Below are 177202 nucleotides of genomic sequence, written 5' to 3' on the forward strand. Positions count from 1 at the left end.
TCTTATAATTCTGAAGGTAGGTGGGTAAGTGAGATGGAAGGCTTTTATAACTACCATCATATGAGTGATCAGTATCGTCCTAAATCCTTTAAAACGGATGGTTTTGGAGAAGGAAATGGCGGCGGTGGCGGTTATTCCTTTACAGGAAAATATGCTGTTAGTATGTTCAATTATTTCAAAAATGGAGGATCTATGTCTGGACTTAGCTTCGGTGATACTGAAATAACATGGTATACAGGTACTGCTACCCAAGATGCCTATAGAATGGCTAACGACATCTATTCAGATATACATCTTGGAATAATACATAAAGCAAAAATTTCTGAAGGCAGCTGCTCTGAAATCAGGACACCTTCCTATTATTTACAACCTCAGAAAGATTTTGATTGGGGACATATAGGAAATACAATGACTGCAGGAGCAATTACATATTACGCTTTAGAAAAAAGTATTTACAGTAAGTATCATTGGGTAGATGCAAAAGGTATTATTAAATCCACTCAACTTTTAGAAAAGGGGGCTAATGGCAAATTTATAAGAGGAGTACAAGGTTTTAGAAACGGATATGCAGCTGCTGGAAAAGCAACTTCTGCTTATTCAATAGCAGGGAAAGTTGTTGGAGGTATAGGAATGGGAGTAACTCTTATTCAGTTTGGTACAGGGCAAATTACTGGACTTGAAGCAAGCGTTGACTTAGCTATGGGAGCTATTGGTTTTACTCCTTGGGGAGCTCCTGTAAGCCTTATCTATTTTGGAGGAAAATTTTTATATGAGTATTCAACTGGTAGATCAGTATTCCCAAAACCAGGAGAAAATTAAAATTTAGATAATGAAAGTGTACTATTATTTTTTATTTAGAATTTATAAATATTTCAAGGATAAACGTAATGAAAGTGAATTTGAAGCCTTGTTTAGTGTTATCATTGTTAGTTCACTAATTCTAAGTTTTCACTTAATTGGAGTATACATTATTGCAAACTATTTCAATTTAGTAACTGTTGTTACAAATAAACTTTACATGGTTTTGTTTATGGTAATTACTGGTTTCATTAATTATTATTTTTTTATCAGGGATGAGAAATTTTTGAATTATGGTTTTCAAAAGGATAAAAAAGGAGGGGTTTATATTATTATATATATGATTTTATTAGGCATATCACTTATTATTATTTCCAATATTAATCGTAAAAAAATATTCGAGGAAAGAAGAAGAAACCTTTCTATAGAACAAATAGAACCCGGAAAATCTTTAATAGGAGATATTGTAAAATGGGTGGAAAAGAATAACTAAGAATATTCTATATATTATTTAAAATTAGAGTATTGGACTCAATACCCTAATTTTAATACAAAGCATACAATCAGTAATTATTTTTTTACTCAAGAGTTTCTATTAGTCTTGCTTAATTCAAAAGGAAATTTTATCTGAATATTCAACTGGTAGATCAGTATTCACAAAACCAGGAGAAAATTAAAATTTAAACATGAAAGCATATTATTATTTATTATTTAGAATTTATAGATATTATAAAGATAAGCAGAATGAAAATAAATTTGAAGCATTATTTAGTGCTACAGCAGTGAGTACAACACTTATAAGTATTAATGTAATAACTTTAACAGGGTTGGTAGGTTTTTTTTATAATATACAATTAATTCCATCGATTAAATATATTGTATTTGGCATATTATTAACTGGCATTCTCAATCATCTTTTATTTGTTAGAGCCCAAAAATTTTTGAACTATAATTTTCAAAAAGATAAAAAAGGTGGTGTCTTAATAATAGCATACATTATTATTTCTGCCTCATTCACATTTATTGTGGGGAACTATAATAGAAAAAAAATATTTGAAGAAAGAAGAAAAAATCCCCAAACAGAACAAACAAAAAAGCCTGCTTCTTTACAAAGTGAAATAGAAAATTGGTTTAAAGAAAAAAAATAATTGTACTTGATTAGTGTTCGAAAAGTGGAATATTTTAAACATGTTGGCAATAAATTGGAATGTTGGTTTTCAATACTCCAATTTTAAAAACAGGAATAAATCCGCCCACTGATTCGAGCGTCTCGCTGGTGTCGGTGAATAAACCAAAAAGCCACTGTTTTTGCAGTGGCTTTTACTCTCTATTGTAGAGAAACCAATATATTTACCGGTATAGAAATCCCCGGATGGTATGGGATCTTATAATTCTGAAGGTAGGTGGGTAAGTGAGATGGAAGACTTTTATAACTACCATCATATGAGTGATCAGTATCGTCCTAAATTCTTTAAAACGGGTGGCTTTGGAGAAGGAAATGGTGGCGGTGGCTACATCCCATTTGGCAAAACAAGAGCGTATGCAGACTTGATGGATTCTTTTCAAAATGGAGAAGACTTTTCGCTTAAAGTTAATAACGGATATATGAGCTGGTGGACAGGCGGTGCTTTAGGAGATGCCAATACAGCTCAGGAAATGGTTAATCATATGATGAAGCTTGAAAATAAAACTTTAAGTGATAGTTATTTTGATGGATTTGTTGGAGGTGCTCAGTCATCTTGGAATTATATTAAAGGACAATTTTTTGGAGAAAGTTACTGGAATGGACTAGCTAATACTTTTACTTTAGGAGCTTATGGAACGGTAAAAACAGTTAGTAGCTTAATAGATGTTACTCGTAATATTCCTAATTATACAGCAAATGATTACTCATATGGTGCAGGTTATTTAACAGAAAAAGCTGCTGAAGCAATAATATTAAAAGAAGCATCTCAAATAAATCCTTTTGGAATTAGAGGAGGATATGGATTTAAAATTGGAAAAGTAGAGTTTTTATATTCTAATCCTAGTGTTGGTGGTGGAACAATATTTTCATATGTTTCATCAACAAACAATAAATTTAGATTAGATTATCATGGATTACCATCATTAAATAAAGGTAATACTCTACATTTTCATACAAATTATTGGGGTTATACTAATTCTCCTCATAGAAGTTTAAATCCATTTCGTTGGGGACAACCTATAAAATAATATGAATGGAAATTAATAATAGTATTTTGAATAAAAATATAAATCTTCTTTCTATTGAAGATTTTGATTTAGATATGTCAGAGGATTTAATTCGTTTAAAAAAAATATATGAATGTCTATTTTCAGATAGTAATACTCTTTTTTTTGCTTTTCGAAGAGAAGAAAACTTAACTGATAAGGAAGAGCTTAAAAAACTTAAAGTTAAGATACTTGAAAATTTTGAAAATTATGGAGAATATATTGTACTGAAAGAACTGGATAATGCTCGTTTTGATAGTGTTGGCAGAATTAAGATAAATGAGTATACGTATAACTTTATTTTTGATGTTTGGAAATATTTTTACAGTTGCACTTTTTTTATTCCTACTGAAAATTTTAATTTTTTTGATTATATCACTTTTCAAAAAAAGAATAAATTTCATGATATAGGGAATGAAAAATTATTAATTAATCACTATGCAAATTTTAGCTGTATAAAAGGATTAGGTGGAGATGCCTTAATCATTAGTTATCGGAATGATTTCAAATTACCGGATTTAACGATTAGTTAAGTTAATAGTCGGTAATGTTCCAAACATGTTGGTAATAAATTAGAATATTGGTTTTTCCCCGCTCCTGCACGAATCCTTTCGTGTGGCAGGTAAGAATAAAAGCCACTGTTTTTGCAGTGGCTTTTACTCTCTATTGTAGAGAAACCGTTATATTTACAGTATAGAGATCATCTGGAAAATAGTAGGATAAGTTTTGCAAAAAACAATGAAGGAGCTTTTGAAGTGACAGATACTCAGCTGGGCAAAGTCTCCTGACTTTGAGCCAATAATAAAAGCAATCTTTTACAATATACTCCAAAGTCGGGAGACTTTGGAGAGCAGGGAATCTACAGTTTGGTACCTATAAAAAAATTAAATGAAAAAATATAAAATTAAAAATTTTTCAATAAAAAGACTGATATTGTTTGTGTCTTTTGCTTTTGTTTTAGTAGTATTGTTAAGTATATTAACTTCTCTTTATTATAATCCAAAGATTTTTCCTGCGATTGTACTTTTTATATTAACAGCTTTTAGCTTTATGATAATTAAAAATAATTGTATAATTACATATAATATAATTTTGGATAATGATTATATTTTTTTTAACAATAAAAAAATTGATATAATAGATATTCGTAATTATAATTTTAGTGAAACTGAAAAATATTATGGATGTAGATTAATCTTTAAGTCTTATAAAATTTTTTTAAATATTCCTAAAAAAGACAGTGGAAATTATTTGGATTTTAAAGAAGATTTAATTGAAATAATTACTTTACAGAATAAAAAAAGAAGCGATAATCTGATTGTTGAATACAATTGGTATAATACTAAATTAGCTAAGATATATGGTTATATAATGATTGGAATAATGTTAACATGGCTAATGCTAATGGTAATGTTTCCTAATAAACTGAATATATCAAATTTAGGATTGTTCTTAATTGTTTCAGCAGGTCTTTTACCAATCTTATTGAAGATTTTTAGAAATAATAGATATGTATAGAAAACTGTTAATTGGTAATGCTTCTCCGCTGGCGCGAGTGTCCCGCTCGTACCCACAAATAAACAAAACCACTGCACAGCAGTGGTTTTTCGTTCTATTAAAAGTGTATTTTTTATAAACTCTCTTACTTATCAAGCAGCTTTTCCAGTCTGCTCATCATTTCATCCTTTTCCTTCAGCATACGCTCATACAACGCGATTTTTTCTTCGTGAAGCTGAACAATTTTATCAATAGGATTGATGTTAAAAGTAGGTTTGGAATTTCCTATGTAAGCATCTTTATCAATATTAAATGTGTTAGAAATAATATTCACAGCTTGCTCCTCATCAAAGTTCTGAAAAGCTTCTACGGGGATTTTCAGTACTTCGGATATTTTTTCCAGCAGTTGGTTTTCAATGGTTTCTTTTTGTTCAAGTAAAGAGATCTTTTTTTGGTTCCAGTCTTCACCTAAGTCCAAAGCCAATGCTTCCTGCTTTATTCCCAGCATTTCTCTGAAACGCTTTACATTTCTTCCCTGATGTATTTTGTGGTCCATTCTTTAATCAATTTGTGAAGATTCAAAGATAATACATTCTGTAAAGTAAAGGTTAAAAAATATCCGGTAAAATATTCCGGTCATACGTAGTAAAGTGTCGGCAACCGGTTTATAAACGGTCTCCAGCAGCTTCGGAAGTGTTTTCAGTCACTCCAGTAAGTGTCTGCAGTGGCTCATTAATTTGCTGTAACCATTTCGTAAACGGTCTCCAACCACTTAAGAAATGCCTTCAGATACTATTGTAAGTATCTCCGGACACTTTATCAAATAGGCATCACTACTTTACAACCGTCTCAACTGTTTTCATAAGTCCCTATAGCCTTTTATTCAAGTAGCTGGAGACCGTTATGGAACCCCCTTCAGCCCCTTCGGAACAGCCTGTAACCCCTTCCATAACAGTCTCCAGACCGTTCCATAAGAGCCTTTATCCACTTATCAAAGTGGCTGGAGACCTTTAATGAACACCCTTTAGCCCCTTATATAACTGGATCTCCCCCCTTACCCAAGGGGGTAGAGGGGGTTGGTGAAGGGGGTAATCACTATATTTTCAATAAATGGATGTAAGGATTGGAAACAGGGCATACGGTAATATTTAAATTTCCTAACTTTGTAGTTCTCAATAACAATCAAAACAAAACGATGTCAATCACCAACGAAGATCAGATGCTCGGAATGCAAAAAGTAAGTGAAGCTGTTGCCTATACGCTGAAGAAGATGATGGATTACGCCGAACCCGGCATGACCACCAAAGATCTGGACGAATATGGAGCCAGAATATTGGAAGGTTTCGGAGCAAAATCAGCACCTTATCTTACGTATGGATTTCCAGGATGGACGTGTATCAGTGTAGACAACGAGTTCTGCCATGGGATTCCAACAGATCAGAGGATCTTGAAAGAAGGCGATCTGATCAATATTGATGTTTCTGCAGAACTGGACGGATATTGGGCAGACAACGGAGGTTCTTTTGTGATCGGAGAAGATATTCACGGACATCAAAAATTGGTGGAGGCCTCCAAAGATATTTTAAGAAAAGCTATCGACAATATCAAAGGCGGTGTGAAAATAGCAGACATAGGATTGTTAATGGAAACAGAAGCAAAGAAGAGAGGTCTTAAAGTTATTAAGAATCTTGCAGGCCATGGCGTAGGGAGAAGCTTACACGAACAGCCTGACGAATTGCTGAACTACAGAAACCGCTATGATTCCAGACGTTTCAAGAAAAACTCTGTGGTGGCTATTGAAACATTTATTTCCACCGAGTCCAATATCGCTGTAGAATTAAAAGACGGCTGGACCATGGTAGGCAATAAAGGCGGTTATATGGCCCAGCACGAACATACCATCGTAATCACAGATGGAAAACCTATCATTTTAACCGAAATGAACGAAATCCTGAATTAAAAGAACCGCACCGGTGCGAAAATCATCATCATCATTTTTAAGAGAAAAGAATGTTATTGGAATTCCCTGCTGAAAATCTTTGATCTTTTTGCACCTTACATATACATCAGCAGTAAAAACTTTGTGCCTTTGCGTTAAAAACAAACTAACAGCGTTACTATAATCACCAAGCTCCATCCAATTAACTTGTTGATTGCAGCTCTGTTCCCTTATATTTAGTTGTAAGAATAGAAAGCTGTGCGTTACAATAAAAAAACGCTTCGTTATCTATACTCCGAAAAATCTGCAGTAAATGTTCCACTGATGAAAAAGCCAGACTTTATATTGTTGGGCATAAAATACTTTGTTATATTTATAGAATAAAATCACTTCACAAACTATCCGCTATGAAAAAAATTCTTTTAATCCTTTTGGGAATCGTTGTCATTCTGGCTGCTGTCGTATTGATCAAAACCTACACCTATCCGTTTAAAAAAAATAATATCGGGGCAGGCGAGGGCTGGAAACCCATAAAAAATGATTCTGCAGTGATGAGACTTTCAGGAGGAATAAAAGTACCCACCGTTTCTACAGGAAGTTTGGGTGAATTTGATTATGCACCGTTTGAACAGTTCAAAACCTATTTAAAAACATCTTATCCGTTAGTCTATCAGAATACAGAAAATGTTGAGGTCAACCAATATGGACTGGTGTTCAGACTTAAAGGAAGCAATTCTTCGCTGGAGCCTATTTTATTCCTATCCCATATGGACGTAGTTCCTCCCGGAGATGCTGATATAAAAAATAATGATCCAAAAGTATTCCGTCCGGATGATAAACCTTTAGAACCCGTTTCAAAAGTAGCAGAAGATTGGGAATTTGCCCCCTTTTCAGGAGCTGTTGCCAACGGAAGAATCTACGGAAGAGGTGCCATAGATATGAAGGGAATGCTTTTTTCCTTGATGGAATCCATGAATTCTATGATTAAAAACAAACAGATTCCACAGCGTGATATTTATCTGGCTTTCGGTTTTGATGAAGAAGTAGGCGGAAAAAAAGGAGCGATTCAGATTGCCGATTATTTTAAGAAAAAAGGATTGAAGTTCGATGCGGTCTATGACGAAGGGGGATTGATTATGAGAAAAGGAAATGTAGCCGGAATTGATACAGACGTTGCCGTAGTAGGATGTGCTGAAAAAGGGTTTCTTTCTGCAAAAATCAAAGTAAAAGGGCTGGGTGGACATTCTTCTATGCCTCCTATGGAAAGTGCAATCGGAAAAGCTGCTGTTATCATGCAGCGTCTGGAAGATCACCAGATGAAACCTGTTATTACCCCTTTAATCAAAGAATTTTTTACGAATATCGGAGGTGAAATGACTTTTGCCACAAGAATGGCACTGGCGAATCAATGGCTTTTAAAACCGGTACTGATTTCCCAGCTTACCAAAAATAATACAACCAATGCTTTGGTGAGAACCACAACAGCTTTAACGATGATGAAAGGAAGTGATGGAACTAACGTCCTTTCTCCAGAAGTGGAATTTGTGGTTAATTTCAGATTACTTCCCGGAAATTCGGTGAAAGATGTAAGAGATCATATTGCTAAATCGACTGAAGGTTTTGATGTTGAGGTAGAAGAAATTGATAATACAAGAGAAGCTTCTGCTATTTCCCCAACCAATACAAGAGCTTTTAAAATGATAGAAGCCGGAGTGAAAGAAATTCATCCAGGAGCCATTGTTACCCCTTATCTTACTATGGCTGGAACCGATGCCGGTAAATATGAAATTGTAAGCAAAAACGTCTACAGGTTCATGCCGATTAAGATCAACAGTGCCGAGCAGCAGAGTATTCACAGTACCAATGAATATCTTAGTATTGAAAACTATCTGAAAATGATCCACTACTTTGAGTACATTATGAAGAATTATGATAAATAAATGTCAATGGTGAATGGTCAAATCGCTGTGCTTGTGAATTTTATAAGCTCGTATGTAATTAAACGTGGTGTTCGCAAAGTTTTTATGATGTTTACTTTTTTTTCGACCGCAGAGGCGTTTCACTCAGCAATGTACACACTAAGGTCTTTTGTTGAACGGAGAGCCTTTGCGAACTGATAAATTCTGTATATCAATAAACCTTGCGAACTTTAGCGTTAATTATGATTGACCATTGACTTTGCGAAGCAAAAATTGACCATTGACAAAAATCTTTTTACAAAAAATATATTGCGTCAAGTTTTTGATACACTTACATAGATTTTAACACAAAGTCCACTACGATATTTTATTATAAAAAACGATCTCGAAGGCGTTTCACTCAGCAATGTACACACTAAGGTCTTTTGTTGAACGGAGAGCCTTTGCGAACTGATAAATTCTGTATATCAATAAACCTTGCGAACTTTAGCGTTAATTATGATTGACCATTGACTTTGCGAAGCAAAAATTGACCATTGACAAAAATCTTTTTACAAAAAAATATATTACGTCAAGTTTTGTCGCATTACACATATAGCTTTGTCATATCAAAATTACAGAGCTATGGAATTGCCATTTTACTTAAACTTTAACGACTTTGAAAGTAATTATTACGATAACCTTGAAAAATGGTTTGAAGAATATCATAATACCAGCGAAACAGATTATCTGAAAGCGCTTGCAGAGCTTTATCGCCCCTATGTGTATTATAACTTTGCAGATGACATGCTAAAGCCCGATGCTTCCATTGAAGTGAAAGACTGTTTTTTCCCCTATCATGAAAAAATAGGAATCTCTTTCTGTATTGATAGTGAAAACGGAATTTCCCCATCCAGCGGAATGAATCAGGTATTTGAATTTAAAAATATCTCCATGATGGAGTATGCCCAGCATATTCTGGATAAGATCAATAAGTTTTGTTCAAAAAATGCTCATGCTCTTGATGGAAGTAAAAATATTCAGGACTATATTAATAATTACAGTATTATTACCTCAATGGAAGGAGTAGGGTATTGTATCAGCTACAACCGTCATCAGAAAGCCATTCCATTTTTAAAAGCTTATCTTCCCTATTATGGACAGACCGTTGATATGGCGGTATACAGGGATTTTCTTTTTTCTGTTGTTCAGATTGCAGAGTTTATAGACCAGAAATTAAAAACTGTGCATGCTTTTAAACAGACTATTTATGCACGCTCAAGAGCGGAAGCCAAATTCAATGTGCAGTTGAGCCGTCAGTTTCTGACTTTGTGCAACTAAATTTTACACCAAACATTCATACTTAATTATATTGCGGAAAACTTATGTTTTCAACCAAAAATCCCGGTCAGTAATGATCGGGATTTTGTATTGCAATTGTGTGAATACTTGCTTATGTGTATTACTTGTTTTTTTTATAAGGAATATTCCATACCAGGTCGGCTGCCAGATAATGAACGCCACCATGATGAATACTTCTGCTGTCTCCGATCAGATCGTCCATATATCCTATGTCTACAGTAAAAGGAGAGTTCGGAATTGTAAACATATAGTACGCCGCAATACGCATTTCACGATATCCAAACGAACTCCATTCAGAATCCGGCTCATTGAGATGGCTTATAGAAAACAGGGCTTCTGCACTCAAGGCCAGTTTCTGATTGTTTTTTGGAGATAAATTATAGGTGAGCTGATTCTTGATCCGTGTTCTCAACTGAAAATCCTCTTCGACTTGATAAAAGTCTGCATCAAAAAATTTCCTGAATTCCTGGCGTATGGTACTTTTAAGTTTCCATTTCCTGCCGAGATCAAAAGTATAGGCATATCTTCCGTAAATTCTGAATTCCTGTTCCGTACTTTCTTTATCATAAGGAGCTGTACTTTCATACTGTGGCTGACGTCGGTAACTTAATGCATAACTATATTGCTGGTGTGGCGCAAAGGAATGATAAACTTCATGATTTAAAACAATGATCGCCTGCTTCGAAAACAGATTATGATCATCCGGACTGCTTTTTCTCCCGATGGCTATGTAGCTCAAAGCCTGTTTTTTACCCAAAGAGTCGAGTTGTCGCTTCACTCCGAAGGCTCCCCAGAATGCATTGTTGGCATCTCCCAGTCCAGGTGGACTGATCTGCGCTTTGATCGATGTTCCTAAACATCCCAATAAAAATAATCCTGCAAAAAATTTCTTCATGCTCAATAGGGTGAATAATTGTTTTACTGTTAATTTTAAATAACTGCGAAACCATGAGACGGATAAGAATGCTGTTGATACGCAGAGAGAATACTTTATAATACCAAAATTAGAGGCTTTGTTCATAGAATGTTTATTCAAAATCTTTTAATACTGTTTAAAAACAAGACAAAGTAAAGGCCTGATTTAGGATAGATTTAGGAATAAAACTTTCTAAAGATTAAGTTTTTAGAACTGTATTGTAATTGTGGATAAAATGTGTATAACTTGTTAGTAATTTGAGGAAATCTCTCTCTCTCATTGATCAAATGATTACGTAAATATTTGATATTGTAGTGTATAGTTGTAAAAATAAGTTGCCACAATATCTATATATTGTGGCAATTTGGTTTTATGGACTGGTTGACTTATCTGTTAGTTCTGTCTTACTCCGCACATAGCATCCCATGTGGTCCAGAAATGGGCATTAATAGCTCCGATAGGAGGATTTGTACTGTCTGCAACAATTCCTACCATTGAAGCACAGTTGGAGTTACAGCCTATTTCATTATGACTTCCGGCCTGAGGTGGAATCTGGCGCCAGGTACCGGTAGATCCGCTTAATAATTCTACTCTGATTTCAAAGATCCCGGAAAGATTGGGAGTCTGAATCTGTTTGGTAGGATTTTCACTTGAGATGAAGTCGCTCCAGTCTCCCTGTGAAAAAGTTACACGCCATGTAGAAATCATTTTAGAAGTATCATTTTGTGGGGAAAGATACACCCAGAATTGTGCTCCGTTTCCAAGTACTAACTGACCTGAAGAATTTGCATTTACACTTGTTGATGTCATATTGATTTGTTTTTTAGGTGATTAGATTGTATTTCAAAGTAACGAAGAACAAGGCACCTGCAGTAGAGTATAAATGACCAATTATTAGAGTGAGTATAAATACCTACGAGAAAAGGTACCAAAATTTTAGGCATAAAAAAACCTGTGCTAATCATTAGCACAGGTTTTGGTTTCTTGCAGAGAGGAAGGGATTCGAACCCTCGATACAGTTACCCGTATACTACCTTTCCAGGGTAGCTCCTTCAACCACTCGGACACCTCTCTTTTTGAGATTGCAAAAATAGTGTATTTTCTGGAATATCCAAATTATTCTTACAAATTAATCTGTAATTTCTCCACAAAGACTTCTGGTGAAGTTATCGGCAAAGCTTCCGGAGTAACTTGGATTATCAATTAAGTGCATGGCTTTGGTAATCGCTGTTTCCGCTGTCATATCTCTTCCGCTGATTGCTCCGATTCTGGAGAAAATATTACTGTTTTCATACTTTCCGAATGAGATACCTCCTGAAATACACTGACTTACCACCACAATTTCAGTTCCGTTATCCCGGATTTCCTGAAGCGTTTCCTGAGTTTTTGCACTGCTGAAAATAGTTCCCGAACCAAAAACCTGAAGAATAAGAACCTTCATTTTAGGAATTTCCCTGAAGTGGCTCAGATGCATGCCCGGAAAAATTCTCCAGAATAAAATATCTTCGGAAATATGTTCATCCACGTGAAACTCTACCTCAGGATCACAACGGAAAAGGTTATCTTTAATAATATTCAAATGAACTCCAGACTGTCCCAAAATAGGGTAATTCGGGCTTGAATAGGCATCAAAATACTCAGCAGAATATTTCAGCGTTCTGTTTCCTCTTAATAATTTATACTCAAAGTAAATGGCAACCTCCTGAATGACTGCTTCATCATTTTCATAAAGGCTGGCGTAATAAAGGCTGGTCAGAAGATTTTCCTTGGCATCCGTCCTCAGATCACCAATCGGAAGCTGAGATCCTGTCATGATGACAGGCTTTCTTAATCCTTTTAGCATGAAACTTAGTGCTGAAGCGGTATAAGACATCGTGTCTGTTCCGTGAAGGATCAGAAAACCGTCGTATTCATCATAATTTTTTTGAATATAATTAGCGATCACCCTCCATTCTTCAGGTCCCATATCCGAGGAATCCAATGGTTTGGCGAAAGGATGTACAAAGACTTCGCATTCCATAAGCCTCATTTCAGGCATCTTTTCGAATATATTTCCAAAATCAAAGGCACGGAGACTTCCGGTTTCATAATCTTTTTCCATTCCGATGGTTCCACCGGTATAGATGAGCAGGACTTTTCGCTTCATGTACTAATTTATTAAGAATTGGCCCCAGATTAGGGTTCATAGGTCAAAATTACGTTAATTTGCAAAGATTTGAAAATGAATGAAACGCTTATCATGAAATTTTATAAAAATAAAATGAAAATGACTGATGTTTCATAGGGCTATTGAAAAAAATAACTAAATGCGGATGAAAGATTTAGCGCAAACCTTTGAATATTTAAAACAGTTTTTAACTGAAGAAAGACTCGAGAAAATTGAACATTTTTCTCAGGAAAGTTCAGACTTTGTCCTTCCGGTGGTAGAAGATATCTATCAGTTTAGAAATGCAGCAGCCATTGTGCGTTCTGTGGAAGCCTGTGGTTTCCATAAAGTAGTGGCTTTGCAGGAAGAATACAGTTTTGAACCCAATCTTCGTGTAACAAAAGGAGCTGATACCTGGGTTGAGGTAGAAAAACTTCCCCGAAATATGGAATCTTTCCAGAATATTAAAGACCGGGGATATAAAATAGTGGTTGTTTCGCTGGAAAAGAATGCTAAAATGTTACCTGAGTATGAAATAACAGAACCCATTGCTTTGGTTTTTGGAACTGAAATGGAGGGAGTTTCCCAGGAGATTTTAGATTTTGCCGATGAAACACTGGCCATCCCGATGTATGGCTTTACAAGAAGCTTCAATGTTTCTGTAGCGGCTTCCATTTGTATGTACGAACTGAAACAAAAGCTGATAAAGTCTGGGATTGATTATAAACTGAATGAAGAAAAACTTTTAAGGATGCAAATCCTTTGGGCAGTGAATTCAATAAGAAGCGGGCAGCAGATTTTTGAAAAATACCTGAAAGAGAATAATATTGACTGGAAATAAGGAGTCAAAAATAAAAACGAGAAGGTTTAGTGTCTTCTCGTTTTGTATTTATATCATATTGTAATAATTCCAGGCTGCAACAAAAACGCCAGCTGTTTCTGTTCTGAGTCTCTGATTTCCGAGAGATACTGCTTTTATCTTATTTTCTGCCAGAAATGCAATCTCCTTTTCGGAAAAATCGCCTTCAGGGCCTATTAAAAATGTAAGCTGCTGCAGTTGAGGAATGTTTTTAAGATCAATTCTTTCCAGATTTTCATGGCAGTGTGCTACAAAAGTATGTTCCGGATCAATATTTTTCAGAAAATCACCTAGCTTTAGAGCTTCATTGATCAACGGAAAATGAAATCTCAGGCTTTGCTTGGATGCTGCGATCGCTTGTTTCCTGATTTTATCGATGTTGATGTTTTTACGCTCTGTTTTTTCAGTGATAATAATGCTTATTTCTGAGATACCCATTTCCACTGCTTTTTCCACAAAGAATTCGATTCTGTCAATATTCTTGGTAGGGGCAATCGCAATATGAAGTTTTGGATTGAATTCCGGCAGATTTTCTTTGATCTCAGAAACTTCAATTCCGGCTTTCTTGCCTTCTATTATAAGTTTTCCGGAAGCAAGTTTTCCTTTTCCATCCGTCACATGAATATCTTCTCCATCTCTCATGCGAAGAACTTTTACGATATGCTGCTGTTCTTCGTCGTTGATTAAAACTTTATTTCCGTTGATGTCTCCGTAGAATAGTTTCATATATCCTGATTTATAAATGCTACTCCTGTTTTGATGGTTGTATATATGTCTGTATCACATTCCCGGTAAGAACACATGTATATTTCTTCTATCCATACATTATTAATGAAAATCAGATTTAAATATTCCTGTTTTCTCAAATTATTTTTGATGGATAAATAATCTCCTTCTTTTGGAGTATAGGGAAAACTAAAAAGATGTTCAGAATTAATTAATTTTAAAACTTCTTCTTTGATATCCTGAATATAACCTGTCTCAGAACTTTCTCCGTTAAACTCTGAAAAAGTTTCTGAGCCCTCATGTCTTCCTGTGATAGTTTCCAATACCCAGTAATATTTTGAGTTCTTTTTAGAATGTGTTCCCAGTACTTTTTCTTCTAAGAGTATTTTCATAAATCGTATTTTGCGGTTGCGGAAGTTCTTAAATCTGTAAATTCTCCTCGCTCAAACTTCAGTTTTGCCACCATAGCGATCATGGCTGCATTGTCTGTTGTATATTCAAATTTTGGAATATAAATACTCCATCCCAGTCTTTCTTTATTGTCTTCCATTGCTTTTCTAAGTGCAGAATTAGCAGATACACCTCCTGCAATAGCCACCTGATTTACATTGAGATCTTTGGCTGCTTTTTCAAGCTTATTCATCAGAATTTCAATAATTGATTTTTGTACGGAAGCACAAAGGTCATTAAGATTTTCCTTAATGAAATCCGGATTTTTTCTGACTTCTTTCTGAATGAAATACAGCACGGAAGTTTTAATACCGCTGAAAGAATAATCGTAGTTTTCAAGCTTCGGTTTGTTGAATGTAAAAGCATCAGGATTTCCTTCTTTGGCCAATCTGTCGATGATGGGTCCTGCAGGGTAATCAAGGTTAAAAATCTTTCCGATTTTATCAAAAGCTTCTCCCGCTGCATCATCTATGGTTTTCCCGATGATTTCCATGTCAAAATAGTCTTTTACCAATACAATCATAGTATGTCCGCCGCTTACGGTAAGGCATAAAAACGGAAAAGTAGGCGGCACAGGATTTGCATCTTCGATGAAATGGGCCAGAATGTGGGCTTGAAGGTGATTTACTTCAATTAAAGGTACATTCAGGCTCATAGCCAAAGACTTAGCAAATGATGTTCCTACAAGAAGAGATCCTAAAAGTCCCGGTCCGCGAGTAAATCCTATAGCAGAGATAGCATTTTGTTGTATATTTGCTTTAGAAAAAGATTTTTCAACAACGGGGATAATATTTTGCTGATGGGCTCGTGAAGCCAATTCAGGGACAACGCCGCCATATTCTTTGTGGATGGCCTGGTTCGCGGCAATGTTTGAAAGAATAGAATTTCCCTTGATGATAGCTGCTGAGGTGTCGTCACAGGACGATTCAATACCTAAAATTATAGAGTCGCTCATAATAATGGCAAAGTTAGAGAATAATAACGAGAATGAGAATAAAAAATCAGTAGCTGAAAACCTTGGGGATCAGGTACAGAAAACTGTTGAAAATGTAGAGGGGAAAGTACGGGAAACAGTGAAGGAAGCCTCTGAGCTTGCTTCGGATGCTCTGCATCATCCTGTGGAAACAGCTGAAGAATTTGGGAAACAGGCTGTAAAGGATGTTACCAGCTATACCTGGTGGGCAAAACTTCTCTTGATTCTCTTTTGGCTGGGGATTTTCCTTGTAGGTGGAATCCTTGTTGCCATCAATCTTCCGGTTACGAAAAAATGGGCAGCTGATCAGGCTCTCAAACTTGTTAACAATGATTTTAAATCTGATTTTTCTACAGAAAGTGTAGATGTGAATTACTTCGGTGATGTCACGATAAAAGGGCTAAAAGTAAAAGATTATAAAGGATTTAATTTTATTACGGCGCGTGAATTTCGTGCAGATTCAGATTGGATATCTCTTGCGGTAAATGCCATCTCAGGAAGCAGCAATTCTTTAAGTTTTAACTCTCTGGCTCTGGTGAATGCCGATGTAAAAGTAATTACTTATAAAGGCGACAGTATATCCAATTTTGTAAGATTTGTTGACCTCTTCGACAACGGGAAGAAAAGAGATCCCAAGAAACCTCCTTTTCAACTGAATTCCAGAATTCAGATCATTGATTCTAAAGTTTCCATTGTTAATGAAAACTCTCCCGGAGAACAAGGGAAATGGCTTACCGCAACAAAATTCAACTTAAAAGCACCGAACGTAAAAGTTAACGGCCCGAATGTTTCGGCGTTAATCAATAATATGTCATTTGTAACTTCAAGATGGGGGAAATCTCATTTTGTAGATACTTTTTCAACAGAACTGTCTCTAACGAAGCAGTTTTTGTCATTAAAAGACCTTACCCTGAATACAGATCATACCTTACTTCAGGGAGATATCAAATTTAATCTTCACGACGGATCCTGGGCAGATTTTGCAGACAAGGTACGCTGGGATATGAATATTCAGCAGGGAAGCCAGCTAAGCGGATATGACATCAGTTATTTTGTTACCAACTGGGATAATATCAAACCTTTCAATCTTTCAGGGGTTATGACTGGTCCTTTGAATAAATTTCATCTGGAAAATTTTCTGATCAGAAATCCTGACGTCAATATTGCTACCAAAACGATGAAGGTAGACAATCTGCTTAAAGGTCATTTTGCTATTGAAACAAAAGAGCTTTCCACAGATTTTACCTACAAGGATTTAAAAGCAATGATGCCTTCATTCATCTCCAAAAAGATGAAGAACTTTGCAGATGATTTCGGAAAACTGAAATACAATGGAACGGCTAAAGTGAATCCTGATCAGATTTATGTGGATAATGGTAATTTAATGACAGGAATCGGGCAGGCGAAAATTTCGAAACTTACCCTGACAGGCTACAGCACTGCAATGCCAAAATATTCCGGTTATCTTGATGTAAAAGATCTCAATACCTCAGTCATCACTAAGAATAAATCGGTAGGCTTAATTTCTGGTAAATTTGATCTTAACGGGCAAAGTTTTGATGTCAATACCATGCGTCTGACCACGAAATCTCAGATTGCAAGTATTGAAATTATGGATAAAACGATCAATAATCTGTATCTGGATGGTTTATTGGATCATAAAAAATATAACGGACTCATCACTGTTAATGATGAACAGGCAAAAGCTACAGTCAAAGGATTGATCGATTTCAGTACTCCGAGGATTGCTATGGATGTTAATGCGGACGTCACTTACCTGAACATGAATTACTTTACCAACAAGCCCGGGACTCAGGTGGTAAGTGGTCAGGTTGACGGAAAAATGGCCATGTCTTCTATCAACGATCTTACTTTAGATGTGAATGCCAATAACCTTCACTTTGCTTCAGCTACTCAAAAATATAATATTCCGAATGCCAAGTTAAAAACGTTTATTGAAGCAGGTGGTCGTGTTATTGATGTAGATGCTCCGGGAGCTGCCACAGGAAAAATTTCAGGAAAATACAGTCTTGCAGACCTTGCAGGTATGGTAGAAAATGGAGTTGGAAAAATATTAGTGGGTCCGCCGCCAAGAAAATTATACCGGGGACAGAATTTTGCGCTGAAGTTTGATGTTCAGCAAGGATTGATCAATTATTTTTTACCCGAATTGAGATTGCCACAAGGAGCTCTTGTAGAAGGGGAGTATGATGGAAACTCAAACAATCTGATTCTGAATCTTGATGCAGCCTCTTTAAAATATATTATGACTAAGGAGGAAGAGATTACAGACGCTGATCAGGCGCTGGCATCTTCAAATCCTGATTATAAAATTAATGACCGTAAGAATCTCAGCAGAGATAGTGCGATGGTGGATAGTGTTAAAGTTAGAATTAACACGGGAGACCTTAACCAGCAATTGTACGCTAAGATCAACAGAGTCATTTATAATAAAAATGTGATCAAAGATTTTGAGCTTAAAGGGAATAATGAAAACGGAAATACACTTCATTTAGCCACTGTATTTAAGCATGGAAGTCCTGATGATGAGATTAATGAAAAGCTTAAGGAATACGCCATCAATGTGGATCAGTCTACCGATGCAGCCGGAGATTATGTATTCAGGTTTGAACCTACCGAGGTAAAATTCAATGAAGTTACGTGGGCAATAGATACAAGCCCCGAATTGGATCACTCCATTACCTACAGAAAGAAAACAGGAGATTTTGATATCAGAAATCTGAGAGTTTATTCCGATAAAAGTGCTTTGTTTATTAAGGAAGCCCAGTTTAAGTCTGCGAAAGATTTTTATGTAGATGCAGATATTAATGACTTTGCAGTAGAAAAACTTCTGGAAATGCAGTCCGGAGGGAATACTATGGATATTAAAGGTCTTGCCAACGGAAGTGTTAAGATCAAAATGGATAAAAGTACTCTTCAGCCGCTGGTTGATCTTAACATTGATGATATTAAGATGAATGGCAATGATATGGGAGATATCTCTATTTCTGCCACCAATGGATTCTCACTGAATGTGTATGATATTGATGTAAAAGTTCACTCTGCCGGAGTACTTGGAAACAACAGCCTTAACCTTACAGGAACGGTTAATAATAATACTTCTTCGCCGATTATTGATCTTACAGCAGAAATGCGTGATTTTGACTTGGCATTTACGCAGCAGTTTGTGCAGACTATTTTTGGAAACCTTCGTGGAAAAGCAACAGGAGATCTTAAAATCAATGGAAAGCTTAACAACCTTGATTATAGTGGAGATATTGCTTTAAAAGATTTTGGATTAAAGCTTCTGTTTACCGGAGTAGATTATGCATTTGATGATACCGTAATTCAGCTTACCAAAGGGCTTGCTATCCTCAATAATATTGAAGTACACGACGGAAGAACCAATTCCAAAGGGAATGTTTCCGGGGCGATTCAGTTTGAAACCCTTTCTTCAATGGGGGTATCTCTCGTAATGAGAGCAGATAATCTATTGATGCTGAATACCACACAGAAAGATTTTGACCTGTTCTGGGGAAGAGTTTACGGACAGGGAGATCTGTACGTGGACGGACCGGTTTCAGGATTAAGCATAACAACTCCTAATATGAAGGCACTTAATGGAAGTACCTTTACCTTTAATTCCAGCTCCACTTCCAATGTAGAGGAATTTAAAATGCTCAGATTCCTGAAAGAAGGAAAAGACGGTCTGATCACACTGGAAGAAAAGAAAAAAACAGGAGCCAACATGAATATTGATTTCAACCTGGCTGTAGATAAAGGAACTACTGTAAACGTACTCGTAGGAGACGATGTGGGAAATATTACCGTAAAAGGATCTGCTGATCCATTGAGGTTTCATATGAACAGACAGGGTAATATTGCCATGAGCGGTACCTATAAAGTAGATAACGGAACATTTGTCTCTAAAGCCATTCTTAATAAAACATTCCAGATTGAAAGAAACAGTAGTATCAGATGGGATGGGGATGCTATGAAACCTGCGTTGGATATTAATGCCAATTATATAAGAATGGTTTCCAATGCAGGAGAATATCTTAGTATGGGGAAACTACAGCCTATAAGTATTTTGCTGCAAGCCCATATTACCCAGTCGTTAGTAGACCCTCAGATTGATCTTAATGTAACTGCAATGGACGTATCCAGCCAGGTAAGAGAAACCCTTGCCGCGAAAATGAGCCAGGAAGGAGAGAAGGTTCTTCAGTTCGGATCTGTATTGTTATTGAGTACCTTTAACGTATCCAACACTGGTGGATTCGATGTAAATGTAGGAAATGTAGCGGAATCCTCAGGATATAATATACTTCTGAAGCAGTTGGGATCTGTTCTTAATACAATGAGTAACGAATTTCAGATTGACCTTAATTATGTGAAAGGAGATCAGAATTCGAATTATGGAGACAGAGCCAATGCGGGAGTAAGTGTAGCCCTTTCCCCGAGAGTCAATATCAAGACTGGTTTGGGTATTCCGTTATCAAAAACAGATGGAGCCCAAAACAATTACCTTTCTACGGAAGGGTCAGTAGAGTACGATTTATCTAAGAAGAATGACGGTTCATTGGTTATACGTGCTTATTCCAAGCCTACAAACATCGGAATGGTGAGTACAAACGGTTCTGCTAATCAAGCCTATGGCGGAGGGGTAGTGTGGAGTAAAAGCTTCAATTCTTTGTTTAAAAAGAAGAAAAAAGACAAAAAAACTCCAGATGCAAAAGGTGAAATAAAAACAGATTCTATAAAATCGCAAGGTAAATAATTAGAATATTTTAATGATTTTTATCATCTGTGTTAATTATTGTTAATATTTGATATATATTTTTTAGTTAAATTATTTTTTGTAAATTTGCAAAAAATACATAGATTTTTTAAAGAAATTGTAATTTAACTAATATGAACTATCAACTGGACGAAATAGACAAGAAGATTCTTGATTTCTTAGTAGAAAACACAAGAATGCCTTTTACTGAAATTGCAAAGCAGATGGATGTTTCTGCTGGAACAATTCACGTAAGAGTGAAAAAGATGGAAGATGCAGGTATTATTTTGGGATCATCTCTTAACATCGATTATGGTAAGCTTGATTATCACTTTACAGCTTTCATAGGTATCCTTTTGACAAAATCAAACCGTACTCAGGAAGTATTGAAAGAATTGTCAACAATCCCCAACGTAATCGAGGCTAGCGTTATTTCAGGAAAATATAATATTTTCTGTAAAGTAAGAGCTAAGAATACTGATGATGCTAAAAGAATTATTTACCAGATTGACGACATTCAGGATGTAATGAGAACTGAAAGTATGATCTCTATGGAGGAATTCTTAAGTGACAAAAACAGACTGATCAACGCAATCTCTGTGTAAGTCAAATTTTAAACGAATAATTATAAAAGAACTTATGAAATCTCTCATAAGTTCTTTATTTTTGTAGGTATGGAAGAATACAGCTATTTTGACGAAGACCCAAAGAAAGGATGGGGATTCATTCTGGCATTTGCTGCCTTGATGTTGTTTACTATAATGGGGCTTGGTATCGATGTAGATGAATATCTGCAGCATGAATATCTTCAGATTCCGAGGTGGTACTTCTATGTGATTTTTTCTATTGATGTACTGATGATGATTGGGCTGGTACTGATGTTCTTTTACAGGAAAGTAGGAATCTTTATGTTTCCGGCGTTACTGGTGCTGCATTTCTTTATGCATAATTATTATCTGTCTACATTTTTGTATACGGATGTTACCAATCTTTTCCTGTTTACGGGGTTCGGAATGCTTGCCATTATCCCGAAATGGAAGTTTTTTAAATAAAGTTTCAAATACAATAAAATAACAAACCGCTTTTAAATTTAATTTAGAAGCGGTTTTCAATTATAACAAGGTTTATGAAAAAAATTATCTGAATTCCAGGGAATTAAAAATTTCTTGTTTTAAAGGATTTTTGGACCAGTCCTCCCACACACCCGTATAAGGATTATAGCCACATTTCAAAGGTTTTGATATATTCAGACCTTCTTTGCTTTTTAGAGTGTTTTCAGTGTATGCCCTGCAGTCTGTGCAGACATAACGGAACTCACAATCTTTACATATCTCAATTTGGTCTTTGGTAAGATCCCAGTATTTTCTGAAATCAGGTTGATTGAGGGCTTCTTCAAGGCTTTGTTTTTGGATGTTTCCAAAGCTTTCATTCATCAGTGGACAGTTTTTAATATTACCTTTTCTATCAATGCCTATCTTTTTATGCAGGCAGGAATTGTGGTTAACTGCTTCCGTCACTTTAATAATGTTAGTATTGAAGTACTTCAGTTCCACTTTTCCACACGCAGATATTTTCAGATCATCTTTCAGGAAATGCAGCGAGAAACGGTATTCATCTTTAGCTTTGAAAGGAGGTTTTGAACAATTGTAAAGAATGAGACTGTAAATTCTGACCGTGTTTTTTTGAAGAGCCTGCATAAAAGATAGGTTCATTTTCTGATGAAACGGGGAGAAAATCTCTATTCCTGATAAAACTGAGGTTTTAAAAATTTCATCAATTTCTATACATTCTTTTAAGGTTAAGGATTTCAAACTGTAAATAACCAAATGTTTAACTCCAAGATTTTCTATGGATGGATATATTTTCTTTAAGATCCCGAGATCTTCCATTTCGATAAAAAGATCTGTTATAGCGTTGGGTTCATGATAGTCGTAAGAGAGAGGAGGAAAATTTCTGTCCCAGCCATTTTCAGTAACAAATCCGTATTCTTTTTCCAATAGAAGATTGATATAGTTCTCAACTATTTCTTTGGATTCTTCATCATAACTTATCATTGTATCTTCGATAGATTTGTTTTTCAGCTCTTGTATAATTTCAAACAACTCCAGAGGATATAGTTCAGATACATTTCTCTGTAGATCTGAAATGAGAATTCTGATGGATCCTTTGGTGATAAGGATATTGCTAAATAGGTTGAAATATTTCATATCTTGGTAAGATCTTTTTTACATCATTTTTACAGATTATGAATATCAATTTTTATTTTTTTTGAAAAAATCTTTTGCGATCAATTGAGCATGCTTTAAGCTTGGAAGTCCTATATTTTTGCGATTACGATTGACGGTTGCGGAATCTTTTATATTTTCATATCCTTGATAAACTCCATAGGTATAAGGAACTTTATGATGCAAATTATTTCTGTCTACCATCGCTGCATAATCTCTTGGAGGACATTCACCAGATTTTACATACTCTAATAGCTTTATTTTCAAATATGGGTAATATTCTTCATAATCTGCCATGTGTAGTAATATAGGTCCTGATGGCATAAAGAAATCACCATTTGATAAACCAATTTTTTGCAGACTTGGGAAACCATAATTCTCAAACATCCACCTCAGAAGTTCAGCATTCTTTTTATCATTTTTATTGATATCTGCATAATTTGATTCAATACGACTGTCTTGATCACGTTTAAATGCGACTGTAAAAGAATCTACAAGTTTTTGATTAAGTTTTTTTTTCCATTCTTCAACTTTCAATTCCATCTCCTGTCTGCTAATACCATATTTTTGATAGAGTTGTATAAAGCTGGTGTCTTGCTTTTTATATTTCCAATTAGGTGCAACTAACGGAATAAGCTTGTATAGACTTTTCTTCCCTCCGAAATTTTTGTGATGTTGATCTGCAAGCTTTATATAATTTTCATATTCTTCTCTCCGTTCCTGATTTTTTGGCTTATATTTTCGGAATAATTTTCGGTACTGCTTTATAGCTTCTTCAGGTTGATGTGTGACACTATAAATACTATCAATTTCATTTACCTGATTATAATATAAAATGTAATTTCTATTTTTGCAGGCACAAAGAAATAAGCAAAGAATCAGACAAGTGATGTACACTAGACCAATGTCTTTATTTTGTGTTTTTATATTATAATATATCATAATAATCTTACAATTGATTTTGTGGGCTTTACTCTAATTAAAAAATCAGTTTGATATTCTGTTGAGAAAATATAATCAACTTTATAGTTATTCTGTGTTTCTGCCGAAGCGTCCCTAAAATTTTCCATATACTTCAGTGTAAGAGGTAATTTATTTTTTTCTTTAAATTTCTTTTTCATAAGTATTCTGCTATTTCTTTTTCAAGTAAGTAATTGCAAATTGCAGATAATCCTAAAAACTGACCAACAGGGTTTATTTCTAAAAAGTAAAAATCATTTTTGGTTTTTATAAAATCGAGCGAGCCACAATTTATATCCAGTTGCAGCATAAGGATATGTATTTTTTCTTCAATCTCTTTTGAAAGATTATATCTGACATTCCGATTGGGCGTCTCATGATTATATTTTCTATGATCAATTTGGGTTTTCTTATCATTTTGAGAAAAAATAGCAGTAGACCATATTTTACCATTAAGATAAAAGGCTCGTACTTCAAAATCCTTTTCAATCATTTCCTGAAAAAAGGTAATAAAGAAATTTTTCTTTTCTTTTTCTGTGACAAGAGAGGTATACAAAATACCTTCAGGAAAGTTACCCACTGATTTTAATATTATATTTTCAGCAATAGATTTGGTAATCGTTTTATTAACAATTAGCTGATCTGTGTTTTCTGCCAAATAATATTCTGGAACTTTCAGTCCTGCTTTTTTTGCTTGGTCAAGTACGAAAAGCTTATTCAAATGACTGTTGCTTTGCTTATTAATGTGTTTTTTAGCTTCAAGCAATTTTATAACATAATCTTCAAGCCAATATTGAGTTTCATTCATATAGGCATTAATTGAAGGGTTGTTATATTCTTTCCTTATAAATTGTAATCCTCCTCTGCGATACCAAACGCTCGTAATATCTTCAATAAAAAAGTTATTTCTTTGACTTTGCAAAAAGATTCTGTTTTTACATACTTTTATATCAAAAATTTCATCTTCATGAACACGAATAAAAGCTTTTTTTAATGCCTTTAGCCATTTAATAACTTCATTTGTTGTTGTTTCCTGATTAGTAGAAAGAATAAGAATCATTTTTTCTTAAATTTATCTTTTCTGATTTTAGATGAATGTTTTATACTGGGAAGTCCAATACTTTTTCGGTTGCGGTTAATCCGAACAGAATCTGTATTATTGTTCCGTAAGCTGTATCTTACAGCAGTATTTCTATAGTAATCATAGGTATCAGACATTAAGGCATATTCCTGTGGAGAACAATGACCTGATTTTACATATTCGAATAATTTTTTTCTGAATTCAGGATATTTTTTTGAGCCTATCATATGACTTAACAATGTAGGCATGGCGATGAAAACATTATCATTTCCTAATCTCCCTATTTTTTGCTCATCAGGAAACCCATAATGTTCAAATGTCCAGAAAAAAAGATTTACATTTTTTTCAATGTTTTTATTTACAAGGGCTATATTTTCAGGTCTTCCTTTCTGGTCACGAATCATCGCAATACTAAAGGAGTCTATCAGTGTCCTGTTCAGATTCATTTTCCAATGGGTTACTTTTTGGCTTACTTCCAGACTGTCTATTCCGTATTTCTTACAAAGCGGATAAAGTTTTTTATATTCATTACCATAGGGCGCTAACAGGGTAATAAGTTTGTATAAACTCTTTTTTCCGCCAAAATTTTTATGGTATTGATCTGCAAGTTTAATGTAGGTTTTGTATTCTTCAGTAAGCTCTTGGTTTTTAGGTTCATACTTGTGAAACAGTTTTGTGAATTTTTTTATGGCTTTTTCAGGTTTATTAGCCATTCTGTAAATACTGTCAATTTCATTCACTTTGTTATAATAAGTAATGTAATTTGTTCCTTGATTTTTACATGATAAAAAAAAGACCAAAATAAAAAATAGAAAACAACAAGTATATTGTTTCATAATCTTGTAAAGAAGTTTTTGATAGTTAACCTAAGATTGAAAAAGGAGGGCAAGGCCCTCCATACATTAGTTTGCTGACTCGTCTTTTGGATTACATACCGTAATTCTACCTATATATGTACCTCCTGGGCTTGTATAGGTGTCATATTCTTCACAACCTTCTCCAACAGAAACGTTAGATTTAACATTATAACTGCCTCCTTGAATTGTTTTAAGATCTTTCAGCTTTTTGTTTTCCAAAGAAGAGAAGTCTCTCTTCATTCCATTTAATTTTTTCATGTGTGTAATTTTTAATTGTTTTTATATGAATCATTTGTGTCAAATAAACCCTGACTTGGGTGAATAATTCTACCTATTTATCATGCACTGTACACTTACATTTTAAATTTGAAGAATATATTTCATCAACGTTGATGGGATAAAACTATAAATATTTAGATCACTTCATGGGGATAAAATGTGTAAATGATTTGTATTTTACTTGATACACAAATGCAAATTTTACTCGGAATGGTAGTTGTATTTTGGTGAAATATTTGAAATTCGAAAAAGTATAAATTGCATGCCAGCCATAAAAAGAAAATTACAGGCTTTAACAGTAGGTTGTATGGTAATATTTTCTATTGTACAATATCGGAAAACAGATGATTTTAGCGTGATAATAAGATGCTGAGTCACTTATTTTGACCACAATTTGTATGCTTCTGGTGATTTGTTTGTTTTAAAATCACATTTTTTAATCCGAAAACGAGGTAAACATCTTATCAATTTTTGCAGAAAACCCTGGGTTTTTAAAATTTGAATCCGTGCAAAGGAACCTGAGATATAAAAATAAAGCTTTTCAACATGAGGTTAAAAAGCTTTTCATTTGAAATAGAAATAAAATATGGGGCGTTTACTCAGAGAATACTCCCTGGAAAAAAGATTCTAAAGCAGTATTTTCATCCAGCCCGAACTTCTTTTTCAGGCGGTATTTGGTCATTCTTACACTCTTAGGCTCTACATTGAGGAGGTTGGCAATCTGTTTTGTATCCATTCCCAGATAAATATAGGCGCAGTATTTCAGATCCAGAGCAGTAAGTTTTTGCTGGGCTTTTTCACTGATGTTTTTAAAGAAATCCGGATGCAGTTCCTGAATAGTAAATCTGATTTTTTCAAAATCATTGTCAACCCGATTTTCTCCCTTTACCACCTGATGAATATTAATATCCGTATCGGAAAGCTGGGTCTGAAGCTGCTGCAGAACCTCATTCTTATGCTGAATATGAAGCTGGCTGGCCAGTACCTCACTTTGAAGTTTTTGCTGCTGAAGCGTAAGAAGTTCCTGTTCTGCCCTTAATCTTGCCTGCTCTTGCTCCTGAAGTTTTACCTGCATTTCTGCTTCATGCTTTTCTGTATCAAGTTTATTTTCTCTTTCTATAGAATACCGCAGTTTAAAATGATAAGAACGGAACATAAAAAAGGCTCCAGTTAATCCTATGATTCCCAATATAATATAAAGGAGTTTCTCTTTTTTCAGAATGGCTGTTTTCTCAGTGAGAGATCTGAGTTCAGATTCTTTTTTCTGAGACTGGTATTGAGCTTCCAATCTTTTTGCGGTTTCAGCTTGCCCTTCATCAAAGAGAAGATTGCTGTATTCTGTTAACTTTGATTCATATTCATAAGCTTTCTGATATTTCTTTTGTTTTGCATACAGCTGGGCAAGATCTTTCACCACATTGATCATAACATGGTAATAAACCGGTTGCTGGGTAAGCAGAATCTGTTCCGCTTTCAAAAGATAATGCTCTGATAAAGTATCATTATGATCCCGTGATGCGAGATTGCTCAAAACACCAAGTGCACCTGCCTGCATACTCTGATTAAGGGTTGTATGCTGCGTAAGGGTCAGGATTTCGTGGGCGTTATTCTGAATTTCCTCACGGATTTCAGGAGTCATAACCGGATAGCTCAGATAATAGTTTGTGAGATTCAGTAAGGCCATTGCATGTACATGGGCTGAGACATGACCGGGAAATTGATGGTACAGGCCAACAGCTTTCTTACACATCTCTATGACGGGTTTCAGATCTTTTGAGTTTCCACTTTTCTCATATTGAAAGGAGTAGCAGACAGCCAGCGCCGAATAGGTAGAGCTGAGTAAATTTTTGTTTCCTGCCTTTTCAGCAAGTTCTATGGATTTTTTGGCATATCTGGTGGCATTTTCAGCATCGTTCCATTCTGTATAGATTCCGTAGAGAAGATAATTGAGCTTAGCATTTAATAAGATTTCGGAAGGTTGTTTTTCAACGATGGGAAGGACTTTCTGAACAAGCCTGATTGTATTTTCAAGTTCGCCAAGTGCATTTCTGTAGTAGATATTCAGATAAGTGGCATATAGTTCCGCAGTTTTATTTTGACTCTTTTGAACAATTGCATTCGCAGCATCCAGAATAGGAGGAATCTTATCATATTCAGACTGATTAAGCTTAATAACTCCTTTTTGACTGAGAGCTTTTACTTCTTCAGCATAATCATTTTCTTTTTTAGCAAGATCAAGTTGCTGCTGAACATATTTTTCAGCTGTAGGATATTGATCGCTAACTCTGTAATATTCGGTAAGTTCATTGTAAATTCTGAATTTTTCTGCAGTAGAAATATGATCTCCTCTCAATTGGTTTTTAAGGCCATCAATAAATGCATTCTGTGCGGGATATAATGTGCAGATAAAAAGTATACAGTATAAGAGTAAGTACTTTAATTTCATAAGGTGAAAGTACAAAATTTGTAGACATCTGTCAATTTCCTGTCTGAAAAACTAGAGCTATGTGTTGTTTGTAATTTGTTGATTATTAACTTTTTAAATGTTTTTGTAGACATTTTGTAGTCATCTGTGATCGGGGTTGAATATGTTTTGTAGTCGCATAAAACAAGACTGGGATCTTTTTCTTCTGCAATTTAGGGCCAGAAAAAATCAAAGAATATTAATTTAAAATTTTACAGCTATGGACAACAAAACCTTATCAATTGTTTCTTACATTACGCTTTTCGGATGGCTGATATCCTTCTTTATCGGAAAAGAAAAGTCGAACAGCCTTTTAAAATACCATCTGAAACAATCATTGGGATTAATTCTTTTTTCTATTTTTTTATCTATCATTCTCAATATTGTATTGATGGTTACTAAAATCGGAATTCTGGGACTATTGGGTTTGATTCCTTTGGTGTTGATGATTATCGGAATCATTAATGCAGCCAACAATGTTGAAAAGCCTTTGCCATTAATAGGGAAAATATTTGAGGACAAATTTTCTTTTATCGGATAGGATTCAAAAATTTTTGGAAACACCAATTTAACATTTAATATAAAATTATGAAAACACCATTAATCATCGCAGGCATGCTTTTTTTTAGCTTTTCTGTTATATCATGCGATAAATTGGAAAAAGTTAAAGAAAAGCTGTCACAGAATGATTCAGGGCAGGTAAACACTTTTAGTGTTAATTCCGGGGATGTAAACAGAGATATTATTTCTTTTAATAACAAAGTTGTAAAAATGGATGATGAGCAGTCAGATTTTATCAAAGATTTTCAGAATATATTGATACAGATGGAAGACTATGTGAAAAATGCCGGTGCCAATCCAAAAGCTTCCGGTATTATGCCCATATTTACGCCTTCAGTGATGTTGTACACCCGTCAGGAATTAAAGGCTCCGGATGTATTGGGAAAGAATTTTCAGACACTTGTGGATAAGATGAAGGACACAATGGTCCGATTGGAATCTTTAAAAAAAGAACTGGACACTTACAAACAGGCAGAGGACTGGAAAGATGATAAAGGAAAGAAAGTCGCCGAAATCAACGAAAAAGCAATACAACTTATTAAAGAAAACCGTACAGCGGCCAATGACTTATTCACTAAGCTTTCCCCAAGGGCAAATAAAGCAGAAATTGAGATGCTTAAAGATCATCCGCTCAAAACACAGATCATTCAATCTAAGGAGGTTATGGAGCTGGCTCAGAAAATTATTGATGATTCCTATGATGTAGCGGATATGAATGTCTATAAAAACAAATTTTCCCACCAATACGAGCAGATGGAAAAATTATATAAAAGGAACATCAATGAAAAAATTCCGTCTTCAGAAAAGCAGAAGGAAAACAGTTATCAGGCATTCAACAGTTCTGTCAATGATTTCCTGGGTAAAATGAGAATCGTACAGCGAAGCCTAAACGAAAATAGTCAGGATCTAAACCGTGATCTTGATAACCTGGAAAGAGAAGCAGGATATGTTCTTGACCGTTATAACACTTTTGTAGATTGATTTTTAATTCCCGGCTGGATTATATATAATAAAAACAGCTAGCTATAATCATGAAACTGGCTATACCTTTAAAGAGTATAATATACTGATTTAACAGGATAAAGGTAATTTTACCGCCCATTTTAGAAAAGAAAAGAAGTATGGATTTTGAAATTTTGAAACAGCAGATTGAAGATGCTGCAAGGAAAGCTTTTTTAGAAGTGTATGAAAAGCATGGAGCAGAAGGAATTTACAGCTTTGCACTGTACAGCGATGAAGGAGCAATGACAGTTTGCCCTGCTGCCAATACATTGAAAGTAATGGAGAATGCAGATGAAGAAGATGCTCTTTATTATAAATATGAACCGGCAGAATGGACTTACGAAATGAAAGGTGCCGATAAAGAATTTGATATAATCTGCACTCAGTTGAGAGCAGAGCTTAGTAAGCACGATGACGATGATCAATGGTTTGAGAGTTTTCAGGCTAAACTATATTCAATCTGTATTGAAGTATTGGAAAAACTTAAAAACGAGAACTTTTTCACAAATGTCACGAGCAAAGATATTTTCCTGATTTTCACGGTTTCAGATTATGAGTTTGAGCAAGAAGACTTGAAAAACCTTATCATCAGACTGAATGATAATGAATACCAACATGAATATCTGGACTGGATGGCTACCTGGGGCAATTAAAAGTATGAAGAATTAAAAAAACACTTTAAATATATACATATGAAGCCGATAAAATAATTGTCTCAGAAGCCTCTTATACATTACAATCTCTATACATGCTTTTTATAACATTAGACTCAACTCCCAACCAAAATATTAAGAACAATTACATTCATTATGAACAACTATCAATTTTATAAGCAAGAAGGAAATCAATATATTTTTAGAAACCAGCCGGTGTTTATTGCAGTGCTCTGTATTATTTTTCTGGTCATTGCAGGACTCATTTTTAATAGTGTAAGAACCGGGAGCTATATTATTATGGCGGTAGTTGCACTTATTGTAGTCAACTTCTTTACCAAGAAATTTATCATTGATATGGATCGTAAAACAATTACGGGAAAACATACCATTTTTGTTCCGGCAAGAACATATCCGATTGAGAATTTCAGAAATTTTCATGTGGTGGCAACAAAATATATGGGATTTATTACCACTAATGTAATGCTGTCTGTTTATTTTGAAATAGATGGAAAAGAAAAACAGCTTACAATAGGCCAGGCGCTTACCCAGAAAGGAATACAGAAAATGGTCAATGAAACAGAGGATATTTTGAACATTAATCATCCTGAAAATGGACATCAGAGACCGCTATAAGTTTGAAGAAAACGGACGAGAAATAAGCTTTATGCCCAATTACAGTTTTCTGCGCACTTTGGTTGGATGGCTGGCATTGGGAGTCATTGCACTTCCTGTGATCATCTATTATTTTATGGATAAAATATCCGGAGATCAGTTCAAAATTGCAATGGGATTATGGAGTGTTTATATGATCTACTTTCTGTTTGACCTCTTTTTCAGAATTCCTGTGAAATATATTTTTGATAAATCGGAAAAGTGTATTTACAGAAAACTGTTACTTTCCAAAAAGCTCATGAATTTTGATGAAATGACCTATTTTGTGAACGATGAAAGAGGTGGATATTATTATTCCATCGGGAAAAAGAGAAATCAGTTTGTAAAAAACTACAGAATCAGTAATTATTTTTCCGGATCTAAAGCTTCTAACAGAAGAGAGGAGGAGTATATAAAAGAAATTTTATGTCCTGTTCTCATTGCTGTAGGAATTCCCCTGAATCAGGAAGAACAATAAAACAAGTACCGAAAAGCAGGGTAAAAACTAATAAGATGAAGAATGGAGGTATAACCATTCCCCTCCCTTGGAGGGGTGGCAAAAATTCAAAGAATTTTTGACGGGGTGGTTGATACACAATAACAAAAAACCCGGCGGTTTCGAAGAAACCGCCGGGTTTTGTCTATATAAAATAGCTTATTTTAAACTATTAAGCTAAAATTCTCTTTACAGCTTCTTTTACTGCAGCAGAGTCAATTTTATACTTCTTCATCAATTCTGCTGGTGTTGCAGACTCTCCGAAAGTATCATTTACCGCCACAAATTCCTGTTTTGTAGGTCTTTTTCTTGCCAACATACCTGCAACAGATTCTCCTAAACCACCAAGGTAGTTGTGCTCTTCAGCCGTTACAATCTTACCTGTTTTTTCAACAGATTTTAAAATGATCTCTTCATCAAGAGGCTTAATCGTGTGAATGTTGATAACCTCACAAGAAATACCTTCTTTCTCAAGCTCATCAGCAGCTACAAGAGATTCCCATACAAGGTGCCCTGTTGCAACAATCGTTACATCAGTACCTTCCTGAAGCATAATTCCTTTTCCGATTTCGAAAGGCATATCTTCCGGAATGAATACAGGAACTACCGGTCTTCCGAATCTTAAATATACAGGACCTTCAAAATCTGCAATCGCTAAAGTAGCAGCTTTAGTCTGGTTGTAGTCACAAGTATTGATCACGGTCATTCCAGGAAGCATTTTCATCATACCGATATCTTCAAGAACCTGGTGAGTAGCTCCATCTTCTCCTAAAGTAAGACCTGCGTGAGATGCACAGATTTTTACATTTTTGTTAGAATAAGCGATAGACTGACGGATCTGGTCATATACTCTTGAAGTAGAGAAGTTAGCGAAAGTTCCTGTAAAAGGAATTTTTCCTGTAATGCTAAGACCAGCTGCAATCCCCATCATGTTTGCTTCTGCAATACCAATCTGAAAGAATCTTTCAGGAGCTTTCTCAATGAATTTCTCCATCTTCAAAGAACCGATAAGGTCTGCGCAAAGTGCTACTACATTAGGATTTTTGTCAGCCAGTTCAGCTAATCCTGCTCCGAATCCTGAACGCGTGTCCTTTTTTTCTGTATATGTATATTTCATTTTTATTTTATTAATCGAGATGTTAAGATATTAGTAATCAGCCGGAGCTTCTAGGTACAATTGCTTGAATGCTGTGTCTAATTGCTCATCATTAGGAGCTTTACCATGCCAGGCATGAGATCCCATCATATAATCAACTCCGTAACCCATTTCTGTATGAAGAAGAATTGCTACCGGCTTTCCTTTTCCGGTTTCTGTTTTTGCCTTCTCAAGAATTGCAATCACAGCTTCAAGATCATTACCATTTTTTTCTTCCAGAACAATCCATCCGAATGCTTCCAATTTAGCATGAAGATTTCCTAAACTTAATACATCATCTGTATCACCATCGATCTGACGACCGTTATAGTCAATTGTAGAAATGATATTATCTACCTTTTTAGCAGCTGCATACATCAATGCTTCCCAGATCTGACCTTCCTGAAGCTCACCGTCTCCGTGAAGAGAGTAAACAAGAGATTGATCACCATCTAATTTTTTACCATCAGCTACCCCTAATGCTACGGAAAGTCCTTGTCCAAGAGAACCTGAGGCAATTCTGATTCCCGGAAGGCCTTCGTGCGTTGTTGGGTGTCCCTGTAATCTTGAATCTAATTTTCTGAAAGTACTTAGTTCTTCTACAGGGAAGAAACCAAATCTTGCTAAAGTAGAGTAGAATACCGGAGAAATGTGTCCGTTTGATAGATAAAAATGATCCTCATTCTTACCTTCCATTGTAAAAGGAAGTTTATAGTTCATTACCTTTCCGTAAAGGGCTGTAAAGAATTCTGTGCACCCTAAGCTACCACCAGGGTGTCCTGAATTTACAGCGTGAACCATTCTTAAAATGTCTCTTCTGATCTGCGTAGTAAGAGTTTTTAACTCTTCGATACTTTTACTCATTATATCTGATTTATTTGCATGCGAATTTACAATTTTTTACCGGCTTATGGAAATGCAAAATCCGGATATAAAACCCGGATTTAGTATGATTTGAATATTTTCCCGCTTTTAACAGCCTTCGTTAAGATAAACAGAGATTTCAGTTACTATATTATTAACAAATTTAAAGCTTAATAATGTTCCTGCCTGGCTGTCTTCAAGATTAAAATAACCGGCATCTTTAATCGGCTTACCATTGGAGTCCCAGTCCGGGCGTACACTGAAATTGGCGTAACTTCTATACGTGTTGATCAGGTCATCTCTGGTGCTTCCCACCCCGATTCCGCTTTTGGTTTTGAATTTTTTACTTGTTGTTGTCATGTAGGTAATGGAAGGAACACTCGGGTTGGCTTCATTGATGTAATTATCAAAAAGATCAATCTGAATAGTTTCTCCATTATATTTTACGATGTTTTTTTTCTCTCCGCCAGAGTTGGACAGTTTTATTCCCGCTATTTTTTCAGCATCAACCTTAGGCATGAAAACTTTAAAGGGGCCAATTCGTAATGTTGAGACTTCAAAGTTGTCCTGAGCATTCATAAAACTAAAAGTCAATAGAAATGTGAAAATTGCGATAATTTTTTTCATAGTTTTTAATTTTTGTTTTTTTTTATTTCGATGTTTTTTAAAATTAATTTATATCATTCGTGTTAAAGATAATTAAAATGCAAAAGTCTATAAAATCAGTTACTTAAACAAATACGAAAAAATAAAAAATATTTATTAACGGTAATGCTTTGTGGTAGCAGGATCATTGGTTTTTTGCTACTAAACATTGATTTTTTTTGAATTTTAATATGTGGTATTTAGATTAATTTAACTAATTTTATAATTCAAATAATCATGAATTATGAACCTTTAACTAATTATTTTTTTTTGTTTTTGGTTTTAATGTTTGGATTAATAAAAATTACATACCATTATATATGAAAATTAAACAATTATTTTATCTGGGGATATTCATTATATCCGTTTCCTCCGGGAAAGCACAGGACTTTTTTACAGTAATCAGTGAGAGGTCCATCAAAGCAGATCCGAAAAACAGAACTGTACAACCGGAAAAGTCACTTACCTATACCTTGGATGTGGCCGGAATGAAAAGTTATTTCAATTCTGTTCCGGAACTGAAAGACAGTGACCGCAAAGAAAATGCTCCGATTATTGTTCTTCCAATGCCAGATGGTACGAAAGCCAAATTCAGAATCTGGAAATCTTCCGTGATGGCTCCGGAATTAGCCAGCAAGTTTCCTCAGATTGTCACTTTTACCGGACAGGGAATTGATGACAGGTATGCAACCCTAAAACTTGATTTTACAGAGTTAGGATTTCATGCGCAGATAAAATCTATAGTCGCAGGTGATTCTTATATAGATCCTTATGCAAAACAGGATGTCAGTAATTATATCATTTACAAGAAAAGTGATTTAATTGATAAAAATCCAAGAACATGTGGGCTGAAAGATGATCAGGATGCTCCACTAGAAAAAAAAAGCCAACAAAAAACCGTAGCTCCAAGCGTAGGAACTCAAATTAGAGTTTTCAGATTCGCAGTGGCTTGTACCCATCAGTATGCAATTGCAGCAACGGGTTCTGCAACTCCTACAGTAGCACAGACTCTTTCAGCTATTGTAACCTCTGTAAACAGAGTGAATGGAGTATATGAACAGGAAGTTGCTTCAAGATTGGTATTAGTAGGTACTGAAACCAATGTGATCTTTACCAGTGCGGCTACGGACCCTTTCACAGGAAATGATAGTGCGGGAACATTAATTAACGAAAGCCAGACCCAAATTGACTTACTGATAGGAAATGCCAATTATGATATCGGACATACCTTCAGTACAGGAGGTGGCGGATTAGCCGGATTAGGAGTAATCTGTAACAACTCTAATAAAGGAAGAGGAATCACCGGCTCACCAAATCCGGTTGGTGATCCTTATGATATTGATTATGTAGCCCATGAAGTAGGACATCAGTTTGGGGGGCCACATACTTTTAATGCAACAACAGGAAGCTGTGGAGGAGGAAACCGCAGTGCAACCAACGCTGTAGAACCTGGAAGCGGAATTACCATAATGGCTTACGCCGGAATTTGTGGAAGTACCAATAACCTCGCTCCTAACAGTATTCCGACTTTCCATACTAAATCATATCAGTCTATCACCACAAAAGTTCAGTCAACAACTTGTCAGGTAACACTTCCAAGCAACAATTTCGCTCCTACAGTCAATGCCGGAGGAGATTATACCATTCCTAAAGGTACACCATTTAGATTGGAAGGATCTGCTACAGATTTAGATAACAATCCTCTTACTTACAGCTGGGAACAGAATGATGTAGGACCTGCGGGTGACTGGAATGCACCAACATTAAATGCACCTCTGTTCCGATCATACGTACCTGTAACCGTTCCTTACAGATATTTCCCAAAACTTACAGATGTAATCAATGGAACTGTTTCCAAAGGAGAAGTTAGACCTTCTTATGCAAGAACAATGGAGTTCAGATTGACTGTAAGAGATAATAACGCGGGATGTGCAGGAGTAGCCAATGATGATGCTATTATTACTGTTGATGGAAATTCCGGACCTTTTAACGTAACTGCACCTACTACAGCGGTAAACTGGGCAGGTAATTCTACTCAGACGGTAACCTGGGACGTAGCCAATACAACTGCATTTCCTGTGAATGCCGCTACTGTCAATATTTATCTTTCAACAGATGGCGGGCTTACCTATCCTACACTGATCCTGGCTTCCACTCCGAACGATGGTTCTGAAACTGTTACTATTCCTAACGTAAATACCACACAGGCAAGAATTATGGTTGCTGCAGAAACAAATGTTTTCTACAACATTAATCCAATCAACTTTACCATTACCCAGACATTAGGGGTGAATGAAACCTCTGCCAATAAAGATGTATTTGTGGTATATCCTAATCCAAGTAAAGGACTTCTGAATGTGAAATTTACCAATTCAAACGAAGTATATGATATTACAGTATACGATGTAAGCGGAAAATTAGTGTTCACTCAGGCAAATAACAAATTGAATCATGATAAAACAGGGTCTTTTGACTTGTCACATCTTGTTCAGGGAGATTATCTTGTTAAAGTGAAATCTAAGAATCTCGAGAAAACAATCAAGTGGATTAAAGAATAATCTATTTCCTTGATTCAAATAAAAAAGACTGCCTTCAATAGAGGACAGTCTTTTTTTGGAATGTATGTTATTTTAAACAACTCTTAAATGTTGTTTGTTTTTTACCAGCCACAGACCAATGAAGGTTAGTAATCCGTTTAAAACAATGAGTTCTACTCCGATTTTATAATCGGTATAAGTAGTAACAGCCAGATTGATTAAATAAGTTAATACAGGTGCCAAAAGGGTAACCGTAAGGATGGAATATTTTCTTGAAATCTGGAACTTGGTGAAAATTCCAAAAGCAAAAAGTCCAAGAAGCGGTCCGTAAGTATATCCTGCAATTTCCATGATCAGATAGACGATAGATTTGTCATTCAATGCTTTGAAAACCATAATCAGGATGAAGAACACTACGGTGAAAATCAAATGCACTTTCATACGAAGGCGTTTCTTCTCTTTTTCAGTTTTTGTTTTATCTTCATTAAGGTTTAATAAATCTACGCAATATGAGCTGGTTACAGCTGTTAGAGCCCCATCTGCAGAAGGAAATAAGGCTGAAATTAATCCGATGATGAAAATAACAGAAATAGCCATAGGAAAATATCCCTGAAGTGATAAAGCGGGGAAAAGGTCATCTCCCATTACGTTTTTAATATTTCCTGCTGGATCTTTAAATCCAAAAATATTCGTAACTGTTTCACCGTTTATAGTCCCATATTCTGCTCCATGTTGTAGAGCAAAGAGGTATAATAATCCTCCCAGGAATAAGAAGGCAAGGTTCACAATAAGAAGTGTTCCTGCAAAAGTCAACATGTTTTTCTTTGAATTCTTAAGATTATCCACAGAGATATTTTTCTGCATCATTTCCTGATCCAGCCCTGTCATAGCAATGGTAATGAAAATTCCGCCCAGAATGGTTTTCAGGAAAAAGGTTTTGGAATTCGGATCAAAATTGATGAAGTGAGTATAATTTTTCTGTTCAAGAATCGTATAAGCTTCACCAAACGACAGATTCAGGTTGGATAAAATATAAACAATACAAGCTACAAGACTGATAATCATAAAAGAAGTCTGCAGCGTATCTGTAATAACAATAGTTTTTACACCACCTTCAAAAGTATACAGAAGTACCATTAGCAGAAGAACAAGAGAAGTTACCCAGAACGGAACTCCCAATCCTTCAAGTAAGAATATCTGTAAAACATTCACTACCAGGTATAATCTTGCAGTAGCTCCAATTGCTCTTGAAATAATAAAAAAGATAGAACCTATTTTATGCGCTTCTACATTGAATCTTTTTCCCAGATACGTATAAATAGAAGTCAGATTCATCTTGTAGTAGAGTGGTAGTAATATTGCTGCCACAATGAAATATCCGATAAAGAACCCGATTACCATCATATAGTACTCAAAACCTCCATAGATATATTCTGAACCGGTCATTTTTCCGACAGTTCCCGGAACGGAAATAAAAGTAACTCCGCTTAAGCTGGTTCCTATCATCCCGAATGCTACGAGCCACCATTTACTCTTTTTGTTACCGATAAAAAAAGACTGGTTATCAGAATTCCGGCTGGTGAAATAAGAAATCACCAAAAGGCCGATAAAATAGACGAAAACAAATAGCAAAAGGATAGTTCCTGGATTCATGCTTGATTTTTAAATTTTAGCAAATATATAAAAAAGATCAGTCGTGAATCATGAATTTGAATTCCTGTTCGTGTCAAAACAAATTGTGATGGTTAATTTACTTGTAAGCAGTGATTTACTTTTAAAAACAAAAACCTTCCAGAGATCGATCTGAAAGGTTTGTATGGTAAGGGTGTAATACAGTGACTAATTCACTAAAACATCCTGAAGTTCCTCACTTTTCTGGAAACTTGCTTTAGCGAAAGGACAGAGGGGAATAATCTTCTTATCATTTTTTCTGGCAAAATCTACGGCTGCCAGAAGCATTTCCTTGCCTACTCCTTTTCCGTTGTAAGCTTCTTCCACCTCGGTGTGGTCTATAATAAATCTTTCTTCTCCGGCCCAGGTATAGGTCATCATTCCTGCGCGTTTTCCATCTATGAAAGCTTCAAAACTTCCGTGTTTTTCGTCGTTGTTTTGTTTTACTTCGATCATGTTATGAGAATTTAGTTAGTATTTCTATGTCGTTGGTTAATATTTTGTGAACAGGGCATGCATCCGCAATGGTGTGCAGTCTTTTACGCTGCTCATCATCCAGAATACCTTCAAAACTGATATCTCTTTTGAAGACCGCTCTTTTTGTTAATGGAAAGTTTTCAAGCTCTACTTCTACATTGATGTTTTCTATATCCCATTCCTTTCTTTCAATATACATTCTCAAGGTTGCTGCTGTACAGCTTGCCAGTGATGTAGCCAGGATTTCCAGCGGATTGAAACCCTTGTTCTGTCCGCCTTTATCAATCGGTTCGTCCGTAATAATTGTATTCTCGCCGGCTGTTACTTCTGTATAATATTTTGTTTTTCCTAAACTTGCCTTTACTGTTACCGCCATTATTTTGCTGTATTGAATTTATAACTTAATGCACCTGATGGGCATAGGTCGATCTGATTTTTTAGTTCTTCGGGACTTGCGTTTTCTGCTTTTATCCAAGGTCTTTCTTTAGGATCGTAGACTTTGGGGAGTGTTTTTACACATATGGCAGAATGGATACATTTTTTAGGCTGCCAGATGACAGTAATGTTTCCGTTAGGATATTCGTGTGTTTCCATATCAATTTTCTTTTAATGTTTTTTCGATTCTTCTGTCCGGAATCAGCCATATAAGAGCCACGATATAATAAAAACCTATGGCAATATAAGGATAAAAAAATGAAGTAGCGATTCCCAGGACATAAAATACAATTGAGATATACTCTTTATATTTCGAATGGATGGCTTCTTTCAGTTTTGAATCTTCTCCTTCACAACGGATAATCACATGCTCCAGAATAGTGTAGGCAATGGCCGACATAATGAGCCCTATACCATAGACTGCAACGGGGTTTTTTGCAAAATTTGTCGTCCCGATCCATTCTGTAGCAATTGGCATCAGAGAAAGCCAGAACAGAAGGTGAAGGTTGGCCCAGAGAATGCTGCCATTTACTTTCTTTACTGTCTGAAACAAATGATGATGGTTGTTCCAGTAGATTCCTACATAAATAAAACTGAAAATATAAGCCAGAAACTTAGGAAGAAGAGGTTTGACACTGGCCCAGCTATTTCCTTCAGGTACTTTCAGTTCAAGTACCATAATGGTGATAATAATAGCAAGGACACCATCACTGAACGCTTCCAGTCTTCCTTTGTTCATTTACTTTATCTGATTTTTAAAGTTTTCTATTTTACCTTTCAGATCATTCAGCATATCGGGATTGATGACACCGCTTTCCATATCAAAGTTTTCATAAAATTTGGGCAGTGAAAAAGTGTCCTTGATATCTGCTGCAAACTGTGGAAAAAATGTTTTTGCTGTATTCATCACATTTCCACCTCCATAACCTCCGGGAGAGGTACTCATCAGAAGCATTGGTTTATTCTGAAATACTTTTACGTTAATTCTTGAAGCCCAGTCAAAAACATTTTTAAAAGCTGCACTGTAAGAACGGTTGTGCTCAGCAAGTGAGCAGATGATTACATCACATTCCTCAATCGCTTTTAAAAACTGGTGGGCTTCATCCGGAAAACCTTTCTTTTCAAGGTCTACAGAGAATACAGGCATCGTAAAATCGTTGAGGTCAATCAGATTGATTTCCTCATCCTGAAAATCTTTCAGAACAAATTTTACCAGTTCCCTGTTGATAGAGGTGGAAGATGTACTTCCGGCAAATGCTAATATTTTCATAGTTAATAATCTGAACTGAAGTTATTTTCTGTTTAGAATAGCCTTAGGAAGCGGCACATATTCGTTTTCGTCACCAGGAACCAGAGGAAATGCATCGTGATTCTGATCATTCCAGTTTACTTTTGCCTGATCAATTAATTCCTTGTCAGAGTTAACGAAATTCCAGAAAATAAAACGCTCTTCATCGAATGGTTCGCCACCGAAAAGATAAACCGTTCCGTTTTCACTCATCTCAAATTCGCAAAGCTTGGTATCTTTAGCAATCATCAGCTGTTTGGAACCATAAGAATTTCCATCGGTAGTTACTGTTCCATCCAGAACGTACATGGCTGCTTCTCCATAAAGATCTTTTCCAATGCTGATTTTTTTTGCTTCTTTTGTTTTAATTTCAAGGAAAAATAATTTGCTGTGTACCGGAACTGCAGATGTTCTTCCAAATGCTTCACCGGCAATTAATTTATACTGAATGCCATCTTCCTCCCACACCGGAATTTCATCTGCTTCAATATGATGAAAAGTAGGCTCAGACTGCTCAAGATGCTTCGGAAGACCTACCCAGATCTGGAATCCGTGAAGTCTTTTATCACTGTGTCTTAAATATTCAGGTGTTCTTTCTGAATGTACAACCCCTTTTCCGGCTGTCATCCAGTTAACAGCACCCGGTTTTATTTCTATAGCACTTCCAATACTGTCTCTGTGGAAAATAGAGCCTTCCAGCAGATAAGTCAATGTAGATAAGCCGATATGCGGATGTGGCGGAACATCGAGATTCTGATAATCTTTTAATTCTGAAGGTCCCATGTGGTCAATAAAAACAAAAGGGCCAACTGCTCTTTTCTCACGGAAAGGAAGAAGCCTACCTACAAGAAAATTTCCGATATCTGCTGCTTTTTCTTCAATAATAAGTCCAATATTTGACATGATGATGTGATACTTTTTAAAATATTATTTAAATAAATTGATGAGTCCTGATGAAGGTTTAAAGTTTGTCGTAGCCTTCAAATCTCTCATCCACGATACGTTTCCATTCAGGGTGTTTCTTAATAAAAGCGAAAACATAAGGACAGAAGGGTAGAAGTTTTTTTTCACTTTCTTCAATAAAATTCAAAGTTTTCTCTACTACTGCGGCAGCCGCGCCAGTTCCGGCTAATTCCGGTTCTGCTTCAGTATGGATTAAAGAAATCTGATGCATGGTTTCACGGTAATCAATAAATGCATAATGTCCGTTGAATTCTATTTCAAATCTTTTTTCGGCTTTTACAAGAGGTATATTTTCAAATTCTGGTTTCATAATATTTGTACTAAGGGTGCTGCATTTCCTATAAATGCAGGAAATTGCTTGTTAAGACAATTAAACCTTATAGGTTCATAAAACCTATAAGGTTTGCCATTATATAAAGTTAATAAAAAAAGGAATAATCGAAGATTAAGATAAATTTAAATCTTTAATCTTCCAGGTATCCGAATTTTCCGGTATTAAAATCCTCGAAAGCCTGCATGATTTCTTCTCTGGAATTCATCACAAAAGGTCCGTGAGGATAAATAGGTTCGTTAATAGGTTCTCCGCTGATGATTAAAACAACAGCATCTTGTTTGGCTTCGATAGTGAATGTTTCCCCTTCATTTTTAAACAGGGCAAAATGATCAGCTTTAACAGCTTCTCCCTCGTTAATAATAATACTTCCTTCAATTACCAAAGCTGCAGTGTTGAAATGAGCAGGGAAATTAAACTCTGCTTTTCCTCCAGCTTTCAGTTTGGCATTCATCATATGAACCGGAGTGAAAGTACTCGCAGGTCCTTTATGACCATCATATTCTCCGGCAATCACTTCTATGTAGCCATTTTCGCCCAGATCCACTCTTTCCATTTTAGAGTTTTCGATAGCCTGGTATTTTGGGCAGCTCATTTTATCTTTTGCCGGAAGATTCACCCAAAGCTGAACCATCTGAAAAATTCCTCCTTCTTTTGCCCATTCTGTTTCATGATATTCCTTGTGCAGAACTCCTTTGGCTGCAGTCATCCACTGAACATCACCTTCTCCGATCACACCGCCGCCGCCAGCGCTGTCATGGTGTTCTACTTTTCCGCTATACGCTATCGTTACTGTTTCAAAACCTCTGTGAGGATGTACTCCTACACCTCTTGGTCTGTCTGATCCGTTGAAATGAAATTTTGAATTATAATCCAGCATGATAAACGGATCCATTCTTTTCATATCCAATCCAGGAACTCCCGGAATGAAATTGTGAACCCTGAATCCATCGCCTACAAAGTGCGCAGGTTTTGGAGATACTACGATTTCTATTTTTTTAGTTGCCATCACATTGTTGATTTATGTAAACAAAATTACCATTGTTATATGCGAAAAGCATTGATCTGTGTTAAGTTCGTGGGAAAGGATGAAGCTGCGATCAGATATGTTTAATCTTCCTTGGACTTCATATTCTTTCCATCCGAAATATGCAGCCTCCTGAACACGAATCCAGATAAAATCGTTAGTATTCCCACCGTAAGAAATGTAAGTCGGAAGGCATTATGGATTTCACCATTAATAAGATCTGTATTTTCAAATAACTTTAAAACAATCAGTCCGAAGGCAATTCCGAAGCCTATCGCCAGCTGTTGATTGACTGAGAGTAAAGAGTTTCCGCTGCTGGTCTGAAAGTTACGAAGATCGGCAATAGAAATAGTATTCATGGAAGTGAACTGAATAGAGTTGAAAAAACCTAATATTGCGATGATCGGAACAAACCAGTACAAAGATGTGTGTATATCAGGTATGGCAAGCAGGCATATCAGCGTTCCGATGATGAATGTATTAATCATCAAAGTCTGGCGGTAGCCATATTTATCTAAAATTTTAATAACATATGATTTTCCGAAGATAGCCGTCAAAGCCATAGGAGCAATGATCCAGCCCGAAGTGACTGCAGACTGTTTATAGGCAATCTGGATCATCAGTGGCAGCAATAGCGGAACAGAGCTGATTCCTAATCTGGTGGCAAGATTTCCCACAATGCCTACCCGGAATGTTCTCACCTGAAAAAGGTTTAACGGGAAGATAGGATTTCCTCCTCTTTTAGCATGCTTATAATAATAATACAGGAACAGGAAGCCCATTATAAATACAAGCAAAACAGGGGTGATATTCTGGATGTCCCCGAAAAGTTCCAGGGAAACAGAAAGCAGGAGAGAGGCTGCTGCAAAAATCAAGAAGCCCTTTAAATCAAAATCAACATCATCAGATTTGTAATTGGGCATAAATCTTAATCCTAAAAGAATTCCCAGAACTCCAATCGGAATATTGATCAGAAATATCCAGTGCCATGAGAGGTAATCTACCATATAACCTCCGACCAATGGTCCCAATACAGGTCCGATAAGAGCAGGAATGATGGCAAAGTTCATGGCTTTGAGCAGTTCGTTTTTATCAAATGTTTTAATGAGTGCCAACTTTCCAACAGGCGTCATCAAGCTTCCTCCAACTCCCTGGATAACTCTTGAAATTACTAAATGAGTGAGATTTTGAGACATGGAACAGAACAAAGAACCCAGACTGAATAATACCAGAGAAAATATAAATATTTTTTTTGTTCCAAACCGGTCGGCAAGAAATCCGCTGGCGGGCATAAAAACAGCAAGGGTTAGAACATAACTGATGATAGCGTTCTGCATATTGAGCGGAGACTCATTCAGATCTTTTGCAATAGCAGGCAGTGAAGTATTCAGAATCGTGGAATCCAGCATTTGCATGAAAATAGCAGTGGCCAGAATTAAGGGAAGTATTTTTTTTACGGAGGTCTGTTGTGTATTTGCTTCTGTCATTTTGTATCGGCTGGGTTGTGAAAAACTCCCAGACTTATTTATTTGAAGAACCGCTTACTCTAAGCGTTTTGATTCTTAGATAAAGAAATCCATATAAAATTAAAAAAGTCCTGTGAAATTTCACAGGACTTTTTGATTTATTTTCTAGGTTTTTCTACTCCTTTCCATTCATCACCGGCTTTTCTGTACTGGCTTAAGGTGAAAGTTTTGAAATCCTTTGTTTTATATTCGATGTTATCGGTATTCTGCTCAAAAGGCATGATATAATAATATTCAATGTCTGTTTTATCAGATTTGTTTCCTTTTTTTACAGAAGGAACATATTTTGAGAATTTATAGCTTGGAAGATATTGTTTCAATCTTGTGTAGAAAGCTTTGTCTTCTTTTTCGCTAGGGATGATATCTACAATATTAAGATCATCTTTTTTCTTGTCAATCCAAAGATAATATGTCTTTTCTTCTCCTATATTTCTATTGAATGAGTTGAAAGCAAATAATTCCTTAGGTACAAGTTCCTTGATTTTTTCGGGATCTACTTTAGTATAATATTGACCTTTTGAAGGATCTACATACGTTTCAAGGTTATACATTAAAACAGAATTGTTCTCGAATTTTTTATTTTTAAAATATTGATTTAATGATAATTCTGCAGTTGCTCTCAGCTCTTTACCTCTTGCATCCAGTTTTTTTGTCGGGTTCTGAGGGTTTACATATTTTACAAATTCATATAAAACAACAGGTTTAATGTCTTTAAGGTGAGGATAAGTTTTCAGTTGCTCTGCCTTTACAAGCCAATAATATTGTTGATAGTAGTCATCTTTATCCTGGTCTTTCACACTCTTATAAGCCAAAGCAAGCTTCTTTGAATTCAGATATTTGCCATATTTTCCTTGTCCAAAAGCAAAACTTATGGCTAATAAGGCAAATAAAACAGTAAGGTTTCTTCTCATTTTTTTATAATTGATATTTTCGTTTTCCAAATATAATTATTTATTAGATATTATTTTGGATTGTGAGTTAAATTATGCCATATTGTTAGTGTTAATTCAAGAAAAAATCCTGTATTGCTACAGGATTGATAAATTATAACAGAAGGAGTTATAGGTTTGAATGTGAAAAATATACATGTAATTAGTGAATTTTGCTTTGCAAGTGAATTATTAACTGTCAATTTTTGCTTTGCAAGTGAATAATAAAGCTGTAATCCGTAACCCGAATCCCGCAACAAATTGACAAGCGAAGCGAATTGACGATTGACTATTCATCATCCCTTCCTAATATGAAGTTTCATGTACCTTCACCGCTCTTCCACTTGGATCATTCATTTTTTTGAACGCTTCATCCCATTCCAGAGCAATAGGAGTGGAGCATGCAACAGAAGGAACTGATGGAACGGTAGCAGCTGCAGTTTCACTCGGGAAATGTTCTTCAAAAATAGTTCGGTATCGGTATTCTTCTTTGTTCTGAGGTGTGTTTAGCGGGAATCTGAATCTTGCGTTAGTCATCATTTCGTCTGTCACTTCTCTTTCAGCTACCTCTTTTAAGGTATCTATCCATGAATATCCCACACCATCCGAGAACTGTTCTTTCTGTCTCCAGACAATAGAATCTGGAAGAAGGTCTTCAAAAGCTTTTCTCAATACCCATTTTTCAATTTTTCCTTCAGCAGTACTGATCATTTTATCCTGAGGGTTAATCGTCATTGCAATATCCATGAATTCTTTGTCAAGGAAAGGAACTCTTCCTTCAATTCCCCAGCTCATCAACGCTTTGTTGGCTCTTAAACAGTCATAGAGGTGAAGTTTGCCTAATTTTCTCACAGTTTCATCGTGGAATTCTTTTGCATTAGGAGCTTTATGGAAGTATAAATAACCTCCGAACAATTCATCCGAACCTTCTCCTGAAAGAACCATTTTAATTCCCATGGATTTGATGACTCTTGCCAAAAGATACATCGGTGTGGATGCTCTGATGGTGGTTACATCATAAGTTTCAAGATGATAAATGACGTCACGTACAGCATCCAGTCCTTCCTGAACAGTAAAGTTAACCTCATGGTGAACAGATCCAATGTGCTCTGCTGCCTTTTGTGCAGCTGCAAGATCCGGAGAACCAACCAATCCTACCGCGAAACTGTGGAGTCTTGGATACCAGGCTTCCTGAGTATCGCCACTTTCAATTCTCTGGCGGGCAAATTTCGCAGTGATGGCTGAAATAACAGACGAATCCAGTCCTCCGGAAAGAAGTACACCATAAGGAACATCACTCATCAGTTGTCTGTGAACGGCATCTTCAAGACCTTTTCTCAGTTTTGAGATATCTGTTTCATTTTCTTTTACATGATCAAAGCTGTCCCAGTCTCTTGTATACCATTGCTGAAGTTCTGTTCCGTCCGGACTGTACATCAAATGGCCGGGTAAGAAAGTTTCTATTTTTTTGCAGATTCCTTCAAGAGCTTTTAATTCAGAAGCGACATAGTAGTTTCCGCTTTTATCCCAACCCTGATAAAGCGGACAGATTCCCATATGATCTCGGGCGATAAGATAAATATCATTTTCGGTATCGTATAAAGCGAATGCAAAAATTCCGTTAAGTTTCTCTACGAAATCTTTTCCGTATTTTCTGTAAAGAGCAAGGATCACCTCGCAGTCGGATTGAGTCTGAAACTCATAATCCTGAAATTCTTCTTTAAGTTCTCTATGGTTATAGATTTCACCGTTCACCGCTAATACTACTTTTCCATCTTTAGTAAATAGAGGCTGTTTTCCAGAAGTAGGATCTACAATGGCAAGTCTTTCATGAGAAAAAATTACTTTCTCGTCCTGAAAAACTCCACTCCAATCCGGTCCTCTGTGACGGATTTTTTTTGACATTTCCAATACCTGAGGTCTTAATACTTCAGTTTTTTGCTTGGCGTCGAATAAACATACAATTCCACACATGATTTTTATTATTTATGGAACAAAAGTAGAAGGGATGTTTATAAATAACAATAAAAAATATTTAAAAACGAAAATCTTTAATCAATTAATATTTTAAAGTTAAAATTTTTAACTATTTCTTGAAATTAACATGTTTTTGATTAATTTTTTTCGTTGAGCCGAAATGGATGTGGTTTCTATACGAAATAAAAATGACATATTTATTAATCTATGGTAATTAATTATATGAATTTTACCCCTTACTTTGTGGCTCGAAATAATTTTTTTTCATCATTTGTGTTTTTACCTTCTTGCAATTCTCATGCAAGAAGGTTTTGTTTTTATTGTACTCCCAGTAAAGTTCCTGAAACATTCCAAGAACTGAAACTTGTTCCTTCTGTAGGTCCTTGAGGAATTTTTATCTGTATGGTATGTTTTCCTGCTTTCAAATATCCCAGAGGGATGAAATTAGGATTGGTAACGGTTCCCGGGCACCAGTTTGATCTGCTGAGGTCAGAGGATGAAAGTCCGTCCTGAAAATTTCCAGAGGCTGGATTGTATAAACGATACGAGCCACAATCTGTTCTCCATGGGATAAATGAAAATACAGGATTTCCATCCATCAATATAGAATTGGCTTTAGGAACGAATTCATCACCATTTTCCCAACCGCCGTGTCCTGTTGTGGTATACCTAAGTTGCGCATTTTTCAGGTCTTTATCTAACGTGAAGTCAACAAGAAGACCTTTGTCCTGATTAAACATGGTAGAGTAGTCCTGTCCTGCCATTTCCATAATATTTAAAGTATTAAACAAAGGAATAGCCGTATTGTTCTTATTTACGGTCTGATCACTTTTATGAATCGTAATATCAAGGCTTACTTTATGTCCTCCTTTATCATAATTGCCAATAAATGTACCTATCCAAAGTTCTTTTCCTGATAAAGCAGGTTTCAATTCTGTGATATCCTGTCGGTACGGGCTGATAGTCTGCCAGTCTTTTCCTTTAAGCTGAATATGATTGAATTTCTGGATACCAAAAGCGGTAAAGAATCTCATCATTTCAATGGCAGGGCTATAATTGTCGGCAGCAGTTACTCCGTAATATTGTTTTCCATTTCCGTTTTCGTAAAGCGGAAGTGTTTTTACTCCCTTTTCCAGACCGTCAAAAAAAGACGTTTCTTTATCCTGTGGAATGAAAAATACAGTTCCGGTTCTGTCATAGGCATCCCCATTGGATTGCTGCTTCAGTTCAACAAAAATATTTTCTCCTTCTGTAATAGTGGGGAATTTTATTTTTTTCAGAATGATGGTTCCGTTAGCGTATCTCTTGATCTGGTCATCAGATTTTGAGGCATCAGAGAAATTGATGGTTTCATTTTCAAAAACATTCAGTGTGGTAAATCTGCTTTTCCAAAGGAGATCTTTATATCCCAGCTGATCGGTTGTCTGTATGTTTCCTTTCAATATGTTTTCAATCCTTGTGTTCTTTATTTTTTTGATTGAGCTGGCTGTTGTTAAAGAATTTTTATTTCTCTCTATTTCCAGAACTAATCCTAAATTCTGTCCTAAAACAGAAGGACCTCCTTTCAGTTTTAAGTCATTGGTGTACCAGATTTCAATGGTATTTGAATTGATTTTTGTAACCGCTTTTTTACAGTTGTATCCTAAGATCTTTTTTGTTTCATTGGTGAGTTCAAAATTCTGTTTTCCAACAGACTCTGTATCTGATGCTGAAATAATGGATCCTGGTTTTAAAAATGCATAAGAAACAATAGAGTTAGATGGCTTTTCTACCTTAGTGATCTCATAAGGATAGCTGCTTTTTTGTTCTTTGATCGTACTATTGAGAATAAAATTTTCTTTCTCATTGACCCAAATGATGGTAGAGGGCTGATCCGTTGATACCTTTCCGTTATAAGAACCAGTGTACTGAATTTCATAGGTCTGTGCAGAAAACAGACAGTACGCGAAAACAGCCAGAAAATTGAAAACAATTCTTGTATGCATAAATAAATGAGTTTGCTGCAAAGGTATTCTAAACTTTCTACAGCATCAAACCGGTTTTGATCTATACAGTTAGTAGGCAATGGGGGTGAAATGTTACAAAAATTGTTACATTTTTTCAGAAAGGTTTTAAAACAAAAAAACTACTCCAGAAAATAGAGTAGTTTAGTGTATTGTTGTTGGATTTAAATTAAGAAATTCTCTCAATCAAAGCCATATAGAATCCGTCATACCCTTCGCTAGGCATTACTTTTTCATCTTTAATCATCTTGAATCCAGGATTGTTTTTGATGAACTCATCTACCTGAAGATTGTTTTCAGATGGAAGAATAGAACAGGTAGCGTATACCATTTTTCCTCCTTTTTTAAGCATTTTAGAATAGTCCTGAAGAATTTGTTGTTGTTCCTTTTTAATTCTGTCAATAAAGTCCTGATCAATTTTCCACTTGCTGTCCGGGTTTCTTTTCAAAACACCAAGACCTGAACATGGTGCATCAATCAGAAGTCTATCAGCTTTTTCATGAAGACGTTTGATTACTTTATTGTCAGAGATCATACGGGTTTCAATATTGTGGGCTCCGGCTCTCTTGGCACGACGCTTCAGCTCGGCAAGCTTCCATTCGAAGATATCTAATGCTACAATCTGACCTTTATTTTTCATTAATGCTGCCAGGTGAAGTGTTTTTCCACCAGCACCAGCACATGCATCTACTACTCTTTGTCCTTCTTTTACATCAAGAAAATACCCGATTTTCTGAGAAGAAGCATCCTGAACTTCAAATAATCCTTCTTTGAAAGCGGTAGTAAGGAAAACATTTTTCTTTTCTTCCAGCTGAACAGCGTCAGGATAACCTTTAACAGGATAAGAAACAACACCCTCATCTGAAAGATCAGAGATAAGTTCTTTAGTGGTTGTTCTTAAAGAATTGGCTCTTAAAACCGTAGGAGCCTGTTCGTTTAAAGCAATCATTTCTCTTTCCCAGCTGGCACCCAGTTCTTTTTCAAGAGTTTCAGCAAGCCATTCAGGAATAGAGTGTTCTATTGCTTTTGTAGGAACAGTGTTCTTTTTAAGTTTGGTAAGAATATCGGCGATTTTGATTCCGTCAAATTCTTCGAATTTTTTATAATTGGTTTTACTCCAGAGTAGATACGCAATGATCAGTTTGTAGATATTGTTGGGTTTCACGCCTTCACCCATGTAGTATTCAAGGCGTTTTTTCCAACGGATAATATTGTAAAAAATTTCAGAAACAACGGCTCTGTCCTGGCTTCCCCATTTTCTGTTTGCTTTCAAAAGTCTTTCAATAACTTTATCGGCATATTTGTTTTTTTCAAAAAATGTCTCCTGTAAGGCATCGTGAATTCCGATTGCCAAGTTTCTGTGAATAAGTTCCATAAATTTTCTTCGCTGTTTGAATCTGCAAAAATACGACTTTTAATTGAGAGTTTGGAATTTGGAGTGGGAGAGTTGATGAAGGGGTGTGAATTGTGAATGATCAATTCGCTTCGATTGTGAATTTCGGATTTCTGGTTGAGAGGTTTGAGTAATTATATATTGTACAGATCAGTTTTCTAATGGAAGGGTGTGCATTCCCGATTCACTTTGCAAAGCAAAAAAATTGACTATTGACAATCTGAGATTCAGTAGTGAATGGTCTGTGTGTTTATTAATTTTTACAGGGTAGAAATAAATTTTAATGCTCAATTTGTAAAGGTTTTCCGATTATTTATATTTTTTATTTGTTGACGATAGCCTTTTACTATAAGACGTATAAACCAGTGTTTTTTGCTTAATGAAAAATATTTGCTGATAAAATATACACTGTTCATTACTATACTTTATTTTCTTTGCGGCAAGTTTATTTAATTTGCATTAATTCACTTGTGTGTGTAAAATTAATAAGCGCTTATGATCTACTATACTGAGCTTTATCTATTGACTTCAACCTTTAAAAAGTTCTACCTTTGCAAAAAATAAAAATATGAGTGACACAGTAATTTGTCCAAAATGCAGCTCTGAGTTTACATACCCGAGCGATAATATGATGGTATGTTCCCAGTGTTTCTACGAATGGGATCCGGCTGAAGCCGCTGCTGAAGCCGCAAATGAAGGAAAAATCCTGGATTCCAACGGAAATGAACTTCAGGATGGTGATTCTGTAGTGGTAATAAAAGATTTACCTGTAAAGGGAGCGCCAAAACCGGTAAAAGCCGGAACTAAAGTGAAAAATATCCGTCTGAGACCGGGAAGTGATCACAATATTGACTGTAAAATTGATGGTTTTGGAGCAATGGCTCTTAAGTCAGAATTTGTAAAGAAAGCATAAGAACTTCGTTTTTCTATGCCCTGAAAATAAAGAAAAGGAAAAAATTGGACAGTGTAATCTTTCAACAGACTTAATTGCAATATTGCTAATGTCCGTCTGGAAGGCAGAAAGAGAATTAACCAAAAATTTCCTTATACTTTAGAAATACAAATGTAAGAAAAAGTTTCATATACAGATTCTTATGTTTGTATTTTTTTATTGATAAGTGTAAGTAAATGTATGAGTTATGCAGCGAATATTGAAAGTTAAAACGGGCTCATAGAGAATGGACTGTTTCTCTTTTTCTGTTAAGTCTTTTCGCTTAAATAAACGAAACATTTATGGTTCCTGAAATTTTCTCGTCCGTATACACAATGAGTTCCTTTCCTTTTGCCTTTAATTTATTCCAATAATAATTTCCTGCAAATCTGCTTTCAAGAACTTCGGCTTCGAGACCAGTTTCTGTAATTCTGATTTCTTTGGGATAATAAGAGAATTTGGTAAGCTGGAAATCTTCAGCTTCTGCTTCCCTGAAAATATTCACTTCCCCAAATAGCTTAGCAACATAAGAGTTGTAAGGATTTCTGTAGGTTTCTTCCGGACTGTCATTCTGAATCAGTCTTCCATCCTGCAGAATAACAATCTGGTCCAGCCATGGCATGATATCCTGAAGTTCATGAGTGGAAATAATCATAGAAACGCCATGCTGTTTTACATATCTGAAAAGTCTTTCCCTCAGTTCAATTTTTCTCGGAAAATCAAGATTACTGAAGGGTTCATCTAAAATAAGAAGCTTGGGAAGTACAGACAATGCTCTGGCAATAGCCACTCTTTGCTGTTGTCCGCCGCTTAAGTATTTTGGAAGTACGTTCGCAAATTCTTGAAGCCCTACCACCTCAAGAAGCTCCGTTACAGTTTCTTTTTTTTGTTTTAAATTGATATTAGAAATAAATTTTCCTACGTTTTCAGCCACTGTAGCGTAGGGCATAAGATCAAAATTCTGCGCTACGAATTTCATTTCCGGTTCTCCCGGAACAAGATTTCCTTTCGGTCCCAAAAGCTTTGTTCCGTTAAAAATAATCTCGCCGCTTTCCCAATCCAAAAGACCATAAATCAGGTTGAGAAGAGTAGATTTTCCACATCCGCTTTCACCGGCCAGCGCTATAATTCTGTTTTCTTCAAACCTTAGGTTAAGGTTCTGAAACAGGGGATTTTCTTTGTTGTGAGAGAAAAATAAATTGTTTATTTCTAATAGCATATTACAAATGTAAGGTTTTTATGAAAACATAATTTTTTTTATTATATTAGCGGAACTAATAAAAATAAATCAAAAATGAGAAAAAAACTGTTTTCGTTAGCTATTCCTGCATTATTTATTGCTGCTGTAATGGTTTCTTGTAAAAAAGACAAACCACTTACCAGTGAAAGTAATGAGGTGACGACTACTAAAGAAGGTAGCCAGTTCACTTTGGACACGCTAAACAGTAAGGTTGAATGGAAGGGATACAAAGTATTTAAATCTGAGAATACAAGCCATTTTGGAACAATCAGGTTTGAAAGTGGAGATGTGACGGTGAAAGACGGAAAACTGGAAAGCGGAAAATTCGTTGCTGATATGAACTCTTTAACTTCTGTGGATCTGAAAGACAACCCCGAAGATTTAGGAAAATTAAATGGCCACCTGAAAAGCGGAGATTTCTTTGAAGTTGAAAAATTCCCGACAGCTTCTTATGAAATTACAAAGGTAACTCCTGCTGCAGAAGGTGATTATAATACTCTTTTGGATGGTAATTTAACCATTAAAGGAATTACAAAACCTGTTCAGTTTAAAGCTAATGTTTCGGTGAAAGCAGGAGAGGTGAGTGTAGCTACTGAGCCAAAAGATATCAAGAGAGAAGAGTTTGGAGTGAAGTTCCAGGCTCCGGCTGAAAACGGTGTGATTAAAGACGAGGTAACTCTTCAGATCAGCGTTAAAGCTTTAGAAAAGAAATAATTTTTTTATTTAAGTGAAATAAGTGATTGAAGTCTGCCTCCCGAAAAAGAGGCAGATTTTTTTTTGACGGACTTATTATTCAACTTAAAATCGTATTTTTGCAAAACATTTTGAAAGGGTAAAATAATGATAGAAAAGATAGAAGAACTACTGGTCGAAGTAAACGGCTTCACTGCTACCTCTAAGGAAGAGATTGAAAACTTCCGAATCAAGTATAATGGTAAAAAAGGGGTTCTGAATGATTTTTTTGAAAAATTTAAAGAAGTTCCTAACGATCAAAAGAAAGAATTCGGACAGAAGATCAACACTTTGAAGCAGGCAGTTGCTGTAAAACTGGAGGATTTGAAAAATGCTTCCGCATCTTCTGTTGTGGTTGAAAAAGAAGATCTTACAAGACCTGCTTTTCCATTGGAATTGGGTTCAAGACATCCGATCAACCTGGTAAAAAACAGAATTATTGAAATCTTCAAATCTATCGGTTTTGCAGTAGCAGACGGACCAGAGATTGAAGATGACTGGCATAACTTTACCGCGCTTAACCTTCCGGAATATCACCCGGCAAGAGATATGCAGGATACATTCTTCATTGAACAGAATCCTGATATTCTTTTAAGAACGCATACTTCTTCCGTACAGACCCGTTATATGGAAGAAAACCAGCCGCCTATCAGAATTTTATCTCCGGGAAGAGTGTTCAGAAATGAAGCAATCTCTTCACGTTCTCACTGTATTTTCCATCAGATTGAAGGATTATATATTGACGAAAATGTAAGCTTTGCAGATTTGAAGCAAACGATTCAGTTCTTTACGACTGAGCTTTTCGGAAAATCTAAAATCAGAATGAGACCTTCTTTCTTCCCGTTCACAGAGCCAAGTGCTGAAATTGATGTGTATTGGGGATTGAACTCTGAAACAGATTACAGAATTACGAAAGGAACAGGATGGTTGGAAATCATGGGTTGCGGAATGGTAGACCCTGCCGTACTTAAAAATGTGAATATCGATTCTGAGAAATATTCAGGATATGCATTCGGAATGGGTATTGAAAGAATTACCATGCTTCTTTACCAGATGAGTGACATCAGAATGTTCTTCGAAAATGATATCAGAACACTGGAACAGTTCAAAACACTATAAAAAATCAAACCTCCGGAGCTCCGGAGGTTTTTTGTTTTTAATTACTGACCTAAGAAACAAAACGTAATTAAAAACTGATCTTATTGAAAAATTTACACGTGTCTGTTTCTTATGCCCATACTTCGGTTCGAATCCGCTAGGTACCTCAAATGAAGTATTGACATACTGCAGTTCTTTGTCTGCCTCTATTATAAAGACAATTATAACCCTACAAATATTACAACAAAGTTGAATTTTTATACAAACGTTTGCAGTTAAAGAGTTTCAACTTTAGTTATATATGGTTGTTTCTAAGAGTTACCAGAATATTTTGTTATTCATGAAAAATATAATGTTTGAAGAAATACTTTTGAAAAAAGTATAAGAGTTTTTCATATGTGGTATATCTGCGCTTTTTTGTTGTATTTTAAGCCTTTTTGTGTTTATTGAGTATAGTGTTAAGTGTTTGATTGTTAGTATTATTGCAATATTAGTATTGGAGTGATACTATGAATAATTTATAATAAAAATCAAATGAAAAAAACTCTATTGTTAGTCGGTACATTGGCAATATCTTTTTTGTCTGCACAAAATAATGCTCAACTAAAGCAAAAATTTGCAGAACAAAATAGGATTAATCAAGAAAGATATGAAGCTCTCCTGAAAAAAAGGGCTAAAAATAAAAAGACTGATAGTCTTACTAATAAAATTTGGGGTCAAAAATCAAAATTATCTGGCTTTCTACCTAATGGAATCCCTTATTTTTATCATGAAACTGATGTTGACCAAAATACAAATTCCAATTCCGATTTTCTTCAAAATGGAACAGTAAATGGTTTGACAGGCTCCTATAATGGAGAAAACATCAAGTTTACTGTTTTTGATGGTGGGAAAGCTTATGAAAACCATGAGCTTTTTAATAATATGCCCAATAGAATTGATAATAAAGAAGCAGATAGTATAGCATATAACTTTCATGCGACAGGAGTTACTGGATTTATTGGAGCAAAAGATCATCCTGCTACCATTACAGTGAATGGTGTTTCCAAAAATGTTAATTATAAAGGTATTGCACCTAATTCAACATTTGAAAATTATTCATTTCAAACTACAGTTTTACCAGGTAACACAAATACCAGTTCTGTAATGGAAAAAATACTCATTGCAGAACCTAAAATTTCAAATCATTCCTATGGATCAAATTTGGGGTGGCAAGCGGTTTATGGCGGTTTGGTTTGGATATGGAGAGGAAGTCATGAGGCACCGTTTCCTAATGCAAAAGGTACTTATTTAGATTCAGATCAGAATTATGATGAAATTGTTTATAACAATCCTTCCTATATTATTGTAAAAGCAGCAGGAAATGAATTTGGAGGAGGTCCTGGAAATGGTTCTTTGGGAAATTATTATGTGGACCCGGATACTGGTGATCCTGTAGCATTTCCTTCCGGAGCAGCTCTTCCACCAAATGATTGTGCAGAAGGCTATGATTGCATAGGGACAGGATCCTTAGCCAAAAATATTATTGTTGTAGGGGCAACTGATATTATTTCTGCCAACGGAGGAAGATATACAGCCAGCTCAGATGTAGTACATTCTGTTTATAGTAGTGCAGGACCGAGAGATGATGGTGGGATAAAGCCTGATATTACAGCAACAGGAACTGATGTGGTACATGCATCTACAAGTGATACGGGAAGTACTGAATATGATCAAGGAAGTGGAACATCTTATTCATCACCTGTTGTAACAGGTATTATAGGTCTTTGGACACAAATTAATAAGCAGCTTTTTAATGGTGCAGAGTTAAATGCAGCATCAGCAAAAACCCTGATGATACATTCGGCCTCAGAAGCTGGAAATGTAGGTCCAGATCCGCTTTTTGGATGGGGATACATTGATGCCAAAAAAGGAGCTGAGCTTCTGGTAGAGAAATCAAATAATACAATTATCTTCGATGATGAAGCGCTTAATAGTGGAGTTGTAAACAGTAAGATAGTAAAAGCTGAAGGAAATAAACCTTTAAAGGTTACTGTATCCTGGGTTGATCCTGAATCTAGTGTGCCTGATCTTTCTACAGCAACATGGAATGATATTCATAATAATAGAACATCAAAACTTGTCAATGACCTCGATGTAAGGATTGTTGATACAGAAACAAATACAGTTTATTTTCCTTGGAGATTGGATGCTGATAATCCACTTACTCCAGCTATAAAAGGAGATAATACTGTAGATAATGTAGAGCAGGTTGTTCTGGATAATCCGGTTGCCGGGAGAAATTATAGGGTTGAAATTTCAAATAAGGGGAATCTGGTTAATAATGCAGGGGGAGCTGCTCCGCAGAATTATTCTATTATCGTAAGCGGATTTAGTGAAAACGTGTTAGGAACAAAAGATGTAAATATTAAAAGTGATATCATCATCGCTCCTACATTAACTAAAGGAAGTGTGAAAATACTTAAGGCTCCTGCTCGCTCAGAATTTGCTATTTATGATTTATCCGGAAAAAAACTACAAAATGGCAAAGTAAATAGCCATGAAATGGATTTGGATCTGTCATCATACGCAAATGGTATTTATATCGTAGAAGTAAAAACAGAAAAGGGAAATATTTCAAAAAGAGTAATTAAGCAATAAACATTTTAACAACAAGAATTTATTTTTTTACTGCACTAGAGTGAAGCTTTTCATAGACTTCACAACATTATTAACAATTATAATTTTTTACTCCTGTAGTTTTTACAGGAGTTTTTTATGTATTTAATTAAAATATAAAAGCCTGTAAAATTTACAGGCTGTATCTTTAAAACTGATGATTGTTAGTTGCTGAACTTTAAAGGATATTTTACGTTTTTGTAATCATCAATACTTGCTTTCAGTGATCCTACTGCAAGTTCTGCTTTCAATAACATAGGAACGTGGTTGGCATCATTGGAAACCCACATGGTTACGCCTTCTTTTTCTTTGAATACTCTTCCGCTCTTTACAGATGGAATAATCTTTAAACAATTGATGGTTCCGAATTTTGTCTTTAAGTTTTCTGTTCCTGTTACTTTCAGCTGGAAAGGAAACATCTCATCATCAATCCATACATTCATATTAATAACAGTTCCCACTTTCAGTTCATCCGGGCTTTTACTTCTTAAATAATAAAAACAGGAAAGCATATCCTGAACGCCTTTTACTGATTTTAAAACCTTAGAACCATTGGCCGGAGTTTTTTTATCAGTTAAAATTAAAGTGTTGTTATCATGATTAAAAACTGTTTCAAAATGCTGTCGATAGCTTCCCTCACGTACATTTCTTACATAGAAACTTGGTAATCCTGTCTGCGTATTAATAAAACTTTCATATAAATCTTCTACTTTGAAGAATGCTTTTACAGCACCTGTGGTTTGTCCTGTTCCTTTTACATAAAGATGAGGAACTCCTTTGTAGGTAGTCTGCTTGGTAGTAAGGTTGGCAGTTCCTGCATTAAGGAAACCATAGTGAATTCTAAGAGTAATAGATTCGCCATCCGCGATATTATCAATCTGGGCTGAGCCAAAAAAGAATATTAATAATGCAAAAAGGATTGAAATTTTCTTCATAACAAGACATTTACAAAAACATTGCCAAATTTAAAATCTTAAATGATAGATATTTGACAAATCTCAGGTTTTTATTTAGAATCAATTAAATATGCTTCGCATTAAAATTAGTAAATTTGCAGTTACATGTATAATTAAATTATCTTAAAGATTATGATAACCACTGATATATTGATCATAGGTGCGGGACCTACAGGACTTTTTGCAGTTTTTGAAGCTGGTTTATTAAAAATGAAGTGTCATATTATTGATGCACTTCCTCAGCCGGGAGGGCAGTTGGCAGAACTTTATCCTAAAAAACCTATTTTCGATATCCCAGGTTATCCTTCCGTGAATGCTGGAGAATTGGTAGATAATTTGATGGAGCAGATTAAGCAGTTTCAACCTGGATTTACTTTAGGAGAAACAGCGGTTTCCTATACAAAAGTAGATGATGAGTGGTTTGAAGTGATCACAAATAAAGGAACTGTTCACAGATGTAAAGCGATTGCCATTGCAGGTGGATTAGGAACTTTTGAGCCTAGAAAGCCTACTTTCGACAATCTTGCTGATTATGAAGAGAAAGGTCTTGAATATTTCGTTAAAGAACCTGAACATTTCAGAAACAAAAAAGTAGTGATCGCCGGAGGTGGAGATTCTGCTTTGGACTGGAGTGTTTTCCTTTCAAACGTTGCAAGTGAAGTGACTTTGATCCACAGAAGAAATGAGTTCAGAGGAGCTTTGGATTCTGTAGAGAAAGTTCAGGATCTGAAAAACCAGGGGAAAATCAAATTAATTACTCCTGCTGAAGTTACCGGTATTAAAGGCGACGGAAAAGTAGAAGCGATCACTGTAGAAGTAGAAGGGCAGGATGCTTATGATATTGAAACAGATTATTTTATTCCATTATTCGGATTGACTCCAAAATTGGGAGAGATCGGAAACTGGGGACTGAATATCGAAAAAAATGCAATTGTTGTAAACAATGCTCTTGATTATCAAACCAATATTGATGGTATCTATGCAATCGGAGATATCAACACGTACCCTGGAAAACTGAAGTTGATCCTTTGTGGTTTCCACGAAGCGACTTTAATGTGTCAGAGTGTGTATAACAGACTAAATCCTGGTAAAAAATTCGTATTAAAATATACAACGGTAAGTGGTGTTGACGGATTTGACGGAAGCCGTAAAGAAGCAGAGAAGGCAGTTGTGAAAAAAATTGACTAATTTTGCAGAATTATGTCAGACGTTAATATTAAAATCACCGACAGAGAAGGTGTAATCCACGATGTCGTAGCTCCTACGGATATGTCCATGAACTTAATGGAAATTATCCGTTCCTACGAATTGGCAGAAGAAGGTACTATTGGGGTATGCGGAGGAATGGCGATGTGTGCTTCATGCCAGGTATATGTAATAAATGATCCCGGTTTGGAACCGATGGGAGATGAAGAAGATGCCATGCTGGCTGAGGCTTTCCATGTGAAAGATAACAGCAGATTGGGATGCCAGTTACATATTGCCGATGCCATGGAAGGGCTCGAAGTGGAAATTGCTCCTTATCCTTAGAAAATATTTTTTAATCTTAATAAAAAAAGCTCCTGAAGATTTATTTTCAGGAGCTTTTTATATGGAAATTAATAATACGTTGAATTTACTTATGAAAAAGGAACCAACAGAAAAAAATCTGTTGATTCCAAAAAACAAATGTGAAAAAAAATAACTTAACTGGATGATGATGTTTTATATTTTAAATAGTTTTTTCCATTTCGTAACAGTATTTCTGCTCATTTTGAATTTTGCAGCAAGCTGTATATTGTTTAAATTATTTTTCTTTTGATAATCTAAAATATAAAATATCATTTCTTTGTCATAAGACTTATGCTTTTGATTTTCTATATCTAATTTTTCAAAAATAATAGAGTTAAGCTTCATAACATCTTTGAGAGAGAGAATTTCATTTTGTAGTATATCTCTGCAGCGTACTTCTTTTTCCGGATATTTTAATGCTATTATATCTTGGTAAATCTTTCGGTAGTCAGGCTTCATACGGTGTTTTTTTGATGTAGGTATATGTTAATTCATTTGTTGTGGTATATCATCTTGAGAATTTTGTTCTCCTCAATGACCTGTATTTTGTTACTTAACTGCTCAAGAATAGAATTAATAATCTTTTTTGAATATTTTTAAATATATACATTTTTACAAGCAGACAATGCAGATGTAGATGAGCACTTATCTGCATTGTACTGCTCATAAGAAAAACCAAAACTAATTATTGTAAAACTAATGTTGTGTTACCTTCATGATATATTACCTGGATATATCGATCTTGCAGTATCTTCTAGACGTTTGTTTGAGGGAGATATTTGTTAACCCATTTATGCAATGTGGTCTTGGGAATTCTGTATTCTTCAATGATCTGTTTTTTTGTTTTAGTTCCATTACTTACCTGCTCCAGTATAAAATCAATAATCTCCTTTGTATATAAGTTTTTTCTGAATTTAGGAAGAGAAGATCCGGACCTTTTAAATTCTGTCTGCAACCCTTTGGAAGGAGGTGAATACATGATCAAATGTTGAGAAAATATTCTGAAAAAATCATATTCAAGTAATTTACTCCATTTGAGCAGAAGTTCGGTATCAAGATTTTCAGATTCATACATGTTTTCAATTTCATCCAATGAGCATTTAAAAAAAGAACATATTCTTGTTGTTTCAATATCTTTTTCTTCTACACACTTCAGGATCATTTTACCTATATGAATATCTTTGAAATTGTTTATCATTAAAAAGTTTTATTTTAAGAAAGACTCTTGAAAGCAGCTATGCAGGGTATAATACACAAATCACCTGCACTTTGCTGCTCATAAGAAACCATGATTAAAAACTAAAGAACTTTATTTTACTATGAAATACTTCTTTGTATCCATTATTAAGACTGGTATCAGAGGAAAAAATCAATATAATTTTTTTCATAAAGAAATTTTTATTTAGATTAAAAATGTAAGCCTGTGTTTTTATAGTGGGCATTTTTTAGTATTTAATTTAAATAAGGCTTGTTGTAGTGATTTTAATAATTTAATCATTTGCTAAATCAATATTTCACAAGCCTTATTTGTTCATAATCCCAAAAAATTTTATTGATGCTAAGGTATTTATATGAGTTATATTAGGCAATACGCAAATTAACTCAAACGATTGTAAAATATCTTTAAACAGGGCTTTTCAGAATAATCCATAAAAATTTATAGGATGTCCGGTCTGGATTGGCCGTTTTAAAGATAACTACTGATGAAAGTATTTTGAAATGACTATATTTTGTAAAGCAGAAATAATCATTGGAGGATTAGGATGTTTTTATAAGCAGCCGTGCAGAATATAATAAAAATTATCTGCACGATGCTGCTCGTAAAAACAGGGTGAAATTATTAAAGTTAATAAGCTATATTAATGGTTTGAATAATGCCTTTGCATCTGTTTTATTTTTATAGAGCTTCTTCTGACTGGCAATTAGTCTTATCAGCTCAATATTTAAGAAATTGTACTGTCAATTTTATTTTCTTTTATGATGAAGTACCATTTATTACTTGCTGAGATTTTTTCAAATTATTTATAATTATTTTTTTTAAAAATACTAAAAAGTAGAGGCAGGATTGGTTAAAACCTGCCTGACTACAAAAGTTGATAAAACTTTATATGAAACTAATAAAACATTATATTATTTATACTCCACTTGCCCAGAACATCCATCTGTAAATTCCTTGTCCATTACTTACGAGCTTAAAATTTAAAGCTCTGAATATTCTTGATCTGTTGTTTACAAAAGTAACTTTAGTATTATTCCAGGAAGATATTAAGTTGCTATAAGGGCTGGTATTATTAGAATCACTCAGAATAAGGTTTGCAGTAGTATCTGTTGCTGGCATACTTACACTGAATTCTTGCGTTAATCCTGTTGTAAAAGAGTCTGCGGCTCCTCCCGAAATATAAAAAGTTATTTCTACTCCTACCAATGCAATAGTGGCTTTAGGTAAGGTAATTGTTGCTCCATGGCTGAAGAAATAAATATCCTTAAGATTTGCTCTGGTTGTATTAGTCAAATCAAGATTTTGAAAAGAACCTGTAGTGAATTGTACGGAACCAGTTATATCTAATTCTTTACCTAATGTTCCATCAGTCTTAGCAACTATTTTATATGGATGAGTTATAGGATTTGCATCAGGAATTTGTCTTATGCGGGCATTTCCGTTTACGTCAAGCTTTTCTGTTGCTGCTGTTGCGCTGTAATCACCTATCGCAACATCACCGTTTTGATATATATTTTGAGTGTTAGAATTAGCTTTTGTCGTACTTCCTGTAATTTGCCATGGTTCTAAACCTGCAACTTCATTTTTACTGGTTATTTTTTGCCATACATTTGCTGTGCTATCAAAGTAATAGTATCCTGTCTGCAATATGTTAACTCTCTGATTAGTGTTGTTTCCCCCTGAAATATCAGTAATATATATAATTGTACCATCTTGAGAGGCTGTATATAATGCATCTCCTTTTGCTGTCAGTTCAGCTCTGGTAAGACGTGGCGGAGTAAGCCCGTCCTTATCTGTGGAACCTTTTTTTCCAACGATATCTAATGTAGTTTGTGGGGTGGATGTGTTTATACCTACCTGTCCGAATAGCAGAGATCCTGCCATAATTGAGAACGTCAAAGTAATGTTCTTTTTCATAATTTATTTTTTTTAAAAATTGTTGTGTCTTTAAATGTTTAAATATTTAAATGTTGGAATACAATCATTACAGGCATATAATTATTGTATTATTATATTCATCATTTGCTTTTTGTCCCAATACAAATCTTATGTACAACGACCTTGCTAATGATAATTGAGAATAATTTCGAGTGCAAATGTATAGGAAAGGTAAAGTGAGAACAACACGCAAATAATCTCAAAATACTGTAAAAAAGTCTTAAAAAGGATTTTTATAATAAGTGCCATAGAAAATTGTCAGATAGAGAGAATAGTGACAAAAAAATAGCAGGAAATAAAGGTGCTAATGTAATAGAAATGAACATTGTATGTAAGAAAACATTAAAAAGAAGACCTCCAAAAGTAATCACAAACAGGGGTGTTTATGAAAAATACACAGATTCAAATATTAACTTTTGATTAGTGAGGCCTTCTACTGTAATAAAACTAAAGAGTAGAAATTATATTATATCCTTATGAGTTGATTGTGTCAATAAGATAACAGGTTACGATATTTTAAAACAATAGTTTTAAAAAAGACAGATCAAAAGATACAAATGATCTGTCTAAAAACATTGATGAAAAAAAATAAAACTCTGTAATTAAATGTTCCCTCAAACATTAATTCTTTATTTCATTTTCAAAAATACAGCTTTTTGTAAATAAGGGACTTACGCAAAAAACAGCAACATATCTTAAAGAATGATATATTGTTGAGGTTTTAGATTTATTAGATGTATTTATTTTGTAATCAATGAAAATATTATCCTATATTGGAAATAATAATGTAGAGGTCATCCTGCCCCTGCAGCTGCATCTTTTTACGAATTCTGTAACGTCTACTCTCTACGGATCTTAAAGTAGTATTGGTATAGGTTGCAATTTGCTTAATATCGAATTTCATTTTTATTAAAGAGCAGAAATTAATATCTGATAAGTTCAATTCTGGATATTTTTCTTTTAATATAACTTGAAAAGAAGGATAATTTTTTTCAAATTCGATATAAAATGTATTAATATCTTCTTTAACAAGATTTACAAGCTTTTTATTATCTTCAGCATTGTTTTCCGGAATATATCCATTAGTGGAATTATCAAAATGTATTGCCTTATATTCTTTGGATAGAGCTGTATTATTATTATTGCTATTTTTCTTTTTATTGAGATAATAATATATGGCAATGGAAAATAGGATAAGAATTACAGATACAGTACTATAAGGAAAGCTTTGTTTCTCATCTAAATGAGATATCTCTTTATTTATATTATTAATTATAGAAGCATTATGCCCCTGTACTCTCAGTTCTCGAAGTTTTTTAGTCATATCTTGTGCTTTCCATGAATAAGTCATAGCATTTCGATAATCACTCAGTTCCCCATAAGATGCGGAAATCATTGGAAATACTGTGTAAAGTTGAAATATGGCTTGAGATCTTTCTGATTTGTCAATAGCTTCTTGGAAATATAAAATAGCTTTCTGATGATTTCTTAGGATATTTTCTATGGCGCCTTTAGTGATGAGGCAGTCTATTGTAAAATAGTAATTAGGGTTTTGATTAAGTAAACGATCAGTTAAAGCAAGGTAAGAGTTTGCTTTTTCAAATTTTCTCGAAAGTGCACAAGACCAGCTTAGTGATTGTAATGCGTAAATCTGAGTGAAAATTTTTAATGGGTTGTTATTTTCTATTTTTAAAGATTCATTATAAGCCTGTATCTTTAAAGAAATGACTTCATTCATATTGTTGGCCAGCCCTTCATTGTTAACATAATTATCTGCCTTGGCAACGAGGATATATATTGTATTTATCCGTCTGTCATCTTTATTTTGTACGCGTTTATTAAGCTCAATACACTTACTTATAAAAACATTGATCTCTTTATTGCTATAATCAAGATGATTGAGTAATTTCTGATAAATGATGATAAATCTACAAAGAAAGTTGTAGTCATTCATTTCTTTAGCAAGTTTAATCCCTTCATTTATTTTTTTTAAAGTAACTCCATATTTATTTTCCATAAAATAAATTCTGGACTGTTCAAATAAAGAAAATAACATACTTTTTTTGTCGTCTTTATTTTTGGCAAGATAATATAGTTCGGTGCTATATCTAAGCACGTCTTTATGATTATCAAATACGTCATTTTTATAACTACTGGCAATTAATACTTTTAAACTGTCTCTTGCTGTTATTGTAGCTTGCATAAAATTTATTGATGACAGAAGTAAAAGTGTTAAAGCAAAAATTAACTTATTATTTAAGTTAAATACACTCATATCTTTTTATTATTGTATTACAAAAATATTTTTTTATATAAATAAAGTTATACTCAAAAATACGCAAATTAGTTTTTTTATCTCTAAAACAATAGTTGTTCCAAGTTTTAATAAAGTTATTTGTTGTTTTTTAGATATATTATTATTTTGAGAGGTTGTGCATGTTTTTCGACTGAAAGAATGATGGTAAAGGACGTTGACTTATAATTCAATTGATAAGCTGGTATTTCTTAAATGTAAAAGTTTAGCCTATTTTAGATTTGATAACAATCACTAAGACTTTTTTGGGAGCATCTAATAACATTCGTTCTTTGTTCTTTTCTTTATTTAAAATTTTTAAATCATACACTTTTTAATCTGAATAAGCAGGAAAAGATATAGGTGCAGAGCTAGTAAAGGTTGGGAGTGTAATGTTGGATCCGCGGGCCACCTAATAAATGTCAGGAATACTTTGTAGGGGAGCATTGGTTTTATATTATGGGTTGCGGCCTCAAAGCTAATATTTTGTAGTTTTTTATCATTTTTTATTTCTGGGAAAGTACTGCTTTTAAAGTTCCGTCGATTCTGTTTCCAACAACATTTGGAAAGTTTTTGGATTCCTGCATGTTAGGAATAGTTCCCGTTGGGATAGAGGTTGGCGGATTGTTTAGGCCGGTGAGGTCTCTAAGTCTTGCTGTTCCGTTTACATTATAATGCTTGTGTAGGATTTACAGTGTTTATTCCTGCTTTTTGGGAGCACATAATACTGAAAACCCAAACAAAGCTAAGTTTAATAATTTTGTTTTTCGTATAAAATGTTTTTTTTCAATATACCATCATTTAATAATGTCATCTACAGTAAAACTTTGTAGTTTAAATGTAGAAAGCTATATATTATTTAGTGTGCAATTATTGTCCAGCAAATTTATAGTGTGGACTTTTATAGTAGTGAACTCAAATTAGCGCAAATAAACTTAAATAGGTTGTTAAATAGTGGTTTTAAATCGAAATCGATTTTTAAAACTATTTAATGATTATCAAGTATTCTAATTGATAATAATCTCAATGATATATTGAGAGACTCTTGTATTAATTTTAACTCATTTTTATTGACATATTTCGATATTATTTTTCTTTCTGTGGCTCTGTTCATATTTTATATAATAGTCTCTAAGTCAGAGAATAATTATTGAAATACAATATATAATTCTCATTATGTTGATATATGATGTTATTTGAATAGTATTGATGTTTTTTGAGTAAGGTAAGGAAGGGTTAATTCACTTAACTTTGAAAAGTACAATACGCGTAAGTACATATCAGATTATTAATTACTAATTATTAAAATCAAAAAAATGAAAAAAAGAATCCTTTTTAGTACACTGCTGACAATGTCTGCATCGGCATTTTTCTTTGCGCAAACTGAAGCTGATCGTAAAGAAATCACAAAAAAATATGACCAGAAAGAGTTGAATAACTTATTTGAACAGTATTCAAGAACAGCAGAAGAAGAAAAAAGTAGAGTAGATGCCTATGCTAAAGAAAATAATATTCCATTAATTGTAAAAGAAAAAGATGGCTCTACAAGACAGCTTATGAAAATAGACGAAAATGGAACTCCTGTCTATTTTACCAATAATAATGTAAACGCTGCCAAATCTACAAGAGCCAATCATCTTAATACGGGAGGTTCTTTAAATCTTAATCTAAATGGAGAGAATATGATTGTTTCCGTATGGGATGCTGGTTCTATCAGAAAAACTCATCAGGAGTTTGGTTCCAGAATTACAGTAAAGGACGGAGCAATAGCAGATGACCATGCTACGCATGTAGGAGGAACAGTGGGAGCATCAGGTTTGGTGAGCAATGCAAAGGGTATGGCACCAAAGTCTAATATTAATTCTTACGACTGGAATAATGATACCTCTGAGGCTGTTTCGGCAGCAGCTAATGGGTTATTATTGTCAAATCATTCTTATGGCTGGATTTCTCATACATTACCAGATTGGTATTTTGGCGCATATTTAACTGAATCGAGAAACTGGGATAATATTTTGTTTAATGCACCTTCATATCTGGCAGTGAAAGCAGCAGGCAATGATGGTACGAATTACTATTGGGATCAAAGTTCCAGGACATGGAAAATTATTAATGCAAGTCCAATGGGAGGTTCAACAAATATGTATGATAAACTAACCGCAGCAGCAACCGCTAAAAATGTATTGGTTGTAGCGAATGCTCAAGATGCCAATATCGGAACAAATGGTAATCTTGTAAGCGTTGCAATTAATGATACGAGCAGCCAAGGTCCTACTGACGATTTAAGGATTAAACCCGATATTACGGGAAATGGAACCGGAGTTTATTCATCGGTAGCTTATATCCCAGATACGCAGATACCAGATGATCCTAATACATCTGTCAATGAATATAGCCCTGGTACACCAAGTAATAATTCTTATAATACTTATAGCGGAACTTCTATGGCGTCTCCGAATGTGATGGGGTCTTTAGCTCTTGTTCAACAGCACAGCCGTAATGTGGAAGAAAGATATATGTTGGGAGCAGAGCTTAAAGGTCTTGCCCTTCATACAGCTGATGATGCTGGAGCTGAAGGTCCTGATGCCATGTTCGGATGGGGCTTGCTTAATGTTAAGAAAATGGTAGAAGCGATCAATGCAAAAGGAAAAACTTCGCTTATTGACAATAGAACGCTCAACAATCTAGCTACTGATACATTAACTATAAAATCAGACGGAATAAATCCTCTGACCGTTTCTATTTCATGGTATGACAGAGGAGGAAATGTACAAACTCAAAACCAGCTTAACGACAGTAATACTAAGAGATTAGTAAATGATCTTGATGTAAAAGTAGTCAAAGTAATTGATAATACGGAATATCTGCCTTGGGTATTAACCTCACGTTCTACAAATGCTAAAGCCGTCAACAATAATGATAACTTCGAAAGAGTTGACTTAGGAGTTGTTCCAGCCGGACAATACAGGATCGAAATAAGCCATAAAGGATCATTGGTAGGAAATTTACAAAATTATACTCTTATTGTTACGGGTAAAGAAGATTCAAGTGAAACATCCGAGGGTACTTCTCCATCATGTGTAAATGCATATGAATATAATGAAACATTGTCAGAAGCTGCAACAGTTAATATAAATCAAACCATAACAGCTGCTATATCATCTGCTATAGACAAGGATTTTTATAAGTTCACTATCGGAGCAGGAAATCTTACTGTAGGACTGAATGGGCCAGCTGGCGTGGATTATGATCTCTTTGTATATAATTCATTAGGACAACAAATTGGTAAATCGGAAAGTACAACGGCAAATGAAAGTGTGACATTATACAACAGATCCGCAGGAATTTATTATGCAAAGGTAATAGGATATAATGGAGCAAATAGTAATAACTGCTATTCATTAAATATTTCAGCTTCATCTCCTAAATCACCAGCAGCCCCAGGTTCATTAAATAGTAATGCTGCAATATATCCTAATCCTGCTGATAAGGAGATTACAGTAAGAGATGCTAAAGAAGGTGATGGCTATACAATATATGATTATTCTGGTAAGCTGATGAAACAAGGAATGATAATCAGAGGGAAAATAGATCTCTCCTCATTAGTTCAGGGTAATTACTTACTGAAAGTCAATAATAAGAGCTATAAATTTATCAAAAAGTAATGAATTTTAAATACTTATTGATCTTATAATTGTTTGATAAATTGGCCGCAATGGTAAAAAGGCTGTCTCAAAAAATGAGACAGCTTTTTTTATTAAATAATTTGTCTCGTCCTAAAATAGCGTTACACAATTCAAGTAATGTTATGGAATAAATTAAAAATCAGTATGTAAAACGAAGTCAAAAGGATTATAGCTTATCCTTTAAACCTCGAGTAGTACAAGAAGTTGAAAATTTTAGTTGAAATCTTAAAGATATGCAGGTTTGTTTTATTTAAATTATAATGCCTAGCTAATCTCCTCCCTAGAAATCCACTTTCCAACTTTAGGAGCCTGATAATTTCTCATCTTTTCCAACAGATCATCAATGGTATCGCTGATCAGAAGCATATCTCTGTTTACCTGTTTTAAAAATCCTTTATCCACCATGGTTTGTACAAGTTTGATAAGATCATCGTAAAATCCGTCAATATTCAAAATTCCGATAGGTTTTTGATGAAGTCCCAGCTGTGCCCATGTGATCATCTCGAAAAACTCTTCCAACGTACCATAGCCACCGGGAAGAACGATAACCCCGTCACAAAGTTCATTCATTTTGGTTTTTCTTTCGTGCATGGTCTCCACTATAATAAGCTCTGTCAGGTTTTTATGGGCAATTTCTTTAGACTGTAAAAACCGGGGTAAGACTCCTGTTACTTTACCTTTTTCACTTAAAGCACCATTAGCAATTGTTCCCATTAAACCGGTTTCCGAACCACCATAAACCAGTTGTATATTTTCTTTTGCTAAAGTTTGTCCCAGCAGAAATGCCTGTTCTTCATAAATTTTATCTGTGCCGAAACTTGAGCCACAGAATACGGTTATACTTTTCATTGTATTAGATTTGTTTTTTATACTATTGTTGAGATGCTTCGACAAGCTCAGCATGACGCTGCTAAAAATTATCTCTAAAAAAGCAGTTAGTATTAGAGATACCATGCTGAGCCTGTCGAAGCACTTTTATAATTAAATAAATATATTCAGACTAAAACTAAAAATATCCAAAATCTAAGACTTTGGATATTAATATAATTATTTTAATGTTCTATTTCTGAGGGATATTGGCTAAAATATCTTTCAGGAAGCTCCAGAATTTCTGAGTTGAAGGAATATTCGCTCTTTCATCAGGAGAGTGTGCACCTCTGATAGTAGGTCCGAAGCTTACCATTTCCATTTCAGGATAGTTGGAACCGATGATTCCACATTCAAGACCAGCATGACAAGCTACTACATGAGGCTTTTCGCTGAACTTTTCAGTATAAAGCTTCTCCATCAATTGTACAATTTCTGAACCTGGTTTTGGCTTCCATCCCGGATATGATCCGCTGAATTCAACATTCATTCCAGCCAGCTCTGCTACCGATTTCAATTGTTCTGCCACTGAATATTTGGAAGAATCTACAGAAGATCTCGTAAGGTTTAAGATCTTAAGTTCTCCACCTTTCAGTTCTACTCTTGCTACGTTGTTGGACGCTTCTACAAGATCAGCCACATCAGGGCTCATTCTGTATACTCCGTTGTGAAGAGCCTTTAAAGTGAGGATCACTTTTTTTGAATCTGCTTCTGAAATAGCTTTATCGGAAGACGTAGAGTTTTCAATATTGATCTGGATTCCCGGTTCTACAGCAGCAAATTCTTCTAAGATCTCTTTTTTAAGAACCGTTACATTTTCAATAAATTCCTGAGCATTTCTCACTGAAATTACAGCAACTCCTTCTCTTGGGATAGCATTTCTCAATCCTCCGCTGTCGATAGAGATCAATTCAATATTCTGGTTTTCCAGTCCGGTATAAAGAAGTCTTCCTAAAATAATATTGGCATTTCCAAACCCTTTATGGATATCCATTCCGGAGTGTCCACCCTGAAGACCTTTTACTTCAAGTCTTACAATTTGTCCTTTTGAAGCTTCTGCAGCATAGGTTTGAGTGATTGTCACGTCTACACCTCCTGCACAGCCGATATCAATTTCATCATCCTCTTCCGTATCAAGATTCAATAGAATTTGTCCTGTCAATTGTCCTGGTTTTAATCCTAAAGCACCTGTCATTCCAGTCTCTTCATCAATCGTGAAAAGAGCTTCCAATGCAGGGTGTGGAATATCTGAACTTTCAAGGATAGACATGATGGTAGCTACTCCTAAACCGTTATCAGCTCCCAAAGTAGTTCCTTTTGCCTTTACCCAGTTACCGTCAATTTCCATTTTGATTCCTTCTGTTTCAAAATCGAAATTAACATCATTGTTTTTCTGGCAAACCATATCAAGGTGGGATTGAAGCACAATAGATTTACGGTTTTCCATTCCTGCCGTGGCCGGTTTCTTAATAATAACGTTTCCTACTTCATCTACCGTAGTTTCCAGTCCTAAATTTTCACCAAATCCTTTGATAAAAGCTATTACTTTTTCCTCCTTTTTTGAAGGTCTTGGAACAGCATTTAATCTGGAGAAATTTTTCCATATAATCTGCGGTTCTATATTAGATAATTCCATTGAAATTTATTTTTCTCAAATTTACGAAATAAAAAATGCTTCCGTGAGATACAGAAGCATTTTTGTAGGATTTAGCTTTATTAACATCCACACTCTCCATAGATCGGAGTGGTAAATGTAGTTCCGTCTGGTTTCTCTATAGTGAGAGTTCCTTCAAAAAGTAAAGCTTCTTCGCCCTTTATTTTTTTACCTTTTACGGAAATTTTATAATCATCATTTTCTATTTCCTTGGTCAGCAATTCATCTACTTCCATATCACTTGATGAAATGAGATTCATTGCCAGTCTTTTACCGTCAAGCATCATGTATGCTGTTTTTCCGGCATCATCGGCGTAGATATATCTTTCATTTTCAAAATCAGATTTGCTGGCTGCAAAATAGCAGGAACATTCTTTGATTTCTTTTGGAAACGGAATGGTTCCCACCAGAATATTTCCTGAAGAAGGCCCAATAGAAGCAGTATCTTTAGCGATATGTAAAGAATCGGCATGAACAGAACCTGAAACAGTTTCTTTTTCCTTTTTACAGGCTACCAATAGAAATGCGGAAAATACAATGATTACATATTTCATGTCTTTGTGGTTTTATAATTTGTTTATCCTCTTGCTCTTTCAAGAAGTGTCATCATCAATAAAGAAAGGATTACCAGGCTTTCTTCCTCATCATCAATATCGATCAGTCTGTCCAGCTGGAATCTTCTTCCAAAGAATGAAGGCATCTTTTTCAGTTTAAAATAAGCCTTTCCGTCAATTCCTGTTACCGTGTAAGATGGATTAAGGAAATACCCTGTAAACATTCCGATAATAGGAAGTTCTCCTACAAAGCTGTCCCAGAATCTTACCCATGCACTGTCTTCCTGAATTTTAAACTTAGGCTGATCATGCGCATCCAGAATATCATAACTTGCTTTCCAGATAGAACGCATTCCTTTTCTTGCCAGTCTACCGAAGTTTTTATTATCGATAAGATCATTCAAAGAATAAGAAGCATTAAAATCAATCCATTGATTCGCTCTGATTCTGAAAAGTTCCTTAGACTTGCTTTCATCATTAAAAATGATAACATCTTCTTTCAACTTGAACATTTTCTGACGAACATATGCCACATAATTTCCGTTTTTGTCAGTAATGTTGAAGTCACTTGCTAAAGTAGTGATTTTGAATTTGAAATCCAGAGGATAATTAAGATTGTTAAGTACCATGTCAGTTTATTTTTTTCATATTTAATTTAAGCCGCAAATATAAAGGTTTTTTTAGTGTTCTCAGGTATGGGAGAAATATAAAATATCATAATGGGACATTAACCTCATGGTCAATAGTCAATTTTTGCTGCGCAAAGCCAATAGTCAATAATCACTTTATACAAATTCACAAACGAAGTGAATTGACCATGCACGATTCACTATCAATTATCAACTTTAATCCTTATTTTTGTACCTATGGATTACCCTAGTAAAGTATTGGCAAAAGCAGTAGATGAGATTTCGGGATTGCCTGGGATTGGAAGAAAAACGGCTTTGAGATTAGCACTCCATTTGTTGAAGCAGCCCAATTCCAGAGCTGTAAGTCTTGGAAACTCCCTGATTAATCTTGTCAATGAAATAAAATACTGTAAAGAATGTCACAATTTTTCAGATTTTGACATTTGTGAAATATGCAGCAACGAAAAGAGAAATGGTGAACTGATTTGTATCGTTGAAGATGTACGTGATGTGATTGCGATTGAAAATACAGGAAAGTATACAGGAAAATATCTGATTCTCGGGGGGAAAATTTCTCCAATGGAAGGAGTGGGGCCAGGCCAGCTGAATATTCCAAGCATTGAAAAGAAACTGAATGACGGAAAGGTGAAGGAATTTATTTTCGCATTGAGTGCCACCATGGAAGGGGATACCACAGCTTATTATATTTATAAGAAATTTAAAAGTTTCAATGTGAATTTTTCAAGCATTGCAAGAGGAATTTCAGTAGGGGATGAATTGGAATATGCCGATGAAATTTCTTTAGGAAGATCTATTATCAACAGGCTGCCTTACAACGAAAAGGATTAATATGAAGCTGTCCGTTATTATTGTTAATTACAATGTTACCCAATTGCTCAGAAGCTGTCTCCAGTCGCTCCAAAAGTATATACAGGAAATAGATTATGAAGTGATTGTCATTGATAATGCTTCTACAGACAATTCATGGGGTGACCTTATCCCTGAGTTTCCCAATGTATACTTTATATCTTCTACAACAAATGGTGGTTTTGCAAAGGCGAATAACAAAGCTGTTCAGATGGCAAAAGGAGAGTATATTCTGCTTTTAAACCCTGATACGGAGTTGGAAGGATTTTATATGAAAGAATTGCTGGAATTTGCAAAGGCCCAGCCTTCATTCGGATGTCTGGGAGTGAGAATGCATGATGCAGAAGGTCATTTTCTTCCTGAAAGCAAACGCTCAGTTCCGGATATGTTCAACTCGTTTGAAAAACTGTTTACCAATTTTAAAAAGAACAATTCGAAATCCTATTACAGGAACGACATAGAAGAAAATGCCATTGCAGAGGTAGATGTGATCACCGGAGCATTTTTATTGGCTAAAAAAGAGGTCTATGAAAAAATAGGAGGATTGGATGAGGCTTATTTTATGTATGGAGAAGATATTGATCTCTGCTATACATTTTTAAGAAACGGATATCAAAACTTCTATTATGGAAAAGTTTCTATCCTTCACCATAAAGGAGAAAGTACAATTAAGGATGAAGTATATCTCAACAGATTTTATGGAGCCATGCAGATCTTTATTGATAAGTATTATAAAGAATCGAAGCCTGTACAGTATTCTTTTTTGAAAGCAGGATTAAAGCTTCGGCATCAGATTGAAAAGATCAAATTAAAATAAAAAAGCAACTCAATTTGAGTTGCTTTTGTTGTATGTAAGATAATATTCTTCTTATTTTGCCGGAGCTACCGGAGTAGTTGTAGTAGAAGAAGCAGGAGCTGACTGTTTAGCCGGAGCTTCTTTCTTAGCAGGTTGTTGTGCAGGAAGTGTCTGAGATGGCTTACCTGTGATAACAACGCTTAAAAGGATAAGAACGATGATAGTTCCGCCTAGAGTCCATGTTGCTTTTTCCATGAAATCATTGGTTCTCTGTACCCCGAACTGTGCAGATGATGCACCTCCGAATGTACTGGAAAGGCCTCCTCCTTTTGGGTTTTGTGCCATAACGATAATTACCAATAAAACACTGGCAACCATAACAAGAACCATTAGTAGTGTAAATATAGTATCCATTAATTCTTATATCTTTTTGAATGGGCAAATTTAATCTTTTTTTACTGAATGACAAAAAAAGATGTCGCCAAATGTTGATAAAAATAAAAACGGCAACAATTGTTGCCGTTTTTTGTATAAAAATAAGGTGTTCTTATTTAAAATCCGCATCTGTAGCCTTATTGATCTCATAAGACTTTACCGTCATCGTCATGTCCATTCCCATTTGACTTACAGAGATGGTGTAAGGCATTTTAACTCCGTTTACATCTTTGTAATTAGAGAATGTTGTTGGGATGGTCATTTCCTGGCCTTTAGCTTTTACTTTTTTAGTTTCTCCGGTTTTTAATCCCGTTGCAACACTATAGTAATAGGTGGTATCTCCACCTTTAATAGCATAAGAATCTTCCCCTCCGATTTTTTCAATTCCGCCTAATTTATAATCAGCAGATTTTGCAAAACCTAATTCTTCGAAAAGTTCAGGGTTCTTTTGTTTTTCAGCAATTTCTTCCGGTGTGATATCCACCCTTTGTCCCATTTGCATCGAATAACCGGTTTTTCCATCGAAAACCTGCTTCTGAACAACCTGTCCCATTGCTGTTACAGTGGTAAGTTCCTTTCCGCCTTGTGCCTTAACGATTTTAAAATCGATGTTTTGTCCTTGCATAGACATTGAGGCATTGGTAGTATAAGAAGTGATTTTTGCCAGATTAGCTTTTCCTCCGATAGCATTGATGTATTTGTCAACTACAGAAGCTACCGTTACACTGGCATCCACTTTTTGTACAGTTGGTTTTGCAACAGGATTCGCTTCCTTATCAAAATATTTTACAGGATAACCTAATTTTTCCAATCCTTCAGAAATGTCAGATGCCTTACCAGCGATGAAAATTCTGCTTTGGTTAGGTAAAATAGTAGCTTTTACAGCATTGGAAACATCTGCAGCAGTTACTTTATCGATAGACTTTAAGTAATTGGTATAGAAATCAGCAGGAAGATCCTGAACTTTTTGGTTCAAAGCGAATCTTGCGATTGTCGCCGGCTGCTCTAAAGACATAATGAAAGATCCTTTCAGTTTAGCTTTAGCATTGGCTAATTCTTCTGGTTTTACAGTAGAAATAGCGTTAAGTTCATTCATGAATTCTTTAACAGCTTTGTCTGTCACTTCGTTTCTTACGCTTGCACTTGCAGAGAATTGTGGAGAATACTTGCTGGCAACCATACTTGAATACGCCCCATAGGTAAATCCGTTTTTCTCACGAAGATTCATGAAAAGTCTGGCTTCACCACCACCACCAAGAATATAGTTGGCAATTGTTGCAGGGAAGTAGTTGGCATCTTTCATTTTCAGAGTGTTCAGGTTGTTTAAAGAAACAACAGACTGTACTGCAGAAGGAACATCTACTACGTTGATCTCTGTTTTAGCAACATTAGAAGCTGGTTCTAACTGTGCAATAGGAGTGTTTGCTTTTTTCCAGCCATTGAAAGCTTTTTCAATCAAAGGTTTTACCTGGTCAAACTTTACGTCTCCAACAATTACTAAATAAGCATTATCCGGAGCGTAGTATTTTTTATAAACATTTTGTACGTCAGCTAACTGAATTTTATTGATAGACTCAACGGTTTCAAACTCACCTCTTGACGTATTCTTTCCATACATCAAAGCGTTAGAAACTCTTTCAGCAATAGAAGATGCATTTTTTTCTTCAGACTTTAATCCCTCGATAGCTCTTTCTTTAGAGCTCTGAATTTCTTCAGCAGAGAATTTAGGGTTAATGATTGCATCAGCCATCAAACCTAAAACTTCCGGGAAATATTTTGAAAGTGAATTGGCAGAAGCACCTCCTGAAGAGAAATTAAGGTTCGCTCCAAGGTAGTCTACTTTTTTGTTGAAATCATCTTTGCTGATATTGGTAGTTCCGTTTTCGAACTGTTCAGCCATAATTTCGCTTACTCCGGTTACTGCTCCTTCGTTGTATGGAGGTCTGTCCATAGAAAGGCTTGCACTTACTCTTGGTAATTTGTTGTTTTCAACCACCATTACTGTAAGACCGTTGCTTAGCTGGAAAGTTTTTGGCTTCGCAATGTTAATCGCAGGAGTAGGTCCCGGTTTCGGCATTGCATTAAGATCTATTTTTTGTGCTGAAACCATTCCTGTAAAGAAAAATGCTGCAGCTATATATGTTAATTGCTTTTTCATTTGTAAAAATTTAATTTTTAATAATCATGTTATCACCTAAAAGTTGAATGATTACTTTTTCTCAGGTACGTAATTGATGATTATTCTTTGGTTGGAATTAAGATACTTTTTAGCCGCATTTTGAAGATCCTGTCTGGTGATAGATCTGTAAATGTCAATTTCTTTGTTGATCAAATTCGTGTCACCCATCAATACGTGGTTGGTTGCCAATGAAGCAGCAATTCCCTGAATGCTAGAGTTCGCATTTACAAACTGGTTTTCGTATTGGTTTTGAAGTTTTTGATAATCTTCTTCAGAAATTAAAGTAGTCTGAAGCTTTTTGATTTCCGCATCAATATCTGTCTGTAAAGCCTGTTTTGTAGTCTGTCCCATCGGAATTGCGAAGAAGGCAAAAATACTGTAGTCTTCAAGTCCCTGGTTGAAAGCCGCTACCTGAAGTGCTTTTTTGTCCTGGTCTACTAATTTTTTATATAAAACTGAAGACTTACCGCTGCTTAAATAAGAAGAAAGCATATCTAAAACATACGCGTCTTTTTCTTTGTTAGCCGGAGTTCTGTACGCGAATACATATGCCGGAAGCTGGATGTTCGGGTCAGTAGCAGTCACTTCTTTTTCCTGTGTGATAGGCGTTTCTTTCGGGAAATCTTTTGGATAAAGGGTTCCTTTTGGAATACCTCCGTAGTACGTTTCAATCCATTTCTTAGTCTGCTCAGGTTTGATATCTCCTGCAACTACTAAAGTAGCATTATTAGGAACGTAATACTTTTTGTAGAACGCCTGGAACTCTTCTAATTTAGCAGAATTCAGATCTTCCATAGAACCAATTGTCGGCCAGTTGTATGGGTGATTGGTAAATAAATTTTTCTGAATGGTCGTGAAAAGATTTCCATAAGGCTGGTTATCCATTCTTAATCTTTTCTCTTCTTTTACAACCTCTCTCTGTGTATCTACACCAATCTGGTTGATAACAGCGTGACGCATTCTTTCCGCTTCCATCCAAAGTCCAAGCTGTTCGTTGTTGGAAGGGAATGTTTCGTAATAATAAGTTCTGTCATTGGTGGTGTTGGCGTTGTTCTGCCCTCCGTTTGAAGAAACGATTTTAAACCAGTCTCCTCTCTTGATGTTAGGAGTTCCTTCGAATAAAAGGTGTTCAAAGAAGTGAGCAAAACCTGTTCTGCCTTTTACTTCATCTTTTGCACCTACATGGTACATTACACCTGTTGTTACAACTGGTGCCGAGTTATCCTGATGAAGAATTACGTGAAGACCATTGGGAAGGTCATACTCTTCGAATTTGATTTGCTGTGCATTCAGCATTAGCCCGAAGAAAGCTACGGCAGCAGCAGAAAGAAGTCGCTTTTTCATAAAATTTAGAAATTGTTTATCAATTAGTATGAAAAGTGAATTAAATGTTACAGAATGTGTAGAAATATATAGGTGACGGTGAATAGTGAATGGTGAATTCGCTTCGCTTGTCAATTTGTTACGGGATTCGGGTTGCGGGATTTGAGACCAAGACTAATCATTCACAATTCACTTGCGGAGCAAAATTGACCATTGACAAATACTATCTGAATACTTCAAATTCCTAACTTCTCTATGAAAGTTTGAATTCTCCTCCGAATACCTTAATTTTGTGTTCCCAAAATTTTTTTGCTGTATGGACTATTTGAAAGGACTCAACGAATCACAATATGAAGCTGTTACCTCTTTACAAGGACCTCTGATGGTACTTGCCGGAGCAGGTTCCGGGAAAACGCGTGTATTGACTATGCGTATTGCCCATTTAATACACAACGGAATAGACCCTTTCAATATCCTGGCGCTTACCTTTACCAATAAAGCAGCACGCGAGATGAAAGACCGTATTGCAAAAGTAGTTGGAGACAGCAATGCAAGAAGCCTTTGGATGGGAACATTTCACTCCGTTTTTGCAAGAATTCTGAGAATTGAAGCCCATTACCTTGGATATCCTTCCAACTTTACCATCTATGATCAGCAGGATGCTCTGAATGTGATTAAAAAAGTTCTGAAGGATATGAATATTGATGCAGATCTTTATAAACCAAAAAAAGTTCAGGCAAGAATTTCAACCTATAAGAACAACCTGATCACGGTAAAAGCTTATTTCAACAATCCTGAACTGATGGAAGCGGATGAAAAAGCGAATATGAAATTCATTGGGCAGATTTACCAGAAATATGTGGATCAGTGCTTCAGAAACGGATCTATGGATTTTGATGACCTGCTATTGAAAACCAATGAACTATTAACCCGTTTCCCGGAAGTACTGGCAAAATATCAGGACAGATTCCGATACATCATGGTTGATGAGTACCAGGATACCAACCACTCTCAGTATCTTATTGTAAAAGCTTTGGCTTCAAAATTCGAAAATATCTGTGTGGTAGGAGACGATGCACAGTCTATTTACTCTTTCCGTGGAGCGAATATCTATAACATTTTAAACTTTAAAAAAGATTATACGGATGCCAAAACAGTATCATTGGAACAGAATTACCGTTCCACACAGAATATTGTAAATGCGGCTAATGTTGTTATCGCTAAAAACCTGCAGCAGTTTAAGAAAAATGTCTTCAGTGATAATGAAGAGGGAGATAAGATCAAAATATACCGATCTCTTTCCGATGCTGATGAAGCCAATTTCGTAGCTGGAAATATCTGGGAACTTCGTAACCGGGACCAGAGAAAATACAGCGATTTTGCCATTTTATACAGAACCAACTCTCAGACGCGTGCTTTTGAAGATGCACTGAGACGTAAAAATATTCCGTACAAAGTGTATGGAGGACTTTCTTTCTACCAAAGAAAAGAAGTAAAAGACCTTATTGGATACCTTCGTCTGCTGATCAATGAAAATGATTCTGAAGCATTGATGAGGATTATCAATTATCCTGCAAGAGGAATTGGAGAAACGACACAGAATAAACTGATTGTTTTTGCTGATGCCCACAATATTGCAGTTTCAAAAGTATTGGAGAATCTTCCGATGTATGCACCGCAATTAGGTTTGAATAACGGCGTTTTAAACAAACTGAACGATTTCTGGTCCATGATCAAGGCTTTCCAGGTATTGCTGAAAACAGAAACAGCTTACAGTGTGGCTATGGAAGTAGCAAAGCGAAGCGGATTAATCAAGTTTTTAAAAGATGATCAGACTCCGGAAGGAATTTCCAGAGTAGAAAACGTACAGGAATTGATGAACTCCATGCAGGGATTCATTGAAGAACAGATGCAGCTTGAAGACGGAGATCCTAGTCTTTCCAACTTCCTTGAAAACATTGCCCTTTCTGCAGATACTCAGGATAAAGAACTGGAAGATGATATGGTTTCTTTGATGACGATTCACCTTTCAAAAGGACTGGAATTCCCGGTGGTTCATCTGGTAGGACTTGAAGAAAACCTTTTCCCAAGCTTTATGAGCTCGGCAACCAGAGAAGACCTGGAAGAGGAGAGAAGATTATTCTATGTGGCTTTAACAAGAGCCGAAAAACAGGCCTTCTTCTCTTATGCTGTTTCACGTTTCCAATGGGGGAAAATTACAGATGCTGAGCCTTCAAGATTCTTAAGCGAAATTGATGATGAATATATTGAATTCCTTAATCCGGCTTTGGAAAAAAGGTTTATCAATAATTCAGGAGTGAAATCCAATATCTTTGATGAGCATCCATCTGAAATGAGATCTTTCAAAAAGGTTGAGAAAAAGACCATCGACAGAGGAGATACTTCGAAACCTGCTCCTGAAGTCAGAAAACTAAAACCGGTAAGTACTGCTAAAATTATCAATCCAAGCGGAGCTTCTTCTCAGGATATTGAAGTAGGAGATAAAGTGAGACACGACCGTTTTGGAATAGGAGAAGTTACTTTCTTAGACGGAACAGATCCTCAGAACATCAAAGCAAAAGTAGTTTTCATGCATGAAGGAGAGAAAAATCTGATCCTGAAATATGCTAAACTGACTAAGATTTAATTTCAGAATAAAAATATAAAAGAAACGGATTCAATTTTTGGATCCGTTTTTTGTTTGACTGCCATGTTCGCAATGTGACTATTACGCTGTGTATATTTTTCGATCGCGAGCTAAGATAATCCTCTCCTGAACGAAGTGCCGTTGCAACCGGAAGAATAATCAATAAGCAGTTTATTTCTTTGCGTGGGTAACATTTTTCAATATTTATTATGAACTTAATCTTCTATAAAGCAATGTTTTTTACGAATGTTTCCTTAATTTATCATAACTTTAAATGAGGGATAGAAAGAAACGATAATAGTTTTTTACAAAAACAAAGTCTATCTGTTTTGTAGACTAATAAATAAATTTTACATTTGCACCTTGTAAAAACATAAATGTTAATCAAATTCTAAACTATGAATAATAAGAAAAATATTCTTTCGGCCTCAGTTTTATTTTTCCTCGGCGTATTCACTTACGGACAGGAAAAAGACAGCATAAAAGCACATAAAGACACTATAAAAACCAATACTGTAGAAGAAGTAGTCGTACTAGGTTCAAGAGCCGGTGCCAGATCTAAAGTAGACAGTCCGGTTCCTGTAGATGTATTCAATGTAAAAGAATCTTCTATTATCCTTCCACAAACCAATATCGGACAAATTCTTAATGCGGTTGCCCCTTCATTTACTTCTACCATTCAGACCAATTCAGATGGAACAGATCACCTGGATCCTGCACAGCTGAGAGGGTTGGGTCCCGATCAGGTTTTGGTTCTGGTGAATGGAAAAAGAAGGCATACTTCAGCATTGGTGAACGTCAACGGAACACCCGGAAGAGGTACGGTAGGAACTGATTTGAATGCCATTCCTTCTTTTGCTTTAAACAGAATTGAAGTACTAAGAGACGGAGCTGCCGCACAATACGGATCCGATGCCATTGCCGGTGTTATCAATCTTGATCTGAAAAGAGATACAGGAAAACTGGCAGGCCAGATCAGTTATGGAGGAAACCTTACGCCAACCGCAAATGATCATACCGGGGATTTTGACGGACAGAATATTCAGCTGGATTTAAACTATGGGAATAAAATCGGAACCAAAGGAGGTTTCTTTAATATTACCTGGTCTTCACAATTCAGAAATCCTACCTACCGCGCCGGTACTGAAAGTGGAAAAATCTACAACGCTTATAATGCGATAGAACAACGTGCGTTGAATGACGGAGTCAATCTTTCTTCTCTTTTTACCAATATAAATAATACTCCCAATTCACAGCAGATTATTGATTATGTACATCAGTATGCTCAGGGAGTAAACTATTTTAGTGCAACTCAACTCTCTGATATACAAAATGCAAATACATTCAAAGACATTACGGATGCTTCAGGAAGTGTTATTCAGAAAGGACTTTGGTCTTTATTGAGTGCTGATGTGACAGATCAGGAACTGGCTTACAGAGGGCAGGTCAGAAAGGATTTTAATATGCAGGTAGGACAGTCTAAACTTAACAATCACCAGCTTTTTGTGAATGCTGAAATCCCTGTAAGTGACAACTGGAAAGTATATACTTTTGGAGGATACAGTTTAAGACATGGAACTTCCGGAGGATTTTACAGAAGACCGAGAGAAAGCAGAACGTTTACAGGATTATATCCAAATGGTTATCTTCCACACATCGGAACAGATATTCAGGATATCTCATTAGCAGCTGGAATTAAAGGAAAATGGGAAGGCTGGAATATTGATTTCAGTAATACATACGGACAGAATTCATTTACCTATAATATTCAGAATACAGGAAATACTTCTTTGCGTTTTGCTTCACCAAGAGAGTTTAATGCAGGAGGACTAAGATTTTCTCAAAATACCATCAATTTAGATTTCTCTAAAAAATATGATGTATGGGAAGGGATTAACGTTGCCTTCGGAGGAGAACACCGTTATGAGAATTTTAAAATTACTCAGGGAGAAGTAGCTTCCTATCAGACATATGACCAGTTTGGAAATATCTGGAACGGAGATCCAAGTCAGAGAGCCACAGACTTTTTCGGACAACCCTTGCCGGGAGGATCACAGGTATTCAACGGGTTTAAACCTGGAAATGCAGTGGATAAAAACAGACAGTCGGTAGCAGCCTATGCAGATGTGGAATTCAACTTTACCAACTGGTTGTTAGTGGATGCAGCAGCCAGATATGAAAACTATTCGGATTTCGGGTCTACATTCAATTACAAACTAGCTTCAAGAATCAAAGTGGCGCCTAATTTCAATGTGAGATTTGCAGGATCTACAGGATTCAGAGCGCCATCAATCCACCAGATTTATTATAATGTAACCTCTACATTATTTACGAATAATCAGCTTTTGGAAGTAGGAACATTCAGTAATGATTCTCAGCTTGCAGGGCTTTTGGATATGCCAAAACTGAAGCAGGAAACATCCAAATCAGCAAGTGTAGGATTTACGTACAGAATTCCTTCAGCGAGTCTTACCTTTACAGCAGACGGATATTTCACGAGAATTGACAACCGTATTATTCTTACAGACCAGTTCTTAAAAGCGAATGTTCCTCAGAAAGCACAGGAAGCTTATGATCAGTTAGGAATCAATGCAGCGCAGTTCTTTACGAATGCCATTGATACGGAAACAAAAGGAGTTGACGTTGTAATTTCACATAATGCCAGATTCTCTGGATTTAAGTTGGATAACAATTTTGCCATTAACCTTAATAAAACAAAACAGGTTGGTGATATCCATTCTGCAGGACTTCTGCAGTCTCCACAATTGGAGAAGGTATATTTCTCTGAGAAATCAAGAGTGTATCTGGAAGAAGCAGTACCGAGAGTGAAAGCCAGTCTTTCTCATACGCTTTCATGGAAGAATGCAAGTTTATATCTGAGAAATACCTATTTCGGAAAAGTAACAGGAGCCGATATTATTGATGTAAACGGAGACGGAATTATTGATTTTAATGAACACCAGCAGATCGGAGATAAGATCATTACGGATTTATCTGCTGCTTATCAGTTTACCAAAAATGTAGGATTGACTTTGGGAGTAAACAATTTGTTTGATATCTATCCGACGAAAAACCTTACTGCTTCTACCAATAATGACCAATTCATCTATTCAAGATCTACTTCACAGTTTGGGCAGAATGGAAGGTATGTTTTTGCAAGATTGAATTTCAATTTTTAAATAAAACAAATGCATAAAAAACAGTTCAGAAATCCTGAACTGTTTTTTCTTTATGTAATATGAATTAAACTTTTATTTTTGAACCATTAAGATGTAATAAGAGTGTACGAGTATTAAGATAAGATTCGCTTTAAGCTTAAGAATCAGAAAGATTCATCTTAACTATACTTTATTTCTTCAATCCTCCTTAATGGTTTTTCTTTAAAAAATTTGAATCTTATCTTTCTACCAGTTCTTTCACTGGTTCACCATAATGGTCAATTTCAGTTGTTTTGATTTGAAGAAGCTGATACCACTTTCTGAAAGCTCCTGCAAATACAATAAGCATCAGAACCATGGCTGTTATTGCTAAGGCTGCCAGTAAATATTGTCCTTTAGGAATATAAATGGCAGTTACCTGAATATAACCTGCCCAGAAGGTAATTCCAGCCATAAACACCCCTGGAATAGCCGAACATAAAGCATATTTTCCCCTGTTCATTCTGATCAGCATCGTCGTACAGACAATAAGCCCGCAGGCTGCCAGCAATTGGTTACTGATTCCGAATAACGGCCAGATACTGTTCACATTTCCGGTGTACACCAGATATCCCCAGGCAAAGGTGAAAAGAAGACTGCTGATAATGATTCCCGGAATCCAGTTTTTATCATTGAATTTTGGTACAACAGATCCAAGCATTTCCTGTAAAAAGAAACGTCCGACTCTTGTTCCTGCATCAATAGCAGTAAGAATAAATACTGCTTCAAACATAATGGCAAAATTGTACCAATAAGCCGTCAGCTGATCCATGTACGGGATTTTGTTAAAGATATGGGCCATTCCCACGGCCAGAGATACAGCACCTCCGGTTCTGCCGTACAGATCAATACCTATTTTCTGTGAGTAATAATCAATATCTACTCCGTGCAAAGAAGGATGCGCTGCCAGAAATGAATCATAAGCCTCTTTGGGAGTATTGATCGCAAAATAATCACCAGGCATCAGCGTACATGCTGCAATAAGTGCCATTAATGCGACAAAACCTTCTACCAGCATTGCTCCGTAACCAACAAAAAGAATTTCCCTTTCTTTATTAAGCATTTTCGGAGTGGTTCCCGTAGCAATCACCGCATGGAATCCGGAAATCGCTCCACACGCAATTACAATGAAAATAAAAGGAAGGACCGGCCCGCCAATAATAGGGCCACCTCCATTAACAAAAGCTGTGATAGCAGGCATCTGTATCGTAGGATGGATAACGATTACTCCTATAGCCAGCATGATAATGGTTCCGATTTTTAAATAAGTTGAAAGATAATCTCTTGGAACCAAAAGAAGCCATACCGGCAATACAGAAGCAATAAAACCATAGAGAGGAATCGCTATAGAAATCGTTTTAATATCCCAGGAAAATAAACCATTCATTGTAGGATTCTGCATCAGAGTGTGTCCACCAATAATCCCTGCAATCAGAAGAATTCCTCCCAGAATACTTGCAAACAGGACACTGTTCTTTTTATAACGCATAATCAATCCCATAATGATAGCAATAGGCATCGTAATGATTACTGTAAAAAGAGACCATGAAGCTTCGTGCATCGCGTTGATACAAGCCAAAGATAAACCTGCCAGCGTAAGAATCAAAATGAAGAGGATTGCAAAACCCGCCACCGTACCCGTTGCTTTCCCGATTTCTTTGGAAGCAATCGTGGCTAGACTTTGCCCTTTATGTCTCACTGAAGCAAAGAGCACAATCATATCATGAACACCACCTCCCAGTACGCATCCTATCAATATCCATAAAGCTCCCGGAAGATATCCGAACTGCGCAGCAAGAACAGGTCCTACCAAAGGACCAGCAGCTGCAATAGCCGCAAAATGATGCCCGAAAAGTACATTTTTATTGGTAGCCACGTAATCTTTACCGTCGGCAAATTCTACAGCAGGTGTCGTATTTCCGTCATTGAGCCTGAGAACTTTATTGGCAATGAAAATACCATAAAAGCGGTAAGCTATCGCAAAAAGAAGAACAGATACAAAGATGAGCGTAAGTGCGTTGATATTGTTTAAAGATTCCATATTCTTTATTTTTGTTGATGAAAAATTAAATTATTGGTGCTTTTGTTGTTAATAATTTAAACAATAGCCAAGGTAATTAATTCTCAATGAAAAATATCAATATGTATATCAATCTAGCAAATTTATTATATTTGTATTTGTTAATGTTTTGATTTATAGTTATTTGAATTGTATTTTGATGAGAGTATATATATTACTTCTTCTGTGAAAGAATGAATTCCACCATCTGATCCGTAATTTGATCCAGATAAGCTTTATCAGTGGTGCCAAAGCCATGGACTCCGCCATCAACGACGATCAATGAGTTCTGTATTTTAGCTCTGTTTAATTTTCTGTGAAGCTTTTTAGACTGGCTTAAAGGGACAATTTTATCATTATTCCCCTGAACAATCAAAGTTGGAACTCCTCCGGAAACAAAATAGGCAGGGGAAATCGTTTTAAGATAGTCAATAGCACTGTCCTGATTTTTTCTGATATCAAACCCGGAAATTCCTTTGACAAGATTTTCCTGTAAACCGACAATTTTTTTGGACATTAATCCAATGAGTGCTACCGGGATTGTGCCTAATTTGGTGTGGAAAAGTTTGTTGAGGTCTGCAGGGCCATAGTGATCAATCACATAATTCACCTTAGCCGAATAAGAGGAAAGTTCCGGATTACCCAGATAAGTATTGTCTGGTGTATAGGCTGCCATCAGAGAAAGATGAGCTCCGGCAGAAGCCCCGAATAACCCGATATTATTGGGGTCGAAATGATATTTCTCTGCATTTTTTCTTACCCACCTTATGGCATCTTTGGTGTCTTCCAGAGGCAAAGGAAAATGAATGCTGTCACTTAAAAGCGTATAATTAATACTGATCACCGCATATTGTTTGTCTATCAGTTTTTTTACAGTCGTTTCAAGATAATTATCTGCATTTACCACTTTGTCACCTTCTACCCATCCGCCTCCATGAACGTAGATCAATACCGGAAGCTTTTCAGTGGTGGCATTCTTGGGAGTATAGAGATCAAGAGCGAGAGGTTTCCCCTTTTTGTTTGTTTTGTAGACGATATCTTCGGAAACTGATGCAATTTCAGGAAGTAATGTACTTTTTATAGCAGAAGCTTTGTTTGGTCTTAACGGTAATTCTTGTGAAAAAAATAAATTAGAAAATCCTATAATTAAAACAAAAAACAGGTTTGTGAAAAACCTGTAGATTGATATGTTGTTTGTAGATAAATTCATAATAAATTTTTAAGAAAAGTGTTACTTTACTAACTCCTCAAAAAGCTTACCAAAAGTAACATTCAGATCCTTTGATTTTCCCGGATGAGGTCTTGAGGTCTGGACTACAGAACTTCTTACCGCTGTCAGCCATCGGAAACGTTCCGGAATATCAAGAAAAGCAATAGGACCGCCATCTTTCTCACCGTTAGCAATTTTTTGAAAGCTTTCAAGATTGTGGATGATATCATCGTAATCCAGTTTGCTGTGCATCAGTTTAAATTTGTCCGGACACAAATAGAATTCCACTCTGATGAATTTTTCCTTCTTGGAAAACATCACCAGTCCGATATTGAAAAATTCTTCTCTTTCAACTTTAGGTACCAGGCGTATTACCGCATATTCATATATTTTATCCTCTTGCATTTTTCGCTTCGTTTACAAAGATTTGAGAATTTTCTAATCTGGTTTTCATAAACTGAAAATAGATCTCACGGATTTCTTCTGGCGTTTCGTCAGCATCATTCCAGTGTAACCAGTCTTCAGGAATCATATTGACAATATTTCTGAAAAGAGTGTCATTCAAAACTTCATGGGCAAATTTATCCGCTTCACCAAGCATTTTGGCCTTAGGAAGAAGCACATGATCTTTCACATATTTGAAAGGCGTTTTGGCCGCTGCATCGAAATTCTGCCATGAGTGGTGAAAGTAGAACGAAGCACCATTATCGATGATCCAAAGTTCTTTATGCCACATCAGCATATTCGTATTTTTAAAAGTACGGTCGATGTTGGTAATAAATGCATCCAGCCATACTATTTTTGAAGCCAGAAGCGGATCCACACTTACTCCCGGATCATATGTAATAGAACCGGAAAGATAATGTAACCCAAGATTCAGACCTTCAGAAAACTTCAGAAGATCCTGTATTTCCTCATCGGCTTCCGTTCTTCCGAAATCAGCATCAAGATTAACGAAAACAAGTTCAGGAATTTTAAGTCCCAAAGCTTCGGTAATTTTCCCGCCCAACAGTTCGGAAATCAGCATTTTTACCCCATGGCCTGCGCCACGGAATTTTAAAACATATTTGAAATCATCATCAGCTTCTGCCAGAGCCGGAAGAGATCCTCCTTCTCTCAAGGGCAGAATGTAACGCATCACGGTTACAGTTCTTAAATTCTGCATGCAGCAAAAATAAGCTTATTTTTTAATAATTTTTTTAGTGAATTCCTTTTCTCCTGTTTTATATTGCAGGAAATAAACTCCGCTGGTCAAATGTTGAAGTGAAATACTGTAGCCAGTCTCTGTTTTATTCAAATGATGAGGAATGATTTTTCCTGAAGCTTCTGTAAGGGAAATTACTTCAAATTTCTTTTTAGAAACAATGTAAATAAGGTTTTGAACAGGATTTGGATAGATTTGAATTCCATTTTCTATAGTTGTTTCTGCTGTATGTAATGTGCTTACAACAACCAGTTTTGTTTTGGTCGTAGTTGCTCCGCAGGCATCTGTAGTAAGTTTTACATGATAACTTCCTCCCACAGTATAGGTGTGTGTCGGATTTTCCAGCGTAGAAGTCGTTCCATCGCCAAAATCCCATGAATAATTAGCTGCATTCTGGGTTGTATTCGTAAACTGAACGGTGCCTGCTCCGGTAAGCTGATAAGTGAATCTGCTGTGAACATCATTGTTGGTTACATACCATTTATCAGGCTGGTTATACACTTCTGTTTTCACAATATCTTTGATCAGTTGAGCCTGTGCCGGAGTAAGATTTCCATTAAAAGGAATCTGGGTAGGATCTTTCTTGAATATAATCGTATAAAATGTATACGCAGCTGCCATAGAACCAATGTAGCTCGGGTGCGATTCATCCTGATCATACAATTCAATTGCTGGGTTTTGTTCTCTGATCGTTCTCCAGACTTTACCTACAGGAGAGACAATACCTTCATTGTTCATCGCCATTTCCATGTAACGGTTATAAATTTGAGTGTCCATTCCCTGATATGTGCAGACTGTGGGAAGTCCTGGACAGTTGGTTGCATCACCATTTTTACGGCCCCAGGTCATATAGAAAATAACATTTCCACAAGGATTGGCTGTTTTAATTAAATTGGAAAGCTGAAGAGCATAAGGATACACCTGATTTTGTACCTGTGAATCGGGAAACGAAGGAAGCTGGCTCTGTTCCTGTAATACCACGTAATCCCAGTTTCCCTGATTAATATCTGAAGTGACATTCGGATTGTTGGCATGATCCTGCAGGGTAGCACCTCCCGGAGTCTGGCTGTGATGTTCGAATACATCACCATTAGATGCAGCAATGCTTTGAATAAGACCAGGTAAATTGTTAACATAAGTATAACTGTTTCCAATAAAGAATACCCTTTTGGTCGTCTGGCTCAGGATGAAAGAAAATGTAATTAAAGATAAAAAAAGTAGAGTTTTTTTCATAAATTTCAGTTTGAATTCATCCTATAAATATAAATAATATTAAGTAAAACCCATTTGTTTTATGAATTTGATTATAGAAAAGAATATATACTTAGAAAATAAAGAAACAAAAGGTTTTCTTGCTGATGCTTTTTATAAAGACAGTCAAAAAAAACTTCCCCTGATCATATTTGTTCACGGATATAAAGGGTATAAAGATTGGGGAGCCTGGAACCTGATGGCTGAAAAGTTTGCGGAAGCAGGCTTTTTCTTTGTCAAGTTTAATTTTTCGCATAACGGGACAACAACCGATGATCCGCTCAACTTCGGCGATCTTGAAGCTTTTGGAAATAATAATTATTCTAAAGAACTTTCAGATCTTGGCGTAGTGATTGATCACTTTAGTAAAGATCCCCATGTGGATGATGAAAAGATTGTGCTGATCGGGCACAGCAGAGGAGGAGGAATTTCTATTGTTAAAACTTTTGAAGATGAAAGAATTAACGGGTTGATTACGTTGGCTAGTGTGGATACTTTAAATCGTTTTCCAAAAGGAGAAGCCTTGGAGAACTGGAAAAATAATGGTGTTTACTATGCTTTAAATGGGCGTACACAACAGGAAATGCCTCATTATTATCAGTTTTATGAAGACTATGAAAAGGATATTCACCGTTTTGATGTAGAACGAGCTACAGAAATGGCTAAAGCTCATATGCTGATTATTCATGGAACAGAAGATGAAGCGGTAGAGGTGAAGCAGGCAGAACATCTTCATATTCTTCACCCTAATTCTGAGCTTTTTCTGATTGAAAATGCCAACCATACTTTCGGGGGAAAAGAACCATGGGAAGGAAATGATTTACCAAAAGATCTCCATACTGTAACTGAAAAATGCATTGATTTTATCAAAGAAAAATTGAAATAAAACATTTAAAACTACGTTATTATATAGTAACCACCATAAAATATATTTATGAAAAAAATTATTGCAGGCGCATTTGCGCTTTCACTATGTGTTGTTTCATGTAAAAAAGAAACAAAAACCGAATCTTCTGTAAGCAGTGATACTTTGGCAACCGTAATGCCTAAGGATTCCGTAACAACTCCAAAAGCAGATTCAGCGGCAACTGCAGCTCCTTCTGCTCCTGCTCCGGATAATGTTATTACCAAAAACGTGGGTAAATATCCTCATGATATTAAATTCTTTGAAGATAAAGGTATTTCAGAAAGACTGAAAAAACTTACCGGTGCTCAGTATGATGAAATGGTAAAGAATTTCAACGTGGAAAGTCCTATTGCATCAGAAAATGGAATCTACAAACTGACAGGATGCAAACAACACGACTGTCCGGGATATGCCACAAGCATTTACTATGATGCTAAAAATGACAACCTGAATATTTCTATTGATAAAAACGGTAAAGCAACAGAATTTGCTGAAAAAGGAAAAATTACTGTTTCAGAATCGCTTAAATCCAAATAACAGAAAAGGAGTGAAACTTTCACTCCTTTTTTATTGATGATCGATAGATATCTTTAGTTCGTTTTAACAGCGTTCTTTTTTACTGCCTTTAAAAGACTTCGAAAGTTTTTCATAGTCATCATTTCTGTTGAAGGATCAAAGATAGTCACCTTTTGATCTTTTTCCACCGAAACTTCTGAATATGCTTTGAGAGAATATATTTTCTTCATAGTGCTGATATCATAGACATCCATCGTTGCAAAAGTTTCATTTTTTTTATATTCATATTGCGTTCCCATTGAATTGTCTAGACCGTTTCGCACTTTCATGGTGTAGATGTTTACCAGGAAATTGAAATCAGAATCTCTTTTCAATACCTCAAGATCTTCAGTTTCCGGATCAAAAGGAATACTATTCTGAATGATATTTTCTGCTTTTGCCGTTTTTAAGTCAAAGGCTTTGCCATTGCTTAAATCCTGGAATAGTTGAAATGCTTCCTTGTTCATCATTTCCCGGTGGTGCGAATCTACATCCGTTTTGATGTTGTTAATCAGCCACTTTTTGTCCTTCGAAAATACCAATGATTTGCTGTAAATCCCGTAATCTTTTCTTACAGGATAATAACATGACTGTAAGGTGATTAAGAGAAAAAGGAAGAATATATATTTTTTCATCTATAATTCAGACTACTTAATTAAAATCTTCCAGGCTTCTTCAATTTTACTTTCCAGAAGTAATTTCTGGGCATCTAGATGGATGTTTTCATCGGCATGAAAGTCTCCGGCTGGTAATACTTCCGTATTGGCAAGCATTCCAAGGTCATTTCCTGTAAAGACTTTACTGTATTTAATAGAATCTGGCAGCAGATCGAAACCGATTCCTTTTGTTACCAAAGGTTTGGGTACTTCAAAAAGACTGTTTTCATTGCTTCTGGAATACCAGTTGCTGCCTAAACGGGCTACCATATCCAGTTTTTTCTGATCCAGATTTCCTGCTTCATTCAAATATTCTTCTCTGATATGGATTTTCTGAACTTCACAGATTACCAGATTTCCTGCTCCGCCCTGATCACCCAATGATTTTACCTCTAAAACCTTACATTCAAAGTTAACAGGGCATTCTTCAATAAGCTTAGGTTGAACAAGGTCTGCATCTTTCATGGTAAGGCCGGATTTGATAAATTCATTCACTCCGGTTTCGTATTCTGTAGAAGCTAAAGAGATCTGCTGTACAATCGGAAAATTGACTGTTCCGATGACTACTTCAGGTACTTCAATAACATTTTCCAGCGTATGTTTGGTGGTATTATCACGAACCCTTCTCGATGGTGAAAAAATCAAAATCGGAGGAACCGTACTGAACATATTAAAAAAACTGAAAGGAGATAAGTTATTATTACCGTCTTTATCTACAGTAGATGCCACTGCAATCGGTCGTGGTGAAACGGCCGTCTGCATAATGGTCTGTAGTTGTACGGAGGTTATCTCGGAGGGGATTACTGTTTTCATGTTTTTACTTTAAAAGATGCTTCGACTCCGCTCAGCATGACATTTCGAATACTAACTGTTAAGCAGTATATTTCTAGCGATGTCATCCACCAAACCTTATAGGTTTTCAAAACCTATAAGGTTTAATAGTAGTATTGTGCAGAGCTAAAATTTAGATAAAAATTAAAGTGCTGGAATGATTTTACCGGAAACTTCCCCGAAACCTACTCTCACACCGTCTTTTTCAGCCCAGGCCTTCATGGTAACCGTATCATTGTCTTCAATGAATTTTCTTTCTTCTCCGTTGCTTAATGATAAAGGATTTTGTCCTCTCCATGTCAGCTCAAGCATAGAACCGAAAGACTTTGGATCACTTCCGGAAATAGTACCGCTGGCATATAGATCACCTACTTCCACATTACATCCGTTTACGGTATGGTGTGCCAGTTGCTGGGTCATATTCCAGTACATGTGTTTGTAGTTGCTTTCACAGATCAGATTCTGATCTCCGTTTTCAGGCTGGATATATACTTCAAGGTTGATATCGTAATTTTTATCACCTTCAAATTTTAAATAGTCTAAAACCTCAGGATCCTGCACTGGAGAAGCAGTTCTGAATGGTTCCAAAGCTTCAAGTGTAACCACCCATGGAGAAATGGATGAACCGAAGTTTTTCGCAAGGAATGGCCCTAGCGGAACATATTCCCAGGATTGAATATCTCTTGCAGACCAGTCATTGAAAACAACCATTCCAAAGATCGCATCTTCTGCATCTTTGGTAGAGATACTTTCTCCCATCTCTGTATTTTTATTGATGATAAAGGCCATTTCCAGTTCGAAATCCAGTTGTTTACATGGTCCGAAAACTGGTTTGTCTGCATCTGCAGGCTTCATCTGACCTTTAGGACGGTTGATTTCCGTTCCGGATACTACGATAGAAGATGCTCTTCCGTGGTAACCTACCGGTAAATGTTTCCAGTTGGGTAATAAAGCATTGGCAGGGTCACGGAACATTTTTCCTACGTTGGTAGCATGTTCGATGCTGCTGTAGAAGTCCGTGTAGTTCGGGATGTGCACAGGCATCATCATTTTTACTTTATCCAGGTCATAGAAAGCTTCTTCAATAGTTTTCTGATCTTTTGATAAAATTGATCCTTCCTGTAATAAGGTTTGGATTTTAGTACGAACAGCGTTGGTAACAGGTTTACCCAGCTCGATAAATTCGTTGATGGTATACGCTTCAAAAACATTGTCGTCTAATCCTTCAATATCTTCAAAATACCCAAGATCGTACAATGTAGCAAGGTCAATGACCTGATCTCCGATTCTTGTACAGCATCCGATATATTCTTTGTTAAAAACTGCGACTCCGAAAGGAATATTGTGTATAGAAAAATCCGAATTTGAGGAATAGTCTACAAATGATTTCATAAGTTTAGATTTTAGTTAGATTCAATATCATCCGGAGAATTCCCCGGAACATTTATTTGGTCTTTTTTGAGTAAGAGGCTTCATCAATCCATCTGTCTCTGGTATTGACATCAATAAGGTACAGAATATTGTCCTGTTGTGTCAGCAATAAAGTCTTCGTGACAGGCATTGGGATTTTTTTGTTTTCAAGCATGTCTGCTCTTAAAGAAATAATATTTTTTTTCCTGATGATATCACCGGTGAAAACATTGGAACTGCTTTCTCCAGTTGCTTTATCATCGAAAACTTCTACATAGGTGGCATTATTCCCTTTGATAATAATAAAGTCCCTCTCCGTATGGTCGGCTTCATCTTTAATAAAAACAAACTTTTTGTTGTCAATATTTACATTTTCAAGATGCTGATTGATGCCTTTTCTTTGTTCAAGTCGGTTAAGGATTTCATTCAAAGTTCCATATTGGGCTTTAAGCCCTAAGGTTCCCAGAAGAAAAATCCCGATTAAAAGTTTTCTCATATACTGTGTTTTATAAAAAAGTTTTGCCAGAATACTGTATTCTGACAAAACTTATATTTTCTAATGTAAAATTAAAGATTACCTCTTCTTTCCTGCTCTCTTTCTAATGCTTCGAACAATGCCTTGAAGTTTCCGGCACCAAAACTCTGTGCGCCGTGTCTTTCAATAATTTCGAAGAATAGAGTAGGACGGTCTTCTACAGGCTTCGTAAAGATCTGTAATAAGTATCCTTCTTCATCATGATCAATAAGTATACCTAACTCCTGAAGTTTTTTAAGATCTTCATCAATATGACCAACTCTTTCAGGAACCATGTCGTAATAAGCTTCCGGTGGAGCAGAAAGGAACTCTACACCACGTTTCTTCAATTCAGTTACGGTGTGGATAATATCCTTTGTTGCCACAGCGATGTGCTGAACTCCTTCACCTTCATAGAAATCAAGATATTCTTCTACCTGAGATTTCTTTTTACCTTCTGCAGGCTCGTTGATCGGGAATTTAGCATATCCGTTTCCGTTTGACATTACTTTAGACATCAATGCAGAATATTCTGTGTTGATCTGCTTGTCATCAAAAGAAAGGATGTTTACAAATCCCATTACTTTTTCATACCATTCTACAGTTGGGATCATTCTGTTCCAGTCAACATTTCCCACACAGTGGTCTACGTATAATAAACCTGCTTCTTCAGGCTTATAATCACTTTCCCACTTTTCATAACCAGGCATGAAAGCTCCGTTATAATTTTTTCTTTCTACAAACATGTGAACGGTTTCTCCGTATGTATAGATACCGGACATTCTTACCTCACCATGCTCATCAGTTAACGTTACAGGCTCTAAATAAGGTTTTCCACCTCTTTTAGTTGTTTCTTCGAAAGCTGCATAAGCGTCATCTACCCAAAGTGCCAAAATTTTTACTCCGTCACCATGTTTTTTTACGTGCTCGCTGATAGGAGAGTCAGATTTAAGTCCTGTTGTTAATACCAATCTGATTTTTCCCTGTTGAAGCACATAAGATGCACGGTCTCTTACTCCTGTTTCAGGACCCGCATAAGCTACAGACTGAAAACCGAAAGCGGTTTTGTAATAATGGGCAGCCTGTTTTGCATTTCCTACATAAAACTCAATATAATCTGTACCGTTAATCGGTAAGAAATTTTCTGCTTGAGCTATTTTCTCGGCAAATGTAAGTGTTGACATATTTTCTCTTTTACTTTTATTTTATTGGTATGCAAATTACAAAATTCTTAGATATGGCGAAAATATTCCCAAGGATTCATTGAATATATTTAACATAACGTTAAAGAAGAGTTTACTTAAGTATATTTAAGTTTCATAAGTCTAAAATCATCTGCCTACATTTGTTATACAAAAGACAAGTGAAAAAAAATATTTCGAAACATGAAAGCCGTAGATACTCTCTACGGCTTTCTTATTTTAGGTTGTTTCAATTTTTCTGTTGAGCATTCCTGCATCAGGATTATAATTGTCCCAGATTTTCCAGGTATTATTTATTTTTTTGATAAAATAAATTTGTGTACTCAGTTGATTGACAAAATGTTCTTCTCCGGTTTCTCCTACTTTAAACAGAAGATTCCAGAATTCCTGTGATTCCAGAATTTTTTTGTCAGGTTCATCAGTAACCACATGGATATCAAATACCTCGTAGTTGGATCTGTTATTTTTTGTTACCAGATGGAAATCCTTGTCACACAGTTCTTTACTGAATTGTGAAGCCCTTTCTAAAAAAGGAGAATCTTCAAATACCAGACCTTTTAAAAGTTCGGTATTGTGAACGGGGAATAGCTTATAAAACTCAAAAGCCGATGCACAATAATCATAAACCATTTGGGTTAGATAGGACTGGTCATCAATTTCTTTGTCGTCAACTTTCTTATATCTTATCGTAAGGATGTAATCATTAAGATCTTTGTATCCTAAGAAGATGCAGATTTTATCAAGTGTTTTAAGAAATCTGAGGTCACTATGGGTTTTATCCTGATAATCATTTTCAAAAAAACGCTGAAGAGTAACATGAGAAATGGTATTTCCGATTTCAAATTTTTTTCCTCCTTTCAGTTCTTCAGCTTCAGAAAGCTCGTCTTTAATAATTTCGGAAAGAATAATATAATGGCTTCTTTTCCATTCATTCACATTCCCCAAAACAGAATTCCTCACCTTGGAATGTTTTACCACTTCGTCTCGTATCGAATTATATATAGTTTTCAATTTCCTTGTTTTTGAATGAATTTTATCAAATATACTGCCAAAAAATTAATATTTTCATATGATTCTATGATGTTAAATTCAAAATTTGTTTTAATTTTTATAGCAAAAATAGTTTTGAAAACTTTATGGTTTGATTATCAGTGTTTAAATCTTTCAAAAGCAGCTCTTTCCAGCATTTCTCTGTCATCCGGATGGGCAATGCTGATAAGTTCCTGTGCTCTCTGGCGAAGGTTTTTTCCGTACAGATAAGCTGTTCCGTATTCAGTTACAACATAGTGAATATGCCCTCTTGTAGTAACTACACCAGCGCCTTGCTTAAGAAAGGGAACGATTCTGGAAATTCCTTTTTTTGTTCTTGCGGTAATGGCTATGATAGGTTTTCCCTCATCACTTAAAGCTGCACCGCGCATAAAATCCATTTGACCTCCAATTCCGCTGTACTGGAGTGTTCCGATAGAATCGGCACACACCTGGCCTGTAAGGTCTATTTCAATGGCAGAATTGATGGCTACCATCTTTTTGTTTCTCATGATATTGATAGGAAAATTAACCTCGCTTACATCCCTGAAAGCAAAAACAGTGTTATCATCCACATAATCATAGAGTTTCCGGGTTCCGAAACAGAAACTTGTGATGGTTTTATTATCGTTGTAACCCTTGTATTTATTGTTGATTACATCATTTTGAATCAGGTCAATAACACCGTCGCTAAGCATTTCTGTGTGGATTCCCAGATCCTTGTGATTGGTAAGGCATTTCAGAACCGCATCAGGAATGGTTCCAATTCCCATCTGAAGGGTCGATCTGTCTTCAATAAGCTCTGCTACATTTTTTCCTACGAGCATTTCTTCAGGACCTACTTTGGAACCATAATCTACTGTTGGGAGTTCCTCTTCATGCCAAACCAGCTTGTGGATTCTGCTGATGTGGATCATTCCGTCCCCGTGGGTTCTTGGCATTCTTGGGTTAACGATGGCCACAATGATTTTTGCCGTATCTACAGCGGCTCTCGCAATATCCACTGAAGTTCCCAACGTACAAAAACCGTGTTTGTCGGGTGGAGAAACCGTAACAATAGCTACATCAAGAGGCAGAATATTTTTTCTGAATAAAATAGGAATTTCACTTAAGAAAACGGGAACAAAGTCTCCGCGGTCAGAATTCACAGCATCACGCACAGGTGTGGAAACAAATAAGGAGTTAATGAAAAAGCTGTCTTTGTATTGTGGTTTTGCGATTTCCACATTTCCCTGCTGGGTAATGGAAACCATCTCCACATTTTGCAAACGATTAGACTGTCTTGCCAGTTCATCAATAAGATAATTGGGAGTACAGGCACTACCGTGAAAAAAGACACGGTTACCGCTTTTTATCGTATATATTGCTTCTTCTGCGCTGATGTAATTATTCATATTTTGTCTTTTTAAAAAGGTGTTAAGATAATTTTATAATTCAAAAAAATACCGCTCTTCTTTCAAAGATAATCTTTATAATTTTATATTCATATAAATATTTTGAGGATATTGAACAGACTTTTATCATACCAATAAACCACCTTTGATTTAAAATAGAAAGGACTGAATGTGTTGGCATTCAGTCCTTTTGTTTTATCTGTTATTTTGATAAAAATCTTAATTAGCAGTTTCTACTGCAGTTTTCTGTTTCATACTTCCGGTTTCTGCAAATCGTAAATGCCAGCTGAAAGATTCTTCCAATAAATGAGGGGTATGACCTCCTCTTTCACAAGCTCTGTCGAAGTAAGACTGTAGTTCTTCTTTATAATCCGGGTGAACACAATTATCGATGATTTTTTGAGCTCTTTCTCTTGGCGCTAATCCTCTTAAGTCAGCCAAACCAACATCTGTTACCAGAATATCTACATCATGTTCTGTATGGTCAGTATGAGAAACCATTGGAAGGACGTGGGATATATTGTTGCCTTTTGAAGCAGCCTGAGTTACGAAAATACTTAAATAAGCATTTCTTGCAAAGTCTCCGGAACCTCCGATTCCGTTCATGATTTTGGTTCCTCCGATATGAGTAGAGTTTACATTTCCATAAATATCGAATTCAATAGCTGTATTGATAGCTATTACTCCTAACCTTCTGATCAATCCCGGAGTATTTGAAATATTCTGAGGTCTTAGAACGAATTTGTCTTTATATTTTGAAAGGTTTCCTAATACTCTTTCATAGCATTCCTGAGAAACGGTAATGGATGATGCCGAAGCAAAACTTAGCTTACCGGAATCGATCAGATCAAATGTACTGTCCTGAAGCACTTCGGAAAACATCGTCAGATCATAAAAATTACTGTCTTTGAACCCTGTCAGAACAGCGTTGGCTACTTTACCGATACCTGCCTGCAGAGGAAGTAAGCGGTCTGTAAGGCGTCCTAGAAGGACCTCATTTTCAAAAAAGGCAAGAAGATGTTTGGCGATTGCTGTTGTTTTTTCGTCCGGTTCTGCAATATCAGCCGGACTGTCTTTACGGTTGGTAAATACGATAGCCTCAATTTTTTCAGGATCTACAGGAATGCTTTTTCTCCCGATTTTGTTCCATGGCGCAACAATCGGAATAACATTTCTGTAAGGATAATCTTCGGCCTGGTAGATATCATGGATTCCATAAACTTCTTCAGGAACTTCCGTATTGATTTCAATAATAACCTTTTTAGCCAAAGCCGCAAAAGTCACAGAATTTCCTACAGAAGTAGTAGGAACGATGCTTCCGTCTCTTTCAATATAAGCCGCTTCGATAATGGCTACATCAATGCTTTGGAGATTTTTGGTGTGAAGAAGCTCGGCACTTTCACTTAAATGCTGGTCGATGAAGAGAATTTCACCGTTGTTAATTTTGTTTCTTAAGATAGGGTCTACCTGGAATGGCATTCTTTTTTTCAGAACATTGGCTTCCGCCAGTTTTCCATCGGTACCGTGCCCCAGTGAAGCTCCGGTCATCAAAGTGACCTTAAGGTCTTCTGTTTTTCCTCTTTCAGCCAATGCCGGTAAAATGGCTTTGCTGTCACCTGCTTTTGTAAAGCCGCTGGACCCGATGGTCATACCGTCTTTAATGATTTTTACAGCGTTTTCGGCTGTGGTTACCTTTTGGTGTAAACTTTCTAATCTGATTCTTTCTAACATGTAATATTGATTTTGTTTTAAACCACCATTACTTAGGATGCGATATGAAAAATAATGATGGTCAATATGTTAACCATACCTCACAAATTTACAAAAAAAGACGCTTTAAATAAAGGATTTAAAGCGTCTTTTGTATGTATTCAGTAATACTTTTTGATAATTTTTAATGATTTATTCTAACCATGAAGTTTTATAAGAAGGATCTTCTACTTTTAAAGCTTCCTCTGTAATTTTTAACGGACGGAAAGGGTCTACCATTACGGCATATTCTTCCGTGAATTTTTTGCCGATACTTCTTTCCATAGCACCAGGGTGAGGTCCGTGTACAATTCCGCCAGGGTGAAGGGTAAAGTCCATTAAATCAATGTGGTTACGGCTCATGAAATCACCTTCTGTATAGAATAATACCTCATCAGAATCAATATTAGAGTGGTTGTACGGAGCAGGAATAGCCTGTGGATGATAATCATACATTCTTGCACAGAATGAGCACACTACGAAATTGTGTCCTTCAAAATTCTGGTGAACCGGTGGCGGTTGGTGAATTCTTCCGGTAATCGGTTCGAAGTTTTTAATATTGAATTTATAAGGATAAAAATAGCCATCCCAGCCCACGACATCGAACGGGTGAGTAGCGTAGATGAAGTCGGTAATCTGGTTTTCTTTTTTTACTTTAATAAGGAATTCTCCTTTTTCGTCTATGGGTTCTCTGTAAGTAGGAGCAATGATATCTCTTTCGCAGAATGGCGAATGTTCCAAAAGCTGTCCGAATTCATTTCTGTATCTTTTCGGAGTATAAATAGGAGAGTGGCTTTCCAGTACAAAAAAGACTGTATCATCAGATTTCAGTTCTACCTGATAAATGGTTCCTCTCGGAATAATAAGATAATCTCCGGTTTCGAATTCAAGATCTCCCACAAATGTTTTTAAGATTCCGGCTCCGTTATGAACATACAAAAGCTCATCACATTCTGCATTTTTGTAGAAATAATCCATCGATTTTCTTGGCTTTGCCAATCCCATTTTCAGGTCATTGTTCATCAAAAGGATCTTTCGGCTGTCCATAAAATCATCTTCAGGAGTGACGTTCATTCCTTTAAACATTCTTGGAGCCACATTTTTTTCCACAGCGATTTTTGGAGTAACATCTTTCGGCTCACCGATAGATTTGATTTGTGTAGGGCGGTGGATATGATATAACAGAGAAGAAATACCATGGAAGCCTTCTGTACCGAAAAGCTGTTCATAGTAAAATTTATCTTCCGGAGACTTAAAGATCGTATGCCTTTTTTGTGGGATATTTCCCAATTGATGATATCTCATTTTACTTTCATATGTAGTTTCTCAAATTTAATCATTTTTCATGAATTGGCTCAACCTATATTTTCTGGATTAAGTTTTGTATTTGAAAAATAATTGTTAGATTTGTCTAACAATTTTAATTTCATGAAGCGAATATTATTTTCTATTACTTTTTTATCTACCTATTGCTTTGCGCAGGAGACGGACAGTTTGAGCTTGCAGCAGACTAAAAGTCAGGATTCTGCCAGGGTTATGAAGAGGGAATTTAAGACCAGTACCATTGAAGATGTAGTGGTTACCGGTACCATAAAACCGATGAGCAGGTCCAAAAGTCCTGTTGCCGTAGAGATCTACAGTCAGAAATTTTTTCAGAAAAATCCTACTCCCAGTATTTTTGAGGCCATTGCCATGGTGAATGGGGTAAAACCTCAGTTGAATTGTTCTGTTTGTAATACTGGGGATATCCATATCAATGGATTAGAAGGACCTTACACCATGATTCTGATTGACGGAATGCCCATTGTAAGTTCACTTTCCACCGTCTATGGACTAAGTGGAATTCCTAATAGTTTGGTTGACCGAATTGAAGTAGTAAAAGGCCCTGCATCTTCCATCTACGGTTCTGAAGCCATGGGAGGGGTTATCAATATTATCACCAAAAATGCACTGACCGCTCCTAAATTAAGTATTGACCTGATGACATCGAGCTGGTTTGAAAATAATCTGGATCTTTCTACTAAATTCAACGTAGGGAAGAATGCAGCTTCATTATTAAGTTTAAATTATTTCAGTTTTCAGGAAAGAATAGATCAGAATAAAGATAATTTCACGGATACCACTTTACAAAGTAGAATTTCCGTATTTAACAAGTGGAATTTTAAGAGAAAAGAAAACAGACAGGCAAGTTTTGCTTTGAGGTATCTGTATGAAGACCGCTTTGGGGGAGAAATGCAATGGAATAAATCTTTCCGCGGCAGTGACGAAGTATACGGAGAAAGTATCTATACCAACAGAGCAGAGGTTTTCGGATTGTACGAATGGCCGATGAAAGAGCATATCGTGACACAGTTTTCTTATAATTATCATGATCAGAATTCGTTTTATGGATCAAACCCATTCAATGCAACACAAAAGGTAGCCTTTGTGCAAACGTATTGGGACAGGAGCTTCGGGAAACATGATATCACGGCCGGACTTACCTTCAAAAGAACTTTTTACGATGATAATACTCCGGGAACACTCGATGCAGATGGCATCACCAATGCACCGATGAAATCTCCTATCTGGGGAGCTTTCATTCAGGATCAGTGGGAAATCAACGATAAAAATACTTTGCTGATTGGATACAGATATGATTATGATAAAATACATCACTCCGTTCACTCACCGAGGTTTGCATGGAAATTTAATCCCAATCCATATCATACTTTACGTTTCAATTTTGGAACAGGTTTTAGAGTGGTTAATTTATTTACAGAAGATCACGCAGCTTTGACAGGTTCAAGGGAAGTTGTGGTAAAATCTGACCTGAAACCGGAAAGATCTATTAATGGAAACCTGAATTATATCTGGAAAATTCCCGTAGGAAACAGAATGGTGAATCTTGATGCATCTGCATTTTACACTTATTTCAGTAATAAAATTGTAGGAGATTTTGATTCTGATCCTAATAAAATTATTTATGACAACCTTCACGGATATGGAATTTCAAGAGGTGCTTCTCTGAATGTGGATTTTAGTTTTCAGTTTCCTTTGAGTGTCAATCTTGGTGTTACTTATCTGGATGTCTATCAGAAATTTGATAATGAAAATCAAAAAACACAGCAGCTGCATGCCCCAAAATGGAGTGGAACTTATAACCTGACCTATAAGTTTGCGAGTAACCTGACCATCGATTTTACAGGACAGTTCTACGGTCCAATGCGATTACCTGTCTTAGTAAACGATTTCCGCCCTGAATATTCACCCTTTTATTCTCTGGCCAATATTCAGGTGTCCAAGAGTTTCAAATCCGGATTTGAAGTGTATTGCGGGATGAAAAATTTATTCAATTTCAGACCTAAAGACCCTTTGATGAGACCATTTGACCCGTTTGATAAATATGTTGATGATCCTATAAACAACCCTAATCATTATACTTTTGATACGGCATACGGTTATGCCCCGATGCAGGGAATCAGAGGTTTCTTAGGAGTAAAATATACTTTAAAGTGAAAAAAATAGCTTTATTTTTAATGTTAGTGCCCTGTTTTTATCTGTCTCAGATGAAGACAGGCACTTTTTCTGATCTTGAGGTTCAGCAGAAAGAAAATCCTAAACCGGTTGTGATCCATCTTTATACAGATTGGTGTGCGGTGTGTAAGATTGAGTCTTTCCGTATGAATAAAGATAAGGAGCTGGTGAGTATGATCAATGATCACTTTTATTTTATCAACTTTGAGCCAGAGAAGACAAAGGAGAAAATTCATTTCCAGAATCAGGAGTTTGAATATCTGCAGAATGGAAATTCCGGAATTCATGAGTTGGCGCTGGCTTTGTCTAAGAATAAAAACCAACCTGTTTATCCTTTGTGGATATTCCTGGATAAGCATCAGAATCTGGTGTATTATCAGGAAGGACAGATGACGCCTGAAAAAATGAAGCAGAAGCTGTTGGAGATTTCTGCTTTGTGAGGTGTAAGATTAAATATAGACAATTATACACAATTCCACATTAATCCTGCTATCTTATTATTAGGACACTCTCATTCTGAATGTAACGCAGTGAAATGAAGAATCTAAGCTTTACATGAGATTCTTCCTTCGTCAGAATGACAATCGTGTAAAATCTTATATAGTAGTCTAAATTTAGATCGCTGCATCAATCAAAACCGCCAGCTGAATGCAAGGCTCGTCAGAACGGTTGCTCCATGCATGATTCGTTCCTCTCTGGATAACGATGTCGCCAGGTTTCAAAAGCGTTTCTCCTTCCTCCATGATGAGGTAAAGTTCGCCGGAAAGAATAATGATATAATCCAGTGTTGGCGTTTGATGCATCATCGGATGAGGTTCGTTCTTTTTCCATTCTACACCTAAATCTTTATCAGGAGGAACTACTACATATCGGAAGTAAGTACCATTTTTAGGAGTTTGTGGAAATCCGGTATTGGGAATTTGGGTTTCAAAGTCCAGGCTGGCCGGCGTTGTCTGGGTATTCCATACATCTGAAATGATAAGCCCCGGGAAGTGTTCCACAGCGTTTTCTACTTGTTGATCTTCTATAATAACGGATTTTCCATCTTTTATTCCTGTTACGATTCGTCTTGGTATTTTATTCATAGATTAATGTTTCATAATAAGTTTATGACCTTGAGTCTGATTATTTTTTAGAATAGAATGTGCCTGTAGAACGGTATCCAAAGAAAGATTTCCAACGGTTCTATATTGTGGAGGGAGAATCGTTCCGTTTTCAATAAGTGTTTTGATGGTAAGCAAGCTGTTTTTATAATACTCGTATTTTTTTACCATTCCATACATATAATTGGAGATATTCATAATCATAGTTCCTTTGTTGAAAAGGGTTTCGTGAGCATCTCTAGTGACCAAGGCTGTCACATCCACATACGTTCCGTTGATTTTTAAAACTTCTGCGGTGATTTCAGACATATAGTTTCCCACCAGATCAATTCCATATTCGAAAGGTTGATCATTATTGGCTTTTAGAATATTACCGATTAGATTTTCTTCTTTATAGTTGATGATCTGATGATTTTTCAATCCCAGATTGAGAAGAATCTGTCTGTTTTCCTCGCTGCCAACCGTGGCTGTGATCTGTTGGATATTATGTGCTAATAAAATTTTAATCAGAAATGAACCGACTCCTCCTGTTGCTCCTGTTACTAAAACTGTATTTTCGGGGTTTAATTTCAAACGGTTAAAAATCTGTAAAGAAGTAAGACCTGCCGAAGGAATGGCAGCCGCCTGTTCAAATGAAATATTTTTTGGTTTAAAGGAAACAATGGCTTCAGGAACGACAATATATTCAGCGTAAGTGCCGTTGCTTCCCATGGAACCGCTGCCACAATAGACTTCATCTCCAATATTGAATTCTGTAACATCAGAACCTTTATCCACTACAATTCCGGATAGTTCTCTTCCTAATATCGGAGAACTGATCAGTTTTCGTTCCAGTTCATTTTCCAGCATCTGATAATCGATGGGATTGAAACCACTTGCTTTAATATGGATTAAAACTTCATTGCTTTTAGGTTTTGGCTGTTCTGCCAGTCCGTTTTCCAGTGCTCCGTTCTTATTTAAAATAACTGCTTTCATTATTGTTAATTTGATACACAAATGTAAAGCGGGAATAGTTTATATTTGCTACTAGTTAACCAATGGTAACTAGTTACCTTCATGAAACTATTATGGCAAAAATCATTGAAAACGGAATTGAAAGAGAAGCCAGCTGCACAGAGGAATTGTTCGCGATGCGGGACAGTCTGGACGTTTTAGGAGGAAAATGGAAACTGATGATCCTGCGTTATCTTACCAACAGACCAGATCAGATGATCCATTTTAAAAAGCTGGAACGCAGTATAGAAGGTATCTCTGCGAAAATGTTGAGTAAAGAATTAAAAGAACTTGAAACGAATCTCCTGATCACAAGAACCATTCAGGATACAAAGCCGATTACGGTAACTTATGCGGTGACCGAATATGGAAAATCTGTATTTCCGGTGACAGAAACATTGGTGAATTGGGGGATCATTCATCGGGAAAAGATCAAAGAATCAATGAATTCTTCGGAACAATAGATCAAAAAAAATCCTCAGACCGGATTAAGGTTGAGGATTTTTCATACTATCAAGAAGTATCTTTTTGTTAATTTTTATTTAACCACGACTGTACAAGCTCAGCGTGATCTTTCACCCATTCTTTGGCGGTGGCTTCTTTGTTTTTACTCTGTTCCATTTTCATTAAAAGATCGGACATGTTTTCATCATCAAAATGGAGTTTTGAAAAGAATTTGGCCAGCTCAGGATGATCTTTTGCAAAGCTTTTTCTGGAGTAAGTTTTAATCTCTTCTGCTTCACCATATATCTTTTGAGGATCATCAAGAAATTTAAGCTTCATTTTTCCGAACATCCAGTGAGGCTGCCATCCGGTTACCACAATCCATTCTTTACGTTGGATAGCGTTCTGTAATTCGGTGATCATGGCAATGGTAGAAGAGTTAATCTGATGATAATCCAGTTTATAGTCAATAATTGCTTTATCCGTTCCGGTGGTTAATCCGGCTCCTTTTTCAATTCCAATGATTCTTTGATTGAACTGATTTTTATTGTGATTGAGCTCTTCAATGGAGTTAACAGGAACGTATTCAGGTACAACTAATCCTATACGACCGTTGTCATAATTGGTTCCAAGATGAGTCAGCCCAGGAAATTTAGCAAGCTTTTTCGCATGAGTGTAAGGAAGCCAGACTCCCATGAAAAGGTCTGTATCTTCATTATTCATCGAAGCCAGAATCATATCTGTAGAAGCTTTTTGAATAATCACATGATAACCTTGCTGGTCAAGAATAGCTTTAGCAACGTGCGTCATTGCAACATCTTCCGCCCAGCCGTCTACCATTCCTATGGTAATATATTTAGAATTTTTTATGTTTTCACACGAACTTAATGCTGTAAATAGTAACATTAAAACGGGCAAAAACAAATATTTAAATTGTTTCATCTTATTGCTTTTTCTTTACAAATCCCTGAGTAATACGGTCGAGGATAATGGCCAATATCACTACGGATAAACCACTTTCAAATCCTAATCCGATATCCAGATTATTAATTCCTTCCAGTACTTTCTCCCCTAAACCGCCTGCAGCAATCATTCCTGCAATAACGACCATGGATAATGATAACAATATGGTTTGATTGATTCCCGTTAAAATCGTTTTCATCGCTAAAGGAAGCTCTACTTTGAACAGAATCTGACGGTTGGTGGCACCAAAAGCTCTGGCAGCCTCCACAATATCTTTCGGAACGGCTTCAATTCCCAGTGTCGTTAATCGAACTGCTGGCGGCATGGCAAAAATAATCGTTGCAAAAGCACCCGGTACTTTACCGATACTGAAAAACAGTACAGCCGGGATCAGATAGACAAATGCGGGCATAGTCTGCATCAGATCCAGTAAAGGACGAATGATTTTGTCAGCTATTTTGCTTTTAGCGGCCAGAATTCCCAATGGAATAGAAAGGATAAGGGCTGTAATGGTGGAGACAAAGATCAGAGCCAGCGTTTCCATGGTTTCTTTCCATAATCCCATTAAAAATATTAAACTTAATCCGGCAGCCGTTACTACAGCAATGCCTTTTCCGGCTTTCCATAGTGCCAGCAGGGTAAAAAAGAGAATGATTACATAAAAAGGAGTGTTTGTTAAAACCCATTCAATCCCCATAATAGAGGAATTTCCCAGATGCTTTATGACATCAAATACAGGTTTTCCGTTTTCTGTGAGCCAATTGATTGCAGTTTCTACATATTGACCTATATCTATAGTTTTATTCATCTTATTGGTTGTTTGCGATTTCTTTTAATTCGATAATCTCTTCTTCGTTAAATTTGGTCGCTTCTATGACCAGTGATAACTGAGTGACAAGACCTAAAAATTTATTGTCTTCATCAATAACAGCAATGGATGATTTATTTTCAGAGATCAGCGGCAGCATTTCTTCTACAGTTACTTCAGGATAAACCGAAGGAACATTGCTGTTGATAATAGATTCTACCGTAGGTTCTTTCTTTCTGGCAATGCGGACCACATCATTAAGGGTTACAAAACCCAGAAATTTATTTTGAAAATCTACCACTGGCAAGTTTTCTAATCCCGTGGCTCTCATTTTTCTTAAAGCTCCTTCAGGACCGTCTTTTCTGAAACGTACAACTGTCGCTTTGTCAAACATTAAAGATCTTGCGGTAATAATGGTTTTACGGTCTACTTTCTCTACGAATGCTTTCACATAGTCGCTTGCCGGATTGGTTAAAATATCTTCAGCAGTTCCTATCTGTTCTATGACACCATCTTTCATGATGACGATGCGGTCTCCGATTTTAATGGCTTCGTCCAGATCATGGGTAATAAAGACTATGGTTTTTTGCAACGTATTCTGCAGTTCAAGCAGCTGATCCTGCATTTCAGATTTTATCAATGGGTCCAGTGCGGAAAAGGCTTCATCCATAAGCAGAACTTCAGGGTCGTTTGCCAGTGCTCTTGCCAATCCTACTCTCTGCTGCATTCCTCCGGAAAGTTGGGAAGGATATTGGTTTTCAAAGCCGGTTAATCCGACGATGTCCAATGCTTTCTGTGCTTTTTTATCGCGTGAAGCTTTGCCTTCTCCTCTTATTTCCAATCCGAAACCAGCATTGTCGAGAATTGTATGATGGGGAAGTAATCCGAATTTCTGAAATACCATACTCATTTCCGTTCTTCTTACTTGTAAAAGTTCCTTGTTGTTTTTACTGGTAATATCATCGTCATTGATGAATACTTTTCCTGAAGTGGGTTCATTCAGTCTGTTAAGGCAACGCAGTAAAGTAGATTTTCCACTTCCCGAAAGTCCCATGATCACAAAGAATTCTCCTTCATAAATTTCAAAACTGGCTTTGTTGATTCCTATGGTGCAGCCTGTTTTTTCAAGAATTTCCTTTTTGGAAAAACCTTTATCCAGAAGTTCCTGTGCTTTTTCTTTGTTTTTACCAAAGATGATGGTCAGGTCTTCCACTTTAAGTTTTACTTTTCTAGTGTTTTCATTTTTTTCCATATTCAGAATTTTTCAATTAATAATTTGATATAAAAAATTGTACACCAATTCATTACATACATTTAGCTTTTGTTGTTCTGCTGTTGATCATAGGATAAAATAATTTGCTAAGCCTTTAGTGATAAAAGCTTTAAACAAAAAAATAACAGCATAAAGACCTGCCGGCCTTATGTTTATTTTAAATATTTCAATAGATTATACTCTAGAAAAAGAGTGTATTATGTAAAAAGAAACTAATCTTTTACATAGATTCTACAATTAAATTACTGATGAGGTAATTACAGATATGTGTACTGAACAACTTGAATGGCTACATTTCATCAAAATGCTTGCCAGCATCAAAAAACTGTATATCAATTTTTTATGACGGTGCAAATTTACGAATTTTATATTAAATGGATTTTTACATATGTAAATTATTGATTTTCACTACTATTTCAAAGATGTGATTCCATGACGAATTTTCTCTTATCATTAAAGTTAAAAGATAAATAAGGTAATTATTTTAAAAGTTAAGCTGTAAGATTATTTCAATAAAACAGCAATAATGGCAAGGATAGCTGGTAAAGCCTGAACGAAAAATATTTTTTTAGTGGCAGAAATGGCTCCATAGATTCCGGCTACAGCTACACATCCTAAAAAGAATAATGCCACATTGGTCTGCCATTGCGGATCTTTAATCAGGAATGACCAGATCAGTCCGGCAGCCAGAAAACCATTGTAAAGTCCCTGGTTGGCAGCAAGTCCTTTCGTTGGTTTAAACATTTCCGGAGGGAGAGCTGCTTTAAAAACTTCCTTTCCTTTGGTTTCCCATGCGAACATTTCCATCCAAAGTATATAAAGATGTTCCAGTGCAACGACAGCGATCAGAATTTTAGCAACGATTTCCATGATTCAATATTTTTCTCATTGTAAAACTAAAAAAATAAAGTTAAGTTTGAGTATTAAATCTTACAATGGATTCATTCAAATCACATTTAAACAAATTTATTACGGTAACTGACGAAGAATATACTTCTATTGTATCATTTTTTGAGGTAATGGATGTTAAAAAGAAGCAAAATCTGGTGCTGGAAGGTGAAGTATGCCGGACCATGTATTTTGTAGTGAAAGGATGTCTGAGAAAGTTTTTTATCAATGAAAAAGGAGTAGAGCAGACGACGGAATTTGCCATTGAAAACTGGTGGATTACAGATACATTTTCTTACGAAAGGCATATACAAACTAACTTTTCTATACAGGCGGTAGAACCTTCTTCCGTTTTGGTGATTGATCTGGAGCGACAGGAAGAGTTATTACAAAAGCATCCTGTTATGGAAAGGTATTTTCGCATGATCTATCAGCGGGCATATGCTGCTGCGGAACGCAGAATCCGTTATTTATATGAGATGTCCAGAGAAGAACTTTATATGCATTTCAGTACATTGTATCCGTGGTTTATTCAAAGGATTCCTCAATATCTGATTGCCTCATTTTTGAATCTTACTCCGGAATATCTGAGTGAAATCAGAGCAAAATTACGATCTTAAACCAGTTTAAGTTTTTTACGGATCAGAAGACGGAAATTTGTCATGTGATTAAAAGCTAATGCAATGACAGATCAAAAAAATCAATTTCCGCAACTTTTTTTAAGACTGGCTCTCGCCGTTACGATGCTTTCTGCAGTAGCAGACAGGTTCGGATTATGGAGCAAAGAAAATTCTTCATGGGGAAACATGGAGCGTTTTAAAGAATATACAAGACAGCTTACCTTTTTTCTTCCGGAAGCTTTAAGTACGGTTTCAGCGTATGCCGCAACCTTTTTAGAAATTCTTTTTCCTTTGATGCTGATTTTTGGATTTAAAACAAGAATTGCGGCCTACGGAAGCAGTATCCTGCTGTTAATTTTTGCGATATCCATGACCATCGCATCGGGACCAAAAGCTCCACTGAACTATTCCGTATGGGTGGGAAGTGCAGCAGCACTTTTACTGGCGGTACAGCAGCATTATTCTTTAAGTATAGATCAATTAACCAAAAAAATATAATATTATGAGCGCAAGATTAAATATTGCAACAGTAGATTCAGCAGCCTATAAAGCTATGCTGGGATTGGAAGGGTATTTACAAACGATTTCTTTAACACACATTCAGAAGGAACTGATTAAGATCAGAGCTTCACAGATCAATAAATGTGCTTTCTGTCTTGATATGCATACCAAAGATGCCATCAAATACGGAGAAAATCCTCAAAGAATTTTTATTCTGAACGGATGGACAGAAGCAAAAGAATTTTTCACTGAAGAAGAGCAGGTACTTTTGGCAATGACAGAAGAAATTACACTGATCAGCGATAAAGGTTTAACTGAAGAAACGTATCAGAAAGCAAAGTCTTTCTTTGATGAAAACCAGATCGCTCAGATTATTATGGCGATTATTACCATCAATGCCTGGAACAGAATTGCAGTAAGTACTCATCTTCCGATTGCAAAATAGGGAAGTCAGGAAGATGGGTGATGGAGGATGAAAGTTGGTGAAAACTGCATCATCTACGGATGTTTACTTTATTTTAAGAAACGGCCTTTCAAATTTTTGAAAGGCCGTTTTGATGCAAGATGCAAAGTGACAGTGTAACAGGGTTCGGGTATTAATTCTAAAAATAAATTTTTTGGTTCATTTTATTTTTTAAACCGGAATTACATTGTCTCTCCGTTTCTCGGATTATATTTCTAATAATTAAATTAATAAATAGCTACAGGATTTACATTCACCTGAGTAGAACCTACATACAAAGGCTGTCCCAGCACGAATAAAAATTCCCAGACTTTTTGTTTTACCAAAGGACGGCTGTCTATCAGTTCCAGGTTATAAATTCCTTTTTTAGCCAGCATAAACTGGTTGATGGGAAATTCTTCCTTACTTTTTGGGTTAGGATATACTTCGGAAGCCCAGGTGTCACCGCCAAAAGCAACGATTCCCTGATCGGCAAGCCATTTTGCGGCATCCATTCCTATTCCGGGTTCTGTTTCAAGGAATTGCTGATTGTTTTTACCAATCAATTCAAGCCATCCCGTATTGAAAAGAACGATATCACCTTTTCGTAAGGTAAGTTCCTGTTTCTTCAAAACAGATTTAATATCTTCTACTGTAAATTCTGTTCCTCCGGGCACGATTGATTTTCCGTAATGTGCAGTCATATCAAGCACTACACCGCGGGTAACGAAAGGGGGTACTTTTTCAACACCTAGTCTTTTTACGCCTTCTACGGTTACGAAATCTGTTGCCTTGTTTCCGTTATAGTAAGTATTGTCAATACCAATATGTCCGATACCGTTCAGCTGTGTTCCCACTCCGGTCCATCCGTTGACCAGTTCGTCATTGAAGGTGAATTTATTAGGACCTATGCTTTTTCCGCCCTGTTCTCCGGGCTGAATATTGTATAAATTGAAACTTCTGTGTCTGAAAGCAGGAAGGTTTTTATCAATAGGAACCGCAAGCGCTAATGTTTTGCCCTGTTTTACTAATCCTAGTGCCTGTTTTACAACTTCCGGCGTTAATAGATTGACTGCTCCAATCTCATCTTTCGCACCGTAAGCAGAAGGATACCATGATTGATCTTCCGGATTGACGAGTGTCTGAGCTTTTAAACTAATGCTGTTGATAGTCAATAGCGTAGCTAACCCGAACATTTTGATCAGATTATTTTTCATTTTTAAAAAGATTTGGGGGTTAAAAGAGGGAAGCAGAAAGCTGGGAGAGGGAAGTTCTATTAGTGTATTGATAATTAGGTGGTTTCTATGCACTTTTCTGCATGTAACAAAGAGATTCCTCCTTCGTCGGAATGACAGTTGAAGTTCAATCGTAAACCAATCTATTGGTTATCCGACATCAATAACTTCCATCTTCCAGCCTCCTTCTTCCAGCTTTATATTATATTTCGCTCAAAGCAGAATTGATAAACTTCAATTCTTCCTGTGAAAGGTCAATAGACATTGCTTTTGCGTTTTCGATGGCTTGCTGTGCATTTCTTGCTCCTGCTAATACGACTGTGATTGCTGGCTGAAGCGTTGTCCATTTTAATACCAGTTGAGAAAGCGTTGCTCCTTTTTCCTGTGCAATAGGTTCTATTTTTTCTAAGAAAATTTTCACTTTATTCAGATCAAACTGAGAGAAATATCCGTTTCTATGGTCGTTTTCTTTTAATTGGTTTTCTTTGAAATATTTACCTGTTAAAAGACCTCTTTCCATTGGGCTGTACACAATAATTCCTGTATTATTTTCTAAAGAATAAGGGACAAGATCGTTTTCAATAGCACGGTTCAGCATGCTGTAAGAAACCTGGTTGCTGGCAAGTAGTAAAGTTCTCTTGGCTTCTTCCATTTGAGCTACACTGTAGTTGCTTACTCCTGCAGTACGGATTTTTCCTTGCTGGATTAATAATTCCATCGCTTCCATAGTTTCAGAGATAGGCGTTGTGCTGTCCGGCCAGTGAAGCTGTAAAAGATCGATATAGTCTGTTCCCAATCTTTTTAAGCTCTCTTCAACTTCTTTGATAATGTTTTCTTTTGAAGCCAGCTTATAAACCGGAAGAGTTTTTCCTTCATCTTCTGCATCAAAGAAAAATTCTCCTTTTCCGTTGTTGCTTCCGTCCCATACCAATCCAAATTTTGTTAAAAGCTGAATTTTTGAACGGTCTTTTCCTTTGATAGCTTCACCGATCATTTCTTCACTCAGTCCGAAACCGTAGAATGGTGCGGTATCAATAGAAGTTACTCCGTGATCCAATGAAGCATGAATAGAATTGATGGAATCCTGTTTTTCATTACCGCCCCACATGTTTCCACCGATGGCAAAAGCTCCGTGTGTGATTGCTGATAATTCTAAATCGGTGTTTCCTAATTTTCTGTATTCCATTTTGTTTGTTTAAAAATTGTTGTTGTGTTATACCACCCCGTCAAAAATTCTTTGAATTTTCGCCACCCCTCCGGAGGAGGGGAATTCTCGCCGTTTCAGTAGTGACCCTTTTAAGAACTTTTCGGATTTAAAAAGAACTTAAGTGTTCTTCTCTGTATTCTGAATAGCATCTTTTTTTACTTAAGTGACTGAAAACTGTTGTGACTTTTGTGGTTAAAAATTGTCTGTTACTTATTTAATTCCTTTACGATAGCTTCTCCAACGCTTTTTGCAGACTGTGGATTCTGTCCTGTGATTACTCTCTGATCTGTTACCACATGATTTTGCCAAAGCCCTGATTTTTCAAATTTTGCTCCTCTTTCTTTCAGTTTATCTTCCAGTAAGAATGGAACAACGTTCGTTAATTTTACTTCAGATTCCTCTTCATTGGTAAAAGCATTGATTTTCTTACCATCTACAAGATATTTCCCATTATTAAGCTTGATATTCACCAAACCTGCGGGACCATGACATACTCCGGCTACAATACCTCCATTTTCATAAATTTTGGAAGCAATATCTGCCAGTTCCTTATTGTCTGCAAAATCCCACATTGCTCCGTGTCCACCTGCATAAAAGATTGTTGAGTATTCTTTCGGATTCACTTGTGACGGCGTCATAGAATGGTCAATCTTATTTTTATATTCCTTGTTCTCCCAGAATTCTTTGTTGACAGGATCTTTTAAATCGAAGCCGTCTACCGGAGGTGTTCCGCCTTTCGGGCTTACAAAGTCGATTTCATATCCTGCCTTGTGAAGAACTTCCCACGGATGAGAAACTTCACCCAGATAATATCCTGTATCTTCACCGGTACTGCCTTTTTTATCATGGCTGGTAACGACGAATAAAATTTTCTTTTTCATATTCTTTGATTTTTTGGTTTGTGCCTGTATGAATCCTATCGTAAAGATCGCAAGCATTAAAAACGCTAATTTTTTCATTGTTAAATAAGATTGGTGATATAAATCTGTGGTTTTTCCTGAAGTTTCTCCTCGACCAAAGCTCCGAAGGCCTGAATGTAAGGCTGTTGGTTGTGTTGTGCCAACCCTTCCTTGCTTTTCCAGATTTCGTAGAAAACAAATTCATTTTTGTTTTCAATTCCCTGATGAAGGTTGTAAAGTTCACATGCTTCTTCTTTTCTTGTTTCTTTTACCATATTCTGAAGAACTTCCAGTACTTCTGCCTGATGTTCTGCTTTGGATTTTATAATGGCTGTAAGATGAATTTTCATATTAAATAAAATTTTCAATTGAATTATAAATAGGTTTCCAATCCAGTTCTGCTTTGGCTTTATCTGAACTGCATCTGCTGTTGGATGCAAAACCGAAATAACCTCCTGCAGGACCAAATTTGTCAACCGCATCCTGTATGCTTAATGATTTAGCTGATTGTAAGTTATATTTTTTACTGATATTTTCTGCAATGTTTTTCAGAGAAGATGAACCGTTTTCTGCATAATAGATAGAGCCTCCTTTTGCTTTTTCCAATGCGAGTACATACAGATCTGCGAGATCTTCAATATGTAAATTGGACCAGATATTTTCACCTTCACCAAAATAAACACCATGCCCTTTCTCCTTAGAAAAGTTGATAAGAGCCGGAATCTGAATGCTGTCTTTTTTTATTCCAAGGCCTTCTCCGTAAACCATGGTAGGAACAATAACAATACTTCGTATGCCTTTGCTGGCAGATTGCAGGACGTACTTGTTGATCAATACTCTTGATGCCATTTCCAGTCTTGGCTGCAAAGGGAAATCTTCTCTGAAGATAAAGTCACTTTTTTGGCCATTCTCCTTTCCTCCAAAAATGGCAGAGCCTGAAGTGAATATAAAGGTTTTCTGACTTCCTTCCAGAGCTTTGATAAAGTTATCTGCTGCATACGCATCATCTGCTGAATCTGCATTATGAATAACTGCATCTGCATCGGAAACTGCTGTTCTGATAAGATCTTCATCATGAATATTTCCCACAATGGTTTTGATTCCTAATGATTCCAGTTCCTGTACATGGGTTTCATTACGAACCAGTCCTGTCACTTCATAATTCCTGTCGAGGAGTTTTTTTGCGATAGTTCCGCCTATATAGCCGGTAACACCTGTGATCAGTATTTTTTTCATGATACCAGTTCAGATCTTAATTCTTTTTCAAAAACATTTCTCACATGTTCTCTGTAAAGCTTCATATCGCGTTCTATATTGGCGTTTTTCTCCACATCGTGGAAGTGGAAGCTTTCCATTTTTTCCATCGAAACAAAGGCATTCATTCTGTGGAATCCAAATAATGGTCCTTCATCCACACTTTTTTCACTGAAAAATTCTCCGGGAAGAGTGAAAGCAGTTGCGGGAGCGTTCCAGCTTGTAGTCAACATATATTTTCTTCCTCCTAGCATTCCTCCTGTACCATAGTTGATTTCCGGATTTTCAGCATTTCTTCCGTCGCTCATATAAATTCCTTTAGCGTGACCTGCTGTGAACACTTCGTCAATATACTTTTTCAATCCGTTAGGCAATTGGAACCACCAGATTGGAGTGTGATAAATAATGTAGTCTGCCCAGACAAATTTCTCCACTTCTTCATTTTTGTCGTAATTTTCACTTACATTGGTTATCTTTACTTCTACATTATCAAATTCTTTAAGAACGGCTAATGTATTGTCTGCGATAGTCTGATTATATTTTCCCCCGGAATGTCCGAAATTCTGTCCTCCGTTGATGATTAGTACTTTTTTCATTTTTTTATGATTGTTTGAATTTTACTCTGCAAAGTTAGATCAGATGATTGTATAATAAAAATAATATAAATTATAGGAAAGTATTATTTAAATTATAGTTTGAGAGATTTAAGGTTATATATGTGAATGGTCAATGGTCAATACGCTTCGCTTGTGAATTTTTTACACGTTTTGGGGTACGTGGTCCGGGTACGAGATGTGAGGTTTGTTGATCGTGACTGGCGAAGAATCAATCCGCTTCGCTTGTGAATTTTTTACGCGTTTTGGATACGTGGTTCGGGATTGAGTGCAGCTGATTTGTTTGTATATACAGGTATTTCTAATCAGCAGTTAATCATTCACTATTGACTTTGCGAAGCAAAAATTGACGATTGACAATTTCCCCTTTCATGGTAAAATATCATATCATCTCTGAACCGGAATTATTTTCTGACAGGTAAATTTGTCTAACAAATTGAAGGACAATGATACAGATAGCTGTTTTTAGTGATGTGCATGGAAATCTTCCTGCATTGGAAGTTGTGTTGAAGGATATAGAGCAAAGAGGAATCAGTCAGAGATTCTGCTTGGGAGATCTGGTTGATTTTGCACCCTGGGGCAATGAAGTGATAGAAAAAATAAGAAGTCTGAACATTCCCTGCCTGATGGGAAATCATGACGAAAGAATTGCCTTTGATATTCCTGTAGTTCCTTTGTCTAAGCATTCAGAAGAAGAAACCACTGCCAGATTCATTGCGATAGATCATTCTAAAAAACATATTACAGAATCCAACAAAAAATTTCTTTCCGAACTCCCTTTTCATTTAAAACTAAATTACAAAACAGGTAAAAAGCACTGGAACATCCAGCTGGTTCATTCCAGTCTTGAAAGTAATGATACCTATTTATACGAATCTGAGAATGATGAGGTTTTTACATCTATGTTGAAGAATGCGGACGCTGATCTTGTTGTGATGGGGCACACCCATTTATCATTTAAAAAACAGTTTGAAAATAATACCTGGGCTGTCAATTGTGGTTCCGTGGGGCGTTCTAAAGAAAAAAACAGACTGGCTTCTTACCTTATTCTTACATTAGATGAAGAAAAAATTACTCCTGAAATTATTCAGCTGTCTTATCCGATTGATGAAACTGCCCGCCAGATAAGGGAAAGCGGGATTCCCGATTATTATGCGTAATTCCTGGAAAATGAAAACGTATCAATATTATAATTATTTTGTAATTTTGTATTATAATATTAATAATTAAGTCATGGTTAATTTAGAATGGTATCGTACTTTTAAGGCGATCTATAAAACCGGGACATTGACAGGTGCTGCCGATGCTCTGTTTATATCACAGCCGGGAGTGAGCCTTCACTTAAGCTCATTGGAAGCTTATGTTGGATACAAACTATTCGACAGAACGGGTCGAAAAATGATTCCGACAGAAAGAGGAAAAGTATTGTTTAATGCAGTTGCCGAACCTATTACCAAACTCGAAGATGTAGAGAAAAATTTCCAAAAATCTACAGAGAAGCATACTCCAACCATCAGTGTCGGGATGTGCTTTGAGACTTTTCAGACCACTTTGGAGCAATATGTTTCTTCATTGCCTTTTAATCTGATTATCAGTTTCGGAGAATACCCAGAAATGCTGGACCAACTGGATAAGGGAATCCTCGATCTGATCATCACTCCCAAAAAAGGATCTTCACCCAATATCGAACATGAAGCATTCTCTTCCGAGCAGATCATTCTGGTTGGAGGGAAGGATGTGGATAAGACAGCTTTCAATAAAGTATTGAAAACAAAAGATGCCGAACAGATAGAGGAGTGGCTGAAAAACGAAAAATGGTACGGAACCACTGGTGATATGGAACATCTTTTCCAGTACTGGATATTGAATTTTGGTCATAAACCGAATTTTCGTCCTAATTATATCGTTCCCAACATGAACTCAATCATCCGTTGCCTCAAAGGAGGAACTGGGTTAGCCGTTGTTCCTGACTTTCTATGCAGAAATGATATTGCAAGCGGTAATATTCAGCTGATCTGGGAAGGAAAGAAAAAGTTTGAAAATACCCTGTATTTCGGTTGTCGTAAGAAAACCAATTATCAAACCGAAATAGAACATATCAAAGGCTTATTCCGCAAGGTGATGGCTTAATAAAACCATATCTTTCATCTGTAAACCGTTTTCATAAATAGGAGCCGGATAGTTTTCAATAAAAAAATTTTTCAGGATTCCACTTTTAATAAAACCGTTTTTCTCATAAAATCTGACCTGTTGGACACCGGTATCCGATGTTCCAACAGTCAGTGTTTTATAATGATTTTCTTTCGCAATTTCTTTTGCTTTATTCATCAGAATACTTCCGATGCCTTTGCTTCGGTAGCTTTCAATGACGGCAACATTTTTAATTTCCAGTTCAGTATTGCTTTTTCTGCACAATGCCATTACCGCAATGCTTTCAGTACCGTCATGCAGAAGATAGATATCAGAATTGAAAATGTATTGATTAATTGCTTCCTGGGTTTCATCAGCCAACAACAGGAGATGATAAGGAATCTCCGAATCAGAATGCAATAGATTGAAAGTGAAATTTTCCATTTACAGACTCATATGAATAAGTGGATAATCCTTTCCTGAACCATCTTTCTCAGATCTTCCGGCCTTTTTGAATCCCATTTTTTCATAAAACCCAATGGCTTGGGGATTTTGTTCGTTGACATCTACTTTCGTCAGTCCGGTTTTCTCTTTCATAAACTGATAAAGTTTTTTACCGTACCCTTTTCCACGCGTGTCATTATGAATGAAAAGCATTTCCAGATTACCGTCTGCTACAGAAGCAAACCCTTTAGATTCATTATCTTCAGTAATTAAATACACTTCCAGATGAGGAAGGTAGTCTCTTGGAATGGCTTCCTTGAAATAATTGAAATCCTCTTCAGTAAGAAAATCGTGAGTTGCTTTTACTGCTGATTCCCATATTTCCATAATTGCCGGATAATCCTCTGCTGTAGCCAATCTGATATGTTGTGACATGATTTCTAAATTTTAGACAAAAATAGGGAAAATGGAGGTGAGATGCTAGCAGAAGGGTGGATTTTGAGGCTGGAAATTAGAAGTAGACATAGCCGTTTTATCGACCACTCATTCCCCTTCTTTGAAGGGGTGGATTTTTGCAAAGCAAAAAGACGGGGGTAGTTTAAACAAACCTCATTAAATGACAATTTTTTAACAGGAACAGTAAAATTGGTAGGCTGTATTTTCAATTTTTTATTGCAAATTTGTTTATCACTTTATATTAATAATTAAAATAAAGATTTATGCAAAAGAAAACCTATACAGGACAACCTGTGGTAACATTAAATAACGGAGTGGATATCCCGGCTTTAGGATTCGGAGTATGGCAGATGGAAGATCTGAAGGAGTGTGAAAATGCGGTAATTAAAGCTATTCAGACGGGATATAGAATGATTGATACTGCTGCTATTTATCGGAATGAAACCGCGGTAGGTGCTGCTGTGAAAAATAGTGGTGTAAACAGAGACGAACTGTTTATCACCTCCAAAGTATGGGTTCAGGATCATGGATACGAAAAGGCGAAAGGTGCTTTTCAGAGAACATTGGACAGATTACAGATGGATTATCTTGATATGTATCTTATCCACTGGCCATACGGAGATTTTCTGGCTACATGGAAAGCTTTGGAAGAATTATACCACGAAGGAAAAATCAAAGCGATTGGAGTATGTAATTTTACAGTAGAAAAACTGGAGGAATTGAAAGCTAACTCAACTGTTTTACCGGTTATCAATCAGATTGAACTGCATCCTGTATTTCAGCAGAAAGAACTGCAGGTGTATGACAGAGAAAATAATATCGTAACTCAACCTTGGAGCCCGTTAGGAAACGGTAATGCAAATCTTTTAAGCAATCCTGATCTGAAAGCTATTGCAGAAAAATATGGAAAAACAGTAGCTCAGGTAATTTTGAGATGGCACTTACAGGAAGGATTTGTCGTGATTCCAAAATCTGTAACCCCTTCAAGAATTGAAGAAAACTTTAATGTATTTGATTTTGAACTGACAGAAGATGAAATGAATGTTGTCCGTTCTTTAGATACTGGGAAAAGATTATTTTTTGATCCTAAAGATCCTGAATGGGAGCAAAAAATGTTAAATTCCGTAGCGGATATTTAATCTGGAATTTATAAAAAATACATCCCGCAGCTTTCACAAATTTACAGATCTACGAATCTGAGCTATTGTGAGATCTGCGGGATTTTTAAATCAATATAACCATGACTGCAAAAGAATTCATAGAAACACTCGCATTATTTAAGAATGAAAAAGAGCTTAATAAAGCCGAGAAGTTTTTCAAAGGTAATGATGGTATTACCAAGAGTTTCGGGACGAAATTCGGAGATGTTTTTTCTACGGCTAAAGAATTTTCGGAGATGTCTCTGGAGGAAATCAATAAGCTTCTTGACAGTGATTTTTATGAGGTAAGAATGGGAGCGGTAAGCATCATGGATTTTCAGGCGAGAAATAAAAAAACGTCTGAAGACCATAAGAAAGCCCTTTTTGATCTCTATCTCAACCGCCATGACCGTTTGAATAACTGGGATTTTGTAGACAGAGCTGCCAGAAGTATTATTGGAGAATATCTTATTGATAAACCGAGAGACATTTTATACAAACTTGCTGATTCCGACAGTCCATGGGAAAGAAGAACAGCCATCGTAAGCACTCATGCATTTATTCGGAAAAATGAGGTAGCAGACACTTTTGCCATAGCGGAAATTCTTGTTCGCGATCCAAATGAGCTAGTGAATAAAGCTGTAGGAAGCTGGATTCGGGAAGCCGGAAAAAAAGACAAAAAGAAATTACACGGTTTTCTCACTGCTTATGTAAAAACAATGTCTGCCGTTACATTTTCTTACGCAACAGAAAAACTGGATCCGGAATTAAAATTGTTCTACAAAGAACTCAGGAAGAAAAAGTAAATCTTTATTCATTTAATATAGAATAGAAGTTGATCAACAACCTTAAACTCTAAACATTGAACCTTGAATAAATAGTGAGCAATATCATATCTTGGAACAAAAACTATTGCTTTGTTCTTCATACATTTTAATAAAAATAATTCTTATGTTTTGGCCGGATACAATCAGTAAAAAACTAGGTATAGAATATCCTGTAATTCAGGCTCCAATGTTTGGAGTGAGCACGGTACAGATGGCATTAGCAGCTACAAAAGCAGGCTGTCTCGGATCTTTGGCGCTGGCTGACCTTTCTGCAGACCAGTCTGTGGAATTAATCAGGGAAACAAGAAAACTGACTGATAAACCGTTTGCTGCCAATATATTTGTTCATCACATTCCTGAAGTGACAGATGCTTTAAGAGAAAAGTATAGTAAAACCAAGCAATTTATTGAGCAGCTGGCCAAAGACAATAGTATCGAAGTGCACCTTCCGGATCTTGAAGAAATCAGTGTCAACGGTTATCGTGAACAGGTGGATGCTATCATTGAAGAAAATTGTAAAATATTAAGTTTTACTTTTGGAAATATGGAGGATCAGAGTATTCAGAAATTAAAGGAAAATGGTGTTACCCTTATCGGAACATGTACTTCTGTGAAGGAAGCTTTATTTCTTGAGAAATCCGGTATTGATATCATCTGTGTTCAGGGAATAGAAGCTGGAGGACACAGAGGAAGTTTTGAAGCAGAAAATATTCCGCAGATCGGAGGTTTATCTTTACTATCGCAGATCTTTGATCAGGTAAATGTTCCTTTAATCTATGCAGGAGGAATTTACGAAGCAAGAACATTAAAGGCTGTGAAAGACTTAGGTGCGCAAGGTTTTCAGGTTGGAAATCTTCTATTAACTTCTCAGGAAAGTGCTCTTTTGCCTTTTGAAAAAGAACGATTGAAAAAAGTAACAGAAGACGAAATTGTTTTAACGAAAAGTTTCTCCGGAAGGTATGCCAGAGGAGTGAAAAATCAGTTTATAGAAACAGTTGAAAACTCAGAATATATTTTACCTTATCCTTATCAGAACAAACTTACGAATGCCCTGAGAAAAGCAGCTAAAGCTCTACAAAATCCTGAATTTGTAGGAATATGGGTAGGGCAGTCCATTCATCGGTACAGTGAAGAATCTACGGAGGAAATTTTGAGAAATCTGATTAAAGAATGTGAAAAATAAATCTGTATGTTTTAATTTGATGATAATTTTATATTTTCGTACATCAATAGTATTGATCTGAACCAATATAAAACTAAACCAATAAAAACATCCATGAAATACTCAGAAGGAATTCAGAGATCTCTTCCGTTCGGATATCTTTTCCTCGTCATAATGGGAATATTAAAAGAGAGTGTATTCTATTATCAGATAGGGATTAATATTCTGAAATATTCAACGATAATGGATATTTTGATAAGCCCGATAGCCACTCTAACGGCTCACCCGGTAATACTGATTGCCCTCATTATTATAGTTGTATTTTCATTTGCTTTTCCCTCTTTTTTGTCAAAACAGGCCAATAGAGATAAAAAATGGGCTTTAAAAATGGCTTCTCTTAAAGAACATAAAACTATGACTAAAGAAGCTATTGAGAATCATTTTACCAATATGTTTGTGAGATTTCTTGCCATGATGTTACTGTCTTTTTTTGTAGGGATAGGATGGGGAGAGGGTCTTGGGCTCACCAGGAAGATAAAGGAGAATAAACTTAAATATGACTATAAGTTAAACTATGGTGATGAAAGCTTTGATCAGGTACATCTCATAGGATCCAACAGTATGTATTATATTTATCTGGCCAAAGGAAATAAAACGATAAAAATAGCACCGGTAGGTTCCATAAAAAGTATCGAACTGACCAATAATAAAAAGTTGATCGATTAAAAATAAACTACCATAAAAAAGCTTCAGATATACTCTGAAGCTTTTTATTTATTTTGTTAAGTCTAATCCTCCAAAATTTCCGGAACTCATCATCAGATAAACACCATCCGTTTTATCTAATGTATTCCAGTAGGTATGAAGATCTTCAGCATTGGTGAAAACCCTTAGATTTTCATTCCTGAATTTTTCTTTGATAAACTCAGGAGAAATAGCTTCCATTCTCTTGATCTTCAATGCGTCTTCAGAATAGAAAACAATGGCTTCCTCCAAACCATCCATAGCATGGTCATACTGTTCAAGGAAAGCAGGATTTAAGCTTGAATAGGTATGAAGCTCCAGGAATCCATATTTCTTATCCTTTTTAAATTGCTCTGCGAAGGCTTTTACAGCTGCTTTCACCTTACTTGGTGCATGAGCAAAATCTTTGTAAAGAATTCCTTTATCTTCTCTTTCCACTTTTTCAAGACGCTTGGATGCGCCTTTGAAACTCATGATTGCCTCATAGAAATCTTCATCCATAATTCCCAACTGCTGGCAGATATGTCTTGCTCCTTCAAGGTTCAGCAGGTTGTGTGCTCCAAAAACAGAAAGAGGAACATCTCCCATTTCCGTTTTTAAATATACTTTACCATTATTGATTTCGTATTCAGGAGTTCTGTAAGGGATCTTTCTGAAATAGTTTTCTGCATTTTCCACTACTTTTACGACTTCCGGGTCTTCTTCGTTATATACCAGAACGCCGCCTGCTGTAATGCTTGCCACAAACTTTCTGAACTGCTCGATATAATCATCAAATGTTTTGAATACATTGATATGATCCCATGCAATACCACTCATTAAAGCGATATTGGGTTGATACAATAAAAATTTCGAACGAAGATCAATAGGAGATGAAAGATACTCGTCACCTTCCAAAACCATGAAATCATTATCCTGAGTCAGTTTTACCATACAGTCGAAACCTTCAAGCTGGGCGCCTACCATGAAATCCACATCTTTCTGATGGAAATTCAGAACATGGAGAATCATTGAAGTAATGGTTGTTTTACCATGTGATCCTGCAATGACAACTCTTGTCTTATTTTTAGACTGTTCGTACAGGAATTCAGGATAAGAATATATTTTCAAGCCCAGTTCTTTTGCTCTTGCCAGCTCAGGATTATCCTGGTGTGCATGCATCCCAAGAATGACTGCATCAATATCCGAAGTGATCTTTTCCGGGAACCAGCCCATTTCCTGAGGCAGAATTCCTTTCTTTTCCAATCGGGACTTTGAAGGCTCAAAAATAGCGTCATCAGAACCTGTCACCTGATATCCTTTGTCTTTTAATGCGATGGCGAGATTATGCATGGCGCTTCCGCCAATGGCAATGAAGTGGGTTTTCAATTGTATTTACTGTTTTTTAACATTAGTATTAATGATCTGCTGAAAAGCTTCAAGAATATTGTTCCAGTTGGTCTTGTAATTCGGAATGATCATACTGGCATCCGTTTTACTGCCTTCATTGGGACCTTTCTTGACGTTGATGGACGTTGAAATATTGTCGTACAATTTTTTACGGTCTTCCTGTATTCTCCTGAAATTATTCTGAGAAAGAACCTGATCCAGTTTCTTTAAATCTTCATCAGAAATTTTAAAATCCTGTTTGTATTTCTTTCCCTGTCCTTCAAAAGAGTAGTGTACATTATTTCCTTTGATAAGAAGATTTTCATAAATAGGAGCAACACCTCCGCTTTTCGAATAGCTGATGTCAAAATCCGAATATACCTTTTGGCTGTTGCATGAAACTAATACTATGATTGCGAATAGGATTCCAAGTATTTTGTTCATAATTTTTAATTTACTTTAATTATTTGAGTCCTTTTGTTCTAATTTTTTAGCTTTAAGTTCTTCATCATAACTGTGTAATAGATTGAAATCTTCTGTCTGCTCAATAGCAGTCATAATTTTCAATAAAATTTCCGGTGCTTTTTCATTATCATAATCAATATCCAAAGGAGCTTTAAATTCCATCGTAGGTTTTACACCGGTTACCTTTACGCGGAGTCCTTTTTTATCAAAAGCTCTTCTGAATCCGTTTATTTTGATTGGAATTACAATAGGACGCTGATTTTTTACCAGTTTGGCAGTTCCTCTTCGTCCCTGTGCAAAAGCCGATGTAGTTCCTTGAGGGAAAGTAGCTACCCAGCCATTGTCCAATGCTTTCATAATATTATCTACCTCGCTCATGTCTACCATTCTGTTGACATTTTTCCCTTCAGATCTCCATGTTCTTTTTACCGTTACAGCTCCGGCAATTTTGAAAATTTTGGGAAGAATACCTTTATTCATGGTTTCTTCTGCTGCCACATAGTAAAAATCGATCTTCGGATTCAACAGATAGATCGGGTTTTTTATTGTATTTAAATATCCGTTGTTCACAGCACAGAAGGCATGATACATTGCCGCCACATCTGCAAAATAGGTCTGATGGTTGGATACAAACAGTACGTTAGAGTCCGGAAGATCCACAAGGTGTTCTGTACCGGTTATTTTTAACTTATTAAAGCCATTGAATCTTCTGTAAGAAACAATTCCTAAAATAAAAATAATAAACCTTTTCAAAAAATAAGGAGTTCCGAATGCATCGGTGAAAATATTTTTCTTCGCCATCTCTCAATTAAACACGGTAGTGCAAAGTTACATTTTTTTCAGCAACTGACTGAATTCACTTAATATCATGGCTGTAGCACCCCAAATGATATATCCGTTGAAATTAATGACAGGAACATCATGTCCGCCTGCGCTTGGCAGAGCCATAATCTCCGGGGTATCCGACAGGTTTAAAAAGGAAGTGATGGGAAATTCTATGGTTTCCACAGCTTCAGTCTGTTGAAGAACAAAAGCAGGATTCTTTTTGGTATAAGAGATATAGGGATACACATAAAAATTGCTTGGCGGGATATAGATAGGAGACATTTCTCTGATGATCCTTACATAATGTTTATCTATTCCGATTTCTTCAGAGGTTTCACGAACTGCGGTTTCTGCAAAATCTCTGTCCATTTCCTCACGCTTTCCTCCAGGCAGTGATATCTGCCCGCTGTGTCTGTCGTGCTCATTAATCGTTCTTTGAATCAATGGAAAATACCATTCGTTGTCTTTCAGATATAAAACAATATTGACTGCCGCAAATTTGGGATTCTTTGACAATACTTCATCATAAGTAAAAACGGGACGGTAGGGAGGCGAGAATACTCCATGGGCGTGTTCACCGGGAAGTTCCACGCTTTTTATTTTTCTTAATAAATCTTTTCCAAAATTTTCCATAGCTCAAATTTAGCAATATATCTTGAAGAAATAAGTGCCTTAACATTAATTAACCTATGAGAAAGACCGCATCGTAGCCAGAAATATTTACTTATTAAACCTAATAAGATATCATGAATGATAAAATGCAATCTATTTCACTTTCAGTCTTGAATTTCTAATATAAAATTGATTTTCGGTGGATAAAATAAATTTGAAAGGATTGGGTAAGAAATAGCGTAAAACCCTGAATTGTGATGTTTTGAATAGATAAAAAATCGGGCTTGCTTAGAAGAAATCATCCTTGCATAAATATTAATATTCACTATTGATGGATTTTACTGTAAATCAATATGTTGTGATGGTGTTTTTCCGTAACGGTAAATAATGACTTGTCCAACTGGAAACAGTGATTTTCAAAATTTACACTTTGATGGTGGTTTTTCATTTTGACGGGGAAGCTACCTTTGCCTTACTATTAACCAATTAATTTTTACTAAGATGAAAAATTTACTTACAGGTGTACTTACACTATTCGCAATGAGTTTCGGATTCGCACAATTCAATATTGATGTGACTACTCAAACAGGAAACTTAAATGTTGCTACAGTAGACCAGACAGGTCTTTTGAACATCAATTCTCTTACACAGACAGGGAATCGTAATACTGCAGATATTGACCAGGTAGGAATTTTAAATGTCAATAATGCAAAAAGTATCGGAAACAGAAACTCTGTAGATGTAGATCAGATGGGTATTGGAAACTCAAATGAAGTGTTACAGATGGGTAACAGAAACTCTGCTTCAACTTGGCAATTAGGAGTACTTAACTCTACAGAACAAACTCAGATCGGAAGAAGAAATGATGCTTCTTCAGTACAGATTGGATTAGGAAACTATGTTTTCCAATATCAGGACGGAAGAAGAAATGATGCTTCTGCTATTCAGGTGGGTATTGGGAATGACGCTTATCAGGTTCAGCTGGGAAGAAGAAATGATGCCAGCGGACTTCAGATAGGAGCTAATAATGTTCTTGTTCAGTATCAGGATGGTGATGACAACAGTGCCACTCATATTCAAGCAGGAAATGGTAATATTGCGGCCTCAGTACAGGTAGGAGATGACAACACTTCTGCAGGAGTACAGATAGGTAATGCTAACCAGCTTTATCAGTTCCAGATAGGAGATTCCAACACAGCTCTTGATCTTCAGATGGGTAATGGTAACTTTACCTGGGTAGCTCAGAGCGGTCTTGGCCATGTTCATGTAGGAACTCAGATGGGTAATGGAAACTCAATGATTGTAAATCAGTCAAATTAAGCCCTATAACAAGATACTGTAAATCTTAGAAATTGTAAAGGAGAAACTGCAGTGTTTCTCCTTTTTTAACCCTTCGGTTTTCTCCGTTTTGTTATCATGTAATTTTAATACTAAGGCTATGTTTAACTTAAAATGGAGTGTTTTGGCTCTTTTCATAATGTTGCCAATACATGCACAGGAAATAGACTGGGATAAGGTCAACAGCAATACAATCTTTAATCTTATAGCCAGACAACAGACAGATCAGAGTTCTTATGGATCCGATATCATCCAGATAGGAGACTATAACAATGCCGAACTTTCCCTAAATACCCGAACGAATATTATAGTAAGACAGCTGGGAGATTTCAATACACTATATTTTATCAATTCATTTACAGATAAAGAAACAAAAGCTGCCATTACTGCACAGGGAAACAATAATATTATTGATGTTACAGGAAGCAACAGTATTTCGGATGGAATTCAGATTAATGTAAAGGGAGATAATAAGACAGTTTTCATGAGAAACTATTAAAACACAAATGATGAAACTTTTATATTCCCTTAGCTTGGGTACATTTTTTACCTTCCTGTCTGTATGGGTTTATGGGCAGGAAGATAAGAAAGTAAACGCAAGGATAGAGAGTAGTGTCCTTGAAAACCAGGTCAGATTGAAAGCAGTCGTAATCAATAACACTGCTGTATATAAAGAACTGAATTACCTTTTGATTTCCATTAAAAAAGGCAATAGTGGAAATCTTTCAAACAACCAGCAGAACGGTAAATTTTCCGTCAATCCCAATGAAGTAAAGGTATTATCGGAAATCAGTGTGAATCTTGAATCAAAAGATGCTCTCAAAGCTTTCCTTTATATCAGGGATGAAGAAACCCAGAAGCTGATTGCCAAAGACAGTGTTGAACTGAACAGCGATCTTTTCAAAAAAAAAACAGCTAAGATAGAAGAAGATGCTGCTTACGAACTCAGAGGACTTACTATTGATGAGACAAAAACCAAAGTAGGAAAAGACTTTTATGATATGTTTTACATGCAGTACAGTCAGCTTCCTGATAAAAGCAGTAGCGTAATAACTATTACAGAACTTCCTCTCCGTGGAACAAGTGGTCAGATTAATATTCAGATGGAAGATAAAATTATTTACAGTTTTATGACCAATCCGGCAGAGGATTATTTAAAAGAACAATTAAGCTATAGCTTAAAATATATCAAAGAATTTAATGCTAAGAAAAATCTTATTAAAAATGAATTCATCTATTAAAAATGTCCGCCATGAAAACATTTATCATTATTTTGACATGTATTGCGGGTATTTTCTACGGAAAAGCTCAGCAGCTCGTCTATAAGCCGGTAAATCCAGCCTTTGGAGGAGATACATTTAATTACCAGTGGCTTTTAAGCTCTGCTAATGCCCAAAACCCATTTGATGAAAAAAATGATTTCAGCAATTTGCTGGATCGGGTGAACTCTCTTGATAGTTTTACTGAGAGTCTTAACAGGCAGATCCTCAGTGAGCTTTCACGAAAACTGTTTGAAGAACAGTTTGGTGATGGAAACATAAAACCCGGAAATTATCTTTTCGGTTCCCTTTATCTACAAATTACCAATACTAATCAGGGACTTTTAATCAATATTTTGGATACCAGCAATGGCGATCAGTCCGAGATCGTAATTCCAAAATAGGTAATCACTAAAAATAAACTTACCATGACAACCTACACTTATACCAGAATCTTTTTCTGCACCTTCCTGCTATGCATTCTGCAGGCCTGTAGTTCAATATTTGGTTTACCTTCGGATCCCGAAAAACCAACAATGGGAGAGGTTACATCTTCCACCGCAGAATTAAAAAATCTTCCGCTTCCCAAAGAGAAAATTGTAATAGGAGTCTACAAATTCAGAGACCAGACCGGCCAGTATAAACCTTCCGAAAATGGAAACAACTGGAGTACGGCAGTCCCTCAGGGAACTACAACCATTCTTATCAAAGCATTAGAAGACAGCCGATGGTTTGTCCCTATTGAAAGGGAAAACATCGCTAATCTTCTCAATGAAAGACAGATCATCCGTTCCACCAGACAGGAATATATCAAGGATGCAGACAAAAACAATCAATCACTTCCACCTCTTTTATACGCCGGAATTCTTCTTGAAGGCGGCGTTATCTCATACGACAGCAATATTCTGACCGGAGGACTTGGAGCAAGGTATTTCGGAATCGGAGCTTCCACACAGTACCGCCAGGACAGAATTACCATCTATCTCCGCGCTGTCTCTACACTTAACGGAGAAATTCTTAAAACGGTTTATACTTCTAAAACCATTCTTTCAACCAGTGTTAACGGAAGTTTTTTCAGATATATTGATACTGAAAGATTACTGGAAGCTGAGGTAGGTCTGACTCAAAACGAACCTGTTCAGCTCGCTGTTACAGAAGCAATAGAAAAAGCAGTAAAAGCCCTGATTGTTGAAGGAATCAGAGATAAAATATGGGGGAAGGCAATAGATGAGAATGGAGGATATCAAAGCTTAATTAATGAATATAACAGAGAGCAGGAGCAAAATAATGACAGAGTTGTTGGAGGCAGATATCCGCAGGATTACAGACAGAAAGTATCCATATTTGCCAACGTTGAAGGACAGAAAGTTAAAGATGACTATGTAGGTCCTAAAATGAATGTTGGTGGAAAAATTGGGCTTAAATATTTCCTTACTCCTTATCTGAATATGGAACTGAACGCAAGCTACTTTACGCTTGAAAATTCAAATATTGTGAAAAGAAACTACTATGGTCCTGAAGTGAATCTGGAATACATCCTTTTTCCGAAATACAGATTCAGTCCATTTGTGTATGGTGGAGCAGGAGCGTTGTATTCAAAATATAAACCTCAATATAAAGCACAGTTTGGTGGCGGGCTGGAATATATGATCAGCAAGAATTTTTCGCTGAGAGCCTCAGCCCAATATGATCTTGGCTTCAAAGACGACTGGGAAGACCTTGTTAATGGGAAAAGAAAAGATCAGGCTTTGCGCTTTGGAATAGGAATCAACTTTTACTTCGGAAACAAATAAAAACACGAACTATGAAAACTATAATTAAAATATTCAGCATATTCATCTTTGCTTTTTGTCTGTTTTCATGCAATGAAGACCTTGTAGAACAGGCGCAAACAGGAATGTTAAAAGGAAAAGTCGTGAAAAGGGGTAGCAATGTGCCGCTTTCTAATGTGAAGATATTTACAAATCCTACGACACAAACGGTTTTCAGTGGTACAGACGGTTCATTTGAAATCGCTGCCATGCCGATAGGGAATTATTCTGTAAAAGCAGAACTTTCAGGATATATCACAAGCTTTCAGTCAGTCAATATACAAAATCAAAATCAGGTGGTAACGGTAGTTTTTGAGATGGATGATGATACTTCATTGAATTCTCCTCCCGCTACACCACAGTTGCTAAGTCCGATAGATAACGCAGTAAATCAACCTTTGAGCGTCGAATTAACCTGGAGCGCAACAGATCCCGATACAGCAGATGTATTAAGATACAGTCTGACCATTAAAAATAATCTTGACACTAATGTGATTCAGGTTAATGATTTGACAGCAAACCACTATACGCTTTCAAATCTGAAGTTTGGTGTAAGTTACTTCTGGCAGGTGTCTGTTTCGGACGGCATTCACCAGCCAGTTTTAAGCTCTATCAGTAAATTTACTACCAATACAGTTCCGGCCAACAGGTATCATTACGTTCAGAAACAAAATGGAAACTTTGTGATTATTTCCAGTGATGATCAGGGAAATAACTTCCAGTTTACCAGTTCTTCCTACAACAGTTGGCGACCGCGTAAAAACAATAATGCAGGTCTCATTGCATTCCTTCGTACGGAAGGAGGAAGTACCCATCTTTATACTGCCAATCCGGATGGCTCCAATCCTTTTAAAGTAACAACGGTTGCTGTTGCAGGCTTTAATAACTATGAAATGGACTTTGCATGGAGTACCAACGGTAAGGAGCTTATTTACTCCAATTTTAATAAGTTGTACAGAATTAATAAAGATGGAAGTGGCTTGAGCTTAGTCTATACAACTCCGGATGGAAGCCTGATCTCCGAATGTGACTGGAGCTATGATGGTAGTAAAATAGCATTGAAAACCAATGATTATAACGGATACAATACTAAAATTCATGTAATAGATATAAATGGTGCTGTTCTTAAAACGGTATTGTCAGGTACTGCAGGTGCCAGCGGAGGCTTAAACTTCTCTGTAGACGGACAGCTTCTTCTCTTTACCCGTGATATGTCCGGATATTTGGATGGAAGTGGAAATTACCGTCAGCTGGATTCACATATCTTTATCTATAACCTTGTTACAGATGCTGTGAGTGATATTTCTGCAGAAAGCGAAAAAGTACTGGGAACGAATGACCTCGATCCTAGGTTCTCACCAAATAATGCTCAGATTATATTCATGAATACCTCCAACGACAATATTTCTCAAAGGAATATAATGGTCATTGACCTTAGTAGTACGCTGACCGATATGACAAGGGCAATACTGTTCAGTAATGGAGAAATGCCGGATTATGAGTAAAATATAACGTGTAAAGTTCAATGTTTAATGTTTAAAGTCCAAGGTTTTAGTTTTAAAGTGAGGTATGAGATCATATCTGTACCATTAGAGATCAATTTTTTAGAATTAATTAAATATGTTTTTCATGTTTTGTCTCTAGTTTCTCTGCCTCACTTTTTATCTTCAAAACTTTGAATAATTAATAAAAGACTTTCCCTGAAGTATTATAGAAATTAATATCAGGTGTTAAAGAAAAAATTCCAGACTTTGCATAAGCCTGGAATTTTTGAGTGATTCATGGAAGTCTTTCAGTCGATGATATGATTCTCGATCGCATATTTTACAATTCCGACTGAGTTTTTCGCATTGAGTTTCAAAAGAATTCTTTTTCTGTGTGTTTCTACCGTATTGATACTGATAAATAATTTTTCTGATATATCTTTACTGCTGCATCCGTCACAGATCAGTTTGAGAATTTCCATTTCGCGGCGGGTGAGAGGTTCTTTGATGTGAGGGTTGGGTTTTCCCTGTTCATTACTAATAAAATTGATCATTCTTTCCTTTGCCTGATCACAGATATAGATCTCATTAAGAAGTAAAACATTGATGGATTTAAGAAATTCGTCATAGGAACAATTTTTATCCAGATAAGCCTTAATACCTTTATTGAAGAGTTTTCGGATGTCAATCACATCATATGAACTTCCAATGATAGTAATCTTGGTATTTTTATGCTTTGCAATAATAGTCTCCACAAGCTTGCATATTTCTGAAAGCATAAGCATGTTGGAACTCATCACAAGCATTTCCGGAGGTTCTTCTTTTAAATGTTTTGAGAGGTTTTCTAGAGAATTGCAAATATCAATTGTACTAAAAATTTTGCTTTGAGTAAGTAGTCTTGATAATCCTTCTGTATAGAGCATCGGTTCATCAAAAATAGTCAATTTTGGTTTCATCATGGTTTATTTTGTTTATATAAAAATAGGAAAAAAACTTCATATTTTAAACAAAATTGACAAATAATTTCAAATTATTATGTTTTTATTGATGGTAAAATATTATTTTTATTGATTTTTCGCTAAATAATTCTCTTTTTGTGGAATTTTTTGGAGTTATTATTGTTGAAATCTATTATTCATCGTTGTTTTTAAACGTTATTTTGAAATGTGGTACTATTTAACTAACGTGGTAGGGATATGCTTTACCGGAAAGTTAACGGAGTTGGCAATGAAGCAGAATTCGCTGGCCTTATGATGAAGTTGTTCTGCTTTTTTAATCATAGATTCTTCAGCAACTGTTACTGTTGGGTGTAGAGTTACTTCTGTAAAATGACCGCTTCCACTGGCTGTTTCTACCATGGTACCTGTCGCTTCATCAGTATAATTTGTAACGATAATGCCGGTTTCAGAACAAAAATGAAGATACCATAGCATATGACAGGAGGAAAGTGAAGATAACAGCATGTCTTCCGGATTATGTTTTGTTCTGTCACCACGGAATGCAGGATCTGATGAACCTTCAATCACAACTTTGTTTTCTGCTGAAATGGTGTGATTTCTTTCGTAGTCTCTATAGCCGCTGGTTCCTGTTCCCTTATTTCCTGTCCATTGGACGATAATTTTGTAATGGTGGTTTTTCATAGATAAAAGATAAAAGATAAAAGATAAAAGATAAAAGATAAAAGATAAAAGATAAAAGATAAAAGATAAAAGATAAAAGATAAAAGATAAAAGATAAAAGATATTGTTGTTAAACAACTATTATACATCTGGATATCAATATCAATAGGGTGGGCTTTAGCCCGCCTAGTGTAATAATCTAATCGTCCATTGTCTTGAGGCAAAACTTAAATTATTAATTGCAATACATTATAAAAACGAAAAAACCTCCAGTACAACTGAAGGTTTTAAATTTTTTAATTAGAGAATTCTATCAATTCTTCTTTTTTGGCATTGTAGATTTTGTATTCTAAATATTTAAAAGAATCCCTTGGAACAATGGTTACCCACTTTTTGTATTTGATAAACCATTTCATCTGGATACTTTTAATGCCTTTTGTAAGGTAGGCTTCCACAAATGGGTGTACGTGCAGGTAGATTTTTCCTTTTTCTTTCTGCAGGATATTTCTTAAGGTTTCACCCATTCTTTCCACGATAACAATAGGAGCTACAATTTCTCCGTCTTTGTTCGGGTTTTCTTCTTTGGTGTCGATCTGTTTTTCCGGACGGTTTCTTTGTCTGGTAATCTGGATCAGACCAAATTTACTTGGAGGAAGGATTTTGTGGCGTGCTTTGTCGCGCTTCATTTCCTCTTTCAGATGCTCGTAAAGATCTCTTCTGTGATCAGAATTCGGCATATCTATGAAATCGATAACGATGATACCTCCCATATCGCGGAGGCGAAGTTGTCTTGCGATTTCTGTAGCAGCCATTTTGTTCACTTTCAGTGCATGCTCTTTGTTGACAGCAGTTCCGGTAGTAATATTGTTTCCGGAGTTGACGTCTACTACGTGAAGTGCTTCTGTGTGTTCAATAACAAGATAAGCTCCTTTGGAACTCGGAATGTTGACGTGTTTTCCGAAGCTCTGTTTAAGCTGTTTTTCAACATTGTAATATTCCAGAAGTGGAATATGAGAATCATAAAACTGGACAATGTTTTTCTTTTCAGGGGCAATTACTTCAATGTAATTTTTCATTTCGTTGACCATTTGCTCATCGTCGCAGATGATATTCACGAAATCCTGATTAAAATTGTCTCTTAGAATAGCTGAAGCTTTGTCTTCTTCGCTTAAAACTTTAGACGGAACTTTATTTCTCTGGATGTTTTTGAAAGTGCTTTCCCACTTCTGAACCAGCTGGTTCATGTCATTATGCAGGTCTGCTACTTTTTTTCCTTCTGCTACCGTTCTGATGATTACTCCGAATCCTTCAGGTTTAATGCTGTCGATAAGGGTTCTCAGTCTTTCTTTTTCCTCAGAACTTCTGATCTTTTTGGAAATAGAAACTTTATTGTCAAAAGGAATTAAAACCAGGAAACGCCCTGTTAATGAAATCTGGGTAGAAATTCTTGGACCTTTGGTAGAAATAGGTTCTTTGGTAATTTGTAACAGAACAAGATCGTCCTTGGCAATTACTTTGTCTACCGTTCCGTTTTTGTCTATTTCGGGTTGTATCTCGAAATTTTTTAAGCTCGAAGTGCTTTGTTTTTTAGAAATAGTATCTTTTAAAAACTTTCTGTACGTAAGATACTGAGGTCCCAGATCCTGATAATGCAGAAATGCATCTTTGTCATATCCGATATTGACGAATGCTGCATTCAGATTGGGTGCCAGTTTTTTTACTTTTCCTATAAACAGATCTCCAACTATAAAATCGCTTTTGTCTTCTTGCTCATGAAGTTCACATAGTCTTCCGTCTTCCAGCAGCGCAATCTTTGTAAGATCATCTTCATGCGAAACTATTAGTTCTTTCTTCATTTTTTAATAAGATAAAATTGTTAAGATTATAGGAAGTGGATGTTTTTTATCGATTAATTCATCTATTAAATATAAGGATTTTGAATGAAAATCATTATATGTTTATTAAAATAATATTTGAAACCCTCCGTTTTCCGCGGAATCTTATAGTTGCAAACAAAAATATAGTTAGTGAACTTTAAAAATTTAAATCCACCAACTATATTATTATATTGTAAATCTCGAGAAAAAGAGATTATTTTTTCTTATGTCTGTTTGCTCTTCTTCTTTTCTTTCTTTTGTGAGTCGCAACCTTGTGTCTTTTTCTTTTCTTTCCGCTTGGCATAATTTTAATTTTTTAGTAACTAGTTAATATTCAGTTAATGTTCTTATTTTACTGCAACTTTAGTTTTTACTTTCTCAACAAAAGATTTTGAAGGTTTGAAAGCAGGAATGTTATGAGCAGGAATCTCAATTGCAGTGTTTTTAGAAATATTTCTTCCTGTTTTAGCAGCTCTTGTTTTAATGATAAAAGATCCAAAACCTCTTAGATAAACGTTATCCCCATTATACATAGAAGTTCTGATCTCCTGCATAAAAGCTTCTACAACTTTCTGTGTTTCATTCTTTTCTGTTCCCAACTTATTTGAGATGGTGTTTACCAATTCTGCCTTTGTCATTTCCTTATTTTAATTTTAAATTTTAGGTGTGCAAATTTAGTTAAAAAAATTGAATACTAGCAAATTAGTGGCAAAATATTTTTATTCAAAGAGTTGGACTTTTTATGTATACACTATATTAAGGTGCGGTGAAGATTATTTAACAATAAAATAATACAGCCGGATAAAGGTACAGAAATTTGGTGAACAAAATTTAATAAATGCTGGTTATAGCAGGCTTTACAGTACTTTTTAATATTGATTATAATATTTTGAAATCCTCTTCTCTGTCCTCATACATCACGAGGAATTGATTTTTTTAGTGAAATCAAAATTTTTTATAAACTGGAATTATAATATCCGTTTTCTACACAGAAACGTATCAGATGAAGTTTGGTCTTTAACCCCAGCTTTTCTGTTAGCCTGTTGATATAAGTGTCTATAGTCCTGGTACTCAGATTAAGTTTTTCTGCAATTTCTTTATTACTGAATCCTTCATAACAGAATCTCATAAGTTGTATTTCCGCCGGTGACAGCTCTTCCTGTCCTTTTTTCTGCCTGTCCATGTATTCCTGTACAGCAAGAGGTTGCTGTTCCCATTCTTTGGAATAAGCCTGATAGTCGAAGTCGTCAGACGCAATACTTCCTTTAATAATATCCTTTATAATGGTGCTTTTTTTCTGACAGTAATAGATGTTGGGAATCTTCGAAAGGATTTCCGCCATATCTTCCTGATAAGTGCCGGAATACGTAATAATAGGGGTTTCAGTATTGTTTTTTCTGATATACTTAATAGCTTCAATTCCACTTAATACCGGCATGAAGAGTTCAATAATGAACACATCTTCCTGTCTTCTGTAGATTCTGTTTACCAGTTCATGCCCATTGTTACAATCATTCAGAAGCATATAGAAAGGATTTTCCATAAGAGTTTTGATCATTATTTTTTTAAAATAAAAATCACTGTCTGCAATGGAAAAACGTACGGTATTAGATAATATTTTACTCATTCTTAATATCGATTTGGCGAATGATATTTAAAATTCAGAGGTCTAATTTATGAAAAACTTATCAAAGTGAAAATTAATATTAATTTAATCAGGGTTTTCACGAAACAGGGTTGGGGAAATTACGTATTGTGCATAAAATTTTTTTTTTATATTTTCACAGGCCAAACAAATCGCAAATTATGTCTTCTAACAGGGAAAAAAAATTAAACAAATCTGACGTCAGAACGGGCATTTGGAAGTTTATTCTGTCATTTGTTGTTTTGTCGGTTGTATCTTTTACGTGCTTATTTCTCTTCTTTAAGAGTTATGATATACAGCGCGAAGGGATTAGCCGTGAAGCTGAAGCTTATAAAGAACTGATGCTTCGAAGTGACGTGCTTAAGGATCACATTGATGATATTTACGACAAAATGAACCAGCTTAGCATTAATAAGGTGGAGAATGAAGTGTTTCTCAGAACCAGTATTATGGATAATGTGAGAGATGCTAAAAACATTATGGGTAAAGACAGTGTGCAGAGCTTTAAACATTATGCTTTATTGATGAAGCAAATTGTACCGATGATGACTTTAAAAGCCAAGATCATTGAAGTGGAGTATCAGAAGAAAACAGTTTTAAGAGATCTTGATGAATGCATGGGGAAGATCAAAGTAACCAATAATGAACTGAGAAAAGACCCTACAAGAAATTTCACAGGAAGTAAAAGAAGAAGATAAAAAGAAAAGATATGCAAGGACAAATCACATTATCTAAGAAAGAAAGGCATTATCAGTTTTTTTATTTAATACTGATGCTGGTAACTGCAATGTTATTTTTGGGAGTGATCTTTTTAAAAGGATTTGTATCTCCTTTTTCTGATGAAGATGTAAGAGGAATTCAGAATCTTGAGCAGAAAGCCGAATTCGAACAACACCAGAAAGTTGTTCTTCCTATCATGGACAGTACGTATACCATGATTACCAAACTTACGGACGACGGGCCACAGCCTTTCATCGAAAACAATATCCAGCTGGGTGTTAACGACCTTAACAGCTATTTCAATAGTACTGACGTTGTGGATATCCGCAAAGATGCTTATCCACAGATCGCAAAATTTTATAAAATGTATTTTGATGACAAAAAAGTCATTTCAACCACCTCTGAAGACATTAAAATTTTCCAGAAACAGGTAGATGAATGCAGAATCGGATTTAAAGATAAGCAGAATAAGCTCTATCAGCGCGAGCAAGATCTGAAAGCAAGAATGCAGTAAGCAATAAATACTAGGAACTTTAAATAAAACACATCACAATTACTAACTATGAATTATTTTCAAAAGAACAAGAAAAACATTATTATCGGTGTTATTGCAACTTTGCTGATCGCAGCATTGGTTGCTCTGTGGCTGCAGAAAAAGGTAATACACTCAGCCGATGATATTGTTGGGGTGGTTTATCCGTCTTCATTGGCGGTAGGAGACACACTTTTATTCGAAGATAAAACCCAGTTTGCGAAAACCAAAAGATGGAATTTCGGAGATGGAACAACTTCAGATAAAAACAGTGGTATTCACTTCTATAATAAACCAGGGTACTATCAGGTAAGCTTGATCGTTGACAACAAGTACACGAAATCTTTCCCTGTAATGGTAGGCGCAAGAAGCGTTCAGAAACCTAAAGATACTGCAACGACAAAAACGACTATTGAAGCCGTGAGTCAGGCGATGCAAAATGAAAATGTGACTTTCCGCGCTGTTTCTGATGCAAAACAGTTTGCATGGAAATTCGGTGAGTCTGGAAATACAGATGCGAAGGATAAATTTACCATCTATTCCTATAAAAAACCTGGAGAGTATCTGGTGACTCTTTACACAGAACAAAGCCAGGACCCTATCTATCACCGTATCAAAATTCTTCCGGCTTATGATGCTCTTGCAGAAGATGAAGTTTCAGTGGAAGACTCTTATGCCAAAGTAGACAATGATTTTAAATATCACCTGCAGCAGATTGCCAACGGAAACAGTTTCAATATGCACTACAATTACCTGCTGAAAACTTATCTGTGTAACAATGAAAATACAGTGGTAAAAGTAAATGACAGCAAAGTGAATAACTTCTACATGTATTGTGCAGGCCTTCAGTTTGACAAAAATACGGTAATCCAGACGGTAAAAGTAAACCTGGATGATACGCAGAACTGTGTAACTAAAGTAGATATTAATCAAAGCAAATAATTTCGTCCGGTCTTACGGATGTGCCAATCATAAAAAGATTAAATAGGATGAAAAATAAATTTCCTCTAGCAGCATATTATATAGGGTTATCAGTATTATTGACGAGTTGCCAGGTAAAACTGCCGTCAAAGAAAACCCCGGAGCCTTCACAATATGGGCAGGTGGATGCTTCACCTGTCGTTAACGGATATCCAAAAAAGTCAGTGCCATGGATTGTTATTTCAGACAGATCCAGAAATACAGCTTATTTGGATAAAGATGATGAGAAGTCTTACAAAGAAGTGAAATTCCTTGAACCTTTAATGGTTTTAAAACATAGAGACGGAATGGTAAAAGTAGCAGAATATGTTCCGGATGCTTTAATGAAAAAGGTTTCCCCAAAATCAGTCAAAACATACGGCTGGATTCAGGAATCTGACCTCCTTCTTTGGAATAATGCCTTAAAAAGCGAAAAAACAGGTTATCCTGTAAGAGTCGCAGTAGTCCCTAATAACAGCGAAGTCATCAGAAATGCTGAAAGATACTACAAAAACGACTCTATTATGGTGTTCAACTCACCAAGTCTTATTGAAACAGCCAACGTGAAAATTCCTAACGGACAAATTGTTTACGTATACAAGATGGCTGAAAATAACAAACGTTTCCTGGTAGGTAAAAAACCATCTGTTGATATGGACAGTATCAACAAAGGACTTTACGGATGGGTAAGCTCAAATGTAATTTCCAGCTGGGGAGAACGTTCTGCAATCAAACTAAAAAATACAACAGGAATTAATGATACAACACTGGGAATTCATGAAGGGCATCCAGGTGGATCAGCTTCTGATGCTGACAACAAAACCGCAGTTCTTCTTACTGATGTAAACAGGAGAACTCCTCTTGAAAATATCTTCCCGGTAAATCTCCCTTTAGAAGAAACACCAACTCCTGATTCAAAGACAAAATATTTCACCAATATTTTAGATTACAGCAAAAACTTTGTATCCAATGTATTGGGAGAACCCATCTATTTTGACCGTTACAGAGAAATCACGGAAAGAGATAAAAATATCAATATTGTTTTCGCGCTAGATGTAAGTGCAGCCAATGCACCTTATGCACCTATTGTAAAATCATTATTACAGGATCTGCAGCTTAGATTTGAAAAACCATCTTATTTTAGTAATGTTAAATATGGAGTGGTTTTATATAAAAATAATCCTTGTGGGGAGAATATTTCTGTATCCAATTTAAGTACAGATTACAGCAAGATTTCTTCGTTTATCGATCAGAAAACAAATGAAATGAACTGCGCAAGCAACAATGGTTATCAGCCGGTAGGAGAAGCTCTTACTGCAGCTGGAAATCTTCTTTCAAATGTTCCTGATGAAACCAATATTGTAGTGACTGTAGGTACTTCTGCTAACCAGAGCGGAAATATGTACAGTGTAATCAGCTCATTGACGCAGGCTCAGGCAAGGTTAATCATGTTCCAGACCAGTGCAAGATCATCTGATACTTATAATGATTTTGTATTGATGGCAGAAAATGTGGTAACCAATACAGCTAAAAATATTGCTGAACTTAAAAAGCAGAAGATCATCAACCAATATGATGTACTTACCAAAAACAATTTCAACCTTGTGGAAGGTGATGAAGGATTTTTCTCTTTAGCTTATCCTAAGCAGAGTATGTCTCAGGGATTCGTTATTTTCCCTAAAAAAGGAGATATTACCACTCCGGGATTCCTGAAAAAATCTGTTGACAGCCTTATTGCGCAGGTTACTTTAGACAATCAGACTGTTGATAAATCTCTGAATGAATATTTTCATTCATCGGTAGGCGCAGGAAGAACAGATGTAGATCTGAAATATAAATATCTGTATCCAGGGCTTACCAATCCTGTTTCTGCCGGAATTGCTGCACAGCTGATCAACTACGGAAGTCCATTCCTTGTGAAAGGATATATTCCAAAAGATCTGAAAGATTATACTCCAGCAATAGAAAAGGGAATCCTTATTTCTGAATCCGAATATGATAACTTAAAAGCATTCTACACTGAAGTTTACAGAAACACTCAGGCGGACCGTGCAGACTTTAATCAGGCAAGAGCGGTGAAAGAATATGTAAAGCTGTTGAAGAAATATAATCCTACAATAAAATTCTTAGATAAAGGAGCACTTTATGAGCTGCCAATGTCTTACGCTATCGGAATGAGTACAGGATTTGATCTTTCTGAAGAAGAACTGATGGCTAAATATAAGCTGAAAGGTTGGAAAAAATCAAAAGTTGTTCCTAGTGAAACGGTAAAGAATTATTTCCAGCATTATAAAAACTTAGCGGACAGAATGCTTGCCAACAGAAACAATCCGGCTGTAAAAATTCAGCAGAACGGACAGACTTTCTACTGGCTTAATGAGTACTTTACTCCATCAAGAATTCCAACAGAACAACCGGAATACACAAAACATTAAAAAATTCATTTTATGATATTAAAAGCAGGAGTATATACTTCTGCTTTTTTTGTCGCATAAAGACAGATTGACCAAAAAATTGATTTACATAAACCTGAAACCTCGGACTTTAAACCTTAAACTTTGAATCTTAAACCTCATTATTTCTCCTTCATGTGTAAAATTATTTTTTATCTAAAAATGGAGAGATAATTTAAAACACTGTATTAATGGATGTTATCGTGTGGTGTGTAAATCCATTGTCGTAGAATTACGACATTAAATCGTAGAACTACTACAAAATCTCAGATTTATAGGGAAAAGTTTTTTTTAGCGGAAAAGAGCCTCTATATTTGCTAACACAATCACCACATCACAAAATATTACTAACGATTAAATTTACTAATCATGGCAGAAAGAAATTCAAGAGGAATCTTAAAATTCAATAATGGAGAAGGGCAGAAGCTGTTAAAAATGAATTACAGCGTTTCCAGATCTACAGATGTTTCAGGACGTGTAGCATCAGATCCTTCCAACGCATTAATCAAGGTTACAGTAGAAGCTACTGAAAAATCAGATATCCTTGAAAGCTTGCTGAACGGTAAATATAAGCCGACTGTAGGAGAGATTACTTTTAACAAATCTCACGAAGAAGGAACATTGATTACACTGAAATGGCAGAATGGATATGTAATCCAGCATCAGGTAGATTTCGATGCTATCGACAGCAACAGTATGCTGATCAGCTTCGTAATCAGTGCTGAAACAATAGATTATGGTACTTCTCAATATGCTGGGCTATGGCCATCCAGCTAAATACTGACACACATTATCAACATTCATAAGAAGAAAGACTGTCCCTATTTAAGACGGTCTTTTTTTGCCTGAATAAAAAAACTATACCTGAGAATTTTATTTTATAACATATTTATATAGTGTCTGTTACATAAATTTTGTTATCTTTAATACCAAACACAAACACAAACACAAACACAAACACAAACACAAAGCATATGAAAACCGAATCAAAGACCAAAGGATCTTCTTTCCGCCCATCTCAGAATGCAGACGGGATATCCGCGAATCATCACGCAGGGATCAACCGGCTGGTTAAATTATCACTGGTTGTAGAAGGTAAAATTATTAAGTACTATAAACATTTCACTCTTAAACAAAAAGCGGGTCACCACCACGAATTCAATCTTATTCTTGCTCACGATGCTTTGGGAGACAGGCAGAGCCATACCCTTGAAGAAGCCAACAAATTTCTGGGAAAACGTCTTACGGCTGTTATTTCCTACAAAGATATTGAAGAGAGTCCGGAAAGGAATTTTGTCGGGGTTATTACCAAAGTAGGATTCAGTCAGGAAAAAATGAGTCTGGGAAATATTGTACTTTCCGGATACAGTCCAACGATCCTGCTGGACGGTGCTCCGCATATCCAGAGCTTTGGCGGCAGCCAGCCTGTTAATATGGGAATCATAGCCAAAGAAGTAATACAACAGGGAATAGATAAAGAACGGTTTGATATAAGAGTCGATACCAATGATTATTCCCAGATCATTTACAGCAGCCAGTATAACGAAACCCATTATAATTATCTGTCGAGAATGGCAGAAGCTTATGGAGAACAATTTTATTATGATGGTGAAGTATTGCATTTTGGAAAACTTCCTCCACAGAATAAGCCTATAAAACTTTTATACGGAAGCAATGCTGATAATATCAGGGTAGAGCTCAAAGCAGCTCATACAAAACCTCAGTATTATGGCTATAACAGCAGTAAACATGAAAAACTGACCTCAGGGGAAACTCCGGTTGATCATTTAGGTGATTTGGCCCGCACAGCATATACTCATAACGATAAAATCTATAAAACTCCGGCACTGCAGGTTGCGCCTATCAAAGCAACAACGCATCTGGATGTGGAGCATTCTCAAAGAAGCGCGTCAGGAAGTGAAGCAGTTAATGTATTTTCGGTTTCCGGATCTACAACCGTTCCTTTTTTGCATCCCGGATGTATTGCGGATATTCATATGAGAAAACCGGACAGCAGTGAAACATCTTATTTTACGAAGGTGATGGTGACAGAAGCCATTCATGAAATTGATACGATCGGACATTATACGGGAACTTTCGAATCCATTGCCGCAGACACGGGTTTTCTGCCCAAACCGGAATTTACGGTACCGGCTGCACAGCCACAGATTGCAACGGTAATTTCCAATACCGATCCGGAAGGGCAGGGAAGAGTTCAGGTAAGATTCGACTGGCAGATGAATGATAACACTCACTTTGTAAGAGTAATGAGCCCTGATGCAGGAGGAACCGATCAGATCACTCAAAATCGTGGTTATGTAGCTATTCCCGAGGTAGGCGATCAGGTGATGGTTAATTTCGTGCACAGTCATCCTGACAGACCATTTGTGATGGGAGGAATGTTCCATGGCGGAATAGGCCTTGGTGGAGGAGCAGACAATCGTGTAAAATCTATACAAACGCGAAGCGGCCACAGAATCGTTTTTACAGAAGACGAAAGCATTATTATTACAGATAAAAGCGGAAATGAAATCCATCTGGATACAACCGGAAGTAATATCAACATTACAGCACCGGAAACCATGACCCTGAACTGTAAGAATATGAACATCAATGTAGGAGAGAATATGACGACAACGGTGGGAAATAACCAAAGTACAAACGTTGGAAATAATATCACAATATCTGCTGGTAATGATATTATAGAAACTGCTACGGGCAATAGAATGGAAATGTCTGATAACCGGACAGAAATGGTGGATAATGATTATACAAGACAGTCTTCAACGTCTGATATTTTTGCAAAAAAAATGACTGCTATAAGTTCAGAAGATGATATTCTTATACAAAGTGCTAAGACTGTACATATGAATAGTGGTGAAAAAGGGACTAATCATTAAAAATTAACGTCTATGGCAATTATAAGAAAAGCTTCGAATATTAAAATTATTACTCAAAATAAGGACGCTGTTTTAGCTGGGAGAATTCACATGAGTACCAGTAAAAAAATGATATTCGATGCAATCGAAGATAATCTGGAGTTCAATAGCGCAAAAAAAATAAAAGCAGATGGCAGGGGTTAGTTATAATACTTGGTTTAAAGTCACGAGAGAAATATTTCCTACCTCTGTAAATTTTGAATGTACAAGAATAGTAGAGTATAACATTAGCTTGAATGAAACAAGAGAAATTAGATTTAAGGTAGGTGGGAAAAATGATGATAAGAAGCGTGATCTGAAATTTGAACTTAATAATTCAAATATATCATTATCTACTTCTTATTGGAGTGTTGAAAATGAATGGGTAATAAAGACAAAAGTGACGGGCAAAAAGCTTGGTGAAACTCTTATTACGGTAAAAGTGGAAGGAAAGACGTTAAATACGATTAAAATAAAATGTGTTGATTATAAAGACGTATTTTCTGAAAAAGATGTGGAAAGATTAGTTGAGGAAAATAAGATTTCTATTTCTCGACATACAGCATGTATAATCGCTGCTGACAAACAATTAGGGAAGTTATTATTGGACAATAAAAACTTTATAACTGAAACTTCAAATAATAAAGCAAATGTTTATAATGCTTATACAAGAATAGATCAAATTAAAGATTATGGTTTTGTTAAGAATTTTCAAATTTTTGAACAAAGTACTTTTAAGGGTGGAGGTAATTACCAACCAAAGGAATATAATACTGGAAAACAAAATGTAATATCAAATTATTTGAAAAATGCAATTGGTAGTAAAATTGGTTATCACGTATTTTATTTTACAATTTTAAATGGTTATCATGTATTGCTGCTTGTTGTAAATGCTTCAAATCCATGTGATATGAAATTTAAAATATATGATCAATTAAGAGATAGAGGAGATTATCAAAATTTTTCTTTGATAGATGATAAGTTGTTAGAGATGAATGTTAATAATTGGTCTGGAGCAGCAAGTTTAACCAGAGATAAAACAGCATCAACAAAATTTGGAATATGGAAAATACAAAAAAAATAGGATATAGTATTTTGTTTTTATTAATTATGCTTTCATGTGATGGACAAAAACAGATCAATTATTATGATACACAATTAAAGGAAATTAATAACAGTAATAATATTAGAAAACTAAAATTAAATCTATATATGTATAATGGTAAAGTGAATATTTCATCAGATTATACTATACAATATGCGGGAACTAATGAAAAGATAATGACAAAAAATAAAGGATTAATTTTACAGGATTCTATCTTTTCTTTAAAAACAAATTCTTTATGGAGTACTGATGCTATTATAAAAACAGCAAGTTATCAGGAAGTGGAAAAGAATATTTTATACAAGGATGTAAATAATATTTATTATAACTCTACTTCGAGAAATAATAATTCTCCATATATAATATTAGATTTAGTGTCTCCAGAAGTCAAATTATTAAGTGGTAATTATATTAGAGATAAAAAGAATATTTATAGCTATGGAGGGATAAATTGTCAGAAATTGGAGGGTGTCCAAATAAATTCATTTAAAACCGAAAAATATATGAATTCAATTAATGGTAAAAGTATTTATTTGGGACTCGATGGTGAAAGTATCTTCCATAATGAAGTCAAATTATCTATTGATGATGTAAAAAATTTGCCTATTCATGAAAAAATAAAAGACTCTCTCCAAAAAGAATATTTTTCTGATAGGTAAGAAGAGTTATTATATAATAATGAAATCTTAAAATATTAATACATGTAAGCTGTTTGTTAATTCTATCCTTCAGGGTTAGATATTTTAAAAAAAATCACACAAAGAAATTACTTAGGATAAGGGCTTAGAAACAAGCAAGTTGGACTTTTACTAATACTTTTATGAACAGATTACTAGAGCATTTAGTTTAGTAATAAGTCTTGATGAAAAAAGAACAGCTGGTATGGTAAGGTATTTAAAAGCTAACAATATGAATTGCTATAAAAATGGAAAACTTATTAAATCAACACATCAAGGGATTTTTAACAACCATCGTTAAGGTTTTCTTACAATTATTATTAATAACTACTGTAGCTTGTACAAAAATGAATGAACAAACATTTAAAGTATTTGGAAAAGAAGATATATTGAAGAATACTAAAATTAATATCATAAAGATAGATGATAGAGGAGCAAAAACTGAAAATACATTATTGTTTTTAGGAAAAGAATATGACATAAATGCAGAAACGGAAGCAGGTGCTACCTATGAACTTTATGTTTCTTATAAAGATTCATTAGTTAATATATTGAAATTTGAAAATGTAATGAGAAATGCAAATGAACATATTAATCATATTTATTTGAATGAAGAAAATAATAGCATAAACGTTATTTATATCGGAAGAGAATCAGATGTGGTTAAGCATCATGGATTTATGAAAACATTGATGCCAAAAAACGATTTTTATAAAGCTAATAATATTTCAGATGATAAAACGATAGAAAAGTATAACCAGCTTTTTTTGATGAAGTTAAGTAGCTCTTAAATTATGAAATTAAAAGTTTTTTTTTACTGTTATACCTTTATTTTTCCCAATGTAAAAAAACAATAACCTATAAAAAATATTGTGAATAAAATAATAATATTAGTTGGGTTGGGTCTTTTTACTCAATTTCAATCTCAGGAATTACAAAAGACAATGATCCCTAAAATTAGTAACAGATTTGAAAAGTTTGATAAAGACAAATTTAGTAAATCAGCAAAAAAAGAAACTGATGTTGTAAGAGAGTTTCTGCCCAATGGAAACTATATTGAAATGAGTATGGCAAACTCTGGTAAATATTATACCGAATCATATAAAGATTCCTATTTTATGATATCTAAATCTTATTACACCAGTGGAAATATAAAAGATAAAGGTATCATGTTTAATGTTCCTTGGGGAGCTCCTTTTCAAAAAGGAATTTGGTATGGTTTTGATGAAAATGGAAAGCTGATTAAAGAGATTGATTATGATAAGCCTTACAAATATACATTTGAAGATATTTTAAAATTCTGTGAAAAAGAAGCTATTCCCATTACAAAAGGTCCGGTATTACAAAGTATAGGTTTTCATACTATAATTTCAAGAAGAATAGAAAATGAAAAACCTATTTGGGAAATAGAATGGTTAAAGAAGTCGAATCGTGTTGAAAATATAATTTTGGATGGTATTTCCGGTAAAGTAATTTCAAGAAGAGAGTCAGAATTTATAAACAATTGATTTTTTAGTTATGAACTAACAGTGGGAATTACATTTGAATGTCATTAACATATACACTGTATTATTGAAAAAAAATCAATGTGCAAGAAGAATATTATGAATAAAATAATAATATTAGCTGGGTTAGTTTTCTTTACTCAATTTCAATCGCAGGAATTACAAAAGACAATGATTCCAAAAATTACTAATGAATTTGAAAAGATTACTATACAGAATTCTAAGAAAAAAGATGATGACAGATGTATTGAAACTCCAGAAGGACGAAATGAAATCTTTTCTACTTCTGAAGGTGGATATAAATTAAGTATTTACTATGAGAATTCTTTTTATAAATCAGATAAATTCTATTATAAAAATGGGTACATAAAAAATAAATCATTGGCATTTAACACGGGCTCACCCGTCGGAATATTATATCATTTTGATAAATCAGGTAAGCTTACTAAGGAAGAATATACAGATGAAGGATATAGTTTTACTCCTGAAAAGGTAGTGAAGTATTGTGAAAAGAATAAAATCGCGCTTCCGAAAGGATATCATGATTCTGGGTTTTATACCCGGGTTAGAAAGGATGTTCTTGATGGTAAAAAAGTTTGGGTAATAGAATAGCTTATCCCGGATGGAGATATTCAAAAAGTTGTTTTAGATGGTCAATCAGGTACAGAACTTGAGAAAAAAGTGGTTCCGTTTGTGAGCCGTTAATAGGTTAATCTTTTTTCTATTTTGGCCGGAAAGAGATCCAGAAAAGTAATATGTCACCATCAGAACTACGATTAAAAACAAAAAGCACCGTTGTTACTTCTCTAATTGAAGAATTAACTATCTTTATATCGTTTAGAATAAAATAGCTAATTTTAGCTGCACAAAAAGAATAAGTTTTAATTCTTTGAAAAAAGAGATGAAAAATATACTTTAAAATCATCAAATCGTAAGCACAACAGAACGCCAATATATTAATATAAGAAAATTATAAATGGGAGTACTAGTAACCAACGAAACAGTAAAGCAACTATTTCACATTGCTCAGTCGATAGCGAAGGAAAATTATAATGGAACTTATGGTGGCCCGCACATCCTGCAGGCTTTAATGCATAAAGATATCGGACTTAATGAATTCCTGAAAAGCATAGATAAAGATCCGGGCTATTTCTATGAATGGGCAGATGTCCGTATCGAAGAATATCCGAAAACCAGCCATCTTCCCGATGAAGTAGGACAGGATGATGCAGTGGATACCCTTATTGAAGAAGCTGATGATATCCGTTTAAAATTAGGATTGGATGAGATTACTCCTATCTGTATCCTGACAGCCATTGTAAAACCACAGGTTGTATTCTCTCTTCAGCAGTTAAAGTCACTTCCGTTGAGAGAACATGAGATCTTTAATCTATACAGAAAAGATACTCCGTTTACCGTTTCAGAAGATGGGAACTTCTCATCATTATTTTCAAATGGTTCAGACTATTCAGACTCTTCCTTTCCTTCCATTAAAAGCTATTGTGTAGACAGAACGGCGCAGGCAAGAAAAGGAGAAATAGAAAATATCATCGGCAGGGACAAAGAACTCAGAATGCTGGTGGAAATCCTTTGCCGAAGAAGCAAACCGAATGTGATCATCATCGGGGAGCCAGGAGTAGGAAAAACAGCTTTGGTAGAAGGCTTTGCTACAGAAATTATTAAAGGAAATGTTCCTGAAATGCTTAAAAACGGTACCCTTTTAGAACTGGACACCGGAGCATTATTAGCCGGAACTTCTTATAAAGGGGAAATTGAAGACCGCCTGAAAAAAGTCATCAATGAATGTAAGAAAATTGAAAAAGCCATTCTTTTCATTGATGAAATCCACACCCTTTTAGATCCGAAAGGAAGCATCGGAAACGTTGCCAATCTCTTGAAACCTGAGCTTGCCAGAGGCGAAATTACTGTAATCGGAGCTACTACGCAGGAAGAATACAGAAAAATTATAGAGCCGGAACAGGCTTTCAACCGTCGTTTTGAGGTGTTAACCGTTCTTGAACCGGATGAGAAAACATGCGTCAAAATGATCGATGTACTCCTTGAAGGATACAAAAAGCACCACGGTATTGAAGTGGAAAAAACAGCCCTTCCGGAATGTGTACGTCTGGCAAAAAGATATGCAAAAGGTAAAAAATTACCGGATGCCGCTATTGACTTATTAGACAGAACAATGGCAGCCATCAAAATGCTTGATGAACTTTCCGAAAAAGAACTTGAAAGCTGGAAAGAAAGTTATGATGCGATTTTGAAGGAAGAATATGCCGACAGCAAAGATAAAGCGGATGAACTGATCTGGACGTATAACCTGCTGAGAGATAAAATAAGCCCGATTCTCTGGGGATCACTTAGTGAGCAGCCTTCCATCGACAACTCTATGCCGGTAGATCAGATTCAGAAAATCATTGAAGATACTTATGCTGAGCTTTTACAGCATGCTGCCAAGAAAAGAGAAAAAGTAGACAGGTTGGAGCTGGCAGCTGTAATGGCCGCTAAAACCAATATTCCAATCGGGAAAATTCAGGCTCAGGAAAAAGAAAAACTCCTGAATATGGAATCCCTTCTATTGAACAGAGTAGTAGGGCAGGATCACGCACTAAAAATCCTTTCCGATGCTATTGTTGAAAACCGAAGCGGATTGAACAAACCGGGACAGCCTATCGGATCGTTCTTCCTTCTTGGACCTACCGGAACTGGTAAAACAGAGCTGGCAAAATCAATGGCAGAATTACTTTTCAACGATGAAAAGGCAATGGTACGCTTTGATATGTCGGAATTTAAAGAAGAACATTCCGCAGCGTTGCTATACGGAGCGCCTCCGGGATATGTAGGATATGAAGAAGGAGGAATGCTTGTTAATAAAATCAGACAACAGCCATATACCGTTGTGTTATTTGATGAGATTGAAAAAGCCCACCATTCTGTTTTTGATGTATTCCTTCAGATTATGGACGAAGGGAAAGTTCATGATAAATTAGGTAAAGAAGGAGATTTCAGCAATGCATTGATCCTGTTTACCTCCAATATCGGAAGTGAAGAAATTGTAAAACAGTTTGAAGAAGGAAAAATTCCGGAATCATCTTCACTCATGCAGATTATGTCAAACTCCGGACGATTCAGACCTGAGTTCCTGGCAAGAATTACAGAAATTATTCCTTTTGCACCGATCACAGAATCTATTGCAGAAAGAATATTTAATATTCAGCTGAAATCACTTCATACTTCATTAACAAGATTGGGAATTGCTTTGAAAATTACCGATGAAGCTGTGAAAAACCTTGCATTAGGAGGGTTTAGCAGTAAGTATGGTGCAAGACAGATCTCAGGGGTCATCCGTGCTCAGCTTGCAAGACCAATCTCTAAAATGATTGTGAGAGAAGAAGTGAAATCCGGCCAGACTATTCATGTAGATTGGAATAAAGACGAAGAAAAATTAAGCTGGAAAGTAGATTAAGTATAAAGTAAAAAGGCCAATTTGTTACCCACTTTTGCCTTTTAGCTTATAAATAAAATTAAAATGAAAACAATTGTCAGAAATATCTTTACAGGTTTTCTATTATTAGGATCCGTTATCATGATCAACGGACAGTTTCTTGCCGCTTCCGATACCTCTGAAAGCAGTGTGAAAAAGTATAAAGGTATCATTAATGCCAATAAGGATCTTGTAGAATTTATTGAACAATTACTCCTTCAGAAAGGCCTTCCCAAGCATTTGAGAAATCTGGCCCTGATTGAATCCCATTTTGACAGAAATATTACCTCAGGTGCCGGAGCAGTAGGAATCTGGCAGTTTATGACTGCACATGCCAACCAATACGGGCTTACAGAGCAAGGACGTACTGACATTTATAAAAGTACTAAAACCGCTACCATTTCCTTAAGTAATCTTTATAAAAAGTACAATAATTGGGTGACCGTGGTTGCAGCCTATAATTGTGGTGAAGGAAATATTGCCAAAGCAATGGAAGCTGCTGGCTCTACTCAATATCATGTGTTTTATAAATACCTTCCGGGAGAAACCATTAATCATGTGAAGAAATATCTTAATGCATGCTATGCAACAGGAGAACTTCAGAGTGTATTAAATAATTATAATTCTGCAAGGCTCAACAAGATTTTCTTTGAGGGAGATCGTAAAGAAACTGCTGCAGCGCTTTCAGAAACAGAGATCAATGCCGGATTCAATCTGAACGTTGTTGCTGCAGAATTGAACGTAGAAGTAGACAAAATCCTTGCCTGGAATCCGGGAATCGTAGAAGAACTCCATAAAAAAGGAGAAAGTCCATTCTATCTTCCTGTGGATCTGATGCCTGATTTTCTGCTGAGAAAAAACAAAATATTGGTTCGTTCCATAAAAGAAGGTGGAAAGACTCAACAGTAAAATAATATCCGATAACAATAAAAAAGCAACCCATAAAACGGTTGCTTTTTTATTGGATAATCTGTTAAAAACATCCTAATATTTTATTAAGAAAATCTTAATATTTCTCACTGATGTGGAAAATTATTGTTTTTGTTGTTAATTTTCAATCAATTAAAACCTTTTATTGATAGGCTTTTGGTTGGTGTTCTTAAATCAATTGTCGTAGAATTACTACAAGAAATCGTAGAACTACTACAAATTTTCAGATTTATATTCAAAAGTTTTTTTTAGCGAAAAAGAGCCTCTATATTTGCTAACACAATCACCAAATCACAAAATATTACTAACGATTAAATTTACTAATCATGGCCGAAAGAAATTCAAGAGGAATCTTAAAATTCAACAACGGAGAAGGACAGAAGCTGTTAAAAATGAATTACAGTGTTTCCAGATCTACAGACGTTTCAGGACGTGTAGCATCAGATCCTTCTAATGCATTGATCAAAGTAACAGTAGAAGCTACTGAAAAATCAGACATCCTTGAAAGCTTGTTAAACGGTAAATACAAGCCAACAGTAGGGGAAATCACTTTCAACAAATCTCACGAAGAGGGAACACTGATTACTTTGAAATGGGAAAACGGATACGTAATCCAGCACGAAGTAGATTTCGACGCAATAGACAGCAACAGTATGCTCATCAGCTTCGTAATCAGCGCTGAAACCATTGACTACGGTACTTCTCAGTACGCAGGATTATGGCCTTCAGCAGGTAAATAAGCCTATTCATCATCTTAGTAAAAATAAAATTGGTACAGAACAGTACGCTCATTCGGGTATACTGTTCTGTTTTTCCGTTTAAAAGAATTTCGAAAATCATTTTTCAAAAGGAAAATGATAGATGCACAAATGATTTATCAATCTCACACTTTCTATGCTGTAAGTATCAGCAGTTTATTTACGATTTAACTTAAATACAAAACGCTATGTTTCAGGATGGTAAAAAAATTAAAGTAGCAAACCCGAAAAACGAGATAAACGCGGGCAAACAACAGTTGAAAAATACAGTGCAGGAGAATGTTACCAAAAAAGCAGAAGGAAAATTGAATAAGGCAGATGAAAAAGTAAAAAAGGTAGCAAAAGCAGGACAGCAAAGTTTAAATATTGCTCAAGGTGCTGATATGTTTATGAACCAGACTTTTGTACCGAACAATCCTTCTATTGTTGATAATAAAGTGTGGGCGAAACAGCCAACTTCAAAAATACACAATGCTGAAGCTATTGCTCAAAGTTTTATTGCAGGAATCAATCGTGTGGTAAAGCTGGATGTGGTTATTGAAGGACAAATTATCAAACATTTTAAGCATTTCAAACTTACCCAGAGTGCTGCAAAACATCATGAATTCAACCTGATGTTGGCTCATGATGCCCTTGGCAATGCAGAAAATCACAATCTTGAAGAGGCCCAAAGCTTTTTAGGAAAAAGAATTACTGTTGTATTTAAATATAAAGATATAGAAAAAGGCGCTGAACGTAATTTTGTAGGAGTCATTACAGAAGTAGGTTTCAGCCAGGAAAAGGGAAGCCTTGGAAATATCGTTCTTAAAGGTTTTAGCCCGACAGTACTTTTAGATGCGGCTCCCCATATTCAGAGTTTTGGAGGTGGACAGCCTGTCAGCCTGAATAGTATTGCCGACCAGGTGATCCGTGAAGGGCTGGGACAAAATAAATTCGACTTCAGAATAGATGCTCAGCACGGAAATGTGGCCTACAGTTCACAATACGAAGAAACTCATTATAATTATCTTGCGAGAATAGCTGAGGCTTATGGTGAGCAGTTTTATTATGATGGTGAAGTATTACATTTTGGAAAACTTCCACCTCAGGAAAAACCTGTTAAACTTACCTATGGAAGCAGCGTAAGTGATATTGCTGTCAAAATGAAGGCACAGCATGTCAACCCTACATTTTATGGCTATAACAGCAGTAAAAATGAAAAACTGACCACTGGAAGTTCGAAAATTAGCCATACTTCAGATATTGCAAGAAGAGCCTACGAAATATCTGAAAAGATCTTCACCACACCTTCTTTGAGAGTAGCCCCAATAAAAGCAACCTCTTTTATGGACATTGATGCCTCACAGAAAGGAACAGCAGGAAGTAAAGCCTCGGAAGTATTTATTACATCGGGGACAACTACTTTTCCGTTTTTATATCCGGGATGTACAGCAGATATTGAAATGCGGAAATCTTCAACAAATGAAACTTCCTATTTTACCAAGCTGATGATTATCGAAGTAACCCATGAAGTAGATGCAAGAGGTTACTACGACGGTAAATTTGAAGCAATTGCCGCAGACACAGGTTTTATACCACGGCCTGAATTCGAAACTCCGAGAGCTGAGGCTCAGTTTGCAAAAGTAATTTCCAATACAGATCCTATGAATCAGGGAAGAGTTCAGGTACAGTTTGACTGGCAAAACGGGCCGGACAGTACAGAATTTATCCGTGTAATGTCTCCGGATGCAGGAAGCAGTGATAAAGTCAATAAAAATAGAGGCTTTATGTCAGTTCCTGAAGTTGGAGACCAGGTAATTGTCAATTTTGTACATCAGCACCCTGACCGTCCTTTCGTAATGGGAGGAATGTTTCATGGTAGTATAGGAGCCGGTGGCGGAGCTGGAAATAATATAATGAGCTTTAGCGGTAGAAGTGGTGCAGAATTAAAGTATGATAACGGAGCCGGATCGATGAATCTTAAAGATCAGGGTGGTGCAAATATGTTTTTTGACGGATCCGGAAATGTTATACATAATGCCAATAACAACAGCACTAAAACTGTTGGTAATGATAAAACAGATAAGATTGGAAACAATAAAAAACTGGAAGTAGGCTGCGATCATATTTCAGACGTAGGCAATACCCATAAAGTCTCAGTAGGTAAAGACCAGAGTGTATTTACAATGGATAATGCCGGAGTGATTGATTTAACCGGAGCCCAGAAAATTACCATTAAAGTAGGTAACAGTGAGATTATCATTACCGGAACGAAGGTTTCTATTAAAAGTGATGAAATCGACATCAACGGAGGCGGTGCAACAGCTAATTTTAAAGGCTTGACAAAAATAACAGGATCACAGGTAGATATCAATTAACAGAATGGATTTTATAAAATACGAGATTAAAAAAGGAGATACCCTGGAATCTCTTGCAGAGAAACAAGGGACATCGGTTAAAGAACTGATCAATTTTCATAACCTCTATTGTGGAACCACAAATTTTATTATTGGAGAAAAACTGCCTATTCATCTGCAATATCTTTTTTTAGAAAAGAAAACAGGTGAAGAAATCAATAAGGCAATAGAAGACAGGAAATTTCCCCAAAAAGCAAGATACAGATGCGAACAGTTCAATACTACAAAGGTTGAAGATAGAATCACATTTCATTGCAATACCAAAAAAGAATATGTTGTTGAAAAAGATGCAGCCAATACTAAAGCTAAAGTGAAGCTTAAGGAATATTTATATAAAATAAATCCCGAAAATATGGCTCTTGCTATAGAAGCTGTCAAAGAACTGGAATTTGATAAAGAAGATGTAATTTTCAATTTAAATGATGACCATACCATAAAAGGAGTAGAAAATTTTCCCCAGATAAAAGAAAAATGGGAACTTTTTAAACCCAAATTAAAAGCTTCGGAATTTTACAGACAGGTGGAGAAAATTAACTCCAAAGCTGCTGAAGATATCATCAAAGGTGGCGGACTGGAATTTGAGAACGAAGCCAATCTGAGAAAAACCTATGACAAGTGTCTTCTTTATCATGTCTTGTTTAATGATTTTGATGCCCGTAAAAAGAGAAAACAAAATGATGTTTTAAAGTTTATTTCACAGATATTTGTCAATGTTCCTATTGAACTGGAATTGCAGCATACCATTATAAAAGAAGATGACTACTTTATAGAATTCAGAACTGTGGGGACACTTTTAAAAGATAAAATAGATAATGCTGTGCTGGAAGAACAATACAACAAATTCTACAAACCTATTATTGAATATGGTTTCAGTGAATATAATTATGATTATAGAATCAGAAGAATGGTCGATAAAAAAACAGGAACTATCATCAATGCATCAGCATTAATGAAAGAAGAAGTAAAAAATAATTATCAGTTTGTTACCCAGTTTGATCTAAAACAAATTGAATATTAAAAGTAATTTTTAAGTATGGCCGAAAATAAAGTGTTTACATTCAATAACGTTTTGCCTTATCATATTGCCAGAACACTTCTGGTTATTATCCCATGCCTGGTTTTCTATGGAGCATTGTATTATGTTCTCTTCAAAGGAGTATTCAGACTTTCTTTCGTTATGTTTTTTTTCCTTTTTTATTTTGGAAGCTGTTATCTGATCCTGAAAGCAATTTCTGTGAAGTTGAAAATCTGGTTTGATGAAAACTATTTTTATATACAGAAGGGAAACCAGACTCCTGAAAAATATTCCAAGACAGATATTGAAGGATTTTATGCTTATGATTATGAAACCAAAGCACCGTCATTGCAAAGCTCAAAAATATACTTCAGATTCCGCTTGAAAAATAAGACAGACATTTACTTAAATGATGTTGAATACAAAAACAAATACGAAGAAGAGAAAGGAAACGAACTTAAAAAATTTCTGATATCAGCTCAGAAAGAACTCCATTTTTCAAAAACAGAAAAGAAAAGTCTTCAGAATGTTTATTGGTATTCACAATATAATTAAGACATATAAACTCTGAAAATTTAAAAGACAAATTCACTATTTACAGGATGTGTTAATCAATAAAATGTAACATTATGAGTGCTTCCTATATACCCAAAGATGTTTACACAGTGTGTACATTTCAAACCGATTCAGAACCAAGACAATTAATTCCTACAAGAGAACCCATTACTGTTTTCTATGGATCTGATAAAACCCGGCCCTTATTAACAAAAGAAGATCGAAATATCAATAAAGAATTTCCCTGTAAAAGTCCTAAAAATGCCATGTGGGGATTTCTTTGCTTTGGAGCAGGCCTTATTGTTGGTGCACTGCTTGTGTTATCCGGACCTATTGGCTGGGCTGCATTAGCCGTGGGAGTTGGTGTTCTGGCATGTGGAGCAGCAGCAGCATATCATGCAACAAAAATAAACCACTTATGTACTGAATCTTTAGGAAAAGGAAACTGGAAAATTGAACATGAAAAAGTAAAATTTGATCAATTTATGGCCATCACCCAGAACTCTATACTGGTTTGTGATACCGGAGGACTATTAAGCCCCATATTCAGCTATTCTGTGGCCAAGAAATACGCACAGCAGATCGAGAGTAATAATGGAAAGGAAATTGTTCTCAATGCCGCTGCTTCTTTCTTCGGAGGAGCTGGGATCGTTATTGCAGGAGTAGAAATGGGAATCGGTAAGACGCTATTGTGGATGGGTGGAACCATGGCAGTAATGAACGAAGGAAGTTACTGGGAAAGAGAAATCATCAGAAGCAACTCATTGGAAGATAATAGCCATTATCAGGATATGAATAAAGAAGCAGATGAAAATAGCAGAGTTCCCGGATACCTAAAGGATTTTCCAAAAAATGTGACGGGCATAACTCCTTCAGATCTTGCCAGCCCGGATATTCTGGAACTTAATGAAAAAGGAGGATTGGCAAGCAGAGACGGTAAAACCCCTATTTTCTTTAACGGAAAATGGTATGTCCAGGATTGGCAAAAAAACCTGATTGAAATAAAACAAGGGACAGCTTTATCTAAAGATTTGACAGCTTTAGAAGGTGTAGATTCCCGTGAAGTATGGAAAACATCTGAAGGAAAGGCTATTGTAGAAAATATCCGTAACGGCAAATATTCAGAATCTCTGGTTGCCACAGCAAAAGACGGCTTAGGAAGAGTACGTCCCCGAAACTTACCGAATTTAGCCAAAGAACTTCCCAGCATAAAAATGCAGAATATCAAAAATATTGGTAAACTTGGCGTAAAAGGTGGTGGATTCATCGGTTTCTTTTTCCCATTTATCGCTACGTATTTTTCTGAAGACTCAAGAAGAATATTAGCTAATGCAATGGCGGAAGATGCCGGAAACGGAATACATGTAATAGCAAATGATGCCTAGACTCAACCCAATTTTTTGATTTTTAAAAGATAAAATAACCAGACCTGTATAAGGTCTTTTTTTATGTATATAAGTGAATTTTATGTATATTATTTCTCTTAATGGTGTAATAAGTTGATGTTTGTTAAAGATTTTTAATTATTTTTAAAATATTTATTTACAGTGTATTGTGCTTTGTTTTAAATCTAATATCGTAGAATTACGACACGAAATCGTAGAACTACTACATCAAATCGTACAATTACGACACTTTTTCAGATTTCCCTTCAATTGCTTTTTTATCAAACCCAAGGAGGCTATCTTTGTTATATAATTATTGAATTACAATTTATTACTAACGATTAAAATTTACAATCATGGCAGAAAGAAATTCAAGAGGAATCTTAAAATTCAACAACGGTGAAGGGCAGAAACTGTTAAAAATGAACTACAGTGTATCAAGATCTACAGACGTATCAGGACGTGTAGCATCAGATCCTTCCAATGCATTAATCAAGGTGACAGTAGAAGCTACTGAAAAGTCAGACATCCTTGAAAGCTTACTAAACGGTAAATACAAGCCGACAGTAGGAGAGATCACTTTCAACAAATCTCACGAAGAAGGAACACTGATCACTTTGAAATGGGAGAACGGATACGTAATCCAGCACGAAGTAGATTTCGATGCAGTAGACAGCAACAGTATGCTGATCAGCTTCGTAGTAAGTGCTGAAACCATTGATTACGGTACTTCTCAGTACGCAGGACTGTGGCCTTCTTCAGGTAAATAATCCCATAAACTTAAATAAAAAAAGGAACAGTGTACCTTCGGGTATGCTGTTTTGTTTTTTTAACCCCATCTCGAACCCTCGAACCCGAATTTCCATTCCCGAAACCCTTCAACGGGCTGCCAGTTTTTACTCCTATTTTCTTATATTTGTTCATTATTCAAAATATGGACGCAACACAAGATAAAAGGCTGTTTCTCATCGATGCTTATGCGATGATTTTCAGAGGATATTACGCATTAATCAGGAATCCGAGACTTACCAGCAAAGGTCTGGATACTTCTGCCATCTTTGGTTTTACCAATTCTTTGATCGAATTGATCAGAAGAGAAAAACCAACACACCTAGCAGTAGTTTTTGATGTTGGACAGGCCAGTGTAAGAACTGATGATTTCTCAGAATATAAAGCCAACAGAAGCGAAACTCCCGAAGCAATCAAAATTGCGATTCCATATATTCACAAAATTCTGGAAGCAATGCACATCCCGATTCTTGGGGTGGAAGGATATGAAGCCGATGATGTCATTGGAACTATCGCATGCAAAGCAGAAAAAGAAGGATATACCACTTTCATGGTGACGCCGGATAAAGATTTTGCACAGCTGGTTACCGATAAAATTAAAATTTATAAGCCAGGTTTAAAAGGCGGTGACATTGAAATTTTAGGAGTAGAAGAAGTAAAGGCAAAATATGAGATTGATGATCCTAAGCAGGTGATTGATTTCCTTGCTATGATGGGAGATGCAGTAGATAATATCCCTGGATTAGAAGGGGTAGGAGAAAAAACGGCTATGAAATTCCTGAAAGAATTCGGCAGCATTGAAAATTTATTAGCCAATACGGATAAACTGAAAGGAAAACTGAAAGAAAAAGTAGAAGCTTCCGCAGAACGTGGTATTATGTCTAAAAAACTGGCAACCATTATTTGTGACGCTCCTGTAGAATTTCATCAGGAACAATATGACCTTGAAACTCCTGATTTTGAAAAAGTAAAAGAAGTCTTTGATGAAATAGAATTCAGAAGGTTATACGAAAACTTATACAGGGCTTTTGCTCCTGCAGCTGTAGAAACAGTGGTTGTAAGTGAAGTAGAAGTAAAGCAGACTCCGGCCGGAACCGAAGTAAAAGGGCAGGTGATGCAGCTTGACCTTTTTGCCAATTTTGAAGAACTGGAACAGGCTACTTCTACAAAGTCAACGATTGAGAATAATGATCACCTTTATCAGTTTATCAATAATCCGAAAGCTCAGAAAAAACTGGTAGACAACCTGCTGCAGCAGAAAGTAGTATGTTTCGATACGGAAACGACATCATTAAACGAACTGGAAGCAGAACTGGTAGGAATGAGCTTCTCTTATAAAAAAGGACTTGCCTACTACATTCCTCTCTCTGAAAACAGAGAAGAAGTGTTACAAACCCTGGAGATTTTCAGACCGTTTTTCGAAAAAGAAGACCTGCTTAAAATTGCTCACAATCTAAAATACGATTATAAAGTTTTAAAACAATACGATATCACCGTTAAAGGGGCTATGTTCGATACCATGATTGCCCACTACCTGCTGAATCCGGATGGAAGACACGGGATGGATTACCTTTCAGAAGTATATCTGAACTATAAACCGGTATCCATTGAAACCATCATCGGAAAAAAAGGGAAAAAACAGGGGAATTTCAGAGATGCTGATCTGAGAACGCAGACAGACTACGCGGCGGAAGATGCAGACATCACTTTCCAACTGTATGAACTTTTCGCACCACAGCTGAAAAAAGAAAACCTAGAAGAGCTTTTCTTTAATATTGAAATGCCTCTGATGGAAGTACTTGCAAAAATGGAACTTTCAGGGATTTCTTTGGATGAAAAATGGTTGGCACAGGAAAGTGTTGACCTTGAAAATGATCTGAAACAGCTGGAAACAAAGATTTTTGAACTTTCAGAAGAAGAATTCAATATGAATTCCCCTAAACAGTTGGGAGAAATTCTTTTTGAAAAATTACAGCTGGATCCCAAAGCCAAAAAAACAAAGACAGGACAATATGCAACCTCAGAAGATGTTCTTCAAAAATTAAGTTCAAAACATGAAATCATCAAGCATATCCTGGAATACAGAACCTATCAGAAATTAAAATCAACTTATGTGGATGCATTGCCTTCACAGATTGAGAAAAAAGATAACAGAGTACATACCAACTTCTCACAGACTACAGCTGCTACAGGCCGTTTGGCGAGTGTAAACCCTAACCTGCAGAATATTCCGATCCGAACGGTAAGGGGCCAGCAGATCCGTGGAGCATTTGTTTCCGGAGAAGGGAAGAAGATTATTTCTGCCGATTACTCTCAGATTGAACTTCGTTTGATTGCTGAGATTTCCGGAGAGGATAATATGATCAAAGCTTTTCAGGATGGAGAAGATATCCACGCTTCTACCGCTGCAAAACTCTTTAAAATTCCTTTGGCTGAGGTATCCAAAACCCAGAGAAGTCAGGCTAAAACCGTAAACTTTGGAATTATCTATGGACAAGGAGCTTTTGCTTTGGCAGAACAAACCGGGTTATCCCGTACAGAAGCCAAACAGATGATCGAAGCTTACTTCGAAACCTATCCGAAACTTAAGGAGTACATGGCTGAGCAGGTGAACAAAGCACGCCAGGTAGGATATGTTGAAACTATTTTAGGAAGAAAACGTCATTTGAAAGATATTAATTCCAATAATTTTGTGGTAAGAGGTCATGCAGAAAGAAATGCTGTAAACGCACCAGTTCAGGGAAGTGCAGCAGATGTTGTAAAGCTTGCCATGATTAAAATAGACAGAGAACTTGAAGAGCAACAGCTTAAAACAAAGATGCTGCTTCAGGTACATGACGAATTGGTGTTCGAATCTCCGGTAGATGAGATTGATACAGCCTCAAAACTAATCAAAACTGAAATGGAAAGTGCCCTGAAAACACAGGTTCCGCTATTGGTAGAAATTGGAGTAGGAGATAACTGGTTAGAAGCACATTAATCAATACTGTAAATCATACTTTAAATAAAAAACTTCCGTCTTTTAGGCGGGAGTTTTATTTTGTTAGAACTGGACAGCTTACTCCTGTTCTACAGAATTGTAAACATTGGTGACAACATCATCAGGAGAAACATTTTCAAATAAAAATCTTTCTTTTTTTACCTGTACTTTTTTAGTTTCTGATGGCATTTCTTCTTCCATGGTATTTACCGTTTCCAGTATTACTTTACCTTTCATAGGCTCATAATAGAGGGCAGAGTGGGAACCCGCACCCATATTATACGTTTCAATATAGCTAAGAATCAGGTTGTCATTCACATATTTGAATTTACTGAACTGATTACCATAAGGTCCGATATCATAGAGATTGATATTCAATGTTCCTTTTTCAATACTGATGTCTTCAGGATCGTGCATTTTATAACCAGATTCATTGTATTCATCGGGAAAAACGGTTTCAGAACTTTTAAATAACCGGTATGTTTTGTCAGGATTCTTTAGAAGGACTATCATAGTTCTCTGTGCTAAAGTGTCGTCTTTTTTTCTAAGAACCAAAGCTTTATCAGGGACTCCGTCATGGTTGAGATCACCTTCGGTTTCGTATTGAATTTCATATTGACTGGATACAAAATCTGAGACTTGTTTTCCTGCTGTCGACTGTTCCTTCTCAACTGGTGCCGTATCCTTTTTTATAATGCCCGAAGAATTTTTCGGAGCCTGGGTTTTGGTTTTGTTACATGAATAAGCAATTAAAGAAGCAAAAAGTAAAGTAGAAATGATTTTTTTCAATGGTTTTTGTTTTTAAGATACAAATCTAGCTTTTATTTCCTGATAATGTAAAATTACAACACACAAACATCCCAGTACGATAACAGGTAGAAAGGAAAGTGAAATTGTATATTGGATTTCCGAATTGAAATCGTAAGTACTCCAGGAAGATTCCCTGTCTACAAATAGGGTGTAGTTCCAAAATAACCAGACAAAGATCAGGAATAGGAACTCGACTGAAGCCTTGAAGAAAATCTTTTTAACAAAGAAAAGCAGAGAAAAGACAATTGATAAGAACCCACCGGCTATAAGGGATATATACACCGCATCTTCAAAAAATGAACAGTCTATACAGCCGCTTGAAACACGTTCTGAAAGGGTTCCCATTGACCAGTAAAATTGTAAGAATGTAACCACTGAAATAAAGATGGTACTAATGAACCATCTCTTCAGAAAAGAGTAGAACTGATTAAGTTTGAATTCTTTCATGATGTTCAAATGTCTGAATTATTTTATCATTCTTACAATAGCTAAATCATCTGTGGGTTTTACTCCGTACTGATGTTCCAACCGCTTTAGTTTCCTGTTAAGCATTTCTTCAGTGTCGATATTCTGACGGTCTATCATTAAATATTCAGCAAAATTGATCATTTGTTCAGAATTCGTTTTTTTAATTTTTGAAAAGCTCAAAATACCATCAGTAGCAATGGAAACATCATCTAGACAATCAAAAAATAATTTCTGAGACTGATGAGAATACCATTCTTCAAAGTCTTCATAAAGATGATAAGCTAAATAATCCGGTTTATTATTACGGTCAAATTCTGTGATATTTCCATTGATACAGACAACTCCGTCACCAATGGTTAGGATGAATCCTTCGTCCTTTGTGATGTCATAAACCATGATTATAAGAGTAGATAACAACTCTTTTTCGTCCAGCATCAGATGATTTTTTACAAATTTAAGTTCGTTGAATAAACCTTTTATGATTTCTTTGAGCTCTTCTTCCGGACTTTGCTGGCTGGCTTTTTCATATAATGCCTTGTAACCGTTTTCAATAATGATTTTACGTAAAATCTTTCCAGTAAGTGTTGACGCAAAATGACTGTCCATAGCTGTAGAGCATCCATCCATCACAGCACACAAAATCTTATCAGAACAGATTTTTTTGATGAGGAGATCATCTTCACAATGGTTAACATGATAATCTCCGATTTGTAGGGCAGAATATAAATTCATCAGCTGCAAAAATACTTCTATTTTTTTGATGGATAATCGTAAACTTACTTCAAACCATCGATCTCCTTTTGCATCTTATCTTCCCAACCTTTTCCATTTCTTTTTTCAAGATAGGGATTCACTATTTCTGTGTATTTCTTTTGCGCTTTTAGATCTATAGGATCAATAATGCAGCCCGTATTCGTATAAATGACACCATATTTCTTTCGGATGTCACGGATTTTGCTTAGCGTTGATTTATTATAAGAAGGAATTGAAAAACCTCCGGCATAAGATAGCGTAACCTGATCATTCTGTATGTCTTTTTGGGCTTGCAGACCATATTCAGTTTCTTTTTCTGAAAGTTCTTTTTGTTTTTTTATCAGTTCAGTTCCAAATGAGATGATGAAGAAAAGAAGAATAATAGAATTGAGAATAGGGTAAATCCTTAAAAACTTAGCCTTGAAGCTTAAATTTTTAATTGATAAATTACTCACCAGATACGTTATAAGAGCTGTAACAGCTAATATAGCCGGGAAATATTCAAATCCGGATTCTTTTAGAGAATACCGGAAATTGAATTCCAAAGGATAATTAAGAAAATAATATCCGGAAATATAGGCCACTGCCAGCAGCAGTATGATCGTAAGATTAATGATAATAAGATTTCTGTTCATGATGATAGTTTACAGATTAAATCATCACTTTTTATGCCATTTCAGAATCTTATTAATAACAAGTAACTCCATTCTTAATGAAGTTACTTGTTATTAATGATAGTATTAAATATCGTATTCTATTTCTCCCACATAATGCAGTGAAAAATCATCATTTTCTACAGAAACCGGATTAGGAATCACAAATCTTGTGGCGAAAATAATGGCATTTACAGGCGTATCCAGACTAAGTTCGTTTAATTTATTTTCCAGGATCGGAAGCCATTGGTCCGCATAAGAATACTCTGCAAACTTATCGTAAAGGCTAAGGCTTTCATCCTCAAAACCATATTCTATAAAATCATCATCAAACCATTTGATGTTTTGTGATTCTGCAAACTTGGAAACATACTGATCATCAGTTTCTTCCTCTATATAGTAGTTTTCATCCTCTTCTATAAAGCTATAAAAATCTTCTTCATTCTTGAAATATCCTAACCAGAAGTGTGAAATTTCTTTATCCATAATTGTATATAAGTATTATTTTTTTTGATTTTTTAATAAGTGACATTTTTCCGCATTGATGAATATCCCTTTTATACAAGAAAATTTCCGCAATTAAAATGTAACATTGCAAAAGTTTTTCATGCAATAAATTTTTTGAGGCAGCAACGCAAAATCTCCTCAGCAAAGATAGTTCCTTAATAGTATTTATTGTAAATTTATTCTCTGTTTAAATTGTAAAAGATGGATTTTCTTCAGGACCACTATATTATTAAAAATGAATTGCTGCTGATCCTTATTTCAGTTATTCTAGGATTGTTTATTGGTGCTGAACGTGAATACCGTAATAAGTCGGCCGGCCTCAGGACCTTTATTCTCGTTTGTTTTGGTGCCTGTCTGTTTACCATACTTTCTATAAAAATAGGCGTGGCCAATCCGGATCGTCTGGCAGCTAATATCATTACAGGAATCGGATTTCTGGGAGCAGGGGTTATTTTCAAAGGAGATAATAAAATTGAAGGAATTACCACAGCCACCACTATCTGGGCAACTGCTTCTATTGGAATGGCTGTAGGTTCCGGCTATGTTTATATTGCATTGTTGGGAACTACGTTGGTATTACTTATTTTAAGTGCCCTGACTTATCTCCAGAATTTTATTGATAATTATAATAAAGTAAGGGAATACAAAATCGCTGTAACAGACTCTCAGGATATTAAATATTGTGAAAATATATTCAAAGAAAATCACTTAAGATATCAAATGCTTAAACAGCAGTATTCTCAGGAAAGCTTTACCATTATATGGAGGCTTACCGGAAAAAATAGCCATCATGAGGAAGTTATCGGACGTCTGGTGAATGATCCGAAAATTAAAGCGTATCAGTTTTAGACCGAAAGAGAGCAAAAAAATAAAGGCCTGAGCCTTTATTTTTATTTTTTCTTGAATACATAAAGATTCTTGTTCGGACCATCGATCTCTTTTCCTTCCATATCCAGCTGGATCAGCATATTCTCACCCACTTTATATTTGTAGTTGGCAGATTTCCCTTTTAAAGTAATAATACTTCCAGTAGCATCCCAGGAGAAAGATCCCTTATCCTGGTTCTTTGAATTTCTGTCAAGATATTCTTCAGTAATACTGAATGTTTTATCATCATTCAATGTCAAAGAAGTCTTTATTCCCGGGCAGTCTGCACAAGGAACTGTTGCTTCATAAGTACCTGCCCAGTCCAGAGCATTTTCAGAAGTGTCACCAGCTGCTGTAGGAGTTGCTTTAGTGATACTGTCCGTAGCAGTAGGTTGTACAGCCGTTGTAGAATCTGTAGTAGCTGTTGTTTCAGTGGTTTCTTTTTTAGAACATGAAGCAAGGAATAGAACAGATACCATTCCCAACATGAGCATTTTACTTTTCATCATAATAATTAATTTAAGGATGTTTTTTATAATGATATACTTCCAATCAACAAAAACTGAGCCAGAGGGAAGGGATAGAATGTTTGAATGAATAGTGAATAGTCAATTCGCTTCGCTTGTCAATTTTTAATGAATTTACTTATTGTTTGATTATAAAAATTCACCATTCACTTGCGAAGCAAATTCACCATTGACGATTCAACTTTTGAATGCATTGTGAATAGTGAATAGCCAATTCGCTCCGCTTGTCAATTTTTAATGAATTTACTTATTGTTTGATTATAAAAATTCACCATTCACTTGCGAAGCAAATTCACCATTGACGATTCAACTTTTGAATGCATTGTGAATAGTGAATAGCCAATTCGCTCCGCTTGTCAATTTTTAATGAATTTACTTACTGTTTGATTATAAAAATTCACTATTCACTTGTGAAGCAAGATTCACTATTGACCATCACTATTGTCCAAAAACGAACTCTTAGTAACTTTTCCACCCGTTTTATAAAGCCTGTTCCTATTTTTCTTTGTAAATTGGGGCAAAATTTTGATTATGACAAAAAAGATACTTTTATCTGTATTTCTTTTGCCAGCTGCAATGGCATTTGCGCAACAATATGGAGGGATGTGGATTCCTACAGAGCTGAATGAAAAGGAAATGAAGGATTTAGGAATGAAGATTTCTGCAAAAGATATTTTCAATCCTCAGAAACCAAGCATTAAAGATGCGGTAGTACAGTTTAATGGCGGATGTACTGCAGAAATTATTTCGCCTAAAGGATTGCTTTTAACGAACCATCACTGTGGTTTTGGGCAGATTCAGGCACACTCTACCGTTCAGAATGATCTTCTTTCAAACGGATTCTGGGCAAAAAATACAGAAGGTGAGCTTCCTAATCCGGGAGTAAAAGTAGATTTTATTGTAGATATAAAAGAAGTTACTGATCCGATATTAGAAGGTACAGACAATCTTACAGAACCAGAACTTACTAAAAAGATCAACAACAATATTGAGGTGTATAAAAACTCTCAGAAAATTGAATCTTACCAGTCAATCATGGTAAAACCAATGTATTATGGAAACAAATACTATGCTTATACCATCGAAACGTATAAAGATATCCGTCTTGTAGGAGCTCCGCCTCAAAGCATCGGGAAATTCGGAAGCGATACGGACAACTGGGTTTGGCCGAGACACACCGGAGATTTCTCTATGTTCAGAATTTATGCAGACAAGAACAACAAACCTGCAGAATATTCTAAAGACAATGTACCTTACGTTCCAAAGCACTATTTACCGGTTTCTATCAAAGATAAAAACGAGAACGATTTTACTTTTGTTTTCGGATTCCCGGGAAGAACTACAGAATACCTTCCTGCAATCGCTGTAGAGAAGATCATGAAAGATATTGACCCTGCGAGAATTGCGGTACGTGATGTTGCTTTAAAAACTTTGGACGAAAAAATGCGTGTTGACAATGAAACGCGTATCAAATATGCCTCAAAATATGCTTCAGTAGCCAACTATTGGAAAAAATGGATCGGTGAAGTAGAAGGATTGAAAAAATCCAATGCTGTAGAAAAGAAAGTAATGTATGAAGGTTCTTTGGTTGCTAAAAATCCTGAGATCAAGACTACTTTGGATCAGCTGAATAAACTGTACAATGATCAGGCTCCTTATGCATTAAACAATGCTTACTACACAGAAGTGATAAGAAATGCAGAGACTTTGAAGCTTGCCGGAGATTATTATGACTTCGTAGCTTCTGTAGAAGCAGGAAGAATGGATGAAAAGGAACTTTCAAAGTTAAAAACAAAATTAACTTCTTTCTATAAAGATTACAGTGCTGAGCTTGATGCAAAAGTAACTGCGAAACTATTGGCTTTATATGTGAATAAAACGGCACCTCAGTTTTTACCGGCAGGATTCAGCAAATATAAAGATGAGAATGCTAATATTCCTGTTGTAGAAGATATGTCTAAAAACTCTGTCATCACAGGAAGAACAGCTGTAAACGGAGGAACATTAACTGCCGATATTGATAAAGCATTTTCTAATCAGGATAAACTGATCAGGACTTTAAAGAAAGATCCTATTTATCAATTATATGTTTCGATGAAAGAAACCTATATGAAAACTGCAGATCCGCAATACACTTCAATGCAGGCAAAAATTGATGCTTTGCAGAAAAAATTCATGGCGCAGCAGATGAAGACGGATAAAGACAGAAAATTCTTCCCGGATGCCAACTCAACGCTTCGTGTAACTTACGGTAAAGTGAAAGGTTCTACTCCTAGAGATGCTGTTTCTTACGGGTACCAGACTCACCTTGCTGGAGTAATGGAAAAGTATGTTCCCGGAGATTACGAATTTGATGTTCCAAAGAAACTGATTGACCTTTACAACAAAAAAGACTTCGGAATCTATAAAGATAAAACAGGTGATGTTCCTGTAGGATTCACTGCTACCAATCATACAACCGGAGGAAACTCGGGAAGCCCGGCTTTGGATGCCAACGGAAACCTTGTAGGATTGAATTTCGACAGACAGTGGGAAGGAACAATGAGTGATATCAACTATGATCCGCGTTTCAGCAGAAACATCATGGTAGATACAAAATATATCCTTTTCATCATTGATAAGTTCGCAGACTCAAGATGGCTTGTAGATGAAATGAAGATCATAAAATAATTTTAAAAGTTATACCTTTAAGAATCTATTTGAATTTAATTTTGAATAGATTCTTTTTATTTACAATAGGATGAAAGACAGCATCATCAATGTTTTGGCAGCTTTTGAAACTGGGAATATCGGAAAATCATTTCCGCTGGACTATTGTCTGCCGCTTTATCACAGTGTTTCAGACAAAGAACTTCCTCATTTAAAACATGTGATCCGTTATAAGACGACTCAACAGTTTGAGAATGATCTGGATTATATCGCAAAGCATTTTCAGTTTGTAAACTGGCAGGAGTTCAAAGATTATATGGCCGGAAGTTTTAAACCTTCGAAAAAAATTGCCCTTTTAACTTTTGATGATGGTTTCAGAGAGTTTTACGATATTGTAGTTCCCATTCTGGAACGAAAAGGAATATATGCCTGTAATTTTATCAATCCGGCTTTCATAGATAATAAAGAGATGATGTTCAGGTGCAAGGCAAGTCTTCTTGGCGATGCTGCTGAAAAAATGAAAACAATAGATCCTGAAATTTATTTTATCCTGTCGTTGAAAAATATGGATAGACGCGCTCTACAAAAGAAAATTTTATCCATAAATTATCAGAAAAGAAATATTCTGGATCAGCTTGCTGAAAAACTTGAAATAGATTTTAAGGCTTATTCAAAGGAATTTAAACCTTATTTAACAACAGAAGAATTAAAAGAACTTACCAACAAAGGTTTTGGAATTTCTTCGCACAGCTGGGATCATCCCAAATATGGCGATTTGTCTTTGAAAGAACAGATGACAACAACCGACAGAACCTTTGCTTATTTAAAAGAAAATGGTTTTTTGTACGAAAGTTTTGCATTCCCGTTTACCGATTTTGAAGTAAAGAAAGATTTTTTTGATGAACTTTATAAAAATGAAGAGATCTACTGCAGCTTTGGGTGTGCCGGTATAAAACTGGACAGTGTGAAGAGAAATTTTCAAAGAATTCCAATGGAAATGGGAGAGAGCGGAGCACAGATATTGAAAAAAGAAATAGCTTACTTCAGATTGAAAAGCCTGATGAATAAAAATACGATTGTGAGAAAATGATAGCGCTGAAAACATTCAATAGAAAAGAACTGGAAGATTTTATATCCTCCGGAAATTTTCAGCAATATGATTTTCTTCCCATTACAAGACATCGCTCGCTGTCTCATATTCAGAACCCAAAAGCATCAGATCATGATACACTTCTCATTCTTGCTTTTTATGAAGAAAAACTGATCGGTTATGTGGGATGTTTTCCGGATTGTTTTACTATAGATGGAAAAGAAATCCGCTATGCCTGGCTCAGTACCCTGTATGTTAACCCGGAATATAGAAAAAAAAGACCGGCGAAAGCATTGCTGAAAAAAGTTTTTGAAGAATACGAAGGCCGGATTGCCATTACAGAATTTACTAAAGAAGCAGAAGCCCTCTATAATATTATGGGTGTTTTTGATTATGTTTTTCCCAAAGAAGGGAAACGCTACTACTTCAGAACCGATGCCGCTAAAATGATTCCTGAAAAGAAACCTGGAACACAACCGTTGAAACCTCTTTTTCAAATTCTGGATGCTGTCGCCAATGGAGTGATCTCAATAAAGAACCTAGCCGCACCAAAACCAGATTTTAAATATGAAGTTCTGGATCAGATCGACAAAGAAAGTGCAGATTTTATGAACAGGTTTCCCGGGATGCGTAATGCAGATGAAATCAATACTTTTATCAATTATCCCTGGGTTTTAGAAGGCAAAAAAGATGAAAAATACCTGTTTTCAAGTTTTGCTGACAGCTTTAAATATTTCTGGATCAAAATTTTAAATAAAAATAACAAGATTACATCCTGTTTTCTGCTGCAGCTCCGTGATGGCTATCTTAAAATACCTTACCTTTTTACGGACGGTAATTTCGATGAGGTTATCCGGTTTTTACATTATTTCATCGTGAGTCATAAAGTAAAAGGCTTTACTTCTTATCAAACCGCATTAAACAAGGAAATACAACAGTCAAAAGTATTTTCCCCTATCTATGAACGTGATTTTAAAAGAGAGTACCTGTTTCATAAAAATCTTTTGGAATTACTTCCTGATCATTTTAATCCAAAATATCAGGATGGTGACGGAGATTGTATGATGACGTAATAGATTTATAAATGATGAATGATGAATGATGAATGATGAATGATGAGCTACACGTGATCAATTATCATTTATCACTTATAAAAAAACAAACCGCCTGATAATTCTATCTGGCGGTTTGTTTTTTAATGTCCGAAAATATCTTTCAGACTTACTTCTTTAAATATTCCCATTTTGTTGACAGCTTCCATATCAAGATTCTCTTTTTTGCCGATAATAGCGGTGTTAAAATGTATTGATTTGACTTCTGTCTGATAAAAATGCTTGATATCCTCAAATGTTAACTGCTGGATCTGTTCATAAATATCTTTTCTGAAATCATGATAGATATTTAATTTCTGCAGTCTTAAGGTATTGAAAAATATATTGTTTCGGGTAACCCTTGTTGAAGCAATCTGTTTCAGAGCTGCATTTCTGGCATTCTCAAACTGAATAGGGACTTCTGGCAGCTCGTTCATCAGTTCATTCAGGGTATCTACAGCGATCATCAGCTTGTCAGGCTGGGTTCCGATATAAGTCGTTACATAATCAGGATGGTTCAGCTCAGAGTTCGCTGCATAAGAAACATAAGCAGAGTAGGCAAGACTTTTACTTTCCCGCATTTCCTGGAAAACAATGGAAGATAACCCTCTTCCAAAATATTCATTGAACACATTGATCTTTCCGAAATGAAGCGGGTTCACCTCGCTTCCTTTACCAATCTTGCTCATTTCCATCTGAACCATATCATAGTTGATGAAATACACGTTTCCTCCGGTTGCCGGTTCCGGATACAGTTTGGCAGCTGGTATCTGAAGGCTTTCAGGTTCTATGTACTCACCGATGTATTTTGTAAAGGTTTCAAAATTTTTACCATAGAAAAATACCTGATAAGGATATTGGAAAAGCTTTTTCATTCTGTCTGTAAAAACTTCAGCACTGCTGTTTTCAAGCTCTTCCTTAGAAATAACATCCGTAAAACGTGAGTTGCTACCCAGCTTTGTATAATTGTTCAGGGCTGTTATAATCCGGTTTTTATCTTTCTTCATGGCCTGACGGTTTTCCAGTACTGTTCCCACAAACTGATTATAGATTTCCTGATCAGGCTGTACATCTCGCATCCAATGCTGCAGAAGGGCAATTCCTTTTTCTATATTCTCTTCCAGTCCGCTCAGCGAGATGGTCAACTGATTGTTCGTTGTTTTAAAATCATTGCTGATTCCGATTTTGAAAAACTCCTTTTTTAAATCCTCCGGCGAAAGGGTATCAGTTCCCAAATACTGAAGAAGCTGAGTTGAAACCCCTAAATCTCTGTCATGATCACTTCCAAAAGAGAAAATGAAATGTACCTGAGCAATATCGTTGTATTTATTCTTTACGAAACTTAATTTCTTTCCGTTAAGCTGATCTGTAACGATTCCTTTTTGATAATCAATAAATTCAGGCTTGATATCCTCAGTTTTATCCGCTAAAATCTCTTTCAGAAACTCTGACTGCGTATCACGGTTGATCTTAACAGGAGTGATACCTGGATTCTCAACTCTGATCAGTTTGTCGTTTACCCCTTTTTCTTTATTAACAACCACATAGTTTTCCTTGAAAAACTCATTGGCAAAATTCACTACGTCATCTTTGGTGAAAGAGGCATACTCATCCATTTCATTCAGTTCCTCTTCCCAGGTTCTTCCTTTTATATAAGAATCGTAAAGATTGGTAGCAAGGCCTTCGGCGGTTTCAAGACCTTTCATTCTCTGAAGTTTGAAATCATTGATGATGGCTGGCAGCATCCAGTCCGGAAAATCTCCTTTCTTGATCAGCTCAATTTCATCCAATACCATATTCTTTGCTTCCTCCAGGGTCTGTGTTTCCTTAGGAACCGCAACAATGGAGAAATATCCATACTGTCTTAGTCCTACAGAAAAGGCTTGAGCCCAAAGCATCTTCTGCGTCTGGTTAATGTGTAAATCCAATAATCCGGCTTCTCCTCTGTTGCTGAGAATATTGGCAGCTATATCAGCCAGCATTGCTTCTCTTGTTCCATAGCTATCTGTTCTCCATGCAAGCTGAGTACGTGGAGTAGTAGGGCTTTTTACTGTTCTGGCTACAACTTCTGTAATAGGCTGTTCAGTAATGGGTGTTTTTGCAGGAAGCTCTTTATAAGGTAAAGTCCCGAAATACTGATCAATTAATTGGATCGTCTCATCGAAGTCAAGATCCCCGACTAGTACCATAGCATAATTATTAGGAACATAATATTCATCAAAATACTTATGAATAGCCTTCATCGATGGATTTTTCAGGTGTTCAGGTTTTCCCAGTGTCGTTTGCTGTCCATTAGGATGAGTCGGGAAAAGAGCATCCATCAGTTCGTAACTCACAAGTCTTGTGTCATTGTCCTGCGCCCTGTTGAACTCCTCATACACCGATTCCAGCTCAGTATGGAAAAGACGAAGTACAATTTCAGAGAATCTTTCCTTTTCTATTTTCAGCCATTTTTCAAGTTCGTTATTCGGAATATTGTTTTTGTAAACCGTTTCATCAAACCAGGTATGCGCATTAGTACCGCTGGCTCCCAGAGAAGAAATCGCTTTATCATATTCATTGGCAATGGCATATTGGCTGGCTTCCTGGGAAACTTCATCAATCTTTTTGTAGATTTCCCTTTTCTTTTCAGGATTCTGTTCTGCTTTATGTTCTTCATATAAAGCCGAGATCTGATCAAGAAGTTCTTTTTCCTTTTCCCAGTTCTGGGTTCCGATTTTTGAAGTTCCTTTAAACATCATATGCTCAAGATAATGTGCCAGCCCTGTATTATCAGCCGGATCATTATTACTTCCTGTTCTTACCGGAATGAAGGTTTGTATTCTTGGGGCATCAAAATTCTGAGCAAGAAAAACCTTTAATCCATTTTTCAAAGTATAGATTCTGACGTTATTTTCGTCATGGGTTACCGTAATATAGTCATATTGGTTGTTATCTGTATGTACCGTTTCCTTATATTTTCTGTCTGTCATATATAAAACTCATTTCATCCCTTAGAAACCGGAATGCACTACAAATGTAAGGAATCAAAAAAAATGTTAGCCTCTTTTTATCATTATTACATCTATTATTACGGTTGAGAAGGTGAATCATTCTACAGAAACTGTTTGTCAATCCCGTATACCATTATATACAATCACTATAATTTCATATTCCCAACCCTCCAACTCTCGAACTTTATAAGGAGCTATTTCCTGCTATCCATTCCTACTCCTCGCACCAGCGCTCTCCCACGCTCCAACCCTCCCACCCTCCGACGCAAGCTGCGGGGTAACCATTTCTATCAGGGCTAGGGTAGGAGTCGTTAATGATAAGTGGTTAATGATGAATGATGAATGATGAATGATGAATGATGAGGTTCTGGTTATTGAGTTTCGAGGTTCGGGTTTCCAGGTAGAAAAGGAATATTGGTTTGAATTTTCATATTGCAGAATTCTATGTAAACATATTATTGAGTGTAAATCCCTATTTCCATTGTATCATTCTGCAGGAATCCAAATTCTTTACAAGAGCGCTTGTAAGTTGGCAGGATAATATCTGAGGTCTTTTAGCAGTTAGTATTAGCCATGTCATGCTGAGCTGAGTCGAAGCATTGTAATTAATTACGCGTGTAGGAGTTAAATCTTATTGCTCTATATAATATATAAATATACTCTTCAGTCTTCGTCGAAGAAAGTAAGCTCTCTTGTATAGTCTGGTCTCTATATTATATAATATATACCCTATTTGACCATAGTCACCCCAAACCCTCCAACCTACTTACTCTCCAACCACACCTCCAAACAAATGTTTAAAATTTTTCACCCTGCTATCCAGCTGATTAGGATAAAAACCTATCCGAATATGAAATTTATGTTAAATAAACTTGTTTTGCGTTGTATGAAGTTACTATCTTTGCCCCACTGAAAAACGAAAGCTATTCAGTAGCGCAGAAGAGCCTTTAGATGGGCAGAAACGATATTACTTTAAAAAAGAAACGGACGAAAAAAACTTTAAAACTTTTTTAAAAAAAAGTTGCCAGTTTAAAAAGAGTTTGTATCTTTGCAGTCCCAATTAGAGGGAGCGCAGGAGTATAGAGATTGAGGTTTTGAGAAGGGTTAAGGTTACTTAAAAAACTTTAAAATTTTCTTCAAAAACATTTGGTCATTAAAAAATAAAGTTTTACTTTTGCACTCGCAAATACGGAGCGACACTGACAGAGAGATTGCTTCGTTGAAAAGCGAAAGA

Annotated in this window: 162 protein-coding genes and 1 tRNA gene; 75 read left to right on the top strand and 88 right to left on the bottom strand. The window is 35.9% G+C overall.

The features are described 5' to 3' along the window. The 6 genes from DEU39_RS22785 to DEU39_RS22810 form a co-directional block, all read left to right on the top strand. Positions 1 to 819 (top strand): hypothetical protein (locus DEU39_RS22785; protein WP_183037465.1); only part of this gene is annotated, 819 nt, incomplete at its 5' end. 10 nt (positions 820 to 829) lie between these two features. Then, positions 830 to 1291, top strand: a complete 462-nt coding sequence (locus DEU39_RS22790; RefSeq protein WP_120233480.1) for a hypothetical protein — start codon at positions 830 to 832, stop codon at positions 1289 to 1291. A gap of 193 nt (positions 1292 to 1484) precedes the next feature. Then, positions 1485 to 1946 (top strand): hypothetical protein, encoded by a 462-nt coding sequence (locus DEU39_RS22795; protein WP_120233481.1) that lies wholly within the window; start codon positions 1485 to 1487, stop codon positions 1944 to 1946. Positions 1947 to 2241: 295 nt separating this feature from the next. Continuing rightward, complete coding sequence (locus tag DEU39_RS22800; RefSeq protein ID WP_147367641.1) at positions 2242 to 3012, top strand: hypothetical protein; 771 nt, start codon at positions 2242 to 2244, stop codon at positions 3010 to 3012. Between the two features lie 5 nt (positions 3013 to 3017). Then, positions 3018 to 3563, top strand: a complete 546-nt coding sequence (locus DEU39_RS22805) for a hypothetical protein (RefSeq protein WP_120233483.1) — start codon at positions 3018 to 3020, stop codon at positions 3561 to 3563. A 355-nt stretch (positions 3564 to 3918) separates the two neighbouring features. Continuing rightward, positions 3919 to 4548, top strand: a complete 630-nt coding sequence (locus DEU39_RS22810) for a hypothetical protein (protein ID WP_120233484.1) — start codon at positions 3919 to 3921, stop codon at positions 4546 to 4548. A gap of 124 nt (positions 4549 to 4672) precedes the next feature. Here DEU39_RS22810 and DEU39_RS22815 read toward each other — a convergent pair whose 3' ends face one another. After that, entirely contained in the window at positions 4673 to 5083 is a 411-nt protein-coding gene (locus DEU39_RS22815) for a helix-turn-helix domain-containing protein (RefSeq protein ID WP_120233485.1), read from the bottom strand. 639 nt (positions 5084 to 5722) lie between these two features. Between DEU39_RS22815 and map the strand changes: the two genes are divergently transcribed. The 3 genes from map (at position 5723) to DEU39_RS22835 (ending at position 9705) form a co-directional block, all read left to right on the top strand. Continuing rightward, on the top strand, positions 5723 to 6487 hold the full coding sequence (gene map, locus DEU39_RS22820; protein ID WP_120233486.1) for a type I methionyl aminopeptidase: 765 nt from the start codon (positions 5723 to 5725) through the stop codon (positions 6485 to 6487). Positions 6488 to 6873: 386 nt separating this feature from the next. After that, positions 6874 to 8406 carry a M20/M25/M40 family metallo-hydrolase gene (locus tag DEU39_RS22830; RefSeq protein WP_120233488.1) on the top strand — a complete coding sequence of 511 codons (1533 nt, stop codon included), beginning with the start codon at positions 6874 to 6876 and terminating at the stop codon, positions 8404 to 8406. A 603-nt stretch (positions 8407 to 9009) separates the two neighbouring features. Beyond that, positions 9010 to 9705, top strand: coding sequence for a hypothetical protein (locus DEU39_RS22835; protein WP_120233489.1), 696 nt, complete (start codon positions 9010 to 9012; stop codon positions 9703 to 9705). A 121-nt stretch (positions 9706 to 9826) separates the two neighbouring features. Here the strand turns inward: DEU39_RS22835 and DEU39_RS22840 are convergent, their stop codons facing one another. The 4 genes from DEU39_RS22840 to DEU39_RS22855 form a co-directional block, all read right to left on the bottom strand. Further along, entirely contained in the window at positions 9827 to 10621 is a 795-nt protein-coding gene (locus DEU39_RS22840; RefSeq protein WP_183037466.1) for a DUF2490 domain-containing protein, read from the bottom strand. A gap of 414 nt (positions 10622 to 11035) precedes the next feature. After that, complete coding sequence (locus DEU39_RS22845; RefSeq protein ID WP_047428034.1) at positions 11036 to 11452, bottom strand: hypothetical protein; 417 nt, start codon at positions 11450 to 11452, stop codon at positions 11036 to 11038. A 177-nt stretch (positions 11453 to 11629) separates the two neighbouring features. Further along, positions 11630 to 11716, bottom strand: a tRNA-Ser gene (locus tag DEU39_RS22850). A 55-nt stretch (positions 11717 to 11771) separates the two neighbouring features. Next, positions 11772 to 12788, bottom strand: coding sequence for an asparaginase (locus tag DEU39_RS22855; RefSeq protein WP_062675438.1), 1017 nt, complete (start codon positions 12786 to 12788; stop codon positions 11772 to 11774). A 160-nt stretch (positions 12789 to 12948) separates the two neighbouring features. Here DEU39_RS22855 and DEU39_RS22860 point away from each other — a divergent pair, with 160 nt between their 5' ends. Next, positions 12949 to 13629, top strand: a complete 681-nt coding sequence (locus DEU39_RS22860) for a TrmH family RNA methyltransferase (protein WP_114820739.1) — start codon at positions 12949 to 12951, stop codon at positions 13627 to 13629. A gap of 48 nt (positions 13630 to 13677) precedes the next feature. On the opposite strand, the gene DEU39_RS22865 is transcribed toward DEU39_RS22860, so the two are convergent. The 3 genes from DEU39_RS22865 to tsaD are packed head-to-tail and all read right to left on the bottom strand — an operon-like array spanning position 13678 to position 15778. Beyond that, positions 13678 to 14373 (bottom strand): RsmE family RNA methyltransferase, encoded by a 696-nt coding sequence (locus DEU39_RS22865; protein ID WP_062675436.1) that lies wholly within the window; start codon positions 14371 to 14373, stop codon positions 13678 to 13680. Beyond that, a complete protein-coding gene (locus DEU39_RS22870; RefSeq protein WP_062675435.1) occupies positions 14370 to 14765 on the bottom strand; it encodes a hypothetical protein in 396 nt (131 codons plus the stop codon). Before DEU39_RS22870 ends, DEU39_RS22865 begins: the two co-directional genes overlap by 4 nt. Beyond that, positions 14762 to 15778: a tRNA (adenosine(37)-N6)-threonylcarbamoyltransferase complex transferase subunit TsaD gene (tsaD, locus tag DEU39_RS22875; RefSeq protein ID WP_120233491.1), complete on the bottom strand. Its 1017-nt coding sequence runs from the start codon at positions 15776 to 15778 to the stop codon at positions 14762 to 14764. The genes DEU39_RS22870 and tsaD overlap by 4 nt, the downstream gene beginning before the upstream one ends. A gap of 4 nt (positions 15779 to 15782) precedes the next feature. On the opposite strand from tsaD, the gene DEU39_RS22880 reads away from it, so the two are divergent. The 3 genes from DEU39_RS22880 (at position 15783) to DEU39_RS22890 (ending at position 21625) form a co-directional block, all read left to right on the top strand. Further along, a complete protein-coding gene (locus tag DEU39_RS22880) occupies positions 15783 to 20573 on the top strand; it encodes a translocation/assembly module TamB (RefSeq protein ID WP_120233492.1) in 4791 nt (1596 codons plus the stop codon). 134 nt (positions 20574 to 20707) lie between these two features. Continuing rightward, positions 20708 to 21178 carry an Lrp/AsnC family transcriptional regulator gene (locus DEU39_RS22885; RefSeq protein WP_002984446.1) on the top strand — a complete coding sequence of 157 codons (471 nt, stop codon included), beginning with the start codon at positions 20708 to 20710 and terminating at the stop codon, positions 21176 to 21178. A 69-nt stretch (positions 21179 to 21247) separates the two neighbouring features. Continuing rightward, on the top strand, positions 21248 to 21625 hold the full coding sequence (locus DEU39_RS22890) for a hypothetical protein (protein WP_062675432.1): 378 nt from the start codon (positions 21248 to 21250) through the stop codon (positions 21623 to 21625). Positions 21626 to 21709: 84 nt separating this feature from the next. Here DEU39_RS22890 and gwsS read toward each other — a convergent pair whose 3' ends face one another. From gwsS to DEU39_RS22925, 6 genes are all read right to left on the bottom strand, one after another. Next, positions 21710 to 22780 carry a grasp-with-spasm system SPASM domain peptide maturase gene (gene gwsS, locus DEU39_RS22895; protein WP_120233493.1) on the bottom strand — a complete coding sequence of 357 codons (1071 nt, stop codon included), beginning with the start codon at positions 22778 to 22780 and terminating at the stop codon, positions 21710 to 21712. A gap of 45 nt (positions 22781 to 22825) precedes the next feature. After that, a complete protein-coding gene (locus tag DEU39_RS22900) occupies positions 22826 to 23740 on the bottom strand; it encodes a hypothetical protein (protein WP_120233494.1) in 915 nt (304 codons plus the stop codon). Between the two features lie 175 nt (positions 23741 to 23915). Next, complete coding sequence (gwsG, locus tag DEU39_RS22910) at positions 23916 to 24818, bottom strand: grasp-with-spasm system ATP-grasp peptide maturase (RefSeq protein ID WP_120233496.1); 903 nt, start codon at positions 24816 to 24818, stop codon at positions 23916 to 23918. Continuing rightward, positions 24815 to 25579: a hypothetical protein gene (locus DEU39_RS22915; RefSeq protein ID WP_228436884.1), complete on the bottom strand. Its 765-nt coding sequence runs from the start codon at positions 25577 to 25579 to the stop codon at positions 24815 to 24817. The genes gwsG and DEU39_RS22915 overlap by 4 nt, the downstream gene beginning before the upstream one ends. Before the next feature lie 162 nt (positions 25580 to 25741). Beyond that, positions 25742 to 25954 (bottom strand): TIGR04139 family peptide modification target, encoded by a 213-nt coding sequence (locus DEU39_RS22920; RefSeq protein ID WP_120233498.1) that lies wholly within the window; start codon positions 25952 to 25954, stop codon positions 25742 to 25744. A gap of 616 nt (positions 25955 to 26570) precedes the next feature. Then, entirely contained in the window at positions 26571 to 28421 is a 1851-nt protein-coding gene (locus DEU39_RS22925; RefSeq protein ID WP_120233499.1) for a helix-turn-helix transcriptional regulator, read from the bottom strand. Between the two features lie 238 nt (positions 28422 to 28659). Here DEU39_RS22925 and DEU39_RS22930 point away from each other — a divergent pair, with 238 nt between their 5' ends. The 5 genes from DEU39_RS22930 to DEU39_RS22950 all read left to right on the top strand — a co-directional run bounded on the left by DEU39_RS22930 (position 28660) and on the right by DEU39_RS22950 (position 31787). Further along, positions 28660 to 28980, top strand: coding sequence for a DUF4870 domain-containing protein (locus DEU39_RS22930; protein ID WP_120233500.1), 321 nt, complete (start codon positions 28660 to 28662; stop codon positions 28978 to 28980). Between the two features lie 47 nt (positions 28981 to 29027). Continuing rightward, positions 29028 to 29981 (top strand): DUF3829 domain-containing protein, encoded by a 954-nt coding sequence (locus DEU39_RS22935; RefSeq protein WP_120233501.1) that lies wholly within the window; start codon positions 29028 to 29030, stop codon positions 29979 to 29981. 140 nt (positions 29982 to 30121) lie between these two features. Next, on the top strand, positions 30122 to 30655 hold the full coding sequence (locus DEU39_RS22940; RefSeq protein ID WP_120233502.1) for a DUF4303 domain-containing protein: 534 nt from the start codon (positions 30122 to 30124) through the stop codon (positions 30653 to 30655). A gap of 156 nt (positions 30656 to 30811) precedes the next feature. Next, on the top strand, positions 30812 to 31291 hold the full coding sequence (locus DEU39_RS22945) for a hypothetical protein (RefSeq protein ID WP_062675422.1): 480 nt from the start codon (positions 30812 to 30814) through the stop codon (positions 31289 to 31291). After that, positions 31269 to 31787 (top strand): hypothetical protein, encoded by a 519-nt coding sequence (locus DEU39_RS22950; protein WP_228432388.1) that lies wholly within the window; start codon positions 31269 to 31271, stop codon positions 31785 to 31787. The genes DEU39_RS22945 and DEU39_RS22950 overlap by 23 nt, the downstream gene beginning before the upstream one ends. A 190-nt stretch (positions 31788 to 31977) precedes the next feature. On the opposite strand, the gene DEU39_RS22955 is transcribed toward DEU39_RS22950, so the two are convergent. The 3 genes from DEU39_RS22955 to DEU39_RS22965 form a co-directional block, all read right to left on the bottom strand. Beyond that, on the bottom strand, positions 31978 to 32922 hold the full coding sequence (locus DEU39_RS22955) for a transketolase family protein (protein ID WP_120233503.1): 945 nt from the start codon (positions 32920 to 32922) through the stop codon (positions 31978 to 31980). Between the two features lie 30 nt (positions 32923 to 32952). Beyond that, a complete protein-coding gene (locus DEU39_RS22960; RefSeq protein WP_228432401.1) occupies positions 32953 to 33837 on the bottom strand; it encodes a transketolase in 885 nt (294 codons plus the stop codon). A gap of 75 nt (positions 33838 to 33912) precedes the next feature. After that, a complete protein-coding gene (locus tag DEU39_RS22965) occupies positions 33913 to 34431 on the bottom strand; it encodes a hypothetical protein (protein WP_062675419.1) in 519 nt (172 codons plus the stop codon). A gap of 338 nt (positions 34432 to 34769) precedes the next feature. On the opposite strand from DEU39_RS22965, the gene DEU39_RS22970 reads away from it, so the two are divergent. Next, positions 34770 to 37007, top strand: a complete 2238-nt coding sequence (locus DEU39_RS22970) for a reprolysin-like metallopeptidase (RefSeq protein WP_120233504.1) — start codon at positions 34770 to 34772, stop codon at positions 37005 to 37007. A gap of 72 nt (positions 37008 to 37079) precedes the next feature. Here DEU39_RS22970 and DEU39_RS22975 read toward each other — a convergent pair whose 3' ends face one another. The 14 genes from DEU39_RS22975 to DEU39_RS23040 all read right to left on the bottom strand — a co-directional run bounded on the left by DEU39_RS22975 (position 37080) and on the right by DEU39_RS23040 (position 50988). Next, positions 37080 to 38639 carry a sodium:solute symporter gene (locus DEU39_RS22975; protein ID WP_062675416.1) on the bottom strand — a complete coding sequence of 520 codons (1560 nt, stop codon included), beginning with the start codon at positions 38637 to 38639 and terminating at the stop codon, positions 37080 to 37082. A gap of 186 nt (positions 38640 to 38825) precedes the next feature. Further along, positions 38826 to 39113 carry a GNAT family N-acetyltransferase gene (locus DEU39_RS22980; protein WP_174525205.1) on the bottom strand — a complete coding sequence of 96 codons (288 nt, stop codon included), beginning with the start codon at positions 39111 to 39113 and terminating at the stop codon, positions 38826 to 38828. Between the two features lies 1 nt (position 39114). Next, the gene (locus DEU39_RS22985) at positions 39115 to 39510 is read right to left on the bottom strand and encodes an OsmC family protein (RefSeq protein WP_062675415.1); all 396 of its coding nucleotides are present in this window, start codon (positions 39508 to 39510) and stop codon (positions 39115 to 39117) included. Beyond that, positions 39510 to 39728, bottom strand: a complete 219-nt coding sequence (locus DEU39_RS22990) for a (4Fe-4S)-binding protein (RefSeq protein WP_120233505.1) — start codon at positions 39726 to 39728, stop codon at positions 39510 to 39512. Before DEU39_RS22990 ends, DEU39_RS22985 begins: the two co-directional genes overlap by 1 nt. Before the next feature lies 1 nt (position 39729). After that, the gene (locus DEU39_RS22995) at positions 39730 to 40308 is read right to left on the bottom strand and encodes a TMEM175 family protein (RefSeq protein WP_062675413.1); all 579 of its coding nucleotides are present in this window, start codon (positions 40306 to 40308) and stop codon (positions 39730 to 39732) included. Further along, positions 40309 to 40839, bottom strand: coding sequence for an NADPH-dependent FMN reductase (locus DEU39_RS23000; RefSeq protein ID WP_120233506.1), 531 nt, complete (start codon positions 40837 to 40839; stop codon positions 40309 to 40311). 21 nt (positions 40840 to 40860) lie between these two features. After that, positions 40861 to 41760: a pirin family protein gene (locus DEU39_RS23005; RefSeq protein ID WP_120233507.1), complete on the bottom strand. Its 900-nt coding sequence runs from the start codon at positions 41758 to 41760 to the stop codon at positions 40861 to 40863. A gap of 58 nt (positions 41761 to 41818) precedes the next feature. After that, positions 41819 to 42130 carry a GNAT family N-acetyltransferase gene (locus DEU39_RS23010; protein WP_062675410.1) on the bottom strand — a complete coding sequence of 104 codons (312 nt, stop codon included), beginning with the start codon at positions 42128 to 42130 and terminating at the stop codon, positions 41819 to 41821. 154 nt (positions 42131 to 42284) lie between these two features. Beyond that, complete coding sequence (locus tag DEU39_RS23015; RefSeq protein ID WP_120233508.1) at positions 42285 to 43160, bottom strand: pirin family protein; 876 nt, start codon at positions 43158 to 43160, stop codon at positions 42285 to 42287. A 101-nt stretch (positions 43161 to 43261) separates the two neighbouring features. Further along, the gene (locus DEU39_RS23020) at positions 43262 to 44665 is read right to left on the bottom strand and encodes an MFS transporter (RefSeq protein WP_062675408.1); all 1404 of its coding nucleotides are present in this window, start codon (positions 44663 to 44665) and stop codon (positions 43262 to 43264) included. 137 nt (positions 44666 to 44802) lie between these two features. Further along, positions 44803 to 45645: a hypothetical protein gene (locus DEU39_RS23025; RefSeq protein ID WP_065119676.1), complete on the bottom strand. Its 843-nt coding sequence runs from the start codon at positions 45643 to 45645 to the stop codon at positions 44803 to 44805. Positions 45646 to 45939: 294 nt separating this feature from the next. Then, on the bottom strand, positions 45940 to 47607 hold the full coding sequence (asnB, locus tag DEU39_RS23030; RefSeq protein ID WP_120233509.1) for an asparagine synthase B: 1668 nt from the start codon (positions 47605 to 47607) through the stop codon (positions 45940 to 45942). 320 nt (positions 47608 to 47927) lie between these two features. Next, positions 47928 to 49595, bottom strand: coding sequence for a GLPGLI family protein (locus DEU39_RS23035; RefSeq protein WP_120233510.1), 1668 nt, complete (start codon positions 49593 to 49595; stop codon positions 47928 to 47930). Between the two features lie 187 nt (positions 49596 to 49782). Next, positions 49783 to 50988: an RsmB/NOP family class I SAM-dependent RNA methyltransferase gene (locus DEU39_RS23040; protein WP_062675404.1), complete on the bottom strand. Its 1206-nt coding sequence runs from the start codon at positions 50986 to 50988 to the stop codon at positions 49783 to 49785. A gap of 586 nt (positions 50989 to 51574) precedes the next feature. Here DEU39_RS23040 and DEU39_RS23045 point away from each other — a divergent pair. Beyond that, positions 51575 to 51919, top strand: a complete 345-nt coding sequence (locus tag DEU39_RS23045) for a zinc ribbon domain-containing protein YjdM (RefSeq protein WP_062675403.1) — start codon at positions 51575 to 51577, stop codon at positions 51917 to 51919. A gap of 301 nt (positions 51920 to 52220) precedes the next feature. Here the strand turns inward: DEU39_RS23045 and DEU39_RS23050 are convergent, their stop codons facing one another. After that, positions 52221 to 53156 carry a sulfate/molybdate ABC transporter ATP-binding protein gene (locus DEU39_RS23050; RefSeq protein ID WP_120233511.1) on the bottom strand — a complete coding sequence of 312 codons (936 nt, stop codon included), beginning with the start codon at positions 53154 to 53156 and terminating at the stop codon, positions 52221 to 52223. Positions 53157 to 53231: 75 nt separating this feature from the next. Here DEU39_RS23050 and DEU39_RS23055 point away from each other — a divergent pair, with 75 nt between their 5' ends. The 3 genes from DEU39_RS23055 to DEU39_RS23065 all read left to right on the top strand — a co-directional run bounded on the left by DEU39_RS23055 (position 53232) and on the right by DEU39_RS23065 (position 57647). Then, the gene (locus DEU39_RS23055; protein ID WP_120233512.1) at positions 53232 to 53891 is read left to right on the top strand and encodes a YceI family protein; all 660 of its coding nucleotides are present in this window, start codon (positions 53232 to 53234) and stop codon (positions 53889 to 53891) included. A gap of 126 nt (positions 53892 to 54017) precedes the next feature. After that, positions 54018 to 55028: a phenylalanine--tRNA ligase subunit alpha gene (pheS, locus tag DEU39_RS23060; protein WP_120233513.1), complete on the top strand. Its 1011-nt coding sequence runs from the start codon at positions 54018 to 54020 to the stop codon at positions 55026 to 55028. A 513-nt stretch (positions 55029 to 55541) separates the two neighbouring features. After that, positions 55542 to 57647: a S8 family peptidase gene (locus DEU39_RS23065; protein ID WP_120233514.1), complete on the top strand. Its 2106-nt coding sequence runs from the start codon at positions 55542 to 55544 to the stop codon at positions 57645 to 57647. Positions 57648 to 57829: 182 nt separating this feature from the next. Here the strand turns inward: DEU39_RS23065 and DEU39_RS23070 are convergent, their stop codons facing one another. Beyond that, positions 57830 to 58600 carry a DUF3108 domain-containing protein gene (locus tag DEU39_RS23070; protein WP_120233515.1) on the bottom strand — a complete coding sequence of 257 codons (771 nt, stop codon included), beginning with the start codon at positions 58598 to 58600 and terminating at the stop codon, positions 57830 to 57832. 153 nt (positions 58601 to 58753) lie between these two features. Here DEU39_RS23070 and DEU39_RS23075 point away from each other — a divergent pair, with 153 nt between their 5' ends. Both DEU39_RS23075 and DEU39_RS23080 read left to right on the top strand, forming a co-directional pair. Then, positions 58754 to 59809, top strand: a complete 1056-nt coding sequence (locus DEU39_RS23075; RefSeq protein WP_120233516.1) for an NAD(P)/FAD-dependent oxidoreductase — start codon at positions 58754 to 58756, stop codon at positions 59807 to 59809. 12 nt (positions 59810 to 59821) lie between these two features. After that, on the top strand, positions 59822 to 60151 hold the full coding sequence (locus DEU39_RS23080; RefSeq protein ID WP_076356547.1) for a 2Fe-2S iron-sulfur cluster-binding protein: 330 nt from the start codon (positions 59822 to 59824) through the stop codon (positions 60149 to 60151). A 174-nt stretch (positions 60152 to 60325) separates the two neighbouring features. Here DEU39_RS23080 and DEU39_RS23085 read toward each other — a convergent pair whose 3' ends face one another. The 4 genes from DEU39_RS23085 to DEU39_RS23100 form a co-directional block, all read right to left on the bottom strand. Further along, positions 60326 to 60631, bottom strand: a complete 306-nt coding sequence (locus tag DEU39_RS23085) for a helix-turn-helix domain-containing protein (protein WP_120233517.1) — start codon at positions 60629 to 60631, stop codon at positions 60326 to 60328. 295 nt (positions 60632 to 60926) lie between these two features. Then, positions 60927 to 61370, bottom strand: coding sequence for a transposase (locus DEU39_RS23090; protein ID WP_120233518.1), 444 nt, complete (start codon positions 61368 to 61370; stop codon positions 60927 to 60929). A gap of 936 nt (positions 61371 to 62306) precedes the next feature. After that, positions 62307 to 63308 carry a hypothetical protein gene (locus DEU39_RS23095; protein WP_120233519.1) on the bottom strand — a complete coding sequence of 334 codons (1002 nt, stop codon included), beginning with the start codon at positions 63306 to 63308 and terminating at the stop codon, positions 62307 to 62309. A gap of 784 nt (positions 63309 to 64092) precedes the next feature. Further along, positions 64093 to 65604, bottom strand: coding sequence for a helix-turn-helix transcriptional regulator (locus DEU39_RS23100; RefSeq protein WP_147367642.1), 1512 nt, complete (start codon positions 65602 to 65604; stop codon positions 64093 to 64095). Between the two features lie 1334 nt (positions 65605 to 66938). On the opposite strand from DEU39_RS23100, the gene DEU39_RS23105 reads away from it, so the two are divergent. Continuing rightward, positions 66939 to 69287, top strand: coding sequence for a S8 family serine peptidase (locus DEU39_RS23105; protein WP_120233521.1), 2349 nt, complete (start codon positions 66939 to 66941; stop codon positions 69285 to 69287). Positions 69288 to 69572: 285 nt separating this feature from the next. Here DEU39_RS23105 and DEU39_RS23110 read toward each other — a convergent pair whose 3' ends face one another. The 4 genes from DEU39_RS23110 to DEU39_RS23125 all read right to left on the bottom strand — a co-directional run bounded on the left by DEU39_RS23110 (position 69573) and on the right by DEU39_RS23125 (position 73012). Continuing rightward, the gene (locus DEU39_RS23110; RefSeq protein ID WP_120233578.1) at positions 69573 to 70157 is read right to left on the bottom strand and encodes a TIGR00730 family Rossman fold protein; all 585 of its coding nucleotides are present in this window, start codon (positions 70155 to 70157) and stop codon (positions 69573 to 69575) included. Between the two features lie 211 nt (positions 70158 to 70368). Further along, positions 70369 to 71811, bottom strand: a complete 1443-nt coding sequence (locus DEU39_RS23115) for an aminoacyl-histidine dipeptidase (protein WP_120233522.1) — start codon at positions 71809 to 71811, stop codon at positions 70369 to 70371. An 80-nt stretch (positions 71812 to 71891) separates the two neighbouring features. Next, entirely contained in the window at positions 71892 to 72383 is a 492-nt protein-coding gene (locus DEU39_RS23120) for a hypothetical protein (RefSeq protein WP_120233523.1), read from the bottom strand. A 23-nt stretch (positions 72384 to 72406) separates the two neighbouring features. Continuing rightward, the gene (locus DEU39_RS23125; RefSeq protein WP_062675394.1) at positions 72407 to 73012 is read right to left on the bottom strand and encodes a hypothetical protein; all 606 of its coding nucleotides are present in this window, start codon (positions 73010 to 73012) and stop codon (positions 72407 to 72409) included. A gap of 237 nt (positions 73013 to 73249) precedes the next feature. Between DEU39_RS23125 and recR the strand changes: the two genes are divergently transcribed. Together recR and DEU39_RS23135 are read left to right on the top strand one after the other, a co-directional pair. Then, entirely contained in the window at positions 73250 to 73861 is a 612-nt protein-coding gene (gene recR, locus DEU39_RS23130) for a recombination mediator RecR (protein WP_034697032.1), read from the top strand. Then, a complete protein-coding gene (locus DEU39_RS23135; protein ID WP_117753113.1) occupies positions 73857 to 74696 on the top strand; it encodes a glycosyltransferase family 2 protein in 840 nt (279 codons plus the stop codon). The genes recR and DEU39_RS23135 overlap by 5 nt, the downstream gene beginning before the upstream one ends. 51 nt (positions 74697 to 74747) lie before the next feature. On the opposite strand, the gene secG is transcribed toward DEU39_RS23135, so the two are convergent. The 3 genes from secG to DEU39_RS23150 form a co-directional block, all read right to left on the bottom strand. Then, positions 74748 to 75089, bottom strand: a complete 342-nt coding sequence (gene secG, locus DEU39_RS23140; protein WP_062675391.1) for a preprotein translocase subunit SecG — start codon at positions 75087 to 75089, stop codon at positions 74748 to 74750. Positions 75090 to 75222: 133 nt separating this feature from the next. Next, positions 75223 to 77268: a M16 family metallopeptidase gene (locus DEU39_RS23145; RefSeq protein WP_062675390.1), complete on the bottom strand. Its 2046-nt coding sequence runs from the start codon at positions 77266 to 77268 to the stop codon at positions 75223 to 75225. 51 nt (positions 77269 to 77319) lie between these two features. Further along, complete coding sequence (locus DEU39_RS23150) at positions 77320 to 78633, bottom strand: M16 family metallopeptidase (protein ID WP_047429324.1); 1314 nt, start codon at positions 78631 to 78633, stop codon at positions 77320 to 77322. Positions 78634 to 78928: 295 nt separating this feature from the next. On the opposite strand from DEU39_RS23150, the gene DEU39_RS23155 reads away from it, so the two are divergent. Beyond that, positions 78929 to 81259 (top strand): ATP-dependent helicase, encoded by a 2331-nt coding sequence (locus DEU39_RS23155; RefSeq protein WP_120233524.1) that lies wholly within the window; start codon positions 78929 to 78931, stop codon positions 81257 to 81259. A gap of 398 nt (positions 81260 to 81657) precedes the next feature. Beyond that, complete coding sequence (locus tag DEU39_RS23160; RefSeq protein ID WP_120233525.1) at positions 81658 to 84438, top strand: TonB-dependent receptor plug domain-containing protein; 2781 nt, start codon at positions 81658 to 81660, stop codon at positions 84436 to 84438. A gap of 217 nt (positions 84439 to 84655) precedes the next feature. On the opposite strand, the gene DEU39_RS23165 is transcribed toward DEU39_RS23160, so the two are convergent. The 5 genes from DEU39_RS23165 to DEU39_RS23185 form a co-directional block, all read right to left on the bottom strand. Further along, positions 84656 to 86497, bottom strand: coding sequence for a carbon starvation protein A (locus DEU39_RS23165; RefSeq protein ID WP_183037467.1), 1842 nt, complete (start codon positions 86495 to 86497; stop codon positions 84656 to 84658). 193 nt (positions 86498 to 86690) lie between these two features. Next, positions 86691 to 87725, bottom strand: coding sequence for an alpha/beta hydrolase (locus DEU39_RS23170; protein WP_120233526.1), 1035 nt, complete (start codon positions 87723 to 87725; stop codon positions 86691 to 86693). A gap of 21 nt (positions 87726 to 87746) precedes the next feature. Beyond that, positions 87747 to 88130, bottom strand: coding sequence for a DUF3037 domain-containing protein (locus tag DEU39_RS23175; RefSeq protein ID WP_062675386.1), 384 nt, complete (start codon positions 88128 to 88130; stop codon positions 87747 to 87749). Next, the gene (locus tag DEU39_RS23180; RefSeq protein WP_120233527.1) at positions 88117 to 88890 is read right to left on the bottom strand and encodes a HipA family kinase; all 774 of its coding nucleotides are present in this window, start codon (positions 88888 to 88890) and stop codon (positions 88117 to 88119) included. The genes DEU39_RS23175 and DEU39_RS23180 overlap by 14 nt, the downstream gene beginning before the upstream one ends. A 15-nt stretch (positions 88891 to 88905) precedes the next feature. Then, positions 88906 to 90162 (bottom strand): PKD domain-containing protein, encoded by a 1257-nt coding sequence (locus DEU39_RS23185; protein WP_120233528.1) that lies wholly within the window; start codon positions 90160 to 90162, stop codon positions 88906 to 88908. A 61-nt stretch (positions 90163 to 90223) separates the two neighbouring features. On the opposite strand from DEU39_RS23185, the gene DEU39_RS23190 reads away from it, so the two are divergent. Further along, positions 90224 to 91066, top strand: a complete 843-nt coding sequence (locus tag DEU39_RS23190; protein WP_120233529.1) for an alpha/beta hydrolase family protein — start codon at positions 90224 to 90226, stop codon at positions 91064 to 91066. Between the two features lie 48 nt (positions 91067 to 91114). Next, entirely contained in the window at positions 91115 to 91624 is a 510-nt protein-coding gene (locus DEU39_RS23195; RefSeq protein ID WP_120233530.1) for a hypothetical protein, read from the top strand. Positions 91625 to 91677: 53 nt separating this feature from the next. Here the strand turns inward: DEU39_RS23195 and DEU39_RS23200 are convergent, their stop codons facing one another. The 9 genes from DEU39_RS23200 to DEU39_RS23240 form a co-directional block, all read right to left on the bottom strand. Further along, positions 91678 to 92277, bottom strand: coding sequence for a hypothetical protein (locus tag DEU39_RS23200; RefSeq protein WP_120233531.1), 600 nt, complete (start codon positions 92275 to 92277; stop codon positions 91678 to 91680). 12 nt (positions 92278 to 92289) lie between these two features. Continuing rightward, positions 92290 to 93111, bottom strand: a complete 822-nt coding sequence (locus tag DEU39_RS23205; protein WP_120233532.1) for a flavin reductase family protein — start codon at positions 93109 to 93111, stop codon at positions 92290 to 92292. Between the two features lie 162 nt (positions 93112 to 93273). Further along, on the bottom strand, positions 93274 to 94521 hold the full coding sequence (fahA, locus tag DEU39_RS23210; protein WP_120233533.1) for a fumarylacetoacetase: 1248 nt from the start codon (positions 94519 to 94521) through the stop codon (positions 93274 to 93276). A gap of 52 nt (positions 94522 to 94573) precedes the next feature. After that, on the bottom strand, positions 94574 to 95035 hold the full coding sequence (locus tag DEU39_RS23215) for a hypothetical protein (protein ID WP_114820841.1): 462 nt from the start codon (positions 95033 to 95035) through the stop codon (positions 94574 to 94576). A 71-nt stretch (positions 95036 to 95106) separates the two neighbouring features. After that, positions 95107 to 96237, bottom strand: a complete 1131-nt coding sequence (gene hppD, locus DEU39_RS23220) for a 4-hydroxyphenylpyruvate dioxygenase (protein ID WP_062675378.1) — start codon at positions 96235 to 96237, stop codon at positions 95107 to 95109. 237 nt (positions 96238 to 96474) lie between these two features. Continuing rightward, positions 96475 to 97266, bottom strand: a complete 792-nt coding sequence (locus DEU39_RS23225; protein WP_120233534.1) for a hypothetical protein — start codon at positions 97264 to 97266, stop codon at positions 96475 to 96477. Positions 97267 to 97403: 137 nt separating this feature from the next. After that, positions 97404 to 98678, bottom strand: a complete 1275-nt coding sequence (locus DEU39_RS23230; protein WP_120233535.1) for an acetyl-CoA hydrolase/transferase family protein — start codon at positions 98676 to 98678, stop codon at positions 97404 to 97406. A gap of 219 nt (positions 98679 to 98897) precedes the next feature. Further along, on the bottom strand, positions 98898 to 100409 hold the full coding sequence (locus tag DEU39_RS23235) for a succinate CoA transferase (RefSeq protein ID WP_047424366.1): 1512 nt from the start codon (positions 100407 to 100409) through the stop codon (positions 98898 to 98900). Positions 100410 to 100580: 171 nt separating this feature from the next. Then, a complete protein-coding gene (locus tag DEU39_RS23240; protein WP_062675375.1) occupies positions 100581 to 101732 on the bottom strand; it encodes a homogentisate 1,2-dioxygenase in 1152 nt (383 codons plus the stop codon). Between the two features lie 123 nt (positions 101733 to 101855). Between DEU39_RS23240 and DEU39_RS23245 the strand changes: the two genes are divergently transcribed. Together DEU39_RS23245 and DEU39_RS23250 are read left to right on the top strand one after the other, a co-directional pair. Continuing rightward, complete coding sequence (locus DEU39_RS23245; RefSeq protein ID WP_120233536.1) at positions 101856 to 103925, top strand: TonB-dependent receptor plug domain-containing protein; 2070 nt, start codon at positions 101856 to 101858, stop codon at positions 103923 to 103925. Positions 103926 to 103975: 50 nt separating this feature from the next. Continuing rightward, complete coding sequence (locus DEU39_RS23250; RefSeq protein WP_228436887.1) at positions 103976 to 104383, top strand: thioredoxin fold domain-containing protein; 408 nt, start codon at positions 103976 to 103978, stop codon at positions 104381 to 104383. A gap of 174 nt (positions 104384 to 104557) precedes the next feature. On the opposite strand, the gene DEU39_RS23255 is transcribed toward DEU39_RS23250, so the two are convergent. Together DEU39_RS23255 and DEU39_RS23260 are read right to left on the bottom strand one after the other, a co-directional pair. Further along, positions 104558 to 105028, bottom strand: a complete 471-nt coding sequence (locus tag DEU39_RS23255) for a cupin domain-containing protein (protein ID WP_120233538.1) — start codon at positions 105026 to 105028, stop codon at positions 104558 to 104560. Positions 105029 to 105031: 3 nt separating this feature from the next. Next, entirely contained in the window at positions 105032 to 106021 is a 990-nt protein-coding gene (locus DEU39_RS23260; RefSeq protein WP_062675371.1) for a zinc-binding alcohol dehydrogenase family protein, read from the bottom strand. Between the two features lie 92 nt (positions 106022 to 106113). Here DEU39_RS23260 and DEU39_RS23265 point away from each other — a divergent pair, with 92 nt between their 5' ends. Then, the gene (locus tag DEU39_RS23265) at positions 106114 to 106503 is read left to right on the top strand and encodes a winged helix-turn-helix transcriptional regulator (protein ID WP_120233580.1); all 390 of its coding nucleotides are present in this window, start codon (positions 106114 to 106116) and stop codon (positions 106501 to 106503) included. Positions 106504 to 106570: 67 nt separating this feature from the next. Here the strand turns inward: DEU39_RS23265 and DEU39_RS23270 are convergent, their stop codons facing one another. The 4 genes from DEU39_RS23270 to DEU39_RS23285 form a co-directional block, all read right to left on the bottom strand. Further along, the gene (locus DEU39_RS23270) at positions 106571 to 107425 is read right to left on the bottom strand and encodes a glycine betaine ABC transporter substrate-binding protein (RefSeq protein ID WP_120233539.1); all 855 of its coding nucleotides are present in this window, start codon (positions 107423 to 107425) and stop codon (positions 106571 to 106573) included. A 1-nt stretch (position 107426) separates the two neighbouring features. Continuing rightward, on the bottom strand, positions 107427 to 108254 hold the full coding sequence (locus DEU39_RS23275; protein WP_110367868.1) for an ABC transporter permease: 828 nt from the start codon (positions 108252 to 108254) through the stop codon (positions 107427 to 107429). A gap of 1 nt (position 108255) precedes the next feature. Beyond that, the gene (locus tag DEU39_RS23280) at positions 108256 to 109506 is read right to left on the bottom strand and encodes a glycine betaine/L-proline ABC transporter ATP-binding protein (RefSeq protein WP_120233540.1); all 1251 of its coding nucleotides are present in this window, start codon (positions 109504 to 109506) and stop codon (positions 108256 to 108258) included. Between the two features lie 525 nt (positions 109507 to 110031). Next, positions 110032 to 110397 carry a DUF1304 domain-containing protein gene (locus DEU39_RS23285; RefSeq protein ID WP_062675367.1) on the bottom strand — a complete coding sequence of 122 codons (366 nt, stop codon included), beginning with the start codon at positions 110395 to 110397 and terminating at the stop codon, positions 110032 to 110034. Positions 110398 to 110462: 65 nt separating this feature from the next. On the opposite strand from DEU39_RS23285, the gene DEU39_RS23290 reads away from it, so the two are divergent. From DEU39_RS23290 to DEU39_RS23300, 3 genes are all read left to right on the top strand, one after another. Next, positions 110463 to 111035 carry a Crp/Fnr family transcriptional regulator gene (locus DEU39_RS23290; protein WP_120233541.1) on the top strand — a complete coding sequence of 191 codons (573 nt, stop codon included), beginning with the start codon at positions 110463 to 110465 and terminating at the stop codon, positions 111033 to 111035. A 63-nt stretch (positions 111036 to 111098) separates the two neighbouring features. After that, on the top strand, positions 111099 to 111533 hold the full coding sequence (locus tag DEU39_RS23295; RefSeq protein WP_183037468.1) for a DoxX family protein: 435 nt from the start codon (positions 111099 to 111101) through the stop codon (positions 111531 to 111533). 4 nt (positions 111534 to 111537) lie between these two features. Further along, positions 111538 to 111981 carry a carboxymuconolactone decarboxylase family protein gene (locus DEU39_RS23300; protein ID WP_120233542.1) on the top strand — a complete coding sequence of 148 codons (444 nt, stop codon included), beginning with the start codon at positions 111538 to 111540 and terminating at the stop codon, positions 111979 to 111981. Between the two features lie 245 nt (positions 111982 to 112226). On the opposite strand, the gene DEU39_RS23305 is transcribed toward DEU39_RS23300, so the two are convergent. The 6 genes from DEU39_RS23305 to DEU39_RS23330 form a co-directional block, all read right to left on the bottom strand. Next, positions 112227 to 113195, bottom strand: coding sequence for a cyclase family protein (locus DEU39_RS23305; protein WP_120233543.1), 969 nt, complete (start codon positions 113193 to 113195; stop codon positions 112227 to 112229). Positions 113196 to 113415: 220 nt separating this feature from the next. Further along, entirely contained in the window at positions 113416 to 114399 is a 984-nt protein-coding gene (locus DEU39_RS23310) for an aldo/keto reductase (protein ID WP_120233544.1), read from the bottom strand. A gap of 227 nt (positions 114400 to 114626) precedes the next feature. Next, positions 114627 to 115379, bottom strand: a complete 753-nt coding sequence (locus tag DEU39_RS23315) for a type 1 glutamine amidotransferase domain-containing protein (RefSeq protein WP_202967948.1) — start codon at positions 115377 to 115379, stop codon at positions 114627 to 114629. A gap of 2 nt (positions 115380 to 115381) precedes the next feature. Next, on the bottom strand, positions 115382 to 115669 hold the full coding sequence (locus DEU39_RS23320; RefSeq protein ID WP_120233545.1) for a putative quinol monooxygenase: 288 nt from the start codon (positions 115667 to 115669) through the stop codon (positions 115382 to 115384). Position 115670: 1 nt separating this feature from the next. Then, the gene (locus tag DEU39_RS23325) at positions 115671 to 116555 is read right to left on the bottom strand and encodes an NAD-dependent epimerase/dehydratase family protein (RefSeq protein ID WP_120233546.1); all 885 of its coding nucleotides are present in this window, start codon (positions 116553 to 116555) and stop codon (positions 115671 to 115673) included. Next, entirely contained in the window at positions 116552 to 117169 is a 618-nt protein-coding gene (locus tag DEU39_RS23330; RefSeq protein ID WP_062675361.1) for an NAD(P)H-dependent oxidoreductase, read from the bottom strand. Before DEU39_RS23330 ends, DEU39_RS23325 begins: the two co-directional genes overlap by 4 nt. A 464-nt stretch (positions 117170 to 117633) precedes the next feature. Between DEU39_RS23330 and DEU39_RS23335 the strand changes: the two genes are divergently transcribed. Together DEU39_RS23335 and DEU39_RS23340 are read left to right on the top strand one after the other, a co-directional pair. Continuing rightward, on the top strand, positions 117634 to 118347 hold the full coding sequence (locus tag DEU39_RS23335) for a metallophosphoesterase family protein (protein WP_120233547.1): 714 nt from the start codon (positions 117634 to 117636) through the stop codon (positions 118345 to 118347). A gap of 73 nt (positions 118348 to 118420) precedes the next feature. Beyond that, the gene (locus DEU39_RS23340) at positions 118421 to 119317 is read left to right on the top strand and encodes a LysR family transcriptional regulator (RefSeq protein WP_062675359.1); all 897 of its coding nucleotides are present in this window, start codon (positions 118421 to 118423) and stop codon (positions 119315 to 119317) included. Here the strand turns inward: DEU39_RS23340 and DEU39_RS23345 are convergent. Together DEU39_RS23345 and DEU39_RS23350 are read right to left on the bottom strand one after the other, a co-directional pair. Beyond that, positions 119294 to 119761, bottom strand: coding sequence for a GNAT family N-acetyltransferase (locus tag DEU39_RS23345; protein WP_120233548.1), 468 nt, complete (start codon positions 119759 to 119761; stop codon positions 119294 to 119296). The genes DEU39_RS23340 and DEU39_RS23345 overlap by 24 nt on opposite strands. Then, positions 119762 to 120196 carry a GNAT family N-acetyltransferase gene (locus DEU39_RS23350; RefSeq protein WP_120233549.1) on the bottom strand — a complete coding sequence of 145 codons (435 nt, stop codon included), beginning with the start codon at positions 120194 to 120196 and terminating at the stop codon, positions 119762 to 119764. A gap of 284 nt (positions 120197 to 120480) precedes the next feature. On the opposite strand from DEU39_RS23350, the gene DEU39_RS23355 reads away from it, so the two are divergent. The 4 genes from DEU39_RS23355 to DEU39_RS23370 all read left to right on the top strand — a co-directional run bounded on the left by DEU39_RS23355 (position 120481) and on the right by DEU39_RS23370 (position 124071). Further along, complete coding sequence (locus DEU39_RS23355) at positions 120481 to 121356, top strand: aldo/keto reductase (protein ID WP_120233550.1); 876 nt, start codon at positions 120481 to 120483, stop codon at positions 121354 to 121356. 101 nt (positions 121357 to 121457) lie between these two features. Next, positions 121458 to 122162 (top strand): DNA alkylation repair protein, encoded by a 705-nt coding sequence (locus DEU39_RS23360; protein ID WP_120233551.1) that lies wholly within the window; start codon positions 121458 to 121460, stop codon positions 122160 to 122162. A gap of 145 nt (positions 122163 to 122307) precedes the next feature. Next, complete coding sequence (locus tag DEU39_RS23365) at positions 122308 to 123366, top strand: NAD(P)H-dependent flavin oxidoreductase (RefSeq protein WP_120233552.1); 1059 nt, start codon at positions 122308 to 122310, stop codon at positions 123364 to 123366. Between the two features lie 93 nt (positions 123367 to 123459). Next, a complete protein-coding gene (locus DEU39_RS23370) occupies positions 123460 to 124071 on the top strand; it encodes a hypothetical protein (RefSeq protein ID WP_120233553.1) in 612 nt (203 codons plus the stop codon). A 48-nt stretch (positions 124072 to 124119) separates the two neighbouring features. On the opposite strand, the gene DEU39_RS23375 is transcribed toward DEU39_RS23370, so the two are convergent. The 4 genes from DEU39_RS23375 to DEU39_RS23390 are packed head-to-tail and all read right to left on the bottom strand — an operon-like array spanning position 124120 to position 127380. Further along, entirely contained in the window at positions 124120 to 125457 is a 1338-nt protein-coding gene (locus tag DEU39_RS23375; protein ID WP_062675352.1) for a UDP-N-acetylmuramate--L-alanine ligase, read from the bottom strand. A gap of 6 nt (positions 125458 to 125463) precedes the next feature. After that, positions 125464 to 125901, bottom strand: coding sequence for a hypothetical protein (locus DEU39_RS23380; protein ID WP_062675351.1), 438 nt, complete (start codon positions 125899 to 125901; stop codon positions 125464 to 125466). Between the two features lie 15 nt (positions 125902 to 125916). Beyond that, positions 125917 to 126723 carry a lysophospholipid acyltransferase family protein gene (locus tag DEU39_RS23385; RefSeq protein WP_062675350.1) on the bottom strand — a complete coding sequence of 269 codons (807 nt, stop codon included), beginning with the start codon at positions 126721 to 126723 and terminating at the stop codon, positions 125917 to 125919. A gap of 27 nt (positions 126724 to 126750) precedes the next feature. After that, positions 126751 to 127380 (bottom strand): NUDIX hydrolase, encoded by a 630-nt coding sequence (locus DEU39_RS23390; RefSeq protein WP_034697165.1) that lies wholly within the window; start codon positions 127378 to 127380, stop codon positions 126751 to 126753. Positions 127381 to 127860: 480 nt separating this feature from the next. Between DEU39_RS23390 and DEU39_RS23395 the strand changes: the two genes are divergently transcribed. The 6 genes from DEU39_RS23395 (at position 127861) to DEU39_RS23420 (ending at position 133272) form a co-directional block, all read left to right on the top strand. Continuing rightward, the gene (locus tag DEU39_RS23395; protein ID WP_062675349.1) at positions 127861 to 128679 is read left to right on the top strand and encodes an RIP homotypic interaction motif-containing protein; all 819 of its coding nucleotides are present in this window, start codon (positions 127861 to 127863) and stop codon (positions 128677 to 128679) included. 118 nt (positions 128680 to 128797) lie between these two features. Beyond that, positions 128798 to 129196, top strand: a complete 399-nt coding sequence (locus tag DEU39_RS23400) for a hypothetical protein (RefSeq protein WP_062675348.1) — start codon at positions 128798 to 128800, stop codon at positions 129194 to 129196. 7 nt (positions 129197 to 129203) lie between these two features. After that, positions 129204 to 129938 carry a curli production assembly/transport protein CsgE gene (locus DEU39_RS23405; protein WP_228432378.1) on the top strand — a complete coding sequence of 245 codons (735 nt, stop codon included), beginning with the start codon at positions 129204 to 129206 and terminating at the stop codon, positions 129936 to 129938. Positions 129939 to 129949: 11 nt separating this feature from the next. Continuing rightward, complete coding sequence (locus DEU39_RS23410) at positions 129950 to 130360, top strand: curli production assembly/transport component CsgF (protein WP_062675648.1); 411 nt, start codon at positions 129950 to 129952, stop codon at positions 130358 to 130360. Between the two features lie 24 nt (positions 130361 to 130384). Further along, on the top strand, positions 130385 to 131749 hold the full coding sequence (locus DEU39_RS23415) for a CsgG/HfaB family protein (RefSeq protein ID WP_120233555.1): 1365 nt from the start codon (positions 130385 to 130387) through the stop codon (positions 131747 to 131749). An 11-nt stretch (positions 131750 to 131760) separates the two neighbouring features. Continuing rightward, complete coding sequence (locus tag DEU39_RS23420; protein ID WP_120233556.1) at positions 131761 to 133272, top strand: carboxypeptidase-like regulatory domain-containing protein; 1512 nt, start codon at positions 131761 to 131763, stop codon at positions 133270 to 133272. 287 nt (positions 133273 to 133559) lie between these two features. Here DEU39_RS23420 and DEU39_RS23425 read toward each other — a convergent pair whose 3' ends face one another. From DEU39_RS23425 to DEU39_RS23445, 5 genes are all read right to left on the bottom strand, one after another. Continuing rightward, positions 133560 to 134210 (bottom strand): response regulator transcription factor, encoded by a 651-nt coding sequence (locus DEU39_RS23425; RefSeq protein WP_228436889.1) that lies wholly within the window; start codon positions 134208 to 134210, stop codon positions 133560 to 133562. 213 nt (positions 134211 to 134423) lie between these two features. Continuing rightward, complete coding sequence (locus DEU39_RS23430; RefSeq protein WP_120233557.1) at positions 134424 to 134891, bottom strand: OsmC family protein; 468 nt, start codon at positions 134889 to 134891, stop codon at positions 134424 to 134426. 275 nt (positions 134892 to 135166) lie between these two features. Then, on the bottom strand, positions 135167 to 136726 hold the full coding sequence (locus DEU39_RS23435; protein WP_062675344.1) for a ribonuclease E/G: 1560 nt from the start codon (positions 136724 to 136726) through the stop codon (positions 135167 to 135169). 368 nt (positions 136727 to 137094) lie between these two features. Next, positions 137095 to 137385 (bottom strand): HU family DNA-binding protein, encoded by a 291-nt coding sequence (locus DEU39_RS23440; RefSeq protein WP_002984212.1) that lies wholly within the window; start codon positions 137383 to 137385, stop codon positions 137095 to 137097. 317 nt (positions 137386 to 137702) lie between these two features. Then, positions 137703 to 138374 (bottom strand): response regulator transcription factor, encoded by a 672-nt coding sequence (locus DEU39_RS23445; protein WP_120233558.1) that lies wholly within the window; start codon positions 138372 to 138374, stop codon positions 137703 to 137705. A 179-nt stretch (positions 138375 to 138553) separates the two neighbouring features. Here DEU39_RS23445 and tssO point away from each other — a divergent pair, with 179 nt between their 5' ends. The 21 genes from tssO to polA all read left to right on the top strand — a co-directional run bounded on the left by tssO (position 138554) and on the right by polA (position 163560). After that, the gene (tssO, locus tag DEU39_RS23450; protein ID WP_062675342.1) at positions 138554 to 139090 is read left to right on the top strand and encodes a type VI secretion system TssO; all 537 of its coding nucleotides are present in this window, start codon (positions 138554 to 138556) and stop codon (positions 139088 to 139090) included. Positions 139091 to 139101: 11 nt separating this feature from the next. Further along, complete coding sequence (locus tag DEU39_RS23455) at positions 139102 to 139626, top strand: type VI secretion system transmembrane protein TssO (protein WP_034697149.1); 525 nt, start codon at positions 139102 to 139104, stop codon at positions 139624 to 139626. Positions 139627 to 139674: 48 nt separating this feature from the next. After that, the gene (locus DEU39_RS23460; protein WP_062675341.1) at positions 139675 to 140586 is read left to right on the top strand and encodes a PKD domain-containing protein; all 912 of its coding nucleotides are present in this window, start codon (positions 139675 to 139677) and stop codon (positions 140584 to 140586) included. A gap of 47 nt (positions 140587 to 140633) precedes the next feature. Further along, positions 140634 to 143039 (top strand): type VI secretion system protein TssR domain-containing protein, encoded by a 2406-nt coding sequence (gene tssR, locus DEU39_RS23465; protein WP_120233559.1) that lies wholly within the window; start codon positions 140634 to 140636, stop codon positions 143037 to 143039. A gap of 387 nt (positions 143040 to 143426) precedes the next feature. Then, complete coding sequence (gene tssD, locus DEU39_RS23470) at positions 143427 to 143834, top strand: type VI secretion system tube protein TssD (RefSeq protein ID WP_062675339.1); 408 nt, start codon at positions 143427 to 143429, stop codon at positions 143832 to 143834. Positions 143835 to 144031: 197 nt separating this feature from the next. Beyond that, on the top strand, positions 144032 to 145957 hold the full coding sequence (locus tag DEU39_RS23475) for a type VI secretion system Vgr family protein (protein ID WP_120233581.1): 1926 nt from the start codon (positions 144032 to 144034) through the stop codon (positions 145955 to 145957). 12 nt (positions 145958 to 145969) lie between these two features. After that, positions 145970 to 146140 (top strand): hypothetical protein, encoded by a 171-nt coding sequence (locus DEU39_RS24595; RefSeq protein WP_157885782.1) that lies wholly within the window; start codon positions 145970 to 145972, stop codon positions 146138 to 146140. After that, a complete protein-coding gene (locus DEU39_RS23480) occupies positions 146127 to 147059 on the top strand; it encodes a hypothetical protein (RefSeq protein WP_062675337.1) in 933 nt (310 codons plus the stop codon). The genes DEU39_RS24595 and DEU39_RS23480 overlap by 14 nt, the downstream gene beginning before the upstream one ends. Beyond that, the gene (locus tag DEU39_RS23485; protein WP_120233560.1) at positions 147038 to 147739 is read left to right on the top strand and encodes a DKNYY domain-containing protein; all 702 of its coding nucleotides are present in this window, start codon (positions 147038 to 147040) and stop codon (positions 147737 to 147739) included. Before DEU39_RS23480 ends, DEU39_RS23485 begins: the two co-directional genes overlap by 22 nt. Positions 147740 to 148005: 266 nt before the next feature. Then, positions 148006 to 148548 (top strand): hypothetical protein, encoded by a 543-nt coding sequence (locus tag DEU39_RS23490; protein WP_120233561.1) that lies wholly within the window; start codon positions 148006 to 148008, stop codon positions 148546 to 148548. 81 nt (positions 148549 to 148629) lie between these two features. Beyond that, on the top strand, positions 148630 to 149265 hold the full coding sequence (locus DEU39_RS23495) for a PepSY domain-containing protein (protein ID WP_147367643.1): 636 nt from the start codon (positions 148630 to 148632) through the stop codon (positions 149263 to 149265). 96 nt (positions 149266 to 149361) lie between these two features. Beyond that, a complete protein-coding gene (locus DEU39_RS23500; RefSeq protein ID WP_120233563.1) occupies positions 149362 to 149874 on the top strand; it encodes a hypothetical protein in 513 nt (170 codons plus the stop codon). 364 nt (positions 149875 to 150238) lie between these two features. Continuing rightward, positions 150239 to 152734 carry an ATP-dependent Clp protease ATP-binding subunit gene (locus DEU39_RS23505; RefSeq protein WP_120233564.1) on the top strand — a complete coding sequence of 832 codons (2496 nt, stop codon included), beginning with the start codon at positions 150239 to 150241 and terminating at the stop codon, positions 152732 to 152734. A 63-nt stretch (positions 152735 to 152797) separates the two neighbouring features. Then, a complete protein-coding gene (locus tag DEU39_RS23510; protein ID WP_120233565.1) occupies positions 152798 to 153661 on the top strand; it encodes a lytic transglycosylase domain-containing protein in 864 nt (287 codons plus the stop codon). A gap of 347 nt (positions 153662 to 154008) precedes the next feature. Beyond that, positions 154009 to 154422 (top strand): type VI secretion system tube protein TssD, encoded by a 414-nt coding sequence (gene tssD / locus DEU39_RS23515; protein WP_062675331.1) that lies wholly within the window; start codon positions 154009 to 154011, stop codon positions 154420 to 154422. A gap of 206 nt (positions 154423 to 154628) precedes the next feature. Then, on the top strand, positions 154629 to 156797 hold the full coding sequence (locus DEU39_RS23520; RefSeq protein ID WP_120233566.1) for a type VI secretion system Vgr family protein: 2169 nt from the start codon (positions 154629 to 154631) through the stop codon (positions 156795 to 156797). 4 nt (positions 156798 to 156801) lie between these two features. After that, positions 156802 to 157854 (top strand): LysM peptidoglycan-binding domain-containing protein, encoded by a 1053-nt coding sequence (locus DEU39_RS23525; RefSeq protein ID WP_120233567.1) that lies wholly within the window; start codon positions 156802 to 156804, stop codon positions 157852 to 157854. A 15-nt stretch (positions 157855 to 157869) separates the two neighbouring features. Then, complete coding sequence (locus DEU39_RS23530) at positions 157870 to 158406, top strand: hypothetical protein (protein ID WP_062675329.1); 537 nt, start codon at positions 157870 to 157872, stop codon at positions 158404 to 158406. A 74-nt stretch (positions 158407 to 158480) separates the two neighbouring features. Next, positions 158481 to 159791: a hypothetical protein gene (locus tag DEU39_RS23535; protein WP_062675328.1), complete on the top strand. Its 1311-nt coding sequence runs from the start codon at positions 158481 to 158483 to the stop codon at positions 159789 to 159791. A gap of 356 nt (positions 159792 to 160147) precedes the next feature. After that, positions 160148 to 160561 carry a type VI secretion system tube protein TssD gene (gene tssD, locus DEU39_RS23540; RefSeq protein WP_062675327.1) on the top strand — a complete coding sequence of 138 codons (414 nt, stop codon included), beginning with the start codon at positions 160148 to 160150 and terminating at the stop codon, positions 160559 to 160561. A 164-nt stretch (positions 160562 to 160725) separates the two neighbouring features. Then, the gene (polA, locus tag DEU39_RS23545; protein WP_120233568.1) at positions 160726 to 163560 is read left to right on the top strand and encodes a DNA polymerase I; all 2835 of its coding nucleotides are present in this window, start codon (positions 160726 to 160728) and stop codon (positions 163558 to 163560) included. 78 nt (positions 163561 to 163638) lie between these two features. Here polA and DEU39_RS23550 read toward each other — a convergent pair whose 3' ends face one another. The 5 genes from DEU39_RS23550 to DEU39_RS23570 all read right to left on the bottom strand — a co-directional run bounded on the left by DEU39_RS23550 (position 163639) and on the right by DEU39_RS23570 (position 166730). Next, complete coding sequence (locus DEU39_RS23550) at positions 163639 to 164349, bottom strand: hypothetical protein (protein WP_120233569.1); 711 nt, start codon at positions 164347 to 164349, stop codon at positions 163639 to 163641. Between the two features lie 12 nt (positions 164350 to 164361). Next, positions 164362 to 164817: a hypothetical protein gene (locus tag DEU39_RS23555; protein WP_228436891.1), complete on the bottom strand. Its 456-nt coding sequence runs from the start codon at positions 164815 to 164817 to the stop codon at positions 164362 to 164364. A gap of 18 nt (positions 164818 to 164835) precedes the next feature. After that, positions 164836 to 165570 carry a protein phosphatase 2C domain-containing protein gene (locus tag DEU39_RS23560; protein WP_120233570.1) on the bottom strand — a complete coding sequence of 245 codons (735 nt, stop codon included), beginning with the start codon at positions 165568 to 165570 and terminating at the stop codon, positions 164836 to 164838. Positions 165571 to 165614: 44 nt separating this feature from the next. Continuing rightward, positions 165615 to 166226 (bottom strand): hypothetical protein, encoded by a 612-nt coding sequence (locus DEU39_RS23565; protein WP_120233571.1) that lies wholly within the window; start codon positions 166224 to 166226, stop codon positions 165615 to 165617. Between the two features lie 105 nt (positions 166227 to 166331). Then, entirely contained in the window at positions 166332 to 166730 is a 399-nt protein-coding gene (locus DEU39_RS23570) for an immunity 22 family protein (RefSeq protein WP_120233572.1), read from the bottom strand. 222 nt (positions 166731 to 166952) lie between these two features. Between DEU39_RS23570 and DEU39_RS23575 the strand changes: the two genes are divergently transcribed. Further along, the gene (locus tag DEU39_RS23575) at positions 166953 to 167600 is read left to right on the top strand and encodes an MgtC/SapB family protein (RefSeq protein ID WP_120233573.1); all 648 of its coding nucleotides are present in this window, start codon (positions 166953 to 166955) and stop codon (positions 167598 to 167600) included. A 41-nt stretch (positions 167601 to 167641) separates the two neighbouring features. Here the strand turns inward: DEU39_RS23575 and DEU39_RS23580 are convergent, their stop codons facing one another. Continuing rightward, positions 167642 to 168127: a copper resistance protein NlpE gene (locus DEU39_RS23580; RefSeq protein WP_228436893.1), complete on the bottom strand. Its 486-nt coding sequence runs from the start codon at positions 168125 to 168127 to the stop codon at positions 167642 to 167644. A 549-nt stretch (positions 168128 to 168676) separates the two neighbouring features. Here DEU39_RS23580 and DEU39_RS23585 point away from each other — a divergent pair. From DEU39_RS23585 to DEU39_RS23595, 3 genes are all read left to right on the top strand, one after another. After that, positions 168677 to 170815 (top strand): S46 family peptidase, encoded by a 2139-nt coding sequence (locus DEU39_RS23585; protein WP_120233574.1) that lies wholly within the window; start codon positions 168677 to 168679, stop codon positions 170813 to 170815. Between the two features lie 70 nt (positions 170816 to 170885). Next, a complete protein-coding gene (locus tag DEU39_RS23590; protein ID WP_120233575.1) occupies positions 170886 to 171884 on the top strand; it encodes a polysaccharide deacetylase family protein in 999 nt (332 codons plus the stop codon). Then, on the top strand, positions 171881 to 172957 hold the full coding sequence (locus tag DEU39_RS23595) for a GNAT family N-acetyltransferase (protein WP_120233576.1): 1077 nt from the start codon (positions 171881 to 171883) through the stop codon (positions 172955 to 172957). Before DEU39_RS23590 ends, DEU39_RS23595 begins: the two co-directional genes overlap by 4 nt. A 122-nt stretch (positions 172958 to 173079) precedes the next feature. Here DEU39_RS23595 and DEU39_RS23600 read toward each other — a convergent pair whose 3' ends face one another. Then, positions 173080 to 175947 (bottom strand): M16 family metallopeptidase, encoded by a 2868-nt coding sequence (locus tag DEU39_RS23600; protein ID WP_120233577.1) that lies wholly within the window; start codon positions 175945 to 175947, stop codon positions 173080 to 173082. Between the last annotated feature and the right edge of the window lie 1255 nt (positions 175948 to 177202).

Origin of the sequence: Chryseobacterium sp. AG363, assembly GCF_003610675.1 — a bacterium.
Taxonomy (GTDB): domain Bacteria; phylum Bacteroidota; class Bacteroidia; order Flavobacteriales; family Weeksellaceae; genus Chryseobacterium; species Chryseobacterium cucumeris.

What these genes read in the sequence shown, in the direction of transcription:
- DEU39_RS22990 (WP_120233505.1), bottom strand. Translation starts at nt 39,728, where the DNA reads ATGGAAACACACGAATATCCTAACGGAAACATTACTGTCATCTGGCAG.
- DEU39_RS23080 (WP_076356547.1), top strand. Translation starts at nt 59,822, where the DNA reads ATGTCAGACGTTAATATTAAAATCACCGACAGAGAAGGTGTAATCCAC.
- tssR (WP_120233559.1), top strand. Translation starts at nt 140,634, where the DNA reads ATGAAAAATAAATTTCCTCTAGCAGCATATTATATAGGGTTATCAGTA.
- DEU39_RS23145 (WP_062675390.1), bottom strand. Translation starts at nt 77,268, where the DNA reads ATGAAAAAGCAATTAACATATATAGCTGCAGCATTTTTCTTTACAGGA.
- DEU39_RS23020 (WP_062675408.1), bottom strand. Translation starts at nt 44,665, where the DNA reads ATGACAGAAGCAAATACACAACAGACCTCCGTAAAAAAAATACTTCCC.
- gwsS (WP_120233493.1), bottom strand. Translation starts at nt 22,780, where the DNA reads ATGAAATATTTCAACCTATTTAGCAATATCCTTATCACCAAAGGATCC.
- DEU39_RS23305 (WP_120233543.1), bottom strand. Translation starts at nt 113,195, where the DNA reads ATGAAAAATAATCTGATCAAAATGTTCGGGTTAGCTACGCTATTGACT.
- DEU39_RS22950 (WP_228432388.1), top strand. Translation starts at nt 31,269, where the DNA reads ATGGACATCAGAGACCGCTATAAGTTTGAAGAAAACGGACGAGAAATA.
- DEU39_RS22930 (WP_120233500.1), top strand. Translation starts at nt 28,660, where the DNA reads ATGGACAACAAAACCTTATCAATTGTTTCTTACATTACGCTTTTCGGA.
- DEU39_RS23340 (WP_062675359.1), top strand. Translation starts at nt 118,421, where the DNA reads ATGGTTAATTTAGAATGGTATCGTACTTTTAAGGCGATCTATAAAACC.
- DEU39_RS23410 (WP_062675648.1), top strand. Translation starts at nt 129,950, where the DNA reads ATGAAAACATTTATCATTATTTTGACATGTATTGCGGGTATTTTCTAC.
- DEU39_RS23315 (WP_202967948.1), bottom strand. Translation starts at nt 115,379, where the DNA reads ATGAAAAAATTAGCGTTTTTAATGCTTGCGATCTTTACGATAGGATTC.
- DEU39_RS23000 (WP_120233506.1), bottom strand. Translation starts at nt 40,839, where the DNA reads ATGAAAATATTAGCATTTGCCGGAAGTACATCTTCCACCTCTATCAAC.
- DEU39_RS22845 (WP_047428034.1), bottom strand. Translation starts at nt 11,452, where the DNA reads ATGACATCAACAAGTGTAAATGCAAATTCTTCAGGTCAGTTAGTACTT.
- gwsG (WP_120233496.1), bottom strand. Translation starts at nt 24,818, where the DNA reads ATGATTCTTATTCTTTCTACTAATCAGGAAACAACAACAAATGAAGTT.
- DEU39_RS23195 (WP_120233530.1), top strand. Translation starts at nt 91,115, where the DNA reads ATGAAAAAAATTATTGCAGGCGCATTTGCGCTTTCACTATGTGTTGTT.
- DEU39_RS22810 (WP_120233484.1), top strand. Translation starts at nt 3,919, where the DNA reads ATGAAAAAATATAAAATTAAAAATTTTTCAATAAAAAGACTGATATTG.
- DEU39_RS23165 (WP_183037467.1), bottom strand. Translation starts at nt 86,497, where the DNA reads ATGGAATCTTTAAACAATATCAACGCACTTACGCTCATCTTTGTATCT.
- DEU39_RS22985 (WP_062675415.1), bottom strand. Translation starts at nt 39,510, where the DNA reads ATGGCGGTAACAGTAAAGGCAAGTTTAGGAAAAACAAAATATTATACA.
- DEU39_RS23370 (WP_120233553.1), top strand. Translation starts at nt 123,460, where the DNA reads ATGAAATACTCAGAAGGAATTCAGAGATCTCTTCCGTTCGGATATCTT.
- DEU39_RS23095 (WP_120233519.1), bottom strand. Translation starts at nt 63,308, where the DNA reads ATGAAAAAGAACATTACTTTGACGTTCTCAATTATGGCAGGATCTCTG.
- DEU39_RS22955 (WP_120233503.1), bottom strand. Translation starts at nt 32,922, where the DNA reads ATGAAATATACATATACAGAAAAAAAGGACACGCGTTCAGGATTCGGA.
- DEU39_RS23415 (WP_120233555.1), top strand. Translation starts at nt 130,385, where the DNA reads ATGACAACCTACACTTATACCAGAATCTTTTTCTGCACCTTCCTGCTA.
- DEU39_RS23260 (WP_062675371.1), bottom strand. Translation starts at nt 106,021, where the DNA reads ATGAAAGCAGTTATTTTAAATAAGAACGGAGCACTGGAAAACGGACTG.
- DEU39_RS22865 (WP_062675436.1), bottom strand. Translation starts at nt 14,373, where the DNA reads ATGAAACTATTCTACGGAGACATCAACGGAAATAAAGTTTTAATCAAC.
- DEU39_RS23425 (WP_228436889.1), bottom strand. Translation starts at nt 134,210, where the DNA reads ATGATGAAACCAAAATTGACTATTTTTGATGAACCGATGCTCTATACA.
- DEU39_RS22920 (WP_120233498.1), bottom strand. Translation starts at nt 25,954, where the DNA reads ATGAAAAAATTAAATGGAATGAAGAGAGACTTCTCTTCTTTGGAAAAC.
- hppD (WP_062675378.1), bottom strand. Translation starts at nt 96,237, where the DNA reads ATGTCAACACTTACATTTGCCGAGAAAATAGCTCAAGCAGAAAATTTC.
- DEU39_RS22945 (WP_062675422.1), top strand. Translation starts at nt 30,812, where the DNA reads ATGAACAACTATCAATTTTATAAGCAAGAAGGAAATCAATATATTTTT.
- DEU39_RS23005 (WP_120233507.1), bottom strand. Translation starts at nt 41,760, where the DNA reads ATGTCAAATATTGGACTTATTATTGAAGAAAAAGCAGCAGATATCGGA.
- DEU39_RS23190 (WP_120233529.1), top strand. Translation starts at nt 90,224, where the DNA reads ATGAATTTGATTATAGAAAAGAATATATACTTAGAAAATAAAGAAACA.
- tssD (WP_062675327.1), top strand. Translation starts at nt 160,148, where the DNA reads ATGGCAGAAAGAAATTCAAGAGGAATCTTAAAATTCAACAACGGTGAA.
- DEU39_RS23500 (WP_120233563.1), top strand. Translation starts at nt 149,362, where the DNA reads ATGAATAAAATAATAATATTAGCTGGGTTAGTTTTCTTTACTCAATTT.
- DEU39_RS23085 (WP_120233517.1), bottom strand. Translation starts at nt 60,631, where the DNA reads ATGAAGCCTGACTACCGAAAGATTTACCAAGATATAATAGCATTAAAA.
- DEU39_RS23035 (WP_120233510.1), bottom strand. Translation starts at nt 49,595, where the DNA reads ATGCATACAAGAATTGTTTTCAATTTTCTGGCTGTTTTCGCGTACTGT.
- DEU39_RS23055 (WP_120233512.1), top strand. Translation starts at nt 53,232, where the DNA reads ATGAGAAAAAAACTGTTTTCGTTAGCTATTCCTGCATTATTTATTGCT.
- DEU39_RS22885 (WP_002984446.1), top strand. Translation starts at nt 20,708, where the DNA reads ATGAACTATCAACTGGACGAAATAGACAAGAAGATTCTTGATTTCTTA.
- DEU39_RS22800 (WP_147367641.1), top strand. Translation starts at nt 2,242, where the DNA reads ATGAGTGATCAGTATCGTCCTAAATTCTTTAAAACGGGTGGCTTTGGA.
- DEU39_RS23580 (WP_228436893.1), bottom strand. Translation starts at nt 168,127, where the DNA reads ATGATGAAAAGTAAAATGCTCATGTTGGGAATGGTATCTGTTCTATTC.
- DEU39_RS23485 (WP_120233560.1), top strand. Translation starts at nt 147,038, where the DNA reads ATGGAAAATACAAAAAAAATAGGATATAGTATTTTGTTTTTATTAATT.
- DEU39_RS23215 (WP_114820841.1), bottom strand. Translation starts at nt 95,035, where the DNA reads ATGAGAAAACTTTTAATCGGGATTTTTCTTCTGGGAACCTTAGGGCTT.
- asnB (WP_120233509.1), bottom strand. Translation starts at nt 47,607, where the DNA reads ATGTGTGGAATTGTATGTTTATTCGACGCCAAGCAAAAAACTGAAGTA.
- DEU39_RS23290 (WP_120233541.1), top strand. Translation starts at nt 110,463, where the DNA reads ATGGATTCATTCAAATCACATTTAAACAAATTTATTACGGTAACTGAC.
- map (WP_120233486.1), top strand. Translation starts at nt 5,723, where the DNA reads ATGTCAATCACCAACGAAGATCAGATGCTCGGAATGCAAAAAGTAAGT.
- DEU39_RS22805 (WP_120233483.1), top strand. Translation starts at nt 3,018, where the DNA reads ATGGAAATTAATAATAGTATTTTGAATAAAAATATAAATCTTCTTTCT.
- DEU39_RS23435 (WP_062675344.1), bottom strand. Translation starts at nt 136,726, where the DNA reads ATGAAGAAAGAACTAATAGTTTCGCATGAAGATGATCTTACAAAGATT.
- DEU39_RS23235 (WP_047424366.1), bottom strand. Translation starts at nt 100,409, where the DNA reads ATGTTAGAAAGAATCAGATTAGAAAGTTTACACCAAAAGGTAACCACA.
- DEU39_RS23070 (WP_120233515.1), bottom strand. Translation starts at nt 58,600, where the DNA reads ATGAAGAAAATTTCAATCCTTTTTGCATTATTAATATTCTTTTTTGGC.
- DEU39_RS23155 (WP_120233524.1), top strand. Translation starts at nt 78,929, where the DNA reads ATGGACTATTTGAAAGGACTCAACGAATCACAATATGAAGCTGTTACC.
- DEU39_RS23280 (WP_120233540.1), bottom strand. Translation starts at nt 109,506, where the DNA reads ATGGAAAAAAATGAAAACACTAGAAAAGTAAAACTTAAAGTGGAAGAC.
- DEU39_RS23040 (WP_062675404.1), bottom strand. Translation starts at nt 50,988, where the DNA reads ATGGAACTTATTCACAGAAACTTGGCAATCGGAATTCACGATGCCTTA.
- DEU39_RS23380 (WP_062675351.1), bottom strand. Translation starts at nt 125,901, where the DNA reads ATGAACAAAATACTTGGAATCCTATTCGCAATCATAGTATTAGTTTCA.
- DEU39_RS23520 (WP_120233566.1), top strand. Translation starts at nt 154,629, where the DNA reads ATGTTTCAGGATGGTAAAAAAATTAAAGTAGCAAACCCGAAAAACGAG.
- DEU39_RS23585 (WP_120233574.1), top strand. Translation starts at nt 168,677, where the DNA reads ATGACAAAAAAGATACTTTTATCTGTATTTCTTTTGCCAGCTGCAATG.
- DEU39_RS23265 (WP_120233580.1), top strand. Translation starts at nt 106,114, where the DNA reads ATGGCAAAAATCATTGAAAACGGAATTGAAAGAGAAGCCAGCTGCACA.
- DEU39_RS23245 (WP_120233536.1), top strand. Translation starts at nt 101,856, where the DNA reads ATGAAGCGAATATTATTTTCTATTACTTTTTTATCTACCTATTGCTTT.
- DEU39_RS23385 (WP_062675350.1), bottom strand. Translation starts at nt 126,723, where the DNA reads ATGGCGAAGAAAAATATTTTCACCGATGCATTCGGAACTCCTTATTTT.
- DEU39_RS23105 (WP_120233521.1), top strand. Translation starts at nt 66,939, where the DNA reads ATGAAAAAAAGAATCCTTTTTAGTACACTGCTGACAATGTCTGCATCG.
- DEU39_RS23490 (WP_120233561.1), top strand. Translation starts at nt 148,006, where the DNA reads ATGGAAAACTTATTAAATCAACACATCAAGGGATTTTTAACAACCATC.
- DEU39_RS23115 (WP_120233522.1), bottom strand. Translation starts at nt 71,811, where the DNA reads ATGGAATTATCTAATATAGAACCGCAGATTATATGGAAAAATTTCTCC.
- DEU39_RS22815 (WP_120233485.1), bottom strand. Translation starts at nt 5,083, where the DNA reads ATGGACCACAAAATACATCAGGGAAGAAATGTAAAGCGTTTCAGAGAA.
- polA (WP_120233568.1), top strand. Translation starts at nt 160,726, where the DNA reads ATGGACGCAACACAAGATAAAAGGCTGTTTCTCATCGATGCTTATGCG.
- DEU39_RS23330 (WP_062675361.1), bottom strand. Translation starts at nt 117,169, where the DNA reads ATGAAAAAAGTACTAATCATCAACGGAGGACAGAATTTCGGACATTCC.
- DEU39_RS23310 (WP_120233544.1), bottom strand. Translation starts at nt 114,399, where the DNA reads ATGGAATACAGAAAATTAGGAAACACCGATTTAGAATTATCAGCAATC.
- DEU39_RS22835 (WP_120233489.1), top strand. Translation starts at nt 9,010, where the DNA reads ATGGAATTGCCATTTTACTTAAACTTTAACGACTTTGAAAGTAATTAT.
- DEU39_RS23255 (WP_120233538.1), bottom strand. Translation starts at nt 105,028, where the DNA reads ATGAATAAAATACCAAGACGAATCGTAACAGGAATAAAAGATGGAAAA.
- DEU39_RS23595 (WP_120233576.1), top strand. Translation starts at nt 171,881, where the DNA reads ATGATAGCGCTGAAAACATTCAATAGAAAAGAACTGGAAGATTTTATA.
- DEU39_RS23240 (WP_062675375.1), bottom strand. Translation starts at nt 101,732, where the DNA reads ATGAGATATCATCAATTGGGAAATATCCCACAAAAAAGGCATACGATC.
- DEU39_RS23275 (WP_110367868.1), bottom strand. Translation starts at nt 108,254, where the DNA reads ATGAATAAAACTATAGATATAGGTCAATATGTAGAAACTGCAATCAAT.
- DEU39_RS23175 (WP_062675386.1), bottom strand. Translation starts at nt 88,130, where the DNA reads ATGCAAGAGGATAAAATATATGAATATGCGGTAATACGCCTGGTACCT.
- DEU39_RS23360 (WP_120233551.1), top strand. Translation starts at nt 121,458, where the DNA reads ATGACTGCAAAAGAATTCATAGAAACACTCGCATTATTTAAGAATGAA.
- DEU39_RS23530 (WP_062675329.1), top strand. Translation starts at nt 157,870, where the DNA reads ATGGCCGAAAATAAAGTGTTTACATTCAATAACGTTTTGCCTTATCAT.
- DEU39_RS23600 (WP_120233577.1), bottom strand. Translation starts at nt 175,947, where the DNA reads ATGACAGACAGAAAATATAAGGAAACGGTACATACAGATAACAACCAA.
- DEU39_RS23320 (WP_120233545.1), bottom strand. Translation starts at nt 115,669, where the DNA reads ATGAAAATTCATCTTACAGCCATTATAAAATCCAAAGCAGAACATCAG.
- DEU39_RS23405 (WP_228432378.1), top strand. Translation starts at nt 129,204, where the DNA reads ATGATGAAACTTTTATATTCCCTTAGCTTGGGTACATTTTTTACCTTC.
- DEU39_RS23110 (WP_120233578.1), bottom strand. Translation starts at nt 70,157, where the DNA reads ATGAAAAGTATAACCGTATTCTGTGGCTCAAGTTTCGGCACAGATAAA.
- DEU39_RS23200 (WP_120233531.1), bottom strand. Translation starts at nt 92,277, where the DNA reads ATGAAAAAATATATATTCTTCCTTTTTCTCTTAATCACCTTACAGTCA.
- DEU39_RS23205 (WP_120233532.1), bottom strand. Translation starts at nt 93,111, where the DNA reads ATGAAAACAGTAATCCCCTCCGAGATAACCTCCGTACAACTACAGACC.
- DEU39_RS23570 (WP_120233572.1), bottom strand. Translation starts at nt 166,730, where the DNA reads ATGGATAAAGAAATTTCACACTTCTGGTTAGGATATTTCAAGAATGAA.
- DEU39_RS23270 (WP_120233539.1), bottom strand. Translation starts at nt 107,425, where the DNA reads ATGAAACAATTTAAATATTTGTTTTTGCCCGTTTTAATGTTACTATTT.
- DEU39_RS23160 (WP_120233525.1), top strand. Translation starts at nt 81,658, where the DNA reads ATGAATAATAAGAAAAATATTCTTTCGGCCTCAGTTTTATTTTTCCTC.
- DEU39_RS23575 (WP_120233573.1), top strand. Translation starts at nt 166,953, where the DNA reads ATGGATTTTCTTCAGGACCACTATATTATTAAAAATGAATTGCTGCTG.
- DEU39_RS23065 (WP_120233514.1), top strand. Translation starts at nt 55,542, where the DNA reads ATGAAAAAAACTCTATTGTTAGTCGGTACATTGGCAATATCTTTTTTG.
- DEU39_RS23590 (WP_120233575.1), top strand. Translation starts at nt 170,886, where the DNA reads ATGAAAGACAGCATCATCAATGTTTTGGCAGCTTTTGAAACTGGGAAT.
- DEU39_RS22795 (WP_120233481.1), top strand. Translation starts at nt 1,485, where the DNA reads ATGAAAGCATATTATTATTTATTATTTAGAATTTATAGATATTATAAA.
- DEU39_RS23325 (WP_120233546.1), bottom strand. Translation starts at nt 116,555, where the DNA reads ATGAAAAAAATACTGATCACAGGTGTTACCGGCTATATAGGCGGAACT.
- DEU39_RS23430 (WP_120233557.1), bottom strand. Translation starts at nt 134,891, where the DNA reads ATGAAAAACCACCATTACAAAATTATCGTCCAATGGACAGGAAATAAG.
- secG (WP_062675391.1), bottom strand. Translation starts at nt 75,089, where the DNA reads ATGGATACTATATTTACACTACTAATGGTTCTTGTTATGGTTGCCAGT.
- DEU39_RS22790 (WP_120233480.1), top strand. Translation starts at nt 830, where the DNA reads ATGAAAGTGTACTATTATTTTTTATTTAGAATTTATAAATATTTCAAG.
- DEU39_RS23365 (WP_120233552.1), top strand. Translation starts at nt 122,308, where the DNA reads ATGTTTTGGCCGGATACAATCAGTAAAAAACTAGGTATAGAATATCCT.
- recR (WP_034697032.1), top strand. Translation starts at nt 73,250, where the DNA reads ATGGATTACCCTAGTAAAGTATTGGCAAAAGCAGTAGATGAGATTTCG.
- DEU39_RS23525 (WP_120233567.1), top strand. Translation starts at nt 156,802, where the DNA reads ATGGATTTTATAAAATACGAGATTAAAAAAGGAGATACCCTGGAATCT.
- DEU39_RS23090 (WP_120233518.1), bottom strand. Translation starts at nt 61,370, where the DNA reads ATGATAAACAATTTCAAAGATATTCATATAGGTAAAATGATCCTGAAG.
- DEU39_RS23535 (WP_062675328.1), top strand. Translation starts at nt 158,481, where the DNA reads ATGAGTGCTTCCTATATACCCAAAGATGTTTACACAGTGTGTACATTT.
- DEU39_RS23075 (WP_120233516.1), top strand. Translation starts at nt 58,754, where the DNA reads ATGATAACCACTGATATATTGATCATAGGTGCGGGACCTACAGGACTT.
- DEU39_RS23295 (WP_183037468.1), top strand. Translation starts at nt 111,099, where the DNA reads ATGACAGATCAAAAAAATCAATTTCCGCAACTTTTTTTAAGACTGGCT.
- DEU39_RS22830 (WP_120233488.1), top strand. Translation starts at nt 6,874, where the DNA reads ATGAAAAAAATTCTTTTAATCCTTTTGGGAATCGTTGTCATTCTGGCT.
- DEU39_RS23510 (WP_120233565.1), top strand. Translation starts at nt 152,798, where the DNA reads ATGAAAACAATTGTCAGAAATATCTTTACAGGTTTTCTATTATTAGGA.
- DEU39_RS23120 (WP_120233523.1), bottom strand. Translation starts at nt 72,383, where the DNA reads ATGAAATATGTAATCATTGTATTTTCCGCATTTCTATTGGTAGCCTGT.
- DEU39_RS23170 (WP_120233526.1), bottom strand. Translation starts at nt 87,725, where the DNA reads ATGAATTTATCTACAAACAACATATCAATCTACAGGTTTTTCACAAAC.
- DEU39_RS24595 (WP_157885782.1), top strand. Translation starts at nt 145,970, where the DNA reads ATGGCAATTATAAGAAAAGCTTCGAATATTAAAATTATTACTCAAAAT.
- DEU39_RS22980 (WP_174525205.1), bottom strand. Translation starts at nt 39,113, where the DNA reads ATGATCGAAGTAAAACAAAACAACGACGAAAAACACGGAAGTTTTGAA.
- DEU39_RS22935 (WP_120233501.1), top strand. Translation starts at nt 29,028, where the DNA reads ATGAAAACACCATTAATCATCGCAGGCATGCTTTTTTTTAGCTTTTCT.
- DEU39_RS23045 (WP_062675403.1), top strand. Translation starts at nt 51,575, where the DNA reads ATGAGTGACACAGTAATTTGTCCAAAATGCAGCTCTGAGTTTACATAC.
- tssD (WP_062675339.1), top strand. Translation starts at nt 143,427, where the DNA reads ATGGCAGAAAGAAATTCAAGAGGAATCTTAAAATTCAATAATGGAGAA.
- DEU39_RS22970 (WP_120233504.1), top strand. Translation starts at nt 34,770, where the DNA reads ATGAAAATTAAACAATTATTTTATCTGGGGATATTCATTATATCCGTT.
- DEU39_RS23355 (WP_120233550.1), top strand. Translation starts at nt 120,481, where the DNA reads ATGCAAAAGAAAACCTATACAGGACAACCTGTGGTAACATTAAATAAC.
- DEU39_RS22855 (WP_062675438.1), bottom strand. Translation starts at nt 12,788, where the DNA reads ATGAAGCGAAAAGTCCTGCTCATCTATACCGGTGGAACCATCGGAATG.
- DEU39_RS22975 (WP_062675416.1), bottom strand. Translation starts at nt 38,639, where the DNA reads ATGAATCCAGGAACTATCCTTTTGCTATTTGTTTTCGTCTATTTTATC.
- DEU39_RS23350 (WP_120233549.1), bottom strand. Translation starts at nt 120,196, where the DNA reads ATGTCACAACATATCAGATTGGCTACAGCAGAGGATTATCCGGCAATT.
- DEU39_RS23250 (WP_228436887.1), top strand. Translation starts at nt 103,976, where the DNA reads ATGAAGACAGGCACTTTTTCTGATCTTGAGGTTCAGCAGAAAGAAAAT.
- DEU39_RS23335 (WP_120233547.1), top strand. Translation starts at nt 117,634, where the DNA reads ATGATACAGATAGCTGTTTTTAGTGATGTGCATGGAAATCTTCCTGCA.
- DEU39_RS23505 (WP_120233564.1), top strand. Translation starts at nt 150,239, where the DNA reads ATGGGAGTACTAGTAACCAACGAAACAGTAAAGCAACTATTTCACATT.
- DEU39_RS22925 (WP_120233499.1), bottom strand. Translation starts at nt 28,421, where the DNA reads ATGAAATTAAAGTACTTACTCTTATACTGTATACTTTTTATCTGCACA.
- DEU39_RS23150 (WP_047429324.1), bottom strand. Translation starts at nt 78,633, where the DNA reads ATGAAAAAGCGACTTCTTTCTGCTGCTGCCGTAGCTTTCTTCGGGCTA.
- DEU39_RS23460 (WP_062675341.1), top strand. Translation starts at nt 139,675, where the DNA reads ATGAATTATTTTCAAAAGAACAAGAAAAACATTATTATCGGTGTTATT.
- DEU39_RS23565 (WP_120233571.1), bottom strand. Translation starts at nt 166,226, where the DNA reads ATGAACAGAAATCTTATTATCATTAATCTTACGATCATACTGCTGCTG.
- DEU39_RS23230 (WP_120233535.1), bottom strand. Translation starts at nt 98,678, where the DNA reads ATGAATAATTACATCAGCGCAGAAGAAGCAATATATACGATAAAAAGC.
- tssD (WP_062675331.1), top strand. Translation starts at nt 154,009, where the DNA reads ATGGCCGAAAGAAATTCAAGAGGAATCTTAAAATTCAACAACGGAGAA.
- DEU39_RS22940 (WP_120233502.1), top strand. Translation starts at nt 30,122, where the DNA reads ATGGATTTTGAAATTTTGAAACAGCAGATTGAAGATGCTGCAAGGAAA.
- DEU39_RS22890 (WP_062675432.1), top strand. Translation starts at nt 21,248, where the DNA reads ATGGAAGAATACAGCTATTTTGACGAAGACCCAAAGAAAGGATGGGGA.
- DEU39_RS23185 (WP_120233528.1), bottom strand. Translation starts at nt 90,162, where the DNA reads ATGAAAAAAACTCTACTTTTTTTATCTTTAATTACATTTTCTTTCATC.
- DEU39_RS23050 (WP_120233511.1), bottom strand. Translation starts at nt 53,156, where the DNA reads ATGCTATTAGAAATAAACAATTTATTTTTCTCTCACAACAAAGAAAAT.
- DEU39_RS22880 (WP_120233492.1), top strand. Translation starts at nt 15,783, where the DNA reads ATGGCAAAGTTAGAGAATAATAACGAGAATGAGAATAAAAAATCAGTA.
- DEU39_RS23440 (WP_002984212.1), bottom strand. Translation starts at nt 137,385, where the DNA reads ATGACAAAGGCAGAATTGGTAAACACCATCTCAAATAAGTTGGGAACA.
- tssO (WP_062675342.1), top strand. Translation starts at nt 138,554, where the DNA reads ATGTCTTCTAACAGGGAAAAAAAATTAAACAAATCTGACGTCAGAACG.
- DEU39_RS22900 (WP_120233494.1), bottom strand. Translation starts at nt 23,740, where the DNA reads ATGATATATTATAATATAAAAACACAAAATAAAGACATTGGTCTAGTG.
- DEU39_RS23100 (WP_147367642.1), bottom strand. Translation starts at nt 65,604, where the DNA reads ATGAGTGTATTTAACTTAAATAATAAGTTAATTTTTGCTTTAACACTT.
- DEU39_RS23400 (WP_062675348.1), top strand. Translation starts at nt 128,798, where the DNA reads ATGTTTAACTTAAAATGGAGTGTTTTGGCTCTTTTCATAATGTTGCCA.
- DEU39_RS23015 (WP_120233508.1), bottom strand. Translation starts at nt 43,160, where the DNA reads ATGGCAACTAAAAAAATAGAAATCGTAGTATCTCCAAAACCTGCGCAC.
- DEU39_RS23125 (WP_062675394.1), bottom strand. Translation starts at nt 73,012, where the DNA reads ATGGTACTTAACAATCTTAATTATCCTCTGGATTTCAAATTCAAAATC.
- fahA (WP_120233533.1), bottom strand. Translation starts at nt 94,521, where the DNA reads ATGAAATCATTTGTAGACTATTCCTCAAATTCGGATTTTTCTATACAC.
- DEU39_RS23010 (WP_062675410.1), bottom strand. Translation starts at nt 42,130, where the DNA reads ATGAAACCAGAATTTGAAAATATACCTCTTGTAAAAGCCGAAAAAAGA.
- DEU39_RS23300 (WP_120233542.1), top strand. Translation starts at nt 111,538, where the DNA reads ATGAGCGCAAGATTAAATATTGCAACAGTAGATTCAGCAGCCTATAAA.
- DEU39_RS23285 (WP_062675367.1), bottom strand. Translation starts at nt 110,397, where the DNA reads ATGGAAATCGTTGCTAAAATTCTGATCGCTGTCGTTGCACTGGAACAT.
- DEU39_RS23455 (WP_034697149.1), top strand. Translation starts at nt 139,102, where the DNA reads ATGCAAGGACAAATCACATTATCTAAGAAAGAAAGGCATTATCAGTTT.
- DEU39_RS23480 (WP_062675337.1), top strand. Translation starts at nt 146,127, where the DNA reads ATGGCAGGGGTTAGTTATAATACTTGGTTTAAAGTCACGAGAGAAATA.
- DEU39_RS23445 (WP_120233558.1), bottom strand. Translation starts at nt 138,374, where the DNA reads ATGAGTAAAATATTATCTAATACCGTACGTTTTTCCATTGCAGACAGT.
- DEU39_RS23555 (WP_228436891.1), bottom strand. Translation starts at nt 164,817, where the DNA reads ATGAAAGAATTCAAACTTAATCAGTTCTACTCTTTTCTGAAGAGATGG.
- DEU39_RS22860 (WP_114820739.1), top strand. Translation starts at nt 12,949, where the DNA reads ATGCGGATGAAAGATTTAGCGCAAACCTTTGAATATTTAAAACAGTTT.
- pheS (WP_120233513.1), top strand. Translation starts at nt 54,018, where the DNA reads ATGATAGAAAAGATAGAAGAACTACTGGTCGAAGTAAACGGCTTCACT.
- DEU39_RS23475 (WP_120233581.1), top strand. Translation starts at nt 144,032, where the DNA reads ATGAAAACCGAATCAAAGACCAAAGGATCTTCTTTCCGCCCATCTCAG.
- DEU39_RS22840 (WP_183037466.1), bottom strand. Translation starts at nt 10,621, where the DNA reads ATGAAGAAATTTTTTGCAGGATTATTTTTATTGGGATGTTTAGGAACA.
- DEU39_RS23345 (WP_120233548.1), bottom strand. Translation starts at nt 119,761, where the DNA reads ATGGAAAATTTCACTTTCAATCTATTGCATTCTGATTCGGAGATTCCT.
- DEU39_RS23390 (WP_034697165.1), bottom strand. Translation starts at nt 127,380, where the DNA reads ATGGAAAATTTTGGAAAAGATTTATTAAGAAAAATAAAAAGCGTGGAA.
- DEU39_RS23420 (WP_120233556.1), top strand. Translation starts at nt 131,761, where the DNA reads ATGAAAACTATAATTAAAATATTCAGCATATTCATCTTTGCTTTTTGT.
- DEU39_RS23180 (WP_120233527.1), bottom strand. Translation starts at nt 88,890, where the DNA reads ATGCAGAATTTAAGAACTGTAACCGTGATGCGTTACATTCTGCCCTTG.
- DEU39_RS22965 (WP_062675419.1), bottom strand. Translation starts at nt 34,431, where the DNA reads ATGAAAAAAATTATCGCAATTTTCACATTTCTATTGACTTTTAGTTTT.
- DEU39_RS23395 (WP_062675349.1), top strand. Translation starts at nt 127,861, where the DNA reads ATGAAAAATTTACTTACAGGTGTACTTACACTATTCGCAATGAGTTTC.
- DEU39_RS22870 (WP_062675435.1), bottom strand. Translation starts at nt 14,765, where the DNA reads ATGAAAATACTCTTAGAAGAAAAAGTACTGGGAACACATTCTAAAAAG.
- DEU39_RS23560 (WP_120233570.1), bottom strand. Translation starts at nt 165,570, where the DNA reads ATGAATTTATATTCTGCCCTACAAATCGGAGATTATCATGTTAACCAT.
- tsaD (WP_120233491.1), bottom strand. Translation starts at nt 15,778, where the DNA reads ATGAGCGACTCTATAATTTTAGGTATTGAATCGTCCTGTGACGACACC.
- DEU39_RS22995 (WP_062675413.1), bottom strand. Translation starts at nt 40,308, where the DNA reads ATGAACAAAGGAAGACTGGAAGCGTTCAGTGATGGTGTCCTTGCTATT.